149 protein-coding genes and 25 pseudogenes are annotated in these 223,423 nt (G+C 70.6%); 99 read left to right on the top strand and 75 right to left on the bottom strand.

Going from position 1 to position 223,423, the window contains the following annotated elements; genetic code table 11:
* Window positions 1-303: 303 nt before the first annotated feature.
* The 3 genes from IO24_RS0135400 to IO24_RS46850 all read right to left on the bottom strand — a co-directional run bounded on the left by IO24_RS0135400 (window position 304) and on the right by IO24_RS46850 (window position 2,939).
* Window positions 304-1,854 (bottom strand): glycoside hydrolase family 43 protein, encoded by a 1,551-nt coding sequence (locus IO24_RS0135400; RefSeq protein ID WP_045296996.1) that lies wholly within the window; start codon window positions 1,852-1,854, stop codon window positions 304-306.
* Between the two features lie 71 nt (window positions 1,855-1,925).
* Window positions 1,926-2,369, bottom strand: coding sequence for a beta-xylosidase family glycoside hydrolase (locus IO24_RS41280; protein WP_051905999.1), 444 nt, complete (start codon window positions 2,367-2,369; stop codon window positions 1,926-1,928).
* A gap of 177 nt (window positions 2,370-2,546) precedes the next feature.
* Complete coding sequence (locus tag IO24_RS46850; protein ID WP_031143168.1) at window positions 2,547-2,939, bottom strand: hypothetical protein; 393 nt, start codon at window positions 2,937-2,939, stop codon at window positions 2,547-2,549.
* Between IO24_RS46850 and IO24_RS43735 the strand changes: the two are divergent.
* The 7 genes and pseudogenes from IO24_RS43735 to IO24_RS42255 all read left to right on the top strand — a co-directional run.
* Window positions 2,859-3,498, top strand: a pseudogene (locus IO24_RS43735) (glycoside hydrolase family 3 N-terminal domain-containing protein); the annotation flags it as partial. The gene IO24_RS46850 and the pseudogene IO24_RS43735 sit on opposite strands and share 81 nt — an antisense overlap.
* A gap of 46 nt (window positions 3,499-3,544) precedes the next feature.
* Entirely contained in the window at window positions 3,545-4,012 is a 468-nt protein-coding gene (locus IO24_RS0135380) for a hypothetical protein (RefSeq protein ID WP_031143164.1), read from the top strand.
* A 235-nt stretch (window positions 4,013-4,247) separates the two neighbouring features.
* The gene (locus IO24_RS0135375) at window positions 4,248-5,774 is read left to right on the top strand and encodes an alpha-N-arabinofuranosidase (protein ID WP_031143162.1); all 1,527 of its coding nucleotides are present in this window, start codon (window positions 4,248-4,250) and stop codon (window positions 5,772-5,774) included.
* An 856-nt stretch (window positions 5,775-6,630) separates the two neighbouring features.
* Window positions 6,631-6,891 (top strand): annotated as a pseudogene (locus tag IO24_RS46845) (hypothetical protein); the annotation flags it as partial.
* 85 nt (window positions 6,892-6,976) lie between these two features.
* Window positions 6,977-7,654 (top strand): hypothetical protein, encoded by a 678-nt coding sequence (locus IO24_RS42265; protein WP_051905998.1) that lies wholly within the window; start codon window positions 6,977-6,979, stop codon window positions 7,652-7,654.
* An 87-nt stretch (window positions 7,655-7,741) separates the two neighbouring features.
* A pseudogene (locus IO24_RS43725) lies at window positions 7,742-8,277 on the top strand (TIM-barrel domain-containing protein).
* The gene (locus IO24_RS42255; protein ID WP_341866251.1) at window positions 8,234-9,310 is read left to right on the top strand and encodes a glycoside hydrolase family 31 protein; all 1,077 of its coding nucleotides are present in this window, start codon (window positions 8,234-8,236) and stop codon (window positions 9,308-9,310) included. The pseudogene IO24_RS43725 and the gene IO24_RS42255 overlap by 44 nt, the downstream one beginning before the upstream one ends.
* A gap of 93 nt (window positions 9,311-9,403) precedes the next feature.
* On the opposite strand, the gene IO24_RS0135355 is transcribed toward IO24_RS42255, so the two are convergent.
* The 7 genes and pseudogenes from IO24_RS0135355 to IO24_RS0135330 form a co-directional block, all read right to left on the bottom strand.
* Window positions 9,404-11,536: an alpha-galactosidase gene (locus IO24_RS0135355; protein WP_031143158.1), complete on the bottom strand. Its 2,133-nt coding sequence runs from the start codon at window positions 11,534-11,536 to the stop codon at window positions 9,404-9,406.
* A gap of 27 nt (window positions 11,537-11,563) precedes the next feature.
* A complete protein-coding gene (locus tag IO24_RS0135350; RefSeq protein WP_031143156.1) occupies window positions 11,564-12,706 on the bottom strand; it encodes a Gfo/Idh/MocA family protein in 1,143 nt (380 codons plus the stop codon).
* A complete protein-coding gene (locus tag IO24_RS47470) occupies window positions 12,691-12,993 on the bottom strand; it encodes a ThuA domain-containing protein (RefSeq protein ID WP_338055605.1) in 303 nt (100 codons plus the stop codon). The genes IO24_RS0135350 and IO24_RS47470 overlap by 16 nt, the downstream gene beginning before the upstream one ends.
* A gap of 74 nt (window positions 12,994-13,067) precedes the next feature.
* A pseudogene (locus IO24_RS47465) lies at window positions 13,068-13,424 on the bottom strand (ThuA domain-containing protein); the annotation flags it as partial.
* Window positions 13,425-14,326: 902 nt separating this feature from the next.
* The gene (locus IO24_RS0135340) at window positions 14,327-14,977 is read right to left on the bottom strand and encodes a CoA transferase subunit B (RefSeq protein WP_031143154.1); all 651 of its coding nucleotides are present in this window, start codon (window positions 14,975-14,977) and stop codon (window positions 14,327-14,329) included.
* Window positions 14,977-15,741 (bottom strand): CoA transferase subunit A, encoded by a 765-nt coding sequence (locus IO24_RS0135335; protein ID WP_031143152.1) that lies wholly within the window; start codon window positions 15,739-15,741, stop codon window positions 14,977-14,979. The genes IO24_RS0135340 and IO24_RS0135335 overlap by 1 nt, the downstream gene beginning before the upstream one ends.
* 73 nt (window positions 15,742-15,814) lie before the next feature.
* Window positions 15,815-16,306: pseudogene (locus IO24_RS0135330) on the bottom strand (fumarylacetoacetate hydrolase family protein); the annotation flags it as partial.
* Between the two features lie 815 nt (window positions 16,307-17,121).
* On the opposite strand from IO24_RS0135330, the gene IO24_RS0135325 reads away from it, so the two are divergent.
* Window positions 17,122-17,973 carry a GNAT family N-acetyltransferase gene (locus tag IO24_RS0135325; RefSeq protein WP_031143148.1) on the top strand — a complete coding sequence of 284 codons (852 nt, stop codon included), beginning with the start codon at window positions 17,122-17,124 and terminating at the stop codon, window positions 17,971-17,973.
* 86 nt (window positions 17,974-18,059) lie between these two features.
* On the top strand, window positions 18,060-19,010 hold the full coding sequence (locus IO24_RS0135320) for a transposase family protein (protein WP_234335343.1): 951 nt from the start codon (window positions 18,060-18,062) through the stop codon (window positions 19,008-19,010).
* 146 nt (window positions 19,011-19,156) lie between these two features.
* Here the strand turns inward: IO24_RS0135320 and IO24_RS0135315 are convergent, their stop codons facing one another.
* On the bottom strand, window positions 19,157-19,714 hold the full coding sequence (locus IO24_RS0135315) for a TetR/AcrR family transcriptional regulator (RefSeq protein ID WP_031143137.1): 558 nt from the start codon (window positions 19,712-19,714) through the stop codon (window positions 19,157-19,159).
* A gap of 72 nt (window positions 19,715-19,786) precedes the next feature.
* Between IO24_RS0135315 and IO24_RS41265 the strand changes: the two are divergent.
* A pseudogene (locus IO24_RS41265) lies at window positions 19,787-20,589 on the top strand (FAD-dependent monooxygenase); the annotation flags it as partial.
* Window positions 20,590-20,872: 283 nt separating this feature from the next.
* Window positions 20,873-21,010, top strand: coding sequence for a hypothetical protein (locus tag IO24_RS45340; RefSeq protein ID WP_157851309.1), 138 nt, complete (start codon window positions 20,873-20,875; stop codon window positions 21,008-21,010).
* Between the two features lie 212 nt (window positions 21,011-21,222).
* On the opposite strand, the gene IO24_RS0135300 is transcribed toward IO24_RS45340, so the two are convergent.
* Both IO24_RS0135300 and IO24_RS42250 read right to left on the bottom strand, forming a co-directional pair.
* Window positions 21,223-22,695, bottom strand: coding sequence for a flavin-containing monooxygenase (locus IO24_RS0135300; protein ID WP_078899487.1), 1,473 nt, complete (start codon window positions 22,693-22,695; stop codon window positions 21,223-21,225).
* 176 nt (window positions 22,696-22,871) lie between these two features.
* Window positions 22,872-23,297, bottom strand: coding sequence for a transposase (locus tag IO24_RS42250; RefSeq protein ID WP_234335344.1), 426 nt, complete (start codon window positions 23,295-23,297; stop codon window positions 22,872-22,874).
* Between the two features lie 704 nt (window positions 23,298-24,001).
* Between IO24_RS42250 and IO24_RS0135290 the strand changes: the two genes are divergently transcribed.
* Window positions 24,002-24,937, top strand: a complete 936-nt coding sequence (locus IO24_RS0135290) for a D-alanyl-D-alanine carboxypeptidase family protein (protein ID WP_199808881.1) — start codon at window positions 24,002-24,004, stop codon at window positions 24,935-24,937.
* 457 nt (window positions 24,938-25,394) lie between these two features.
* On the opposite strand, the gene IO24_RS0135285 is transcribed toward IO24_RS0135290, so the two are convergent.
* Window positions 25,395-26,555 carry a substrate-binding domain-containing protein gene (locus IO24_RS0135285; protein ID WP_031143132.1) on the bottom strand — a complete coding sequence of 387 codons (1,161 nt, stop codon included), beginning with the start codon at window positions 26,553-26,555 and terminating at the stop codon, window positions 25,395-25,397.
* Window positions 26,556-26,889: 334 nt separating this feature from the next.
* Window positions 26,890-27,075 (bottom strand): hypothetical protein, encoded by a 186-nt coding sequence (locus IO24_RS46840; protein ID WP_234335345.1) that lies wholly within the window; start codon window positions 27,073-27,075, stop codon window positions 26,890-26,892.
* 121 nt (window positions 27,076-27,196) lie between these two features.
* Here IO24_RS46840 and IO24_RS0135280 point away from each other — a divergent pair, with 121 nt between their 5' ends.
* From IO24_RS0135280 to IO24_RS0135255, 5 genes are all read left to right on the top strand, one after another.
* Window positions 27,197-29,575, top strand: coding sequence for an ATP-binding protein (locus IO24_RS0135280; RefSeq protein ID WP_037669259.1), 2,379 nt, complete (start codon window positions 27,197-27,199; stop codon window positions 29,573-29,575).
* A complete protein-coding gene (locus IO24_RS0135275; RefSeq protein ID WP_031143128.1) occupies window positions 29,556-30,032 on the top strand; it encodes a roadblock/LC7 domain-containing protein in 477 nt (158 codons plus the stop codon). The genes IO24_RS0135280 and IO24_RS0135275 overlap by 20 nt, the downstream gene beginning before the upstream one ends.
* A gap of 49 nt (window positions 30,033-30,081) precedes the next feature.
* Window positions 30,082-30,525 (top strand): DUF742 domain-containing protein, encoded by a 444-nt coding sequence (locus tag IO24_RS0135270; protein WP_031143126.1) that lies wholly within the window; start codon window positions 30,082-30,084, stop codon window positions 30,523-30,525.
* Entirely contained in the window at window positions 30,473-31,087 is a 615-nt protein-coding gene (locus IO24_RS0135265) for a GTP-binding protein (protein ID WP_037669257.1), read from the top strand. The genes IO24_RS0135270 and IO24_RS0135265 overlap by 53 nt, the downstream gene beginning before the upstream one ends.
* 1,206 nt (window positions 31,088-32,293) lie before the next feature.
* A complete protein-coding gene (locus tag IO24_RS0135255; RefSeq protein WP_420823243.1) occupies window positions 32,294-32,635 on the top strand; it encodes a transglycosylase family protein in 342 nt (113 codons plus the stop codon).
* 85 nt (window positions 32,636-32,720) lie between these two features.
* Here IO24_RS0135255 and IO24_RS46835 read toward each other — a convergent pair whose 3' ends face one another.
* The 6 genes from IO24_RS46835 to IO24_RS0135225 are packed head-to-tail and all read right to left on the bottom strand — an operon-like array spanning window position 32,721 to window position 39,241.
* Window positions 32,721-33,665, bottom strand: coding sequence for a carboxymuconolactone decarboxylase family protein (locus IO24_RS46835; RefSeq protein ID WP_234335346.1), 945 nt, complete (start codon window positions 33,663-33,665; stop codon window positions 32,721-32,723).
* Window positions 33,662-34,606: a Gfo/Idh/MocA family protein gene (locus IO24_RS0135245; protein ID WP_031143115.1), complete on the bottom strand. Its 945-nt coding sequence runs from the start codon at window positions 34,604-34,606 to the stop codon at window positions 33,662-33,664. The genes IO24_RS46835 and IO24_RS0135245 overlap by 4 nt, the downstream gene beginning before the upstream one ends.
* A complete protein-coding gene (locus tag IO24_RS0135240; protein WP_031143112.1) occupies window positions 34,603-35,832 on the bottom strand; it encodes an Ldh family oxidoreductase in 1,230 nt (409 codons plus the stop codon). The genes IO24_RS0135245 and IO24_RS0135240 overlap by 4 nt, the downstream gene beginning before the upstream one ends.
* Entirely contained in the window at window positions 35,829-37,262 is a 1,434-nt protein-coding gene (locus tag IO24_RS0135235; RefSeq protein WP_234335347.1) for a M20/M25/M40 family metallo-hydrolase, read from the bottom strand. The genes IO24_RS0135240 and IO24_RS0135235 overlap by 4 nt, the downstream gene beginning before the upstream one ends.
* Window positions 37,255-38,214 (bottom strand): sugar phosphate isomerase/epimerase family protein, encoded by a 960-nt coding sequence (locus IO24_RS0135230; protein WP_031143108.1) that lies wholly within the window; start codon window positions 38,212-38,214, stop codon window positions 37,255-37,257. The genes IO24_RS0135235 and IO24_RS0135230 overlap by 8 nt, the downstream gene beginning before the upstream one ends.
* Window positions 38,204-39,241 carry a Gfo/Idh/MocA family protein gene (locus IO24_RS0135225; protein WP_031143106.1) on the bottom strand — a complete coding sequence of 346 codons (1,038 nt, stop codon included), beginning with the start codon at window positions 39,239-39,241 and terminating at the stop codon, window positions 38,204-38,206. Before IO24_RS0135225 ends, IO24_RS0135230 begins: the two co-directional genes overlap by 11 nt.
* Before the next feature lie 654 nt (window positions 39,242-39,895).
* Here IO24_RS0135225 and IO24_RS0135220 point away from each other — a divergent pair.
* The 18 genes and pseudogenes from IO24_RS0135220 to IO24_RS43710 form a co-directional block, all read left to right on the top strand.
* Window positions 39,896-40,435 carry an EF-hand domain-containing protein gene (locus tag IO24_RS0135220; RefSeq protein WP_031143104.1) on the top strand — a complete coding sequence of 180 codons (540 nt, stop codon included), beginning with the start codon at window positions 39,896-39,898 and terminating at the stop codon, window positions 40,433-40,435.
* A gap of 286 nt (window positions 40,436-40,721) precedes the next feature.
* The gene (locus tag IO24_RS0135215) at window positions 40,722-41,015 is read left to right on the top strand and encodes a hypothetical protein (RefSeq protein WP_157851308.1); all 294 of its coding nucleotides are present in this window, start codon (window positions 40,722-40,724) and stop codon (window positions 41,013-41,015) included.
* A 247-nt stretch (window positions 41,016-41,262) separates the two neighbouring features.
* Entirely contained in the window at window positions 41,263-41,793 is a 531-nt protein-coding gene (locus IO24_RS0135210; protein WP_031143100.1) for an EF-hand domain-containing protein, read from the top strand.
* 160 nt (window positions 41,794-41,953) lie between these two features.
* Complete coding sequence (locus tag IO24_RS0135205; RefSeq protein WP_037669254.1) at window positions 41,954-43,138, top strand: DegT/DnrJ/EryC1/StrS family aminotransferase; 1,185 nt, start codon at window positions 41,954-41,956, stop codon at window positions 43,136-43,138.
* A complete protein-coding gene (locus IO24_RS0135200) occupies window positions 43,135-44,259 on the top strand; it encodes a DegT/DnrJ/EryC1/StrS family aminotransferase (RefSeq protein ID WP_031143096.1) in 1,125 nt (374 codons plus the stop codon). Before IO24_RS0135205 ends, IO24_RS0135200 begins: the two co-directional genes overlap by 4 nt.
* Window positions 44,260-44,286: 27 nt before the next feature.
* Window positions 44,287-45,264, top strand: coding sequence for a UbiA family prenyltransferase (locus tag IO24_RS0135195; protein WP_031143094.1), 978 nt, complete (start codon window positions 44,287-44,289; stop codon window positions 45,262-45,264).
* Window positions 45,261-46,640, top strand: coding sequence for a protoporphyrinogen/coproporphyrinogen oxidase (locus IO24_RS0135190; protein ID WP_031143092.1), 1,380 nt, complete (start codon window positions 45,261-45,263; stop codon window positions 46,638-46,640). The genes IO24_RS0135195 and IO24_RS0135190 overlap by 4 nt, the downstream gene beginning before the upstream one ends.
* 11 nt (window positions 46,641-46,651) lie before the next feature.
* Entirely contained in the window at window positions 46,652-48,229 is a 1,578-nt protein-coding gene (locus IO24_RS0135185) for an AMP-binding protein (protein WP_031143090.1), read from the top strand.
* Between the two features lie 22 nt (window positions 48,230-48,251).
* Window positions 48,252-49,103, top strand: coding sequence for a methyltransferase domain-containing protein (locus IO24_RS0135180; protein WP_031143088.1), 852 nt, complete (start codon window positions 48,252-48,254; stop codon window positions 49,101-49,103).
* On the top strand, window positions 49,100-50,845 hold the full coding sequence (locus IO24_RS0135175) for a CoA transferase (RefSeq protein ID WP_031143086.1): 1,746 nt from the start codon (window positions 49,100-49,102) through the stop codon (window positions 50,843-50,845). Before IO24_RS0135180 ends, IO24_RS0135175 begins: the two co-directional genes overlap by 4 nt.
* On the top strand, window positions 50,842-52,464 hold the full coding sequence (locus tag IO24_RS0135170) for a class I adenylate-forming enzyme family protein (protein WP_031143084.1): 1,623 nt from the start codon (window positions 50,842-50,844) through the stop codon (window positions 52,462-52,464). Before IO24_RS0135175 ends, IO24_RS0135170 begins: the two co-directional genes overlap by 4 nt.
* Window positions 52,465-52,630: 166 nt before the next feature.
* Entirely contained in the window at window positions 52,631-53,887 is a 1,257-nt protein-coding gene (locus IO24_RS0135165) for a nucleotide sugar dehydrogenase (RefSeq protein WP_031143082.1), read from the top strand.
* Between the two features lie 1,011 nt (window positions 53,888-54,898).
* Window positions 54,899-55,033: pseudogene (locus tag IO24_RS46830) on the top strand (pirin family protein); the annotation flags it as partial.
* Window positions 55,017-55,257, top strand: a pseudogene (locus IO24_RS47720) (hypothetical protein); the annotation flags it as partial. The pseudogenes IO24_RS46830 and IO24_RS47720, both read left to right, overlap by 17 nt.
* 159 nt (window positions 55,258-55,416) lie before the next feature.
* Window positions 55,417-55,890 carry an ATP-binding protein gene (locus IO24_RS0135155; protein WP_420823242.1) on the top strand — a complete coding sequence of 158 codons (474 nt, stop codon included), beginning with the start codon at window positions 55,417-55,419 and terminating at the stop codon, window positions 55,888-55,890.
* 190 nt (window positions 55,891-56,080) lie between these two features.
* Window positions 56,081-56,953 (top strand): helix-turn-helix domain-containing protein, encoded by an 873-nt coding sequence (locus tag IO24_RS0135150; protein WP_031143076.1) that lies wholly within the window; start codon window positions 56,081-56,083, stop codon window positions 56,951-56,953.
* Window positions 56,954-57,213: 260 nt separating this feature from the next.
* Window positions 57,214-58,413: a PP2C family protein-serine/threonine phosphatase gene (locus tag IO24_RS0135145; RefSeq protein ID WP_037669250.1), complete on the top strand. Its 1,200-nt coding sequence runs from the start codon at window positions 57,214-57,216 to the stop codon at window positions 58,411-58,413.
* Window positions 58,401-58,619 (top strand): annotated as a pseudogene (locus IO24_RS43710) (transposase); the annotation flags it as partial. The gene IO24_RS0135145 and the pseudogene IO24_RS43710, both read left to right, overlap by 13 nt.
* Before the next feature lie 228 nt (window positions 58,620-58,847).
* Here IO24_RS43710 and IO24_RS41250 read toward each other — a convergent pair.
* Together IO24_RS41250 and IO24_RS0135130 are read right to left on the bottom strand one after the other, a co-directional pair.
* Window positions 58,848-59,584: pseudogene (locus IO24_RS41250) on the bottom strand (response regulator transcription factor).
* Between the two features lie 574 nt (window positions 59,585-60,158).
* Window positions 60,159-61,337 carry a N(5)-(carboxyethyl)ornithine synthase gene (locus IO24_RS0135130; protein ID WP_037669248.1) on the bottom strand — a complete coding sequence of 393 codons (1,179 nt, stop codon included), beginning with the start codon at window positions 61,335-61,337 and terminating at the stop codon, window positions 60,159-60,161.
* A 497-nt stretch (window positions 61,338-61,834) separates the two neighbouring features.
* Here IO24_RS0135130 and IO24_RS0135125 point away from each other — a divergent pair, with 497 nt between their 5' ends.
* Window positions 61,835-62,038, top strand: coding sequence for a cold-shock protein (locus IO24_RS0135125; protein ID WP_007379522.1), 204 nt, complete (start codon window positions 61,835-61,837; stop codon window positions 62,036-62,038).
* A gap of 49 nt (window positions 62,039-62,087) precedes the next feature.
* On the opposite strand, the gene IO24_RS0135120 is transcribed toward IO24_RS0135125, so the two are convergent.
* Window positions 62,088-62,426 (bottom strand): hypothetical protein, encoded by a 339-nt coding sequence (locus tag IO24_RS0135120; protein ID WP_031143066.1) that lies wholly within the window; start codon window positions 62,424-62,426, stop codon window positions 62,088-62,090.
* A 178-nt stretch (window positions 62,427-62,604) separates the two neighbouring features.
* Between IO24_RS0135120 and IO24_RS44750 the strand changes: the two are divergent.
* From IO24_RS44750 to IO24_RS47460, 3 genes and pseudogenes are all read left to right on the top strand, one after another.
* Window positions 62,605-62,799 (top strand): annotated as a pseudogene (locus tag IO24_RS44750) (DUF4913 domain-containing protein); the annotation flags it as partial.
* Window positions 62,800-62,939: 140 nt separating this feature from the next.
* A pseudogene (locus IO24_RS46820) lies at window positions 62,940-63,192 on the top strand (pyridine nucleotide-disulfide oxidoreductase); the annotation flags it as partial.
* Window positions 63,193-63,269: 77 nt separating this feature from the next.
* Entirely contained in the window at window positions 63,270-64,190 is a 921-nt protein-coding gene (locus IO24_RS47460; RefSeq protein WP_157851307.1) for a response regulator, read from the top strand.
* Here the strand turns inward: IO24_RS47460 and IO24_RS0135105 are convergent.
* Window positions 64,181-65,152 (bottom strand): aldo/keto reductase, encoded by a 972-nt coding sequence (locus IO24_RS0135105; protein ID WP_031143062.1) that lies wholly within the window; start codon window positions 65,150-65,152, stop codon window positions 64,181-64,183. The two genes, IO24_RS47460 and IO24_RS0135105, sit on opposite strands and share 10 nt — an antisense overlap.
* Before the next feature lie 311 nt (window positions 65,153-65,463).
* Here IO24_RS0135105 and IO24_RS41240 point away from each other — a divergent pair.
* The 5 genes and pseudogenes from IO24_RS41240 to IO24_RS43695 form a co-directional block, all read left to right on the top strand.
* Window positions 65,464-65,772: pseudogene (locus tag IO24_RS41240) on the top strand (GNAT family N-acetyltransferase).
* Window positions 65,773-65,803: 31 nt separating this feature from the next.
* Window positions 65,804-66,214, top strand: a pseudogene (locus tag IO24_RS41235) ((4Fe-4S)-binding protein).
* 154 nt (window positions 66,215-66,368) lie between these two features.
* On the top strand, window positions 66,369-66,623 hold the full coding sequence (locus IO24_RS42500; protein ID WP_063768083.1) for a pirin family protein: 255 nt from the start codon (window positions 66,369-66,371) through the stop codon (window positions 66,621-66,623).
* A pseudogene (locus IO24_RS41230) lies at window positions 66,539-66,967 on the top strand (LysR substrate-binding domain-containing protein); the annotation flags it as partial. The gene IO24_RS42500 and the pseudogene IO24_RS41230, both read left to right, overlap by 85 nt.
* Before the next feature lie 238 nt (window positions 66,968-67,205).
* Window positions 67,206-67,451: pseudogene (locus IO24_RS43695) on the top strand (xanthine dehydrogenase family protein molybdopterin-binding subunit); the annotation flags it as partial.
* A 119-nt stretch (window positions 67,452-67,570) separates the two neighbouring features.
* Here the strand turns inward: IO24_RS43695 and IO24_RS42240 are convergent.
* The 3 genes and pseudogenes from IO24_RS42240 to IO24_RS0135060 all read right to left on the bottom strand — a co-directional run bounded on the left by IO24_RS42240 (window position 67,571) and on the right by IO24_RS0135060 (window position 70,598).
* A complete protein-coding gene (locus IO24_RS42240; protein ID WP_234335352.1) occupies window positions 67,571-69,178 on the bottom strand; it encodes a serine/threonine-protein kinase in 1,608 nt (535 codons plus the stop codon).
* 65 nt (window positions 69,179-69,243) lie between these two features.
* Window positions 69,244-69,488 (bottom strand): annotated as a pseudogene (locus IO24_RS47455) (hypothetical protein); the annotation flags it as partial.
* A 708-nt stretch (window positions 69,489-70,196) separates the two neighbouring features.
* On the bottom strand, window positions 70,197-70,598 hold the full coding sequence (locus IO24_RS0135060) for a PP2C family protein-serine/threonine phosphatase (protein ID WP_078899492.1): 402 nt from the start codon (window positions 70,596-70,598) through the stop codon (window positions 70,197-70,199).
* A 510-nt stretch (window positions 70,599-71,108) separates the two neighbouring features.
* Between IO24_RS0135060 and IO24_RS42235 the strand changes: the two genes are divergently transcribed.
* The 6 genes from IO24_RS42235 to IO24_RS45335 all read left to right on the top strand — a co-directional run bounded on the left by IO24_RS42235 (window position 71,109) and on the right by IO24_RS45335 (window position 76,513).
* Entirely contained in the window at window positions 71,109-71,501 is a 393-nt protein-coding gene (locus tag IO24_RS42235; RefSeq protein WP_045297009.1) for a Zn-ribbon domain-containing OB-fold protein, read from the top strand.
* A gap of 116 nt (window positions 71,502-71,617) precedes the next feature.
* Window positions 71,618-72,808 carry a CaiB/BaiF CoA transferase family protein gene (locus IO24_RS0135050; protein WP_037669298.1) on the top strand — a complete coding sequence of 397 codons (1,191 nt, stop codon included), beginning with the start codon at window positions 71,618-71,620 and terminating at the stop codon, window positions 72,806-72,808.
* Between the two features lie 64 nt (window positions 72,809-72,872).
* Window positions 72,873-74,048: an acyl-CoA dehydrogenase family protein gene (locus IO24_RS0135045; protein WP_031143044.1), complete on the top strand. Its 1,176-nt coding sequence runs from the start codon at window positions 72,873-72,875 to the stop codon at window positions 74,046-74,048.
* 25 nt (window positions 74,049-74,073) lie between these two features.
* Window positions 74,074-74,856 carry an electron transfer flavoprotein subunit beta/FixA family protein gene (locus IO24_RS0135040; RefSeq protein WP_031143041.1) on the top strand — a complete coding sequence of 261 codons (783 nt, stop codon included), beginning with the start codon at window positions 74,074-74,076 and terminating at the stop codon, window positions 74,854-74,856.
* 32 nt (window positions 74,857-74,888) lie between these two features.
* Window positions 74,889-75,854, top strand: a complete 966-nt coding sequence (locus IO24_RS0135035; protein WP_031143038.1) for an electron transfer flavoprotein subunit alpha/FixB family protein — start codon at window positions 74,889-74,891, stop codon at window positions 75,852-75,854.
* Window positions 75,855-76,213: 359 nt separating this feature from the next.
* Window positions 76,214-76,513 carry a hypothetical protein gene (locus IO24_RS45335; protein ID WP_157851305.1) on the top strand — a complete coding sequence of 100 codons (300 nt, stop codon included), beginning with the start codon at window positions 76,214-76,216 and terminating at the stop codon, window positions 76,511-76,513.
* A 102-nt stretch (window positions 76,514-76,615) separates the two neighbouring features.
* Here IO24_RS45335 and IO24_RS0135020 read toward each other — a convergent pair whose 3' ends face one another.
* Both IO24_RS0135020 and IO24_RS0135015 read right to left on the bottom strand, forming a co-directional pair.
* On the bottom strand, window positions 76,616-77,110 hold the full coding sequence (locus IO24_RS0135020) for a flavin reductase family protein (protein WP_031143032.1): 495 nt from the start codon (window positions 77,108-77,110) through the stop codon (window positions 76,616-76,618).
* Window positions 77,107-78,288 (bottom strand): acyl-CoA dehydrogenase family protein, encoded by a 1,182-nt coding sequence (locus tag IO24_RS0135015; protein ID WP_031143031.1) that lies wholly within the window; start codon window positions 78,286-78,288, stop codon window positions 77,107-77,109. The genes IO24_RS0135020 and IO24_RS0135015 overlap by 4 nt, the downstream gene beginning before the upstream one ends.
* 431 nt (window positions 78,289-78,719) lie before the next feature.
* Between IO24_RS0135015 and IO24_RS0135010 the strand changes: the two genes are divergently transcribed.
* Window positions 78,720-79,676 carry an AraC-like ligand-binding domain-containing protein gene (locus IO24_RS0135010; protein ID WP_052686597.1) on the top strand — a complete coding sequence of 319 codons (957 nt, stop codon included), beginning with the start codon at window positions 78,720-78,722 and terminating at the stop codon, window positions 79,674-79,676.
* 76 nt (window positions 79,677-79,752) lie between these two features.
* Here IO24_RS0135010 and IO24_RS0135005 read toward each other — a convergent pair whose 3' ends face one another.
* The 6 genes from IO24_RS0135005 to eno form a co-directional block, all read right to left on the bottom strand.
* Window positions 79,753-80,619, bottom strand: a complete 867-nt coding sequence (locus tag IO24_RS0135005) for a 3-hydroxybutyryl-CoA dehydrogenase (protein ID WP_031143029.1) — start codon at window positions 80,617-80,619, stop codon at window positions 79,753-79,755.
* Between the two features lie 290 nt (window positions 80,620-80,909).
* A complete protein-coding gene (locus IO24_RS0135000; RefSeq protein WP_031143028.1) occupies window positions 80,910-81,818 on the bottom strand; it encodes a LysR substrate-binding domain-containing protein in 909 nt (302 codons plus the stop codon).
* 154 nt (window positions 81,819-81,972) lie between these two features.
* Window positions 81,973-83,079 (bottom strand): alcohol dehydrogenase catalytic domain-containing protein, encoded by a 1,107-nt coding sequence (locus IO24_RS0134995; RefSeq protein WP_031143027.1) that lies wholly within the window; start codon window positions 83,077-83,079, stop codon window positions 81,973-81,975.
* 130 nt (window positions 83,080-83,209) lie between these two features.
* A complete protein-coding gene (locus IO24_RS0134990; protein WP_031143025.1) occupies window positions 83,210-83,761 on the bottom strand; it encodes a carboxymuconolactone decarboxylase family protein in 552 nt (183 codons plus the stop codon).
* Window positions 83,762-83,804: 43 nt separating this feature from the next.
* The gene (locus IO24_RS0134985; RefSeq protein WP_031143023.1) at window positions 83,805-84,809 is read right to left on the bottom strand and encodes a VOC family protein; all 1,005 of its coding nucleotides are present in this window, start codon (window positions 84,807-84,809) and stop codon (window positions 83,805-83,807) included.
* Between the two features lie 62 nt (window positions 84,810-84,871).
* The gene (eno, locus tag IO24_RS0134980; protein WP_031143021.1) at window positions 84,872-86,182 is read right to left on the bottom strand and encodes a phosphopyruvate hydratase; all 1,311 of its coding nucleotides are present in this window, start codon (window positions 86,180-86,182) and stop codon (window positions 84,872-84,874) included.
* A gap of 492 nt (window positions 86,183-86,674) precedes the next feature.
* Here eno and IO24_RS0134975 point away from each other — a divergent pair, with 492 nt between their 5' ends.
* On the top strand, window positions 86,675-87,268 hold the full coding sequence (locus IO24_RS0134975) for an NADPH-dependent FMN reductase (protein WP_078899494.1): 594 nt from the start codon (window positions 86,675-86,677) through the stop codon (window positions 87,266-87,268).
* Window positions 87,269-87,501: 233 nt separating this feature from the next.
* Here the strand turns inward: IO24_RS0134975 and IO24_RS0134970 are convergent, their stop codons facing one another.
* Window positions 87,502-88,536, bottom strand: coding sequence for a LacI family DNA-binding transcriptional regulator (locus tag IO24_RS0134970; protein ID WP_031143016.1), 1,035 nt, complete (start codon window positions 88,534-88,536; stop codon window positions 87,502-87,504).
* Window positions 88,537-88,720: 184 nt separating this feature from the next.
* Here IO24_RS0134970 and IO24_RS43690 point away from each other — a divergent pair.
* Window positions 88,721-89,407: pseudogene (locus tag IO24_RS43690) on the top strand (fumarylacetoacetate hydrolase family protein); the annotation flags it as partial.
* 135 nt (window positions 89,408-89,542) lie between these two features.
* Here the strand turns inward: IO24_RS43690 and IO24_RS0134960 are convergent.
* Window positions 89,543-90,811, bottom strand: a complete 1,269-nt coding sequence (locus IO24_RS0134960; RefSeq protein WP_031143012.1) for an MFS transporter — start codon at window positions 90,809-90,811, stop codon at window positions 89,543-89,545.
* A 751-nt stretch (window positions 90,812-91,562) separates the two neighbouring features.
* On the opposite strand from IO24_RS0134960, the gene IO24_RS0134955 reads away from it, so the two are divergent.
* Genes IO24_RS0134955 through IO24_RS0134945 form a run of 3 tightly spaced genes read left to right on the top strand, consistent with a single transcriptional unit; the run spans window position 91,563 to window position 94,201 of the window.
* Window positions 91,563-92,567 carry a C-terminal binding protein gene (locus tag IO24_RS0134955; RefSeq protein ID WP_031143010.1) on the top strand — a complete coding sequence of 335 codons (1,005 nt, stop codon included), beginning with the start codon at window positions 91,563-91,565 and terminating at the stop codon, window positions 92,565-92,567.
* Complete coding sequence (locus IO24_RS0134950; protein ID WP_031143008.1) at window positions 92,564-93,616, top strand: phosphotransferase family protein; 1,053 nt, start codon at window positions 92,564-92,566, stop codon at window positions 93,614-93,616. The genes IO24_RS0134955 and IO24_RS0134950 overlap by 4 nt, the downstream gene beginning before the upstream one ends.
* A gap of 45 nt (window positions 93,617-93,661) precedes the next feature.
* On the top strand, window positions 93,662-94,201 hold the full coding sequence (locus IO24_RS0134945) for a cupin domain-containing protein (RefSeq protein ID WP_031143006.1): 540 nt from the start codon (window positions 93,662-93,664) through the stop codon (window positions 94,199-94,201).
* Between the two features lie 79 nt (window positions 94,202-94,280).
* Here the strand turns inward: IO24_RS0134945 and IO24_RS43685 are convergent, their stop codons facing one another.
* Complete coding sequence (locus tag IO24_RS43685) at window positions 94,281-94,484, bottom strand: winged helix-turn-helix transcriptional regulator (RefSeq protein ID WP_078899553.1); 204 nt, start codon at window positions 94,482-94,484, stop codon at window positions 94,281-94,283.
* Window positions 94,485-94,738: 254 nt separating this feature from the next.
* Between IO24_RS43685 and IO24_RS0134940 the strand changes: the two genes are divergently transcribed.
* From IO24_RS0134940 to IO24_RS0134905, 7 genes are all read left to right on the top strand, one after another.
* Complete coding sequence (locus IO24_RS0134940) at window positions 94,739-95,029, top strand: hypothetical protein (protein WP_234335372.1); 291 nt, start codon at window positions 94,739-94,741, stop codon at window positions 95,027-95,029.
* Window positions 95,029-95,730: a hypothetical protein gene (locus IO24_RS0134935; RefSeq protein ID WP_234335373.1), complete on the top strand. Its 702-nt coding sequence runs from the start codon at window positions 95,029-95,031 to the stop codon at window positions 95,728-95,730. The genes IO24_RS0134940 and IO24_RS0134935 overlap by 1 nt, the downstream gene beginning before the upstream one ends.
* A 49-nt stretch (window positions 95,731-95,779) precedes the next feature.
* A complete protein-coding gene (locus IO24_RS0134930; protein ID WP_031142999.1) occupies window positions 95,780-96,232 on the top strand; it encodes a GntR family transcriptional regulator in 453 nt (150 codons plus the stop codon).
* 4 nt (window positions 96,233-96,236) lie between these two features.
* Window positions 96,237-97,175 (top strand): ABC transporter ATP-binding protein, encoded by a 939-nt coding sequence (locus tag IO24_RS0134925; RefSeq protein WP_031142998.1) that lies wholly within the window; start codon window positions 96,237-96,239, stop codon window positions 97,173-97,175.
* On the top strand, window positions 97,172-98,254 hold the full coding sequence (locus IO24_RS0134920; RefSeq protein WP_031142996.1) for an ABC transporter permease: 1,083 nt from the start codon (window positions 97,172-97,174) through the stop codon (window positions 98,252-98,254). Before IO24_RS0134925 ends, IO24_RS0134920 begins: the two co-directional genes overlap by 4 nt.
* A 113-nt stretch (window positions 98,255-98,367) precedes the next feature.
* Window positions 98,368-101,730 carry a S8 family peptidase gene (locus tag IO24_RS0134915; protein ID WP_031142994.1) on the top strand — a complete coding sequence of 1,121 codons (3,363 nt, stop codon included), beginning with the start codon at window positions 98,368-98,370 and terminating at the stop codon, window positions 101,728-101,730.
* Between the two features lie 515 nt (window positions 101,731-102,245).
* A complete protein-coding gene (locus IO24_RS0134905; RefSeq protein WP_031142990.1) occupies window positions 102,246-102,764 on the top strand; it encodes a hypothetical protein in 519 nt (172 codons plus the stop codon).
* An 84-nt stretch (window positions 102,765-102,848) separates the two neighbouring features.
* On the opposite strand, the gene IO24_RS43680 is transcribed toward IO24_RS0134905, so the two are convergent.
* The 12 genes from IO24_RS43680 to IO24_RS0134845 form a co-directional block, all read right to left on the bottom strand.
* Entirely contained in the window at window positions 102,849-103,091 is a 243-nt protein-coding gene (locus IO24_RS43680; protein ID WP_078899554.1) for a winged helix-turn-helix transcriptional regulator, read from the bottom strand.
* A 334-nt stretch (window positions 103,092-103,425) separates the two neighbouring features.
* Complete coding sequence (locus IO24_RS0134890; RefSeq protein ID WP_031142986.1) at window positions 103,426-104,739, bottom strand: RICIN domain-containing protein; 1,314 nt, start codon at window positions 104,737-104,739, stop codon at window positions 103,426-103,428.
* 136 nt (window positions 104,740-104,875) lie between these two features.
* Window positions 104,876-106,795: a glycosyl hydrolase 53 family protein gene (locus IO24_RS0134885; protein WP_031142984.1), complete on the bottom strand. Its 1,920-nt coding sequence runs from the start codon at window positions 106,793-106,795 to the stop codon at window positions 104,876-104,878.
* A gap of 130 nt (window positions 106,796-106,925) precedes the next feature.
* Entirely contained in the window at window positions 106,926-109,181 is a 2,256-nt protein-coding gene (locus tag IO24_RS47715; protein ID WP_420823249.1) for a family 43 glycosylhydrolase, read from the bottom strand.
* Window positions 109,141-110,490 carry a right-handed parallel beta-helix repeat-containing protein gene (locus tag IO24_RS0134875; protein WP_031142980.1) on the bottom strand — a complete coding sequence of 450 codons (1,350 nt, stop codon included), beginning with the start codon at window positions 110,488-110,490 and terminating at the stop codon, window positions 109,141-109,143. Before IO24_RS0134875 ends, IO24_RS47715 begins: the two co-directional genes overlap by 41 nt.
* 119 nt (window positions 110,491-110,609) lie before the next feature.
* Window positions 110,610-111,446 carry a carbohydrate ABC transporter permease gene (locus tag IO24_RS0134870; RefSeq protein WP_031142978.1) on the bottom strand — a complete coding sequence of 279 codons (837 nt, stop codon included), beginning with the start codon at window positions 111,444-111,446 and terminating at the stop codon, window positions 110,610-110,612.
* The gene (locus IO24_RS0134865) at window positions 111,436-112,452 is read right to left on the bottom strand and encodes a carbohydrate ABC transporter permease (protein ID WP_031142976.1); all 1,017 of its coding nucleotides are present in this window, start codon (window positions 112,450-112,452) and stop codon (window positions 111,436-111,438) included. Before IO24_RS0134865 ends, IO24_RS0134870 begins: the two co-directional genes overlap by 11 nt.
* Complete coding sequence (locus tag IO24_RS0134860; protein WP_031142974.1) at window positions 112,453-113,736, bottom strand: ABC transporter substrate-binding protein; 1,284 nt, start codon at window positions 113,734-113,736, stop codon at window positions 112,453-112,455.
* 235 nt (window positions 113,737-113,971) lie between these two features.
* The gene (locus IO24_RS0134855) at window positions 113,972-115,210 is read right to left on the bottom strand and encodes a glycoside hydrolase family 5 protein (RefSeq protein ID WP_078899556.1); all 1,239 of its coding nucleotides are present in this window, start codon (window positions 115,208-115,210) and stop codon (window positions 113,972-113,974) included.
* Window positions 115,211-115,444: 234 nt separating this feature from the next.
* Window positions 115,445-115,918, bottom strand: coding sequence for a hypothetical protein (locus tag IO24_RS43675; RefSeq protein WP_199808904.1), 474 nt, complete (start codon window positions 115,916-115,918; stop codon window positions 115,445-115,447).
* Between the two features lie 539 nt (window positions 115,919-116,457).
* Window positions 116,458-117,510: a PaaX family transcriptional regulator gene (locus tag IO24_RS0134850; RefSeq protein ID WP_234335374.1), complete on the bottom strand. Its 1,053-nt coding sequence runs from the start codon at window positions 117,508-117,510 to the stop codon at window positions 116,458-116,460.
* Between the two features lie 612 nt (window positions 117,511-118,122).
* A complete protein-coding gene (locus tag IO24_RS0134845; protein ID WP_031142968.1) occupies window positions 118,123-119,817 on the bottom strand; it encodes a M4 family metallopeptidase in 1,695 nt (564 codons plus the stop codon).
* 315 nt (window positions 119,818-120,132) lie between these two features.
* On the opposite strand from IO24_RS0134845, the gene IO24_RS0134840 reads away from it, so the two are divergent.
* From IO24_RS0134840 to IO24_RS43670, 4 genes and pseudogenes are all read left to right on the top strand, one after another.
* The gene (locus tag IO24_RS0134840) at window positions 120,133-122,088 is read left to right on the top strand and encodes a M20/M25/M40 family metallo-hydrolase (protein WP_031142966.1); all 1,956 of its coding nucleotides are present in this window, start codon (window positions 120,133-120,135) and stop codon (window positions 122,086-122,088) included.
* 264 nt (window positions 122,089-122,352) lie between these two features.
* Window positions 122,353-122,732, top strand: a pseudogene (locus IO24_RS46790) (hypothetical protein).
* A 285-nt stretch (window positions 122,733-123,017) separates the two neighbouring features.
* Complete coding sequence (locus IO24_RS0134830; RefSeq protein ID WP_031142964.1) at window positions 123,018-123,404, top strand: GNAT family N-acetyltransferase; 387 nt, start codon at window positions 123,018-123,020, stop codon at window positions 123,402-123,404.
* 52 nt (window positions 123,405-123,456) lie between these two features.
* Window positions 123,457-123,744: pseudogene (locus IO24_RS43670) on the top strand (transposase); the annotation flags it as partial.
* 123 nt (window positions 123,745-123,867) lie between these two features.
* Here IO24_RS43670 and IO24_RS0134825 read toward each other — a convergent pair.
* From IO24_RS0134825 to IO24_RS0134815, 3 genes are all read right to left on the bottom strand, one after another.
* Window positions 123,868-124,428, bottom strand: a complete 561-nt coding sequence (locus tag IO24_RS0134825; protein WP_031142962.1) for a TetR/AcrR family transcriptional regulator — start codon at window positions 124,426-124,428, stop codon at window positions 123,868-123,870.
* Window positions 124,429-124,600: 172 nt separating this feature from the next.
* A complete protein-coding gene (locus tag IO24_RS0134820) occupies window positions 124,601-125,992 on the bottom strand; it encodes an Asp-tRNA(Asn)/Glu-tRNA(Gln) amidotransferase GatCAB subunit A (protein ID WP_031142960.1) in 1,392 nt (463 codons plus the stop codon).
* Window positions 125,979-126,185, bottom strand: a complete 207-nt coding sequence (locus tag IO24_RS0134815) for a hypothetical protein (RefSeq protein ID WP_031142958.1) — start codon at window positions 126,183-126,185, stop codon at window positions 125,979-125,981. The genes IO24_RS0134820 and IO24_RS0134815 overlap by 14 nt, the downstream gene beginning before the upstream one ends.
* Before the next feature lie 149 nt (window positions 126,186-126,334).
* Here IO24_RS0134815 and IO24_RS0134810 point away from each other — a divergent pair, with 149 nt between their 5' ends.
* Entirely contained in the window at window positions 126,335-127,270 is a 936-nt protein-coding gene (locus tag IO24_RS0134810; protein ID WP_031142956.1) for an MBL fold metallo-hydrolase, read from the top strand.
* 423 nt (window positions 127,271-127,693) lie between these two features.
* The gene (locus IO24_RS0134805; RefSeq protein WP_031142954.1) at window positions 127,694-128,644 is read left to right on the top strand and encodes an SDR family NAD(P)-dependent oxidoreductase; all 951 of its coding nucleotides are present in this window, start codon (window positions 127,694-127,696) and stop codon (window positions 128,642-128,644) included.
* 323 nt (window positions 128,645-128,967) lie between these two features.
* Here the strand turns inward: IO24_RS0134805 and IO24_RS0134800 are convergent, their stop codons facing one another.
* The 10 genes and pseudogenes from IO24_RS0134800 to IO24_RS0134760 all read right to left on the bottom strand — a co-directional run bounded on the left by IO24_RS0134800 (window position 128,968) and on the right by IO24_RS0134760 (window position 139,291).
* Window positions 128,968-129,717 carry a hypothetical protein gene (locus tag IO24_RS0134800; protein ID WP_157851304.1) on the bottom strand — a complete coding sequence of 250 codons (750 nt, stop codon included), beginning with the start codon at window positions 129,715-129,717 and terminating at the stop codon, window positions 128,968-128,970.
* Window positions 129,704-131,269, bottom strand: a complete 1,566-nt coding sequence (locus IO24_RS0134795) for a vWA domain-containing protein (protein ID WP_031142950.1) — start codon at window positions 131,267-131,269, stop codon at window positions 129,704-129,706. Before IO24_RS0134795 ends, IO24_RS0134800 begins: the two co-directional genes overlap by 14 nt.
* Window positions 131,266-132,507, bottom strand: coding sequence for a hypothetical protein (locus IO24_RS0134790; protein WP_031142947.1), 1,242 nt, complete (start codon window positions 132,505-132,507; stop codon window positions 131,266-131,268). The genes IO24_RS0134795 and IO24_RS0134790 overlap by 4 nt, the downstream gene beginning before the upstream one ends.
* Window positions 132,508-132,743: 236 nt before the next feature.
* Window positions 132,744-133,385: pseudogene (locus IO24_RS0134785) on the bottom strand (ABC transporter ATP-binding protein); the annotation flags it as partial.
* Window positions 133,386-133,433: 48 nt separating this feature from the next.
* A pseudogene (locus IO24_RS41205) lies at window positions 133,434-134,539 on the bottom strand (aliphatic sulfonate ABC transporter substrate-binding protein).
* Window positions 134,540-134,688: 149 nt separating this feature from the next.
* Window positions 134,689-134,790 carry a putative leader peptide gene (locus IO24_RS47450; protein ID WP_338055604.1) on the bottom strand — a complete coding sequence of 34 codons (102 nt, stop codon included), beginning with the start codon at window positions 134,788-134,790 and terminating at the stop codon, window positions 134,689-134,691.
* A gap of 71 nt (window positions 134,791-134,861) precedes the next feature.
* Complete coding sequence (locus tag IO24_RS0134775; protein WP_031142941.1) at window positions 134,862-135,644, bottom strand: sulfite exporter TauE/SafE family protein; 783 nt, start codon at window positions 135,642-135,644, stop codon at window positions 134,862-134,864.
* Between the two features lie 42 nt (window positions 135,645-135,686).
* The gene (locus IO24_RS0134770; RefSeq protein ID WP_031142939.1) at window positions 135,687-136,916 is read right to left on the bottom strand and encodes an acyl-CoA dehydrogenase family protein; all 1,230 of its coding nucleotides are present in this window, start codon (window positions 136,914-136,916) and stop codon (window positions 135,687-135,689) included.
* Between the two features lie 13 nt (window positions 136,917-136,929).
* The gene (locus IO24_RS0134765) at window positions 136,930-137,499 is read right to left on the bottom strand and encodes a winged helix-turn-helix domain-containing protein (protein WP_031142937.1); all 570 of its coding nucleotides are present in this window, start codon (window positions 137,497-137,499) and stop codon (window positions 136,930-136,932) included.
* 271 nt (window positions 137,500-137,770) lie between these two features.
* Window positions 137,771-139,291 (bottom strand): FAD/NAD(P)-binding protein, encoded by a 1,521-nt coding sequence (locus tag IO24_RS0134760; RefSeq protein WP_234335340.1) that lies wholly within the window; start codon window positions 139,289-139,291, stop codon window positions 137,771-137,773.
* On the opposite strand from IO24_RS0134760, the pseudogene IO24_RS47445 reads away from it, so the two are divergent.
* From IO24_RS47445 to IO24_RS0134745, 3 genes and pseudogenes are all read left to right on the top strand, one after another.
* Window positions 139,187-139,772 (top strand): annotated as a pseudogene (locus IO24_RS47445) (amino acid ABC transporter permease); the annotation flags it as partial. The gene IO24_RS0134760 and the pseudogene IO24_RS47445 sit on opposite strands and share 105 nt — an antisense overlap.
* A 39-nt stretch (window positions 139,773-139,811) precedes the next feature.
* Complete coding sequence (locus tag IO24_RS0134750; RefSeq protein WP_107063083.1) at window positions 139,812-140,576, top strand: amino acid ABC transporter ATP-binding protein; 765 nt, start codon at window positions 139,812-139,814, stop codon at window positions 140,574-140,576.
* A 34-nt stretch (window positions 140,577-140,610) separates the two neighbouring features.
* A complete protein-coding gene (locus IO24_RS0134745) occupies window positions 140,611-140,835 on the top strand; it encodes a hypothetical protein (RefSeq protein WP_031142929.1) in 225 nt (74 codons plus the stop codon).
* A 1-nt stretch (window position 140,836) separates the two neighbouring features.
* Here IO24_RS0134745 and IO24_RS0134740 read toward each other — a convergent pair whose 3' ends face one another.
* On the bottom strand, window positions 140,837-143,269 hold the full coding sequence (locus IO24_RS0134740) for an ATP-binding SpoIIE family protein phosphatase (protein WP_031142926.1): 2,433 nt from the start codon (window positions 143,267-143,269) through the stop codon (window positions 140,837-140,839).
* Between the two features lie 678 nt (window positions 143,270-143,947).
* Between IO24_RS0134740 and IO24_RS0134735 the strand changes: the two genes are divergently transcribed.
* The 7 genes and pseudogenes from IO24_RS0134735 to IO24_RS0134700 all read left to right on the top strand — a co-directional run bounded on the left by IO24_RS0134735 (window position 143,948) and on the right by IO24_RS0134700 (window position 152,781).
* Window positions 143,948-145,612 carry an extracellular solute-binding protein gene (locus IO24_RS0134735; protein ID WP_031142924.1) on the top strand — a complete coding sequence of 555 codons (1,665 nt, stop codon included), beginning with the start codon at window positions 143,948-143,950 and terminating at the stop codon, window positions 145,610-145,612.
* 408 nt (window positions 145,613-146,020) lie between these two features.
* Window positions 146,021-146,380, top strand: a pseudogene (locus IO24_RS0134730) (aldo/keto reductase); the annotation flags it as partial.
* Window positions 146,371-147,084, top strand: coding sequence for a FadR/GntR family transcriptional regulator (locus tag IO24_RS0134725; RefSeq protein WP_031142919.1), 714 nt, complete (start codon window positions 146,371-146,373; stop codon window positions 147,082-147,084). The pseudogene IO24_RS0134730 and the gene IO24_RS0134725, both read left to right, overlap by 10 nt.
* A 361-nt stretch (window positions 147,085-147,445) precedes the next feature.
* Window positions 147,446-149,752: an ATP-binding cassette domain-containing protein gene (locus IO24_RS0134715; protein ID WP_031142915.1), complete on the top strand. Its 2,307-nt coding sequence runs from the start codon at window positions 147,446-147,448 to the stop codon at window positions 149,750-149,752.
* A gap of 356 nt (window positions 149,753-150,108) precedes the next feature.
* The gene (locus IO24_RS0134710; RefSeq protein ID WP_157851303.1) at window positions 150,109-150,837 is read left to right on the top strand and encodes a DUF6875 domain-containing protein; all 729 of its coding nucleotides are present in this window, start codon (window positions 150,109-150,111) and stop codon (window positions 150,835-150,837) included.
* The gene (locus IO24_RS0134705) at window positions 150,815-151,675 is read left to right on the top strand and encodes a tryptophan 2,3-dioxygenase (protein WP_078899479.1); all 861 of its coding nucleotides are present in this window, start codon (window positions 150,815-150,817) and stop codon (window positions 151,673-151,675) included. The genes IO24_RS0134710 and IO24_RS0134705 overlap by 23 nt, the downstream gene beginning before the upstream one ends.
* 65 nt (window positions 151,676-151,740) lie before the next feature.
* On the top strand, window positions 151,741-152,781 hold the full coding sequence (locus IO24_RS0134700; protein WP_031142908.1) for a methyltransferase: 1,041 nt from the start codon (window positions 151,741-151,743) through the stop codon (window positions 152,779-152,781).
* A 43-nt stretch (window positions 152,782-152,824) separates the two neighbouring features.
* Here IO24_RS0134700 and IO24_RS0134695 read toward each other — a convergent pair whose 3' ends face one another.
* The 4 genes from IO24_RS0134695 to IO24_RS0134680 form a co-directional block, all read right to left on the bottom strand.
* Window positions 152,825-153,466 carry an LmbU family transcriptional regulator gene (locus IO24_RS0134695; RefSeq protein ID WP_167551649.1) on the bottom strand — a complete coding sequence of 214 codons (642 nt, stop codon included), beginning with the start codon at window positions 153,464-153,466 and terminating at the stop codon, window positions 152,825-152,827.
* A 543-nt stretch (window positions 153,467-154,009) separates the two neighbouring features.
* A complete protein-coding gene (locus IO24_RS0134690) occupies window positions 154,010-154,891 on the bottom strand; it encodes a siderophore-interacting protein (protein WP_031142904.1) in 882 nt (293 codons plus the stop codon).
* A 149-nt stretch (window positions 154,892-155,040) separates the two neighbouring features.
* Window positions 155,041-167,775 (bottom strand): non-ribosomal peptide synthetase, encoded by a 12,735-nt coding sequence (locus IO24_RS0134685; protein WP_051905993.1) that lies wholly within the window; start codon window positions 167,773-167,775, stop codon window positions 155,041-155,043.
* Window positions 167,775-175,643: a non-ribosomal peptide synthetase gene (locus tag IO24_RS0134680; protein WP_051905992.1), complete on the bottom strand. Its 7,869-nt coding sequence runs from the start codon at window positions 175,641-175,643 to the stop codon at window positions 167,775-167,777. Before IO24_RS0134680 ends, IO24_RS0134685 begins: the two co-directional genes overlap by 1 nt.
* A 255-nt stretch (window positions 175,644-175,898) precedes the next feature.
* Here IO24_RS0134680 and IO24_RS0134675 point away from each other — a divergent pair, with 255 nt between their 5' ends.
* The 5 genes from IO24_RS0134675 to IO24_RS0134655 all read left to right on the top strand — a co-directional run bounded on the left by IO24_RS0134675 (window position 175,899) and on the right by IO24_RS0134655 (window position 180,393).
* On the top strand, window positions 175,899-177,266 hold the full coding sequence (locus tag IO24_RS0134675) for a class I adenylate-forming enzyme family protein (protein ID WP_045296977.1): 1,368 nt from the start codon (window positions 175,899-175,901) through the stop codon (window positions 177,264-177,266).
* A 22-nt stretch (window positions 177,267-177,288) separates the two neighbouring features.
* A complete protein-coding gene (locus IO24_RS0134670; protein WP_031142895.1) occupies window positions 177,289-177,534 on the top strand; it encodes an acyl carrier protein in 246 nt (81 codons plus the stop codon).
* 164 nt (window positions 177,535-177,698) lie between these two features.
* Complete coding sequence (locus tag IO24_RS0134665; RefSeq protein ID WP_078899483.1) at window positions 177,699-178,613, top strand: ABC transporter ATP-binding protein; 915 nt, start codon at window positions 177,699-177,701, stop codon at window positions 178,611-178,613.
* Window positions 178,610-179,458, top strand: coding sequence for an ABC transporter permease (locus IO24_RS0134660; protein ID WP_031142891.1), 849 nt, complete (start codon window positions 178,610-178,612; stop codon window positions 179,456-179,458). The genes IO24_RS0134665 and IO24_RS0134660 overlap by 4 nt, the downstream gene beginning before the upstream one ends.
* A gap of 113 nt (window positions 179,459-179,571) precedes the next feature.
* Window positions 179,572-180,393: a TetR/AcrR family transcriptional regulator gene (locus IO24_RS0134655; protein WP_031142889.1), complete on the top strand. Its 822-nt coding sequence runs from the start codon at window positions 179,572-179,574 to the stop codon at window positions 180,391-180,393.
* 67 nt (window positions 180,394-180,460) lie between these two features.
* On the opposite strand, the gene IO24_RS0134650 is transcribed toward IO24_RS0134655, so the two are convergent.
* From IO24_RS0134650 to IO24_RS0134635, 4 genes are all read right to left on the bottom strand, one after another.
* Window positions 180,461-181,576 (bottom strand): SIS domain-containing protein, encoded by a 1,116-nt coding sequence (locus tag IO24_RS0134650; protein ID WP_031142887.1) that lies wholly within the window; start codon window positions 181,574-181,576, stop codon window positions 180,461-180,463.
* Window positions 181,577-181,611: 35 nt separating this feature from the next.
* The gene (locus IO24_RS0134645; RefSeq protein ID WP_031142885.1) at window positions 181,612-182,355 is read right to left on the bottom strand and encodes an SDR family NAD(P)-dependent oxidoreductase; all 744 of its coding nucleotides are present in this window, start codon (window positions 182,353-182,355) and stop codon (window positions 181,612-181,614) included.
* A 63-nt stretch (window positions 182,356-182,418) separates the two neighbouring features.
* Window positions 182,419-183,654: a cytochrome P450 family protein gene (locus IO24_RS0134640; protein WP_063768082.1), complete on the bottom strand. Its 1,236-nt coding sequence runs from the start codon at window positions 183,652-183,654 to the stop codon at window positions 182,419-182,421.
* A gap of 101 nt (window positions 183,655-183,755) precedes the next feature.
* Window positions 183,756-184,709, bottom strand: coding sequence for a chlorinating enzyme (locus tag IO24_RS0134635; protein ID WP_031142882.1), 954 nt, complete (start codon window positions 184,707-184,709; stop codon window positions 183,756-183,758).
* A gap of 449 nt (window positions 184,710-185,158) precedes the next feature.
* Here IO24_RS0134635 and IO24_RS0134630 point away from each other — a divergent pair, with 449 nt between their 5' ends.
* From IO24_RS0134630 to IO24_RS0134600, 7 genes are all read left to right on the top strand, one after another.
* On the top strand, window positions 185,159-192,979 hold the full coding sequence (locus IO24_RS0134630) for a non-ribosomal peptide synthetase (RefSeq protein WP_244310228.1): 7,821 nt from the start codon (window positions 185,159-185,161) through the stop codon (window positions 192,977-192,979).
* 2 nt (window positions 192,980-192,981) lie between these two features.
* Entirely contained in the window at window positions 192,982-205,797 is a 12,816-nt protein-coding gene (locus tag IO24_RS0134625) for a non-ribosomal peptide synthetase (RefSeq protein ID WP_275935645.1), read from the top strand.
* A complete protein-coding gene (locus IO24_RS0134620) occupies window positions 205,794-206,696 on the top strand; it encodes an alpha/beta hydrolase (protein WP_045296973.1) in 903 nt (300 codons plus the stop codon). The genes IO24_RS0134625 and IO24_RS0134620 overlap by 4 nt, the downstream gene beginning before the upstream one ends.
* Window positions 206,693-207,985 (top strand): kynureninase, encoded by a 1,293-nt coding sequence (gene kynU / locus IO24_RS0134615; protein WP_045296971.1) that lies wholly within the window; start codon window positions 206,693-206,695, stop codon window positions 207,983-207,985. The genes IO24_RS0134620 and kynU overlap by 4 nt, the downstream gene beginning before the upstream one ends.
* 82 nt (window positions 207,986-208,067) lie before the next feature.
* A complete protein-coding gene (locus IO24_RS0134610) occupies window positions 208,068-209,408 on the top strand; it encodes a cation:proton antiporter (RefSeq protein ID WP_078899477.1) in 1,341 nt (446 codons plus the stop codon).
* Window positions 209,409-209,508: 100 nt separating this feature from the next.
* On the top strand, window positions 209,509-209,721 hold the full coding sequence (locus tag IO24_RS0134605) for an MbtH family protein (RefSeq protein ID WP_031142870.1): 213 nt from the start codon (window positions 209,509-209,511) through the stop codon (window positions 209,719-209,721).
* Window positions 209,721-210,284, top strand: coding sequence for a hypothetical protein (locus IO24_RS0134600; RefSeq protein ID WP_157851302.1), 564 nt, complete (start codon window positions 209,721-209,723; stop codon window positions 210,282-210,284). The genes IO24_RS0134605 and IO24_RS0134600 overlap by 1 nt, the downstream gene beginning before the upstream one ends.
* A 136-nt stretch (window positions 210,285-210,420) precedes the next feature.
* On the opposite strand, the gene IO24_RS0134595 is transcribed toward IO24_RS0134600, so the two are convergent.
* Window positions 210,421-211,056 (bottom strand): DUF6875 domain-containing protein, encoded by a 636-nt coding sequence (locus IO24_RS0134595; RefSeq protein ID WP_031142866.1) that lies wholly within the window; start codon window positions 211,054-211,056, stop codon window positions 210,421-210,423.
* A 207-nt stretch (window positions 211,057-211,263) separates the two neighbouring features.
* Here IO24_RS0134595 and IO24_RS0134590 point away from each other — a divergent pair, with 207 nt between their 5' ends.
* A complete protein-coding gene (locus IO24_RS0134590; RefSeq protein ID WP_031142863.1) occupies window positions 211,264-211,458 on the top strand; it encodes a ferredoxin in 195 nt (64 codons plus the stop codon).
* 24 nt (window positions 211,459-211,482) lie between these two features.
* Window positions 211,483-212,778, top strand: coding sequence for a cytochrome P450 family protein (locus IO24_RS0134585; RefSeq protein ID WP_045296969.1), 1,296 nt, complete (start codon window positions 211,483-211,485; stop codon window positions 212,776-212,778).
* Between the two features lie 118 nt (window positions 212,779-212,896).
* Here the strand turns inward: IO24_RS0134585 and IO24_RS0134580 are convergent, their stop codons facing one another.
* Window positions 212,897-213,226: a helix-turn-helix transcriptional regulator gene (locus tag IO24_RS0134580; RefSeq protein WP_031142859.1), complete on the bottom strand. Its 330-nt coding sequence runs from the start codon at window positions 213,224-213,226 to the stop codon at window positions 212,897-212,899.
* Window positions 213,227-213,334: 108 nt separating this feature from the next.
* Between IO24_RS0134580 and IO24_RS0134575 the strand changes: the two genes are divergently transcribed.
* From IO24_RS0134575 to IO24_RS0134555, 6 genes and pseudogenes are all read left to right on the top strand, one after another.
* Window positions 213,335-213,739: an STAS domain-containing protein gene (locus tag IO24_RS0134575; RefSeq protein WP_031142857.1), complete on the top strand. Its 405-nt coding sequence runs from the start codon at window positions 213,335-213,337 to the stop codon at window positions 213,737-213,739.
* A gap of 212 nt (window positions 213,740-213,951) precedes the next feature.
* Window positions 213,952-214,470: pseudogene (locus tag IO24_RS47865) on the top strand (HAMP domain-containing protein); the annotation flags it as partial.
* A 291-nt stretch (window positions 214,471-214,761) separates the two neighbouring features.
* On the top strand, window positions 214,762-218,046 hold the full coding sequence (locus IO24_RS41195) for a HAMP domain-containing protein (protein ID WP_078899599.1): 3,285 nt from the start codon (window positions 214,762-214,764) through the stop codon (window positions 218,044-218,046).
* 103 nt (window positions 218,047-218,149) lie between these two features.
* Window positions 218,150-220,711 (top strand): SpoIIE family protein phosphatase, encoded by a 2,562-nt coding sequence (locus IO24_RS0134565; protein ID WP_420823260.1) that lies wholly within the window; start codon window positions 218,150-218,152, stop codon window positions 220,709-220,711.
* Window positions 220,712-220,751: 40 nt separating this feature from the next.
* Complete coding sequence (locus IO24_RS0134560) at window positions 220,752-221,435, top strand: TetR/AcrR family transcriptional regulator (protein WP_031142853.1); 684 nt, start codon at window positions 220,752-220,754, stop codon at window positions 221,433-221,435.
* Between the two features lie 77 nt (window positions 221,436-221,512).
* Complete coding sequence (locus IO24_RS0134555) at window positions 221,513-223,096, top strand: MFS transporter (RefSeq protein ID WP_045297406.1); 1,584 nt, start codon at window positions 221,513-221,515, stop codon at window positions 223,094-223,096.
* The last annotated feature ends 327 nt before the right edge of the window (window positions 223,097-223,423 follow it).

Here is a 223,423-nt window from a genome sequence, read left to right as displayed (position 1 = left end):
CGTGGGCGACCGCCCCGGTGGGGTCTCTGCTCGTCCTCACAAACCGCGACGTTTCCCGGTGACCGACGATCTTCACCGAAGTCATCCACCCACGACCAGCACGAGCATCCCGAACCCCGCACACACCAGACCCGTGACCAGCAACTTCACGATGCACAGCGCTCAGTGCAGAAGAGCCCACTCGTGCCTGCCCGCCTGCAGTTGCGGACGGCCCGCGAGGCGCAGTTCCGGCACGACGCGATGGCCGTGCAACGCATCGTGCGCACCGCGCTGTTCGACTGAGGGCCGGACTGCATCGGATGGTCAGGGCGTGCTCAACTCGAAGCGTTCCACCAGCACTTCGCCGCCGAGGGCCTGGGTGGCGTGGTTGAAGACGGCGAAGCGGTAGCCCATGAAGAAATGAGGCCTCTCGTTCATGGTGAAGGCCGGGCCGAGCGGGGTGAAGGTGGTGCCGTCGGTGCTGTAGGAGAACGTCGCCTGGCGGCCCGGCCCCGGGCTGATGTCGGCGGCGGCGCGCAGCCAGACGCGGCTGCCGGACGCGGGGAGGTCGGCGCCGGCCTGCTCGGTGCCGGTGCCGGTGGTGTTCCAGTCGGCGTCCATGGTCAGGCCGTCGAACATCACCAGCCTGCTGACGCCGTCCTGCCGCGTGACACCGATCCAGGCGGAGGAGTCCCGCAGCATCGCCAGCCCGGCCCGGTCGCCGTCCGCCATCCCGGAGCAGTCGAGCACGACGGTCGCGGTGGAGGCGGGGCCCTGGATGCGGCGGGTGAGGGTGTTACGGGCGTTGTAGAGGTCGTCGGTGACGGTGGCGGTCCTGAGGGTGAGCCCGTTGTCGACGGTGAACGCGGCGGTGTCGGGGTTGTGGTTCCACTCCCAGTACGGCGCCGGCGCCGTCCCCTCGAAGGTGTCGGCGCCGGTCATCGGCGGGAGCGGGTGGGGGGTGACCGGGTAGGGGTGAGTCTCGCCCCACGCGCCGTCGGCGGTCTGGAGCTCGGGCCAGCCCTCGGCGTTCCAGGTGACCGGGGCCAGGGCGGGGACGCGGCCGCCGGGATAGGCGTCGATGAAGCCCATGTAGTACCAGTCGCCGTTCGGGGTGTCGACCAGCGAGCCCTGGTGCGGCACGCCGCCGCCGGGGATCGGGCCGGGCAAGTCCAACAGCACCTCCCGCATCTCGTACGGGCCGAAGGGGCCTGAGGCGGACTTCCAGATGTACTGGCCGTTGGCCGGGCGGGTGACGAAGATGTAGTAGTTCCCGTTGATCTTGTAGAAGCGGGAGCCCTCCATCAGGTGCATGTCGTCGGGCTTGGTGAGCACGTGCTCGGACCTGACCTCGGTGCGCATGTCCGGGGAGAGCTGCGCGACGTGGATGTCGTTGGCGCCGTACGCCACGTACGGGGTGCCGTCGTCGTCGAAGAGCAGCCCCGCGTCGTAGTAAATGCTGCCGATCTCGGCGTGCCGGGTCCAGGGGCCCGCCGCGTCGGTGGCGCTGTATACGTACGTCCGCTGGTTGCCGATCTGGCCCAGCCAGTAGAAGGTCTCGTCGCTGGGGCTGTGGCGCATCGAGGACGCGTAGATGCCCTGGACGTACGCCCGTCCACCGTTGAGGTCGTACGCGTCGCCGAAGTCGAGGACCGGCACCGACTGGCCGATGAACTCCCAGTTGACCAGGTCGTAGGAGCGCAGGACGGGCGCGCCCGGCGAGTAGTGCATGGTCGAGCCGGTGTAGTAGTACGTGTCGCCGACGCGGATGACCTCGAGGTCGGCGAAGTCCTGCCAGATCACCGGGTTGGTGAACTGCTCCTGCTGGGCCGTCGTGTCTTTCCAGCGGCTGTGGGGGTGTTGGAGCCGGGACATTCGAGATCAGCTTCCTCACGTGTGGGCGACCGAGAGCCGAAGGGGCGAGCGGGGTCAGGGGGCGAGCGGGGTCAGGGGGTGAGCGGCTCGTAGGTGAACCAGTCCACATCGACGCGACCGTCGGTGGCGTAGGGGCCGATGACGCGGCCGGTGAATCCGCCGGCGACCTCGGTGGTGAGGTAGCGGCCGTCCAGGGCGGCGAGTTCGGTGAAGGTGCCGTCCTCCTGGCAGGTCCCGAAGCGTACGACGTCGGGTCCGGTGCGGGCGTCGTCGAGGGCGGTGCGGGCGGTGATGTCGAGGCCGAGGACGACGGGGCCCGGCGCCTTGTCGGACCGGGTGACGACGCTGCGCAGCGGGCCGATACGGGCGATGACGCGTACTTCGTCGGCGTCCGCCTCGATGGCGTAGTGGTGGTGTTCGTCGAGGCGGACGGCGAGGCCGCCGCTTCCGCCGGAGACGTCGAGTTGGGCCCTGGCAGGAGAGGTGCGCCTGGCGGCGGCCGAGGAAGGTGACATCGGGGGCGTCGAGGCTCCGGCCGAGGGCGTGCAGGGTGAGGTGGCCGGCGCGTTCGCGGGTGGTGATGCGTGGCGGGACACTGCGGAATGAGCAGCGCGGGCAGGAGTACAAGTCTTCGAAGCGCTTCGATAAAGCAGTGACGTTAAGGGACCACCTGTGGGGCCACAAGGCTCGCGTCAACTTTCCCTGAGATCATTGGAGAGTGGGAGGTCGACGGGGTCTTCTGCGGGTCTGCGTGAGCTTGGGTGAACGCCTTGACGCCTGGGTCGGGGTGACGGAACATCGAAGCGCTTCGAACCTCGACTCATCTGCTCCCGCGCCACCTCCAGCTCGGCCTCCAGGTCTTCTTCCTGCTTCGCATCCTGCTTCTCCTCCTCAAGGGATCTGAGCACGTGACCGAAAGCTCGCCGCCCCTCTTCCGCGACCCCACCGCCGCCCTGGACCAGCGCGTCGACGACCTCCTCTCCCGCCTCACACTCGACGAACGCATCGCATTCCTGCACCAGTTCACCCCCGCGGTGGACCGTCTCGGTCTCGCCGCCTTCCGCACCGGGCAGGAGGCACTGCACGGTGTGGCCTGGATGGGGCCCGGTGACGGTCTTCCCGCAGGCGGTCGGCCTCGGCGCGACCTGGAACGACGGCCTCGTCCGCCGGGTCGGCGACGCCGTCGCCCAGGAGACGCGGGCGATGCGCGCACGCGACGACCGGGTGGGGCTCAACGTGTGGGCGCCGACGATCAGTCTGCTGCGGCACCCGCTGTGGGGCAGGAACGAGGAGGGCTACGCCGAGGACCCGCACCTGACGGCGGCGATCGCCACGGCGTACACCCGCGGCCTACGCGGCGACGACCCGGCGTACTGGATGACGGCCCCCGTCCTCAAGCACTGGCCGGCCCACAACAACGAGACGGACAGCTCGACTTCTTCCTCCTCGGTAGGGCCGAGGGTCCTCCACGAGTACGACATGCGCGCCTTCCGCCGCCCCGTCGAGGCCGGCGCCGTGGCCGGGGTGATGCCCGCGTACAACCTCGTCAACGGGCGGCCGAACCATGTCTCGCCGTACCTGCGGGAACACCTTCGGACCTGGACGGACCAGGAAACTGCAGCCTCTGGGCAGACGTGGCCCCCCGAGCAACATAGGCATCCACGGCAACCCCGATCCCGACAACTTCGAAGTGCTGGAGAACCTGCGCTTCGAGAACATCGACATCCTCGACCACCGTGAGCCGCAGGTGAGCGCCCAGGGCTGCATCGCCCTCAACCCCGGCGACGGCAACCTCATCCGCGACGTCAGGTGCGACAACATCCGCGTCGAGGACATCCGCTGGGGCCAGCTCGTCCAGATGCGGGTCACCTACATGCCGAAGTGGAACACCGCACCCGGCCGCGGCATCGAGAACGTCTACATCAAGGACCTCACCTACACCGGCACTCACGCCGGTACGTCGCTGCTCCTGGGCCTCGACGGGGACCACCTCATCAAGGACGTCACGTTCGAGAACCTCGTCGTCAACGGGCGGATCATCCGCGACAGCGGGGGCAAGCCGGCCTGGTACCTGGCCTCGGACGGCGTGCCCATGTTCGCCAACGAGCACGTTCACAACCTCCGCTTCCTCACCACCGAGGAGGCCGCGGCTCTGTAACCTTCGGCGCCCGGCCCCGGCGTCTTCCTCAGGCGACGCCGGGGCCGACCACACACCTTTGACACCGGCAACGAGCGGGTCGGTCGCGTCCACCAGTTCCTCGACAGCTGTCTCGAAGGCTCCGTACGGGGAGGTGCGCAGCCACCCTTCACCCCGGTCTCTTGACGGCCTCCCCTCCAGGTACCCCCCAACTCTCCTACCGATACAGAATTCTCCCGAGCCCCTTGGAGCCCCCATGTCCACCGTTACCGCCATCGTCGACCTCGACATCGAGGGCCCGACGATCAGCCGACATCTCTACGGTCACTTTGCCGAGCACCTCGGCCGCTGCATCTACGGCGGCTTCTGGGTCGGGGAGGACTCGACGATCCCGAACGAGGGCGGCATCCGCCTTGACGTCGTCCAGGCGCTGCGTGCCCTGAACATCCCCAACCTCCGCTGGCCGGGTGGTTGTTTCGCCGACGAGTACCACTGGAAGGACGGCATCGGCCCCCGTGACCAGCGCCCCCGGATGGTCAACACCCACTGGGGCGACGTCGAGGAGAACAACCACTTCGGCACCCACGAGTTCATGGCGTTGTGCGAACTCCTGGGCACCGAGCCCTACATCAGCGGCAACGTCGGCTCCGGCACCGTGCAGGAGATGAGCGAATGGGTCGAGTATCTGACCCGCGACGGCGACAGCCCCATGGCCAGGCTGCGCAGGGCCAACGGCCGCGACGAGCCCTGGCGGGTGAAGTTCTGGGGCATCGGCAACGAGACGTGGGGCTGTGGCGGCAACATGCGCGCCGAGTACTCCGCAGATCTGGCCCGGCAGTACGCCACGTACTGCCGCGACCACGGCGACAACAAGCTGTACCGCATCGCCTCGGGCGCGACCGGCGACGACTACAAGTGGACCCGCACCCTGATGGAGCAGATCAACTGCTTCGGCTGCGAGGCCACCCCGCGCACCTTCTTCCAGGGCATATCCGTCCACCACTACACGATGTCCGGCACTTGGGAGGCGAAGGGCAGCGCCACCGACTTCGACACCGACGACTACTACCGCACCATGGCCTCGGCCCAGCGGATCGACCGTATCCTCACCGGCCACTCCACCGTCATGGACATCTACGACCCGGGCCGCAGGGTCGGCCTGGTCCTGGACGAGTGGGGCACCTGGTGGGACGTGGAGCCGGGCACCAACCCGGGCTTCCTGTTCCAGCAGAACACGCTGCGCGACGCGCTCGTGGCCAGCACCCACTTCGACATCTTCCACAAGCACGCCGCACGTCTGTACATGGCGAACATCGCGCAGACCGTCAACGTCCTGCAGGCCATGCTCCTCACCGACGGCGACGCGCTGTGCCTCACCCCGACCTACCACGTCTTCGAGATGAACAAGGGCCACCAGGACGCCACCTCACTCGCCGTGCACCTGCGCACCCAGGATGCCCGGCGCCGGGTGGGGGACGCCGAGCTCGACACGCTGTCCGCCTCGGCCAGCATCAAGGACGGCGCGGTGCTGATCTCAGTGTCCAATCTGGACGCCGAGGAACCGGTCGAGGTGACACTCGACCTGCGCGGGGGAGCGGTCGGCGAGCCGACCGCTCGTCTGCTGACCGCGGACAGACTCCAGGTCCACAATTCTCCGGAATCGCCCGAGGCGGTGGTTCCGCGCCCGTTCGACGGCGTGAAGCCAACAGGTCAGGGGCTCGTTCTGACGCTGCCTCCCCACTCGTTCGTCACCGTCCAGGCCCCCGTGGCCCGCGCGCACTGAGGAGCCGACATGACGAGCCGGACGCCCGACATCGCCGTGGGGACGGTGATCCACGGCGGCACCGTGGCGTCCGGCACCGCCATCTCGCCCGATCTCTTCGGGGCGTTCTTCGAGGACCCCAGCCATGCGGCGGACGGCGGCCTGTACGCCGAGCTGATCCAGAACCGTTCCTTCGCGTACAGCCGCGCCGACCGGCTTGATTGGCATGCCCTGACCGCGTGGGAGGTGCTGGAGCGGGAGGGCGCCGCCGGGGCGGTCGCCGTGTCGGCTGAGGCTCCGTTGCACCCGGCCAACCCGCAGCACGCCGTCCTGCACACCACGGCCACCGGCACGGCCGCCTCGGCGCCGGGCTGCGCAACGAGGGCTTCGACGGCATCCCCGTCCAGGAAGGTGCACACTACGACGTCAGTGTCTACGCCAGGCCCGTCAGACGGCACGGCGGTCCGGCTGGTGGCGGTGACGAGAGCCGTGACGGCGAACGGGCATACGCAGAGGGGGGTTGGGTCCGGTCGACGGATCCTGGAAGCGGCATGCGAGCGTGCTGACCTGCGCCGTTACGGACCCGGACGCCCGGTTCACTCCCACGTCGACCAGTGTCGGCACCGGCCAAGCGAACCTGGTCTCCCTCTTCCCCCAGGCGACGTTCTGGGGCTGACCGGGCGGACTGCGCGCCGACCTGGCCGAGGCTATCGCTGATCTGAAGCCCAAATTCGCTCGCTTTCCCGGCGGTTGTGTGGCGCACGGGGCTGCCTGGCGAACATGTACCGATGGTGGACACCATCGGTCCGCTGCCCGGCCTCAGACAGCAGCACAACCTGTCGGGCTACCCGCCGCGCAGGCGGGCAGCGCCCCTGTGCTGCGGCAGGGGGTGCTGGTGCTGTACCTGTCCACCTCGGCCCTGGACTCCCCGATCGTCGGCTGGGCACGCTACGACGGGACCGGCCGCACCTCCCCGACCACGGGAGACAGCGACGAGCCGCCGTACGAGTCGGGCGTGGAGGCCCTTCGCGACGGCTGGCGGCTGATCCAGGCCGCCCAACTGATCCCGCCCTGTCCGGGGCGCGAGTACGACGTCTCCTTCCTCAAGCACGAGTTCTTCTTCGAGCAGATCGTCGACGCGAGCGGAACCGTGACCGGCAATCGCCGTGTGCGGTGGGAGCAGTCGGCGGACGGAGTGCGGCTGGACCTGCCGCGGACTGTCCATGCGGGCGGTCTGGGAGGGGCCCGGCATCCTGCGGGTCGCAGCCCGCCCCGCGTCCGACGGCGCCCCCGTCCTGACCGATGGCCCGATGCTCGATCCGCTGCGCGAGCGACGACGACCCGGAACCTTCACGCTCATCGAGAAGGACGATGAACTGGACATGTCCGAGAGCTCGTTGACCCTCGTCGTCGACCTCGCCACCGGACGGCTCAGCTACCGGGGCCCCTCCGGGGACCCACTCTTCAGCGAGTTGGAGGCGGACGCGGTCCAGCTGGAGCGCCGCACGCCGGCCGGCGCGACCGACTCCGCTCCCGGCTACCGTGCCCGCCTCGGACTGCGGCTCACCGACGGCGAAGCCCTGTACGGCCTCGGCCGGCACGAGGAGGGCCGCCTTGACCGACGGGGCACGACGCAGTGCCTGTACCAGCACAACCTCAAGGTCAGTGTCCCCTTCCTGGCATCCACCCGCGGCTGGGGCCTGTTGTGGCACGGATACAGCGCGACGACCTTCCAGGACGACGCGACGGGCTGCCGGCTCCGGGCCGCATGCGTACCGGAACTCGACTACTTCGTGCTGGCGGGACCCGGACTCCATGACGTGGTCCGCCGCTTCCGGCGGCTGACCGGAGCCGCACCGATGCCGCCCCTCTTGGCCTTCGTGCTACATCCAGTCCACTGAGCGCTACCACGACCAGGAGGAACTGCTTGCGGTCGCCCGGCGCTACGTCGAACTGGGGCTGCCCTCGAGGGGATCGTGCTGGACTGGATGTCCTGGCCGGACGGCCTCTGGGGACAGAAGTCCCTCGACCCCGCGCGCTGGCCCGACCCCGAGGACCTGTGCCGCCGCCTGCACGACATCGGCACCAAACTGATGGTCTCCATCTGGCCGCACGTCCACGGCGACGGCACCGACCAGCTCGAACTCGCCGCGGCCGACGCGATGCTGGCGAACGGAACCACGTACGACGCTTCGACCCGGAGGCCCGCGCCCTGTACTGGAAGCAGGCCGAGACGGCTCTGTTGGCCAAAGGCGTCGATGCCTGGTGGACCGACTGCTCGGAACCCTTCGAGGCCGACTGGAACGGTGCGAGGGAGCCGTCCCCCGAGGAGCGGATGCGCATCAACACCACCGAGGCGGAGCGCTACCTGGGTCCGGACCGCAGTAACGCCTACTCCCTCCTGCACAGCCGCGGAATCTGGGAGGGGCAGCGGGCCACCGGCAGCCCGAAGCGGGTGCTCAACCTGACCCGGTCCGCCTATCCCGGCCCGGCAGCGCTACGGCACGTACAGCTGGTCCGGTGACATCGTCGCGACCTGGGAGACACTGCGCCGGCAGGTCGCCGAGGGGCTGAGCTTCGCCGCCTCCGGCCTGCCGTACTGGACCACCGACGTCGGAGCCTTCTTCCCCGGCAAGATCTGCCCCGGCTTGGACGGGGCGTGGTTCCTGCGCGGCGACTTCGACGCGGGAGCACAAGACCTGGGCTACCGCGAACTGTTCCTGCGCTGGTTCCAGTACGCCACCTTCCTGCCCATGCTGCGCACGCACGGCACCGGCACGCCGCGCGAGATCTGGCACTACGGCGAGCCGGGTGACCCTGTGTACGAGAGGCTGGTCCGGTTCATCCGACTGCGCAAGGCGCTGGTCCCGTACCTCTACTCCCTCGCCTGGCAGGTGCACTCCGAGGACAGCACGATGTTCCGTCCGCTGGCCTTCGACTTCGGCCACGACCCTCAAGTGACCGGGGTGGAGGATCAGTTCATGTTGGGCCCGGCCCTGATGGCCTGCCCGGTGACGAGGCCGCAGTGGTTCGGCCTCGGTGCGGTCCCGGTGCGCGACGCCCCGCAGACCCTCGGTGTCCTGCTGCCCTCGGGAACGGACTGGGTGGACGTGTGGGACGGCACGCGCCACGAAGGCGGCCGCCGCATCGAAGCCCCGACGCCAGTGGAGAAGCTGCCCGTCTACGCCCGCGCCGGCTCTGTCGTCCCCTGCGCCCGCCCCGACGTCGGCCCGGAGGAGCTGGACGTGCTCGTCTTCCCGGGCGCGGACGGCTCGTTCGTGCTGTACGAGGACGAAGGCGACGGCTGGGACTACGAGCAGGGCGCCGGCATCCGCACCGAGCTGCGCTGGGACGAGGCGGACGGCACTTTGACCGTCGGCCGCCCGGTGGGCGACTACCCCGGGCGCCCGGTCCGTCGCGTTGTACGCGCCCGGCTGGTCGAGCCGGGCCGGGGCTGGGCCGAAGCATCGGCGTTGTGGCTCACTGCCGAGCAGCAGCAGCGCCAGGAGCTGCGGATTCCCTTGCGACCGTCGCGATCGTCGTCGCGGCGGTCCTGACCGGGGGCGCTGTCCCGCGTCCCCCTGTCCGTACCGAGAATGAATGGCTCCGCACTTCCCCGGTGCGGAGCCGTCGCTATGTGTTCTGTCGGTTCACTCCGGGCGGGTGGAGAGACGGAGCAGCACCGCCGAAGGGGCCGACGGGAGGGAGACGTCGAGCGTCGCGGCCTTCGGGTCCCACGTGGCTTGCGCCTTGGTGGTGGAGGGGTACAGCACGTCGACGCCGACCCGGGCACCGCGAAGGGTCGGGAACGGGAGAACGGCCGACTCGTCGGAGTCGTCACCGGGACGGCGCCACACGGTGACGTACGTGGTGTCGGGTGTGTGCAGAGCCAGGGCGACCCACGGGTCGTACCAGCCGGGGAGGCCCAGCGGCCAGGCGGGGACGGCGGTGGCCAGGTCACCGCGGATCGACTTGTGGACGGCGACCGCCTCGTGCGCCAACGCGAGGGCATCGGGGGCGAGTTCGGGGAGGAGGCCGGAGAGGTGGATGCGGCCGAGGAGGGCGCTGGCCATGGTGAAGGCGACCTCGTCGAGGGAGTCGTCGGGCAGCGGGTAGGCCCACACCGCCCCTTGTTCCGGCGTGACCGCGGTGGGTGCGGCCGCCGCGATCGGGGCGTACAACTCCAGGTTCTGCTGGTCGCTGGTGGAGTGCAGCTGGACGCGCGAGAGAAGGGCGTAATCGGAGCGCTTGCCGCCGGAGGCGCAGCTCTCCAGGACGAGGCCCGGGTGGCGGTCCAACACGCCGTCCAGCCAGTCGAGGAAGGCGCGGTTGTGGCCGAGCAGGCCGTCCGCCGGGGCCTCACCGGGGTGACTGCTGGTGCCGGAACCCGCATCCACGTTGTAGTCGAGCTTGAAGTAGCCGATGCCCAGGCCGTCGACGAGCCGGTCCACCACCTCGTCAAGGTGGGCGCGGGCGGCGGGGTGGCGCAGGTCGAGGTGGTAGCGGCCGTTGGCGTTGACGCGGGCGCCGTGGCGGCGGAAGAACGCCTCGTCGGGCAGGGCGGTGGCGACCGGGCTGCGCACGCCCACCACTTCGGGTTCCAGCCACAGTCCCGGCACCATGCCGCGCTCCCGTATCCGATCCATGACCTCCCCCAGGCCGCCCTCGCCGGGAAAGCGGGAGGGGGCGGGCTCCCACGCGCCGACGGTGGTCCACCAGCCGCCGTCCCCGTCGTCGTACCAGCCGGCGTCGATGACGAAATACTCGGCGCCCGCCTCGGCGGCGGCGTCGACGTGCGGCAGCAGGCGGGCCGTGGTCGGGTCGCCCATCAGGCAGTTCATGTAGTCGTTGAAGATGACGGGAAGGTGCTGGTGGTCGGGGTGCGGGCGGCGGATCGCCCGCCGGTATCGGGTGAGGGCGGCGAACGCCTCGTCGATGCCGCCGGTCTCGGTGAGGGCGAGGGCCACGGGGACGGTCGTGAAGCTCGCCCCCGGCTCAAGACGGTGCGACCAGCCGTGCCGGACGTTGGTGGGGCCGGACAGGGACAGGAATCCCGTGTCCATGTTCTCCCCGCACTCCCATTGCCAGCCGCCGCCGTTGATCTCCAGCTGCCACAGCCAGGTCCGCCCCGTCTCGCGGTCGCTCAGCGCGCCCATCGGCAGGTGACCGCCGCTGGAGCAGGAACCCTTCCCGGCGATGGTGAAGGCCCCCTTGCGGTAGGGCTGGTGGACGCGGCCGTTGATGTGCGGGACGGCCTGGCGCAACGGGCGCCGCTGCCAGCGGTGCTCGTCCATCCACTCGTTCTCCGCCCACAGCAGGTCCGCGGTCTCCTGCTGCGCGGGGTCCGTGGTGAGGACGCCGAGGACGAGGGAGGTGACCGACTCCAGGTCGAGCGGGTTGCTGCCCCCGTTGCGCAGCTCCACGTGTGCACGCAGGACCGGGATGCCGTCGGGCGAGCGGTAGACCACGTCAGCGGCGAGGTCCGTCTCGGGGTCGTGCAGGCGGACGGTCAGCTGGTGCCAGTCCCCGTCGCGCCGGGCGTCGTGGCTGAGGTAGCGCAGCCGTGCGCCGACACTGTCGACCAGGCGCCGGCTGGACGAGTCCGGGCCCTGGGCGCCTACGACGGCCTCGACCAGCGGCAGCGACTCCCTCGAACCGGCCGGCCTGGGCACGGTGTCGGGGGCGCCGAGGTGACGGAGTCGCGGACGGCCGTCCTGGTCGGCGTCGATGATCAGGCGCAGGGCGTCGTGGCCCCAGTCGAGGAGAACGCGGGTGTCGATCATGATGAGTGTTCCTTCGCTTCTTCGGTGTCAGCGGCTGGTGTGCGCGGCGAACGCCCGGCCCGCGTGAGCCGGTACGGCAGCGGGCCGCACGGGGGTGCTGGTGATGTGGACCGGCTGTCCGGCTTCGGCCGCGGCGAGCAGCGCCTCCATGGCCTCCTGGACGTGATAGGCGAGGCAGCCGTCCGCGCGGTGCGGGGTGTCGGAGGCGTGGGCGGCTGCCAGGTCAGCGATGCCGTAGCCGCGCTCGGCGCCCGGGTAGCCGCCCCGCACGGGGACGTCCTCCCAGTCCTTGGTCTCCGCGCCGGCCCGGAAGAGGCGCACCGGGCCGTCGAAATGGTTGGGGTCGGGGACGGACAGCGAGCCTTCCGTTCCGTAGATCTCGATGTGCGGCAGGCCCGCTGCCCAGACGTCGAACGACATCACCAGCGTCGACAGCGCCCCGCTCGCGTGCTCCAGAACGCCGGTGACGTGCGTGGCCACCTCCACCGGGAATGTGGTGACCGCGCGCGGACCGTGGCCGACGGTGCGCTCGGACCGCGAGGCGGAGGTCATGCCGACCACCTTGCGCACCGGACCGAGCAGGGTGACGAGCGCGGTGAGGTAGTACGGCCCCAGGTCGAACAGCGGGCCGCCGCCCGGCCGGTAGTAGAACTCCGGCGCCGGGTGCCAGAGTTCAGGGCCGGGGACCGTCATGAAGGCGGTCGCGGCGACGGGTGTGCCGAGTTCCCCGGCGTCCAGCACCGCGCGGGCGGTCCGCACGCCCGGGCCCAGGACGGTGTCCGGCGCGCAGCCCACCCGTACCCCCGCCGCTTCGGCCGCGTCGAGGACGGATCGGGCCTCAGCCGTGGTCGCGGCCAGGGGCTTCTCGCCGTAGACGTGCTTGCCCGCGGCGATCGCGGCATGGGCGACCTCGGCGTGGGCGGCGGGGACGGTCAGGTTGAGGACGAGGTCGACGTCGCCGGCCGCGCACAGCTCTTTGACGGTCGTGGCGCGGCCGCCGGGGACGGTGGCCGCGACGGCGCGGGCGCGGGCCGCGTCCAGGTCGGCGACAGCCGTGACGCTCAGATGCGTCAGCGCGGGGAGGGTGCGCAGATAGGCGCCGCTGATCTGTCCGGCATCGACCAGCCCGATCCGCAGGGCTGTGGGGCGTTCCGTCAACGGGTCGCCCATGCCATGCCCCTCCGGATCATCGTGTCGACCTCGGGAACCTCCAGGTCGGCGAGGCTGTGTCCGAGGGCGGTGACGAACACCCGGCCCGCGCCCCAGTGCCTGGTCCAGGTGACCGGCACCGGCGTGCCGAGGAGTTCGGGATGGTCGGGATCGGGGCCGTACCCGGTGACGGCGAGCACCTCGATCGCAGGATCCACGTGCAGGTAGTACTGCTCGGTGGTGACGGTGAACGGCTTGATGCCGCCTGCCGGCACCGGATGGTCGGCCTTTTCCGGGACGGGGCGCACGTCGAAGTCGTGAACTCCCGTGCGTGGTGCACGAACTGGCCGCCCGTCATCATCTGATAGCGGGTCTCGGCGCGGAACGCGTCGACGATGCCTCCGTGCCAGCCGGCCAGGCCGGTCCCCGCCCCGACAGCCTGGCTCAGGCCCTCCGCCTGCGGGCCGGTGATCTCGCCCATCGTCCAGCACTGCACCACCAGGTCCGTGGCGGCCAGCAGCTCCTCGTCGAGGTAGCTGTCGAGCGTGCCGGAGACGGTCACTGGGTAGCCGTCCGCCTTGAGTATCGTGACGCAGCGGTCGGTGGCGGCCACGGGGACGTGCCCGTCCCAGCCCCCGCGGACTACCAAGGCCTGCTTGACAGACGTCACAGGCCGTTCCCGGGGGCATCGGTCAGGTCCACGTCCACGGGAGCCTGGGTAACGGCAGGCGCGAGCCATGTAGCGAGCGCGTGGGCCAGATCGCGGCCGGGCACGGTGCTGAGGGGGCTGTCACGCTTCTTCGTCCTGACAGCTCAAATCGCCTTTGTTGCAGGGTACGTGGTGGATGCGAGCGTGACGTTCCGTGGGTGGCCATGGTGTCTCCTCGAGTGCGGATGCCGTGGGGGCGCCAGGAAGTCTGGGGGAGCTCCCAGGAGTTGGCGGTGTGGAAGTCGGTGCGTCAGGGGGTGGGGGAGCGCAAAGAGGAACGCTCCGCTGTGTTCGATAGTACGAACTACGATCGAAACATCGACCATCAAAATGATAGGAGCCCCGTGGATAACGTCAACACCTTGAGCGATGTCGTCGGGGGAGTTGGCTGGTGGGTGCTGAAACCACGGGTGGTGTCCGGAAGGCCCCTCCATCGGTGTCGGTGAGGGCTTCCAGTACGGCCATCCTGGAAGCCCTCATAGGGGTCCTTGCACTATGAGCGTCTGACCCCTGAGGGCGTTCCGGAACGGAGTGCTGGACGCGGACGTCGCGCTGTCGTCCGGGCCGCCGCGCACGCGCGCGTGGCATCCGGAGGCGTCCGATGTCGCGCCGAGCCGACCCTCTCACTGGCACCACCGAGGTCGGCACCGTTGTCATCCGCGAGGACATCACACAGTGGTGGCAGCGCCTCGAACGGGTCGTGGTGATCGGGGTGACCGATGGGCGCGAAGAGGTAGTGGCCGAGGCGGACTCGGTCGGCTACCGGCGCATCGTGCGTTTCCCTCGCGCATTGCCGACGAGGTCAGGGTCACGACCGCGGTCCCTCCCAGTATCTGGAGGAAGCGGCGCCGTCTGGCCCCGGAGTGAGCCGCTGCCTGCTGGAGGGGTTGGGTGAGGACAGGACACATGCGGAGGGTTCTTCCTGGTGGGGGTCAGCTGTGGCGGACGGAGAGCGCCATTCCCACCTCCGGTTCGGTGCGCTCGCGGACGTCCGAGAAGGACACTTCAGGGGCGAGTTCGACCAGGGACAGGCCGTCGGCCGTGATGTCGAGGACGGCGAGGTCGGTGATGATCCGGTGGACGCAGGCACGCCCGGTCAGCGGGAGCGTGCACTCGTCAACGATCTTCGGTGAGCCGTCCTTGGCGGTGTGCTCCATGAGGACGATGACCTTGCGGGCGCCGTGCACCAGGTCCATTGCGCCGCCCATGCCCTTGATCATCTTGCCGGGTACGGTCCAGTTGGCGAGGTCACCGGCCGCGGAGACCTGCATGCCGCCCAACACGGCGACGTCGATGCGGCCGCCGCGGATCATCCCGAAGGACCGTGCCGAGTCGAAGAAGGCGGCGCCGGGCAGCACGGTGACGGTCTCCTTGCCCGCGTTGATCAGGTCGGGATCGACCTCGTCGTCGTACGGGTACGGGCCGGTGCCCAGGATGCCGTTCTCCGAGTGCAGCACCACGTGGACGCCGGGCGGGAGGTGGTTGGGGATGAGGGTGGGCAGTCCGATGCCCAGGTTGACGTAGGAGCCGTCAGGCAGTTCGCGGGCGGCGCGGGCTGCCATCTGGTCGCGGGTCCAGGCCATCAGTGCCGCTTCTCACGCGTGCGGACGGTGCGCTTCTCGATGCCCTTGTCGTCGGCGGGGACGGGGCCCACGACCCGGTCGACGTAGATGCCGGGCAGGTGGACGGCGTCGGGGTCAATGGCGCCGGGTTCGACGAGTTCCTCGACCTCGGCGATGGTGGTCCGACCGGCCATGGCCGCGAGGGGATTGAAGTTGGCGGCGCTGCGGTGGAAGACGAGGTTGCCGTGCCGGTCGCCGCGGGCGGCCCGTACCAGGGCGAAGTCGGTGGTGATGGCCTCCTCCAGGACGTACGCCCGGCCGCGGAAGGTGCGTGTCTCCTTGGGCGGGGAGGCCACCGCGACGCTGCCGTCGGGGCCGTAGCGCCAGGGCAGGCCGCCGTCGGCTACCTGGGTGCCGATCCCGGCGGGGGTGTAAAGGGCGGGGATGCCGGTGCCGCCGGCGCGCAGCCGTTCGGCGAGGGTGCCCTGCGGGGTGAGTTCCACCTCCAGTTCACCGGCGAGGTACTGGCGGGCGAACTCCTTGTTCTCGCCGACGTAGGAGCCGGTCACTCGGGCGATTCGGCCGGCCGCCAGCAGGACGCCGAGGCCCTGGCCGTCCACGCCGCAGTTGTTGGAGACCACGCGCAGTCCGTCGGCGCCCTGGGCGTGCAGGGCGTCGATGAGCACGGTGGGTATGCCGCACAGCCCGAAGCCGCCCACCGCCAGCGACGCCCCTTCCGGTATGTCGGCGACCGCCTCGGCGGCCGAGGCCATGACCTTGTCCACGTTGTTCATGCCTTTCTCCGGTGCCGGACGCGGTATCCGGCACCGGGTGGTGCCAGAGCTCATCGCACGGTGGTCATTGCCTGCGGCGGGCAGGTGGCAGAGGCACCGGGGCGACGCCCTCGACGACGGTGTTGCTGATGGTGCCGATGCCCTCGACTGTCATGGTGACGCTGTCGCCGGGGACGAGGGGCAGTGGTTCGAGGATGCTGTGGCGGCCCCAGAGTTCGGCCAGGCAGCCGCCGTTGCCGCAGGTTCCGGAGCCCAGGACGTCGCCGGGGCGGATCCAGGTGCCGCGGGAGGCGTACGCCGCCATCTCCTCGAACGTCCAGGCCATATTGGCCAGTCGATCCTGACCGACGTTATGGCCGTTGACCTGAACGGTCAGGGCGAGGTCGAGGAGGCCTTCCGGGTTGCGGTGGGGTTCCAGTTCGTCGGCGGTGACGAGCCAGGGGCCGAGGGTGGTGGCGGTGTCTTTGCCCTTGGCCGGGCCGAGCTTCACCTTCATCTCGCGGCCCTGCAGGTCGCGGGCGGACCAGTCGTTGAGGATCGTGTAGCCGAGGATGTGTTGCAGTTCTGGCCAGCAACTCAAGGTAGGTCTAGGCGCCCTGCCTCGCAACGGCCTGGCTGGGACCATCCCCGCGGGCGCGGGCGGTGGACATCCACGCATCCATCCCCGCACGCGCGGGGATGGTCCCCAGTGGAACGAGATCCTCGGCGGTAGCAGTTATGTCCGTGTCGGCGGCCTCCTGTGCGGCGTGTTCGAGGGCGTACTGCTGGGATCGGCTGCAGGAGAGACCCGCGGTGAGCTGGGTACTGACGGAGCCGATCCGGTGGCCGTCTCAAGGTCGAGCACGTCGTAGCCGACCAATTTGCCAGAGCGTGTCATAACTGCGTTCACGTACCAGCATCGTGCTCATTGCCGCCGCCTTGCCGACGCCCGACGGAGCCACACCGAGGAGCGTGTAGGCCGATGTCTTTCGCAACGTTGTGTAACCACGCCCCAATGTCCCTGAGTTCATTGGAACGGGCCGTGCTTCCTGGCGGTTGGCGGGGACGTGTTCGTGTCGCCATACCGTAGGAACTTGCAGGTCAGAGGCGTATGTGGTGGGGCACCATAGTTCTGCGTACGGAGGTGCGTGTGACCACCATGACCGCGTCGCCGACGCCCCTACGAGAGCCCCAATCGAGCCCGCGAGAGCGCTGTCCGAGTTGCACTGTTCGGGCGTGATTTGGTGGTGGGGTGCTGACTCCCGTGCTGGTTTGGTGCTGACTAACGACTTGGTTCGCGATACCGCTGTCGGCAGTTGATCGCCGCTTCGCCCAGGAACTGGCCGTGACAGGACGTAATGCGGTGGCAGTTGTTCCCGAGTTCCTGCTTGGATGCTCGGCGTGACGTCTGTGGATCTTGCTGATCGCCGTGAGCTGCTGGACCAACTTGAGCAGTACTACGACGCGGTTCCCCGCTCCGGTGCCCGAGTCGAAGGCTTCGGGCCGCTGACCCTGTTCATACGAGAGGGGCAAGGCTGGCCCCTCTATGCACGTCCGGCCCTGGGATGGTCCGGAGCGGTGAGTGCCGCCGATGTGAACCGGGTCCGCGCCCGGCAGCGGGAACTGGGCATCCCGGAGAGTTTCGAGTGGGTCGCCGAGACCGCGCCCGCGCTGCGGGCCGCGGTCGAGCAGGCAGGGCTTACGGTGCACGAGCACCCCCTGATGGTGCTCGGCCCAGGCGTGCCGACTCCCGCCGTGCCCGAGGTGGCCGACGGCGTGTTGGTCCGGACCGTCGAGCCGGGCGATTCCGTGCTGCCGAGCGCGCTGGCCGTTCCTCACCTGGCTTTCGCCGAGCCTGGCACCGGTGTCGGTGCGGCCGGCCTGGCAGAACTGGGCGAGGCGGTGCGCGGCTGTGTCGATGACGGATCGGTGGAACGCGCGGCGGCACGCATCCTGGCCGGCCTGACGTGCGTTGCAGCCGCGGTGGAGGACAGCACGGCGCTGTGCGCCGGTCAGCACCAGCCGGTCGGCGCGGTCACCGAGATCGTCGGGGTGGGAACTTTGCCGACCGCGCGCCGTCGGGGTCTTGCGCATGCGGTCACCGCAGTGCTGGTGGCCGACGCCCGGTCGCGAGGTGCCAAGATTATCTTCTTGTCCGCGGGCGACGATGACGTCGCCCGGATCTACGCCCGGCTCGGCTTCCGCTCCGTGGCCACGGCACTGATCGCCGAGCCCGTCGAGTAGCCACTGGCAGGCAGGCCGCCACCCGTGACGCAACGACGGCCGCACGGGTTGGGCGGATTGTGACGTCAGCCTGGGCCCGTGCGGCCTTGTATCATCCTGCCTTCTGCGGCCTGTCCCGTGCACATCTCGGCGGACTGATCGAGGAGTTGGCCACTCCCTGGACCGCCCGGTGCGAGTCCGCGCTGCGCGAGCGGCGAGGAGGCGAGCGCAAGCGGGCAGCCGGAGCCGGGCCGCACCACCATCTGGTCCTCACCGACCGCGTGCTGGTCACCCTGGTCGTCCTGCGCCTGCAATTGCCGCACGCGGTACTGGCCGAACGGTGCGGAGTGAGCCGACCCACCATCACCCGGGCGGTGCACGAGATCCGGCCGCTGCTCGCGGCACGGGGCTTTGCCGTCCCGGACAGGCCCGGCCTACGACTGCGCACCCTGGCAGACGTCTTCGCCTACGCCGGCGCCGAGGGCGTGGAGCTGCGGATCGACGGCACCGAAGTACAGGTCCGCCGCCCCCGCGCGGGCAGGCCCGGCTGCAAGGCGTTCGTCTCCGGCAAGAAGAAGCAGAACACAGCCAAGACCACCACCATCAGTGACCACCAGGGTCGCCTGCTGTGGTCGGGGGCGGATCGGCCCGGGCGCCAGCACGACCAGACCGCCATGCGCACCGAGGGCATCGCCGAACTGCTCCGCCTCCACCCTCAGGTCAAGGCCGAGGTCGACGAGGGCTACCGGGGCCTGGCCAACGACTTCCCGGACCAGGTCAGCGCCCCGCCGAAGAAACCGAAGGGCGACGCCCCGCTTGGTGACCTGCACGCCTGGCGCGAGCGCCGCCGCCGCCAGTCCTCCCGCCGCATCCGGGTCGAGCATGCCATCGGCGAGCAGAAAAAGTGGCGTCCGCTCCAACGGTACATCGGACGGCGCGAGTCCTATGGCGAGACCCACGCGGCCATCGCCGGCCTGGTCGCCGACCGCGCTGCCCGCCGACTCAGCCGACGCCGCACCAGCAGCGAACTGGTGCTCGCCCGACCGGTCACCTGCTGACGTACCAGCAGGCGAACTGCCAGCCAGCACGCCTCAACCTCAATCGCGAACCAAGTCGTAACTGATCGTTTCAGAATGAGGTTCGTAGGCGCCGGAGACAGCTGAGGCTGCCAGCTGGTTCGAGCGGGACCATGGACGCCTGGGGGCTAACGCAGCGCGGCGGCGACCAGTCCTTCGAGGGCCTCACGCCGTACTTCGCCGCCGTTCACCAGTCGGTCGAAGACCAGCCCGTCGATGCAGGTCAGCAGAGTGTGAGTGCGGTTCTCGACGTCGGTCACACCGTGCTTGGCGAGGAACAGCCGGACGGCCTCGCGGCCGGCGTTCTCGCGGGGCACGAGGATCTCGCGCAGCTCTTTGTCGCGCACGCTCTCGACGGCGCAAGCATGGCGGGCGAGCGAGCGTCGGCGGCCCTCGCCGGTGAGTCGCTGTCGGGTGAGCGTCACCATGCCGTCCACCAGTTCCTCGACGGTACACAGGGGTGGAAGCTCGTCGGCCGTCGTTTGAAGTTCCGCCTGGTCGAGTTGGACGAGGTGGGCGACGAGTCCGGTCAGCAGCGCGGCGCGGGTGCGGAAGTAGGCCGAGGTGGTGCCGGGCGGCATGGCTGCTCTGCGGTCGACCGCGCGGTGGGTCAGGCCGCGCATCCCTTCGTCGGCGAGGACGTCGAGAGCTGCGTCTGCAAGGAGGGTGCGCCGATCCGAAGCCATAGCCCCTTTCTACACCCGTAGAGACTCAGGATGGAGTCGGCTTCTACAAATGCAGAAGAAGGGGGCTCCGGCATGGGGAACACGGCAGTGGTGGTCGGAGGAGGGATAGGCGGGCTAGCCGCCGCAATCGGCCTGCACCGCATCGGATGGGACGTGACGGTCCTCGAGCGTTCGTCCATGCTTGAGGACGCGGGGGCAGGCATTTCATTGGCTGCCAACGGCCTGCGGGCACTGGACGAACTCGGCGTCGGCGGGGCGGTTCGGGACGCGTCGCGAGGCCAGTACAGCGGCGGCACTCGGACGCCCCGGGGCGGCTGGCTGGCCCGGATGGACGGCTCGGCACTGGAGAAGGCGGTGGGCACGCCGATCATGGGCATCCCCCGTTCCCCTTGCACCGACTGCTACGCGAGGGCTTGCCCGCCGGGTCACTGGCGATCGACTCCGAGGCGGCAACGGTCGAGCAGGCCGGCCCGGGGACAGTTCACGTCGGCTACAGCACCACGGCCCTGGAGGCCGATCTGGTAGTGGCGGCCGACGGTATCGGCAGCAAGGTCCGCGGCCAACTCTTCCCAGACCACCCCGGCCCGGTCCACGGCGGCTCGACGGTGATGCGCGCGATCACCGAGCACGCGGTCGATCTGCGTACCGACTTCGAGCTGACCTGGGGCCGAGGCGCGGAGTTCGGACACATCGCTTTCCTGGACGGGAAGGCCGAGTGGCACGCCGTCCTCAGCCTCCCCGCCGGAACGCGGTTCGCCGACCCACTGACCGAACTGCGCCGACGATTCCACACCTGGCACGACCCGATCCCCGCTCTACTCGACGCGACCCGGCCCGAGGCCGTGTTGCATCACGACGTGAGCGAACTCCGCACTTCACGGTGCGGCCCAGATTCGGGCCAGTCAGAGCGGTTGATCCTCCTGCCTCGTCCCACGCTGCCTTCCTTCCCCACCCAGCGAGACAGAACGTGAAGGTGTTCTCTCCCGTCCTGCACGCGTTCTGTCCCTGCACGCCCACCCCGGAACCTGCCTGCGGCAGCATAGGCCGCCCATCAGAGAGAACGGGGCAGAACGCCGCTGATCTCCCGGCCCCTCCAGGCTGCATACACCAACGGGACCCGGCCGGCCCCTCCTCACTACTCCGCAGGGGAGAACATCCATGCAGCACCGGACACTCGTCCTCCAACTGGGCACAGCCGTCCTGACCCTGGCAGCCTCGGCCATCACCCTGGCGACCGCCCTCCGCGGCACCCGCCGCACACCGCACGACGACCGCGACGCCCCTGACGCGCCTTAAGGGTCAAGCGCCACCGCGCCCCTGTCGTTGAGATCAGCACGGTGAACCGATCGACGCGGGCCCGCATGTCCGGTGGTGTGAAAGGAGGGCCGGACGACCCGGCCCTCCTACGCGACCGCATCGGCTTGCGAGTGAGCTAGACAAATGCCTTGAAATCGGCCGCAAGCTTGCCCGGCTTCACCCCAACGCGTGAAGGCCGGAACCTGCGAGTCTCAACTCTGCGTCGGATCCGAACTCGATCGAGTCAGGCCCGCGTAGCGGTGTGCCACTCCGCCGGGAAGCAGGTATTCGGCCAGCAGGTTGCCGGCGCGGCGGGATGGCAACCCCATGTCGTGCAGGAGTTCGTCCGCGCAGTGGATGTCGTAGGGGCCGAAGTCGTAACCGCCGGAGCCTGGCAGTACCTGCTCCTGCCAGGCCAGGCAAGCGTCGATGGCCTCCCGCATCCCCTGCTCGTCCGGGGTGGTGCGCAGCGTCGCCCGGAAATGGCTGGTCAGCCAGTGCGCGGTGAGTTCCACGCCCATGATGTTGTTGAAGACCTGCCGGAAACCGACGAACCCGAGCCGGTCGGCGCCGGGTGGCACGATGCCTCGGTAGAGCCGCAGCCGCCCGTCGTCATCGTGCACGCGCACGCTCGAGTCCAGGAACGGGAAGACTTTGTGGTGCCCTGTGGCGAACACGATGACGTCTGCCGCCACTTCCTCGCCGGTCGCCAGTCGGAGCCCCTTGTCGGTATACGCCTCGACGGCACTGACCTTGGGGGCGATCAGGCCGCGGCGGACTGCCCGCACGTAGCCGCGCGGCATCACTCCCGCGTGGGCCAGATGGAAGGGGAGCGCGTGAGCGGGCCGCAGCTGCCTCGGCAGCCGGTACAGCCCGGTGGAAAGCAGCACGTCGCGGGTGATGAGCCACCACAGAGCCCGCTTGACCCGCTCGTCGATGCGGTCGATCGGACGGACGCAGGCCGGATCGTGATAGCGGGGCAGGAGCGCCTCACCGAGCCGGGTGAACAGGATCCACTTGTAGTTGACCAGACCGAGCAGGAACCGCTCGGGGATCATCCAGTTCACCTTGCGCTGCACGATCGTGGCCGAGGCCGCCTCGTGTGCGGCGCGGGTGATCAAGTCCAATGCGGACTTGCCGCCGCCCACGACGACCACGCGCCGGCCGGCGAATGTCCCGGTTCGCACCTCGTTGGAGTGCAGCACGGTCCCGCGGAACGACTCACGCCCGGGTAACTCGGGCAGTTGGGCATGATGATGAGCCCCACTGGCGACAACGACATAGTCGAAAGTCTCGCGATGAACGTCCGCAGCCTTGTCCCCGGTGGGCCGGGAGTCGACCGACCAGCCGGAGGCGCCCACCCGCCCGGGCCCCTCCACCGGCCGGATGGAGATCACCTCGGTACCGGGCCGGACGCGGTCCAGTACACCGAAGATCTCGGCGTAGTTCTCCAGGTAGCGTTGCGTGTCCACCGCGCTGGCGAAGTGCAAGCGGTTGGGCAGGTCCGCGAACTCGAAGATGCGGAGCGCGGACTGGTTGGCCAGCCCGTCGTAGCAGCCCCCTGAGGACCAGATCCCGCCGACCTGCTGGTACTTGTCGAAGACCGTGACGTCGAAGCCGTTCTCCAGCAGCACCTTGGCGGTGACGATTCCCCCGGGGCCGGCCCCGACCACACACGCTCTCATCAGCTGTCACTCCCCATGGGCGATCGCCGCGTCCAGCTCGCTCATCATCCCGGTTGCGGACCTCCCCGCCCAGGGCGCCCTCCGGTACCTGAGGCATCAGAAGCTGAACGAGCACGGCCACACCCCAGCACACGACGTACGCGGTCAACGCCCACAGACGGGGACGACCGCCCGCATCACGGTGCGTCAGAAACCGGGAACGCCGTATCCACCAGGTGGAGCTGTCGGGCCTGGGTGATGTCCGCGCACCTGCCCGGCCGGGCCGGGCTGCAGAACAACACGCGCCCCTCGGCGTCCGTGAGGACCATGGACTTCACGGCGTTCTGCTTGGTCTTGCCGGAGACGAACTTGTCCCGGTCCTTGCGGCCTGCGGCCGGGCGTCGCACGCGGATCTCCGTGCCGTCAATGATCCCGGTCTGAGCCTCGGCGCCCAGGTGCTCTACGACCTCGGCGAGAGAACCCAGGCGGATGCCCGGTGCGACGGTGCAGCCCCGCTGCGCGAGCAGGGGCCGCACCTCGCCGATGGCGCGGGTGATGGTGGAGCGGTCCACGCCGAACCAGCAGGCCAGCACGTCATGCGTGGTGCCATGGCGCAGACTCACCAGGATGGCCAGCCCGGTCGACGAAGACGAACTTGTGCTTCGCCCCGGCTCCTACAGCCCGCCGCCGCAGCCGAGCCGTCAACCGAGCCTCATGCTGCTCGTGCCACAACGGCCCCACATCAGCGACGAGTTCAGCGATCACATCCGGCGACAGCCCAGTGACCCGGTACTCCGCCACGATCAACTCACGCGCCCCAGCCCCCATCATGCGCAGTTCAACGAGCCACCTGAGCGCCGAGCCACGGCCAACCGTGCACGAGTCTGAACGCGCTGATCAAGCACCCGTTTCACCGTGAGAACGGCGAGCGGCTGGTCGGCTTCCCCGAGAACCTGCGCCAGTGTCGCCGTGCCGAGGGCCTTCTGACGTTCCAGCGGTCACTCCTGCGCTCCGGGCCGCGCGTACTGCATGGCGGTCGACTTCGGTCGACACCCGCGCGCGCCGCTCCGCCGTCGGCATGCGGTCCACGTTCAACCGTGCGGCGACGCCGACCGCCTCGTCGGGGGGGCCGCGCGCTCAGCACGCTGATCCGGGACGCGTCCACCTGTATCCGGGTGGCCTCTGCCGCAGCGGCGGCTCGCAGGTCCCCCTGAATTACTTCCGCTCGCAGTGCAACCCTCGGTGTTCCCCGTGAGTGTCCCTGAAGCCTCCCCCCGCTTCATTTCGCACATGTCATCTGGCATTTGGCATACTCGGAGCGTTCATAGTGATAACCGGCATCAAGGGCGTACGTATCCGCAGAGCCGCAGCTGTCGCCGGCGCCGGCGCGCTGCTCGCGGGCGGCGCTCTGACCGCGCCCGCGCAGGCGGCGACCGCGCCCTCGGTCAGCGCCAAGGGCGCGTTCATGCTCAACAGCGCGACGGGCTCCACGCTCTACAGCAAGTACGCCGACACCAAGCGGCCCATGGCGAGCACCACCAAGATCATGACGGCTCGTGTCGTGCTGAGCACCCCCGACCTGAACCTCGACCGGAAGGTCACCATCAAGCAGGCTTACCGGGACTACGTCACTGCCAAGGGCGCGAGCACCGCGGATCTCAAGACCGGCGACAAGGTCACCATCCGCCAGTTGCTCCATGCGATGCTGCTGCCGTCCGGCTGCGACGCCGCGATGGCCCTCGCGGACACCTTCGGCACCGGTACGACCGTCTCGGCGCGGACCAAGTCGTTCATCAGCAAGATGAACGCCAAGGCGGACACCCTCGGCCTGACCAACACGCACTTCGACTCGTTCGACGGCAACTCGACGCAGAACACGAACTACACGACGCCGCGCGACCTCGCCAAGCTCGCGCGCAGCGCGATGAAGTACTCGACGTTCGCGGGCATCGTGAAGAATCCGAAGACCGTGCAGTACGCGACGACCAGCACCGGCGGCACCCGCACGTACACCTGGTACAACACGAACCGGTTGCTGGGCTCATACAGCGGCGCGATCGGGGTGAAGACGGGCACCAACACGCCGTCCGGCCCCTGCCTCGTCTTCGCCGCGACCCGCAACGAGAAGACGGTCATCGGCGTGCTCCTCAACGACCAGTACCGCTATACAGACGCCGCCAAGTTGCTGGACTACGCCTTCGGCACCAGCTCGGCGAGCACCATGCAGCTGCGCACCTTGCCGAAGGGCGCGCAGAGGGACTGACCTGGGCTGACGCGCACTCGAATGAACGCTGGTGTGTACGGGCGCGGGCAGGAGCACCCTCGGTAGCTCGTTGGGCTCACACTCCAGGCCGCAGGTTCACACCTGTCCCCGCCGCCACCACACTGGCGCCCTCGAGATGGCCCGTACCACGACGTGCTGGTCACGTCCTCGTCCTGCGCGACTTTGGTGCTGGAGGGTGCGTCACCCCGGTTCTGGCACGGGAATGGCCCGGGTCCTGGTTTCGGAGACCGACCCGGACCATGCCCGGGCGCCCGGGAACCTTCATCCAGCGGGTGAGGTCGCCGGCAGGCCGCGCCGGCGTGCGACTGGAAGGCGTGCTCGTACGAAACGGCGCCGCGCGTAGCGTTCCTGCACGTCCTGGCCCAGTGCCCGGCAGTGCAAACCGCGGCCGGCCCCACGGTGAACGGGTCCACCCGGTCGCCGGTCTGCTACTTGTCTACTTCTCCCAGATCCTGCGGTAGGACTCGCGGTAGCCCTCCGAGTCCCAGGACAGAGCGCCGCCGCTGGTGGCGGCGGTGGTGACGTGGACGGGGGCGACGTATCCGCTGGCCGACTTGCCGGCGAAGGAACGGTTGAACTCGTCGATGATCTGCCAGCCCTGTTCGGACAGCGGTTCTGGCACGGTGGCCGCCTGGAACTCCTTGCTGTTGATGCGCTGGAAGGCCGAGGGGTCGCCGTCACCGGCCCCGATGTTGAACGGGGCGCCGTCGCCCTGCCTGCCTGCGGCACGCAGGGCGGGGCCCGCGTGGTCGTAGTACAGGTCGTTGATGGCGGCGGAATGGGTCCACCTGTCGCCGAAGCGGGAGGCCAGGGAGGAGATCCGCTTGGTGGTGAGGCTGCCCGCCTGCGGGATGGGGATGTTCTCGTAGCTCAGCAGTTTGACGCCGGAGCAGGTGGCGAGTTCCTTCTTGATCAGATCTGACTTGCGCTTGGCGAAGGGGATCGAGGCGTCGGTGAACAGGACTACGCCCGCGCGACCGTTGGACCGGGCGATGATCCAATCGGCGCTGATCTTCGCGACTTCCTCGACCCTGGTGGTGATGTTGCTGAACAGCTTCGGGTTCTCGCTGGGGCCGGGAGCCGCGACGGCGTGCCAGCCGATCAGCGGGATGCCGTCAGCGTTCGCCTGCTCGACCTGTGCGGCGATGGAGGTGGGATCGAAGCCGCCGATGACGATGCCGTCGGGTTTGAGGGCCAGGGCCTCGGCGAAGGCGGCCTTGATTCCGGCGGGCGTGCCCTGGCCGTTGAGGGTGCGGACGCGCCAGTCGATGATGCCTGCGGCTTCCTGGACGCCCTTGGCGACGCCCGCCACGCCGGGGTTGGTCAGGGTCTGGGCGATGTAGACGATGGTCTTGTCGGGGACGGCTCGGGGCCCGCTGGTCGGCCCGGACCAGGGGGCGTTGACGTCCTCGGCCGTCTTGACGGCCTGCTTGGCCTCGGCGAGGGCGGTGGGGCAGCCGGGGCTGGACGAGCCGCTGGGGGACGCGGCGACGGATCCTTCGGTGGTGGAACCGCTCTCGCATCCGGTGGTGAGGGTGATGGCGGTCGAGGCCAGGAGTGCGGTGGCCGTCACGGCCGCCTTGCGGATGGGGTGCACGGGGTCTCCAACACGGTGCGAGAGGGGGCGGGGCTGGGTGGGGAGGTGAGGCATGGGCCGGTGACGGTTCCCGCGCGTGGCCACAGTCGTGACGATCAGGCGGGCGACGGGAGGAGAGGCCGGCGGGCGGCGATGCCCGGCGGTGGCTCGGGCAGGCAGCGTGTGCCCGAGCCGAGAGGCGCGTTCGACTGGTCGGTCCGCGTCAACGTCCGCACTGAGCACCGTGGATCGATCAGTGGTGTGCAGTACGACGAGCGCCTCAGCGGGCGAAGCGTTGCACTCGGGAGATACTTCGCAAACATTCTGGCATTGATTTTTTATGACCCAAACTTTGTCATGTCATGGTAAAGACGATACTCTCGCCCAGCTGGTTCCAGACACCTGGCCCGATCTCTTCGTTCCTATCAGCGATGAAGGCCGCGAAAGTGTCACGTCCGGTGCCGGCCGGTCGGCGGTCCGTGAACACGACATCCCCGTCACCGCTCAGCAGCACGTCGAAGGAGGCCCGGGTGTCCGCCATCACAGGGAACCCGCCGCACGCACCGGACCCGCCCAGGCATGCCCGCCGGACTCCGCGGTTTCGTCGCAAGGCGGCGACCGTTCTCGACCGGTGGCCCTTCCGGCGTAAGCTCAACGTACTGGTGATCGCGCCCATCGCGGTCGTCGGCGTACTGCTCGGCGTCGGCGCATACGGCCAGGTACAGCAGGCCCGGGACGCCGACCGGATCGCGGATCTGGTGCGCGACAGTGAACAGGTCGCGCGGCTCATCAACGAGGTACAGGCCGAGCACCGGCAGGCGCTCCTGCTCTCCGTGCAGTACGACTCGGCCCGCCCCGGAGCCCCACTGCCGCCGACCACCGACTACCGTCGGGCGCAGCGGAGCACCGACGCGCAGGTCGCCGCCGTGCGTTCGGCGTTCGCCTCCGGCCTTCCGCCTGAGGAGGCGCAGGCGTTCGACTACATCCGCGGCCTCGGTGTCCTGCGCGAGAAGCTCGAACGGGGCTATGTCCCCGCCGCCAACATCGACCCCGCGTACGCCTCCGCGGTCGAGTACCTGATCGACGGCATCGGCCTGGGAGGCTACTCCGGCACCTCGTCGTCCTCGGTCGTGGCACTCCTGGACACGGTGCTGCGCGCCGACGCGTCCCACGCGGCCTTCGAGAGTGCCGTGTTCTCCGCCCAGACCAGGGACGCCAACGCCCTCACCGAGTACAGCCGGGCGGTCGGCGCTCGCAAGCTCTACGACCACCAGCTGGACCGGTTCGAGCTCATCGCCACACCGGCGCAGGTCCTGCGCATGGACGGCATGCGGCGCAGTGCCGAACAGTATGGTGTCGAAGCCCGGTTCGCGGAGCTCCAGATCGATCCCGGGGCACTGCAGGGCCAGACGTCGACGCAGCTGCGCAAGGTGATCGCCGATGGGGCCCGGCAGTCCGAAGCCCGACTCGCCATCACCAGGTCGCTGATCGAGCAGACCGCCGACCAGGCCGACGCCGTCTCCGCGGAGGCCCTGCGGAACGCCGTCTACCTGCTTGGTCTGACCCTGCTCGGCTTCGCCACCTGGCTGACCTTCTGTGTCCTGATCCGGCGTTCGGTCGTGCGCCCCTTGGAGGCCCTGACCCGCTCCGCCCAGGAGGTGGTCGACGTGGCGGGCGAGGAGCTCGCCCGCGTTTCCGACGACGAGTCCGCCGACAGCACCCCCCTGCGACCGAGGTCGATCCCGGTCCCGGTCCGTGACGAGATCGGCGAACTGGCCGAGGCGTTCAACCAGGTTCAGGTCACCGCCGCCCAACTGCTGGAGCGGCAGGTGCTCAGCCGGCGCAACGTCGCCGAGATGTTCGGCAACGTCGGTCGGCGGGTAAGCAACCTGACGACACGTCAGCTCATGCTGATCGACGCCGTCGAACGCGAGGAAACCGACCCCGAACTGCTCGAACGGCTGTACAGCATCGACCACATCGCCGTACGCCTCCAGCGCAACGCCGACAGCCTGATGCTGCTGGCCGGAATCCGGGACACCGGCGTCGAGGCCCGGCCGACCCCCCTGGCAAACGTCATCAGGGCGTCGCTCGGCCAGATCGAGGGCTACCAACGGGTGTTTCTGCGGCCCGAGACAGAGGTCACCGTCGCGCCCGACATCGTCGGTGACCTGACGCTGATGCTCGCCGAACTGCTGGAGAACGCGGTCGCGTTCTCGCCCTCCCACACGCCGGTCGAGGTGGCCGTCCGCCCCGGGACCGACGTCACCGAGGACGGCGGGGCGCTGATCGAGGTCATCGACCACGGCCTTGGCATGAGCGCGGAGCGCCTCGCCGAGGAGAACGCCCGGCTCGTGCGCCGGGAACGGCTCGACCTCGTGCCGACCAGGGTGCTCGGCCTCTTCGCGGTCGGCAGTCTTGCCCGGCGGTGGGGTGTGCGCGTGTCGCTGAGCCGTACGCCGGGCGGCGGGGTCACCGCAACCGTCTGGATCCCCGCCTCGCTCCTGCTGACCATGAGTCCCGAGGACCCCGAGCCGCCCGTGGACACGGGCCCGATCGGAGCCGTAACGGCGTTCCCGGTGAGGACCGGGCAGGAGACCGCCGCGCCCGCGCCGTCGCACGTACCGGTCTTTGCCACCGGTGTCACCGAGCGGTCGGCGGCCCCCTCGTCGCACGAGGCGCTTCCCCGGCGCCTCCCGGCGCGCACCGGCGCGGGACCGACCACCGCGGAACGGACCGTCGAGGACGCCGGCGGGGAGCGGACGGCCGCATCGGGCGAACAGCGTGCCGCGGAGGACTCACGGCCGCTGCGGCGGCGGGTCCGGGGCGCGACACTCGCCATGACCTCTTCGCGGGCGGACCGGGGGGCGCCGACGGTGCGGCAGCCCGCCGACGCCGAGGCCGTCCGCTCGGAGCTCGACGAGTTCGAGGCAGCCGTACGCAGGGCAGAGCAGGACAGTGCTCACGCCCGGACGAAACCAGCACCATCGCACCACCAGCAATCCCAGAAGGAGTCCGGCAGTGACCACGTCGACAGCTGACAGCAATTCCGAGCGGCCGGAACCCACCGATCTGCGAGCCGCCGCGGCCGATTTCACCTGGCTGCTCGACCGGTTCGCCACGGAGACCGCCGGTGTGGTCGACGCCATCGCCGTGTCGTCCGACGGCCTGCTGATCGCCGTCTCCCAGCTGCGCGAACACGCCGACTCCGAGCGGCTCGCCGCGATCGTGTCCGGCCTGACGAGTCTTGCCGCGGGAGCCTCCGGCAACTATGGGCTCGGCAGCCTCAACAAGGTCATCATCGATCTGGAGGGCGGCCATGTGCTGGTGTCGGCCATCGGCTGCGGCGCCGTCCTGGGAGTGGTGACCTCCAAGGAGGCGAAGCTGGGCAACATCGCCTACGAGATGACCCTCTTCGCCAACCGGGCCGGGGCCGCGCTCACCCCCCAGCTGGTGCTGGAGCTGAAGAACAGTGTCGGCGCGGCCCCGGCCGGCTGACCGTCCCCCGCCCGGGGCACGGGTACAGGCACTTCGGAAAGGGATCGTGATGGCCGTCGGCGGACCACCACACGACGCAGCGGGGCACGCCGGGAGCTCGCCGGACCCGGCCGCCGGCCGCGCCCCCGCGATCCGGCCGTTCCTGCTGACCGCAGGCCGGGTGTCGGGGGGCGGCGCGACGTTGCCGATCCCTGTCGAGACCCAAGTCGTGTCGACCTCGGCCGGGCTCTCCGTCCTGCACGCGCTCACCTTCGAACATCACGACATCATCGCGGCCTGCCGGCGGCCGCAGTCGGTGGCGGAGCTGGCCGCCGGGCTGCGACTGCACCTCAACGTGGTCCGCGTGCTGGCCGAAGATTTGCGTGCCGCAGGGCATCTGGCGATCCACCGGCCGTACGCCGGGACCGCCCAGGATCTCTCCGTACTGCGAAGGGTTATCGATGGTCTTCGTGCCGTCCCCGACTCACGGGGGACACTCCGTGACACCAGTTGAACAGCCGCCGACGCCGGTCAAACTGGTCATCGCCGGAGGCTTCGGTGTCGGCAAGACCACGACCGTGGGCTCGATCTCCGAGATACGGCCGCTCACCACGGAGGCCGCGATCACCGAGGTCGCGGCAGGAGTGGACGATCTCACGCACACTCCGGGCAAGACCACCACCACGGTCGCCATGGACTTCGGCTGCATCACCATCGACCCGACGCTCAAGCTGTACCTGTTCGGCACCCCGGGCCAGGACCGGTTCGGCTTCATGTGGGACGACCTGGTGGAGGGCGCCCTCGGCGGTCTGGTGATCGTGGACACCCGCCGACTGGACGACTGCTACGCGGCGGTGGACTACTTCGAGCACAAGGACGTCCCTTTCGCGGTCGCCGTCAACGCCTTCGACGGGGAGGTCGAGCACGACCTCGACGAGGTGCGGTGGGCACTGGACATCGCCGAGCACGTTCCGCTGATCATCTTCGACGCACGGAAGACGGGCTCGGTCCGCGATGCGCTGCTGGTCGTATTGGAAGTCGCCCTGGCCCGGGCCGAAGCCGCCGTGGCGCCCTGAACGTGAACGCGCCCGGTGGAGTTGTGGATGGCGACCACGTACGCCACGGCTATCACCATGACGGTGACCTACCGGTCCTGTGCTCCGCGCACCGCTGGACTCCCCACCGTACGGTGGGGAGTGACTCGGCCAGCACCGAATCAGCACGCCACGAACCCCGTGCTGGTCCGTGCTGACTGCGAGGGCCGGAATCATAGAAAACCGCAGGTCCTAGCCTCGATCGAATGAGTTGTCGTACCACTCGATGGTGGTGCCGATGAGGCTGGCGGTGACGATGCGTTTGAGGCTGGCGGGGGGTGGGGGAGCGGTCGCGGGGGAGGTCATCGGTACCACTTCCAAGCGGTTGGCGGGGACATGTGGCGGGGCGACAGGGTTGGCTATGCGTGTGGCCACCATGCCGACTCGTGGAAAGGCGGTTCAGGGGCTCGATGTCGGTCGAAACGAGCTCCGTCCGGGACGCGTAGTTCAGGGTGATTTGATGGTGCGGTGCTGACTCCCGTGCTGACTTGGTGCTGACTACCTATCGTCGAACTCGGGCATCTGGGGGGTGCTTGGCTCAGAGTCCTTGCGTGGTAGGTGACCGGACTGAGAGACCGAGCCCGGTCTTGCCGCTCAGCCGCCGTGGGCACGGGCAAGGCGCTGCGCCCGGGCGTCGTGCGCGTTCGTCCCAGCAGATTCTTCGTCTGCTGGCGGTACAGATGTGACACGTCGCTGACCTGTATAGATAGTGGCCAGGTGTGGCTCGTTGGAGTCGTTGGCCCGGGAATGGTCCGGGACCTGCTGGGCGCGCTGACCGGGGGCGCGCCCGAGCAACTGGCCCTTGTGACGGGGTGGCAGGCCATCTTGCTGGTCGTCGCCACCTTGTACCTGGCTGGGGCGTCGCCATGCGCTTCGCCGGGCGCGGGCCAGGTGGGCAGGCAACGCGAGTTCCGGACGAGACGGCTGATTCCAAAGCCTGAAGCTCTCCGTGTAGGACGCCTGCTCCGGCGCCGAGGCCTCGACAACCCGAGCCGTCACTCCGGCCGCAGGTACAGGGCGAGTCCGAGTCGGCAGAGGCCGAGCGCCCCGGCGATATCCGCCGCGGAGCACGGTTCGCTTCCCTCGACGCCGGGTGCAGCCTTTTGGCGTAGAGATCCTCGTTCTCGATTCGCCACTTACGTAACGCGGTGCAACGGTCTGCATATGATCTCATCGCAGAATACTGAAATGATCAATACTCGCGACTGCCGCCGTCGTAGGGGGAGTCCGGCACTCGTGCTACTGGCGACCGCCCTGATACTAGGCGTTGCCACGAGAGCGGAGGCCCTGCCGGCTGGTCAGTTCGGGCCTGACTGGGACGCCATCGCTGCGTGCGAGTCCAGCGGCAACTGGAAGGCGAACACCGGCAACGGCCACTACGGCGGTCTGCAGTTCACCCACTCGAGCTGGGTTGCCGCCGGCGGACTGAAATTCGCCCCGCGTGCCGACCTGGCCACCCGCGAAGAACAGATCACCGTGGCCAAGCGCCTGGCCGCCCTGCAGGGTATGTCCGCATGGTCCTGCGCGTGAGTGAAGAGAACCGACACCTGTCCATCCCCCTCGTACCGGTTGCCGCTGGATGTCGAGGTTCTGGGTGACGACCTCATCCGGTTGTTCAGCGGCCGTCTCCGTCAGGGCGCTGTGGGCCGGCCACCATGCGGGTGCTGACGCCGATCCGATTCCAGGCGTTGACGGTGGCGACCGTCATGACGAGCGCCGCCAGTTGCCGATCGTCGTAGTGGGCGGCGGCTTCGTTCCACACGTCGTCGGGTACTCCCTCCGCGTCGAGGCGGGTGGCGGCGTCGGTCAGGGCGAGCGCGGCACGTTCGGCCTTGCTGAAGAAGGGGGACTCGCGCCAGGCCACGAGGGCGAACAGTCGTTCGTCTGCTTCTCCGCCGTTCCTGGCACGGCCACTGTGCAGGTGTACACAGAACGCGCAACCGTTGAGCTGACTGGCCCGCAGCTTGACCAACTCGCGTAGCGGCGCCGGTAGCGAACTGGACGAGAGGTACTGCTCCAAGCCCAGCATGGCCTGATAGGCAGCGGGCTCCAGCTCTGCGAGGGCGATACGTGGGTTCACGGGTGCTCCTGGTGATCGGTCGGCCGGCGTCAGTCGCGCGGGATCGGGTTGCTTCCGAAGCAGGTGCGGCACCTGAACGCGCCGCCCGAACCTGACCTCGACTTCGGGGGCGAGACCGAGCTGCGGGCCGGTGAGCGGTTCGGGCACCGAGACGAGGATGTTGTAGTGGTTCGGGAAATGGCAGGCGTCGAATCCCAGGACCGTCCCCACCAGGTCCCCGTCGGCCCAGACCTCGTCGCCCCGGTCGATGACTCCGGCGCATCCGATCTCCACGAAGCCCAGGAATCCGACTCGGTCGATCCGGGCGCCGGCGGCGGTCTCCGTGTGGTCGGTGGTCACCAGCTCATGCACCTCCCCACGACGGACGCACCGGCTTGCGAACCCCTCCAGGGTCATCCCCCGGTCGTCACGCCGGTGGGTGAGGACCTTCACCAGCTGCCCGTACACGGCACGTTTGGCACCGTCCTCTCCGGGGGTCACGGGTGGCGTACCTCCTGTCGGGGTTGGGGGCGAGCGAGGCCTTCGCACGCGTACGTGGCGGCCACCAGCTCCAGGGCGGCCAGGCCGTCGGGGCGGTTCGGGCGGCGGCCGGACAGGACGTCGGTGAAGTCCCGCAGTACACCCACGTATTCGTGCCACAGGGAGCCCTTGAACTCCGGATGGCCGGCGAGCATGTCGGCCCGGTCCAAGGTCCCGTCGGCGAGTCGCACCTCCACCGTCTTGCGCTCGCCGGGACAGGACCAGTCGAGCACCACCCGGGCCGCCGCGCCGGACGGGGCTGCCAGCAGCACCTGCGCCTGCCGGTCGACCCCCCGCGCATCGCGGTGCACGGTGGCCTCGGTCACCCGGACATCGCCGAGGAACAGGCGGACGAGATCGAACGCGTTGGGCCCGTTGTCGGCGACGCAGCCGCCCCCACAGCGCTCCGGATCGAGATACCAGCGGTCCCGACCCGCGTGTTCCTCGATCGTCTCCTCGTAGTGCACCGTGAGCGATGTGATCGGCGCGCCGGAGGCGATGCGTTGGCGGAGCGCGTTCACCTCCTGGTTGTAGCGGCGATGGAAGGAGGTGAAGAGCACGGCGCCGCTCTGCCGGGAGAGCTGCGCGAGGTGGTGGCCGTCCCGCGGACGCGTGGCGAGCGGCTTCTCCACGCACACCGCGCGTCCGGCCGCCAACGCGTCCCTGCACACCGGGTAGTGCAGGTCGTTGGGCACGTTGACCACCACGGCGTCCAGGTCCGCGGCCCGCAGCAGCTCACGATGGTCGCGGTAGCGCGGCACCTGCGCCGGTGCGACGCCGAGCCGGTCCTCGTCGGGGTCGCACACCGCCACCAGCTGTGCGCACGCGGCACGCTCGAATGCCGCCAGGTAGAAGCGAGAGATGACGCCAAGGCCGACGAGGCCGATGCGGGGGAGCGTCATGCCGGGCTCCCCGCCCCCGTGGACCGCACAGGCGCCGGGAAGCCGAGACCGCTTTTCCGGGCCAGATCGAGCATCTCCCGGTGCAGGGCCGGCTCCAGAGGGACGCCGTGAGCGCGCCGGTCGCGAGAGCGGGCGTCCTCGGGCCAGCCCGGATAGCGCACGGGTTCGTCCGCTCGGACCGGCGGGCAGCCGAGGAGCGCACCGAACAGGGCGGCCGCGTCGGTGCGGAACTCCGCCTCGGGCCTGAGGCGCCCGGGGGCGATGGCCAGCATGAGGCAGCCGATGTCGTCGTCAGGGCCGGACGGCTTCGCTTTCTCCTCCTGTGGGCCCATTCCGGCTCCGGGGACGAGTGCGGACAGTACCTCCACCAGAAGGCCAAGACCGAAGCCCTTGTAGGCACCGCTGTCAGGGTCGCCGCCGAGCCAGCGCAGGTGGGCCTGGCCACGGTCGTAGGCGGCCGGGTCGGTCACCGGCTCGCCGTCGTCGTCGTGCAGCCAGCCCACCGGCACGCTCTGCCCGGCGCGTGCGGCCGCTCGGACCCTGCCGGTGGGCGCGACCGTCGTGGCCATGTCCAGGACGAACGGCGGTCGGTCGCCGGCCGGGGCGGCCAGCGCGAGCGGATTCGTGCCCAGCATGGGGGCCCGTCCGCCGACCGGCCGGACGATCCGCTGGCGGCCGCAGTTGGCGGTGACCAGGCCCACCATGTGGTGCCGGACCGCACGCAGGGCATGGTGGCCCGCACAGCCGAAGTGTGTGGCTCCCCGCACCGAGACCATGCCGACGCCGTATTGGCGGGCGCGCTCGACCGCCAGGTCCATCGCCTCCGTGGCGGCCCACAGCCCGAGTGCCCTGCGGGCGTCGAGGAGCACCGAGGCCCCGTGGTCGGTGACGATCCGCGGTTCCGCCCCCGGGTCGCATCGGCCCGAGTCGAGCAGCGGCAGGTAGAGCCGGGTGAGGTTCGTGATGCCGTGACTGGTGAAGCCCGTCAGGTCGCCGTGGCACAGTGCCTCGGCGGCGGTTCCTGCGCGGTGCTCGGGCAGTCCTCTGACGCGTAGGACATCGGCCACGAAGCTGACGAGGCCGCGGTACGGCACCCGCACGCCGGTGTCGCCGTCGCTGCCGGATGCCTCGGGCGGGACGACGCACGGTCCGGGCCGGGGTGTCACAGCGGTCGGGGCGGCTGCGCCCGCCGACGCCGTGGGGGTGGTGGTAGCCGTCGAGGTCATCGGAGAGGAGTCCTGTCCGCGGCCGCGCCGGGCGCGGCAGCTGAGTGAGGGTGAGATTGTTCGCCGGCACCATCGCCGGGCGGCCCGTGGCGGACTCGGGCGACGAGAATGCGGGCGATCTCGTCGGCGTACCGGTCCAGGTCGTCCAGGTCGGCGTACTCGCCGGCGGCGTGCGCGTGGTTGGTGTCCAGGTCGCCGGGGCCGAAGACCGCCGTGTAGCGGTCGGGCAGGTCGGCCATCCAGATCGCGTCGCAGGTGAAGGCGGGCTCCTCGTCGGGCCAGCGCACCAGGCCCGCACGTCGTTGAAGCAGATCTTCGGCCCACGGCGCCCGGCCTCGGCCGTCCAGCGCGGGCAGGCCGCGCTTGTGCCAGTGCAGGGACGTGATCCGTGGCGCGTCGGCGGCCGTCCTGGCCAGGTCGGGGATACCGGCGGCCCCTGATGCGAAGTCGGTGAGTGCCTCGCGCAGTGCCTGTTCCACCGCTGCCTCGGCGACTCGGCCGGCCTGCCGGGACCCGTAGGAGATGTTGAGCAGCAGCCGGCCGGTGCCGTAGACCCGGTTGTGCCGTTCGCCGGTGTGCAGGCCGGCCACGCACACCCTGCCGTCGCCGATCCGCGGCGGCAGGGCACGGGCCAGGTGGCTGCTGATATGACCCAGCAGCACGGTCGCGTTGTGACCGGCCGCGGGGCGATCGTCCACGGCGTCCTCGCCCTCGACTCGGACCAGGGCCGTCATCGACGCCGTCGAACGGGGCAGGAAGCGGTGCCCGGTGGGCTCGCAGAACAGATTCAGCCCGCCCGTGAATCCGTCCTCCACCAGCGGCCTGGTGCCGAACGTACCCATGGCACCGCCTTCTTCACCGGCGACTGCCTGGATGAGCACACCGACCCGGCTGCCCAGGGCCGGCTCGGCAGCGCGAGCGGCCCGGATGCCGGCGAGCAGGGCGACGGCGGGGCCCTTGGCGTCGATCGCTCCCCGGCCGGTGAAGCGCCGGCCGTCGAAGCGGGCGGGCCACCAGCCGGCCACCGTGTCCAGGTGGACGTTGAACATCACCGTGTCCCGCGAGGGGAGTTCGGGGCCGAGGCGCAGCACCAGGCTGGGCTGCGAGGCCAGGAACGTCTCGTCCTGTGCCGCCTTCCGGACCGTCGACGGCACGTCGTCCCGGAGCAGCGCCGCCGGTTCCGGCGGGGCGTGGCGCAACACCCTCAGACCGAGCGTCGCGGCGGCCTCCGCATAGGCCCGGCCGGCCTCCCAGAGGCGCACGCCGGGACCATCGGTGCCGGCCTCCAGGGGCCCGGCCGTAGGAGTACCGAGCAGGTCGAGCAGCAGGTCGTGATCGGCTGGTGTCAGGCGGGCGGGCACCGACAGGGCCGCGGGAGGTGAGGGGGCGGCGGGTCCGGCCGGGGAGGGAGGCGCCGGAACGTCAACCATGGCGTCCCCCACCGGCGGGAGACCGGTCGGACAGGAGCTCCTGCCGCACGAGACGTTCCAGGGACCGGCCGTAGCGGACGAACGCCGCCACTCCTTCGGTGCCGGTGGTGTCCTGGTCCTGGTGCGGCCGCAGGTGGGTGTGCGGTTCGATCGACCAGGCCCCGGTGTAGCCGTGGTCGAGGAGGGCCCGGAGACAGGAGCGCACGCCGGACTCACCGTCCCCCGGCAGTGTGTACGTGACCTGGCCGTCCGGCCCGGTCCGGGCGTCCTTGACGTGCACGTGAGCGACGTGGTCGATGATCTCGTCCAGCAGTGCGCGGGCGTCGTAGCCGTAGGGCACTCCGTTGCCGATGTCGAGCAGCAGCCGCAGCGCGGGACCACCGGCGCGGTCGAGGAGTTCCCGCATCCGGTCGGCGCGGCTGCCGGCCCAGCCGCTGCAGTTCTCGTGCAGCAACACCAGCCCCTGCTGCTCGGCCTGCCGGGCCAGCAGGGTCATCCGGTCCAGCGCTCGCCTGCCCCATTCCCGTTCGTCCAGACCGGCGTTGGGATAGGACATCACCCGGACATACCGAGTGCCGAGGGTGGCGCAGCGCCGGGCCAGCTGCCGCAGCTCGCTCGCATCGTCCTCGAAGCGACCGGTGATCGGGCGGCCCCAGTTGGCGATCCGGGAATCGACGCAGACGACGTCGAGACCGGCTGCCGCGATCCGGTCGGCCAGAGTGTCGAAGGCCCGGTCGTCCAGGTCGGCGATCGCAACGCCGTCGACGTTGCGCAACTCGATCGCCCCCCAGCCGAGTTGGCACAGGGCATCCAACTGCCCGGCCAAGTCCGCCGCGGCCTCGTCCCCGATACCCGCGTAACGGATGCCGGGAGCCGCCTGTCCCCTCGGGGTGTCTTCGGTCACCTCGTACCGGGGCCGCTGGGGGCCCGTTCCCGGAAGGTCAACACCCATACGAGACCGCCTCCTTGAGAGGGGACGGGCCGGCGGTGGGAGGCACGGCCGCCAGCCGCTTCGCCTCGTCGAGCAGCTCGACCGTCCGTACGTGCAGGGCGAGGTCGTCGGCACCGGCTCCGTCGTCGTCCTCGGCGAAGCCGCGGTAGGCATGGCTCAGACATGCCATGAGCGAGTCGTCATGGATGACCTCACGCGTGGTGTGGCCGCCGCGCGTGATCTCCAACTGCGCGAAGTCGTCGTCCTGGCCGACCGCGTAGTGCCCGACGGCACTTCCGTCCTCCATACCGAGGACGATCCGCCGCTGACGTACCGGTGCGGACAGGTCGGACAGCACCTGGCTGCGGACCCCACCCGGATGCAGCAGTTCGAGGTGCGCACCGCCCATGCGCGGCACTGTCGTCGTCCCCACGCGCAGGTCGGTGCTGCGCGCGCAGCGCAGCCGCGCGTCACCCAGGAGCCGCAGGAGGACGCCGATCGCGTGCGGCGCCTCCACGTCGAAGGCGGAGGTGTGGCTGCTGCTGCCCAGGGAGCGGCGGAACCGGGGCTTGTGCTGGGTGACGGACACGGAACGCACGGCGCCGAGCCTGCGGTCGCCCACCACTTGGACGAGGCGCCGGGTCAGTGCGCTGTGCAGCCAGGGCGCCACGACGGACAGGCGCAGCTCGTGTTCACGCGCGAGGTGCAGGACGCTCCGGAGCGTGTCCCGGTCATCGGCCAGCGGTTTCTCCATGAGGATCCGCGAGAATCCGAGCGCGGCGACCTCGCGGAGCACCTCGGCACGCACGGCGGGCGGAGTGCACAGATGGACGACGGTACGCGCCGGGTCGAGGAGATCGCGCGCTCGGCGCAGGGAGTCGACGGTCAGCAGATCCCGCTGCTCGATGCGGGGGGCGCACCCGGGGTCCGCCCCCACGATCGGGTGATCGGCAAACGTGCCGGGGACGTGGGAGCGCGCACGCAGCAGCACCGGCACATGCAGTCCCAGGCCCGCGCGGCCCAAGCCGACGATCAGCGTGCGCAGCACGGCTCGACCCCCCTTGTACGCTCTTTTCGAATGTCGCACACAGGTGTGAATTCGCACGCAAATATGGCATCGAATGGGTTGGGAACAGGTTGGCGGACCGGCTCGAAAATATTTTGCATACCCATCCCGTCTTCCCCTGAAACGCGCGCGAAGTTATTGCTCTGATAGTGCGGCGAAAGGGGCGCAGGTTGCGTTATCGCGGCCACGACGCATCGTATCCGATGGCAGGCGCCCATGTCCCTTCTTGCCTCTTCTGCACTGGGCGGGAAGATGGCCGAAATGCGTGTCGAGGGAGGTCGCGGTGTGCAGCCGGCGCGGCCGGTGCCGCCCAGGAGGCCGATTCTGGTTTCGTGGCCGAACCCGCGGGCGAAAACAATCGGCCGTGCGGAGGTGACGGACCTTGCTGAAAAAATGTTTCTGCGGTCTTCGGCCTGTTGTACTCGCCGTTGACAGGTCCCTATGGGTGCTAGTACTCATGTACCTTGCAGCGAGGCATTGGATGTTCGCCTGGCGTGGGCGGTCGATCGCCCGGACCTGTGCTCGGGTTTTTCCATTCTCCCTCGGGGATTCCGAAATGGCGAATCCATCGGTTTCCCATGGTTTCGGGTGCGAGGCAGCCGGTTTTCACCGCAGCTTTTCGACACGAGGAGTGAGATGTCCAACAAGACTGCCCAGACCGAGCGTCTCCGGCAGCGTTTCGCGCTGTACGACACCAACGGGGACGGACGGATCGGCCGCGGCGACCTGGAGGCGGAGGCCCGGCGCATCGTAGAGGCCTTCGGTGAGCCGGAAGCCTCCCCCAAGGCCCAGGCGCTGCTGCACGCGTACCCGCACATGTGGGACTACATGATGCAGCAGGCCGGCCTCGACGCCGGTCAGGACCTGTCGGTCGAGCAGTTCGTCGAGATCGCCGACGCCCAGATGCTGAGTCAGGGAGCGGTCGGCTTCAGCAACATGCTCCGGCCCAGCATCCGCGCGATGGTCGACCTGTGCGACGTCGACGGCGACGGGCAGGTCGATCCCCACGAGTTCCGGAAGTGGCTCGCCGCCATCGGCAACGACCGGATCGACGCGGACGAGGTGTTCAGGCAGGTGGACGCCGACGGAAACGGGCAACTGTCCGTAGAAGAACTCGTGGCCGCCGTGGGCAAGTACCACGCGGGCGAGCTCGACGCGCCGCTTCTGGGTGTCTGAGTCGCCGACCGACGGCAGGGGTCTCTCCGAGTGCGGGTCGCTTGGAGGGACCCCCCGCCCCCGCACATTGACGGCCCCCGCGGGTCCCGGGTCCGGGCTCCTGCCCGGCGAGTCCGGCGAAACCGGTCGACGCGCCGATGCGGCAGGTCCGGCGCCCGCGACCAGGCTCCTCCCGGTACGCGCCGCGCTGGTGCTGCTGTCCCTGGGGCAGGGGGTGCCCGGAGCGTGGGCTCTGTTCGCGCCACGATTCTTCTACGACGGGTTCCCGCTCCCGGCTCTCGCGTGGGTGACCAAGTTCCCGCCGTACAACGAACATCTGGTGCGCGATCTGGGCGCCCTGTCGCTCGGCCTGACGGCGGTCCTGCTGATGGCCGCCGTGTCCCCCGAGCGGCGCCTGGTGCGGGCGGCAGCCTTCGGCTGCCTCGCCTTCACGGTTCCCCACTTGATATTCCACGCGGCGCATCTCGGACGCTTCGACACCGCGGACGTGATCGGGCAGCTCATTTCCCAGGTAGCCCCGATCGCCGTATCTGGAATGGTTCTCGTGCTGAGTCGGCAAAGTAATCGGCCGAACACGTGAAAGCGCACGCACAACAAAGAGTAATAGCCTTCCGCTAGGGTCGTGCACAGGTACTCGCAGCCGCTCCGGATTCAGTCGTCCGGGGCGGCTTGAATGCGTTGTCCCATCCTCCCGAGGGAGGCGTTTCGGTCATGCGAAGAACCTTCTGGCGCGATTCTTTCTCACTCGTAAGAGTGGGTTAGTGCTGGCTGGGCCGGAAAGTATGTGAATTGCAGGTCCCGAGAAGGAAAGACGAAAAGGGGAAAGCGTGAGCACTTCCGTACAGGAGCAGCGACTGCGTCGCCGTTTCGACATGTGGGACAAGAACGGCGACGGCACCATCGATCGCAGTGACTGGGCAGGCGAGACAAAGCGCATCCTGCTCTCCTTCGGGGAAAACGAGAGTTCCCCGAAGGGCCGGGCCCTCGCCGACGCGTACCTCGGTATGTGGGAGTACGTGGCGGGCCAGGCCGGAGTCGGCGTCGACGGCGCGCTGGGCTTCGAGGAGTTCAAGGGCGTGGCGAGGGAGCAGGTGCTCGACCGCGGGCAGGCCGGCTTCGACCAGGTGCTGCGTCCGACGATCAGCGCGATCGCCGACCTGTGCGACACCGATGGTGACGGACAGGTCAGCCCCCAGGAGTTCCAGCGCTGGATCGGTGCCATCGGCAGTGACGAATCCACGGCGGACACGGCGTTCAAGTTGATCGACACGGACGGCGACGGTCAGCTGTCGGTCGAGGAGCTGATCGAGGCTGTACACCGCTACCACTCCGGTGAGCTGGAGTTCGCCCTGCTCTGACCGCCTGTGATCCAAGCGGTTCTGCGTCCGGCGCTCCCCGGCACACGGGGGGAGCGCCGTCGTGGGCCGCCCGCCGACGCCCCGGTCCGCGTTCGCCACCACCGTCGCGAGAGGACACATGTACAACGCATCCTTAGGTCAGAGGAACGACAGGCACGGCATGGCGGACGGCACCGAAGACGGCACCTCGGGCCCGGTGCCCTTCTTCACACAGGCCCGGACCTTCGAGGCGCTCTGGCCCGACATCAGGTCCCGGCTGGCCGAAGTCTTCGACGACGGCAAGTTCTCACACGGCCGGCAGGTCGCCCGGTTCGAGGAGGCGTTGGCCCGGTGGACCGGCGCACGCTACGCGGTGGGAGTGAACAGCGGCACCGACGCCCTCGTACTGTTGCTGCGCGCCTGCGGCCTGCAGCCCGGCGACGAGGTCATCGTCCCCGCGTTCACCTTCGTGGCCTCGGCCTCCTCCGTCGTACTGGCCGGCGGCCGTCCGGTCTTCGCCGACATCGACCCCGTCACCTACACGATCGACCCCAAGTCCGCTGCCGACGTGGTCACTTCACGCACGCGCATGATCATGCCCGTCCACCTGTTCTGCCAGATGGCCGACATGGTCCCGCTGCTCGATCTAGCCCGCCGGTACCAGCTGACCGTGGTGGAGGACAGCGCCGAGGCCATCGGGATGCGGTGGGACGGCGCACACGCCGGGCTGCTCGGAGCCGGTGGTGTGCTCTCGTTCTTCCCCACCAAAACACTGGGGGCCATCGGCGATGCCGGCGCGATTCTGACCGATGACCGTCAACTCGCCGAGACGGCAGCGGCGTTGCGCCACCACGGGCGCTACGGCCGGACGCTGGCCCACTTCCCGGGCATCAGCAACGAGACCACTGTCAACGGCGTCAACAGCAAGATGGACGACATCCAGGCGTCCGTCCTCCTCGCCAAGCTGACCCGGCTGCACGAGGACATCGCCCGCCGGGCCCGGCTCGCCGCCGCCTACACCGAACGGATGGCCGGCACGCCCGGCGTACTCCGGTTGCCCACCGTGGTGCCCCGCATCGCCCGGACCGACCCCGTCTTCTACGTCTACCTCGTCGAGGTGGAGCGGCGTGACGAACTGGCCGTTTATCTGGCCGGGCACGGCGTGGGCACCGAGGCGTACTACCCGGTCCCGCTGCACCTCCAGCAGTGCTTCGCCCATCTGGGATACCGGCGGGGCGACTTCCCGCACGCCGAGAGGGCCTGTGAGCGGACGATCGCCCTCCCGCTCTACCCCGACATGAGCGTCGACGACGTCGACAAGGTGTGCGCCCTCGTCCGCCGCTTCGCGACGAGGGGGCCGGCGTGACGGTTCCCTTCTTTCCTCCGGACCTCTTCGAGGACGACCGGCAGGTGCTCATGGACCTCGTCCATGACATCGGCACCGCACCGGAGCAGAGATTCCTGCTCGGCGAGCACACCGCCCGCTTCGAGGAGACCCTGCGCGACTCGCTCGGCGCCGCCGACGTCGTGGCCTGTTCCAGCGGCACCTCCGCGCTGACACTCGTCCTGCACGCCATGGGGATCGGACCCGGCGACGAGGTCGTCGTACCCGCGTACGGCTGTGCTCCGCTGGCCAATACCGTGGCAGGGCTGCGGGCGACGCCGGTGTTCGCGGACGTCGACCCGTGGACGATGGTGGCCGACCCGGACGAGGTGGAACGGGCGATCACCGACCGGACCAGGGCGATCATGCCGGCGCACATGTTCTCGGTGATGGCCGACATGCCCCGCATGAGCGAGATCGCCCGGCGTCACGGAGTGCGTCTGGTCGAGGACTCGGCGGTCGCCCAGGGCGGTGTGCTCGACGGTCGCCCCGCCGGGACCTGGGGGGAGGCCGGAGTCTTCTCCTTCGTCCAGGTCAAGACCTTCGGGACAGCCGGCGAGGGCGGCGCCGTCGTCACCATGGACCCCGAACTCGGATGTGCTGTCCGGTCGTTGCGCAACCACGGGCAGAGCGAGCGGTTCGTCTACCCGCGCACCGGCTACAACAGCCGGTTCGACGAAGTGCTCGCGGCCTTCCAGCTCCACCGGCTCCCCAGCTTTCCCGAGCTGCTGGAGCGCAGGGCCCGCATCGCCGACTACTACACCGAACGCTTCACGCCGCTCGGCGAGCGTGGTGTGCTGCCCCCTCCGCCGGGCCGCAACGGCCGCTGCTTCTACGTGTACTCGCTGCTCGTGGACGAGCGGGAAGAACTGAAGCGGTATCTGGCCGACCGAGGGGTCGAGAGCCACGTCTACTACCCCCTTCCGCTGCCGCGCCAGGCCGCCTTCACCCGATTCGCGCCCGCCGGCCGGAGCTGGCCGCACGCGGAGAGCGCCAGCCGGCGCCAACTGGCCATCCCGGTCCACCCGCGCCTCACCGATGCCCAGGTGGAGCACATCGCGGACACAGTCTGCGCCTACACCGGGGTGAGCAGCAGCCGCTGACCCAACCCACTCGAAGGAGCGGAGCAGATGACGACCCGCACCGAGGCCGGACCGCTCGCGTCCGGAACGGCACGTCCCGAGAGCAAGATGCGCAGCTATGCGCGGCTGGGCAAACTCGACGTCTACGACTACTACCCGAGCGTCGCCGTGGCACTGTCCGCGGTGCTGCTGCCCGTCTCCGGTCTGCAGCCCGCGACGATCGTGACGCTCACCCTGTTCCTCCTGGGCGCGGTCTGCGTGATCGTGGCGATGGTCACCCTCGACGACGTGACCGGCTATCGCGACGGCAGCGACGCCGCGAACTACGGCCCGGACGACCCGCTGCGCAACAAACTGCGCAAGCCGCTCGTGGCGGGGACCCTGACCCTGCGCGAAGCGCTCGGTTTCGGCTGGGCCACCGCTGCGGCCGGCGCCGCCCTGTGGGCCGCCGCCGTGTCGACCGCCCCCCACCGGCCTGCCTGGGCCGTGGTGCTTCTCGTCGTGCTGTTCGTGGTCTCGGTCCAGTACTCCTACGGGCTGAAGATCAGCTACCACGGCTTCCAGGAGATCTTCCTCGCCGGGCTGGGCGCGGCGCTGGTGATGGGGGCGTACGGGCTGGCGGCCGGCCACTTCTCCGGATTCGTGCTGGTACAAGGAGTGCTGTTCGGCTTCGGACCGCTGCTGTTCGGCGTGTACTCCAACACCAACGACATCCCCGGGGACCGGGCTGTCGGGCGTCGGACCGTGGCGTGCCTGGTCTCGCCGAAGGGCAACGCCGTCTTCATCGGGTCGCTCTCCGCGGCGGAATTCCTGACCGGCGCCGTCGCCTCCGCCGTCGGGATCGCCCCGTGGTGGTTCGTGTTCCTGATGCTGCCCGTCACGGCGCTGCGGGTGCGGCAGTACCTCACCGGCTTCCGCCAAGGGGACATCATGCGCGCCCGCAGGCTCGGCTTTCCCGCGCACCGGGTCAGCACAGTGCTGCTGATCACGGCGAACCTGATCGCCGGTGCGGGGGCAGCCGGATGAGCCCCGATCTCGATGTGGCCGTGGTGGGCGCGGGCATGGCCGGGCTGACCGCCGCGCACGAACTGCGGCGCGCGGGCCTCGACGTGCGGGTCTTCGAGCAGCAGGAGCACGTCGGCGGGAGGATGCGCAGCTTCCGGCACGACGGCTACACCATCGACGAGGGTGCCGAACAGATCTCAGAGCAGGGCTACCGCGCGACCTGGGAACTGCTGTCGCGGCTGGGCGTGCCGCGAGGTGACGTGCCGCGTATCGGAAAGTCGGTCGGTGTGTGGCGCGGCGGACGGGCCCACACCGGTGTGGCGGACCCCTCCGCGGTGCTCACCGGTGCCGGGCTCTCGCCCCGCGCCCGGTTCGATCTGGCCCGGATCCTGGCCTGGACGGGGTCGCACCGCCCGGAGTTCGACGCCGACCACCCCGAACGGACCCCAGCAGGGACCCTGACGGTCAGGGAGTTCGCGCGCCGGTACCACAGGGATGTCCACGACTACCTGCTCCAGCCGGTCGCCGGCAGCTTCTTCGGCTGGGACACGGCGCGCTCCGCCGTCGCGCCGATGCTCAGTCTGCTGCTGGAAGTAGGCCCGGCCGCCGGCTGGCGGACGTACCGCGAGGGCATGGACCTGCTCGCCCGACGGCTGGCCGACGGACTCGACGTGGCCACCGGCTGTCAAGTGCACGAGGTCGTCACCGAGAAGGGCTTGGTGCGGCTGCGAGTCGGGAGCGACAGCGTCACGGCGCGCTCGGTGGTCCTCTGCGTGCCCGCACCGGTCGCGGCGCGGCTGCACGTCAATGCCCCCGCCGACGAGCTTCCGTTCCTGTCGGCCTGCACCTTCACCCCCACGCTCAAGGTCAGCTGCCTGCTGGACCGGCCGCTCGCGCCCCCGTCCCGCAAGCCGCTGTACGTCCTGCTGACGCCGGACGCGGAGGACGACGTGCTCTCCGCGATCATCGTGGACCACGCCAAGCACCCGGACCGGGCGCCTGCGGGCAAGGGGCTGCTGACCCTGATGGCCGACGCCCGCAGCATCCCCGACCTGCTGACCGCTCCGGAGCGGCAGACGGCCGACCGGCTCGTACGGGCTGCCGCCCGGTACGTCCCCGGCCTGGAGAGCACCGCCGGGCGCCGCTTCGTGCACGCCTTCGCCCATGGTCTGCCCGAGGCGACTCCCGACGCCCTGCGCAGACGCGGGCCGTTCATGGCGCGTGCCGCACGGCCCGTCGAGTACGCCGGCGACTGGGTGATGCTGCGGCCGGCCAGCGAAGGCGCCGTGCGCTCGGGCGCGCTCGCGGCCTCACGGGTCCTCAGCCTGCTGCGGCCGACCCGCTCGGTCGTCCGGACCCGCCCGGCCGTCCGCCCCACCGAGGAGAACGTCTCGTGAAACCGCACGACATGGGTGTCCTGTTCGACGAGTGCGCCGAGCACCGGGCCGGCACGCGGGTCCACCTGGACCGGCCGTTCGACATCGACGCGAGCGCCCGGACCCACCACACACTCCCTCAGCTCGCCACCCTCGTAAGGGAGGCGGCCGGCTGGCTGGCCGCGGCCGGGGCCGGCCCCGGCGACCGGGTGGCGATCGTCAAGGACAACCACTGGGACTACGACCTGCTGGCCTGCGCCGCCGCACGCATCGGCGCCGTACCCGCGCAACTGTCCGCGCATCTGTCCGGCGACGTGCTGGGGACGCTGCTTGCCCGGCTCGGCCCCGCCCTGCTCGTCACGACGGCACGGGTGCTGGAACACGGCCGGAAGGAGGGCACCGACCTGGCCGCGGCGGCACGGGCCACCCTGGTACTGGACGACACCGTGCCAGGCACCCTGGGCATGGACGACGTACGCGGACACATCGCCCCCGGACCCCACCGCAGACACGACGACGAACCCCTGGTGATCCACCACACGTCGGGGACCACCGGTGTGCCCAAACTGGTGGTGCACTCGACCCGCACAATCATCGGCAAGCTGGCCCGGTTCGAGAGCGTGCGGCTGCCGCACATCGGTCTGCGACGCGGCGACGTCCTGGCCAACGCGAGCTCGTTCGCCCACGGCAGGACCTTCTGCTGGACCGCGAGCACCCTGTGCATGGGCCCCGCCGACATCTCGATCATCACCACGCAGGCCCCGAACCTCGCCGATCCCGTACTGCGCGCACATCCGCCGACCGTCCTGGAGGCGCTGCCCGCCTCGTTCGTGCGCTTCCAGCCGCTGACCGAAGGGCTGGACAACCCCTTCCGGCGCGTCCGCGTGGTCATCAGCACCTACGACGCCGTGCATCCCCCCACCGTCCGTGCCTACCTCAGGGCGAGCCGGCACCGCCGGCCCGTGTGGGTGGAGGGGTGGGGGCAGACCGAGACGGGGCCACTGACCTTCCGCTTCCACACCCGGCGGTCCGCCGACCGGGCGTCGGGCGGCGCCGGCACCCGGAACCTCGGACGCCCGGTGCCCGTGAAGACACGGCTGCGGGTGGTCGATCCCGACACCTTCCGGCCCCTGCCGTCCGGGCAGGCGGGTCTGGTACTGGCCAGGACCGCCGCCTGCGCCCTGGGCTACGTCGGAGAGGACGATCGCTGGTCGGCCAAGCGCCACGGCACCTGGTGGAACACCGGCGACATCGGCGCCCGCAACCGCGACGGCAGCATCGAGTTGCTCGACCGCGAGGTGGACCGCACGCCGCAGCTCAGCTGTCTGCGGACCGAGGACCTGATCGAGGCCCGGCTGCCGCAGGTCCTGGAGTGCGTCGTCCTCGCCGAGTCGGGCCGTGATCCGCTGCCCGTCGTGGTCACCGCCGACGGCGCTCTGGACCAGGACCGCTGGAAGGAAGCGGTGCGCGACCTGCCGCCCCTGCGCGAACCGGTCGCACTCACCTGGGACCAGGTGCCGCGCACCGGCACCGGCAAGGTACGCCGCCGCGAGCTGTTGCACCGCCTCACCGGACGCACCGACACCTACGGCTCCGGCCGGTGGACCTGAGACCCGACCAGGGGGAGACGACATGCGCGAGAGCCAGGGCCCGGCCCCGGGCTACGCCTTCGACAACGACAGCGCCCACAGCGACGAGCTGCACCGCTGCCTCACCGACGCCTACGACCCCATGACCTTCGCAAGGCTCGGTGAGACCGGCGTCACGACCGGGTGGCGGTGCCTGGACGTCGGCACGGGGAGCGGGAGTGTGGCCCGGTGGCTCGCCGAACGCGTCGCCCCCACCGGCGAGGTCGTGGCCACCGACGTCAAACCGCACCACATCCAGGACGGGCCGTGCCTGACCGTGGTCGAGCACGACGTGGTGACCGATCCGCTCCCCGAAGCCGCCTTCGACCTCGTCGTCGCCCGTCTCGTCCTCCAGCACCTGCCCGAGCGGGTCACCGTCCTCGGTAAACTGGTGCGCGCCCTCAAGCCCGGAGGATGGCTGCACATCGAGGAGTTCGACGCCTCCTACGAACCGCCCCTGCTCACCCCGGACGAGGAGTCCGCGCGGCTCTACACGGCCTTCCTCGACGCCAAGCGCGCCGTCATGCGGGCCGGTGGGGGAGACCCCCACTGGGCCCGGAACGCGCCTGCCGCCATGCGTGCCGCGGGGCTCGTCGACATCGACCCGCGGCCCCGCATCGAACTGCGCACCGCGGGATCGCCTGGCCTGCGCATGCAGCTCAACCACACGTACCACCTGCGGGACGGACTCCTGGCCGCGGGCCTGACCGACGCGCAACTGGCGGATGTACGGGCACTGATGCGGGACCCGTCGTTCTGCGCCGCGTCGAGTGTCGTCTACGCGGTACATGGCCGGCGCCCGCAGGCCGGCGAGGCGGAGGACGGCCCGCGGCCACTCCCGGAGGACGCCCGATGACGCTCTGTGTGCCGCGCGCCGGAGCCCCGGACACAGCGCCGGTTGCCGTCGGGGTCGCCGCCCACCTCCTCGACCTGGTGGGCGATCCCGCCACCGCCTCTGTCGGCTGGGAGATCGACTGGCAGGGGCCGCTCACCGTCCCCCTGGCCGATGAGCGTGCCGTCCAGGCGGCCTGCGGCATCATGCATGTCCACGGCCGGGCGGCAGGACACCCGGCCCCACTCGCCGTCGACTACGCCTCCACGGTGGCGGGCGTCCTGGCGGCCCAGGGAGTCTGTGCGGCACTCCTCGCGCGGGCCGCCGGCGCCGATGTGACGCGGGTGCGGACGTCGGTGGGCCAGGCCGCGCTGCTGGCCCTCGCCCAGTACCTCGCGGCAGCGACCGCCGACGGCGACGACCCGGGCGACGGCCTGCCCTCACGCGCCGGCGCGGGGGGCGGGCCCGCGCCCACCGGCTGCCCGTTCGTGTCCGCCGACGGCGTGCGCTTCGAACTGGAAGCCCTCGACGCCGAGCGATGGCTGGACTTCTGGCAGCTGCTCGGCGCGGACCGCGCCGCCACCGGTCGCGGGTGGCGCTCCTTCCAGCAGCGGTTCGCCACCGCCACTTGGTCCCTCCCCCTCGCGCTGTCCGCGACCGTGCGGCGTGCCCCGTTCACGGCCGTCAGGTCGGCGGCGGACCGGTCGGGAGCCGCCGTGCTGCCCGTACGGGACAACCCCGTGCCACCCACGGTGACGTCGCCGTGGACGCTCACGCCGTTCTCCGGCCCGGGCGGCACAACGATCGGCAGACCCCGTACAAGCACGGACGGGGCACCTCTGAGAGGCCTGCGGGTCGTCGAGTCGGCGCGACGCGTCCAGGGGCCCATGGCCGGCCACGTCCTGAGGCTCCTGGGCGCCGACGTCGTACGGGTCGAGCCGCCGGGTGGCGACCCGATGCGCGGCATCCCCCCGATGGCAGGCACCACGTCGGCCCGCTTCAGCGCCCTCAACGCCGGCAAAGCCGTCACGGAGGTCGACTTCACGACGGACGCGGGACGGCAGGCCGTCCGTGAACTCGTGTCCGAGGCCGACGTCTTCCTGCACAACTGGGCGCCGGGCAAGGCGGCCCGGCTCGGGCTGGACGCCGACGACCTGCGGCCGGTGCGGCCCGGGCTGGTGTACGCGTGGGCATCAGGCTGGGGTGACGCCCTGGGGCCGGAGCCACCCGTGGGGACCGACTACCTGGTCCAGGCGCACAGCGGCCTCGCCGCGGCCGTGCGGCCCATGGACGAGCCGCCCGCGCCCTCGTTGATGACGCTCACCGACGTCCTCGGCGGGCTGGTCTGCGCGCATGGCGTACTGGCGGCACTGCTGGCGCGCCTTCGCACCGGCAGAGGCGGCCGCGTGGACTCCTCTCTGTACTCCGCTGCCACCCTCGTTCCCCGAGGGCCGGGACGGCCCGTGGCGACGGTCCGCCCACTGCGCACGAGGGACGGCTACATCGCGCTGGGGCCGCAGGCCCGCGAGCGACCGGGGCTCCTCGCGCGGGCGCTCGGCCTCGGCGCCTCGGCGGGTGCGGAGACGATCGCCTCCCGGGCCCGGACCCGGCCCACCACGCACTGGCTGCCTGGGCTGGCGGCAGCGGGCGTGGCCGCCACGCCGGTGTGCACCAGCCTCGCGGACCTGGCCCGCGACCCGCGGTTCGCTCCGGCGTTGGTCGTGGGGGACCACGCCGCTCCCCGCGCGCCCTGGGAGTTCTCATGAGGGCCGGATGGACATCGAACGCCGGCGTCGAGATCCGTGACCTGGTGCCGGCCCGGGTGCGGCGCGCCTGGTCCGAACAGGGCCTCTGCCCCGACCGGGACCTGTACACGCTCTTCTGCGGGCACGTGCAGCGGCACCCCGACCGGACGGCCGTCATCGACTCGGCGGGTTCGGTGGACTACGCGGGGCTCGACGCCCGGGCACGGCACATCGCCGCGCGCCTCGTCGAAAGCGGCCTGGGCGAAAGGGACATCATCGCCGTACGCGTGCCGAACGGGCGCGACGCGGTGGCCGCGGAACTCGCGGTCGCCGCCATCGGAGCGGTGGCACTGCCGTATCCGCCGGGGCTCGGCAGCCGGGGGCCGGCGAGCCTGCTCGCCAGGGCCCGCGCCCGCGCGATCATCGTCAGCCATCTCTCCGACGCCGTTCCGGGCGCTCATCTCCCCTGCCTCGAAGCGGTCTTCACCCTCGGGGAGGGAAGCCAGGCCGCACAGTCACTCGCGGCGCCCGCGCGGCAGCCCTTCCTGGCCCGGCCCTTCGACCCCGAGGCGCCTGCCCGCATTCTGGTCTCCTCCGGCTCTGAGGCCGATCCCAAGATGGTCGCCTACTCCCACAACGCGATGGCCGGCGGCCGCGCCAGCTACGTACGCGCCCTGCACGCCGGGGACGGTCCGATGCGCAACCTCGTGCTCGTCCCGCTGGCTTCCTCCTTCGGCTCGTGCGGCACATCCGTCACGCTCGCCGCCCTCGGAGGCACGCTGCTCCTGCAGGAGTCCTTCGACCCGGACGCGGCGCTTCGCATGATCGTCGAGCACCGTCCCACGCACGTCTTCGGCGTGCCCACGATGCTGCACCGCCTCGCCGAACAACCACCCGCACCCGGGGAGGACTTCACCGGTCTCCAGGCCGTCGTCTCCAGCGGCGCGGCCCTCCCGGACGCCACCGCCGAGGTGTGCCGCGCCCGGTTCGGCCGCCGTGTCATCACCGTCTACGGATCATCCGACGGCGTGAACTGCCACACCGCCACCACCGGGCTCAGCCCCGAGGCGGGCACCGGTCTTCCCGACCCGGCCGTGGCGCGCATCCGCATCATCGACGAGACCGGTGTCGCCGTACCGACCGGACAGCCCGGCGAGATCTGTGCCAGGGGTCCGATGACACCGCTGAGCTACGTGGCCGACCCCGGTCTGGACGCCCGGTACCGGACGTCGACCGGCTGGGTCCGCACGGGCGACCGCGGGCTCCTGGACGAACACGGCAGGCTCCATGTACTGGGCCGCATCAAGCAGATCGTCGTACGAGGCGGCTACAACATCAGCCCAGCGGAGGTGGAACGCGAACTCGCCGCGCATTCCGCCGTGGCCGAGGTGGCCTGCGTCGGTGTGCCCGACCCGGAACTGGGGGAGCGCCTGTGCGCATGCGTCCGCCAGACGCCGGGCGCGCCCGCACCGGACCTGCGGGAACTCACCGTGTTCCTGGAGTCCCAGCGCGGCCTCGAACGCCGGAAACTCCCCGAACTCCTGCTGCGGGTCCAGGAGATGCCGCTCGGTCCCACCGGAAAGATCTGCCGCAGGACCCTCGCCCTGCTGGCTGCCCGCGAGACCTCAGGCATCCGCTGACCGCCCCCACACGAAGGAGAGGCTGTGCACGGGCCCCTAGACGTCGTTGCCGGAGGGCTGCCGGGAGAAGAGCCTCGACTGTCTGGTCATCGCCTGCGAACGCGTGCGGTAGGGGAGCGGCGCGCCCAGGCCCCTCCCCGTCCACGCCCTGCATCCAGGGAGCGATATGAACAGCGTTGCCGTCATCGGACTCGGCTACACCGGGCTCCCGCTGGCCCGGGAGGCGTGCCGCGCCGGCATGCGTGTCATAGGGATCGATGAGAACCCGTCCGTCACCGCATCCCTGAACTCGGGACACTCACACGTCCCCGACATCACCGATGCCGACCTCACCGCCATGCTGGATGCCGGCTTCCGGGCGTCCGCCGACGAGAGCCCGCTGGCGGAGGCCTCGGTCGCCGTGATCTGCGTCCCCACACCACTGGACGGCGCGGGCAGACCCGACCTCTGCCATGTGCGACGCGCCGCCTCCGCTCTCGGGGATCGCCTGAAGCCCGGCACCCTCGTCGTCCTGGAGTCCACGTCCTTCCCAGGCACCACGGACGACGTCGTCCGTGGCATTGTGGAGCAGGCCTCCGGACTCAGAGCCGGAACGGACTTCTCCCTCGCCTTCTCACCCGAGCGCATCGACCCGGGCAACCAGACCTTCGGTGTGCGGAACACCCCGCGCGTCGTGGGGGGCTGCACCCGACGGTGCACGGCGGCCGCGGCCGACTTCTTCCGGCACTTGTGCGACCGGGTCGTCGAGGCGGGCTCCGCACGCGAGGCCGAACTGGCGAAACTCCTGGAGAACACCTACCGCAACGTGAACATCGCCCTGGTCAACGAACTCGCCGTCGCCGCCCGGGCACTGGGAGTCGATGTGTGGGAGGCTCTCGACTGCGCGCGCACGAAACCATTCGGTTTCCAAGAGTTCCGGCCGGGACCAGGCGTGGGTGGGCACTGCATCCCGGTCGATCCCGTCTATCTCACGCACTGGGCGCGCACCGGCGGATCGCCGCTGCGGCTGGTCGAGCTCTCGCAGGAGGTCAACGCGGGGATGCCGGCGCATGTCGTGCGGCGTGCCGAGTACTTGCTCAACGAACGGGGGAGCGCCCTGCGGGACGCGCGAGTGCTGCTTGTCGGCGTGACCTACAAGCGCAACAGTACCGACCTGCGGGCCACGCCGGCCGCCGCGATCGTCCAGCTGATGCGGCAGAGCGGCGCAGGCGTCACGTACCATGACCCGTTCGTGGACACCTGGGCGCCGGGCGGCGAACCGGTGAAGCGGTCCGTCGACGCACTGGCTGCCGCCGCGGACGCCGACCTCACGATTCTGGTGCAGGACCACGACACCGTTCCGCTGGACCGGTTGCCCGAGTACGCCCGACTGCTGCTGGACACCCGGGGCCGGCTGCGCGGCACCCGCGCCCATCAACTCTGAGATGTGCGGGTGCGGGCACCACGACGGAGGCCGGGGAGGGGGACATCTACGTACCGGTACAGCGCTTCTGCGAAGAACAGCCTTGCACCGCTCTGGTGCTGCGCCGGAGGGGCGACGGTGGGTGAGCGCAGGCTGGGTCAGCGACACTGCGTAACGGCTTTCCGCTGCCGTCGGCCCTTTCGGTGCGTGCCGCGAAAAACAGGTGGGGCAGGACCGCGTCAGCACGCCTGCGACACGGTGCTGGCTCCGTGCTGGCCTGGGTGCCCGGAACCATGAAGAACCGCAGGTCCGAGCCCCGGTCGAATGAGTTGTCGTACCACTCGATGGTGGTGCCGATGAGGCTGGCGGCGACGATGCGTTTGAGGCTGGCGGGGGGTGGGGGAGCGGTGATTCCGGAGGCCATGTGCGCCACTTCCTCGTGTGCGGTGGGGACGGGTACGTGTTCGCAGACGGTAGGAACGTGCAGGTCAGGGGCACATGTGCCGGGACAACATAGTTCGGGGGTGGGGTGTGCGTGTTGCCCCTATGTCAGTGCTTCGGAGGTCGCACCGAGAGCCTGATCAGCAGTAGATTCGGCAGTGTCTGAGTTGCGTCATTCGATGTGTTTTGACGCAGCCGTGCCGACTCCCGTGCGGGTTCGGTGCTGACTGGAAGCGCATGTCATCACCCGTCTCCACCTCTCCCATGCTGACTTGGTGCTGACTACGCTGCGTTGAACTATGCCATCTGGGGCTGATCGGACAGAGGTTGCTTTTTGGTTCTGCGCGGAGTTGAGGCCGGGGATGGGGGCGAGGTGAATGATGGCCACGTTCTTCATGACGGTGCGAGGTCCCAGGGGCTATCGCCGCAGGAGGGGTGTGAAACGGCCTGCCGCGCTCTGGACTGGCTAATGCTCTGGTGCCGTGACCGTCGGCTGCTTTTGGTTCGGCAACGTCGTTTCGGCCATGCCGACCACACGCGAAAGCGCCGTACTGGACTGGGATGTTGCCAGCGCTCGTCGATCCAGGCCTGCTCTACTTGTTCTGGAACTGGATCGGGCGGTCCCAGGGCGAGATCGAGCAGGCGCGTCGGGACTGGATGGAGGGGACGCGGTTCGGGGAGGTGAAGGGGTACGACGGCGCTCCGCTGCGTGCCCCCGGTCGACCGGGCGAAGACCGACGGGATCAAACTGACCGGCCAGGGCGGGCTGTTGCAGCAACTGACGAAGAGGATTCTCGAGTCCGCCCTGGAAGGCGAGATCACCGACTACCTCGGGCAGCACGAGAAGGCCGCAGACGGCAACACCCGCAACGATCTCCGCCCACCTGGCGGAGGTCTATGGCGCTGAGATCTCCAAGGCCACTATCTCCACGATCACTGAGGGCCTGCTTCTAAGCGCCGGCTTAAATGTGCAGGTCGGAGGGCTCGCTTCAGGTGGTTCTGACCGGAGCGTGGGGCGGGTGAGGGGACGCGTCTGACTGTGGTGTGCGGTGTGGTTTCGGGGGTATTCGACGGGCCTTAACCGTGTTGCTCAGGACGAGGGTGGCGGTGTGTTCGCAGTGGTGCCCGAAAACGAGGATCTGCCACTCGACAGCCGTCCGATACTGTCGGCTCTGGCCTTCGCCGGGGACGAGCCGGTGACCGAGGCCCGGCATGCGGCCCGTGCCTTTTTGACCGAGGTGCAGGACGTGCACGAGATTCCGGTGTCGGGCCGGGCGAGGGGCATGGTGCAGCTGGTGGTCACCGAGTTGGTGACCAACGCGCACAAGTACGCGCCCGGCCCTTGTCTGCTGGATCTGGAGATCAGCGACGGCGCGGTGGAGATCAGCGTGTGGGACACCGATCCGACGCTGCCGGTGGCCCAGGCCGCTGATCCGGGCCGGGTCGGGCAGCACGGTCTGGAAATCGTGATCGGCGTGTGCCGCAGCTTCGAGATGCGCCGGGAACCGGTGGGCAAGCGCATCAAGGCCGCCGTCGTGCTGGCCGACGACCCCGGCGGGCACCCGGCGGGCCGATTGCTGTGACCGCCTTCTCAGTGTCTGCTTTCGGTCTCTCCTTGTAGGACGCCTGGCGGTCCCTGCCGTGAGGCAAATGACAAGGTCACAGTCCGTTTTGGCAGCCGGGAACACGACGGCATGGCGCCTGATCAACAGTCTTTGTCCATGGCAGTCTGCGGACCAGCATGATGGCTTGAGGCCCGGAGGTACACCGCTCGTGGCGGCGAACATCAACCCCACCGTCGCGAGGCGCCGTCTGGGAGCCGAGCTCCGCCGACTGCGCCTGGCCAGTGGGCTGAAGAGCACCGAAGTGGCCGAGCGGCTCATGGTCTCCCAGCCCAAGATCAGTCTCATGGAGAACGGCCGCAGCACCATCAGCCCCCGCGATGTGCGCGATTTGTGCGCGATCTACGAAGTGACGGACGCGCAGGTCATCGACTCTCTGATGCAGATGGCCAAGGGATCCGGGCAACAGGGCTGGTGGCACGCCTACGGCGACATCCCCCAGAGCGTCTACATCGCCCTGGAGACGGACGCCACCTCTCTCCACACCTACGAATCCATGGCGATCCCTGCTCTGCTGCAGACCCCCGCCTACGCCTACGCGGTCATCGGGGAAACGATCCCCCAGCTCGCCACCGAAGAGGCCGGCACACGCCTCAAGGTGCGGCTGCGCCGTCAGCACCGGATCTACGACCCGGCCCGTCCGCTGCGCCTGTGGGTCGTCCTGGACGAATCGGCACTGCGGCGTGCCGTCGGCAGCCCGGACGTCATGCGTGAACAGCTGGAGCACCTGAACGCATTCGGCGCCGAGCCGCACATCACGGTGCAGGTCCTCCCCTGCACCGCGGGCGCCCATCCGGGCCTGTCAGGACAGTTCTCCATCCTGAGGTTCGCCGACAGCTCCGCGGCGCCGGTGGTGTATCTGGAGCGGTTCACCAAAGACCTCTATCTGGAGAAGCCCTCCGACGTGCAGCATTACAGCGTGCTGCACGGCCACCTCCAGGCCCAGGCGCTCAGCCCCGACAGCAGCCGCGACTTCATCACCGACGTCACCAAGACGTACATCGACGCGGCAAGCAACCCCTGAGTGCGGCGACGGTCGGTGAGCGTTGAATCCGCTGACAGGCTTCTCCAGCGCTGGGAGCGCCGGGCATCGACATGCTGCTTCCGCCGCATCGCTTGGCTGCCGATGCAATGGCCGCCCGGTCGCCCGCGGACGTCGTCCGACGGATTCCAGTATGTACTCTCAGCGACCTGACCTCACCGCCCTGACCAGGCAAGACGGGCATATCAGGTGAGGTAGCGCAGACTCGGGGAAGAAGCTGCGGCAGCCGATTGGAGGTTGTCGTGGAGGGTGGAGATCTTGAACTGGGCGAGTTGCTGGCCGCTGCGGAAGCGGCGCCGCCCGGTGAGTCCGTCGATGTGGTGGCGCACGATCTGCAGAAGCGGTTTGGTGCGGAGGCTGTGTCGTTCTTGTTCGTCGACCTCATCGGCCAGCGGCTGGTACGGCTCGCCGCGGCTGGAGCCGGTGTCGGGGGCCGTGCCGGGCCGATCGACCTGCAGGGCAGCGTCTATGACGCCGTTCTGCAGAGCCAGCGTCAGCACGTGGAAGCGGACGGACAGGGCGGACGGCGCGTCATCACGCCGGTCACCAACCGCGGCGACTGCATCGGCGTTTTGGAGTTGACCCTGCAGTCCGCCGACGACACCGTGCTCCGGCAGGTCCGCGAGGCGGCACACGCGCTCGCCTACATCATCGTCACGGACCGCCGCTTCACCGACCTGTACCACCTGGGCCGGCGCACTACCGAGACCAGCCTGGCCGCGGAGATCCAGCACCAACTGCTTCCCTCGGCGCCCTGCTGCGAGGCGGAGGAGTTCACCCTTGCCGCCGGGCTGATCCCAGCCGACGACATCGGTGGCGACACCTACGACTACACCCTCGACCGCGAGACCCTGCACCTGTCCATCACCGACGCCATGGGCCACGACACGAACTCCGCGCTGCTGGCCACCTTGCTGGTCGGCGCTCTACGGCGGGCGCGACGCAGCGGCTGTGACGCCCTCAAGCAAGCCACCCATGCCCACCAGGCTCTGCTGAGCCACAGCCGCGGCCTGGCCACCGGGCAGCTACTGTGCGTCGACCTCGACACGGGCCTGTGTGAACTGGTCAACGCCGGCCACCCCCGGCCACTGCGGCTGCGAGAGGGCGCCGTCGAGGAGGTGAAACTCGCCGTCAATCTGCCCTTCGGCGTGGCGGCGCCCACTTCATACCGCCTGCAGCGGCTGCAACTGCTTCCCGGGGACCGCCTGGTCCTGCTCACCGACGGAATGCAGGAGCGTGGTGCCGCGGCCGCCGACCTGGCATCGGTCGTCCACGACACCCGTGCGCTGCATCCGCGAGAAGCCGTCCGGAGTCTGACCGCCGCGGTGCTCGACGCGTGCCACGGCAGCCTCAGGGACGACGCCACGGTCCTGATACTGGACTGGCACGGACATCGCAACCAACCGGACGAAAGCGGACCGCGCGCGGCACTGACAAGGTGATCGACGGCATGAACGAATGGCAGAACCGGCCGCTCCACTTGGTCTATCCGGTCTTGTTCATCGACTGTGTGCACGTGAAGTTGAGGGACGGTCAGGTCGAGAATCGGCCGATCTACGTCGTGCTCGCGGTCACCGACGAGGGTACCCGCGAGATCTTGGGCCTGGGGCCGGCGACGCCGGGGTCGCCGCTGGTCAGCTGGGCCCATTCCGTGTCGGCGGCGGCTTGGGCCGCCACGTGCTCGTTGGCTCGACGTGCCGTCTCTCCCTCGAGCGCCGCAGGGCCTTCGGATCGACTGGCGTTGGTGCAGGCAACACAGGGGCAGCAGCGGGGATGAAGTCCTCCAAATGTGCGGAGACCAGTCCCTGCTCCACTCGCCCGCCCGCCTCGTATTCGGCGGCCTTCTCCGCGGCCCGCGCCTGGCGCTCCAGCGCGGTCAGCGATGTGCGGGGTGCGCGGCTGCGTGCGCGCCCCCGAGACTGGTGCCGTAGGTGAAAGGTCCGGCGCCGGTGGAAAAGCCTGTCCTGCCTACGCCGACGTGCAGCCGGGCGGCCCGCGGGCCCATGATGGTACGGACGCGGTCGAGGATCTGCTCCTTCGACAGCACCCGACGCGGGTTGCGCATCACGAACCGCAGCAGTTCGAACTCGGTGCGGGACAACTCCACGACCCGGCCCGCCCGGGTGACCTCCCGGGCTTCCTCGTCCATCACCAGGTCCCTCACGACGAGCCGCGGCGCGCCCGCCTCGTGCGACATGCCCGCCCGGCGCATGAGCCCCCGCAGCCGGGCCAACACCTCCTCCAAGCTGAAGGGCTTGGTGACGTAGTCGTCGCCCGCGGTGATCCCCGCGATCCGGTCCTCGACAGCGTCACGCGCGGTCAGGGAGAGCACGCACACCTGCGGCAGCCGGCGGCGCAGTGCGTGGAGCACCTGAAAGCCGTCGATATCGGGCAGCATCCAGTCCAGGACGACGGCGTCGGGGCGGAAGCTGTCGGCCGCCTCCAGCGCCGTGGCGCCGTCGTCGGCGATGCGGACCTCCCAGCCCTCAGCGCGCAGCGCACGCCCAGGACCTCCGTGAGGTCGGGTTCGTCGTCCACCACCAGGACGCGGACGGCGCCGCCATCGGGCCTGCGCAGCGGAGGGAGAGAGGTGTGGTTCGGTATGGTGCCCATGATGCGTCCAGCATCACGCCTCATCGGCGGCCCTGGGCGGACGGGCACCTCTGAGTTTCTTCTGGACTTCGAAAGAAATCAGACGCGGACCCGCCGTCCCCAGGACGTACTCAGAGCATGCGGGGCCGCGATTGTTCGAGACCTGCCGGGCGACCTCGCCCTCCTATGCGGGCCTGCACCCCGCAGGCTGAACCTGCCGCACTGCCCTGTAGACCGCGGCTGCCATGTCATGTCTGCGCGGTGCCCGACGGCGCCATCGCCAACGGCGGAGCAGGACGGTTGCGGCTGCGCCCCCGGCTGCTCCTGGTGCGGCCCGGCCGAGAAGCGGCTGAGTCTGGACGGCGCTCGGTGAGCGCTCATAAGCCGAAACAGTGACGACCCAGACCCGCGGCGCCACAGGATGCCACGCCCCGGATCCGGCGCCGCTGTTCCCGTCGGACGAGCGGGACAAGGATCGCCGAGTGTCTCGGAGCTCTATGGACGAGCCGGATTCGAACTCCTCCGCGAGGCGCCCGCCGCGCGGAGGCTCGGGACGGTGGTCGGGGGACGACTGAACGCCCGGATGCCCCGGCCGCTACGGCCGCGACGCCGTCCGGGTCTCCTCGTGGGCGTGCGGGTACTTTGCGGTGCGGTGCTGGAAGGCGAGCACCTTGGGGTTTTGGACGACGCCACGGCGGATCTCGATGGCGCGCCGGATCGTGTCGTCGGTGTCCCAGCCGTCGGGGCCTTGAAGCACGACGTCCAGATATGGCAGGAGGGCCTCGCTGTTCTCCCAGGTCGCGGAGTTCCACAGGTAGGAGGGGCTGTGGTCCACCGCGTAGTACCCGACGTGGTCGCCGACGGTGAACATCGGATCGGTGAAGGTGGTGGGTCGGGCCCAGTCGAAGCCCATGCCCTCGTCGCAGGAGACGTCGATGACCAGGGTGCCGGGGGCCAGCTTGGGCAGGTCCTCGTCTATGAGGAACATCAGTGGCGCGTCGGTGTCCTGCAGCACGCAGTTGACGATGATGCTGTGCCCGGCGAGGAACTCGGCCAGCGGCAGCGGGCCGTTTTCGGTGAGGGCGACACTGCGTCGCGGGTCCAGGGTGTCGTCGGCTTTGTCGTGGTCGAAGTGGACGATCCGCGCGGAGTGGATGGGGGAACTGACGGCGGTGACGCCACGCGCGGTGAGCACGTCGACGTCGTGCACGCCCAGGGCGCTGAGCGCGGTCACTGCGCCGCGGGCGGTCGCGCCGAAGCCGATGACGACGGCGCGCTGCCGCCGCCCGTAGTCGCCTGTCACGCCGGTCAGTTGCATGGCGTGCAGGACCGAGGAGTACCCGGCCAGTTCGTTGTTCTTGTGGAAGACGTGCAAGTTGAAGGCGCCGCTGCGGGTCCAGTGGTTCATCGCTTCGAAGGCGATCAGAGTCAGCCGTCGGTCGATGGCGGTCTGGGTGAGCCTCTCGTCCTGGACACAGTGCGGCCAGCCCCACAAGACCTGACCCTCACGCAGTTCCGCCAGGTCTTCGTGGAGCGGTTTGGCCAGCAGGATGACATCGCAGTCGGCGATAAGTTCCTCGCGCGTGCGGAAGCCCGCGACGAGCGGGGCGAGCCGGCTGTCTGGGACGCCGAAATGCTCTCCGTAGTTTTCCTGGAGGTAGATGCGCTCGCGGAGACCGGCGTCGATGCGGTCGAAATGAGCGGGGTGAACGGGCAGACGATGCTCGTTTTCTTTGCGGGTCTGCGACATGATTCCGAGCGTGAGCTGCTGCAAAATGCCCCTTTGGTTACTCCCTGTTTAGCACACCGGGGCAATCCGGCAGCCGGTTGTGATGGGCGGGGCCAGGGGCGGTTTCTGGCGGCCTGGGCTGCCATGGCGCAGGCGGTGCCTGCCGAGGTCGATTCTGCAGGCTGACCCGGCTTCCCGTACGGCAGGTCCGGTGCCGGCATCGGGTGTGCCGGGCACGCTGTCACCTGTGCGGATGCCGTTGGGGGGCCTGCTGGTACCCCTCACAGCGCGGGCTCCCACGGCGTCGCGGATCCGGCCGCATCCTTCGCGAGGCGACATGCGGGACGCTGGCTCCGGCGCGTTTTCGCTAGCGGCTGCCGTCAGGCCGATATAGCCTTGTGATCAGCAGTCGTGGTTCCGAAGTCCCGTTCGCCCGTGATCGCCATCACGGGCGTTCTTGCGTTTCAGCGCCTCTCCGGACCAGGGCGATCACCTCCGGGCGCGCAGGGTGCGGGTCCGGTTTTCCCTCGAAGGAGACGGTCATGGCCAAGGGCACTGTCAAGTGGTTCAACAGCGAGAAGGGCTTCGGCTTCATCGAGCAGGAGGGCGGCGGCCCCGACGTCTTCGCCCACTACTCCAACATCGCTGCCCAGGGTTTCCGCGAGCTGCAGGAGGGCCAGAAGGTCGAGTTCGACGTCACCCAGGGCCAGAAGGGCCCGCAGGCGGAGAACATTCGCCCCGCCTGATCGCGCCGTCCTGATGATGCCCGGCGTCCCGACTGCGGAACGCCGGGCATCAGTCGAGGCTCACCCAAAGGCTGTGAATGATGCGCGGATTGCGCGCAAGTAGCGTGGCGGGCCCCGTCGCCGAGACCACGCGCCCCCTGGCCGCGGCCGACGAAGTCGCCCGCGGCACCCAGCGTTCCTGCGCGCCGCCGAACTGGCCGTCGGGCGCCCCCGCTCTCAGGCCGAGCGCGCCGAGCGGGCTCATGATGTCTATGAGCCAGAAAACCGCCTGGTCGCCCGCACCCTGGACAGCTGCTGGCAGACGCGCCTGGCCGAACTGGCCGAGGCCGAGCAGACCCTGCGACGGGACCGTGGTGGCACAGGTCCTTGAGAAGAACGGGTGTGGCATGTCCTGACGGCAGACAGTCGCGACGCTGTGTGGGTTGAAGGGCCGGGATGAGCTCAGCCAGCGAGAGTCCGACAAAATGAACACCGCTTCTCGGGCCCACGGCTATTTCAGGCCACCATGTCCTGAGTGTCATGCGGGTCTCGGAGTCGGCAGATTCATGCCGCCGGGCGTAAAGAGCAACACCACCGCGGCGCCCTGGTGCCTGTAGTGGCAGGAGCACGACAATGTTGTGGCCTGGCTCCACGCCCTGTGGCTCGCCTACCGGCAGCACAAGGACCCCGAAGCCGGATTGAGCGGCCTGTTCGTGTGGCACCGGGACTTCCGCACCCACGCCGTTGCGGCGATCCGCGCACCGAAGGGTCAGACCAGCGCCGGAGTCCTCACCGGATGGCGCACCATCCGCTCCCTGCCCGCGCTCGGCTCGTGACCGGCCTGACCCTGTCCAACCTGGCCACCGGGCTCCTCCAAGCGGCAGTTCACCACCGACGCCGGTCAGCCGGTGAAGGGAGCGAAGCCCTGTTCGACGCCGCGACCGCCCGCCGCCGCGCCCTCGACGCGGGCACGGCCGATACAGGCGGTGTGGCCTCGCTCAGCGACATCGCCGCTGGTCCGCGCCGCCCGGGACGCCGGGCTGCTGAAGGCCCAGCCGATGTTCGAGCACCTCACCCGTGACGGAGTGATGTGGGCCGACGGGACGTCGGCTCGCGCGGACGCAGTGATCTGGTGCACGGGCTTTCCTCCCGCCCTGTCCCACCTGGCCCCGCTGGTGCCTGCGCCGGCTGGGATGGTCTTCAGGGCCTGTTGGCCAGCGCGTGCGAGCACGCACACGCGGCACATGTGTGGGTGACGCTCGACCGCCGGGGCGGCAGGGCGGTCACGGTGGAGGTATGGGACAACGGCGTGGGCTTCGACACCGCGGCACCTGGTTTGGGCGATGTCGGTGACGGGCGAGGGTTCGGCCTGGTCGCGGGCCGGGAGCGACTCGCCGCGTATGGCGGCAGGTTGACCGTCGACAGTACGCCCGGCCGCGGCACCCGGGTTTTGGCCGCGACGGTCCGGATCCTGATCGTGGACGACCATGCCGTCGTCCGCGCGGGACTGATCGCGTTGCTCGATGGCGAGCCCGGCTTCGCCGTCGTCGGCGAGACCGGTGACGGCATGGAGGCCGCACGCCTCGCCCAGCAGCTGTGGTCCGACGTGGTGATGATGGACCTCCGCCTCACCGACGGAACGGGCAGCGGCGAAGGGGAGGGCGGCATCGAGACGACCCGGCGGATTACCGCCGCGGTCCCGGGCGTACGGGTGGTGGTGCTCACCAGCTATCTGACCCAGGGAGACGTAGTGGGGGCGATGGAGGTTGGTGCCCGCGGCTACGTTCTCAAGGCGGGTCCGCCGGAGGAGCTGTTTCGAGCCGTGCGCACCGCGGCCACCGGAGGCCCGGTACTTGCCCCCGACGGGGCCGAGCGCCTGGTCGCTCAGGTGTCCGACCCGGGGGCGGCACTGAGCGAGCGGGAGACGGAGGTCGTAGGACCGCTCGGCATGGCGCAACCTCACACACCCCGGCCACCGGGACTCACGGAGCGCGGTGGTGGCGTCCATGGCCTGGCGCTGGAGGCGGTTCAGTCGTGCCCGCAGGTCGGGACCGGCGCTCACCGTCCGGTCCACCAGCCGTGTCACCCCGCCCGTGGTGGGCAGCTGCTCCTGGATGATCGTCCGCACCGGCAGCCCTGGAAGAACGAAGGCGCCGGAAAGGATCAGCTGTAGAAGTTCTTCGGCCAGCGGTGCCTCGCCAGCACCGCGAGCTCCCGGTCGGTCAGTGGGGGTGCGTCGGAGATCGCCGCGTTGCGTTCCACGTTCCGTAGTGACCGCATCCCGACGATGACCGTGGAGACCGCCCGCCCGGCGAGCGCGAACCGAAGCGCAGTGGACGGCAGTTCCTCGATGCCGATCCCCAGGTCGGCGAGGAGCGCGTCCACACGCTTCTCGACCTGGGCCGGCCGGTCGTCCCTGAAGTACCAGTTGCGCCAGTCGCCCTCGGGGAAGGTGACACCCGCCCGGACCGAGCCCGTCAGGGCACCCTCGTCGAGTACGACCCGCCCGATCACACCGACGCCGTGCTCCTCGCAGGCCGGCAGCAGGGCGTCGGCCGGGGCTTGCTCGAAGACGTTGTAGATGACCTGGACCGTGTCCAGGACGCCGGAACGCAGAACCGTGAGCACGTTCTCGGGCTGATGGTCCTTGACGGACATCCCGAAGGACCTGATCTTGCCCTCCTGCTTGAGGGCGTCCACCGTCTCCAGCCAGTCGCCGCGGCCGGTCCACTCGTCCTCCCAGGTGTGCAACTGGAGGAGGTCGACGTGGTCGCGGCCCAGCTCGCGGAGGCTGGTCTCCAGGCTCTCGCGCAGGTGCGAGCCGGGGAACGCCTCGTCGGGGTGGAGCCCGCTGGACGCCAGGGAGAGGGGTACCTTCGGCCCGACCTTCGTCGCCACGTGCACGCCGTCACCCCCGCCGGGGAGCTCCCTGAGCGCACGGCCGACGACGCCCTCACTGCGGTCGTAAGCCCTGGCGGTGTCGATGAAGGTGACACCCAGATCGATGGCGCGGTGCAGGGCACGCACACCGGAGGCGTCGTCGGCGCCGACCCAGGCTCCCTGGCCCAGGCCCCAGGCGCCATAGCCGATCTCGGACACGGTGAGCCCGGTGCGGCCGAGTTCCCGATAGCGCATGTGATGTCCCGACCCCTTCGTGGGACCTGTGCGAGGTCCGCTTTCCATGGCCTTCCGGCACACGACTTGCCTGCTCGACGGTACAGACGGCGGGCGTCCGGGCACCACCTCACAAGGGCACTGAAACTTTCGAGCACCCGCAGGCCCCCGCACCGATATTCACCTCACAGTGTCAACGGGCTCGCGGCGGCGACACGAAAGCGTCTGGGTCGCGTCAGGTTGATACATCAACAACTACGCCGATAGTCTTACGTCCTGGCCGACCGGGTCTCCTGTCGATTCGAGCGCGGTCAGGTCCAAGAGGAGCACGTATGGCGGTCGAAGTCAGCGACCGGCCCGAGGCGAAGCGCTACGAGGCCCGGGTCGACGGACAGCTCCGGGTCGCGGGTGTCGCCGAATACATTCGTACGACGGAACTCGTCGCCTTCGTGCACACCGAGGTCGCACCGGAATAGGAGGGCAGGGGAGTCGGGTCCGCGCTGGCCCGCACCGCTCTTGACGAAGCGCGCGCCTCGGGACTGCGTGTTCTGGCCACCTGCCCCTTCTTCGCGGGCTGGATCGCTCGTCATCCCGAGTACCAGGACCTGCTGTACCAGTCCCGCAGCAAGGTCAGCGACTAGCACTGCCGCACAGGGCGGCGATGGAGCCGGCATGAGCGACAGGCCTGCGAAGAAGGCGTACAAGAGCGAGTCGATCACCGTGACCTTCGAGGCCAGGCGCTGCCTGCACGCCACCGAATGCGTCCGTGGTCTGCCGGAAGTCTTCGACACGGCTGCGCGGCCGTGAATCCGGCCCGACGGTGCCCCGGCCGAGCGCCTCGCCGAAGTGGTGCGGCTTTGCCCCTCGGGTGCGCTGCAGTACGAACTCGCGGACGGCGGGACGGAGATCCCGGAGCGACCCACGCGGATCACGCACAGCTCCACCACGCAGCTCACCGTGCGCGGCGAGCTGCGGGTGGACACACCGGAAGGTCCGCGCGCCGAGACCAGGGTCGTGCTGTGCGGCTGCGGGCAGACCCGTCTCCAGCCGTACTGCGATCACGCGGGACCCTGCGGTCAGTGATGCCGACGGGCCCGTGCCCGCACAACGGATCGCGTCCAGGGCTGGGGGCCGAGCAGATGTCCCTTGCAGTGCAGTTCGAGTAGGGCACCACTCACGTACTGCGTGTCGTGGATGGTCCGCCTACGGTCCGATCGACGCCACCGCGACCGGCGGTATGGACGTCGCCCCGCATCCGCACACCGGTTTGCAGACGGTGAGCTGGCTGTTCGACGGGAAGATCGAGCACGAGGACACGCTCGGCACCCGCGCCCTGATCCGGCCCGGCGAGATGAACCTCATGACCGGCGGCTACAGCATCGCCCACTCGGAGATCTCCGCCCCGGACACCACGGTCATCCACGGCGTCCAGCTGTGGGTGGCGCTGCCCGAGGAGCAACCCTCGACGACCTGGCCCGCCTGCCATGGGTGACGTACCAACGAGCTTACGACGCCCCCGCCGCCCGCCAGATCGCCACGCTCGGCATCGAGCCGCGCGTGGCGGTCTCCGTGGACAGTTTCCAGCTGATGCCACTCCTGGTCGCGCGCACCCGCCGGGTAGCTCTCCTGCAGAGGCGTCTCGCCGACGAGCTGGACGGACTCGCACACGTCCGCATCATGGAACCGCCCTATGACGCCGTGCCGATCCAGCAGGCCTTGTGGTGGCATCCGGTCCACATGCATGACGCGGCGCACATGTGGCTGCGGGAGACGACGGCCCGGGTCGCCGAGGCCGTGGAGGCAGGGCGACCCACGATCTCCAGTCCGCCGAGTTGAGGATGGGTTGGCCTTGCGAGGGCGAAGACGCTGCCGCGCTCCGGCCCTGCCCTCCCGCCGCGGTGAGGTACCCACGTCGGGAAGGCGGGCGAGCCGGACGGCCATCTACCCCGCGTAGCGGGTGGCGCCCAGGGACGAGCACGTCTTCGCCGGGGCTTGAGGAACGCGCGGTGGACGAGAGCGAGCCATGCGGACACGGCCGGGTTCATCGCAGCGGCCCCGGTGACGTCGTCGCCGCCGTCGTGCGTCCGCCCAGTACGGCGTCCTCGGCGTGATCAGCCGCCTCGACAAGCCCACGCCGACCTACCGCGACAACCCGGGACCCGTTCCGGGCCGGCGGCTGCGCGTCTTCCAGGACGACGCCGTCCGGTTCTTCGGCCAGCCGGTCGCCGTTGTGGTGGCGACCACGCTGGAGGCCGCGCAGCACGCCGCCGACCTGGTCGAGGTCTCCTACGACGTCGAGCAGCTGTCGACCGACCTTACCCGCATCAGAGGTCGCAGCTGGAAGTCCGTACGGAGGGCGGAGGCAACGGAGCGTCACAACCTCAGCGACCCCGGCGCCGGACGGGAAGGGCCCGGCACCGGGGTCGGCGGGCTCAGCCGTCAGCGCCGGGTGAGGGTGGACGGCGCCCCGGCGGACTGGTGACCTTCGTCGCGCAGGCCCAGGGTGTCTCGGTCGGTCATCGTGACGACGTAGATACTGCCGTTGGGGCAGGGGACCTCGGCCCCCTGTTCGGTGGAGTGGCTGCTGACCGCCTTGAGGACCATCGACGCCTTGCGTATCTCCTGCAGTCGCAGGGTATCGGTGCATCCCAGCTCACGTTTGGTGTCCACTTCGGTCACCCTGCTGACCTGCTTGCCCGCCAGCTCACCCCGTTGTGCCGGGTGGAGAGTCAAAGTGACGCTGAACCGGTCGGTGCGGGGCTCGGTGAAGCCGTCAGGGGTGGGATTGCCCGGCCCGGTGCCGACCCATGTACCTGCCCAGGCCTCGGGAAGCGATGTGGCAGTGGATGACGGCGAAGGCGTCCCGTCGGAGGCGTCGTCGGAGAAATGCCGCACGAGGAACGTGCCCGCCGTGGCCATCAAGGCCACGGCCATGGTTCCGGCAACCGCCCGGCCGGTACGGCCGGACACCCACCGTCGCACGGCGTCGACACGCGGCAGGACGGCGGTCTGTGCGTCGGCGGAAGCCGAGCCGTCTTCGGGCTCACGTGACACAGCCGCCACAGACGGCGGTTGCACTGTTGCGGAGATCAACGCGTGCGCCTCCTCCTCCCGCACGGCGAGATCTTTCTCCAGCCCTTCGGGCAGCAACTGCGGCCAGGTACCGCACCGGCCGCCCATGCGTTCCAACAGCACGCTGACGGTGTCGAGCGTGGCCCGCTGCTCGGGGTCCTTGGCCAGACAGGACCGCAGGAGCGGGACAAGGGCCGCCGGAACGCCGTCGAGGTTCGGCTCCTGATGCACGATGCGGTAGAGCAGCACAGCGGGCGAGAACTCGTCGTTCGGGTTGGAAAACGGGCCCCGCCCCGTCGCCGCGTACACCAGTACCGCAGCCAGCGAGAAGACGTCGCCCGGTGCACCCGATTCCCCGGCACTCACCTGCTCCGGCGCCAGATAGCCGGGAGAACCGATCACACCGCCCGTCCTCGTGTGACGCGTGTCCTCCCTCGCGCGCGCGATCCCGAAATCGATGAGCAGAGGACTACGGCGGCCCAACAGCACATTGGACGGCTTGACATCCCGGTGGGCCAGTCCCGCCCCGTGTACCGCTGCCAGCGCCCCGAAAAGCTCGGCCGCCAGTGCCAGGACGCACGGCTCGGACAGCCGGCCGTACTGCTGCACCCACTCCGCCAGGGACGGCGCTGCCACGTACTCGGTGGCGAGCCACTGGGGGCGCTGCCCCGGAGGGCTGTAGTCCACCACCGCAGGCGTCCAGGGCGAGCGCACCCGGTCGCTGTTACGGATTTCCCGCGCGAACCGCTCCTCGAACCCCGGTCCCCGTCCGATCTCGCCACGCACCGTCTTGAGCGCCAGCGGCCGCCCCGACACCGTCCGGGACAGATACACCCGCCCCATTCCGCCCTCACCGAGTCGCGCCAGCAGTGGATAGCCACCGAGAGCTTCCGGATCCGACCCGTCCAGCAACTCCACGCCCCGCCGCCCTCTCAGATTTGCACTGCCGATCAGGTTCAGCCGCCGGACCAGCACAACCAAGCGCCGTATCCGTGACATCGGCACCAAGCATCACCTGTCACACCCGCAATAGACCATTCTCAGCCACCACGTCCGGCAGCCCGAGAACCCGTCACCGGGCGAGAGCCAGGTGGGCGGTCGGGAGGGCACACCTTGGCATAGCTACCGATTCGTCCTGGTATGTGCACGTCGTGGCATCGGGTTGGGGCGGTGTTCCTGCGGCCTCGCGGTCGTCCAGGGGTCGGGGCCGTGCAGGTTTCGGTGCTCCGGCCGGGCGGGCGGCCTTCCAACAGATGTGCCGGAAGTCACGGCGGACGCGGGCAGGGCGAGTCACGATCCGCAAGGTCACCGCCCGCGGCGGCTCCCCATCCGGCGTTTGTCTCCTACTACGGCACCATCGGCGAACTGTTCTGGGCCATTTTCGGGCGTGGGTGCGGAGGCGGACCCGCGACGTCTGGAAGAGCTCCGGCCGGTGCGTGCCCTGTGGGAACCGGGCAGGGAACCGCACGGCTCTGTGCTCACGATTGAGTTCATCACTGTTCACCGACCACAGGCCTGCGGTGCCTGCGGGTCGCCCCTCGGCGAGACCTCCTCACCCGCCACGCTGACCGTCCTGTTCAGCGGCATGTCCCGGATCCTGGTCATGGACGAGGCTCTCGGCCCGGCCTACGGCGATCAAGAGGTACGCGATCGCATCAGCACGCCACATCCCCGTGCTGGTTCCGTGCTGACTTCGAGGGTCGGAACCATGGAAAACCGCAGGTCCTAGCCCCGACCGAATGAGTTGTCGTACCACTCGATGGTGGTGCCGATGAGGCTGGCGGCGACGATGCGTTTGAGGCTGGCGGGGGGTGGGGGAGCGGTCGCGGGGGAGGACATCGGCACCACTTCCATGCGGTTGGCGGGGACGGTTTCGTGCCGCCATACCGTAGGAATCCGCAGGTCAGTGGCGTATGTGGCCGGACACCATAGTTCTGGGGGCGGAAGTGCGTGCGGGCACCATGCCGACGCTGGCAAAGCGTTTATGAGGGCCTCAAGTGTGCCGGCGAGAGCACTGTGCGAGTTGCGTTGTTCGTGCCAGTACCTCCAGCCGCAGGTCGCCGGACGCCGCGAGGCGTGCGTGCAGCGCGGCGACTCCCTCGTCGAGGTCCATCGAGTGGGAGTGCACCAGTCCGTCCGTGTAAAGCACCAGGACGGTCCCCTCCGGGAGCGGGATCTGTACGGACCGGTAGGAGGTGTCAGGCCGCACGCCCAGCGGTGTCCCCTGGGGGAGATCGGGCGGCGCGAAGCGATCGCCGGGGCGGCCGAGCAGCGGAGCCGGATGCCCGGCGGAGGAGATCTCGGCGGTTTCGGCTTCCAGATCCAGCCACACGCAGCAGCACGTGGCGAGCGGGTCGATGCCGAGGTCCGTGAAGAGCCGGTTGGTGCGGGCCAGTACGTCTGCTGCTCATGCACCGCCCGTTGCAGCGTCGCAGCGAGCACCCGGTCCTCGGCGCTGAGAGCCGTGCCGGGGCTTGCTGGGCTCGCCGGATTCCCCTCGCCTCCTCTGGCCGCTCCACAAAGCCGATGCTCCTTTACCGGGGCTGTACCTCGGCGCCATGGCGGTCGTGTCGGTCGACTCGTCCAGGAACGCCCGCCGTCAGCATCCCGTCGCGTGAAGACCGCGGCTGTCTGCTCCGGCGCACAGTGCCGGCCTACGCCGACGGCCAGGGTCCTGAACGTGGGCAACCACCGCACCGCTGACGGGGCCACGCCGTGAGAGTAGCGCCAGGAAACCCGCTCCGACCTCCGTGAATGGAACGTTTTCCGCGCACAAAGATGCGTCAGCTCGTCGTTGACCGCCACTCCTCGGCGGGGTCAGGGTGAGGGAGCCGGACCGGATGCCTGACACCCCTTTCCCGGTCCCCCCTTTTTTCCGGTCGTCGACTGAGCGCAGGAGGTCGTGATGCTCCACACGGACACCCGTGAAACCACCGAGCGCGGGGAGCACGAAGCGGCTGCCGCCACCAACGAGCTGTTCTTCCAGCGGTGCCTCTGGTGCGGCACCCCCGCCTACCGCCGGTCGTTCTGCCGGGCCTGCGGATCCACCGCCTTCCGACGCGAGCGCAGCGCCGGCACCGGAGCCGTCGTCCGCCGAACCGGCCACGCTCCGCATCACACGTGGTTCGTCGCGATGGACGAAGGCTTCAACCTGCTCTGCCAGGTCACGGCGACGGAGCCGGTCGTGGTCGGGATCGGCGCCAGGGTGAGGGTCGTACGGACGGCCGCCCCTGTCGGTCAGGGCCTGCCCGTCGTCGAGCTCACCCACCCGGCGATGTCTTCGGAGCGCTGGTGGTGAGGGCTGACGGCTCGGACGGAGCGGTGTTCGCAGGCCGGTACGACAAGAGAGGAGGGTGCGTGGGCACCCAGTACGACGCGCCGGACGAACGGGCCGGCATCGGCCGCGAAGGTGCGGTGCGCGGTGCGCTGGAAGGGCTGCGCATCGCCGACTTCTCCCGGGTTCTCGCAGGGCCCTACGCCACGATGCTCCTCGCCGATCTCGGCGCCGAGGTGGTGAAGGTGGAGAGGCCGGGTGCCGGGGACGAGACCAGGGCCTGGCACCCGCCGGCGGACCACGACGGCACCTCCACGTACTTCCTGAGCGTGAACCGGAACAAGAAGTCCGTCGCCCTGGACCTCACGACCGAGGCCGGTCGGGAACAGGCCCGTGCCCTGGTGGCCGCGTCCGACGTGCTGGTGGAGAACTTCCGTCCCGGCACGATGGAGCGGCTGGGGCTCGGCCCTCGCGAACTGCGCGCCCTGCACCCGGGGTTGGTCTACTGCTCGATCAGTGGCTTCGGCAGCGGTGCGGGCGCGGCGATCCCCGGATACGACCTGCTCGTGCAGGCCGTCGGCGGTCTGATGAGCGTGACCGGAGACGCGGCCGGGGAGCCGGTGAAGACCGGCGTGGCACTCGTCGACGTGATCACCGGCCTGCACGCCTCGCTGGGCATCCTGGCAGCCCTCCGGCACCGGGACGCCACCGGGGAGGGCCAACTGGTCGAGGTGAACCTGCTCGGCTCGCTGCTGTCGGCCATGGTCAACCAGGCGTCGGCGTTCGCCGTCGCCGGCGTGGTGCCGGGCCGCCTCGGCAATGCACACCCCAGCATCGCCCCGTACGAGACCTTCCCCACCGCCGATCGTCCGCTCGCGATCGCGGTGGGCAACGACCGGCAGTTCGCGGCGCTCGCCGAGGCCGTCGAGGATCCCGGTCTCGCGCTGGACGACCGCTTCCGCACCAACGCCGAGCGCGTCGCCCACCGCGCCGAACTCAAGGATCTGCTGACCGAACGGCTGGGCGTCGCCGACGCCGACCACTGGTCGGCGGTCCTGCTGGCCGCGGGCGTGCCCGCCGGACCGGTCAACACCCTCGACGAGGCATTCGCTTTCGCGGCGAAGCTCGGCCTTCCCGGCATCGTCGACATCCCCGCCGCACCCGCCGACGGGGCGGAGGGCAGGCCCTTCCGTCAGGTCGCGAGCCCCATCGCGCTGAGCGGCACACCCGCGCAGTACCGCCTGCCGCCGCCAGGCCTCGGTCAGCACACCGCAGAAATCCTCGACCGTCTTTCCGACTCCGCCACCGAACCCGAGGGCCCGGTCACGTGACCGACCCCCGCCTCGACACCAGCCCCCCGACCTCACCCACCACCGTCACCGCCAGGAGCCCACGATGAGCCGCAAGCCGCTGAAGGACCCGCTCGACCTGCTCGACTTCTCCTCCACCCTCACCGACGAGGAACGGGAGATCCAGTCCACCGTCGCCAAGTTCCTCGCCGACCAGGTGCGCCCGCACCTCGGCGAGTGGTTCGAGAACGCGCACTTCGCCCGCGAACTCGCCCCTGAACTTGGCAAGTTGGGCGTACTCGGCATGCATCTGGAGGGCTACGGCTGTGCCGGCACCAACGCCGTCTCCTACGGCCTGGCCTGCCTGGAACTGGAGGCGGCGGACTCCGGTTTCCGCAGCTTCGTCTCGGTGCAGGGCTCGCTGTCGATGTTCTCCATCTGGAAGTGGGGTTCGGAGGAGCAGAAGCTTCAGTGGCTGCCCCGGCTCGCCGCCGGTGAGGCGATCGGCTGCTTCGGCCTGACCGAGCCCGACTTCGGCAGCAACCCCGCCGGGATGCGCACTCGGGCCGTCCGCGACGGCGACGACTGGATCCTCAACGGCTCCAAGATGTGGATCACCAACGGCGGCATCGCCGACGTGGCCACCGTCTGGGCGCAGACCGAGGAAGGCGTCCGTGGCTTCCTCGTGCCGAGTGGCACTCCCGGCTTCACCACGCAGGACATCAAGCAGAAGATGTCGCTGCGTGCCTCGATCACCTCCGAGCTGTACTTCGACAACGTACGGCTGCCGGAATCTGCGCGGCTGCCGCTGGCGGAGAGCCTGCGCGGACCGCTGTCCTGCCTGAACGAGGCCCGCTTCGGCATCCTGTTCGGCGCGGTCGGCGCCGCCCGTGACTCGCTCCAGGCGGCCATCGAGTACGCCGACTCCCGCGTTCAGTTCGACAAGCCGATCAGCGCCTTCCAGCTCACCCAGAAGAAGCTCACCGACATGAGCGTGTCCCTGGGCAACGCCGCGCTGCTCGCCGTCCATCTGGGCCGGCTCAAGGACCAGCACCGCATCCGGCCCGAGCAGATCAGCGTCGGCAAGCTCAACAACGTGCGCGAAGCGATCGCCATCGCGCGCGAATGCCGCACCGTGCTGGGGGCCAACGGCATCTCCCTGGAGTACTCGCCGCTGCGCCACGCCAACAACCTGGAGTCGGTGATGACCTACGAAGGCACCAACGAGATGCACACGCTGGTCGTCGGCCAGGCGATCACCGGATACCCGGCGTTCCGCTGACCGCCCCGGCTGAAGGAAGACGACCGTGAACATCGTCGTACTCGTCAAGCAGGTACCGGACACCGGAGCCGAACGCACCCTGTCCGCCGACGATCACACCCTTGACCGCCAGGGCGCCGACCTGGTGCTCGACGAAATCAATGAACGCGCCGCGGAAGAGGCCCTGCGGCTGAAGGAGTCGTCGGACGCCGAGGTCACCGTCGTGTCCATGGGGCCCGACTCCGCCCTCGACGCCATCCGCAAGGTTCTGGCGATGGGCGCCGACCGCGCGATCCACATCTGCGACGACCGGCTCCACGGCGCCGACGTGGTGACCACCGCCAAGGTGCTGGCGGCCGCCGTGCGGACGGTGGAGGAGGTCGACCTGGTCCTGGCGGGCGACGCGACCACCGACGGACAGGCGAGCGCGGTCCCCGCCATCGTCGCCGACCTGCTCGGTCTGCCGCAGCTGACACATGCGCGCGAACTGGACGTGGAGGGGGGACACGTGCGAGCCGAACGGGAGACCGACACCGGCGAGGCGACGCTGGAGGCATCGCTGCCCGCGCTGGTCAGCGTCACCGAGAAGATCAACGAGCCGCGCTACCCCTCGTTCAAGGGGATCATGGCCGCCAAGAAGAAGCCGGTGGAGACGGTCGACCTCGACGACCTGTTCCCCGACGCGGATGACGCCGGGTTCCGAGTGCCCCGCACCCGCGTGATGGAGGTCCTCCCGCGTCCGGCCCGGAGTGCGGGGATCCGCGTCACGGACGACGGCTCGGCCGGCCGACAGCTCATCGAACACCTGATTGCCCAGAAGCTCCTCTGAATCGAATCGCTCCGCAACAAGAAAGGCACCCCATGCCCCATGTCCTCGTCCTCGTCGACCACGACGGGGAACGTGTTCACAAGTCCACGCACGAACTCATGGCCGCCGCAAGGCGGTTGGGAGACCCGGCCGCAGTCGTCGTGGGAACCCCCGGCACAGCGGCCCGCCTCGCGGAGTCCCTGGCCCGGTACGGCGCCACAACCGTCCACGCGGCGGAATCCACCGACGCGGCCGAGTACCTGGCCACGCCCGCTGTCGACGCCCTTCAGCTCGCGGTCCGGGAAGTCTCTCCCGCCGCCGTTCTGGTCTCCGCGACGGCGGACGGCAACGAGGTGGCCGGGCGTCTCGCCGCGCGGCTGGACGCCGGGCTGCTGATCGACGCGGTCGACCTGGACTCCTCCGGGGTGGCCACCCAGATCGTCTTCGGCGGGTCGTACACCGTGCGCTCGCAGGTCACCCGGGGCGTACCGGTGATCACCGTACGCCCGGGGGCCTTCGAACCGGAGGAGCATCCGGGGCAGGCCGTGCGGCGGACACTCGCCCTTCCGGCGGCCGACCCCGCCGCGTCCGCCCGTGTCACTGCCAGGCGCTCCGCGCCCGCCGGCGACCGGCCGGGGCTCACCGAGGCGAGCGTCGTCGTCTCCGGCGGCCGTGGTGTCGGGGGAGCGGACGGCTTCAAGGTGGTGGAGGAGCTGGCCGACGCCCTGGGCGGTGCGGTGGGCGCCTCGCGCGCCGCGGTCGACGCCGGGTACTACCCGCACCAGTTCCAGGTCGGGCAGACCGGAAAGTCCGTCTCCCCGCAGCTGTACGTCGCCCTGGGGATCTCCGGGGCCATCCAGCACCTCGCCGGGATGCAGACCTCCAAGACGATCGTCGCCGTCAACAAGGACCCGGAGGCCCCGATTCTCGGCCTTGCCGACTACGCCGTGGTGGGAGACCTGTTCGCGGTGGCGCCCCAGCTCACGCAGGAAGTGACGGCCCGCCGCACAGCCGGCTGACGTGGTGCGCCGTCGGCTGGGGGAGCAGGGCGCTCCCCGGGCCGGCCATCTCGACGAAGCGGTGACGTACCCATGCCTGCCAGAGTGCGGCTGAATCGGCCGCACAGGCCCTCGACTCACTCCGTCCCTTCCTCCCACCCGGCTCTCCACGAGGGGCGGGTGGGTTCGACGACTGGGCGACGGGAGCGGCGGCACTGCTCGTCGTTCTCGCCGGCCTTCGAGCCGATCGGCCCGGTGAGCTGACACTGTGGCACGCCCGCATCGGCGATCAGCTCCACGGAGCGCTCGGCCTGCACGTCGCCGGGGCCGAGGGACTCCGGCCGGTACTCCCTTCACGGGGATGGGACGCTCTGGCCGCCGTGCAGCACAAGGCACGAGAGCTGCTGACCGACCTGGCGGGCGTCGGCCGCCCTGGCCGGCCGGTCGAGCTGTCGAGACAGCTGGACCTGGTGGAGGACGCGTGCGCCGGCGCCCTGCGACGGATAACTGTCCCGCCGGAGGCGGCAGTGCGATGCGCCGCGGCGCTGGCGGAGGCCGCCGGTTCGCTGTTCGGTCTGCACCCCGCCCCGCCGCCCCGCTGCACCCCGCCTCCACCCGCGGCCGCAGAGGCCACAGCGTCGCCCCTCCCGCCCGACTGGACGACGAGCATCCTGTTCTAGCTGCCGCAGCGCCGCCAGTGCGGATCGCCAGCGGGAGCCCCTCGACCTGCGTCGCGTGCACGGAGCAGGCCGGGGAGCCCCCGCGGGCCCGTCAACCGGTCGTCACGCGGCCAGGCGCCGGAAGCGGCTGCCGTGGAAGACCAGCGGCGCACGGTCGGGTTCGGCCTTCAGACCGTGGATCTCCAGCACGACGATGGTGTGGTCCCCTCCGGGGAACTCCGCGTGGAGCGAGCAGTCCAACCAGAGGTTGGCACGGCGGATGTACACGCTGCCGCCCTCGCCGGCCTCCCAGTCGACGTCCGCGAACCGGTCCCCGCCTTTTCCGGCCAGCGAGCGGCAGACCAGGTCCTGGTCCTCGGCCAGCACGCTCAGGCCCAGACGGCTCTGCCCGCGCAGCTTCGGCCAGGTCGACGAGGTGTCCTGGACACAGACCGACACCAGAGGGGGGTCGAGGGAGACCGGGGTGAACGTACTCGCGGCCATGCCCACCGGCGTACCGGAGTCGAGCGCGCACAGGGCTGTCACCCCGGACGGGAAACAGCCGAACGCCTGGCGCAGCACGGCGGGATCCATCGGTGTCGCGACGAGCGGGTTCATCCGGTGACCTCCTGACCCGACAGGACCGCGCCGAGGCGACGCATCGAGCCGTTGTTCCCGGCCACATGCTGGGAGACACAGCGGACATCGCGCCAGCGACGCTGCAGGGGGCTGGAGCTGTAGAGCCCGGAGCTGCCCGACAACGTCATGATCTCGTTGAGGATCCGGATTCCCTCGTGATGGATGTGCTGATGGCTGCCGGTGTAGCCGAACCACTCGGCCGGAGTGGGCTCCTCTCCCGCCAGGGCCCGGTCCATGACCGTACGGCCGGTCCGCTCCAGCAGGGCGTTGAGCGCCGTCGTACGCAGGTACAGCTCCGCGAACCTCTCCTGGAACACCGGATCCTCACCGATGACGACCCTCGGGTTGAACGCCGGCCGCTTGGTGGCGGCCAGTTCGGCCAAGTCGCCCAGCGCACCCTCCAGACAGCCGACGATGACGGCGTCGTGCGAGGCGCCCGTGGCCGTGTACGGGAGGTCGTAGAAGGGAGCGGGGATGTTGTTGCCGCCCGACAGAGGGCCCGTGAAGCGCTCCGGCACGAAGACGTCGTCCATGGTGAAGTCGGTGCTCTGCGTGGCGCGCAGGCCCACCGCGTCCCACGTGTCGAGGAAGGTCACGTGCTCGGGGCGGATCAGCGCGACGCGCATGTCGGGGCGCCCGTCGGGCAGCGGGGGCGCGCCCTCGACCACGAAGCCCGCGAGCATCCAGTCCGGGCTGAACGAGCCGCTGGCCAGCGGCCAGCGGCCGCTGATCCGGTAGCCGCCCGCCACCGGCGTCGCCGTCCCCTTCGGGGCGATCGCCCCGCGGAGCATCAGGTCGGCGCCGTCGCCGAAGACCTCTCTCTCGAGCGTCTCCCCAGGCAGCGACCGCACGAAGAACCAGGCCATCGAGGCGGCCTGAACGGTCCAGCCGGTCGAGCCGTCGGCCCGGGAGATCTCCCGGATCACTCGTGCGCTCTCCACCAGGTCGAGCTGCGAGCCGCCCCATGCCGTGGGCAGGCTCATGCGGAACACGCCGGCCTGACGCAGGGCCGTGATGATCTCCGCGGGAACCGACCGGGCCGCCTCGGCCTCGGCCGACCGCGCCGCGATCTCGGGCAGGTGCGCGCGGACACGGCCGAGCAGGCTGTCGTCGGTTGCCCGGGCGGAGGGTGCGGGGGGCTGGAGCAATGTCGTCATGATGTGTCCTTGTGCATGGCCGCGGTCGGAGACGACCGCCGATGGCTGAAGGGGGAATCCCGGGTGTCGCTGGCTGCGGAACGTCGTGGCGAGCACCTTCCGGGCCGCGCGGGGCGGTCCGGGATGTCGGCACTGCCGCTCCTGCGTGAGACGGAGGGCGGTCCAAGAGCCGCCGACGCGTCCCGTTCGCTGCCCGAATGATGTGGGGCGGAGCACAGGCGCTGCTTGTGTGCGGGGGCACAGGTTTTTGCTTGGGTGAGAACAGCTCCCGGCCGGCCACAGCGGCGGAACGTCCCGCAAAAGGTGGTCGGTCGCAGAGCGGGTCGGATATCCCCCGGAGTGTCCTACACTCCGGCCAGGAGGAGGGCCGGGCCGGTCCGCTTCCGCACCCCGGGGGCCGGATGGGCCGGGAGGAGAGCAGAATGCCCCGGATGACGACGCCGAGCGATGCCACGGCCGGCGAGAGACTGGAATCCTGGCGGGACGCCGTCAGCCGGAGTCTCGTGCCCATGGCGGTCCTGCCGCGCGAGTGCTCCGACTTCCGCGCGTCGCTGCACGCCGCGCAGGTGGGCCGGGTACAGATGTCGGTCATCACGGCCGAACCGCACAGCGTCGCGCGCACCCGACGGCACATCGCCTCCGACGCGCCCGATCTCCTCCAGCTCACGCTGCAGCTCAGCGGGCAGGGGGTGCTCACCCAGAAAGATCGTCAGGCCCAGGTGCGCCCGGGGGAAATGGTGGTCTACGACACCCGCTCGCCCTTCACCTACGACCTGCGGCAGTCCCACACCGGCCTCGTCCTGATGTTCCCCCGCGCCATGCTGCGCGTCACGGAGCGTGACCTGGCGCGGGTGACGGCGACACCGGTGCCGTGCCGCGACGGGCTCGGCAAAGTCGTACAGCCCCTCCTGTACGGGCTGGCGCGGCAGATGGGACATCTGGAGTCCTGTGGCACGCCCCGGCTCGCCGACCACGTGGTCGGTCTGATCGGAGCCCTGCTCGCCGAGCAGGCCGGGGCGGACCGGACAACCGAGGAGGACCGCCCGGACGTGCTCACCCAGCGCGTCCTCGACTACATGGAGGAGCGGCTCACCGACCCCGGGCTGAGCCCCGAAGGCATCGCGGCCGCCCACCGCATCTCCCGCCGCTACCTGTACAAGTTGCTGGCCGCACAGGGGCACACCGTCTCGGGCTGGATCCGGGAACAGCGTCTGGAACGGTGCCGCCGCGACCTCGCAGATCCGGCCATGGACCACCTTCCGGTCGGCGCCATCGGCGGACGCTGGGGCTTTTCCGACCCGGCCCACTTCAGCCACGCCTTCAAGGCGGCCTACGGCATGAGCCCCCGGGCTGCGCGGGCGGCTGGCCGACGGCGTCAACGGCCGTAGTGCGAGAACGCCGGCGTTCGGGGCGGCCGGTGCCCTCAGGCCACTGGCAGTTCCCTCCGGCCGCCTGGTAGTTCCCTCAGGCCGCCTGGTAGTTGAAGAACCCCTGTCCCGACTTGCGGCCCAGCAGGCCCGATTCGACCATGCGGCGCAGGAGCGGGGGCGGGGCGTACAGCGGTTCGCGGTACTCCTCGTACAGGGCCTCGCCAATCGCCGCCACCGTGTCCAGGCCGATGAGGTCGGCGAGGCGCAGCGGGCCCATGGGGTGGGCGCAGCCGGCGGTCATGGCCGTGTCGATGTCCTCGGCCGTCGCGGTGCCGGAACCGACCATGCGCACCGCTGCCAACAGGTACGGAACCAGCAAAGAGTTGACCACGAAGCCCGCGCGGTCCTGAGTGACGATCGTCTTCTTGCCCAGGGTCTCGGCGGCGAAGGCGCGTACGCGCTGTTCCGTGGCCTTGGAGGTGTGCATCGAGGGGATCACCTCGACCAGCGGCATGGCAGGGACCGGGTTGAAGAAGTGCAGGCCCACCACCGCCTGAGGACGTCCGGTCACGGCCGCGAGCCGGGCGATGGGGATCGAGGAGGTGTTGCTGGCCAGCACGGCGGACGGGTTGGTGATCACCTTGTCCAACTGCTGGAACAGCTCCGTCTTGGCCCGCTCGTCCTCGACGGCGGCTTCGATCACCAGGTCGGCGCCGGACAGCCGGGAGAGGTCGGCGGTGACCGAGACTCCGGCGAGGGCGTGGGCGCGGTCTTCCGGGCCGATGGCGCCGTGCTTCTCCGCCTTGAGCAGTGAGTCGGCGACGCCCGTCAGCCCGGCACGGGCCCTGTCCTCGGTGACGTCGCACAAGGTGACGTGCAGCCCGGCCCGGGCGCAGACCTCGGTGATGCCCCGGCCCATCTGCCCGGCGCCGACGACGCCCACGTGCTTGATCGATGTCATGTGCTCCTCCGCCTGTTCCCGCGTCCGGCGGCGGTTTGCCGACGCCGTGACGGTCTGTGCTGCGGTGTCGAGACTAGGCCGGGGATAACCCTTCTGACCTGCTCTGATGATGCGTTTTCCGCGCACAAACATGCGCCGGTACGGTGTCGGCCCGGCGCGTCGAGAGGAGCCGCCCGCTCACGATCGGGACGGGCACGGCGGCCGGGGCGCGAGGACGAGGAGGAGGGCGCGGGCATCGAGGCCGGCGCCCTCCCGGACAGACGTGATGGAACTGCCGGAAAGCAGCGGTTTCAGCCGGTGGTGACAGTGGCGGCAGCCGCCTCTCGCAGACGGCGGATCACACCGCGCACCGCGGGTGAGGTCTCGCCCCTGCGGAAGGCGCCGACCAGACTGGTCGTCAGCGCCACGTCGGCCAGCGGACGGTACGCCACGCCCGGGATCCGGACGCGGCGCAGCGAATCGGGGACCAGGGCGACCGCGAGACCTCCGCCGACCATGGTCAGAGCGGCTATGAAGTCCCGTACCGGGGGAGCACACCGCGGGCTAAAGCCCCCTCGCTCCGCCACTTCGAGGATCTGGTCGCGGCAGCCGTACTCCTCGTCGAAATGCGGGGCGACGAAGCACTCGTCGCGCAACTGTGCCGCCGGTACCGCCTCGTAGGCCGCCAGCGGGGCGCCGGCCGGCAGGGCCAGGACGACGTCCTCGGCGAGCAGGCGGGTGGCCGTGATCTCGGGCGGGTACTCCGGCCTGAAGCGCAGGAATCCGACGTCGATGTCCCCGCAGACCAGCGCCTCCAGCTGGGCGGGTGTCTCCAGCTCGCGGACCTGCACCGTCAGCTCGGTGCCGGGAGCGGCGCAGCGGGTGAGGACGTCGGTCAGCACACCGGAGAACGCGGCCGAGGCGACGTACGCGATCTGGGCGTGACCCAGTTCCCCGCGACCGGCGCGCCGGCCTATGGCCTCGGCCCTGGCGGCCTGGGCAAGGGTCAGCCGCGCCTCTTCGAGGAACAGCAGCCCGGCGCTGGTGAGCGCGGGGCGGGTACGCCGTCCGCGGTCGATGAGCCGCACACCGAGGTGTGACTCCAGTGCCCTGACCTGGGCGCTGAGAGCCGAGGGGGCCAGGTGCAGACGGTCGGCCGCCCGTGCGAAGTGCAGTTCCTCCGCGACGATGACGAACGATTCCAGCCAGCGCAGTTCCATCGGCTCCTCCATCCTGCTGGGCCTGTTCCGAGGAGGGAACGGGCTGTGTGTACGGCCTGTGGTCAGCACACCCCGCGGCGCTCGTCAGGGCAGAACAGGATCGCCGCGGGGTGGGTATGGGGTAGGGGCCGTCGGCAGCATGGCCGGTGGCGGTTCAGGGAATGACGACGTAGTTGCTGAATCCGCCGTCGCGGTCCTCGAGCCCCGAGATCGCCTCGTTGACCCTGGCCAGCGGGAAGGGCTTGGTCTGCAGGTACGACAGATCCAGCGCGCCGGTGGCCACCATGTCGGCGAGTTCCTGCCCCTGCGCGGTGGAGAACCAGTTGGAGCCGATCAGCTGCACCTGTTCGTCCATGAGCCACTTCACGTCCACGGGCAGCCGGTCGGCGACGCCGCCGACGTTGACGACCCTGCCGCCCCGGCGGACGCCCTGCAGGGAGTCGAGCATCGTCTCCACCGGGGCCTTGGCACCCAGCGCGCTGATCACGTAGTCCGCGCCCTCGCCGCCGGTGCGGGACTTGGCCCACTCACCCGTCGAGCCGTCGCCGAGCCGCATGACCTCGATCCGCTCCGGGTCCAGTTCCCGTACCCGCTTGAGGAGTTCCTCGTTGCGGCCGGTCCCGAGGACCCGGGAGGCGCCGGAGGCGAGCGCGAGCAGGGTCGACGCGACACCGAGGGTGCCCGTGACCCCGTCGATCAGCGCGACCTGGCCGGGGCCGGCCGCGGCGTTCCTGAGGGCGCCGTAGGACGTGCCGATGTAGCCGAGCTTGCCGGCCTGCTCGAACGTCATGTTGTCGGGGAGGTTGACGATCGAGGACTGGGGCGCGGTCATGTACTGCGAGAAACCGCCGTACGGATACAGGTCGAAGATCCGCTGGCCGTCGCGGGAGGTGCTGAAGTAGCCGTTCAGCGTGAAGTAGCGGCAGCGGCTCAGTTCACCGCCCCGGCACACCTGGCAACTGCCGCACCCGCGCAGCGGGTTGACGTACACCCGGTCGCCTGGCTTGGTGTGCAGCACCGCCTCGCCGACCGCCTCGACCACACCCGCGGCGTCCAGACCGAAGATCGCGGGGAACCTGGGCAGCGGCTGGTGCGGGAACCAGGTGGGCCAGTTGTTGATCACGTTGGCCATGTTCGGCACGATCCCGCACGCCTTGACCCGCACCAGCACGTCGGTCGCCCGCGGGGAGGGCACGTCGATGCTGTCGATCGACATCGGCTCACCGAGCGCGTGCAGTCGTGCAGCGAGCATTTTCGCCATCGAAATACTCCTTGGAAATACTCCGTCCCGACGGTCGGGGGGCGGAGGAAACTTTTCGGCGACCGAGGCGGCGGACCGGCGGCTCGGCAGTCACTTCTCACATATCGAGGGGCCTTTACGGCGCCGAGTTCTACGCTTTCGGGAAGGGGTTCGGGTAGTTTTCCTCGAGATCGATGTCCAGCAGCCCCATGAGGCGGACGCCGGAGTTGTACCAGGCGATGGACAAGGACAGTTCGACCATCTGCCGGTCCGTCAGCAGGTCGGCGGCGGCACGCCAGGTCTGCTCGGAGACGTCGACCTGGAGCGTGGACTCCTTGGCGAGGCGCATCACCGCCTTCTCCGTGTCGTCGAACAGGCCCGAAGACTCGAAGTCGGGCACCGCCGCGAGCTGTTCCTCGGTGAGCCCGGCCTTGAGCCCGTGCGACTGGTGGTGCGCGACCTCGTACGCGGACCGGGTCGCGTATCCGACGGTCAGAATCGCAAGTTCTCGCAGGCGGGGGCTGAGGTCGGCGGCTCGCAGCGAGTTGGCGTAGGACAGGAAGGCGTCCAGCTGGGCCGGCGCGTTGGCCAGGGCGAGGAAGATGTTCGCCGTCGGTACCTTGCGTTCGGCTTCCAGCCGGTCGTACAGGGGTTTCTGTGCCGGGTCCGCGTCCTCGCGGTTCAGGTAGGGCACTCGTGCCATGGTGTCTCCTCGGGTGACGTAGGGGTGAAAAGGCCGGGCCGGGTCAGGGGGCTGACTGCTCCAGCAGGAAACGTTCGAGTGACATCGGCTGCGGCAGCTCGGCCGGCGGGATCAGCGGCGCGCCGACGAAGGGCGACGCCTCGAAATACCACTTCTCCAGGGCCGGCAGACCCCAGCGGGCGTTCGTGCTCAGTGACGCGGCGTCCCAGCGGACGGGCTCGATCTCGGTGTCGATCGTCTGGTAGTGGCTGTTGAAGACCTCCACCCGGTGCCCGTCGGGGTCGCGGAGGTAGACGAAGAGCATTCCGCCGGGCCCGTGCCGGCCGGGGCCGCGCTCCACCCCGTCGCCGTAGCCGAGGATGCCCGCCCAGTCGCAGGCGGTGAAGATGTCGCGGCTCTCGGAGACGGTGTAGGCGAAGTGGTGCAGGGCGGGCCCGGTGTTCTCGACGATCGCCAGGTCCAGGCAGGTGCCCTTGCGGTACATGAAGGCGCCCAGCAGTTTGTCGCCGTGCTCCAGGTACTCCGAGTTGCGGAAGCCGAGCTCACTGTAGAACGCGCACAGCTCGTACGTGTCGGGCGCGAAGATCTGGTAGTGGTCCAGCCGCTGCGCGTGGGCGCCTCTGTAGGACGCGAAGTCGATGTGCAGCCGAGGCCGGGTCTCCATGTGCGCGCACAGTTCGAGCGGGGTCCCGATGGGGTCGCTGACGTGCAGGGTGCGGCCCTGGTAGGGGGCGTCGACCCACTCGGCGGGCAGCCCCCGCTCACGGAACCAGGCGTACGCGAGATCCAGATCCTCGTCGAAGAAGACCCGGTAGCCGACCCGCCTGCACGATCCGGCCCCCTCCTCGTCCAGCTCCAGCACCAGGCTGTGGTGGCACGCCTCGGCCAGGCCGCGGAGGTAGCAGGTGCGTTCGTCCTCGTCGCTGACGACGAGGCCCAGCGCGTTCACGTAGAAGTTCCGGCTCTCGGCCAGATCGGCGACCGTGAGACGCACGTGACTGGAGCGGGTGATGTTGAAACTCGGGCGCAGATTGACGGGTGGCAGCATACTGGTCTCCGTGCTCGGATCGGCTTTTGGAATGCGAATGACCTTAATGCTCCGAAGCCGATTCAGGGCCTGGACGCAAAGGACGTAGGGTCGGCGAACGGGAACGCGGACCAGCCGCTGAATTCTGCGGAATCACCGAGGGACTCCTCGATGCGCAGAACCTCGTTCCACTTCGCCATGCGCTCGGAGCGGGTGAAGGATCCGACCTTCAGCTGGCCGGCGTCCCAGCCGACGCTCAGATGGGCGATGGTGATGTCCTCGGTCTCCCCGGAACGGGCCGAGACGATCGTGCCGAAGCCGACCTCCTTTCCGGCCTGCAGGGCCTGGAACGCCTCCGTGATCGTGCCGGCCTGGTTCGGCTTGATGAGGACGGCGTTCACTGCTCCGCCGGTGGCCGCGGCCTCCACCCGTTCGGCGTTCGTGACGAGGTAGTCGTCGCCGATCACCTGGCAGTGGCGGCCGTGGCGCCGGGTGAACTCCAGCATTCCGTCGTGGTCGTCCTCGCCCACCGGGTCCTCGACGGACAGGATCGGATACTGCCTGATCCAGCCGCCCAGCATGTCGATCAGCGCCTCGGTGTCCAGTGTGCGGTCGTCCAGCGCCAGGGTGTACTTGCCGGCACTGCCGAACTGCGAGGCCGCGACGTCCAGGGAGATGCCGACCTGGGTGGCGGGGGCGAACCCCGCGCTCTCGATGGCGAGGCTCAGCGTCTCCAGCGCTTCCTCGTTGGAGTCGAAGGCGGGCCAGAAGCCGCCCTCGTCGGCGACGCCCTGGGCCTTGCCGGCGGCGCGCATCAGGCTCCCGGCCGCCCGGTAGATCTCCGCCGTCCAGTCCAGTGCCTCGGAGAAGCTCCGTGCCGCGGGGCAGACCACCATGAAGTCCTGGACGTCAACCCGACGGTCCGCATGGGCGCCGCCGCCGAAGATCTGGATCTCCGGCAGCGGGATGCGGACCGGCCGCCCGCCCGCCAGGTGCTGCCACAGTGGTACGTCCGCCGAAGCGGCGCCGGCGTGCAGGACCGCCATGGACGTGGCCACGATCGCGTTGCCGCCGAGACGGCCGCGGTCGGGGGTTCCGTCCAGGTCCACGAGAAGGCGGTCGACGGCCTCCTGGTCGGCCGCGTCGAGGTCCAGCAGAGCCGGCGCGATCTCGCGGTTGACCGACGCCACCGCGCGCCTGACGTCGAGTCCGCCGAAGCGGTCGCCGCCGTCGCGGAGGTCGAGCGCCTCGCCCTGCCCCGTCGAGGCCCCCGCGGGTGCGATGGCCCGTCCGATCGCGCCGTCCGAGAGGTGGACCTCGACCTCGACGGTCGGCCGGCCGCGTGAGTCCCACACCCTGCGACCGTGGAGCTTGGCGATCCGCGTGTCTGTCATGACAGTGCGACCTTTCGGAATGAGGAGCGATGAGCGTGGGCCGGTGCCGGCGTCCGTGCCTGCCGCGGCGGGACGGATCGGGGGAGAGAGCGGACCCGACGGTGCGACACCCGGACCGGTACCGCGACGCCGGACATGCGAGAAGGGCCGTACAGCTCTCTTCGTGGTCCCGGCGCGGCCGGCGATGGCATCCGGGGCACAGGGCGATCACGGGGGTGCCCGACCATCGCGACCGATGAATGCTAACGATAGCGCAATCTTGCGAAGGGCTGGCGGCCCTGTCAAGGGGCAGGCAGTCTCAGGTTCGGTGTGGCCGTTGATCGTTCTTGTGACGTTGGCTCGCCCCGGGGTGAGTGCTATCGTTCGCACAATCCGTCGTACCCGGCAACAGATGCTCCGGCGGACCCGCACTCCGCTTGGACGGACGGACAGCACAGGCGGACGCGGGTCCGCCGGGCCCCGATCGTTGCCGACATCGAAAGTGAGCCCCCTATGGCATCCGAGCCCTCGGCGACGCCGATGACCCTCACCACAGTTGTCGCCAGCACGCGTCCCGGACGCGTCGGCAGATCCGTCGCTGACTGGTTCACCGCCAGGGCCGCGGAACACGACCGGTTCGAGTCGCACCTCGTCGATCTGCGCGAACTGGCTCTGCCCTTCTACGACGAGCCGCACCCGCCGGCGCTGCGGCAGTACACCAAGAGCCATACCGTGGAGTGGAGCCGGATCGTGGCCGCGTCGGACGCGTTCGTCTTCGTCACCCCGGAGTACAACGGCGGCTTCCCGGCCCCGCTGAAAAACGCTTGGGACTACCTCGTCGTGGAGTGGCAGCACAAGCCGGCCGCGTTCGTCAGCTACGGAGGGGTGTCGGCGGGCACACGGGCGGTGCAGATGGCCAAGCAGGTGGTGGCGAACCTCAGAATGCTGCCGATCGGCCCGACCGTGAGCATTCCGTTCGTCAACGAAGTCGTCGCGGACGGCGTCTTCCGGCCCGGCAAGATACACGAGACCGCCGCCGAGCAGGTGCTCGACGAACTCGCCCGTACCGCGGGCGTCATGCGCGGGTTGCGTGGCGGAATGTACTGATGACGTATCGACGTGAACCGGCTTGACCGATGTGACCAGTGACGGCGAAGGGCGCCCGGAGCGACGCGCTCCGGGCGCCCTTCGCGTCGTGCGTGCCAGCTCGCCGGCGGACGGAGGAGCCGGGTGGGGTCCGCTTCATGGACCGGGCGAAGCCGGGTGGGACTCCGCCCCCGAACCGAGGGCCCGGCAGCGCAGCCACTCCATGGACTGGGGTCCCCGAGCCCGGCAGTGCCTCAGCCGCGCCCGGAGGTCGTCGTCGCAGCGCCAGGGGGTGCCGTGCTGCCGCGCAGGACAAGCGACCCGAGGGAGACCGACGTGTACGGTCCGTCGTTGTCCGGCTTGGTCTTGAGGCGGCGCATCAGCCACAGCGCGCAGCCGGTGGCCATCTCCTGGATCGGCAGACCGGTCGTGGTGAGCCCCGGCCCCCACCAGGAGAAACCCGGTTCGTCCCCGAACCCGACCACGGACAGCTCCCCGGGCACTTTCACGCCCTGTTCGGACAACTCCTCCAGCACACCCAGGGTGAGCTGAGTCGATCCCAGGACGAGTGCCGTGGGCGTGTCCGGGCCGTCCAGCAGCCGGCGCGTCGCCCGGCGGCCGTGGTCCACGGACGAGGGGGGCCACAGCTCTGTGCGCCCGGCGTCGTCCGGCAGGCCGCCTTCGCGCAGGGCGCTGTGGAATCCGCGCAACCGCTCGGCGCCGGTGGGCAGCTCCTCGGGGCCGCCCATATAGGCGATGCGGGTGTGGCCCAGCTCCACCAGGTGGGCGGTGGCCTGACGCAGGGCCTCGTGGTCGTCCACGCCGAACCACTGGGAGCCGAGGGCGGGATGACGGCGCAGCAGTTGCAGGTGCGGCAGGGTGCGCAGAAGCTTGACGGAGTCGCCGTGCGGGCGCGCGGTGGGCACGATGATGACGCCCGCGACGCGGTTGGCGGACAGTTCCCGCAGGTGGCGCAGCTCCACCATCCGGTCGTCGTCGGTCTCCGAGAGCATCAGCTGGAAGCCCTCGGCCTGCATGTTCTTCGACAGCTGATGGGCGATGGTCGAGTAGAAGCTGTTGCGGATGTCCGGGATCACCAACGCGACCACGTTGCTCGACGCTCCCCGCATCATCCGCGCCGCCCGGTTCCCCACGTAACCCATCTCGGACGCGGCCTGGCGGACCCGGAACTTGGTCTCCTCGCTGATGCGGGGGTCGTCGGAGAGCGCCCGGCCGACCGTCGAGACGGAGACCCCGAGGCGTTCGGCGATGTCCCTGGTCGTGATCACGTAAGCGGCTCCCTCAGGCGACTGGTCCGGTGCCATTGCTTTCCGCGTGCCAACGATAGCAATTCCCTCGCCCTCCGCGGTCGGAAGGCGGGGACATCGGAGTTGATCACTGCTTTGTGCTAACGTTAGCACTACTGGATGGGCCCTTGCAGCCGCCTGAGGCTGCCTAGTTGCGGAGGTTTCCGTGAGGATCGTCAGGTATGCCGTCGACGGGGCGCGCCACTACGGGGAATTCGAAGACGGTGACGCCAGGATCGTGAGATGCGAAGGCGATCCCTTTACCGGGATGTCCCCCACGGGGCAGGTCGACGAAGTCGGTGACGTGGTCGTTCTCCCGCCGCTCGAAAGGCCGCGGATCTTCGGGTTCGCCTACAACTACGCCGCACACATCGACGAAACCGACCGGGACGTCCCGGAAGTTCCCGTGTGTTTCATGAAGCCGAGTACCGCTGTCGTCGGACCCGGCGATGCCATCGTCTATCCGGCGGACGGTGAACTCATTCATTTCGAAGGCGAGTTGGTAGCCGTCATCGGAAAGGAAGCCCGCCACGTGAAGGCTTCCGAGGCCCATGAGTACATCCTCGGCTACACATGCGGCAATGACGTGAGCGACCGTATCGTCCAGCGCAGGGAAAGCGCGTTCGGAACGCTGCTGATCGGGAAGGGGCAGGACACGTTCGCTCCTCTCGGACCGGTCATCGCCACCGGACTCGACCCCTCGGATCTGGCGCTGACGACCCGGGTGAACGGCGCCGTCGCGCAGTCGGCGAGCACGGTCGACCTGCTGCTCGCCGTGCCCGACCTCGTCGCCTACCTGAGCCGCTACCTCACGCTGCTGCCCGGAGACGCGATCATGACTGGAACGCCGTCCGGTGTCGGGCCGATCCGTCCCGGGGACGAGGTCGAGGTGGAGATCGAGGGCATCGGCGTCCCCCGAAGGCCGCGTGCCGCCCCAGCCGATCGGCTGGTGCGACACGGGTCTTCCGGCGGCAGAGGGGCCGGCCCGTCAGCGGACCGCGTTGTTGAACAGCGAGGTGCGGACGAAGGCCAGGGCGGCGACGCCCACCAGCGGCAGGGTCGTGACCTGCAGCAACCCGGCCCGGCTCCAGCCGAAGGAGTCCACCAGGGCGGCGAAGAACAGGCCCGAGAAAGCTGCCGTTCCGTAGTAGCTGGTGACGAAGAGGCCGGAGGCGCGTCCGATCTGCGCGGGACGGACGGCCCGCTGCATCGCGCTGTTGGTGTTCGGGTAGATGAAGCCGAGGCCGAAAGCGCCCATGAGGAAGGCGAACACGCACTGCAGGCCGACTCCGGCTTGCGTCGTGTAGATGCACACGCTGACGGCGGAGACGGCCAGCAGGCTCACGATCAGCAGGGTGCGCTGGTTGACGCGGTCACCGAGCCAGCCGCCGAAGAGGGCCGTCATGCCCCCGAAGCCGAGGAGGCTCATGGCCAGTGCGGCCTGCTCGGGGGAGTAGTGCAGTGAGGTGATGAGGTACGTCGGGTAGAGGCCGAGGAACCCGTAGATGGCCACACCGCTGACGACCGAGTGGATCACCAGCGCGATGGTGTTGCGGTTGTAGGGGGAGGCCGGCATGTACTCGTAGGTCCTGGTCGAGACGGTCTTCTCCACGGAGTGCTCGGTCAGACCGGCCTTCACGAGGAACAGGGAGGCGGCGGCGATCAGCAGCCCGGCCGCGCCGAACAGATAGAAGGGCGAGTGCCAGGTGCCGTGCGCGTTCATCAGGCGGACGCCGATGAGCGGGGCGATGAACACGCCGAGGGAGTAGCCCACGCCGATGATGCCGAAGGCGAGGCCGCGGCGGTGAGCGAAGAAGGCGCCGATCGCCGCGAAGATGGCGGCGGACTGCATGCCCTCGCCGAACCCGGAGATGACCCTGTACAGGGTCATGTCGGCGAATCCGGTCGCCAGCGGGGTGGCCATCGTGCCCAGGGAGTAGATCACGATGCTGGCCAGCAGCACGGTCTTGCGGCGGAAGCGGTCCAGCAGGTAGCCGGCGGGCAGGCCCGCCAGGGCCATGCCGAGAGTGAAGTTCGTCGCCAGCAGCCCGCCTTGCTCGAGGGAGAACCCGTATTCCGCGCGGATGGCGGGCAGCAGCGGGGGAAAGACCTGGCGGTCCATCGCGTTGACCATGTAGGAGAGGACCACCAGAAGGAAGCCGACCCCGATCATGGCGCGGGAAATGGGGGGACGGCTGCTCTCCTGTGCGTCGCCGACGGGCCCTGCACTGGTGTCGACTTGCGCTGCGTGAGTCATAGCGGCTCCTGAGAGGGAATGGGCCGCGGCGTGCCGCGGCGGAGCTACCACCGGTACGGGGCGCGTACGGGCGGTGACGAGAAGCGGTGAGCTGAACACGGACTCGTGCCGGCGAGGGCGAAATGCTGCCGACAACCGGCGGATCAGGGGCGGTGGGCTGCCGCGCGGTCGGACACCGTCTGCGGAATTCAGCCCGACTTCGCCCGTCGGGGACGTCCGTGGCTATGGCGTCTTCGACAGCCGGACATCGTGCGGACACTTGGCGGTCACACGGTCGGCGCTGGCAGAAACCATGAAGGCAAGCGCCCGGCGCGTCAAGATGTGCGGAGAGGATTTCTTCGCCGGTATTCGCTTTCACCAGGAGTATCGGCATTCGGGCTGTGGCAGAGACCCGCCGGAGGGATGCCCTCCCAGGAGTGCATGCCCAAACCTTGACGTCCCGCAAGCCCGTGGTGCTATCGTTAGCATCGCGTGGCTATGACAGAGTGATGCGACGTGCCCCGGCTTCTCGTGACCCGCTCCAGGGACGTACCGCGGCGCCCGGACCGACCACAAGTCGGCGAGCGCCGGCATCGAATCGAACCGAGTTCAGCGACTCAATCCCCTCTCCCCTCCACCCGTGGTGGCAGGCAGTCCCGTCGGACAGGCTGCCGGCCACTCGCGGGTGGCGACCACACCGATCACCGGGCGCGACCGGGCCCGACGCTCGCCGCCCGCCGCGGCCGTACGATTTCTGCGAGGACGACCTGCCATGACTTCACCGAGCCGCCTGGGCACCGTGCTGCTCACCGACTACGCCTGGCCCGACGACTCCGTCGAGCGATCGGTCATCGAGGAGGCGGGACACACCCTGGTGACCGGCCCCGCCGAACCCGCCTCCGCCGAGGCGATCGAGGAACTGGTCGCCGAGCACCGGCCCGCCGGAATCCTCACCTGCTGGGCCCCCGTCTCCGCCACCGCGATCGGGGCCGCCCCCGATCTGCGCATCGTGGCCAGACTCGGCGTCGGCCTGGACAACATCGCAGTGGAAGCCGCCACCGAGCAGGGGGCGTGGGTCACCAACGTCCCGGACTACTGCGTCGAGGAGGTCTCCGACCACGCCGTCGGCATGGTGCTCGCCTGGACGCGGGGCCTGGCGGTGCTCGACCGCGAGGTCAGAGCCGGACGATGGAACCCCGCGAGCGCCCGGCTGCGCCGGTTGTCCACGCTGACCTGCGGCATCGTCGGCTACGGACGCATCGGACGGGCCACCGCGGCCAAGCTCGGCGCGTTCGGCTGCCGAATCCTGGCCCACGATCCCTTCCCGCCGAAGGACGCCCCCGGGGTGGAGCGGGCGAGCCTGGAAGAACTGCTGCGCCGCAGTGACGTGGTGATCCTCCACGTGCCGCTCACCCCCGGGACGCACCACATCATCGGCGCCGAGCAGCTGGCGCTCATGAAGCCGGGCGGCCTGCTGGTCAACGTCAGCAGGGGCCCTCTGGTGGACACCGACGCGGTCGTCAAGGCGCTCGACAGCGGGCACCTCGACTCAGCCGCGTTCGACGTACTGGAGTCCGAACCGCACGTGCCCGCCGCGCTGCTGGACCAGCCGGGCACGCTGATCACCCCCCACGTCGCCTTCTCCTCCGATGCCTCGGTGACGGAGCTGCGCCGCCGCGCAGCCGAAGAAGTCGTACGGATCCTGGCGGGCGAGCCGCCGGCCCACGCCTGCAACAGCCCCCGTGGCCTGACCACCGGCGTGGGTGAGCGGCGATGAGTCCCGCCTCCGTGCAGGCATGTCCGGACCCCGCGCTGTCCGGCTTTCTGACCGCCCATGAACTCGCCCGCCCTGGTGAGAGCGCACGCTGGACCCCGCTCGCCGGCGGTGTCTCGTCCGACCTGTGGCGGGTGGATCTGCCGGGACGCTCCCTCTGCGTCAAGCGCGCCCTGGCCCGGCTCAAGGTGGCCGCCGACTGGCAGGCACCGGTGTCGCGCAACGCCTACGAATGGGCGTGGATGCGGTTCGCGTCCCGGCACCGACCGGAGGCCGTGCCGGAACTCCTGGCCCACGACCCCGGAGCCGGCCTCTTCGCCATGGCGTATCTGCCTCCCGAGCGGTACCCGGTGTGGAAGGCGCTACTGCTCCACGGCGAGGTGGACGTGACAACCGCGGCTGCCGTCGGAGAGGCGCTCGGCATGCTGCACGCGGCGAGCGCGGGCGACGCGTCCCTGGCCGCGGAGTTCGCCACCGACGACAACTTCCACGCACTGCGCATCGAGCCGTACCTGCTCGCCACCGCGGCCGCCCACCCTGCCCTGAGTGACACCCTGCACAGCCTCGCCGAGCGCACGGCCGCCACCCACCTGGCCCTGGTCCACGGTGACGTCAGCCCCAAGAACATCCTCGTAGGCCCGTCGGGGCCCGTGCTGCTGGACGCCGAGTGCGCCTGGTACGGAGACCCGGCCTTCGACCTCTCCTTCTGCGTCAACCACCTGCTCCTCAAGAGCCTGGTACTGCCCGGGCACCGAACCGGCCTCCTGCGGTCCGCCCGCACGTTGGCCGATGCATACGTCCGGTGCGTCGACTGGGAGCCCCGGCCTGCCGTCGAGGCACGAGCCGCCGCGCTGTTGCCCGCGCTGCTGCTCGCGCGCGTGGACGGCAAGTCCCCGGTGGAGTACCTGACGGAGGACCGGCATCGGCGGTTCGTCCGCACGATGGCATCCGCCCTGCTCCGGGCGCCCGCCCCGACGGTGGAGGACGTACTGGACGCCTGGACCACCGCGCTGGCGACCGTGACCGAGTCCGGCACCGACCGGCCCGACTGACCGACGGGTTCGACGCATCCGGCGGACCCGACCGAGGAGAGACACATGCGCAGAGTCGTCACCGGCCACGACGAGGACGGAAGGTCGGTCGTCGTCAGCGACGGCCCCGTCCCGCGCAGCCGCGAGTTCAGCAGCCTGCCGGGCTGGGTGTCCCGCCTGCCGTGGGCCACCGACCCCGGCGAACCGGTCAGCCGGGCGGGGGAGGACCCCACGCCGAAGGTGACCAGCCTGCTCCCGGCCCCGGGCGGCACACGGTTCATCGTGCTGACTTTTCCGCCGCACACCGCGATGGCCGACCCGGCCTTCGACCCCGTCGCCTTCGACCGGGAGCAGCGGGCCGACTCGCCCGGCATCGCGGAACTCATCGAGCCCGATGGCATGCACACCACGCCGACCGTCGACTACGGCATCGTGCTGCAGGGCGAGATCGTCCTCGAACTCGACGACGGCCACCACACCCGGCTCTCGGCAGGGGACATCGTGATCCAGAACGGGACCCGCCACGCCTGGCGCAACCACGGCGACCGACCGGCCACGATGGCCTTCGTGCTCATCGGCGTCCCGCTCGACGGCGAACGAGCCTGAGCGGCAGACGGTGCTCGGCGAGCCGGGTCCCCCGAGGCCGAGCCCCCGTCATTTGTCGAGGCCCCTGTGGCTCATGCGTTCACACCGTGACGTCGGGCTCGGGGCCGGGGACCGCCTGAGCCCAGGTGGCCATGGCCTCGAGGACGTCGCGCAGCTGCTCACCGAGTGGGGTGAGGCGGTACTCGACGCGGGGGGGCCTCCGCGTAGGTGGTGCGTGTCCTGTCTCTGTGATGTCCGGGCAGTCTCGGAGAACTCCGGGCAAGTGAGCTGACGTCTCAGTCATCTCCGGGCATTTGGTGGGCTGTCTCGGTCTTCTCCGGGTACGCCGCTCTGGCTGTCCCTACGGTCGTTGTGGCTCGTCGGCGTCGTACCGGAGGCCCGGATGGATGCGCTTGAGGTGTCGGCGGAGGACATCGAGCTGGAGTACGTCAGCGCGTCGGGGGCCTGCCCGCAAGGTTCGTCTATGCAGGCATCAACGTCGAGAAGTCCGGCCTGTTCACCGGCATCCGGGGCAAACAGCTGGCCGGCCGCTGCATCATGGTCCGCACCGGCCCCTTTACCTTCACTGCCGAGTGGCGAGCGCTGGTCGCCTCGCTGGAGAACACCCTCCGCCTGCACCGGCACCCGGCCGGCACCCTGGTCAAGCAGTCGAAATACCTGCACCAGAGAACCGGCGGCATGATCGGAAACCTTTCGCACCTGATCCGGGCTGCAGCCATCTCCGCCGTCCTCGACGGTAGTGAACGCATCAAGACCAGCCTGCGGAGCATCCGCATCGACCACAACAGCGAATCGGACGGCCCGCCCGACCCTCCCAAGACAGCCTGATGACCGCACGGTTCGAGCCCGTCGTCGTCCGCCCGCTGCCGCGTCCGCTCAAGCCTTTCCCGCATGAGACCGAATCCTCATTCCTGAGCAGACTGGCCGCCGCGAACGCGACGCCCGTCCAACGCCTGCAGCGACCCTCCCTCTGGCTGACGTCCCGGCTGGATCCGATCGACCAGCTCAGCGTCCTCAGCGGACAGTCCCGCACCACGATCCAGTACGCGATTCCCCGCTGGGAGAACAAGTCGTGGAACGTCTCGAACGGGCCCCTCGCACTCACTCCCCGGTGGGCATGCCGGCGCTGTGTTGCCCGCAGGACCGGAAATCCGCAACAGGACGTCATGGTCTGGATGTCGAAGCATCACGACCAGGTCTGCATCCCCCATCGTCTCTGGATCGGCCGCGCCGTCGACAGCGCGGCACGACAATACGACCTGGCTGACCTGCCTGAAGTCGTCCAGGCCCAGCGGCGGCACTACCGAAACCACCGCCCGTCACCGGTCCGAACATCGCTCAATGCGGGGATGCAGAACTCCGTGATCACGGCGTCAGGCGCACTCTTAGCGGCGCTCATCGGTCTCTCCGGCGCGCTCTGGGCGACCATCAGCAACCAACGAAAGCAGCAACAGGCACAGCGCGACGCCTGGAAAAAAGACGGTCAGCGTACCTCCCACCCGCTTCTCCTCGTCCCCGGTCGGCATTGACAACCGCCCTCACACCCCTCCACCATCATTCCACTAATCAAGTAGTGGAATGATGGTGGTGATCGTGGAGTACCGCATCGACAGGCGGAGCGGGGTCCCCGCCTTCCAGCAGATCGTGCAGCAGACCAAGCAGGCCCTCCGGCTGGGCGTACTCGTGCCGGGTGACCGGCTGCCCACCGCCAAGGAGGTCGCCGCGACCAGCACGGTCAACCCGAACACCACCCTCAAGGCGTACCGCGAACTGGAGCGCGAGGGCCTGGTCGAACCGCGACCGGGCCAGGGCACCTTCGTACGCCGCACGCTGGGCCGCCCCGAGACGGGCACCGACTCGCCGCTGTACGTGGAGCTGGTGGCGTGGATGTCGAAGGCGGCCGGGGCCGGTCTGGAGCAGGAGGACGTGGCCGCGCTGGTCGCGTCGGCGATGGAGAAGCAGTACGCCGCCGGGAACGTGGCGGCAACGGGGTCCACGGGGGCCACGACAACTAGGAGCACAGGTGAGTGAAGGTATGTACGCGGGGGAACCGGCGATCGAGGCGTACGGGCTGGGGATGCGCTACCGGCGGGGCTGGGCGTTGCGGGAGTGCTCCTTCCGGCTCCCGGCGGGACGGATCTGCGGCCTGGTGGGACCCAACGGGGCGGGCAAGACCACGCTGCTGAGCATCGCGGCCCATGTCCTGCAGCCGACGAACGGCTCGATCAGCCTGTTCGGTGAGGCTCCGGGCTCGGTGGAGTCCGGTCGGCGCACAGCGTTCCTCGCCCAGGAGAAGCCCCTGTTCCGCCGCTTCACCGTGGCGGAGACCCTGCGTCTGGGCCGGGAGCTGAACCCCGGCTGGGACCAGCGCGCCGCCGAGGACATCATCCGCGCGGGCAACGTGCCCTTCGACGCGAAGATCAGCACCCTCTCCGGAGGCCAGCGCACCCGCGTCGCCATCGCCCTCGCCTTCGGAAAGCGCCCCGACCTGCTGATGCTCGACGAGCCGATGTCGGACCTCGACCCGGTCGTGCGCCACGAGATCATGGGCACCCTCCTCGCCGAGGCCGCCGAGCGCGGAACCACCGTGCTGATGTCCACCCACGTCCTCGCCGAACTGGAGAACGTGTGCGACTACCTCGTCGTCGTCTCCGGCGGCGGAGTGCGCCTCGCCGGTGACGTGGACGAGCTGATGTCCGTGCACACCCTGGTCACGGGCGCCAAGGAGGGTGACGGCATGCCTTCCGCCCTCGCCCTCGGGCGCCACACCCTCGTCGAGTCCCGGACCAGCGGACGGCAGTTCACCGCGCTCATCCGCCCCGAGGGCCGGGTCACCGGCCCCTGGGACATAAACGCCCCGAACATGGAGGAACTCCTGCTCGCCTATCTCCGCTCACCCGACGCACCACCGCTGATCACCCCCACCGCCCAGGTCCACGGCCAGGGGTTCGGCACCGGGGCGGTGGCGGCATGAGCACCTTCACCCGCAGCTCGACCAGCACCTCGACCGGCTCCACGAGCGACGGCAAGAACGGGACCATGAACGGGACCACCGACGGGACCTTGAACGCGACGACCACCACGGAGGCCAACCGGCGCCCCCGACTCAGCGGTATGACCTGGCTGGTCTGGCGCCAGCACCGGGCCGCGTTCTGGACGATCCTCGCCGCCACCGCGCTCTCCGTGGCCTGGATCGTCTACCAGCGCGGCCAGCTGGTCGACTTCCTCGACGGTTACGGCTATCCCGGCAAGAGCCTCGACGAGGCGGGCGGCAGGTTCCAGCAGTACAACGACGCGTTCTCCTTCGTCTCCATGAGTCTCCAGGCGATACCCATCCTGCTCGGTGTCTTCCTCGGCGCCCCGCTCATCGCGGGCGACCTGGAGAACGGCACCGCCAAGCTGGTCGCCGCCCAGTCCATGAGCCGGACCCGCTGGCTCGCCACGAAGCTGGCGCTGGCCGGACTGGTGGTCGTGGTGAGCACGGGCGTGTTGTCGGCGGTGTTCGGCTGGTGGTGGAACCCCGTCAAGTCCGAGGCCACGGTCATGGACTGGACTTCGGGCGCCGCGTTCAACACGACGGGCCCAGTGCCTGTCGCCCTCACCCTCTTCTCCGTCTTCGGCGGGGTGGCGATCGGTGTGGTGCTGCGACGCACGCTGACGGCCATGGTGGTCACCTTCGGTTTCACCATCGTCCTCCAGCTTGTCTGGGGCTACTTCCTGCTGTCGCTCGGCAACGTCGTCACGGTCACGACGAACAAGGGTGTCACAGGCGAGAACGTGTCCCCGTCGCTCCCCCACGGCGCCTACGAAATCGATCAGTCGTATGTCACCGGCAGCGGGGATCTGGTGGGCTGGGGCACCTGTTCGGGGTCGCAGACCGACGCGGCACGGCAGGTGTGCCTGGACAAGGCCGATGTCGTGGGCTGGTCGGTGGATTACCTCCCGATGTCGCAAATGAACGCCATGCAGTGGTTCGGGGCGTCGATTCTGTTCGCCCTGACCGCCGGTGTCGTGGCGTTCCTCTTCGTCGGGGGTCGTAAGCGGCTCGTCTGAGTCCGTACGCCCCGCGCCTCTTTACGAAGGGGCGCCTCTTTCCCCCTCTGTTTCTTTGTCCCGTCCGCCGGGCTGCTCTGCCATGCCCGAAGGTCCGGAGAGAAAGGCATGCCTTGAATCACCGTAAGAGGCGAGCGAGTGAGGCTTCCGCTCTCGCCGTGCTCGCCGCCGCCGCCCTTACCGCGGCCCTGCTCGGTGCCCCGGAATCCGGGGCCGCACAGTCCGCCGGCGGTACGGCAGGTACGGCCGGCGCCCTCGGCAAGGCCAGGACAGTCACCCTCGTCACCGGCGATCGGGTCACCCTGGACGCCACCGGACAGGTCACCGGTGTGCGGCCCGGCAAGGGGCGGGAAGGTACGGCCTTCCGAATAGCGCGGGACGCCGACCGCACCTACGTCGTGCCGCGTGATGCCGAGCGGCTCCTCGCGAACGGCACCGCCGACCGGCGGCTGTTCGACGTGACGCAGCTGGTCAAGTGGGGTTACGACGACGCGGCCCGCCCCGACCTCCCGCTGATCGTGACGTACGCCAAGGGCCGCACCCTCGCTCCGAGCGCGCTGTCCGCCGCCGGAGCCCGGGTCAGCCGGGACCTGTCCAGCGTCAACGGGGACGCGCTGAAGGCCCGTAAGTCCGAGGGCGCCGAGCTGTGGGAGGCGCTCACCGGGAGCGGGGGGACGGCGCGGGAGAGGTCGGCCGCCGCCGACCGGGTCGAGAAGATCTGGCTCGACGGGAAGGTCGAGGCGGCCCTCGACCGGAGCACCGCCCAGATCGGCGCCCCCGAGGCCTGGGCGGCCGGGTACGACGGCACGGGCGTCAAGGTCGCCGTGCTGGACACCGGGGTCGACGGCACGCACCCGGATCTGAAGGGCCGTATCGACGCGGCGAAGAACTTCTCCGAGGCGGCGGACACCGTCGACCGGGTGGGTCACGGCACGCATGTGGCGTCCACGGTCGCGGGGTCCGGCGCGCACTCCGGGGGGAAGTACAAGGGGGTCGCGCCGGGCGCCCGGCTGATCAGCGGCAAGGTGCTCGACGACGGCGGCTACGGCGAGGAGTCCGGCGTCATCGCCGGTGCGCAGTGGGCCGTCGCGCAGGGCGCCGAGGTGGTCAACCTGAGCCTGGGCGGCCCCGACAGCCCCGGTGACGACCCCCTCGAACAGGCGGTGGACGAGCTGTCCGCCTCCTCCGGCGCCCTCTTCGTGATCGCCGCCGGCAACGAGGGCCCCGCCGCCGGCACCGTCGGTTCGCCGGGCAGCGCCGCCGCCGCGCTCACCGTGGGCGCGGTGGACCGCACCGACGCGATGACCGATTTCTCCAGCCGCGGCCCGACGGCGGACGGTTCCCTCAAGCCCGACCTCACCGCCCCCGGCGTCGACATCGTCGCCGCGAAGGCCGCCGAGGGCACGGAGGGCGACCCGGCCGCCGACGGCTACGTCTCGATGAGCGGTACGTCGATGGCGACCCCGCATGTCGCGGGCGCCGCCGCGATCCTCGCCCAGCGCCACCCCGACTGGACCGGTGAGCGCATCAAGGCCGCGCTCACCGCATCCGCCAAGCCGACCGCCGGTGTCTCGGCGTTCGCGCAGGGCACAGGCCGTACGGACCTCACGCGAGCCCTCGAACAGCAGCTCACCACCAACCCGGCCACCCTCGGCTTCCCCGCCCAGCAGTGGCCGCACACCGACGACCAGCCGGCCACGAAGACGGTCACCTACCGCAACGACGGCGACCGCCCCCACACCCTCGACCTGAGCACCGAGGCGTACGGCGAGGACGGAAAGCCCGCCGCCGAGGGCATGTTCGAGGTCTCGCCGAAGCAGCTCACGGTTCCGGCGGGCGCCACCGCGACCGCCCAGGTCACCGCCGACAGCGGCGCGGGCACGGCCGACGGCTCCTTCGGCGGCGCGCTCACCGCGACGGACGGCGCGGGTACGACCGTACGGACCGGCATCGGCGTACACCGCGAGGTCGAGTCGTACGACCTGACGGTCAAGCACCTCGACCTGCAGGGCAAGACCGCCACCCGTTCGCAGACCGGGGTGCAGGGCCTGGACAACGAGATCTGGCAGGACTACTCCGACGACACGGACGGCGAGTTCACCGTACGGCTACCCAAGGGGCGTTACAGCCTCGAAGGCCGGATCGACACGGGCGCGACCCCCGACGCCGACTCCGGGGAGCTGGCCCTCCTCCTCAACCCGAAGTACTCGCTCACCCGTGACACCACCCTCGTCATGGACGCCCGCGAGGCCAAGCCGATCCGGATCACCGTGCCGGACAGCAGGGCCAAGCACACCGACGCCACCCTCAACTACGGGTTCGACATCGGCGGGAACCGGAGCATCTCCACGTACGACATGGGCGACTTCGGCAGGCTGCGCGTCGGTCAGTTCGGGGCCCGGCTTCCGGCGGGCGAGGCGTTCGCGCAGTACAACGGCACCTGGACGCACGGCAGTACGCACTACCGGCCGACCTGGAACCGTACCGGCGACCTGTCGGGCTTCACCGCGAACCTGAAGCGCGGGCAGTTCGCCAAGGTCACGCTCGCCGCCGGTGCGCCCGCCAGGGGCAAGACGGCGACGCTCGTCGCCGCGCCGATGACTCCGGGCGGCTCGTCGTTCGACTTCCACCTCGACACGCGCTCGCTGCCGGGCGCTTTCACCGAGTACGTCCTGCCGGGCGTGCGGTGGCGGTACTCCGTCTCGCAGGACGGAGGCAAGGACGCGGACGGCGAACCGGTGTGGGAGGCCGGCCAGTGGATCGCGAAGCCCCGCTCGTACAGCGCGGGCAGGCAGTACACCGAGCGCTTCAACACCGGCGTCTTCGGCCCGCACCTCACCGGCCCGCTGACGGACGGCGAGGACCGCCCCGGCGCGGTCCGCGTCGGCGACACCTTCCTCGCCTACCTCCCCCTCTTCTCCGACGGCGCCGGCCATATCGGCGACTCCCGGTACAGCAGGGCCAGGAGCACCCTGTACGCGGGCGGCACGCGGGTCTTCGCCGTGGACACGCCGCTGACCGGCGTCTCGTACGGACTCCCCGCTGCCAAGCGCTCGTTCCGTCTCACCACGGACGTCTCCCGCCCCACCACGCTGTCCTCGGTCAGCACCCGGGTCACCGCCGAGTGGACCTTCACCTCCGCGCACGTCACCGATGTCGGGCAGCGGCTGCCGCTGTCGGTGGTCCGCTTCACGCCCCGGCTGTCCACGGAGAGCACGGCCAAGGCGGGTACGCGTTTCTCTGTCCCGTTCACGGTCGAGGGCGCGGCCACCGCGCGCACCGCCCGCAAGTTGGCCTTCTCCGTCTCGTACGACGACGGCCGGACCTGGCACCCGGCGAAGGCGGTCGACGGCAAGCGCCTCGACCTGCGTCACCCGGCGAAGGCGGGCGCGGTCTCTCTGCGCGTGACGCTCACGGACGCGGCCGGCAACACCCTGAAGCAGACGATCCACCGGGCCTATCGGACCGTCAAGTAGGCCTCTGTACACGTGTGTTGGTTGGACGCCCGGGTCGGCTTCGGTCGGCTCGGGCGCTCTTGCCGTGAACGGGACCCGCTGACCGTCGGAAGGTGAGAGGGGCCGGAGGGGAGGAGGAGAGCAGCTCGATCAACAGGGAGACGAACGGCAACATCGAGGCGAGCTCGTCGCGCAGCGCCTTGGCCTCGGTCGGGATGTCCTCGGCCGACAGCGGCGGGATCACCAGCTTCCCCTGCTCGTCCAAGCGGACCGCGCCCACGTCACCCGGAGAGGCGCTCGCCAGAGTCTCCTCCAGATCGGTGAGGGCCCTGGTGGAGCTGCATCCGGGCCCCCGACGGAAGAGACACGCCGATCGTTCCACCGCAAGCCCCCAACTGCCTTCAAAACAAGCGACATCACCCTCAGAACACCAAGCCACCTCCTGTACCCACCAACAAACGTCTCCCCGACTCACGTACGTAGCTACATGACTAACGTGCCTTACACGGCATCAACGCATTGACCTGTAGAGACACTTGACAGCACTGGATAATCATCGACACGACCGCCGCAAGGACGCCTACCTGGCCTACGTCGACGCAGCGCGGGCGTTCATACCCGTAACTGGGGAACTGTTCCGCGCCGAGGAACGCGACTACGTCGCCCATCAGGCCAGTGGCACCGATCTGGAGACCGAGACGCTAGAGCAGACGATCACCTGGGCGGACACACTCTGGACGCCCTTCCCGGCCGAACCCAGTGCTGCCTGGCGCAAGAAGGCACCCGAGCGTCTGCACGCGTTGACCACCGCGTTCGATCGCATTGACCTGGAGGGTCCGCCGGAGGTCATCGCCCCCGGGCTCGCGATCATTGCGTCAGCGCACCGTCTGATCGCGGGCTCCGAACTCTTCGCCAAGGAAGCTGAGCAGGAAGCCGCCGAGGGCGGCAGCGCCACCGAAATGGATCTGCTGCGCGCCGAGGCCCACCACTACAGGATGCTCTGCGGCGAGTTCCGCAAGCAGGCCAAGAAGGCGCTGGATCTCTCAGGCAGCTGAGGCAAATGCCCCAAGCCAGCATGCCCGGAGTCAGCCGAGACGAACACAAGCTGAACCGTCTCACTGATCTCCGGGCACCGCAGGTCACCGACTCGCGCTACCCGGACTTACCTGAGACAGGACAGTGCGGGTGACGATGCCATGGGTCTCGAACTGGCGCAGTCGGCTGGTCAGGGTGTGTGGACTGATGCCGGGCAGGACATCGCGCAGTTCGGTGAAGCGGTGGGGGCCGTGCAGGAGTTCGCGCACGATGAGGGTGGCCCAGGGGCCGTTGAGGAGGGTGAGGAACCGGGCGACACCGCACTCAGGAAGGCAGGGATTGGTCACTGTCTCAAATACAGAAACGTGCTTACATTTTGAGGCGAGGCGAGGGCTAGGTGGCCGCATCCTTCGGCGTCGGTGCCCAGCTGATCCGGGTGTCGTTCGTCGACAGCTCCTTCGCCCGGGACTCATGGCAGACCGCCACCACGGTGTCCGCCGCGCTGGCCCTGCTCGTCTCGGCCGTGTGGGTGGAGGCCCGCACTGCGGAGGCCCGTCATACCCCTCGCCATCATCAGACAGCGCACGATCACTCTGGCCATCTCGGCAGCCTCGCCGTCGGGACCGCCATGTCGGGGCACCGCCCGCCCCGTTGCCCGAGCGGTGCCCCGACAGGTCCTGGTCAGACGCGGCGGCGCGTGAAGCGCTGGTTGAGGTTGCCGCTGTAGGTGTACTGGGAGATGCGGGCGCCGTCGGCGGTCGAGTACTCCCAGACATCCATCGCCAGGCCGGACTCCCGGTTGACGAGGCTGATCACGCCACCGCCGTGGTCGACCACGCGCCACTGCTGGCCGGTGGCGCCGGTGTCGGCCTGCTGGACGACGTCCGCGCCGGTCGCGGTGCCCGTGGGCTGGAGGAACAGGCCGCTGTGCAGTGCCTTGACGCGGACGTGGCCGTTACCGGCGTCGACGAACTCGAACTGCTGGTGGGGGCGACTGTTGGTGGTCCGCTGGACGAGCTGTGCGCCGGCGGCGGTGGAGGCCGCGTTGATCTCGGCGGCCTTGCCGCTGTGCTGGGCCAGCAGGGTGTAGAGGCCCGGGCCGCCGGGCGAGTCGCCCAACTGGGCTTCCCACCTGGTGTTGGACCCGGACGCGTCAGCCGGGAGGCGGTCCCGTGCGGCGGTGTCGCCGTACATGGTCCAGCGGGCCCAGTCGACGACGGTCCTCGGGAAGCGCTGGTCGCTCCAGAAGCTGGTGTGGCTGCCGCCGACGAAGGTGAGGAACGCCTTGGGCCAGGTCATCTCCGAGTACGCCTGCCGGGCCGAGGAGTACTGCGTGGTCGAGTCCCGGTCGCCGTGCACGAACAGGACCTTGGCCGAGACCGAGCTGGACGGGTTGCCCATGTCCACGCAGGACTGGGGATTGGCGGAGATGATCCGGCTGTCGGGCCAGGAGGTCAGCAGGCCGTGGGTGACCATGCCGCCCAGGGAGTGGCCCGAGACGCCGACGCCGATGCCGGTGTTGATGTGCCCGGCCAGCGGTCCGCTCGCGTTGAGCGCGAGGGTGTTGGTGAGGATCTGCGAGACGTCCTTGGAGGTGTTGCCGTTGTTGACGTCGCTGAAGTTGTGGTTGAAGTGCGGGGCGGGGACGATGAAGCCCGCCGAGGCCAGGGCCCGGATGATGAACAGGGAATTCTGCGGGCTGCTTCCGTAGCCGTGGGTCATGTTGTAGACGGGGAAGACCCCGGCCGCGACCGGGGCGTCCGTCACCGGGTTGCCGCCGGCGCTGCCGGTGGCCGGGTAGTAGACGTAGGTGGTGCACGGGCGGCTGCCGCGGGTCCAGTTGTACCGGCGCACGCCGACCGCGAACAACGTGGTCGGCGCTGTGCCCAGCGGGCCGGCGGCGGCCGGTGCCTGTCCCGCGCCGAGCAGGGACAGGCCCACGCCCGTCGCTCCGGCCGCGCTCATGCTGAGAAATGTGCGTCGTCGCATGGTCATGGGATGACTCCTTGGGTGGGGGGTGGGTGGAGCGTTTGGCGTTCCCAGTCGTTGCCGCGGACCGCCTGCCAGGTGGTGTGCGGAACACCACCCGCAGCGCCGGCGCGAACGGGAGGCGATGGTGGCTATGAGGTGGTCAAGTCGTGTTCGCGTGTCCGGTCACGACGTCGATGACCGCCGTGACCGGTCCTGTGCGGGTCGTCCCGGTGACTGTCACCTCACCCGGCCTGTCGGTCGCGCCGGGTGGCAACGCCTGCCAGCGGACGGGGACACGAGTGATTGTGTTGTTGGCGGTGGTGAGCATGCGGATGGAGGAGGGCAGCCTCGGGGCGGCACCCACCACGGTGGCGGTGTAGAAGGTGTCCTGGAGGATGTGCTTGGCGCGGCTGGCGTTGAAGACGTTGATGGACGCGTGCGGCTCCCACGTGTTCGCCAGTCCGGGCACGGCCCGGAACATCGGCTGGTAGCCGGCCGGCTCCCACACCAGCACCCCTGAACCCCGGTTGCCGACCACGTCGTTGACGGCCTGGAAGACCCTCCGGATAGCGTCCGCCTGCCCCTGAATGGTCCGCGGGTAGGGCGAGTTGGGGGCCGGCGAGCCCTCACCGCCCGAGGCGGGGTAGGCGGTTTCGGCGATGTCGATCTCGTAGCCGGGATGGGTGGTGGCCATGGTGTTCAGGTTGCGATCCAGCGCCTCGGGCGTACCGTGCCACTCCGGGTAGTACGAGATGGCCAGCACATCAGGGTTCTGACCCTTCGCCTTCACCCGGGTGAGGAACTGGTGCCAGAACTCCATGGTCTTGGCGAGCTTGTCCTTGTCGACGATCACGTGTATCTCGACCTTGGATTTCGGTGACGCGTCGCGGACGGCCTTCATCCCGGCTGCGGCCAGCGTGGTGAACCGGTCCCACGCCTGGTCGTAGAGCTGTCGCTCCACCGGGTCGGTTGACCGCCAGTACTTCCACAGCAGGCCACCGCCGGGCTTCGACTGGTAGACATCCGCCTGGTCGACGAAGTACGGCGGACTCGTCGTGCCGATCTGGGCCGCCTCGCTGCCGTACATGAAGCCATTGATGATCTCGTTGCCGACGGCTACCTTCTCCGGCGTGGTGCCCTGCCGGATCAACCGCTTCAGATAGTCGGCGGTGAAGTCGTACACGGCCTTGGACAGGTCCGCGAACTCCAGCCCGGCCCAGGCGCGTGGTTTTGGCTGCTTGCTCGGGTCCGCCCATGAGTCCGCGTAGTGGAAGTCGATCCCCAGACCCATGCCCCGCTGTTTGATCCACTTCGCTGAGACCAGCGAGCGCTCCGGACCCTGGCGCGGTATCGGCGTCGGTTGACCGGTGCTCTCGCTGCGCGGCTCGTTGAATATCCGCAGCCGGGTGTGCTGCATGCCGCGGTCCTTGGCCACGTCGAGCAGGTGTGGCCCGGCGCCGCGGTCTTGGGCCAGGGGGTCGACCCAGTACTGCTGGTCCTGGACGTCGTCCATCCAGGACAGGTCGGCGCCGAGGGTGAGGTCGTCGCGCAGGTAGTTGAAGACCTGGAGCTCGCTGACACCAGCCCGGGCACGGTCCTGCGCACCTGTGAACACCAGCCGGACGAAGCGCGTTCCCGGCCGGGTGAACAGGTGCACCTCCCCGCGCGACACGGCTCGGTTGTGGGACCTGTCGGCGATGGTCTTCCACCGGCGACCGTCGGATGAGGCCTCGACGACGTACCGGTGGGCCACGCCACGGTCCGGGAACATCACCTTGACCTTACGCAGGTTGTCGTAGGTACCACCGAGGTCGACGGTGAGCCACTGCCGCGCGCCGGCACGACCGGGCCGCCAGGACGTCGTCGGGTCTCCGTCGATGGCCAGTCCGGCGTTCGACGAGCTGTCGCCGGCTGTCGCCGAGGCCCAGTCCTTGGCAGCGATATTGCTTTCGATCGGCTTGATGTCCGCGGTCCCGAAGGCCGCATGGGCCGGCGCGGGCACCATGAGTAACGTCGCGGACACCATGGTGACCAACGTCGTCGTGCCCGCGATGACGCGGGGCAGACGCTTGCTGCTCATGTCCTTCTCCTGACGGTGTGACTTACTTGCGGCGGGTGCTGTTTCCCACGCGGTCGGCGGTCGTTCTCCATGGCCCTGGACGTGACCCTGTGCGCTCTGCCGGTCAAAGAGACCGGCAGAACATGGGACGTCAGCCAGTGGCGGCACCGACATCGAGGTAGTCGACGTTGGGTAGTCCGGATGCCGTGGTCGGATCCAATCGGATGGTGTTGCTGCCGGCGTTCAACGGGACGGTCACGGTCTTGGTCGTCCACGTCGTCCACGCACCGGTGGACTCGAACGAAACGGTCCCCACCGTGGATCCGTTGACGATCAGGTTCGCCGGCCTCGCACCGCCAGTGGAGCCATTGGCGAACCGGACCGCCACCGTCGCCGTACCAGCGGTCGCCGGGGTCACCGTGAACTGCGCGAAGGCCCCCGCAGCGGCAGTGCCATTGCAGAACCCGCTACCGGAAAAGCCCGCTTGGTTCGAGTCGATCGTGCCCTGGCACAACGCCGGCGCGGTCTCCGCCTCGTATCGCTGTCCCGACGGCGCGTCGGCAGAGGTCTTGACCAGTGAGAGTTGGTCGACGGTGACGCCGCCCGAACCCGACGCTCGCACGGTGACGGTGGCGGCCCCGCCGGGCAGCTCGATGCCGGTGAGCTCGCGCTTGGCCCAGCCGCTCGACGACGGGATGCCGAGGGTGCGTTGACTGCCGTTGGCGCCGGTGATCACGACCTGTCCGGCGCTACCCCGAGCGTGCAGGGACAGGGTGTAGGTGCCTGCGGGCACCGACTCGATCCGCTGCTCGACGCCGCCGCTGTTGCTCACCTGGAGGGCGAAGCGAGACCCGTTCACACCACCGTTGACGTTGGTCACCGAACCGCCGAGGTTCCGCCATCCCCGCACACTGGAGACGATGATGCGGTCAGCCTGGATGTCCGGGTTGAGGATGTAGTTGTTCGCCTGCCCGACACGCCACTCTCCGGTCGTGGCGTTGAACTGCCATTGGCTCACCGAGTGGAACTGCGGCCTCGCGCCGGTCTTGGTTATCGGCACCCACTGGTTGTACCCGATGCCGTTCCAGGCGAAGTCGGCCCAGCGGTCGCCGGCGTAGATCACCGTGTTCTGCTTGGTGCCCTTGACCGTCACGAAGAACCCGGTCTGGGTCACGTGGCTGTAGTCCTTCTCGGTGCCGGCAAGGACGTACTCGCTGCTGTACGAGCCCTGAACGTTGCTGCTGGTCGACTCATTGACGTAGTTGACCGAGGTGTTCCAGCCGTGCAGGTCCGACGCCGCGTGGTAGTACTTGCCGTCGAGCTTGAACATGGCGTTGCCCTCGCGACCGTCGCCGCGGCGGATCTCCACGCCTGGCTCGATCCGCAGCGAGTCGGACTCCCGGAACTTGGCTACGAAGCCTCGCGACCGTCCTTCGCGGTTGGAGAAGATCAGGTAGTCCTTGCCGTTGTCGTCGGTGAAGACGGTCTGATCCCCGGTTCCGGTCGTGGGCGAGTTGGTGATCTGGGTCTGGAAGTGGCCGTAGTCGAAGGTGTCGGTGGGTGAGTCGCCCTGCAGCAGCAGAACACCGTGCCCGCCCCTGCCCGTGTGCCACATCTGCACGGCGAGCACGTACTTGCCGGTGTTCTCGTTGTACGAGACGCCGAGCCGCCCGACCCAGCCCGCACCACCCAGGTTGGCGCCGCTGCCCACGCCGGTGGAGCGCGTCGCGACCCGGTTCTCGAACTTCCAGTTCACCAGGTCCTTGGACGAGTACACGGGGATCGAGACGAAGCTGACGTTGCCGTCGTACTTCTTCGTCGGATTGGCCCGGTAGAGCTCGGCGCCGGTGTAGTGCACGCCGTACCAGTAGTAGGTGTCGCCGAACTTGAAGACCCCACCGCCCTGCGAATAGATGGGGTTGCCGCTGGTGTCGTTCCAGAAGGTGTTGTTCGTGATGGTCTGGAACGTGCCTTCGTCGGCGGCCTCCAGGTCGGCGGCGGCGGTCATCAGTGCCGTCTTCGCGGCGGCGACCTCAGACGTGCCGGCCGACGTGTCGTCGGCGACATCGGCCGCGGCGGTCAACGCCTTGGCGAAGGGCTTCCAGGAGTCAGCCGTGTACTTCGACGGAGTGCGTGTCCGGTAGTCGGACACCAGGTACTTGAGGCCGCGATCCACCACCGGTGCGGCGGCGGCACCCTGGTCCTGGAGCGCCGTTGCCGATGTCTTCGTCGCTGGTGTCTTCGTTGCAGGTGTCTCCGCCGCAGCGGTGCCCGCCGAGAGCGGTGCCGCTAACGCCACGGACAACAATGCGGCGGCGGCCACCTTCCAGTACTTCGAAACGACACGCGATCTTTGCCTCACGATGTCACCTTCCATCGTTCTCAAAGGCGCCGAGATCCGGCGCATTTCCGCTGAAGGGCAGTCCCACGTCGGTGCCCCTGTCGATGAGGGAACTGTTCGCCGAGGGACGGAGGTGGGGCAATACGGGCAGGCTCCCGTCGGTCTGGCGGGGCGCGTCCCAGCCGGACGTCGACACACTCCGGAACTGGGAGTCCGACAGGGGGACACCGAGGTTCCAGGAGTTGTACGCGGCGTTCGTGCCGCTCATGTACGAGGTCGGCGTTCCGGTGTACGCGATGTTGTTGCGCAGGTTGCCCCGGCCGACGGCGGCGCCGGTCGAGTCGACGCCACGCATGTTGAAGTTGGGGTGGTTTCCGTAGCCGGTGTTGTTGAAGAAGTCGTTGGCCACCGGGTGGTGGTTGGCGTAGAAGCCGGCTGCCTTGTTGAGGAACGCCACCGAGGAGCGGACGGTGTGCTTCGGCGCGTTGGCTTCGTAGTCGCCCCCGTAGCCGCCCGACTTGAAGCCGGCTCCGTTGCCGGAGGGCGTCGTCGTCCCCGGCACGTACCCGTTGCGCCAGGCCCACGAGTTCTCGATGATCACAGGCGAGTAGGTGGAGATGAGGTCGAACCCGTCATCGGCGTTCCACCACGCGCGGCAACCCCGGAACACGTTCGCGGCGCGGCCGGCCGGCGTGTAATGCGAACCGAACCCGTCGGCGTTCTCGCCGGGCCCGTCGTTGCTGCGCAGGTCGTAGTTGTCGTGCGAGTCCGAGTTGAGGACGAGGTTGCCGCCCCCGCCGTTGATGAACAGGCCGGTGCCCATGTGGTGGTGGGTGTTGACCTGCTCGAAGACGCCGTTGCTGCCGGAGATCCAGATGCCCCAGGACTCGGCGTTCCGGCTGTTGTTCTGCGGAACGCCCTTGACTTCCAGTCCTTTGAGGTGGAGCCAGCTGCCGGTGACGTTGAAACCCTTGATGCGGCAGTTGTCCGTCATCCGCGAGAAGTCGAAGACCGGTTTCTCACCCGGATGGGCCCAGTACCGGATCGGGTTGCCCGAGCTGCCGCTCTTGTTCAGGGTGATCGCGTCGACTCTGGCGGTCTGGCTCGGACAGGCGCTGTTCGCGCGGGTGTAGGCGTAGGTGCCGCCCCGGAAGTAGACCGTGTCGCCCGCCTTGGCGACGGCCTGTGCACGGGCGATCGATGCCCACGGAGCGGCCTGCGTACCTGCTGCGCCGTCGTTCCCGTTCGGGGCGACGTAGTAGGTGTTTCCGGCCGCCACGGCGCTCGCGGACGCCGGGCCGGGGGCCATGGCGACGGAACTCGCCGTGACCACCGAGAGCAGGAGGGCAGGGGTGACGAACTTCGCGGTTCTCACAGCGTCAGCTCCCGAGTCAGGTGATCTCCGGTGCAGCGGCAGGGCTCGTGCCTGCCTGAGGTGCTCAGCGCAGGTGCGGCAACTGCCTTTTCGAAGGGCGGGACCACGCGCGTGCTTCTTCAGAACTTCATGGCGCCGGCGGCCAGGTTGGCGATGAAGTGGCGCGAGCCGATCAGGAAGACCCCGATCAGCGGGATCACTGACATGAGCGCTCCGGCGATGACCATCGACTGGTCGGTGGTGTAGACGCCGTTCAGCTGCTGCACGGCCACCTGCAGCGTCACCTTGCCCGGGTCGGTCATCACGATCAGTGGCCACAGGTAGTCGTTCCAGATGTGGAAGAAGGTGAAGATCCCCAGGAACGCCAGCCCCGGACGGAGCACCGGCAGCCCCACCGTCCACCACTGGCGGAAGAACCCGGCCCCGTCGACCCTCGACGCCTGGATCAGCTCGTCGGCGATCGCCCCCTGCGCGTACTGGCGCATCCAGAAGATCCCGAACGCGTTGGCCGCACCGGGGATGATCAGCGCCTTGAGCGAGCCGACCCAGCCGAGCCAGGCCAGGGTGACGAACTGCGGCACCAGCGCCAGCTGCATCGGAATCATGAAGGTGGCCAGCACGATCCAGAACAGCACCCTCCGCCCGGGAAAGTCGTACTTGGCGAAGGCGAAGGCGGCCAGCGAGTCGAGGAGCAACACCAGGAAAGTCACGGCTGTGGCGACCACGACGGTGATGCCCATCGATTTCCAGAAGTCGATCCCGTCGAACACCTTGTTCATGTTCTCCCACAGGTGGGGGCCGGGGAGCAGCTCGGGCGGGTAGGCGAAGATGTCCCCGGTGCTGTTCGAGGCCATCACGAACATCCAGTAGAACGGGAAGACCGTGATCAGCACGCCCAGCAGGAGCACGGCGTGGCCCACGATCGTCCGCGACCTGGCGGAGGTCTCAGCGCGCACGGGTCTTCTCCTTCCGCTTGCCGGTGCCGATCGCGTCCTCGTCGTGGCCGCCGATCAGCCGCCAGTTGATGACGGAGAACACCGCGATCAGGAGGAACAGCGCCCAGCCGACCGCTGCGCCATAGCCGAACCGGTTGAAGATGAACGCCTGCTGGTACAGGTGGAGCACGATGGTGGTGGCCTCCCCGCCGGGCCCGCCGACGTTCCCGTTGTCGTCCACCGGGAACAGCACCTGCGGCTCGGTGAACAGTTGCAGCCCGCCGATGGTGGAGGTGACGGCGACGAACAGGATCACCGGGCGGAGCATCGGGAGGGTGATCCGGAAGAATGTCTGGCGGTTGCCGGCGCCGTCGACCTTGGCCGCCTCGAACACGTCGCTGGAGATGGCCTGCAGGCCGGCCAGGCAGATGATGGCGTTGTAGCCGACCCACCGCCAGGTGGTGATCGCCGCCACGGAGGCCTTCATCGCCCACGGGTCGGACAGCCAGCCGACCTCGCCCGCGCTGATCGCCCGCAGCGCGCTGTTGAGCAGCCCGGAGCTGTCGCTGAAGACCGAGCCGAGCACCAGGGTCATCGCCACGATCGAGGTGATGTTCGGGACGAAGTAGGCCACCCGGTAGAACGCCTTGAACCGCACGGCAGTGTGCAGCGCGTAGGCGATGACCAGCGCCAGGAAGACCATCGGGACGGTGGACAGGAGCCAGATGACCAGGGTGTTGCCGATCGACTGCCAGAAGTCGGAGTCGGTCACCAGGTACGCGTAGTTGTCCCAGCCGATCGACCGCATCTCCCCGATACCGTCCCACGACATGAACGACAAGTAGACGGAGAAGCCGACCGGGAAGACGCCGAAGACGGCGAAGAGGATGAAGAACGGTGACACTGCCGCGTACATCGGCCAGTAGCGGCGCCAGCCGGGCAGCGGCCTGGACCCGTCCGGCGGCGGCGTGGCGCCGCTCCCGCGCGGCTTGACGGCCTTCCCACCCAGGGAATCGGCGAGGCCCATTCAGATCGCCCCCTCGCGGGTGAGTTCGCGCTCGACGGTGGCCTGGGCGTCCCTCCATGCCGTGTCGACGTTCTTGCCGGCCTCCACGTTGGCGAGCTCGGCGGCGAAGACGGGGTCGATCACCCGGTCGTACGGGCTCCTGTAAACGGTCTTGACCTGCCGTGCCGACGGGCCGAACACCTCGATGGTGCGTTGCCCACCGTAGAAGGGCCGGGGCTCACGCATCTCCGGCCTCGTGAAGGAGCGCGGCGAAGACGGGAACAACGACATCTCCGTGAACGCCTTGACCTGGTTCTCCGGAGACTGCAACCAGGTGATGAACCGGTAGGCCGCCTCGGGGTTCTTGGAGTACTTGGTGATCGCCAAGAACGAGCCGCCGACGTTGCCCGCGCCGCCCGGCGGGTCGGTCACCCGCCACTCGCCCTCCGTCTTCGGTGCGGCCGACTCCGGAAAGGCCGAGCCCCACCAGACCGCGCCGATCCCGACCGGCTGCCGGCCGCTGGTGACCACGCCGTACAAGTCGGTGGAACCCTCCGGGGCGCCGGCCGACAGGCCGTCCCGACCGATCCGGTAGGCCAGTTCGAATGCCTCGCGCAACTCGTCCCGGTCGCCGACGTACCGGCCGTCCTCGGTCATGAACTTACTGGCCAGCTGGCCCAGCCGGATGCTCCAGACGTGGCGGATGTTGGGGCAGATCACCGCGCGCTCCCGGGACTTCCGCAGCTCCTTGCCCAGGGCGATGAAGCCGTCCCAGTCCGGGGCCCGGGCGGCCAGCTCCTTCGGGTCCGTGGTGATCCCGGCTTGCTTGAGCAGGTCGGTGCGGTAGAACAGCCCGGTGGGGCCGGTGTCCATGGGGAACGCGATCATCCGGCCCTCGGGCGTGATGCACTCGTTCCACTTCCAGTCCAGGTACCGGCTCTTCAGCTCGGCCGCCCCGAAGTCGTTCAGGTCGACGAACACGTCCTGGTGGGGGAAGTAGGTGGCCACGTCCGAGTTGATGCCGATGATGTCCGGCACCAGCGACTTGCCGGCGAGCGCGGTACGCACCTTGGTGTTGAAGTGGCCGCCGATGTTGGTGCGGCTGAGTCTGAAGCCGTCGGCCCCGGGAATGCCCTTCGTCTCCGCCCGGGCGACCAACTCGTCGCTCACCGACCGGTCCCAGGTCCACAGCGTGATCTCATCCGCGTCGCCGAGCGAGCGCTGCGACCCACAGCCGGCCGTCCAGAACCCTCCGGCGGCCGCTCCGGCGCCCAGCGCCAGAAGCCGTCTTCGTGACACTGCCATGGGCGTGTGCACCACCTTCCGAGCGAGCGGCCCACCCCTTGAACGCTCCGGTGGTGGCCGAACTGACATCGCGAACGGCTGCTCTGGTTGACCGGGGGTCGGCGTTTCTTGAGGATGTTCGGCGTTGCCGCCGACGCACACATCGCTGCCCACGAGCGGCGGTGTGGACCTCATGGCTCACAGGGCGAAGCGGCTGCTGCGCAGCTCGGTTCCCGTCGCCGGGCCCCTGGTCCTGCTAAGCGCCAGACGGAAGGCTCTGGCCGGCAGCACGGCTGCCGACGCCGCTCATGATGGCGTTGATGATGCCCTGCTGGGTCACCGTGAGGGAGCGCCGGTTGAAGAGTCCGAACCCGTACCGTTCGGTTGTGCCATTGTCCCAGTAGACGGGGGCCGCCCCGTATTTCTTGGCGGTGGCCGCGACGGCCCGTGCGAAGTCCGCGCGATACCTGTTGTTCGATGAATCGAACGACGACTTGTCGATCGCGCCGTACTCGCCGAGCACTACCGGATACCCCTTCGTGACGAAGGTGTCATGCATCTTTTTGAGCTGGGAATCCAGATAGTCTTCCTGTCCCCAGGTCGAGGTTCGCGATGGATTGGTCGCCGCTCGCCCCCACTGCGTGATGGTGCCGCTTTCCTCTCCGGCGAAGTCCCACGGGCTGTAGTGGTGAACGGAGATCATGATGCGCCGCTCGTTGGCGGGAATGGAGGGGGATCGATACTGGTCGGACGGAAGCGTGAAGCCGTAATTCCCCGCGGTGTAATCGATGTTCGTGTTCCAGCCGGGAACGAGCAGCCACCTTGAACTGTTGTTTCCGCCGGTTTTTCGCACGGTGTCCACGAAGATCTGGTTGTAGCTGTTGATGTTTGAGTAGCACGGTTGGGTCGGGTTGCCGTACTGCCCGTCAAACTCCTCGTTCATGGACTCAAGGATCAGGCGCTGGTCGTAGTTCTTGAACCGGTTCGCGATTTGCTGCCAAGCTTTCTGATACTTGGCCTTGATCGTCGCCTGGGAGGGTGAATCGCAGATCAGCCATGAGCCGTTGATGGTCTTGTAGCCGTCGCCGTGCATGTTGATCATCACATGCAGGCCCCTGTTGTAGGCGTAGTTGACGACTTCTTGGACTCTGTTCAGCCAGGAGGGATTGATCGTGTAGTTCGGTCCGGGTCCTATGTATCCCAAGTAGGAGACGGGGATCCGGATCGTCTTGAACCCTGCCGCCCTCACTTTGTCGATGAGGGCTTGCGTTACGGCCGGCTGACCCCATGCCGTTTCGCTGGGGTATCCGTCGGTGGTGGCTTCGAGTTGGTTCCCCAGATTCCATCCCGCGCCCATGTCGGCCACGATCTGCGAAGCGCTCGACTGGGCCACAGTGTCGGCCGATGCCTGATGTGCCGCGCCGTACACGGATGCGGCAACCGTCATCAGGATGGCAAGGAAAACGGCTCTGAACTTCCCTGCTGGTGAAACCATGAGCTTTCCTCTCTTCAAGCCTTGAGGGTGTCGGCCCCCAAGTGGACCTGTCTGCCTGAGTGCGAGCGGCCGGAGCCGCACCGGGTGTTCGGGGGTGTCGTTCCCGCCCTCAGTCTGGGAACGTACACAGTCAAGAGCGCCACCCACGGCTTGCCTCGCAGTGATCCGAGAAGTGGTCGGAGCTGTGAAGCGCCCGCGCCGTGCACGGGGCCGGGCGCCGTGCGTGGTTGATCCTCAGCTCAGGGCGGATTCCCCAGGTGGTGGAGCTGGAGGTGGTGGGCTCGGGTTGCCCATGTCCACACAGGACATGGGGATCGCGGCGGTGATCCGTGCGTCGGGCCGGGCTGTGAGGCGCAGTGGGGGGCGGGGACGATGGAACCCCGCCTCGGCCAGGGGACGGATCACCGTCAGGGACTTCTGCGGGCTGCTGTTGAAGCCGTGCATGAACTCGCAGACCGGGAAAACACCCTGGGCGGCAGGCGCGTTGGTGACGGGTGAGCCGCCGGGGGCGCCGGTGGCGGGGTAGTGGACGTAGGTCGTCCACCGGCGGCTGCCGCGACTCCAGACGTACTGGCGCACTCCGACCGCGAACCGCCGGCTCGGAGCTCCGGCCCTCGCGGTGGCAACTGCTTGCCCCGTGCCGAGCAGGGATATGCCTACGCCCGCGGCTGCGCTCAGGGTCAGGAAGCTGCGCCGTTGAGTGGTCATGAAGACTCCTGGTGTGGGGGTGTGCGGAGCGCTGCTCGGTCGGGCGCCGGGAAGGGGCATCGGCGATGCTGCGGCGGTGACGCTGACCGAGGTGGTGGGGGAGTAGCCGTGGGGGTGGTCAGGTCGGCGTATCGCGCACGGTGAGGACATACCGGTCTTGCCTGTGGCAGCGACCGTGGTGGTGATGGATGTGGCGTGCTCTTGCGAGCTGAGACACGGCGAGCCGCTCAACACCGGCCGACCGGTGACTCGATCATGGCGAAAGCCCTTCGCGACCCACCCGCTCGCCCATCTGATGGGGAGACGGGAATTCCGCGGAAGCGTCGCAGAGGTGCCTCTCCTTCCACTCGTCGTGCGCCGGCGCTTCTGGGAGCGTTCCCATGGGGTCTTGCAACAGTCAGAGTCCCGATCGGGTGCCGATCTGTCAATCATCGGAGCCCAACTCGGTTGCCTTCGACGGGCATTCGACAGATCGCAGGGCGGGAGGCGCTGTGTGGTGTCTCCGCGGTCCGCCCGGTCACGCTCGCGGGGGTCCGTCGTCAGCCGTGGCCGATACCCGCACTCATGCCGGCGATCGTATGGGCCCGGATGTCGAGATGCGGCCCCTCCGCGCATCGGGTCGCCACAGCGCGGACATGGTCCTGGGCCGGCTGGAGGAGACCGTCGTACACCGCGACGCAGACTTCCCGCGCCCGTGACCGGGGCCAGCCGGGCGGCAGCAGCCCGATGGGGAGCAACGGGTCCAGGATGGGGAAGTGCCGGTAGGCGTGCATGACCTCGGTCCGGGCGCGCACCGCATCGGCACCGGTGACGCCGTCGGCGCTGATGTGCGGAAGCAAGCCGCTCCAACGGCTGATGAAAGCCCGGTAGTGCTCGGCGATGCCAGGCAGGTCCCACGCCTCGACCGGGTTGCGGTCAACCTCCGTATCCAGATCCTCCTGCCGAGCGCGGAACACGGTCACCGCTCCCCGCGCCAGGTGGGCCACCTCGATCCGCCCCTTGGGGGTCAGGGGGTGCGGCGACACCCAGAGCGCGTCGTACAGCGGCGCGAATCCGCGCCAACGCAGCGCGGTGCGCAACGCGCGCCGCCGCGTGCTCTCCTGTTCCGGGACGGAGAAGGCGATCAGTGTCCACTGGCCGTCCCATGAGTCGGGTTGAGTGGTGAAGGTGGCGATCGAGCTGGCGCCGCTCCACAGGTCGACGGCGGCCTCCGACGTCAGCCGGTAGGAGCTGTACCGCCCTTGCCGGCTGTTCTCCAGCACCCCTCGGCGCATCAGTCTGCTGATCGTCGTACGCGCGGCGGCCGCGGTCACCTGGAACTCGCCGAGCAATGCCACGATCGCCGCCGACGGCAACCAGGCCCGAACGGGGAACGTGTAGTCGGCGATCAAAGTCACCGCGAGTCCCTGCGGCGAGACGCTGCTCTGCCAGCCGGGTGACTGCACGGGTCCGGCGGCGCCGTCACCCTCGTCGGAGAAGATCTCCTCGAGGTTGGCCAGGTTCGGCAAGGTCGGCTCCGACGCGGTGGACACGGTCGACACCACTGTAACGGTTGTGAAATCGCCGGGTTGAGCCCTGCCTTGATGCTCCATCCTGCGGGACCTGCGGGCAGGTGGAACGTCCAGGCAGTGCCAGGTGCGCCACACCGGTGTACTTGGAGGGCGGCGGCAGCGCACCGTCAGCCTGGCCCGCTGATGACCTGGCGGCGCAGGAAAAGGTTCATGGCGCTCATGGCCAGCACTGTCTGGCCGTGCTGGTTGAGGACCTCGATAGTCCTCGAAGTACCGGTCCTCGATCGGGGTGGCGAAGTCGGTGTCGCTCAGGGTCGTGGTGGTGCCTGTCGTCGTGCGCGGTGCGGAAGCGGCCGTCGGGTGATGAGATTCGGTCCGTCGCGTTTGGTACGCCGCATTCGCCGTCTCACCCCCGTCGTTCACCCGGTCGCGAGGTCTTCCAGGGCGTCGCGTTCCAGGGCGGCGGAGGCGGCGACGCCGCCACCCAGGTGGCGCCGCTGACGCCCGCCGAGGCCACGTCCTGGCCGGTGAGGAGGAGACCGGGGTTGTGGGTGTGGGCGCCGAGGTCACGCAGGGCGAAACGTTGCGGGGTGCGGGCTCGGTACTCCGGCCCCCTCCTGTCCGCATCCCGATGACCACGTTCGTGTTCGTGCGCCCCGCCGTCCGCCCGCGACTCCGGTCCACCCGGGACACTCAGGCGATGCCCACCTTCTGATACGCCTCGCCGATCGCCGTCTGCGCGGCGGTCCGCAGCGGGGCGTTGCCGGAGAGGTACGTGCCGGCTACGTCCCGCAGCGCCCGGTGCATGTCCTCGAACTCCGACTCCCTCAGCAGTCGCACCAGGGCGAGATAGATCAGCAGCGCCCACTCCTCGACCTTGAGGACCGGCTTGCCCGCCGTGTCCACTGAGGCGAGCAGGTGGAACATCGCCTTGTTGTGGATGTTGCTGTTGGTGTGCACCCCGCCGCTGTCGCGCGTCGTGCGCAGATAGTCGCGCATGTGGTCGGGATCGCCGGTCCGGACGGGATCGCTCATGTCGCGCAGCGGCAGCCCGCCGCCGCCCAGCTTGGCCCCGATCTCCCAGTTCCACGTGCGTACGTCCTCGCGGTCCGGTGCCTGGTACCAGTTGGCGATGATGACGCCCATCGTGTCCGCCAGCGACTCGTTCAGGGCGCCGGACTGGTCCTGGTAGACCAGGTCGCTGGAGGTCTCGATCACCCCGTGGGTCATCTCGTGGGCGATGATGTCGAAATGCCGGGCCAGGCTGATCAGGCGGGTCCCGTCGGACACCTGGCCGTACCACATCCGCCTCTTGAACCAGACGGCGTTGAACCATTCGGGTCCCGGCCCGTCCTCGTGGTAGGTGCAGTTGACCATGGAGATCAGGTCCATGTCGGCGTCGTCGATGCCGTTCCGGTACAGCTGGTCGCGGTAGAACCTCTCCACCCGCTCGGCGTTGACATGCGCCGAGACCCCGGCCCGGTGGCCGTCGCCGAAGTCCGCCTGCGGCGAGCCGATCGCCGAGGCCGGCGGCCGGGCGGTGTCGATGTCGGCGAAGTCCAGGTCGTAGGTGGCGATCTGCCGCCACTTGTCGTGAAGCAGGTACGAGCCGTCCTGCCGGCTGCCCTGGATCCGGTGACGGACAGTGACCTCGTCCTCTCCCTCCAACCGGGTGGGCACGGTGATCGTGGGGGCCATCCCGTACGACTTGAGGAGCTCGCCGGAGTACGCGTCGACGAGGTAGCCGGTGAGCGGGAAGGCGTCGCGCGGCGACGACCCGAGGCCATGGCCGCGCTGACCTTCCTCACGGCGGTTTTCCGGCAGTTGGGCCGGCACTTCACGCACGTGCCAGACCAGGTGCCAGTGGTCGTCCCGGCTGACGTACGCCAGCGTCGGCGGCGGCAGCTCCTCGGCGCTGATCGTGCTGCCGGTCGCCGCCTTGACCCGCTCCAGGGCCTCCGTGCCCGACAGTTCCGGCACGGAGCCGACCCCGGTCACCTCGCCGAGCTTGCCGTCCATCGAGACCAGCCGCTGGTCCTCGTCTATCTCGACCAGCACCTCGGCGCCGAAGACGGGGATCTCCTGCTGGGTCTGCTCGAAGCGGACCAGAGTGGTGCCGGTGCCTGCCTGGTGGCGCTCCGTGCTCAGGGCGAGATCGGGCACCCGCTCCGGCCGGTCCTCCCGAACGGCCTCACGCAGCGCCGGCGCCTCCTCCTGCGCGAGCTTCTCGGCCAGGTAGAACCGTGCGGCGGACTCGGCCGAGTTGAAACCCCGGGGCTCAGCGCCCTCCGGGGCTCTCACCCCGCGAACCGACTCGGGCCCCGGAGGCGCGCCGCCCGCCTGCGGGTCGTCGGTGAAGTGATAGCGGAATCTTTCCAGATGCGACATGACTGTGACCCCTTGCTGCGCCCCTCGCCGATTCTGTCCCACCCCCGTGCCGTTCCCACCGTTCGCATATGCCCCCTTCAAACGTCACACCGCGGTGTGCAGGCGGCAACCGGACGGTTCGGCGCACCGGGCAACCCGTATCCCGTTCAACTGTGGGACGTTGAACGGGATCCCCTCTACGCCCCGGGATGCGGGAACGCAACCGCGGGCCGAGGATGGACTCATCGGGAGCCTGTTCTCGAAGCAGCCTGCACGGTCGCGGGCGTCGCCGCGGGGCCACAGGGCCCCGGGCTCCCGGGTCGCGGAGGAACTGAGATGCCCGTGCTCTTCTTCGACATCGGGGCGACCCTGGCGGATGGCCGGCTCGAGGCCGACGGCTCGCTGACGCTACTGCCCCGGCCGCGCGTCGTCGCTGTGCTCGACTCCTTGCGTGAGGTGCCCAAGGGCATCATCTCCAACCCCGGAACGAGCGAAGGCGCAGCCGCCTCGGCTGCGGCGGCGCTTCACGAGGCCTTCCCCGGCCGTTTTCCGGACGACGGTCTGGTGCACTGGGGTCCGAAGAACAGCCGGCGGCTCTTCGAGGAGGCGGTCGCGAGCGCGGCGGGTGCGAGGGCGGGAGCCGTCGAGGCCGACGAGTGCGTCTTTGTGGGGGAGGACTCTCAGGAGCGTGCGTTCGCTCGGGAAGCGGGGATGCGCACCGCAGCCCATCCCGTGTTCACCCTCGCGGCCATGGAGAACCGTCCCGCCTTCTGGACACGGATCGAGCTGCCGGAAGGCCAGGAACTGCCCGGGCTGGCGGCGGTCGCGAACGAGGCCGAGGTCGTTCCGGTGCATGTCGCCTCCGAGCGGCTCGTACTCGCCATGGCCACCACGCGCGGCGTCCACACACTCGAACGGGCCGGATTCACCGTGGACATGCGCGGACACGTGGAGGACACGGCAGCCTTCCTCGTCCGCGACAACCGTCCGCTCCAGGTCGCCGACACCTTCGCGGACACCCCGTCCGCCACCCGCTACGCGGCCGAAACGTCGCTGCGCGCACGGGCCGTCTTCGGCTTCGTCGCCGATGAACTAGCGGGAACGGCGACTCCGCCGGTCGCTTCGCTGGGGCCCGCACCGGGCGGTGTCTATCTCGCCGCGCCTGCCGGTACCCCGGTCGAGGATGTGCACCTGCCCGGCGCGAAGCCCGGACACACCGAACGGCTGCTGCCCGACCCAGCCCTCCTCGCCCCGCGCGACGAGGTGCGGCCCGCAGGCCTCACCGCGATGGCCGGTGATGGTCTCCCCTCCACCCGGACGATCGCCGTGGTCGGTGCGGCCGTGACCCCCGACGTGCTGCGCGGGCACGTGGCCCGCATCTCCGGGATCGAGCCGCTGGTGGCGGGCCGGCCACTGAAGGTCCGCAGCCGCGACGCATCGGCCGAGGACAACGGACGGGTCGTCGAGGCGCTGGCGCGCCGGTTCCAGGACCTCGGGCTGACAGTCCGACTGCACCCCTTCCGGTGGCGCGGACATCAGCTGTTCAATGTGGAGGCCGAGCACCGTGTCACCGGCGCCGACTCCACCGTGCTCATCACCGCGCATCTGGATTCCACCGCGGCCAATGGTGAGTTCTTCGACGCGGACGGCGAGCCGCGCCTGTACGACCCGGCCGTGGATCCGGCACCGGGCGCCGACGACGACGGGAGCGGCACCGCGGGCGTCATGGCTGCGGCCGAGTGTCTGAAGGTGCTGCTCGAAGACGGTGGCGCGCCGACCCGCAACGTACGCTTCGTACTCTTCAACGCCGAGGAACAGGCGCTGGTCGGCAGCAAGTTCTACGCACGGGCTGCCGCTGCGGCGGGCGACCGCATCGCCGGTGTATTCCAGATGGACATGATCGCGGGCCGGCAGCAGGGGACCACGCCCACCGTCGAGATCCACAGCGGCTCCTCGGTGCCGGGCCCGGTCGTGAGCGCGTCCGACGCACTGGGCGGCCGTGTCGCGCGTACCGTCCCGGTCATCGACCCCGAGGTGACGGTCCAGCAGGTCACCGGTGCCGACGACCCGGCGGTGGGGCGCAGCGACCATGCGAGCTTCCACGAGCGGGGGTGGGCGGCCGTCGCCGTCTCCGAAGATCTGTTCTCCACGCCCGACGGCGCACCCGGGAACGGCACCCGGCAGTACCACACCCCGGGCGACACCCTCCACGACCAGGACCACAGCACGGACTTCGCGGCCACCGTCGCGCGATCCGTCACCGCGACCGCCTTGACGCTCGCCGGTCTGTGATCCATGTTCGCGCCCTCCCACTCCTCCGCAGGCATCGCATGCGTCGGCGTGGATAGGACCATAACCACATGGTCGGCGTGACGGCCGTCGGCGCTGATCGCGGAGAACGCCGAGCGGTTCCGTTCCGTCCAGCGGCGCAGCAATCTTCCCTGCCGGATCTTCTTCGCCCACCAGGCAAACCGGTCCGGCGCCTCGCGGCGGCCGGCCCAGGCATCGGCATCGACGTCGCGATCACCGGTCGGGCCGGAGGAAGACACCCACGATGTGGAGCCCGGCCCGTTGGATAGTCGCGGTTTCTCCCAGCTCGTGGCACTCCTCAGCGCTCTGGTCGGCACGGACCGGCCCTCGCTCACCCTGGCCGGACTCTCCCTACTGGCCCGCCACAGGGTTTGTGCGCCCGTTTCACCGCGGCCCCCGGCACGGCCGTACTGTGCTGGCTCTTCCTCAACGGCTTCGCCATCCCGCCCACCGGCACCCTCACCTTTCCCGGGCAACGCGACACGTCCTGGCTCGCCTGCCTGCTCGCCGCAACCCTCATCGGTTCACCTGTAGTCGTCTACCTCGTGGTGCTGTCAGCGAGACGGCTGCGCGGGCAGTGGCTGCCCGCCCTGGGCTGTGACGGTCCCACCTGGAACAGGTCGTAAGGGGCGTCCGCCCATGCCAGCGAGGGCACGAAAGCGCAGGTCAGGTCCTACTGATCCGACAGGGTGGGCCCAGTTCGTGATAGCTGCGTGATCGCGGGTGATACAACAACGCCCGCCAGAAACCGTTCCGACGGGGACTTCCGCGCGGAGCCGTGAGGCGCCGGAGCGCTCCGGCGTGAGATCGGTTGCGCTCGCACGAGTGGTTCCCGGGAGCGGTGAAGGAACGCCGGCCCTGGCTGCCGACCCGCCGCAGGAAGGCACTCCCCGGTGCGAAATACTCTCCCGATGGGTGCACGCACTTTCTCGACCAGCCGGCCGGTCACGATACGGAGGGCAGTCGCGCGGGATGCCAAACGGCTCACGCGGCTCGTGCGTGGCTCAGGCGCCTACGAGGGCAAGTACGCGGCCGCAGTGGCGGGCTACCGGGTCGGTCCTGATTACATCGAGGCCCACCGTGCCTTCGTCGCCGTCGGCACCGATGAGCATGGAGGCCGGGTCCTCGGGTCCGAGGCCCGTGCCGCCGGGCTCGACCGTGTCAAGGTCGTGTCGCATGTTCCCGCCGAGGACTTCTACCACCGCGTCGGTGCAGTGCGGACCGGGACCGTGCTCGCGAACCCGCCCGCCGTGCCGTGGGACCGTCCCGAATTCGAGTTTCGCATTTCTTCGGAATGACGCGGTGTGCCGGTTCACAGGGCACCGTCTTCGCCTGCATGGTGACCGCTAGGCCCTGCGCGGCATCCCGTTTGTCCTGCACACCGGCATCCAGGGGGAGTACCTGCCCCAGGAGCTCGGCTTTGGCTCGGGCATGACCTGCTGGCGCCGCCTGGCGGCCTGGAACGAGGCCGGCGTCTGGGACCAGCCCCACCAGCTGCTGCTGAACAAGCTTCGGTCGAAGAATCAGCTGGACCGGTCGCGGACGGTGATCGGCTCCTCCCGCGTCCGGGCCGCGGGCAGGGGCCCAAGAGCGGGACCCAGCCCGGTCGACCGCGCACGCCCGGGCAGCAAGCACCACAACCCGACTCCTGCCCCTGCTGGACAAGAATCCAGCGGTCGCGACGGCTCGGGGAGGGAGCCGACGCCCTGGCCCGCCAGGCGTTGATGACCCGTACGGGTCGCTCCGGTGCGGGTTTCGCTGTCAGGGCCGGTCGAGGGCGTTCGTCACGAGTTCGCGCGCGTACGCGGCGTCCAGGCGGCCGGGGCGGAAGAGAATGCGGTACATCATCGGCGCCACGACCCGGTCGATCACCCGTTCCGTCTCGGGCACTGCCTCTCCGCGCCGCGTGGCACGGCTCAGGATGGCGTCAATCTGCTCCGCGGCGTAGGCGGAGCACTGGCCGGCATTGGTGCCGTCCGGATCACCGAGGAGCGCATCCCTGATGTACGCACGCCCGGGTGGAGAGGCCATCTCGTCGAGGAACTGCTCCGCCCATGCGTCGAGGTCGGCCCGCAGGCTGCCGAGATCGACGGGATCAGTCTCCGGGCGCAGCCGTTCGACTGCGACGTCGGACAGGAGTTCCTGCAGGTCACCCCAACGGCGGTAGATCGTGGAAGGTGTCACGCCGGCCCGGGCCGCCACCAGGGGCACGGTCAGTGCTTCGCGGCCCGTCTCGCCGACAAGTTCACGGACCGCGGCATGAACGGACTCCTGCACACGGGCGCTGCGCCCGCCGGGGCGCGTCATGGGCTTGGGGCTCATGCGTGCCACCTTAATGCGAATAAGTTGCTTCTAATAGCACCCGTCCCGTTCTCCGCGGCAGGTGCCCGGGGTGGCGCCGCCACCGCCCTGGGCACTGCACCATCTGAAGCCGGCGGACCGAGAAGCTCTGTCGGGCGTCCCGGGGCGAGCACGAGGGGACTTCCGCCGGTCCTCAGGCCGCCACCGGGGCGATCCGCCCCACGTCGGCAGCCGCCTCCTCGTATACCCGCCCAACGCGCAGCACCGTCGCGTCCCGGAAGGGGCGCGCCATCAGCTGCATACCGATCGGCAGTCCGGCGTGATCGTGCCCGACCGGCAATGTGAGGGCCGGAACGCCGGTGATGTTGGCCGGGGCGGAGAGGCGGACATAACTGTCGGACACCGCTTCCACGGTGCCGTCGGCCCATTCGACCGTGTCCTGGCCGGACTTCGCGGCTGTCATCGGCACTGTCGGGGCGGCGAGGACGTCGATCCCGCCGAACATGCGAGCCCAGTCGTCGCGCATCATGGTGCGGGCCCGCTGGGCGCGCAGGTAGTCGCCGGCCGATGTGAGTTCGCCGGCCTCGAGCAGGGCGCGTACGTCCGGGGTGTACAGGTCGGGGACGGCCCGCAATGACCGCTCGTGGTAGGCCGTGGCCTCGGGAACCATCAGCCCCCACTGGATGGCCTGGATGTAGCGCGCCATCGGGATCTCTACCTCTACGAGCTTCGCGCCGAGCTCCGTCAGCCGCTCGATCGCCCGGCGTACGGCCTCCTCGACTTCGGGCGAGACCCTGTCGAAGAAGTGGTTGCGGGGGATGCCGACCCTGAGCCCCTTCAGGTCTCCGCTGCCGGTGACGTCCAGCGGGGGGCCGGACACACTCGCCGGGTCGCGCGGGTCGTACCCGGCCGTCGCGGCCAGTACCAGAGCCGCGTCCGTCGCGCTGCGGGTGAGGGGTCCGACATGGTCCAGGGACCAGGACAGCGAGGTCACACCGGAACGGGACACGAGACCGTAGGTCGGCTTGAGGCCCACCACGCCGTTGAGTGCGGCGGGGACCCGGATGGAGCCTCCCGTATCGGTGCCCAGGGCGAACGTCGCCTCACCCGCGGCGACCGCCACCGCCGAGCCGCCACTCGACCCTCCGGCGACGCGGCTCTGGTCCCAGGCGTTGCTGGTCTGCGGGGTGGTCAGGCCGTAGGCGAACTCATGGGTGTGCGTCTTGCCCAGGAGAACGGCCCCGGCAGCCTTCAGGCGTGCGGCCACCTGGCTGTCGTGGTCCGCGATGTGCCCGGCCCGGACGTCCGAGCTCGCCGTGGTGGGCAGGCCGGCGGCGTCGATCAGGTCCTTGAGGCCCATGGGGATCCCGTGCAGCGGACTGCGCGGTCCGGTTTCGGAGATTTCCCGTTCGGCGCGAACCGCCGCGGCCGTAGCGGCGTCCGCTGCGACGGTGGCGTAGGCGCGGAGCCGTCCGTCGACCGCGCCGATGCGGGCCAGTACGGATTCGGTGAGCTCGACCGGGGACAATTCCCGTGCGCGGAGGGCGCGGGCCGCCTCGGCGAGGGACAGTTCAAAGGGTTGCATCGACGTTCTCCTGTCCGGCCCGATACGAGACCGCAGGGGGTGTGTCGGCGAAGTCGAGTTCCCGCAGCGTGGCAATGACGGAGTGGATGTGGTTGGCGGTCGCAGCCACCCCTTCGTGACGGTCGTCCCCGAGGGCGAGTCCCGCCCGCAGCGCGCCTTGAGCCGCCTGCCGGGGAGTGAGTTCGCTGGTCATGGTGTCCTTCCAGCTCTGTGCGGTGCATCGGTCCGGGAACTGTCCACGGCCCGCGCGCCTAAAAGCGAATCGTTTGCCTTAGGTGACGGTAGGACCTACGGTGGCTTAAAGCAAACCAGTTGCTTTAGTAGACGTAAGGGAAGATCACCGTGTCCGCGACCCCGCAGCTCAGTGCCCCCGCCACCGCACAGGCCCCCTCATGGTCCGTGGGCGACCACACCGTGCGACGTATCGACGAAACGGCTCTTCCCGCCGCGACCGGCCCGTGGCTGCTGCCCGGGGCGACTGCGGACGTCGTGACCCGGACCCCTTGGCTGCGCCCCCACTTCGCCGACGAAGCGGGAGTCCTCCGGCTGGCAAGCCACAGTTTCGCGGTCGAGGTGGACGGGCTGCGGATACTCGTCGACACCGGCATCGGAAACGGAAAGCGGCGCACCAATCCCGCCTGGCACAACCTGAACAGCGACTACGAGGCGCGACTGACGGCGGAAGGCTTCTCACCGGAGACCGTGGACTTCGTCATCCTGACCCACCTCCACACCGACCACGTGGGCTGGAACACACGGTCCGAAGGCGGCAGTTGGGTCCCAACCTTCCCCAACGCGCGCTATCTCACCTCGCATAGCGAATGGAGCTACTGGGCCGGTGTCGAGATGGAGGACGCGCGGCAACAGATGTTCCAGGACTCGGTGTACCCCGTCCGGGACGCAGGCCTTCTCGACCTCGTCGACATCGCGGACGTGGGCACGGAGATCGCGCCGGGCGTCCGTCTGCTGCCCAGCCCCGGCCACACTCCGGGCCAGGTGACGGTGGAGCTGAGCAGCCAGGGTGAGAGCGCACTCATCAGCGGCGACAGCATCCACCACCCGGTCCAGATAGGGCATCCCGAACTCTGCAGCTGCGTGGACATCGCACCCGAACTCGCCGCCAGGACCCGGCACCGGATGCTCGACTCGCTGGCCGGCACCTCAACCCTGCTGCTCGGCAGCCACTTCCCGCCGCCGACCGCCGGTCATGTGCGGCGCGAGGGCAATGCGTACCGGCTGGCGCCGATCGCACCCGGGGGTGCAACGGTCCGCGGCTGAGCCGAGGGCCGCCGCCGCATCTGCCGCCGCAAGGGCAACCATTCACCAGGCCGTGCTCGCCACGGCCCGCCTGCTCAACGACGCGGAGTCAGGGGAGCGGCCTCGGGGCCGACGGGCAGCAGTCGGCGGTGGCGGAGCTTCAGCGCGGTTCGTCGATCACGCCACGTCGATGCCCAGCCCGATGTCCGGCCGGCAGAACTGGCACGGCTCAACATGGCTATTCAGCGGTCCAGTTGGCCACGGTGATGGTCAGGGTCAACGGCGGGCTGCAACGGACCAGCACCGCGTCGGCAATACCTCGGCCGTCCGGCGGGGCTGTCGGTGATCTGCAGGCGATGTGTCGGGGGCCGCTGGAACCGTGGGCGTCGAGCTGCCCTGCAGGGCAGCCGCAGCAGCCTTCACCAGCAAGGGAGCCCCGCCGCGATGTCGTCCACATCCTCCATCCTGCCCTGGGATGTTCAACGGCTGCCGCGTGCCGATGGCAGCGTCTTCCTGGTCACCGGCGGCAACGCCGGCATCGGGTACTTCGTCGCGGAGCAGTTGTCCGCAACCGGAGCCACGGTCGTACTGGGCAGCCGGAATCCCGCGAAGGCCGAAGTCGCCACGGCCTCGATCCGCTCGCGTGTCCCTGGCGCACGGGTGCGGGCCGTACGGCTGGACCTTGCCGACCTCTCGTCGCTCAGAACAGCGGTGGAATCACTGGATGTGGAGTGCCTCGACGCGGTGGTCCACAACGCCGGCGTCGCGCTCGACGACCCGCCGCGCCGGGAGACCGGGGACGGTCACGAGCTCATGTTCGGCACGAACCACCTCGGGCACTTCGCGCTGACCCACTGGCTGATGCCGCTGTTGTCGGCCGCACCCGCGGCCCGCATCGTGACCATGGGCAGCTTCGCGGCGAAGTCCGAGCGGCTCGACCTCGACGACCTGCAGTCCCGGAAGGACTACCGGCCCAAGCGCGCCTACGGACGCTCCAAGCTGGCGCAGATGTACTTCGGCCTCGAACTCGACCGCCACCTGCGCGCCGTCGACAGCACGATGGCAAGCGTGGTGGTCCATCCCGGCGGCGCGCTGGACTCCCTGACCCCGTCACGGCCGCCAGTCCATGTGCGGACCGCTGCTGCGCGCCTCCGCGGGGCACCAGCCGCCCTCCTCGTCCAGGGCAAGCACGCCGGTGCATGGCCCGCGGTCCGAGCGGTGCTCGACCCGACCGTGCGCGGAGGACAGCAGTGGGGACCGAGCGTCTTCAGCCTGCGCGGCAAGCCCCGGCATGAACCGGTGTGGAACCACCTCGCCGACACCTCCGTAGCGGCGCGGTTGTGGGACGCCGGCCGTGACCTGACCGGCGTCGACCTCGGCGCCGTCCCCGGATAGGCCCAGGCGCGCGCCGGCCAACAACCGTGCTCAGGTGGGCCAACTGTGACGCTCGGTCACATGTGTTCGTACAGGTCGGCTGATGTCGGCGAGGGCGCGGCGGGCGCCGACGACGAGCTGAAACGGGGTGTTCGCCGGGTCGCAGGCGTACGCCTCAAACGCCGACCGGCTTGCTCGGCCGTGGCCAGGAAGGGAACGTTGCAGGGCCCTCTCGCCTCTGGCGCGTCGACCTCCACGGCCGGCGGCGAGGTGGGCTCGGCCATCCGGCCCAGCCCACCACCCTGCCGTGCTCGCCGAGTTCGGCTCCCGGTGGGCGGCGGCAGTCACCAGAAGATCGCGATCGCCTCCAGCGTCACCTCGCGGGTGTCCTCGCGCCAGCCGGTCATCTTGCCGAGGCAACGGGCCGTGAAGGTGCCGGCCGGGATCGAGCGGCGCGCGTTCCCGGGGGCTACGACGCGCATGTACACCGGGGGCTGCTCCTCGCCGTACTCGGCCCGCAGCACGAATCCCTCCGCTACGTCCGGCATGCCGGTGAACACACCTTTGACCGAGACGAATTCGCCGATGCGGCTCAAGGTCACCGCACGACCGTCGGCCAGGTTGTCGGCGAGGTTCCGGTTCGGGACGACGGTCAGGGTGGTCAGGTCGGCGTGGACGATGGCGTCGGCCCGGTCGAAGGCCTCCACGACCACGCCGATCACGTTGATCGGTTTGTCCTTGCGCACGAACTTGCGGAACGTCTCCTGGCTGACGTCCCGCTTCAGCCGGAACCGGAACAGCCACGTCAGCACCCGGCTCCAGAAGCCGACGCTCGTGTCGACCTTCGTTCGCAGCTCGACGGCTTCCTCCAGCGCGGACCGGTAGTTGCCGAGCTCGTACAGGTCCATCACCGCCTGCTCGTCCAGGTACAGGCAGATGCTGTACGCCGACTGCCAGCGCCGCATGTGCCTGCGCCGCTCCCGGGCATGGCGCACCAGGACCACCCCGAGCACCAGCGTGCCGGCGGCCGTCACCAGCCAGACCGTCATCCACGGCCACCAAAGGCTCCACCACAGTGCGTCAGTGACAGCCACGGATCTCCTTGAAAGCCTCGGAAAGGGACGAGCCGGCGGCATCGACCATCCGTCCGCCCGTCCGCGCCGCCACGCGCCGCAGTTCGCCTGCGTCGGCTTCGCCGAAGTGGACGGGGTAGGTGTGTACGGCGTCCCGCACGGCGGCGGGCAGTGCCCGGTGGCGGCGTAGGAACTCGGCATAGGACAAGCCGGCGTTGTTCTCGCCGTCCGTCATCAGGACGAGTGAGACGGAGCGGTCGGGGTCGGCGGCCAGTTCCCGGGCGGCGGTGCGGTAGCCGTGGTCGAGGGCGGACCACACGGCGGTGGCGTCGCCGTAGCCGCCCCTGGAGACGGTGTCGGCGAGGGCGGTCAGATCCCTCGGGCCGGTGACGGTGACGGTCTTCTCCTCCAGCACCCGGCCGCCGAACCGGACGGCGGTCAGCCGCTCGCCCCGGTAGAAGCGGGTGAACTTGCCGGAGGCGGAGAGGTCCGCGCCGCTGAGTCCGGCGAAGGCCTCGCGCAGGGCGGCCATCCGGGTGCCGCGCATCGAGCCGGAGAAGTCGAGCAGGAAGACCACCCGGCTCGTGGTGCGGCGGTCGGGGTCACCGTAGTCCGCCAACAGGGTTGCCACGACGGCGGGTTGATCGGGGTAGAAGAGCGCGTTGCCGACCGGTTCGCGCAGCCGCGGGTCCCGAGTCACTGCCGTGTTCACGGGGCGGCGCAGCGTGTGCCGCATGATCTGCCGCTGCACCGAGTCGCGCCGCAGCCACTGCGTGACCTTGTCGTACGCGGTCCGGTGGGCCGGGTTCAGCAGGAGCAGCGGGAAGTCCGCCAGGACCATGCCGTCTTGGGGGCGGACGATCTCCAAGCGGTCGTCGAGGCGGTCGGTGGCGTTGAGGGCGAGCAGATCGGACTCGTATGTGATGAGGGCGTTGGCCTCGCCCTGGTGATCGACGTAGGAGTCGACGAGGGCGGGGCCGGTGTCGCCGGTGAGGGTCTGGCCGGAGCGGAAGCCGCGCAGCCGGTCGCAGGAGACGTCCTCGGGGCGCAGAGCGGCTCCGGTGCCGGCCGCGGCGGTGGCGACGCCGACGAGGGCGGCGAGCCCACTGCCGGCATGCCGGGGGTCCGCCATGCCGAAGCGGACGGTGCCGGTGGCGGCGCCGTCCGCGATGTCCGCCCAGGTGAGCCGGCCGCCGGGCACCCGGGCGCGAAGCTTCCGTGCCACATCCGGCTTCAGGCCGATGACGACGGGGGACGTCATGGTGGGCATGCGCTGCAGCCCCCGGATTGCGCTCTTGTCGGTGAGACGCAGATAGCGGTCGGAGGACAGCCACGCGAGGTCGTAGTTGTCGCGGTCCGGGGTCTTCGTCTCGGCGTCGGCCCGGTGGTCCAGACGCAGGTCGACGCCGGTCTCGTCCCTCAACTCCTCCAGCAGCGGGGCCAGTACGGCGAGGTCGGGACCGGCGAGCACGCGCAGCCGGACCGTGTCGTCGCCGCCGTCGCCCGAGCAGGCGGTGAGCAAGGTGGTGACGAGCGCCAGGCAGAGCGCCCACAGGCCCGCGCCGCGCCTCACCGGTTGCCCGTCCGGTCCGGGCAGTCTCCGACGATCTCGATCATCTTCTCCAGCAGGGGCAGGCTCGGCAGGACCGCCCGGGTGTCGCCGGAGGAGGTGGTGGGAACGGGGATCTGCCGCTCGGTGAGGAACCGGGTGAGCTCGTCGCTGGTCGCGCCACTGGTCGCGTTGCGGGCCCGGAAGCCCAATTCCATGGCCCGGTGCTGGAGTTCGGGATTCTTGCTGACCAGTTCGCCGAGCCGGGCGCCGTCGCCGGTCAGCGCGACGAGCTGGGGTTCGGTGACAAAGCGTGTGGACGGGTAGAGAAGGACACGCTCGTCATCAGTCGCACCCTTGTCGGCCTCGTGCCCGATCTGGTGGGCGAGGAACTGGTGCTCGTAGATCACCGAGACAGGGGCGATGCTCGGCCCGTCGGGGGACAGATACGTTTCGGCCCGTTCGGAGGACGGCAGGCCCTGCTCGATGAGGAGCGGCTTGATCTTCCGGGCGAGTTGCTCCGCCTCGGCCTCGCTGTCCGGCGCGTCGTTCCCGTGCTCGACGAAGGCCACGAGTCCGAGGTAGGTGCCGGCGGAGTTGGCTTCGCAGATGTCCGAGGTCTGGGCAAGGATCTTGTTGCCGTTGCGGACGCGGTCCTTGCGGTCGATATCGTCCCAGCGGTAGCCGCCCTTGGAATCGCGCTGGACCCCATTCCTCTTGCCGTGCGCGAGATCAAGGAACTTCCGCATGTCGAGGGTGTAGTACATCGGCCGGCCACCCGGCCCCGGCAGGCGCTGCGCGACGCCTTCCGTCGTGAGCACCTCGGCGTAGTCCCGGTAGGTGGCCAGCACGATGGGGCTGACGAACGGGCGGTACAGCAGCACCGGACGGTTCGCCCGGGCGCGCTCCCGGCTGATCAGGTCGGCGGCCGGCTGGCCGGAAGGGAAGACGACGTCGTACCCCTCGTAGTCCTGCTTGGCGATCTCACGCGAGCCCATGTTGGTGATGTGCACGCGGAAGCCGTGCTTCATCAGCAGCCGCTCGACCACGGGGTCCTGGAAGAAGTCCCTCTTCGAGGCCATCTTGGCCTCTATGGTGACCACCTGCCGCAGCGGCAGAAGCAGGTTCCCGGAGGCCACGAGCAGGACCAGCCCGACTACCGGGACGGGCAGCGCCGACGCCAGTACTCTGCGCAGGCGTCGGCGCGGGGCTCTGGTGACGGTTAAGCGCGGCTCTTCGGTAGCGGGTCTGTTCGCGGGCACCTGCGTCTCCCCCCGTGACACCTGCGTTCTCCCCCGTGGGCCCGGGCCAGGATCGTCGATGAGGCCGGTGTACCCCGAACGACTCCTCCCGGAACGTCGGTTGAACGTAGGAGCAGCGCACGGCGAAGGCCGGGTGGGCGCTACGCACCGGGCACGTTCGTCAGCTGCCCGGCGCAGTTTCACGACCCTGTGTTCCGCGCGCCGACGAACGAGGAGTTCGTGCGGGTCACTCGTCAGAGCACCACCCGCTGCGCCAGCTTCACCGCCTCGCGCACGTTGTGCGTGACGAACAGCACCGACAGTCCCGTCTCGCGCCAGATGCGGGTCAGTTCGTCGTGCAGCACGTCGCGGGTGATGGCGTCCAGAGCGGCGAACGGCTCGTCCATCAGCAGCAGTCGGCTGTCCTGGGCCGGCGCCCGGGCCAGTGCGACGCGCTGCCGCATGCCGCCGGACAGTTCGTGCACCCGCTTGCGGTACGCGCCCTGCAGCCGTGCGAGTTCCAGCAGCCGTTCGGCCTCCCGGCGGCGTTCCGGCTTGGCGACCCCGCGCAGTTTCAGCGCGAGTTCGAGGTTCTTGCCCGCGGTCAGCCATGGGAACAGGGCGTGTTCCTGGAACATCAGGGCGGGCCGGCCTTCCGTGTCGATCGAGCCGGCGGAGGGCAGGTCCAGTCCCGCGACCAGGTTGAGCAGGGTGGACTTGCCGCAGCCGGAGGCTCCCAGGAGGGTGACGAACTCGCCGGGTGCGACGTCGAGCGTGATGTCGTCCAGTACGAGTTGTTGTCCGCCGGGCGTACCCGGCGCGGGGAAGGACTTCGAGACGTGCTCGATGCGGGCGGCGTGCGTCACCGCTCGTGCAGCCTTGGCGACCGCGGTGGCCATGGTCGTCACCTCCTGGTAACTCATCGGATCCGGTTGTCAGTCACTCGGCTATTCGGCGCCGAGACCCGCGTCGTCGACCTCGTCCTTGCCCTCGGACTTGAGGACCTTGTTCAGCGGTGCGAGGTCGTAGATGCCCTTCAGATCGGGCTTTTCCAGCAGACCGGACTTCACCGCGTGCTCCGCCTCGGTGCTGAGGGTGGAGGCCAGCGGGTCGTCGAGGAAGGTGATGGACTTCCAGGCCGGGTCGATGACCTCGGCGGGCAGGGCCTTTCCGGACTCCTCCTTCAGCGCCTCGTTGGCCGAGGCCTTGGCCTTGTCCGGGTTGGCGTTGATCCACGCGTTGGTCTTCACCGAGCCGCGCAGCACGGCCTGAACGACGTCCGGGTGCTTCTTCAGGAACGCCTGCGAGACGATGATGTTCGTGATCACGAACTTCTTGTCGGGCCACAGGTCGGCCTCGTCGAGCAGCACCTTGCCGCCCTCGGCGACGAGCTTGGACGCCGTCGGCTCCGGCACCCAGGCGCCGTCGATCGAGCCGGACTTGTAGGCGTCCGGTGTGATCTTGTTGTCGGTGCGGACGACGGAAACATCGCCCTTACCGCTCTGCGCGTCGACCTTCCAGCCCTGCTCCGAGATCCAGTTCAGCAGCGCGACGTCCTGGGTGTTGCCGAGCTGCGGGGTGGCGATCTTCTTGCCCTTGACGTCCTTCAGGGACTTGATCTTTTCGGGGTTGACGACCAGCTTCACACCGCCGGAGGCGGAGCCGCTGATGATGCGCAGGTTTTTGCCGTTCGACTTGGTGTAGCCGTTGATGGCAGGGGACGGGCCGATCCAGCCGATGTCGATGGAACCGGCGTTCAGGGCCTCGATCTCGGAGGGGCCGGCGTTGAAGGTGGACGCCTTGATCCTGGTGCCGCCGAGCTCCTTCTGCAGCAGGCCTTCCTGGACGCCGACCAGCGCGGTGGCGTGCGTGAGGTTGGGGAAGTAGCCGATCTTCACTTCGTCGGCGAGAGCTTCTTGGCGTCCGCCGCGACCTCGGTCTGCTTGCCGTCGTCGGTGGACTCGGCGCCGTAGCCGCAGGCGGTCAGCAGCAGGGGGAGCGCCGCGAGGACGGCGAAGGTGCGCAGGGTGGTGAGCGGTCTTGCGGCAGACACGGAGGTGTCCTCTCAAGGGAAGGGCGTTCGGGGAGCACGGCACGGGAGCGTGGAGCCTGCTGATACACACCGGCACACCGCTTCGCCCGCCATCCGGCGGGACGGCAGGGGCGCAGCGGTGTGGGGGCATGCGGATTGCGCGGAGAGTCTCAGACGAGCTGACAGATGGCGCTGGAGGTCCGGCCGAAGTCGATGTGGCGACGCGAGGTCAGGAGGGGCGGCAACAGGGCCGTGCGGTTGCGCGTTCGCATGACGACCCCACCCCACAGATTCCTAGAGATCGGTGGTTATTGGTCCAATGTCCTGGGCGTCTTGCGCGCCGTCAGCGCAGTGACTGTACGGCGTAGAGGGCACCGAGGGCGGAGGCCAGGACGCCGAGCAGGAGGCGAAGTGCGGTCTCGGGCAGACGAGGTCGCAGACAGGCTCCGAGGTAGCCCCCGACCAGTCCGCCGAGACCGCAGGCCAGACCGAGGTGCCAGTCAGGGGCGATATCGCCGGAGCCGGTCAGGGACAACAGCGCGAAGGCCGCGGCACCGGCCACGGAGGTGACGAAAGTGGAGGCGAGGGCGGCCGGCGCCACCCGCGCGACGGGCATGCCCCGGCCGACCAGGACGGGGCCGAGGAGGGATCCGCCGCCGATCCCGTAGATCCCGCCCACAACACCGACGACCAGGGCCAGTCCGGTGACGGCTCGGGGGGAGGGTTCCGCGTCCGGGGCCGGCGGGGTGGGCCGGATGGTTCGCCCGATGAGCCACAGGCCCAGCGGCATCAGCAGAGCCGCGACCAGGAGGCGGAATGCGGTGGCCCCCGGGACGGCGAAGACCCGTACCACGGCGCCGATGACCACACCGGGCAGAGTGCCGGCCACCAGGCGGCGCGTCAGCGCGCTGTACAGCAGTCCCTCGCGGTAGTGGCGCAACAGGGCGCCGGGCCCGGCCACCACGTTGTACAGCAGGTTGGTGGGCGTGACCGCCGGGCTGGGCACCCCGAGTACGCTCAACTGCACGGGAAGCAGGAACACCGCTCCCGAAACGCCCACGGGCGCGGTCACCGCCGCTATGAGCAGGCCGGCGGTCAGACCTGCCAGCACCGTTGACCACGTCATGGCAGCCCTCTGATGGAACGTCCGGCCATTATCGCCTCCTGGTCAGGCGGGCAGGACGAACGGAGGGTGGGCGCCGTTGAGGAAGTAGTGTCCGACATCGCGGAGCCGGTGAGTGACGGGCTCGTACAGGGTGTGGGTTCGGGTGTTGCGCCAGAACCGGTCGAAGCCCAGCCGCGCGGAGGTGGAGCGGGCACCGACGATTTCCAGGGCGCGGGTGGTGGACTCCTGCGCTGCCCTGGCCGCGGCGGTTTCGGCCATGGCCACGAGGACGGAGATGTCCGCGGACTCGTCGAAGGTGAGGTCGTCGCCGCGCTCGAGGCCGCCCCGCACGGCTTCCAGTGCCTGATCGGTGAGTGCCGACGCGGAGCGGGTGAGGACGGTGAGTTCTCCGTAGGCGGTCTGCATCTGCGGGTCGTGCGGGGTACCGGCCGGCCAGGCGGGGTGCCAGGGCGCGTGGCCCGTCCTGCTGTAGTCGCGTGCTTCGGCGAGCACTCCCTCGGCCATGCCGAGAAGGAGCTGGGCGGAGAAGAGACGCCCGACCGGAGATGCCAGGGCGGCCCGGGGCGACAGCAAGTCCTCGTCCGCGGACAGGGAGCCGAGCACGTCGTCGGCACCCAGCGGTACGTCGTCGAACTCCACGCTGCCGCCGGCCGCGAGCCGCTGGCCGAAGGGGTCGGCGTCGCCGTCGATCGTCACACCGCGACGGGCGGGATCCACCACGACGGCGAGTGGCTCACCCGTGTCCTTCCGCACGGCGCGCACGGCGAGACGGTCGGCGACCAGGACCCCGGTGGTATAGCCCTGCCGGCCGTCGAGCACCAGCCCGTTGGAAATCCTGGTCAGTATCAGGGGCGGCTCCTGACGTGCGAAACCGCCGCCCCAGCACCACTCCTCGGCCGCGGACCGCTCCTCGATCCGCGCGGCTGGAGCGGGCCCGGCGAAGAAGCGGGCACTCCACGACAAGAAGTAGTGAGAGCCGAGCAGTTGACCGATGGCGCCGTCGGCTGTGGCGATCTCCCGGACGACGGCGTAAGCCGTCAGCCAGTCCGCGCCGCCTGCCTGGGATCCAGTCGGCATCAGGAGCGACAGCAGTCCCGCCTCGCGCAGCCGGGACACCTCGTCGAACGGGGCCTTGCCCGCCTGCTCCCTTGCCACTGTGTCCGTGGCCAGGTCGTCCGCCGCTTCACGGGCCACGCGCAGCCAGTGAGCTCGGCCGCGTCCGGGCAGGTCGGATGGCGAGGCGGGACGGGACGGCGCGGAGGCAAGGCCCATGGAAGTGGTCTCCTCAAGGTCGGCCGCGGAGCGCGGCGTCGGGGCTCGCCTGCTGGTCGGGCACGTACTTGTACCCCACGCGCCGAACGGTGACGATCCGGTGCCGGTGAGCCCGGCCCAGCTTGCGACGCAGGCGGGCGATGTGAACATCCACGGTTCGGCCGTCGCCGATGTGGTCGTAACCCCAGACGGCGGCCACCAGCCCGTCGCGCGACTGTACGTGGTGGGGATGCCGAACGAGATGCGCAAGCAGCTCGAACTCCAGGTAGGTGAGGTCGAGTTCGCGCCCGTCCACCTCGGCGACATGGCGCGCGGGATCGATGCGGACGACGTCGCCTCCCGTCCGCCGGGCAGGGGCCGGGTCCGCGGCGACGACCGGTCGGATCTCGGGCCGTGGCCTGTCCTTGACGAAGAGCTCAGCGGGATCGGTGCCCTCCGGGACGAGCACGAGGTAGCCGACGAGCGGGGCAGAAGTGTTTCCCTGGGTGCCTCTCCGCGTGGTGTCGCCCACCAGGCGAAGACGGGGTGTGCCCGAGAGCGGCGGATCGTGTGGGGTGGCCTGGGCCGGAAGTGCCGTGGTCATGGCGGTTGTCCCTCGGAAAGAGTGTCGGGCCGTCGGACGCAGTGGGTGAATTCGCCTGACGCCTGGGAAGGGCGGGGCGGAGCGGCACGGTGAAGGTGTGAGCCGCGTGCCTCAGGCGCGACAGCAGGCGGCACTGACGACGTGACCAAAGTCGACATGCCGACGACGAACGAGTCGTTGCTGCGTACGGGACATGTTCATCATCCTGCGCATCCGCTGGTGACACCGTCAAGGCTTCCCTAGTAATTCCATAGGAAAAGTAGAGAACGTCTCACACACTGAGAGGCCGGCCGTCCACCTCAGACGTCGCCGTCTTGGCCTCGGTGGTGCTCAGGGCGCGCAGCGTCGCGCGGGCCACCGAGTCGTTCTGGCGGAAGGCCGGCGCGTTGGTGCGAGGGCGGGCGAAGGCGGCGACGGCCCGGCTGTTGGTGGGGGCGCCGAGGGCGATGCGGCGGGGATGGGGGCTGCCGAGGGACGGGTCGACGAGGTGGCCGTCCGCGGGGGAGACCGCGAGCAGGCCGGAGCGGTGGGTGTGGGTGGGGTCGGTGATGATCTCCTCGGTGAGGGCGCCGGTCCGGTGCAGGTCGCGCAGGAGGGGGTCCTCGGTGCGGTCGAGGGAGGGGCCGGGCAGGTACGCCTCGATCAGGGCCGTTGCGTGTGTGATGTGCCCGGGGACGGTGGAGCTGGTCGCGGTGAAGGTGCCGGTGCTCTCGTCGGTGCCGATGCGGACGTCGACGCCCAGGAAGTGGACGATGCCGGCCCGGGACAGCGCGAGGAGCTGGCGCAGGCGGAAGCCGGGCGGGCCGGAGGCGAGGAAGCTGAAGAAGCCGTGCCACCAGCCGTCGAGTCGCTCGGCGACGGACCGCGCGGTCAGCCGTCCCGCGGCGACCAGACGGGGCAGCTGGCCGTAGACGGAGAGCAGGGCGAGGAACGCTCCGAGGTCGGCGCTGAACTCCGGGTCCTCGCGACGGGCGACATCCTCGGCGATGTGCTCGCGCAGATGCTCCTGGAGCGCGTCCGCCGTCGGGAACGCGAGTCCGTCCAGTGGATGGTCCAGGGCCTCGAAGTCCAGGTGGTCTGCCGGATCGGGTACCGCCGTGGCGACGAGGGCCGCCATGTCGTCGTCGTACCAGCCCAGACGGTCGTACGCGGCGATGAAGTCCGCCCAGGGAAGAGCGGTGCGCTCGGGGTGGGCGTGGAAGAGCTCGTGGTAGTGGCCGAAGCCGATCTCCTTCGCCATCATCGGCCACACATCGCACCGCAGGTCCAGCGGGCGTCCCTCGGCGAGCAGCGCGTCGACCGCCTCGGGGCCGAAGTGGCGCGGCAGCGGGGGCCGAGGGCCCTGGAGCCGGTAGCGGGTCTTGGAGTGGTACGGCACCCCGCGCCGCGATCCGACGTGGAGGACGGGCTCGCGACCGGACGGGAGGTAGGTGAGGGTGCCATCGGCCTCGGTGCGGTAGGTGCCGCCGCGGCCTTCGGTGAGCAGTGCCATCAGGTCGATGAAGGCCAGGCCGAAGCCGCGCAGGAGGACGTGCTCGCCGGGTCGCAGCCCGGACAGGTCGGCGTCGGCGGAGAACTCCGGCGGGAGGTGGAAGCGGCCGTGGCGGAGGGCGAAGGCGGCGTGGTCGCGGTGCTCGGTGGTGGGCGTGGAGCCGAGGTGTCCCTGGGCCAGGACCACCAGGTCGGCGAGGAGTTGGGCGTCGGCATCCCCTTCGGGCCGGTGTTCTGGTCCGTCGACAGCAACAGCCTGATCGGCACCATCGGCGCCGCCGTCATCGGGCTGACCCTGCATCAGGCCGCCTACGCCGCCGAGATCGTCCGCGGTGGCGTCATAGCCGTCGACCACGGACAACTGGAGGCCGCCGCCGCGCTCGGCATCCCCCGGCTGCGGCAGATCTGCCGGATCGTGCTCCCGCAGGCCATGCGCGCCATCCTGCCCACCGCGGGCAACGAGATCATCGGCCTGCTCAAAGGCACCTCGGTGGTCTACGTGATGTCCATCGGCGAGCTTCTATCAGGTGCAGGTCATCTACGGCCGCAACGGCCGGGTGATCCCGCTCCTGCTGGTCGCCACCGCCTGGTACGTCGTCCTCACCTCCTTGCTGTCGATCGCCCAGTACTACGTGGAACGCCGCTACGCCCGGGGCGCCAACCGCACCCCACCGCCCACCCCGCTCCAGCGCGCCCGGCGCTTCGTAGGCAACCTGCGCGCGGCGGCGGCCCAGCGCAACCAGTCCGTCGTACCCCTGAAGCCCTTGGGAGACAGCCGATGAGTGACGTGACGGTGGCAGTCAAGGACGCCAAGCCGGCGGGTGGACGGCGTGATGGTGGACGTCCACGGTGTCCACAAGAGCTTCGGCCCGTTGGAGGTGCTGCGCGGCGTCGACCTGAGGGTCCGCGCCGGTGAGGTCACCGTGGTCCTCGGCCCGTCCGGCTCCGGGAAGTCCACGCTGCTGCGCACCATCAACCACCTGGAGAAGGTCGACCGCGGCTGGATCAGCATCGACGGCGAACTCATCGGATACCGCCGCTCCGGGAACAAGCTGCACGAGCTCAAGGAGAAGGACGTCCTCAAGCAGCGGACCCACATCGGTTTCGTCTTCCAGAACTTCAACCTCTTCCCGCACCTGACCGTCCTGGACAACCTCGTGGAGGCCCCCGTCTCCGCGCTGCGCCGCCCGCGCAAGGAAGCGGAGGAGACCGCCCGCCGGCTGCTGGAGCGGGTCGGGCTCGCCGACAAGACCGGCGCCTATCCCCGGCAGTTGTCCGGCGGCCAGCAACAGCGCGTCGCCATCGCACGCGCACTCGCCCTCGAACCCAAGGTGCTGCTCTTCGACGAACCCACCTCGGCGCTCGATCCGGAACTGGTCGGCGAGGTCCTCGACGTCATCAAGGACCTGGCCCGCACCGGAACCACGATGATCGTCGTGACCCACGAGATCGGCTTCGCCCGGGAGGTCGCCGACACGGTGGTGTTCATGGACGGCGGAAGAGTCGTGGAGCAGGGCCCGCCCACGGCCGTACTCGACTCCCCGCAGCACGAGCGCACCCGCGCCTTCCTCTCCAAGGTCCTCTGACCGCCACCCCATGACGACCGCAAGGAGCACCACCGTGACCACCCTCGCCGCCCGCCGCACCACCGCCGCAGCGCTCGGACTCGCCGGCGCCCTCCTCCTGGCCGCCTGCGCCAACCCCGACGACGGCGGCACGACCGAGGTCGCGGCCAAGTCGGGCGGCACGACGAAGGTCAACATCAGCCCTGACCAGAATCGCGTCACCACCGGCAAGGTCGACGATGGCACTGCCGACAACCGGTGGCGCATCCTGGGGAACTAGCCTAGGGGAGGGCCTGCGCGCACCAGATCGTCTTGCCGTTGGTGGTGTGCCGGGTGCCCCACCCCTGGGTGAGCTGGGCGACGAGCAACAGGCCCCGGCCGCCCTCGTCGAAGGCGCGGGCCCGGCGTAGGTGCGGAGCGGTGTTGCTGGCGTCGGAGACCTCGCAGATCAGGGAACCGTCGCGAATCAGCCGTAGCCTGATCGGCGGTTCGCCGTATCTGATGGCGTTGGTGACGAGCTCGCTGACGACCAGCTCGGTGACGAAGGACGCTTCCTCCAGGCCCCAGGCGTCCACCTGGTCGACGGCGAACTTCCTGGCGCGCGGCACCTGCGCGGGGTCGGGCTCGATGTCCCAGTCGGCGACGTGGCGGGGGTCCAGCGCGTGAGTGCGAGCGAGCAGCAGGGCGGCGTCGTCGGTGCGGCGTTCAGGGAGCATGGCGTCCATCACCGTGTCGCACAGGGCCTCCAGTGAGGTGGCCGAGCAGTCAAGGACCCGCTGCAGTTCGGCAATCCCCTCGTCGACGTCGCGTTCGCGGCTTTGCACCAGCCCGTCCGTGAACAGGGCGAGGAGGCTGCCCTCGGGCAACTCGAGCTCGGTGGCCTCGAAAGGCAGCCCACCGATGCCGAGCGGCGGTCCCGGCTGTGCGGCCACCGGGGTTCTGGTGCCGTCCGGGGAGATGATCAGCGGCAGGGGGTGGCCGGCGCTGGCCAGTGTGAGGCGTCGGGAGACCGGGTCGTAGACGGTGTACAGGCAGGTGGCGCCTGACTCGCTGGTCGGCTGGAATTGGTCGCCTGGCTTGAGGTCGCTCGCGAGGTGGAGGACCAGGTCGTCCAAGTGAGTCAGCAGCTCGTCGGGCGGCAGATCGACGTCGGCGAGGGTGCGGACCGCCGTACGCAGCCGGCCCATGCCGGCCGAGGCGTGCAGGCCGTGACCGACGACGTCGCCGACGACCAGGGCGACCCGGGCACCGGACAGCGGAACGACGTCGAACCAGTCACCGCCCACTTCCGTGCCGGTCCCGCCGGGCAGGTAGCGGGATGCCACGTCGACCGACTCCTGGTTCGACAGGCTCTGCGGCAGCAGGCTGCGTTGCAGGGCCAGCGCGGTCGTGCGCTCGCGTGAGTACCGGCGGGCGTTGTCGATGGCCACGGCGGCCTTGGCGGTCAGCTCTTCGGCGAGGATCAAGTCGTCGGCGGTGAAGGCCTCAGGCCGCTCAAGGCGGCAGAACGCGACGACGCCGAGCAGTGCGCCGCGCGCCCGGAGCGGCACGGTGATCCGGCCGGTCAGCCCCACCGCGGCGAGGGACTCGTCGACCACCGGGTTGCCCGGTGGCCAGTGGGCCGGGTCGGCGGCGAGCCCGGGCCCGAAGGCCCACTCGCCGCCCTGGCCGGGCGCAGCGACGAGCTCAACCGTCGACCTGCCGGTGGCCATGCAGCGGGCGGCGACCGAACCGGGAGCGTGGCTGACCGGCATCGTGCGTCCGGGAGCCCGGTCGGTGTCCTCCCTCGCGCTGTGCTCGGCGGCACGGCTGACCTCGATCGTCTCGCCGGGGGTGAAGGCAGACACCGAGGGCGGTTCCTCTCCGCGGAGAACCTCGTCGAAGAGATCCACGCTGACGAGGTCGACGAAGCCCGGCACGGGGGTCCGGGCCAGTTCCTGTGCGGTGCCGGTCACGTCGAGTGTCCGGCCTATGCCGCCGCTGGCCTCGTTGAGCATGAGCAGGCGTTGCCGAGCCCAGTACTCGGCGCTCATGTCGAATCCCCAGTTGGCCACCGCGCGGACCCTGCCCTCGCCGTCTCGGACGGGCCAGATGCTGGTGGCCCAGGCGTTGGCGTAGTCACTGCCGCTGGGGCGGAAGACGGTGATGAGACGCGCGGGTTCGCCCGTCCTCGCCACTTCGGAGAGCTTGTCGGTGTAGGGCTTGTCGTCCCTTTCGGGGAACAGCGTGCGGTCGAATTCGGGCAGTACCTCGCGGTACTTCTTACCGAGTACTTGCTCCTCGGTGTGTGCTATCACCCGGCCCGATGAGGCGTTGATCCACTGGAACCGCAGTTCAGGGTCGTAGACGCCCAGAGCGAAGGGGCACTGCTCGAAGGCCCGGTCGGCGATCACCGGGCGGCGTCCCCAACGCTGGAAGGTGACCACGTGACCCAGTGCCCGTCCAGCGGGGCCGGACAGCGGTTGAGCCGTTACCACGGCGTCCACTGCGGAACCGTCCCTGTGGCGCAGGGCGACGGATTGCGTGGGGCCGGCGCCACGGCCCTCGGGGAAGCCGGGTGGTGGCGGAGTGACCAGAAGGTCGGTCACCGGGCGGCCGACGGCGTCGTGCGCCGTCCAGCCCAGCAGCAGACGGCCCCCCTCGCTCCAGCCGCTCACCATGCCGTCCAGGTCCACCACGGCAACGGCAGTGGGAGCGTCCTGCTTGCCGACCATCTCCACGCGCCGCGCCTCCGTCCCGGACAGCCGTGCCCGTCAGGGCTGGTCCCCAAGGCTGCTTCCAGCCTAGAGCGGCCCCCGCTCCACGGCGCTCCGGCCGGTGCGGTGCCAGGTACCGGGTGCCGGGTGCCGGGTGCCGGAGCTACTGGGGGCCGGACATGCCCCGCTCGACCGGAGCCGCAGTGCGTCCGCCGGAATGGGGCCCGGGGCAACTGGTGCAGAGATCCCATCTCTGCATCGAGTGTGAGTCGCGACAGAAGGCCGTCGACGCGCTTCGCGAACGGCAGCTGCGGATCGCGGAAGGCGGCGGTGTGTGTGGCATGTGTGTTGACACATGGGATCCCCTTGAGATGAAGCGAAGAGCGCCTTCGAAGCGCTTCGATGCTCGTCAGACGCTTGGGTGAGTGTCAAGGGATCGGCGCCTCCCCATCAAGCAGGCCATATAAGAGTCCCCTCCGGCGCCTCAAAGGAATCTTGGAAGCCACCCTTGTGCGCCCATGGGTGTTCACTTAACCTCACTCAACATCGAAGCGCTTCGACTGCGAATTGCGTCGCAGTGATGGGATGTTTGTTCTCAGTTCAGCTCAGTTCAGCTCAGCTCAGCCGGTTCCAGTAACGACACGCAGCCGACGGCCCACCGCCGGGTGTCCTGGTGCGCCAAGAAGGGTTGACGCAATGACGCCGAATGCCGCCTCCTCCGGACCGAGCCGGAGAAGCTTCCTCGCCTCCTCAGCGATCGCCACCGCGGCGGTGGCCGGGGGAATGCCGCTGCTCACCGCCTGCGGCGGTTCGGACAGCGGGTCGCGAGAGGGCACCACGTCGGGCAAGGCCGCGGCAAAGCTGCTCCCGACCTACGTCGCCAGCAAGATGGCCGATCCGGACATTCCCTCGAAGAACGGTGCGGCGGCCGGCTACACCGGCAAGGTCGACCTCGCGGCCCTCACCACCTCGGTACCGGACAAGCTCGGCACCGGCGCCCCGGTCAAGATCATGGCCCCGTTCTGGGGCACCCCGCCGAAACCTGGCTGCGCGTACTACAAGGCGGTCGACACGGCGGCGGGTACCAAGGTCACCTGGCAGAACCAGAACGGCATGACCTACGGCCAGAAGCTCGGCGCCGTCCTCGCCTCCAGCTCCATACCCGACATGGTGGTCGTGCCCGGCTGGGAACTGAACAACAGCAAGATCGGGAGCGCGGTCGCCGCGAAGTGTCTTGACCTTGGCCCCTACCTGGCGGGCGACAAGGTCAAGAAGTACCCGAACCTGGCCGCGATACCGTCCGACGCCTGGCGCATGGGCATCTTCGGCGGCGCGTTGCGCGGCATTCCGATGCCCACCGCCCCGGCCAGCATGATCGTGCCCTACTACCGCAAGGACGTCTTCGAGAAGAAGGGGTACTCCGTACCCAAGTCGGCCGACGAGTTCCTCAGCTGGGCCAAGGACGCCACCAGCGCCAGGGCCAGGGTGTATGCCTGCGGTGACATCTCCTGGATCGCGGGCGCCATCTTCAGCGTCGCGCCCAACTGGGACATCGATGACGACGGCAAGCTGCGGTACAGCATCGAGCGTCCCGAGTACCTCGAATCCCTGGCGTGGGTCCGCAAGCTGTTCGACGCCGGCGTGGTCCACCCCGATGACAGGGCGCGTACCGGCGACGTGGGCCAGCGGTTCACCGCCGGACAGATCCTGGTCTGCACCGGCGACATGTCCTTCTGGTACGTCAAGGCCGCCGAACAGGCCCAGGCCAACCCGGAGTTCCAGATCGACGGCATGGACCTCTTCGGCGCCGACGGCGGCAACCCGACGACGTACGCGTCCGCGCCCGCCAACATCTGGTCGATGATCCACAAGGGGGCCTCCCAGGAAACGGTCGAGAACGCCCTGGCTGCCGCGAACTTCGCGGCAGCGCCCTACGGCACCAAGGAGCGGATGCTCGTCGACTACGGCGTAGAGGGCAGCCACTACACCGTCAAGGACGGTGCCCCGGTCAAGACGGACCAGGGCAACAGCGAGGTGGTCAACGCCTGGGGGATGCTGGCGGCACCGGCGCCCTACGTAGCGCACCCCGACCTCCCCGATGTCGCCCGTGCGCAGGTCGAGTGGCAGCAGCGGATGGGTGCCTTCATGAAGAAGACCTCCATCTACGGCATGACCATCATCGAGCCGTCCCGCTACGCCAACCTCTCCAGCCAGCTCGAGCAACTGCAGATCGACTACGTGCGCGGCAACAAGAAGATGTCCGACGTCCAGGCCTTCATCGCCAACTGGAAGTCCTCCGGCGGTGACAAGCTACGCGACTGGTACAAGGAGCTCATCGAGAAGAACGGCAGCGGCAACTGATGTCGGTCGCTCACCACCGGGAGCAGGCCGGACGGGCCCGTCTGCGGCAGCAGCTTCTCGGTCGTGGGGTCGCCCATCAGGCAGTTCATGTAGTCGCTGAAAATGACGGCCAGGCGGTGGTGGTCGGCGAGCGGGCGGCGCTGGGCGCGGCGGTAGCGGGTCAGCCCGGCGAACGCCGCGTCGGGGCCGCCGTCGGCGCTGAAGGACGAGGCGGCGGGTACGGTGCGGAAGGCGGCTCCGGGTTCAAGGGAGTGCCGCCAGCCGTGGTGGGGTCGGTGGGGCCGAACAGCGCCGCGTAGGCCGCCTTGTCGTGCTCTTCGCATTCCCAACTCCAGGCTCTCTCGCCATCCATGCCGATCGGCAACCTCCAAGAGGAGCAAGGCGGCCGGGACGGCGTGCTCCGCTCCCGTGCCGGCGGTGGGTGCCGTCAACTCCGGACTGCTCTCCCGCGACCGGCCCACCGAGGGCATGAAGGACGACTACCAGGACGCCCCGCCGGCTCTGGTGGCCCGGGCTCGGGCGACCACCGAGGTCTGTGCGGCGTACGGCACCACTCTGCCCGCCGCCGTGATCGCCGACCCGTACACACATCCCAGTATCATCAACGTCACCCTCGGCATGCGGACTCCGGAACAGGTCGGACGAAACGTGGAACACCTTGATCAGCGAGCCCCGGACGGTCTCCGGGACGATCTCCGCGCACAGGGGCTGATCAGGTGGGGCGTGCTCACCAGGCGTGATGGGGGGAGGGGTGAGCGGTGTCTCTGACGGACAAAGCCATCGAGCAGATCCGTGAGCTGATCCAGACCGGTGCCCTGCCTCCGGGGTCGAAGCTCCCACCGGAGCCGGACCTGGCCGCTCAGCTGGGCCTGTCCCGCAACCTCGCCCGCGAAGCGGTCAAGGCCCTGGCCGTCGCGCGGGTCCTGGAGGTCAGGCGAGGCGACGGCACGTATGTGACCAGCCTCCAGCCGAGCCTGCTGCTGGAGGGGCTCGGCGGCGCGGTGGAACTGCTGCAGGGCGACTCGGTCGCTCTGCAGGACCTCATGGAGGTACGGCGGCTCCTCGAACCGATGGCCACGGCGCTGGCCGCCACCCGGATCTCCGACGCCCAACTGGCTGAGGTGAAGCGGCACCTGGACGCCATGCGCGAGGCCCGCGACGACGTCGAACAGCTCAACGCCCACGACGCAGCCTTCCACCGCGCCGTCGTCTCGGCCACGGGCAACGAGAGCCTCCTCACTCTCCTGGAAGGGATCTCCGGCCGCACCCTGCGCGCCCGCATCTGGCGCGGCCTGGTCGACGACAAGGCCGCGGGCCGCACCCTCGCCGAGCACGAGGCGATCTTCAACGCCCTGTCCATCCGTGACGCCGCCCTCAGCCAGGCCGCCGCGCTGCTCCACGTGAGCAACACCGAGCAGTGGCTGAGGGAACACCTGCGCTCCGTCCCCTTCGCGACGACAGCACGGAAGTGACGGGCGGGCGCCGGCCGCCACGCTCCGGCCGGCGGCCCTCGCGCACCAGGTACTTCGCGCAGCCGGACGGTGGTTGCCGGGCCGACCGCTTCGAACCGGTGGTCGCTTCCGGGCTGTCGCCGGCCGGCGGCAACGGCGTCGACGGTTCGGTCGTGCAGCGCGAGTGCCTACGAGACATCGCAGCCCTCGCCGTGCGCCGCCGTTGAAGCGCTTGATCTTCGAGGGGGCCCTTCGCACATCTGGCGTCCGTCCCCAACTGCGCTCTTCGCACGTGCTCCGGAGAGCTGGTTAGATCGATTCGGCCGAGGAGGCGGAGGCCGTGACGGTGGCCCGGGCGTAACAGAGGGAGACAGCAGTGAGCATGACCGCGAGTACGGACACGACATCGCGCGCGCCGCGTATCGCCGACAGCCACGACATGATCCGCGTGCAGGGTGCGCGGGTGAACAACCTCAAGGACGTCAGCGTCGAGATTCCCAAGCGGCGGCTGACGGTGCTGACCGGCGTCTCCGGTTCCGGCAAGAGTTCGCTGGTGTTCGACACGATCGCCGCGGAGTCGCGGCGGCTGATCAACGAGACCTACAGCGCGTTCTTACAGACCTTCATGCCGACGCTTGCGCGGCCGGAGGCCGACGTGCTGGAGGGGCTGACCACGGCCATCATCGTCGACCAGGAGCGGATGGGCGCCAACGGCCGCTCCACGGTCGGCACCGCGACCGACGCCAACGCGATGCTGCGGATCGTCTTCAGCCGGCTCGGCGAGCCGAGCGCCGGGCCCCCGTTCCACTACAGCTTCAACCAGCCCGCCGGCGCGTGCCCCCGGTGCCAGGGCACGGGCCATGTGACCGACCTCGATCTGACGCAGTTCTACGACGAGAGCAAGTCGCTCGCGGACGGGGCGATCACCGTCCCCGGCTACAAGGCGGGCAGCTGGTTCGTGCGGATCTTCGCCGGGTCGGGTTTCGTCGACCCCGGCAAGCCGATCCGTGACTACAGCGAGACGGAACTCCACGACTTCCTGCACCGCGAGCCGACCAAGGTGAAGGTCGACGGCATCAACGTCACCTACGAGGGACTGATCCCCAAGGTGCGCAAGTCGATCCTGGCCAAGGACAGTGACGGGTTGCAGCCGCACGTCCGGGCGTTCGTGGAGCGGGCGGCCACCTTCGTCACCTGCCCCGAGTGCGACGGGAGCCGGCTGAACGAGGCGGCCCGGGCGTCGAGGATCAAGGGCGTCAACATCGCCGACGCGTGCGCGATGGAGGTCCGCGACCTGGCCGACTGGGTCCGCGGCCTCGACCAGCCCTCGGTCGCACCCCTGCTGGACACGCTGCGGCAGACCCTCGACTCGTTCGTGGAGATCGGCCTCGGCTATCTCTCGCTGGACCGGCCCGCGGGCACCTTGTCGGGCGGTGAGGCCCAGCGCGTGAAGATGGTGCGCCATCTCGGCTCGTCGCTCACCGACGTCACCTACGTGTTCGACGAGCCCAGCACGGGTCTGCACCCCCATGACATCCAGCGCATGAACGAACTGCTGCTGCGGCTGCGGGACAAGGGCAACACCGTGCTGGTGGTGGAGCACAAGCCCGAGGTCATCGCGTTCGCCGACCATGTGATCGATCTGGGGCCCGGCGCGGGGACGGCGGGCGGCACCGTCTGTTTCGAGGGCAGTGTCGAAGGGCTGCGCGGGAGTGGCACGCTGACCGGGCGGCACCTGGACGACCGGGCGTCGCTGAAGGAGTCGGTGCGCAAGCCCGAAGGTGTGCTGGAGATCCGCGGGGCGCGGGCGAACAATCTCCAGGGCGTCGACGTGGACATCCCGCTCGGGGTGCTGACCGCGGTGACCGGGGTCGCCGGGTCCGGCAAGAGTTCACTGCTGCACGGGTCGGTCCCGGCGAGCGCGGGAGTGGTGTCGGTCGACCAGACGCCCATCCGCGGCTCACGGCGCAGCAACCCCGCCACCTACACCGGGCTGCTCGACCCGATCCGCAAGGCCTTCGCCAAGGCCAACGGCGTCAAGCCTGCCCTGTTCAGCGCCAATTCCGAGGGCGCCTGCCCCACCTGCAACGGCGCCGGGGTCGTCTACACCGACCTGGCGATGATGGCCGGGGTCGCCACCCCCTGCGAAGAGTGCGGCGGCAAGAGGTTCCAGGCCGCGGTGCTGGAGTACCGGCTCGGCGGACGGGACATCAGCGAGGTGCTGGCGATGCCGGTGACGGAGGCGGAGGAGTTCTTCCGCGCCGGCGAGGCACGCATCCCAGCGGCCCATGCCATCCTCGGCCGGCTCGCGGACGTCGGGCTGGGATACCTGACTCTGGGCCAGCCGCTGACCACGCTCTCCGGTGGGGAGCGGCAGCGGCTGAAGCTGGCCACGCACATGGCCGAAAAGGGCGGGATCTACGTCCTCGACGAGCCGACCACAGGTCTGCATCTCGCCGACGTCGAGCAGTTGCTCGGACTGCTGGACCGGCTGGTCGACTCCGGCAAGTCGGTCATCGTCATCGAGCATCACCAGGCGGTGATGGCACACGCGGACTGGATCATCGACCTTGGCCCCGGTGCCGGTCACGATGGCGGTCGTGTCGTCTTCGAGGGGACCCCGGCCGACCTGGTCTCCGCCCGCTCCACCCTCACCGGCGAGCACCTGGCGGCCTACGTCGGCGCCTGACCGGCGGGACTCCGGCGCGGGCCGCCGTCACTCATCGGCGGCGGCCCGCCGCGGGGGAGAGGGCGAGGGGCCCGTGCGGGATCCCGCACGCGCTCTCGCGCGGGATTCAGGAAGAAGTGATCGCCGGGTAGTTCGTCGGCACGGACGGCGGGCAGTTCACGGTCGGCGACGTGTTCTCCGAGGAGATTCGGGGCACGGTGGGCACCGCATTTCCATGATTGCGGCCGATGTATTCCCTGTCCCGCCGGCGGGACACCCACCGCATTTCCGCCCGACAGGCCCGGGGCGTACCCGGACGCTGCTGCCTTGATTCGCCATTCCGGCCGCCGATATGGTTTTTGCGAGCCAATAAGTGGGTGCCGGACACGTCGGCGAACGCCTGCGTTCATTTCCTGATGGTGCCGTCGGAGGGGAAATCGACAACAATGTCAATCGATGTGTTGGCAGTCGACGTCGGGAAAGCCCTCGACAGCGTCGACGAATGGCTGAATTCCTATATCACCCAGCCCCACGAGCAGCTCGGCAGGTCCGGCGCGGTGTGTCCGTTCGTGGCGCCCGCCCGACGGGTCGACGCGGTCGAGACAACGGTGCGGCTGGTGGGCCCCGCCGCCAGCCTCCCGCTGCTCAAAGAGGTCATCCGCTGCGGGCTGGACGAGTTCGAGCAGTTCGGCCGGCGGGCGTCGAACCCGACGCTGCGGTCGCTGCTCATCGTCCTGCCGGACCTGCCGCCCGAGACGTTCGCGCTGCTCGACGAGGCGCACGCGCAGGTCAAGACCGAGAGCGTGGAACGCGGCCTGATGATCGGCCAGTTCCATCCAAACTGCGACGAACCCGCGGCCCGCAACCCGGCCTTCAAGGTCAGCCGGGCACCCGTTCCGCTGGTCGCGGTGCGGGCCATGGCGGTGCACGACATCCTCTTCCTGGGCGAACGGGCGGACTGGTTCGCCCAGTACCACCGCCGTTTCGGCGAGCGGTACCGGTCCAGGCCGGCCGGTATCGGCCCGCTGCTCACGACGCTGTACCGCAAGGCCCTGACGCTGCACGGACCCGGAGGGACGCCGGATGACCGCCGCGCGACCGGGTGACGAGCGGGACGGCGCGGTGGCGACGCGCTGCCCATACGGCGGCGCGGTGGACGCGCCCCCGACGGCGTACGCCGAGTACGCGGAGATGGACGCCCTTCTGGCGTTGCAGCATCCCCGTACGTCGGCGGCCACCGAGCCCGGTTTCATCATCATGAGCCAGGTCATGGAACTCCTCTTCAAACTGCTGCACACCGAATTCACGACGGCTCGTGACCGGCTGGCCGACGACGACGTGGACGCCGCGCTGTGGGTCTTGCGCCGGTCCGCTCGGGTGCAGCAGGTGGCGTTGTCGTCGTGGGACTTCTTCAGTGCGATGACGCCGGGGGAATTCGCCGAGTTCCGTGAGGTCCTGGGCACGGCCTCGGGTTTTCAGTCCGCCTCGTACCGGAGACTGGAATTCCTGCTGGGGAACAAGGACCCGCGGATGGTCGGGCCGCATCGCGACGCGTCGAGTCATGAAACGGTGGCCGGGCAGCTGCGTGAGCCGAGCCTGTACGACGCCGTACTGGCCCTGCTCCGCCGGCGCGGTCTCCCGGTCGCGGACGCCGTGCTGACGCGCCCGTGCGAGGCGCCGTACGAACCCCACGACAGTGTCGAGCGGGCGTGGCGCGAGGTGTACGACAACGGCGCCGGTCACGGCTCGCTGTTCCTCCTCGGCGAGGCGCTGACCGATGTCGCCGACTCCTTCGCCCGATGGCGTTACACGCACCTGACGGTGGTGCAGCGCGTGCTCGGGGGCAAACCCGGCACGGGCGGCACCGACGGCGTGTCGTGGCTGGAGCGCATCGCCGGCCACCGGTTCTTCCCGGAACTGTGGTCCGTGCGGTCACTCCTGTAGGGCCGCCCCGGCTGCCCGCCCCCGCTGTCACCTCATCGATCACCTACCCCACCAGGGAGCCCATCATGGCCATGGCCGGTCCCGTGGACCACGAAGACCTGACCCGGATCCTCTTCGGCGCCTCCGCCTTCCACCTGCTGCACGCCGGGTGCGAACTAGGCCTGTTCACGCGGTTGTCCGAGGAGGGGCCGCTGACCGCGGAGCAGGTGTGCGCCGGTCTGAAGCTGGAACCGCGGGCGGCGCAGATCCTGCTGCTGGGCACGACCTCGCTCGGTCTGACCGTCCGCCGCAGCCACCGCTACGGCAACGCCGAGCTGATCGACTCGATGATCTCGGACGGCACGTGGAGCATCATCGAGGACATCGTGCGGTTCGAGGAGCGGATCGCCATGCCGGCCGCCGCCGACCTGGTGGAGGCGTTGCGGCAGAACACCAACGTCGGCCTGCGCCGTATCCCGGGCGAGGGCGACGACCTGTACCACCGGCTGGCGTCACAGCCGGAACTGGAGGCGCTGTTCTACCGCTGCATGCGCTCGTGGTCGCGGCTGTCCAACCCGGTCCTGGTGGACCGGGCCGAACTGGGCGGGGTGTCCCGGGTGCTGGACGTCGGTGGCGGCGACGGGGTGAACGCGATCGCGCTGGCGGAGGCGAACCCGGGGACGTCCTTCACGGTGGTCGACATGCCCGGGGCCCTCGGCATCGCCGAGCGCAGGATCGCCGAGCGCGGACTGGGTGACCGGATCTCCGTGCGGGCGGGTGACATCTTCGCCGACGACTTCCCGACGGGCCACGACTGCGTGCTGTTCGCCAACCAGCTCGTCATCTGGTCGCCCGAGCAGAACGCGGCCCTGCTGCGCAAGGCGTTCGACTGCCTGCCACCGGGCGGGCAGGTGCTCATCTTCAACGCGTTCTCCGAGGACACCGGGGACGGGCCGCTGTACGCCGCGCTCGACAACGTCTACTTCGCCACGCTGCCGGCGCCGGACAGCATCCTGTACCACTGGGGGCAGTACGAGGACTGGCTGCGTGTCGCCGGGTTCCAGCGGGTCGAACGGCTGCCGGGCGAGACGTGGACGCCGCACGGAGTGCTGCGCGCGTGGAAGTAGGGAAGACACGGCGGGTGAGGCGCCTGCCTCACCCGCCCCCGTGTCACCCGGGAAGGCTGGCCAGAGCCGCCTCGTCGAGAGCCCGGAGCACCCACTGCTCGAACTTGTCACCGGAGAGTTCGGCGGCCTTGCGCCACCGCTGCACACGCTCGGCCGGGGCGCTGAGCTTCGGCAGACAGTCCTCAGGTGGTTCGCTCTTGCCGTCACGCTGGCGGTGGGAGCGTATGTTGCGGCGTAGTTCGTTGCGTGACCAGTTGAACTCGTCGGCCAGGTCCAGCCACTTGTCCTGCTCGCAGGGCGGCAGGGAACTCACCTCGGCGTGATGCTGGAAGCTCAGCGTCTCGCGGCGGCGGCTCAGTTCGAACTTGCGGGCCACCCACGCGTAGTTGCGCAGTGTCTGGTAGTCGAGACCACAGGCTTCGATCGCTCGCAGATACCGGTCCGAGAACTCCTCCTGTCCGTACACCAGCCAGTCGCCGAGGCACCACGACGAGGAGTCGACGATGCGTGAGATCTGCGAACCGACGTTCTGCCATCTCTCGAAGGTGAGGGCCTCGGGGATCCTCAGTCCGACGCGTGTCGTGAGGATGTCCTTGCCTTGCCGCTCTCCGTCGGTTCTGTTCCTCCGAAGGGGCGCGCTGGTACGCGGGCGGTTCCGCTGAGCGCGGTCCACGGAGTGCTGCATACGAACCTCTCTTCCGGCGTTGGCATGCCTCTGGGGGTACAGAAGCCGCGTGGTTGAGGTGATTCGGGCGACGGGCGCGACAAAGCGTCGGGTGGGTGCTGGATGCCGACCGCGGCCGTGCGCCGGAGCAGCCGAACGCGAAGAAGGGACGTTCGGCGTGAAGGGGTGGTCTTCGCGATGGCAGTCGATGATGGGGGCGGGGAGGTCCGAGCCCGCCGCTGCGCTGCGCTAAAGGCTGCGATATCTCGGCTGAATCTGATATCCCGCGATGATCAACACCAAAGGAAACACCCCCGTTGAAATCTTGACGAGGCAAACCGGTCGGGAAACCGCGTCGCCACCCGGGCGGCGACACCAACTGGCTATGCCACGTACATATTATCGGGTCAGTACCGACAACGGGGGTGAGCGTAGCAAGAAATTTCGCTCACCTGCGTGAGGAGAATCGTTTTGACTGAATAGGGATCCGCGGTCTTGACGGCACGGCAAACCAATGACCGGGACGCACCGGCGAGCGGCGCGTCCCGGTCGGGGAGCGGCGGGTCAGGAGGCCTGGGCCTGCGCCTCCGCCAGGCGCTCCTGTGCCTCGGCGAGGTCCTCCGCGGTGGGGGCGTCGTCCTGGGTGAGCTTCAGGCGCCAGCAGCCGGAGAACTCGATCCGGCTCTTGGCCATGCCGCGGTCGTCCACCAGATGCCGCCGCATCCGCCGCACCAGACCGGCCTCGCCGGCGATCCAGGCGAACCCTTCGCCGTCGGGCAGCGTGGCGGACCGCAGTGCGTCGGCCAGCGCCTCGCTGTGTCCCGGCTCGGTCACGCCTCGGTGCAGCCATGTCGTGGTCAGATCGGCCTCGGTGCGCAAGGGCTGCTCGTCGGCCGCCTCCTGGACCTCGACGAACGCCAGCGCCCGCTTGCCGGCCGGCAGGCTCTCGATGATCGTCGCCATCCCGGGGACGGCGGTGTCGTCACCGGCCAGCAGCACCCAGTCTGCCTCCGCGAGCGAGGCGGACAGTGGCTTGGGGCGCGCGAAGTAGTCGCTGGGCCCGAACACGCCCAGGCAGTCGCCCTCCTTGGCGTCCATCGCCCACCGCGTGGCCGGTCCGGCGTGCCGGTGCAGGACGAAGTCGAAGGTGAGGGAGTTCGTGGCCGGGTCGTGCGCGCGGATCGTGTAGCTGCGCATCCACGGCCGCTCGTCCTCGGGGATGGCGCTGAAGGCCTGGTACCACGACATGAGCTCGGTGGTCTCGGTGACTTCCGGCAGGGCCGGCCGGGACTGTCCGGGGCGCGGGAAGTAGAGCTTGACCTGTTGGTCGGGTTCCGTGAGGGAAAAGCCCCGGATGTCGTCGCCGGTGAGAGTGACGCGTGCCATGTGGGGGGTGATCTGCTCTGTCCGGCTGACATGCAGGAGCCAGATCGGCAAGCTGTTCATGGATTCCTTCGCGCGATCGGGGCGGATGGTGAGGGGGGCGCCGCCCGTCCGGTGCCGCCGCCCCGGCCATGACGTCTCCCCCGACCCTCTTGCCCGCAACACTTTACGGCATAAGGAGCTACCGGCGCAGGCCCGCGGGACGCCACCGGTCACTCCCGGCCGTCGGTGTGGGCGGCGAGTTTCTCCCCGACCAGCCGGCCGATCGCCTCCAGCGAGGCCTCCCGGTTCAGCAGGGTGCCGTGCTCGCCCGGCAGTCCGTGCCGCTCGATGCGCCCCGCCACCCAGGGCGTCCACGCGCCGTGTGTCTCCGCCGGGTCCTGCTGGTCGGAGGCGGTCAGCAGCAGCAGATCGCCGGTCAGGCGCTCGGGCCGGTAGTCGATGAGCAGCCGCGTGTTGTTGGCGGAGATCTCCATGATCGACCGCAGCTGCTCCTCCCCGAGGTTCGCCAGCGCGCTGCCCCGCTGCCGCAGGATCTCCTTGGTGCGCTCGAACGTCAGCCGTTCCTCAGCGCCGAGCGCGAACGACTCGTCGACGAGCCCCACGAGGTAGACGAGGTGCTCGTGCAGATCCTCCTCGTCCAGCTCGGGCACGTCGTCATGGGTCAGCCCCTTCCAGCCCGGGCAGGCGTCCACGACGGCGAGCACCCCCACCCGCTCCCCGCGCCGCTGCAACTCCACGGCCACCGCGTAGGCCGCCACTCCGCCGAACGACCAGCCGAGCAGGTGGTAGGGGCCGGTGGGCTGGACCCCCTGGATCTCGTCGGCGTAGTCGGCCGCCATCGCCTCCAGCGTGTCCGGGCGGGGTTCCGGCCGGCCCAGACCGCGCGCCTGGAGCGCGTAGACCGGCCGCTCGGGGCCGAGATGCCTCAGCAGACCGGCGTACGACCAGCTGATGCCGCCGCCGGGATGCACACAGAACAGCGCCTCTCGCTCACCCCGCGGGCGCAGCGGCAGCAGCACCTCGTAGCCGTCGCCCGGGGCGCCGGTCCGGAGGCGTTCCGCCATGCCGGACGGGGTCGGCGTCTCGAACAGCGCGCGCATCCCCACGTCCACGCCGAAGGCCGCGCGGATCCGGGCCTTGAGCCTGGCCGCCAGCAGCGAATGGCCGCCCAGCTGGAAGAAGTCGTCGTCGATCCGGACCCGGGGCAGACCGAGCACCTCGGCGAACAGCTCGCACATCAGCTCCTCCTGCGGCAGCCGCGGAGCACGGCCGTCCAGGGCGGAGTCGAGGTCCGGGGCGGGCAGCGCCGAGCGGTCCAGCTTGCCGTTGCGGGTCAGCGGCAGCCGGCTGAGCGGCACCACGGCGCCGGGCACCATGTACTCCGGCAGGTGCCGCCGGGCGTGGTCGAGCACGCTGTTCACCAGCGCGCCCGCCGCCCGCGCGGTCAGCGGTGCCCGCACCCAGCGGGTCAGCGGCGTACCGGTGCCCAGCGGGGACCGCGGCCGGTACAGATCCACCACCGGACGGGCGGGCTCCGGCTCGGTGAACACCACGTCCAGACGGCCGGGGTCGGCCGACCAGGTCACGTGCGCGGCGAGCCCGAGGCGGCCGGCCAGCTCGTCGAACGCCGCGAGCGGCGGGGCGTCGCCCGAGACCTCCGGGTCGTACTCGTGGATCGCGGCCTCGACGGCCGCGTCGTCGGCCAGGCGCCGGTTCGGCACCCCTGTGACCCGCAGCGGCGACCCCACCCGGCACAGCGCCTCCTCCAGGCCGGCCGGTCCCGTCGCGTCGTCCCACCCGACGACGGGCAACCCGCGCGCCGAAGTGAGCGGCGCGCCGCCCTCCTTGAAGAGCGTGACGTCATAGCGGTACCGCGTCAGCTCGTTGTGGAAGGTGCCCCGCTTGACCTCGACGCAGGCCCCCGCGAGGCCGCCGACGTGCTCGCCCAGCGCGGTGAACAGTTCGGGCGCGACGAGGAGTTCCTTCTCCATCACCAGAGCGCGCTCGACGGCCCGCCGCAGGCTCGCGCGGTCGTGCCGGTCGTGCACCTTACGGGCCAGCGCCGCGGAGGTGAGCATGCGGTGCAGACGCAGATCGCGTACGTCACCGAGGAACAGCGCCCCGCCCGGGGCGAGCAGCCGCAGGGCCGACTCGATCACCCGCAGCAGATACCCGGCGCTCGGGAAGTACTGCACGATCGAGTTGAGCACCACGGTGTCGAAGTGGCCCTCCGGCAGATCCCCCCTCTCGTGGGCGGCCAGGACCCGCAGCCGCACCCGCTCGCGCAGCTGCGGATCGCGCGCCACGTGACCGCGCAGCGTCTCGACGACCGCCGGGGAGAAGTCCGTGGCCCAGTACTCCCGCGCGTCCGGGGCGAGCCGTGACAGCAGCAGGCCCGTACCGGCACCGATCTCCAGCACCCGGCGCGGCCGCAGCCGCCGGACGCGCGCGACCGTCTCGCGACGCCACTCCCGCATCTCCTCCAGGGGGATGGGCGCGGCGTCGTAGCTGCTGTTCCAGCCGGAGAAGTCCTCGCCGAACGCGGCCGTCGGCGCGGCGTACAAGGACTCGTAGATCCCCTGCCACGCCTGCACCTGGTCCTGCTCGGCCGTCTCGTCACGGTCCGCGGACTCCGGGTCGGCGACCACGTACGCCACCAGGCGCGGGTCGGCCGGCCGGTCCTCGCGGACCAGCACCGCCGCCTGCCCCACGGCCGGGTGGCGCAGCAGCACGCTCTCCACCTCTCCCGGCTCGATGCGGAAGCCGCGCAGCTTGACCTGGTCGTCGCCGCGCCCCACGTAGTCCAGCGCGCCGTCCGCCGTCCACCGCACCAGGTCCCCGGTCCGGTACATGCGCTCGCCCGGCTTGCCGAACGGGTCCGCGACGAACCGCCGCGCGGTGGGCTCCGCCCGGCCCAGGTAGCCGCGGGCGAGCCCGGTGCCGGCGATGTACAGCTCGCCGACCACCCCGGGCGGGACCGGGCGCAGCTCCGGATCCAGCACGTACAGCCGGGTGTTGGCCATCGGGCGCCCGATCGGCACCGACGTGGCGTCGGCGGGCAGCGCCTCGACCGGCCAGCTCGCGGCGAAGGTGGTCGTCTCGGTCGGCCCGTACCCGTTGACGACGACCAGGCCGGGGCAGGCCGCCAGCACCGTGCGCACCGCGTGCGGCGACACAGCCTCGCCGCCCGTCCACACCTGCCGGACCCCGGCCAGGCACTCGGGCATGCTGTCGGCGACCAGGGTGAACAGGGAACTGGTCAGCCACAGACCGGTGACCCGCCGCCGCACGACCGTGTCGGCGAGCGCGTGCAGGTCGAGTTCGCCGTCCGGGCCGATCACGACGGTGCCGCCGGTGAGCAGCGGCACCCACAGCTCGTACGTCGCCGCGTCGAACGCCGGTGACGAGTGCAGCAGCACCCGCCGCTGGGCCCCGGTGCGCCAGCGCGGGTCGGCCGCCAGCTCGGCCACGTTGCGGTGGGTGACCCCGATGCCCTTGGGGCTGCCCGTGGAGCCGGAGGTGTACATGATGTACGCCAGATCGTCCGGGCCCGGCCGGCCGGCCGGGGCGGGGACGGGCGCCTCCTCCTCCGGTACGAACCCGTCACCGAGATCGGTGCCGACGATGACGACCGTCGTGCCCTCGGGCAGCGACTCCGGCGCCGGTGGGCGGTCGGTGACCAGGACCCGGGCCCCCGTCTCGGCCATGACCATGCGCGTCCGGGCCGCCGGGTAGCGCGGGTCCAGCGGCACGTAGGCGGCGCCCGCCTTGAGGATGCCGAGGACCGCGGCGACCAGGCCGGGGGAGCGGGGCATGAGCAGCGCCACCGTGCCGGCCCGGCGCACACCGCGGCGCGCCAGCACCGCCGCGACCTCCTCGGCGGCCTCGCGCAGCGCGCGGTAGCCGATCTCCCGGTCGCCGTGCACCACGGCCGGTGCGTCGGGGCGCTCGGCAGTCCGGGCGTCGAACAGCTCCGGCAGTCCGGCCTCGGCCGCGGGCCGGTCGGTGTCGTTGTGCCGCTCCAGCAGCAGGCTCTCGGCCGCGGTGAGCAGATCAGCGGAACCGATCGTCCGGTGCGGCGCCGCCACCAACGACGTCAGCAGCCGCACCCAGCGTTCGAACAGGCCGGTCACCGTGCCGGCGTCGTACAGGTCGCTCGCGTACTCGACGACACCGGTGATGCCCTGCGCACCGCCCGTGTCGTCGAGATGCTCCGACAGGCTGAAGAACAGGTCGAACTTGGCCGAGCCGGTGCGCCCCGGCTCGATGCCGACGCGCAGCCCGGGCAGCCGGAAGGAACCGGCCGGCGCGTTCTGGAGCGCCAGCATCGTCTGGAACAGCGGGTGCCGGCCGAGCGAGCGCGGCGGGTTGAGCCTCTCCACCAGGTACTCGAACGGCACGTCCTGATGGGCGTACGCGCCCAGCGCGGTGTCGCGTACCCGGGCTATCAGCTCCCGGAAGCTCGGCCGCCCCGAAGTGTCGGTGCGCAGCACCAGCGTGTTGACGAAGAAGCCCACCAGGTCGTCGAGTTCCTGGTCGGTGCGCCCGGCGATCGGGCTGCCGATCGGGATGTCCGCGCTGCCGCTCAGCCGGGACAGCAGCGCCGCGAGCCCGGCCTGGAGCACCATGAACACCGTCGCGCCGGACTCCCGGGCCAGTTCCGCGATCCGCCGGTGCAGCTCCGCGTCGATGCCGACCCTGACGTAGTCGCCCCGGTAGGAGGCCACGGCGGGCCGCGGACGGTCGGTGGGCAGCCGCAGCTCCTCCGGCAGGGCGCGCAGGCGCCGCACCCAGTAGTCGAGCTGGGTGGCGAAGAGGCTGTCCGCGTCGCCCTGGTCGCCGAGCAGCTCGTTCTGCCACAGCGTGTAGTCGGCGTACTGCACCGGCAGAGCCGCCCACGACGGGGCCTCGCCCCGGCACCGCGCGTCGTAGGCCCGGGCCAGGTCGCGGGCCAGCGGGTTCAGCGACCAGCCGTCACCGGCGATGTGGTGCACCACCAGCAGCAGCACGTGCTCCTCGGCGGACAGTGCGAACAGGCGTGCCCGCAGGGGCGGTTCGGCGGACAGGTCGAAGCCCTGGCGGGCAGCCGCGTCCAGCAGCGCGGACAGGCCGTCCCGGTCCGTGTCCACCACCTCCACCGCGCCAGTCGCCTCCGCCGGGTCCAGCACCCGCTGCCACGGCACCCCGCCGCTCTCCGGGAAGACGGTGCGCAGGCTCTCGTGGCGCCGCACCACGTCGGCGAGGGCCGCCCGCAGCGCGCTCCGGTCCAGGGACCCGGTCAGGCGCAGCGCCAGCGGGATGTTGTACGTCGGGCTGGGCCCCTCCAGCTTGTGGATGAACCACAGCCTGCGCTGGGCGAACGACAGCGGCAGCCGCTCGGGCCGGGCCCGGCGGGCGAGCCGCAGCCGGCTCGGGGACGCGGTGTCCACCCGGGCGGCCACCGCCGCCGGAGTGGGGTTCTCGAACAGCGCCCGCAGAGCCAGTTCCACGCCGAACGTGGCGCGGATCGCGGCGATCAGCCGGGTGGCGAGCAGCGAGTGCCCGCCCAGCTCGAAGAAGCTGTCGTCGGCACCCACCCGGGGCAGCCCCAGGACCTGCGCGAACAGGTCGCACACCATCTGCTCCTGCGGGGTGCGCGGATCGCGGCCGGTGCCCCCCGCGGTCAGCGTCGGCGCGGGCAGCGCGGCCCGGTTCAGCTTGCCGTTGGCGGTCAAAGGCAGTGCGCTGAGCGGCACGAACGCGCTCGGCACCATGGAGGCCGGCAGCGTCCGCTCCGCGTGTTCGCGCAGCCGCGCCATCAGCGTGCCGCTGGTGCGCGGCACCATCGGGTCGCTGGTCAGAGCCGACAGCCGGGTGCGCGGGCCGGGCGCGGACACCGGCGGACAGGTGCCGGTGAGCGGGGCGCTCCCGCGGGCCAGCACGAAGTCGATCAGCCGCGGATGCGACGACCAGGCCGCCGCCGTGCGGTAGCCCAGCTCCGCACCCAGCCGGTGCAGATCCGCGAGGTCCACGGTGGGTGCGGGCACCACCGGGCCGTCACCGGTGCGCATCGCCTCGGCCAGCGCCAGTTCGGCCGCGACCCGGTCGTTCGGGACGCCGGTCAGCCGCAGCCGCTCCGGGCGCCGATCGGCGAGATGCGCGCGGACGGCCGCCAGGTCCCCGAGCTCGTCCCAGGGCACCGCCGGGGCGTCTCCGACATCGGTCGTGGGGGCGTTCCGGTGGTGCAGCGTCACGTCGTACCGGTAGCGGCTCAGCTCATTGTCGTAGGACCCCTCCTTCAGCGACACGCCCACCGCGCCGATGTCCGGCAGGCGCTCGGCGACCGCGGTGAAGTAGTCCGGGTCGACGAGGAGTTCCTTCTCCGTCATCAGGTCGTGCTCGACCTCGCGGCGCAGCGCGGCCAGGTCCGGCGGTCCGGACATCCGGTGCGCGTGGACGCCGGCCTTCAGCGCCCGCAGCAGCCGCACGTTGCGCACGTCGCCGACGAACAGCGTGCCGCCGGGCGCCAGCAGGCGGGCCGCGGTGGTGAGCACCTCGGTCAGGTAGTCGGCGCCGGGGAAGTACTGGACGACGGAGTTCAGCACGATCGTGTCGAAGTGTCCGGTGGGCAGCCCGCTCGGATCGTGCGCCGCCTGGACCCGCAGGGTGACCCGATCGCGCAGCGCCGCGTCGGCCGCCACGTGCCGGCCCAGCTGCCCGACGACGTGCTCGGAGAAGTCGGTGCCCCAGTACTCCGCGCAGTGCGGCGCGATCCGGGACAGCAGCAGGCCCGTGCCCACACCGAGTTCCAGCACCCGGCGCGGCCTGAGGCCGAGGATCCGCCGCACCGTATGCTCCCGCCACTCCCGCATCTCGGGCAGCGGGATGGGCTCACCGGTGTAGCTGCTGTCCCAGCTGGCGAAGTCCTCGCCGAACGGCGCCTCGGCGGCCCCCGCGTACACCGAGTCGTACAGCAGCCGCCAGTCCTCCAGCTGGTGCCGCTCCGCGCCCTCCTCGCGCGCCTGCGGCGAGGCGCCCGGCACGACGTATGCCACCAGCCGCCGGTCGCCGGGCCGGTCCTCGCGCACGGTGACGGCGGCCTGCCGCACCCCGGGCTGCCCGTCGAGGACGCGTTCGATCTCGCCCAGTTCGATCCGGAAGCCGCGCAGCTTGACCTGGTCGTCGGCGCGGCCGGCGAACTCCAGCCGCCCGTCGCCGGTCCAGCGGGCCAGGTCGCCGGTGCGGTACATCCGCTCACCCGGCGCCCCGTGCCGGCAGGCCACGAAGCGGGAGGCCGTCAGGCCCGCCCGGCGCAGATAGCCGTGGGCCAGACCGGTTCCGGCGAGATACAGGTCCCCGACGACACCGGGCGGCACCGGCCGCAGACGCGCGTCGAGCACGTACGCCTCGGTGTTGTCGATCGGCGTGCCGATCAGCGGGGGCTGCGTCCCCGTCTCCCGGCTCGCGGTCGACCAGATGGTCGTCTCGGTCGGCCCGTAGAGGTTCAGCACCTCGCCCAACTCCGCCAGGTCCGCCGCCAGCCGCTCGGGCAGCGCCTCACCGCCGGTGAGGACGCGCAGGCCCCGCAGCGGCGCCGGATCGTGCGCCACGAGGGTCTGCCACAGCGACGGCGTGGCCTGCATGACGGTGATCCCCTGTGTCGACAACCGCTCCAGCAGCGCCGACGGCTGCCGCACCACGTCGCGGGGAGCGAGGACGACCCGGGCGCCCCGCAGCAGCGGCAGCCAGATCTCCAGGGCGGCGATGTCGAACGAGACCGTGGTGACGGCCAGCAGCCGGTCCTGCGGGGTGAGCGGCACCAGCCGCCCCATCGCCTGCAGGAAGTTCGCCAGCGCCTCGTGCGGGACGACCACGCCCTTGGGGGTGCCGGTCGACCCCGAGGTGTAGAGGACGTACGCCGGCTGCCGCGGCGTGACGTGCACCCGCGGCGGGTCGGCGGGGCGCGCCCTCAGGGCCTCGACGGTCCCCGGATCGTCCATCGTGATCCGCGCCGGGCCGTCGGTGCCGGGCACGAGCTTGCCGGCCGCCTGGGTGGTCAGCAGTACCGCGGGCCGGGCGTCGCGCAGCATGAACTCCAGCCGGGACACCGGGTACTCGGTGTCGAGCGGCAGATAGGCCGCGCCGGTCCGCAGCACCGCCAGCAGCGCGACGGGCAGCACCTCCGTGCGCGGCAGCGCCAGGGCGACCACTGTGCCCGGCCCGCCGCCGTGCGCCAGGATCTCCCCGGCCAGCCGGTTCGCCCGCTCGTCCAGCTCGCGGTACGTCAGCGTGGCACCCTCGGCCACCACGGCGACGGCGTCGGGCGCCGCCGCCACCCGCTCCTCCAGCAGCTTCGGCAGCGGCTGCGGCGCGACCGGCACCGAGGTGTCGTTCCACCCGCGCAGCACCTGATCCCGCTCGGCGGCCGTCAGCACGTCGACGTCCGCGATCGGCCGGTCCGGGGCGTCCGCGACGGCGGTCAGCAGCCGCCGCCAGCGCGTGAACAGGGCGCGCACCGTGGCCGGTTCGTACAGATCCCCTGCGTACTCGACGGCCCCCTCGATGCCGGCCGGCGCCCCGTCCTCCGTCCTGCGCTCCACCAGGCTGAAGAACAGGTCGAACTTGGCGGTGCCGGTGCGTGCCTGGGAGACGGCGACCTCCAGACCCGGCAGCTCGAACCGGCCCTCCGGCGCGTTCTGCAACGCCAGCATCACCTGGAACAACGGGTGATGGGCCAGAGAGCGGGCCGGATTGAGCACCTCCACCAGATACTCGAACGGCACGTCCTGGTGGGCGTACGCGTTCAGCGCCGTGTCCCGCACCCGCCTCAGCAACTGGGTGAAGGTCGGGTCGCCGGAGGTGTCGGTGCGCAGCACCAGGGTGTTGACGAAGAACCCGATCAGATCGTCCATGGCCTGGTCGGTGCGTCCGGCGATCGGGCTGCCGACCGGGATGTCCGTACCGCAGCCCATCCGCGTCATCAGCGCGGCCAGCCCCGCCTGGAGCACCATGAACACCGTGGTGCCGTTGCGCCGGGCCAGCCCGGCGAGGGCGCGGTGCAGGTCCGCGTCCAGCTCCACCTCGACATAGTCACCGGCGTACGACGCGGCCGCCGGACGGGGCCGGTCGCCCGGCAGCGTCACCTGCTCGGGCAGGCCCTCCAGCGTCGCCCGCCAATAGGCGACCTGCCGGGCGAGCAGGCTGTCGTCGTTGTCGTGCTCGCCGAGCAGGTCGTTCTGCCAGAGGGTGTAGTCGGCGTACTGGACCGGCAGGGGCTGCCAGTCGGGTTCCCGTCCCTCGGCGCGCGCCGCGTAGGCGCGGGTGAGGTCGGCCGCCAGCGGGCTCAGCGACCAGCCGTCCCCGGCGATGTGATGCAGCACCAGGAGCAGCACATGGTCATCGGGCGCGAGCGTGAACAGCTCGGCCCGCACCGGGCACTCGCCGTCCAGCCGGAACGCGTGCCGGGCCGCCGCGGTGAGCAGGCCCGGCAGGCTCTCCTCGGTGGCCGGCGTGACAGGCAGCGGCGGGACGGCCCGCTCGAGGCCGAGGACGCGCTGGGTGGGGACACCGCCGGCCTCCGGGAAGAGGGTGCGCAGGCTCTCGTGGCGGGCGACGACGTCGCCGAGGGCGGCCCGCAGGGCGGCGTGGTCGAGAGCCCCGGTGAAGCGCAGCGCGAGGGGGATGTTGTACGTCGCGCTCGGCCCCTCCAACTGGTGCAGGAACCACAGCCGCCGCTGGGCGAACGACAGCGGCAGCACCTCCGGACGGTCCCGCCGGGTCAGGGCCGGACGGGCCGGGCCGCTGTCGTCCAGCCGCTGCGCCAGCCCGGCCGGGGTGCGGGCCTCGAAGACAGCGCGCACCCCGGGCTCGGCGCCGAAGGTGGCGCGGATCCGGGCGGCGAGCCGGGTCGCGAGCAGCGAATGGCCGCCCAGGTCGAAGAAGTCGTCGTCGGCGCCGACCCGGGGCAGGCCCAGGACCTGCGCGAACAGATCACACAGGATCTGCTCCTGCGGGGTGTGCGGGTCACGGCCCGCGCCGGCCCGGGTGAGGTCCGGGGCCGGCAGGGCGGCGCGGTCGAGCTTGCCGTTGGAAGTGAGGGGGAGGGCGGGGAGGGGAACGACGGCCGCGGGCACCATGTAGTCGGGCAGCCGGTCGCGCAGGAAGCCCCGCAGGGCGTGCGGGTCCGGGACGCGGCCCGCGACCGGCACCGCGTAGGCGACCAGCCGCTGGTCGCCGGGCTGCTCCTGGCGTACGAGGACGGTGGCCTGCGCCACGTCGGCGTGCTCGGTCAGGGCCGCCTCGATCTCGCCGGGCTCGATGCGGAAGCCGCGGACCTTGAGCTGGTCGTCGGCGCGGCCCAGGAACTCCAGGTGGCCGTCGGGCGTCCAGCGGGCGAGGTCGCCGGTGCGGTACATGCGGTCGCCGGGCCGGCCGTACGGGTCGGCGACGAACCGCTGGGCGGTCAGGGCGGGCCGGTTGAGGTAGCCGCGGGCCAGGCCGGGGGTGTTGGTGTACAACTCGCCGGTGGCGCCGGGCGGCACCGGGCGCAGGGCGTGGTCCAGGAGGTAGACGCGCACGTTGTCGACGGGCCGGCCCAGCGGTGCCGTGGCGGGCCAGGCCGCGGGGTCGTCGGGCAGGGTGTGGGCGGTGAGGACCTGGGCCTCGGTGGGCCCGTAGTGGTTGTGCAGACGGCGCGGGGTGTGCCCGTGGAAGTCACGCATCCGGCGGCTCAGGGTGAGCGCCTCACCGGCCTGCGCGATCTGCCCCAGCGACGGCACGCGCAGGCCCGCCTCGCCGGCCGCCTCGGCGAGGGACTCCAGGACGGTGCTGGGGGCGAAGATCTCGTTCACCCGGTGCTCGGCGAGCCAGGCGGCGAAGCGCCGCGGGTCGCGGCGGGTGTCCTCGTCGGGCACCACCAGCGTCTTGCCGAACAGCAGCGCGGAGAGGACTTCCTGCACCGACACGTCGAAGCTGATCGCGGTGAACTGCGCGGTCCGGGTGCCGGGGCCGCCGCCGAGCTGGCCGTGGTGCCAGCGCAGCATGTTCGCCACGCCCAGCCCGGTCATCTGCACCGCCTTCGGCCGGCCCGTCGACCCCGAGGTGTAGATGACGTACGCCGGGCTCGCGAGCGTCAGCGGCCTCGGCCGCTCGGCGGGGGAGGGATCGGTGCCGGGGCCGTCCGTGATCAGGGCGGCGGTGCGGGGATCGTCCAGGACCAGCAGCGGGGTCGGGTCGTCGTCCGGTATCGCGGACCGGGTTTCGACGCCGGTGACCAGCACGGCCGGACGGGCGTCCGAGAGCATGTACCGGATGCGCGCGGCCGGGTGGTCCGGGTCGAGCGGCAGGTGGGCGGCGCCCGCCTTGACGACGGCCAGCAGCGCGACGATATGGGCGGGCGAGCGCGGCAGGGCGAGCGCGACGATGCTCTCCGGTCCGACGCCGCGCCGGATCAGGGCGTGCGCGAGCCGGTTGGCGCGCCGGTTCAGCTCCGCGTACGACAGGGTCTCGTCGCCGAAGCGGACGGCGGGCGCGTCCGGCGTGGCGGCGACCTGCGCCTCGAACCACTCCGGCAGCAGCGGCAGTTGTCCCTCGCGCCGGGTGTCGTTCCAGGTCTCCAGCAGCAGACGGCACTCCTCGGCGCTGGTGACGTCGACCCGGCCGGTGAGCGTGGCGGGGTCCTCGGCGACAGCGGTGAGAACCAGGCGCAGCCGGTCCAGGAGCGCCTGCGCCGTCGCCCGGTCGAACAGGTCCTCGCGGTAGTCCAGCCGCAGGTACAGCCGCCGGCCCGGCGCGGCGACGAGGGTGAGCGGATAGTGGGTGGCGTCCCGGCCGCGCTCCAGGGCCGGGGCGACCCGCACCTCGGTGGCCGGCCCGGGGGCCCCGTCCTGGGCGGGCTCGTCCCACGGGTAGTTCTCGAACACCATCATCGTGTCGAACAGCTCCGGCACACCCGCCGCCCGCTGGATGTCCGACAGTCCCAGATGGTGGTGCGCGGTCAGCGCGGACTGGGCGCGCTGCACCTCGCCGACCAGTTCCGACAACGACCTCTCCGGCGCGACCCGTACCCGCACCGGGACGATGTTGATGAACAGCCCCACCATCGACTCGACGCCGGGCAGCTGCGGGGTACGGCCGGAGACGATGGCGCCGAACACCACGTCCCGGTGCCCGGTCGTGCGGCTCAGCACCAGCCCCCACGCGGCCTGGAGCAGGGTGTTCACCGTCACCCCGAGCCCCTGCGCCCGCGCCCGCAGCGCCGCGGTGAGCTCCTCCGGCGCCTCGGTCACCACCCGCTCGGGCAGCCGGGGGACGCGCGCCGGATCGGCCGGGGCCAGCCTGGTCGCCTGGTCCACACCGGCCAGCTCCCGCCGCCACGCCTCCTCGGCCGCTGCCCGGTCCTGGCGGCCCAGCCAGGCCAGATAGTCCCGGAACGGCGTCACCCTCGGCAGTGCGCCGGCGTCCCCGCCCCGGGCGTACAGGGTGAACAGCTCCCGCACCACGATAGGCGTCGACCAGCCGTCCAGCAGGATGTGATGGCTGGTCAGCAGCAGGCAGTGCCGCTCGGCCGCGAGCCGGACCAGCGTGAACCGCAGCAGCGGGGGCCGTGCCAGGTCGAAGCGGCGGTGGTAGTCCTCCCGGCTCAGCCGGTCCAGTTCCGTGCGCGCCTGCGCCTCCGGCAGCCCGCTCAGGTCCACCTCGGTCCACGGCACGGTCACCTCGGCCGGGATCAGCTGCACCGGCTGACCGTCCGTCACCTGCGGGAAGGCCGCGCGCAGGTTGGGATGCCGGGCCACCAGTGCCTGCGCGGCGCTGCTCAGCCGCCGCGCGTCCAGCGGACCCGTGAGGTCGAAGACCTGCTGCACCATGTACACATCGGGACCGTCCACGTCGTACAGCGCGTGGAAGAGCATGCCCTCCTGCATCGGTGTCAGCGGGAGGATGTCGACCAGATCGCCGCGGTTCATTACCGAGTCCTCCACATGTCCTCGAGCTGTTCGACATCGTGCTGAGCGAGTCCGACGAGCGGGAAGTCGGACGGGGTGAAGCCGCCGCCGCCCTGCTCGGAGCCGTGCCGTGCCAGGCCGCGCAGGGCCTGGAACCAGTACTCCGCGACGGCCCGGGCGTCGGCCTCGGGCCACATCCCGGGCGCCCACCGCCAGGTGGCCGTCAGGCGCGGCCCGTCCGGGTGGTCGCGCACCGCAGCGTCGACCTCCAGGCCGTGCGCCAGGGGAAGGGCGGCGTCGCCGCCGCCGACCAGCCCGATCTCGTCGGCCACCCGCCACTCGGGGTGCTCCCGGACGATCGGGGTGCCGGGCGCCGGGAACCGGCCCACGTAGTTGAAGCCGACCTGGGGTACGGCCGAGCCGGCCAGCTCCGCCGCGGTCTCGGGGTTCAGGTAGCGCAGCAGGCCGAACCCCCGGCCGTGCGCGGGGACGGCGCGCATCTGCTCCTTGACCCGTTTGACCGCGGCTCCCGCGGCGGACGCACCGGAGGTCACGTCCTCCCAGGCATGCGCGCCGGGGTCGAGCCGGACCGGGTACAGGCTGGTGAACCAGCCCACCGTGCGGGACAGATCGGCGCCGCCGTCGTCCTCGTCGCGGCCGTGCCCCTCCACGTCGATGAGGACGGCGCCGCCCTCACCGCGGCCCCGCTCGCGGCGGAAATGGCCGAGCGCCAGGGACAGCGCGGCCAGCAGCACGTCCTGGACCCCGGCGTGGAACGCGGTGGGCACGCTGGTGAGCAGGGGTTCGGTGACGTCGGGCGGCAGGGTGGCGGTGAACCGGGCGGCGGAGCCCGTCACGTCCTGTGCCCGGTCGAGGGCCCGTGCGGTCAGCAAGGGGTCCGGCTCCCTCACCGTCCGCGTCCACCAGCCCAGTTCGCCCAGGGTCTCGGGTTGCCGGGCCCGCGTGTGCAGGGTGCGTGACCAGGTGCGCACGGACGTGCCGACGGGGGGCGGCGGGGTCCCGTCCAGCGCGGCCAGCAGGTCCGGCACCAGGATGCGCCAGGAGACCCCGTCGACCGCGAGGTGGTGAATCACCATCAGCAGCCTGCTCTCCCGGCCGGGTCCGGCGTCCAGCCAGACGAACTGGGCCATCCGCCCGTCCCGGGGCGAGAGCCGGTCCGTCGCTGCCTCGGCCTCACGTTCCACGGCCGCCCGCAGGGCGTCGGCGGAGCGCTCAGGGGCGTCGGCCGCGCCGTCCGGGCCGGTGGACGGCAGGTCCACCACGTGGACCAGGCCGGCCGGGTCGACGCCGCCCGCGGGGCGGATATCCAGAGCCCAGCGGTCCGTGTCCGGCCCTTCCGCCAGGCGGGCGCGCAGGGCGGCGTGCCGGTCGGTCAGCGCGCCGACGGCGGCGGTGAGCCGTTCCCGGTCCGGCCGGTGGGGTGTCCGCAGCAGCAGGGACTGGGAGAACCGGTCGATCGGGCCGCCGCGGTCCTGGAGCCAGCACATGATCGGGCTGGGCGGGACCGGTCCGTGGTCCGGCCCGGAGTCGTCCTCGGCCGCGGGCGGTGCCGTCAGATCCCCGACGGCCTCCGCCAGGCGCGCGGCCGTCCGGTGCTCGAAGACGTCCCGCACGCCGGCGTCCAGACCGACGGCGCGGGCCTGGGAAACCAGCCGGATCGAGAGGATGCTGTCGCCCCCGAGGGCGAAGAAGTCGTCGTCGGCGCCGACCGGATCCAGGCCGAGCACCTGGGAGAACAGCTCGCACAGCAGTTTCTCCCGGGGTGTGCCGGGGTCCCGGCGGTCGGTCACGTCCAGGACGGGTTCCGGCAGGGCGGCCCGGTCGACCTTGCCGTTGGGGGTCAGGGGAAGCGCGGGGAGCGGGACGAAGGCCGCGGGAACCATGTAGTCGGGCAGCCGCTCGGCGGCATAGGCGCGCAGCGCGGCCGGATCGGCCTCCGTCACCGGGTAGGCGACCAGCCGCGTACCGCCGGTGTGGTCCGGGCGGGCCAGCACGGCGGCGCGGACCACATCCGGATGCCCGGTGAGCACCGCCTCGATCTCGCCCGGCTCGATCCGGAACCCGCGGATCTTGACCTGGTCGTCCGAGCGCCCCGCGAACTCCAGCACGCCCGCGCCGTTCCAGCGCACCAGGTCGCCGGTGCGGTACATACGGGCGCCGGGCGGTCCGAACGGGTCGGCGACGAACCGCCCCGCGGTCAGCGCGGGCTGCCCGAGGTAGCCGCGGGCCAGACCCGACCCGGCGATGTACAGCTCCCCGACGACTCTCTCGGGCACCGGGCGCAGACCGGCGTCCAGGACGTAGGTCCGGGTACCGGCCAGCGGCCGGCCGATGGGCACGGCCGGGGTGTCCGGCGCCAGTTCGCGCACGGCGTGGCTGGTGGCGAAGGTGGTGGTCTCCGTGGGGCCGTAGCCGTTGACCACCACCGTCTCCGGGCACGCGGCCAGCACCCGGCCGACCGCGGCCGGGGACAGCGCCTCGCCGCCCGCCCACACCTGCCGGACCGCCGTGAAGCAGCCGGGGTCGTGCTCGGCCATCACGTCGAACAGCGCGGCGGTCAGCCACAGACCGGTGACGCCCGATCCGGTGATCAGCGCGGCCAGCGCCGGCACGTCCAGGTCGCCGGGCGGTGCCACCACCACCCGGCCGCCGCGCAGCAGCGGCACCCACAGTTCGTAGGTGGACGCGTCGAACGCCGACGGCGAGTGGAGCAGCACCCGGTCGTGCGCGGCATCCGACCAGCAGGGGTCGAAGGCGAGCGCGGCGACGTTCGTGTGGGTGACGACGATCCCCTTGGGCCGGCCCGTCGAGCCCGAGGTGTACATGACGTAGGCGGCGTCGGCGGGTGCCGCCGGGACGCGGGGATCGGCCGCCGGTCCGGCCGCCAGCTCGGCGACCGTGGCCGGGTCGTCGAGTTCGAGGCGCGGGACGTCGTCGAGCGCGGGTGCGCCCGTGCTGGTGAGCAGCAGCGCGGGCCGGGTGTCGCGCACGATCAGCCCGGTCCGCGCCACGGGGTGCCGGGGGTCGAGGGGGACGTACGCGGCGCCCGCCTTGAGCACCGCGAGAACCGCCACCACCGCGTCGACGGACCGCTCCAGGCGCAGCGCGACCGCGTCGCCCCGCCGGACGCCGCGTGCCCGCAGCAGGTGGGCGAGCCGGTTCGCCCGGATGTTCAGGTCCGAGCGGGTCAGCTCGGTGTCCCCGGCGACCAGCGCCACCGCGTCCGGTTCCGCCGCGGCGCGGGCCTCGAACAGCGCGGGCAGCGTGAGATCCGGCACCGGCAGGCCGGGTCCGGTGCCGTGGCGCAGGATCCGCTCCCGCTGCGGCGGGGTCAGCAGGTCGATACCGGTGACGGGAGCCTCGGGGGCGGTGACCGCGGCGTCGAGCAGCCGCACCCAGTGGTCCCACAGCGTCAGCACCGACTCCGGTTCGAACAGGTCGTCGGCGTACTCGACGAGCCCGTGGATTCCGGCCGGCCGCCCGTCGCCGTCGTGCTCCTCGGTGAGGCTGAGGAACAGGTCGAACTTGGCGGTGCCGGTGCGGCCCAGCTCCGAGCGCACCTGGAGGCCGGGCAGCTCGAAGGAGGCGTCGCCGGCGTTCTGGAGCCCCAGCACGACCTGGAAGAGCGGATGGTGGGACAGGGAGCGCGACGGGCTGAGGACGTCGACCAGATGCTCGAACGGCACGTCCTGGTGGGCGTGGGCGGCCAGCGCGGTCTCCCGCACCCTGGCCACCAGCTCGGCGAACGACGGGTCCCCGGCGGTGTCGGTGCGGATCACCTGGGTGTTGACGAAGAGACCGACCAGGTCGTCGAGCGCCTGGTCGGTGCGCCCGGCGATCGGCGTGCCGACGGGGATGTCCGTGCCGGCGCCCAGCCGGGACAGCAGGGCCGCGAGACCGGCCATGAGCACCATGAAGAGGCTGGCGTTCGCGGCCCGTGCCGTTTCCAGCAGCCGCCGGTGCAGGTCCGCGTCGATCTCGGCGGCGAGGTAGTCGCCCCGGTGCGAAGCGATGGCGGGCCGCGGGCGGTCGGTGGGCAGGGCGAGGCACTCCGGCAGTCCGGCCAGCTGCCGCCGCCAGTAGGCGACCTGGGAGGCGAACACGCTGTCGGCGTCCTCGGGGTCGCCGAGCAGGTCGCGCTGCCACAGGGTGTAGTCGGTGTACTGCACGGGCAGTTCGGGCAGGTCGGGCCGCTCGCCCCGGCTGCGGGCGCCGTAGGCGGCCGCCAGGTCCCGGGAGAGCGGGCCCATCGACCAGCCGTCCGCGGCGATGTGGTGCAGGACGAGCAGCAGGACGTGCTCGTCGGCCGAGAGGCTGATCAGTTCGGCCCGCAGGGGCGGCTCGGCGGCGAGGTCGAACCGGCGGCGCACCGCTTCGGTCACCTGGTCCGCCGGCTCCGCCAAATCGCCGCCGCGCTCGGTGAGCGGTGTCTCGACGTCCGGCAGTACGACCTGGTACGGGACGCCGTCCCGCTCGCGGACGACGGTGCGCAGGCTCTCGTGCCGGGCCACGACGTCACCGAGGGCGGCGCGCAGCGCGGCCCGGTCCAGCGGGCCGGACAGCCGCAGGACGAACGGGGTGTTGTAGGTGGCGTCCGGCCCGTCCAGGCGGTGCAGGAACCACAGCCGCTTCTGCGCGAACGACAGCGGCAGCGGCCGCGGGCGGGTGCGCCGGGTCAGTGGCGGGCGGGCCGGCGCCGCGTCGTCGAGCAGCCGGGCGAGCGCCGTGGGCGTCGCGGCCTCGAACAGGGCGCGCAGGCTCAGCTCGACGCCGTACGCCGTGCGCAGCCGGGCGGTCAGCCGGGTGGCCAGGACCGAATGGCCGCCGAGGTCGAAGAAGTTGTCGTCGGCGCCGACCCGGTCCACGCCGAGGACCTCGGCGAACAGGTCGCACACGACCTGCTCGCGCGGGGTGCGGGCCGGTCGGTGACGGTCGCGCGCCGACGCCCCGTCCGGGGCGGGCAGCGCGGCCCGGTCCAGCTTGCCGTTCGGGGTGAGGGGGAGACGGTCGAGGGGGACCACGGCGGCCGGGACCATGTGCTCCGGCAGCCGGTCACGGGCGAACGCCCGCAGCTCCTCCGGCCGCACTCCGGCACCCGGTGCGGGCACCACGTAGGCGACCAGCCGGTCGTCGTCGAGCCGGTCCCGGCGCACCAGCACGGTGACCTGGGCGATGCCCTCGTGCTCGGCCAGGGCCGCCTCGATCTCGCCGGGTTCGATGCGGAACCCGCGGACCTTCACCTGGTCGTCGGAGCGGCCGAGGTACTCCAGCAGCCCTTCGGCGGTCCAGCGCGCCACGTCCCCGGTGCGGTACATCCGGGTGCCGGCCGGCCCGTAGGGGTCGGCGACGAAACGCTGCCCGGTCAGTCCCGGGCGGCGCAGGTAGCCGCGGGCCAGTCCGGCGCCGGCCACGTAGAGTTCGCCGGGCACACCGGGCGGCACGGGGCGCAGACCCGCGTCCAGGACATAGGTGCGCAGGTCGTCCAGGCCGGTGCCGATGACGCTCGGCTGCGCGGCGGCCGCCCGGTCGCGGTCCAGGTCCAGCCGGGTGACGTGCACGGTGGTCTCGGTGATCCCGTACATGTTGACCAGCGCCGGCGCGGTGTCCGGGTGGCGCTCGTACCAGGGGCGCAGCCGGTCCGGATGCAGCGCCTCACCGCCGAAGACGACCGTGCGCAGGGCGAGGCGGTCGCCGAGCGCGGGCTCCTCGCGGTCGGCCTGCATCAGCTGGTAGAAGGCGGACGGCGTCTGGTTGAGCACCGTCACGCCCTCGTCGGCCAGCAGCCGCAGCAGCCGTGCCGGTGTACGGCTGACGTCGTACGGAACGACGACCAGCCGGCTCCCGTGCAGCAGCGCCCCCCAGATCTCCCAGGTGGAGAAGTCGAACGCGGCGGAGTGGAACAGGGTCCACACGTCCCGCTCGTCGAAGGCGAACCGCTCCCGGGTGGTGTCGAACAGGCGGACCACGTTCTGGTGGGTGACCAGGACGCCCTTGGGCCGGCCGGTGGAGCCCGAGGTGTAGATGACGTACGCGGGATGCTCGGGAGTCAGCGGGTGGGTCCGGTCACCGTCGGCGGGGTCGGCCGCCGGCTGCGCGGCGAGCAGACCGGCCGTGGCGGCCTCGTCCAGGACGAGCGCGGGCGCGCCGTCCGGGAGCGCGGGCGCGGTGTCCTGGTCGGTCACCACCAGCACCGGGGTGGCGTCGCCCACCATGTACGCCAGCCGGGCGGCCGGATAGGCCGGATCCAGCGGCAGGTAGGCCGCGCCCGTCTTGGTGACGGCGAGCAGGGTGACGATCAGTTCGACGGACCGGGGCAGGGCCACCGCGACGATCTTCTCCGGTCCGGCGCCCCGGGCGATCAGCAGGCGCGCGAGCCGGTTGGCCCGGGTGTTCAGCTCCGCGTAGGACAGCCGGGTGCCGCCCAGGGAGACGGCGGTCGCTTCCGGGCCCGCCGTCGCCCGTGCCTGGAACAGCTCCGGCAGGGTGGCCCGGCGCGCCGGGACCGCGGCGGCCGGGGGCGGCAGGAGCGCACGGCGCTCCGCGGCGGTCAGCAGATCGATCCGGCCTACCGGGGAGTCCGGGTCGGCCTCGGTCATCGCGTTCAGCAGTGACACGAACCGTTCCTGATGGGCCGTCAGCGTCTGGCGGTCGCAGACCTCGGGGTGGGCCGTCAGGTCGATCTGCAGGCCGGAGCCGTCCCGCCGGTCCCACACGGCGATCGCCAGGTCGCCCACCAGGCCCGAGGACAGGTTGTGCACGGTCGCGGGATGCGCGCCGAACCGCAGGTCGTAGTCGAACGACATGACGTTGACCAGCGGCGCGTACCGGGAGGCGGCCGCGTCCGGGAGCGCGATGTCCCGGTGCACGTCCTCGCCCCGGTAGCGCTGGTGTGCCACCACGTCACGGACGCGGTCGCTCACCTCGCGCAGCAGCCCGGCGACGCTCAGGCCCTGCCGCACCGGCACCCGCAGCGGCAGGACGTTGGAGGTCATGCCGGGGGTCTGGCGCACCACGACATCCGTGCGCGCGGCGACGGGCAGACCCACCACCACGTCATCGGCGCCCGTCATCCGGTGCACGTACGCCGTGGCCGCCGCGATCGCCAGCTGGGACCACGGCACCCTTGCCCGGCGGGTGATCTCCCGGATGCGCTCCAGACGGTCCTGGCCGAGCCGGGTGGTGCTGCGCAGCAGCTCGGCCGGCGTACTCCGGGACGGCACCACGAGCCGGGGCGTCCGCGGCCGGTCGGCGAACCGGCCGTTCCAGAACGCCCGGTCCCGGGTGAACTGTTCGGAGGAGCGGTAGACGCTGTCGCTGTGGACCAGCCGGCGCAGCGAGCCGAACGGCGACGGGTCGCACGGCCGCCCCTCGGCGAACGCGGTGTACACCGCCGCCACCCGCCGGGCGATGAGCTGGGCGCCGAACGCGTCCATGACGATGTGGTGGTAACTGTGGTACCAGATGTGGCAGTCGTCCCCGAGCCCGATCAGCGCGTGCCGGAACAGCGGCCCGCAGGCGAGGTCCATCGGCCTGCGGATGTCCTCGCGCATCCATGCCGTGGCCGCCGCCGACGGATCCGGCCGGCCGCCGACGTCGACGTACGGCAGCGGCCAGTCGGTCACCCGCCGTACGGTCTGCCGGGCGTCGTCGCCGGACTCGGCGAACCGGACGTGCAGCGCGTCGGCCTCGCCGACCGTCCGCCGCAGCGCCCGTTCGAACAGCGCGGTGTCGAGCGGGCCGTCGATCCGCACGTACTCCCCGACCCGGTAGACGCTGTTCGTCGAATCGAGGCGCTGTTCGGCGAACCAGATCTCACGCTGTGCGGCCGACAGGGGCAGAATCGCACCATCGGGCTCACGACCAGACAATCTTCAGCCTCCGGTTGCGTAGCGCCGCCTGATTTCGATATGTCGGCGGGAAGAATGCAAACGGTTGTTGTGCGAATCGGTGTTCCCGCTGTCCGGGCACCGCCCGAACCTAACACGGCGGTTCGCGGAGTCAATGGGCTGAGCAGGCCCGCGGCCAACCCCGGCTGTCCCGCCGGCGGGACAGTGAATTCCCGTCTGGTGCGCCCATAATCACCCTGCTAACTTCCCGATTCTTCCAGCCGGTGAGGGAGAGGCATGGCAATCGCGTCCTGGTGGGGTGAATCATTGCTGGGCGCCGGTGCGGACCGGCAGCCCTGGGTTATTTCCCGCACTGCGGAATCCCGATCCGAACTGCGGTCCGCGGTGGCCGGACTCGGCCGTACATTCCGCGATCATGGAATAGGCGAGAACAGTACCGTTCTGCTCCGCATGCGGCCGAGTCTCACCTATGTCCGTGTACTGCTCGCCCTGTGGAGCCGGGGCGCGCAGGTCCTCCTGGTCGACTTCCGCGCCACACCCGCCGAGTACGAACCACTGGCCGGGCTGCTCCGGCCCCAGCACGTGATCGACTCCGACGAGCACACCGGCCCGGCGACCGGCTTCGAGGAGGAGGTCCCCTTCCGCGTCCGCTCCCGGCCGTCCGGACGCCCCGCCGCGTCCGACGACCGCCTCGTCCAGTTCAGCTCCGGCTCCACCGGCCGGCCCAAGGTGATCGGCCGCACCCCCGCCTCGCTCCTCGCCGAGCTCGACCGCCACGCCGCCCTGCCGGAACTGCCCGGCGCCGGCGACCGGTTGGTGCTGCTCAACTCCCTGGTGCACACGATGGGCCTGGTCACCGGCGTCCTGCACGCCCTGCGGCAGGGCGCGACCGTGGTGCTGCCGCCCCTGCCCACGCCGGCCGAGGTGCTGCGGGCGGCCCGGGAGACGGACGCGATGGCGATCTACGGGGTGCCGGCCCACTTCGAACTGCTGACCAGGACTCCGCAGGTGCCCCCGCTGCCCGCGCTGCGGCTGGCCGTCACCGGCGGTGAACGGCTGCCCGCCGAGGTGTACGAGGAGTTCCACCGCAGGTACGGGGTCCGCATCAGCCAGGTGTACGGGGTGACCGAGACGGGTCTGCTCGCGGCCGGGCTGCACGGGCCGCGCCCGCCGGTGCTCGGCGCCGCGGTGCCCGGGGTCGAGACGAAGATCGTCGACCAGGAGCTGTACGTACGCCTGGACCGGTCGCCGTACGTGTTCGACGACCAGCCCGACCGGTACGTCGACGGATGGCTGCGCACCTTCGACCGCTTCGCCGTGGACGACGCCACCGGTGCGCTGAGCATCCTCGGCCGGCTGGACTCGCTCGTCACCATCGGCGGCCTCAAGGTCGACCTCGCCGAGGTCGAGACCGTGCTGCGGGCGCACCCCGCGGTCGAGGAGGCGGTGGTGCTCCACCACGAGGTGATCGAGGCGTACGTCGGGGGCGAGGCGGCGCCCGGGGCGGGTGAGCTGATCGCCTGGTGCAGGGAACGGCTGGGCGCCGTCAAGATCCCCAAGCGGTTCTTCGTGGCCCCCGCCCTGCCGCGGAACAGGACCGGCAAGCTCGTCCGCGACCGGAACGCGATCCGCTCCACCCTGTGACCCGACCCGGAGGAGAACGGCAGTGATCAGCAAGGATGAGATCAGGGAGATCCTCTCCCAGAGCCGCTCGTTGGCGCTGTCCGCCGACGTCGGCGACGACGCGGAGTTCGTCATGGACTCCTTCACCATGGTCACCCTCCAGGCGTCCCTGGAGGACCGGTACGGCATCCGCATCGACCCCCGGTTCGAAGAGCTCCAGTCGCTGAACTCCGTCGACGAGATCCACGCGTACCTGCTCGACCGCTTCCCCGGACAAGCGGCCCGCTGAGTCGGCCGTCCTCCCTCCGCCCCTCCCGGGCCCGGCGCGCGACCGGTGCCGGGGAGGGGCGGCGTGCTAACGTTTTACGCTGTAATGAGATAGCGGAAGGAGGGGGAGTGACGTTGACTGCCGACGAGGCTGCGCAGCCCGCCATCGAGGTCACCGACCTGCGCATGAACTACGGATCCACGACCGTCCTGCACGGAGTGACCTTCCGGGTCGCCCGGGGCGAGGTCGTCGCACTGCTCGGCCCCAACGGCGCCGGGAAGACCACGACGATCGAGATCCTCGAGGGCTTCCGGCTGCGCTCCGCCGGCGAGGTGCGGGTCCTGGGCGCCGATCCGGCGCACGGCGACGAAGGATGGCGGGCCCGCCTGGGCGTGGTCCTGCAGTCCTGGCGGGACCACGCGAAGTGGCCGGTCCGCGAGTTCCTGGCCCACTACGGCTCCCTGTACGCGCCCTACTCCACAGAACGGATCACCCGTCCGCGTGACGTGGACGAACTCCTCGACGCCGTCGGACTCGCCGAGCAGGCCGGCCGCCGCGTCGGGCAGCTCTCCGGCGGTCAGCGGCGCCGGCTCGACGTGGCGATCGGCATCGTCGGCCGCCCCGAGGTGCTGTTCCTCGACGAGCCGACCGTTGGCTTCGACCCGGAGGCACGCCAGGAGTTCCACGCGCTGGTGCGCAGGCTCGCCGAGGTCGAGGGCACCACGATCCTGCTGACCACCCACGACCTGGGCGAGGCCGAGAAGCTGGCCGACCGCATCGTGATCCTGGCCCGGGGCCGGATCGTGGCCGACGCCGCCCCCGAGGAGCTGGCCCGGCAGGTGGAGACCGGCGCGGAGGTGCGCTGGGTCCGCGACGGCGAACGCTTCACCACCACGACGAGGACCCCGACCCGGTTCGTCCGCGAGCTGTTCGCCGCGCACGGCGCCGGCGTCGACAAACTCGAGGTCCGCCGGGCCACCCTGGAGGACACCTACCTGGCCATGGTGCACGCCGCCGAGTCCGGCCGCGACGGCACGGCGCTTCCGACGCTGGGCGCCCCGCGGACCGCCGAGGAGCGGGTGGCGGAGGTGTCGTCATGAGCGTGACCGCGACCGCGACCGCCGTCCGCAGCGGACTGGCGGCGGGCCGGATCGAGACCCGTCAGTCCCTCGCCAACGTCCAGGACGTCCTCGGCATGCTGTTCATCCCGGTCGTCCTGCTCGTCGTCGCCCTGCTCAGGCGCGGCTCCGACATCGGCGGCACCGGCTTCTCGCTCGGCTCCACCACCCTGGCCGGCCTGCTCGGCCTGACCCTCGCCTTCAACGGTTTCCAGGCCGTGGCCTTCAACCTGCTGATGGAACGCGAGGACGGCACCCTGCTGCGCGCGAAGGCCGCCCCCAACGGCATGATCGCCTACCTGATCAGCAAAATCGTCCACTCGGCGGCCACGACGCTGATCACCACCGCTCTGTTGCTGGTGCCCGGCGTGCTGCTCTTCGACGGCGTGCGCCTGGACAGCGTCGGAGCCTGGCTCACGCTGGCCTGGGTGCTCGTGCTCGGGATGCTCGCCACGATGCCGATCGGCGCCGTCCTCGGTTCGGTGCTCACCAACCCGCGCAACATCGGCGTCGTCATGTTCCCGCTGCTGGCGCTCTTCGGCGTCTCGGGCATTTTCTTCCCGGTCACCGAGGCACCGGAATGGCTTCAATGGATCGCCCAGGTGTTCCCCGTCTACTGGCTCGGGCTCGGAATGCGTGCCGCATTGCTGCCGGACGAGTTCGCCGCTGTGGAGATCGGGAATTCCTGGCGGTACGTGGAGACATTCTTCGCACTCGGTGCATGGGCCGTCCTCGGCCTTCTGCTGGCCCCCGTCGTGCTGCGCCGAATGGCACGCAAGGAATCCGGATCGGTCATCGAAGAACGCCGGAAAGCGGCCATGCAGTGAAAATCGGTGCGGGGCCGTCACGAGTTTAGTCGGCCCTGCACCGAGCACGGCTGCCGAGGGGGCCGTGCGGTAAGGTAATGACCATCCGGTTCGGTACCAGTCAAGGGGATGTGGTGGTGGTTTTCGCCGGCCAGGGAGATTTCCGTCGTTCTCTGGCTCTGCTGTGGCGCACCCCCGGCGCGGCGGTCGCCCGGAGCGGTCCGGGACCCCGTCCGGGACTGACCGTGGACACTGTCGTGGACGCCGGGATCGCCATCGCCGACGCCTCCGGGATCTCCGCGGTCTCCATGCGCGAGGTGGGAAAGCGCGTCGGGCGGACCGGAATGGCGCTGTACACCTATGTGCCCAGCAAGGACGAACTCGTCGACCTCATGTACGACCGCGCCCTCGCTGAACTGCCCACCGCATACGACCTCACGGACGGCTGGCGCGCCGCGCTCTCGGTCTGGACGCACGACTACTGGGCGTTCTGTCTGCGCCACCCCTGGACCCTTCAGGTCTCCCAGGCGCGCCCCGTCCTCGGGCCGAACGAGAACGCCATGCTCGAGAGCGTCCTGCGCATCCTCTTCGCGACCGGGCTGGGCGCGCAGGTACTGCGGCGGGTCGTCGGCACGCTGATCAACCACGTCCGGGGCGCCGCGCAGACAGTGATCGACTCCCGGCAGGCCGCCGCCGCGACGGGGGTCTCCGACGAGGACTGGTGGACCGCTCGCTCCGCGGCCTTCGAGGAGGTCGTGCCCGACTTCGCCGAGCGTTTCCCGACGGTCGTCCGGCTCGCCAAGGAGGCCGCGACGGCCCCGCCCGATCCGGAAGGGCCGTATCTGGAACGGGAGGCGACCGAGACCTTCGACGCCGGACTGGCGGTCCTGCTGGACGGAATCGAGGCCCTCGTCCGCCGCGGTGCGCAGGACGCGCCGCAAGCCCGGGTGGTGTGAGGCCGCTCGGGGCCCGGCGCCCGGAGCGCGCCACGGCGGCGGGCCCCGCCCCGGTTCTCCCGGGGCGTCAGCCCGACGTCTTCGTCATCGCGGCCTCGGCCAGGATGGAGGTCGTGTGGTACCACGGGTTGCCGGCGGCCTCGGAGATCAGGTCGCGGGACTTGGTGTCGTAGAGGCGGCCCAGGTGCAGCGCCGTGTGCTGGACGAACTCCAGCGCGGTGAAGTACTTACGCATGAACGTCGGCTGGTCGAGCGTGAACTCGGTCACCGTGACGTTCCGGTTCTGCGGGATGTCCCGGGTGAGCAGCCGGACCAGGTTGTCCGTCTTCTGCCGCGTGTAGGCGTCGTCGTCGCCGTCCCGGAACAGCAGGACGCTGTGCCGGCGGTCCGGGTCGGACAGTGTGGCGACCTCGCTGTGGCAGAACTCGTGGACGAAGTTCCGGGTCGCCGGTGCCATCGCCATCTCGTTGAAGTGCATCTTGGCCAGCTTCAGCAGGCTCATGTACCACTTCGGCGACGCCAGCATGATGATGTTCGCGTCCTTGGAACGCAGCGCGGTCGCGCGGGCCAGCTCCTCCATCGCCGGTGTGAAGTCGGTGGCCAGATGGCCCGCCAGGGCCGCGACCTCCGCCCGGTGGTCGTCCTTGATCAGGCCCAGCCGCGGGAACATGTCGAGCAGGATCGCGAAGTACTGGCCGACATGGAAGAGCGGGTACTCCCGGTCCGGTTCGCTCAGTTCCCACCGGGCCACCGACACCCCGGCCTGCCGTCCCAGCTCGGCCAGCCGGCCGCCGGAGGTCAGCAGCAGGGTGCGGTGGTAGCGGCCCGCGAGCTGGTGGAAGACCCGCACCGGCTCTTCGGAGTGGCCGCTGTAGGAGCTGATGACGAACAGTGTCCCCTCGTCGTCGACCACCGACTGCGGGACCAGGTACGGGAAGTCGTAGTCGTTGAAGACCAGGACCTCCACTCCCGCACCCGAGGCGTTGAGGAACGTCCCGATCACATCGGAGACGATCGCGGAGCAGCCCATCCCGGAGAAGACGATGCGGTGGAACTGCCCGCTTCCGATGCGCTCGCGCAGTTCGGGAGTGACCTCGGCGAGGGAGTACTCGCCGGACTTGAGGAAGTCGGAGCGATACCTGATCTTGAGGAAATCGGCGTACCGGTCGAGGCGTGCGAACATGAAAGGCTCTTCTCTCTCGAACAGGGCGGTGGGCGCTACCACATGAACTGGCCACCGTCGACGATGAGTTTCTGGCCGGTGATGTAGCGGGCCCCGTCGCCGACCAGGAACTCCAGGGCGTCCGCCATCTCCTCGGGCGAGCCGATCCGCCCCTGCGGGATCTCGGCGAGCAGCTCGGCGCGCGCCGTCGGATCGGCGACCCGGTACCGGGTGCGCATCTCCTCGGTGTCGATCATCCCCGGAATCAGGCAGTTGACCCTGACGGCCGGGGCCAGTTCCAGCGCGAGGCACTTGGTGAGATGCAGCAGACCCGCCTTGCTCGCGCAGTAGTTGACGCCGTTCAGCCGGGGCCGGATCGCGGTCGTCGCCCCGATGTTGACCACACTGGCGTCGCCCTCCAGACCGAGCATGGCCGGGGCGAAGGCCTTGGTCAGGTAGAACGGCCCGGACAGGTTGGCATCGAGCACCTGACGCCAGTCGTCGTCCGGCATCCGCAGGAACGGCCCGTCGATGTTGCGGCCCGCGTTGTTGACCAGCACACGGGGGGCGCCGTGCGCGGTCAGCACCCGCTCGGCGAAGGCGGCCACCGCCTCCGGGTCGGCCACGTCCAGGCGGACCGTCTCGACCTGATCGCCGAGTTCCTCGCTCAGCAGGTCCGCGGCGGCCTTGTCGGCGCGGTACACCGCGACGACGTGGTGGCCGAGCCGGGCCAGGCGCCGGCTGAGCGTGGCCCCGATCCCCTTGGTTCCTCCGGTGACGACAGCGGTACGGTTGGGCATGGTCCTCTCACCGTCTCTTCGGCGCGTCGGCGGACAGCTGGGCGTACGGAGCCCCCGCCCCGGTCATCCGAGGACGACCGGCAGTTCGCGGAAGCGGGTCCACAGCGGCATGGGCTCCAGGGCGAGTTCGGTGCGGTCGACGGCGAGCGAGAGTCCGGGGTGCCGCTCGAACAGCACCTGGAGCGCCACCCGGGCCTCCATCCGGGCCAGGTTGGCGCCCAGACAGAAGTGCACGCCGTGACCGAAGCCCAGATGCGGGTTGGGGGAGCGGGTGATGTCGAAGCGCTCCGGCTCCTCGAAAACGTCCGGGTCGCGGTTGGCGGCCGCGAGCAGCGGCAGCACCGACGCCCCCGCGGGCACGGTCTGCCCGTGCCACTCGATGTCCTCGACCGCGGTGGCCGGCCGGGTGCCGGTGATCGGCGGAAGATAGCGCGCCACCTCGTCGACCGCCGACCGCCACAGCGCCTCGTCGTCCGGCGCCGCGCGCAGCAGGCCGAGCTGGTCCGGGTGGTCCAGCAGGGCGGCCGCCGCGTTCGTGATCAGGTTGTACGTCGTCTCGTAGCCCGCCGTCACCAGGCTGAACACCATGGCCACCAGCTCGGTGTCGTCCAGCCGGTCGCCCGCCTCCTCGGCCTCGATCAAGCCGGTGACGAGGTCGTCCCCGGGCTCGGTCCGCTTGCGGGCGACCAGGTCCCGGGTGACGGCGACGAGGTCACGCACATGCGCCTCCCAGTCCTCCCGGGAGCCGCTGAACCCGCTCATCAGAGCCGTGACGCCCTGCTGGAAGCGGACGCGGTCCTGCTCGCCGACCCCCACCAGGTCGGCGATGACGGTGTAGGTCACCGGAAGTGCGAAATCCTGGCGCAGGTCGATCGGGCCGCCGTCACCGTCGCCGCCGAGCGCGTCCAGGCGCCGCTCGGCGAGCACCCGGACCTGCTCGCCGAGATGCTCGATGCGTTTCGGCGTGAAGGGAGCGGCCACCAGGGAGCGCAGCCGGCGGTGCTCGTCGCCGTCCTTCATGTCCAGCGTGGAACTGACCAGCCGGATGTGCTCGGGGATCTCCACGCCCGGCGGAGCTCCGTACGGGGACCGCAGCAGGCGGGGATCGGTGAGCAGCGCCTTGCAGTCCGCGTAGCGGGAGACCACCCAGACGTCCTGGGCGAACGCCCCGAAGTCCAGCCGGACCTGCCCCAGCGGGGCGTGCTCCCGCAGCCAGGTGTAGTGGGCGGGCGGATCGGCGGCGAACTCCGCACCCCCCATGACGATGGGCAGGGTGACGGAGCTTGGGGTGACGGTCATGCGGGTGCCCTCCTCCAGGCAGGGGTGCGCGGCACAGGCCGGCTGGAGCGGCGCCCGTGCGGGGCACCCCTCCAGTCGGCCGGGCGTGCGGGGGGTCCGACTCAGCTCAGGAACTCGGAGACCGGAGTGCCGCGCAGCGACTCGCGCAGGATCTTGTTGTGGCCGGTGTCGTCCTCACCGCTGACGAGGACCGCGCCCCACTTGTCGAGCGGGATGCTGCCGCCGTACTCCTCGACCCGGTCGGTGCCCGGGTAGACCCGCACGCTGGTCGGGACGTAGCGGGTGGCGAAGCCCATCCGGTGGCTCTTCGCCGTGATGTTGGGCAGGGAGGCGTGCATCAGAGTGGACCAGAAGATCACGCACTGGCCACGCTGCATCACCAGGTCGAAGGCGTCCTCCTCGGACGGCTTCCAGTCCGGATCGATCTGGAGCTCCCGGTAGTCGTAGCCGAAGAAGCCGCGCGGAACGCCGTCCTTGACCTTGGAGTTGATCTGCGCGGTGTCGTAGTTCATCCGCTTGGTCTCGTCGTAGTTCATCCGGTGGTGCGAGCCGGGGATGACCTGGAGACAGCCGTTCTCCCGGGTGGCGTCGGTGAACGCCGTCCACACCGTGAGCGTGCCCTTGCCGAACTCGGTGTCGGTCTCGCCCGGCCACAGGATCTGCGGCTTGCCGCTGGCGTTGGCGAAGGTGTCCGCCTGATGCCAGTCGGTCCCCTCGTCGCCCGGGTACTTCGGGAAGAACTCCGTGCGCCAGCACAGGACGTTGGGCCCCAGGATGGACGCGGCCCGATCGGTGATCTTCCGGTTGCACACGTGCTGCATGAGCAGGTCGACGTCGAGATGGCGGTCGTAGTTCGCGATGTTGGTCGCGCCGGACATCGCCTCGTCGACCGGGTAGGCCGCGTGCGAGCGGTCCAGGGTCTCGCGACGGGCCCGGCGCCACAACGCGTCCATCTCTTCCGGGGTGTAAATCGTCAGCGGCCCGATATAGCCGTGCTCCCTGAAGAACTCGAGCTCGGTTTCCGAGAGCTGCCACTGCTGAGTGTCAAGTGTCATGCTGGATTCTCTCCGGATGCGTCCTCGAATTGCTGGCGGACGATTGCGGGACGCGTCGGTCAAAGCCGTGGCGAGGGGAAAGGAGTTTCGACGTCCCGGATGCGCTCGAAGTTCGGCGTGATCGGAACCTAGCCGAGCACCCGAAGCATTGTCGACGGGTGGGCCGCCGGGCGACAGCGTCGTCCTGTCCCGCCGGCGGGACACCGCAGCCCGCTCCGTACACCCCGGGTGACCTGCCCATCGAGGTCCGGCACGGTCGGCCGCGGCCCCATTTCCCCGCGTGATCCCCGGGCTTGTACGGGGCCCGACGCGCCGTTACGTTCGGCCGGAGCGAATTCGCTGTACCGATTTCTCATTCCCCGGTCCGCCCGCACCGGCATGACGTGCCGGCTGATTCGGATCCCGGGTGGTTCCGCGCTTCCAGTAGGAAATCTCGGAGGTCGTCGATCTTGTTGAACGCCGACACACAGCTGCCCCTGCTGGCAGCGCAGCGTGAGATCTGGTTCGCCGAACAGCGGCTGAGCGACGGCAATTCGGTGTATCAGGTCGGCGAGTACGTCGATGTGCAGGGCGCGTTCGACACGGAGATCTTCGAGCGCGCGTTGCGGTCGGTCGTCGCCGGCCTGGACACCGTGCACAGCCGGTTCCACCAGGACCGCGGCCGGGTCGGGCAGACCATCGCCCCGGACCGCCCGTGGGAGCTGCGCGCCGTCGACCTCTGCGGTGCCGCCGATCCGCAGGCCGAGGCCGACGCGTGGATGCGACAGGAGCTGGCCCGGCCGACCGATCTGACCGACGGTCCGCTGTTCCGCTTCGCGGTGCTGCGCCTCGGCCCGGAACGGCACCTGTGGTACCAGAACTACCACCACATCGCCATGGACGCCTACGGCTCCTCCCTGGTCTCGCGGCGGGTCGCCGAGGTGTACACGGCGCTCGTCGAGGGGCGCGATCCCGGCCCGAACCCGTTCGGCTCGCTGCGCGAACTCGCCGACGAGGACGCCTCCTACCGCTCCGCCCCGGACTTCCGGCAGGACCGTGACTTCTGGCTCGGACAGCTGGACGGCCGGCCGGCGCCCTCCCCCCTCTTCAGCCGGTCCCGGGGGGCGGCCGCCGAGTTCCGCGGTGTGACGCGCTGGCTGTCCGAGGAGCGGTTCGACGCCGTGCGCGGGACCGCCCGCGGCGCCCGGGTGCCCTGGCCGGTGGTCGTCACGGCCGCCGCGGCGCTGCACGTCCACCGGCGGACCGGGGACGAGAACGTCCACCTCGCGTTCCCCCTGTCCGCCCGGGCGAGCCAGCTCGCCCGGCAGACGCCCGCGAACCTCGCCAACGTCCTGCCGCTGCCGCTCACCGTCCGCCCGGACATGACCGTCACCGCCCTGCTGGAGCACGTGGCCGAGCAGATGGCCGCGGCCGTGGCACACCAGCGCTATCGGGGGGTCGACCTCCAGCGGGACCTCGGCACCGCCCACGCCACGTCCCTGCTGCCGGTCGTCAACGTCATCTCGCACCCCTACGACCTGCGGTTCGGCGCGGCGCGCGGCACGATGCGCAACCTCTCCTCCGGCCTGGTGGGCAACCTGCTCTTCATGATCTGGGACCGCCAGGACGGGCAGGGCCTCCAGATCGACGTCAACGGCCGGGACGACCTCGGACTGGCCGACCACCGCGACGCGTTCACCGCGACGCTGGAGGCGCTCACCACCACCGACCCGGCACAGCCGGTGAGCGGCGTCGGCGGCCCCGCTCCGGCGCCCGAGGCCACCGCGGCGCAGACCGCGGTTCCCGCGGCGGCGGCTCGTGAGAGTGCCGTGGCCGCCGGCCCCGGTGCGGGCACCCTCCCCGAACTGTTCGCCGCGCAGGCCGCCGTCACTCCGGACGCCCCGGCGCTCACCGCGGACGGCACCACCTGGTCGTACCGGGAACTCGACGAGCGGTCGAACCGGCTCGCGCGCGCCCTCATCGCGCGCGGCATCGGACCGGAGGACCGCGTCGCCATCGCCCTGCCCCGCTCCGCTGACCTCGTCCTCGCGCTGCTCGGCGTGCTCAAGGCCGGCGCGGCCTACGTCCCCGTCGACCCGGGCTACCCGCCCGCCCGCATCGCGTACATGCTCGAGGACGCGGCACCCGGGCTGCTGATCACCTCCACCGCGGCCGGGATCGCCACGGACCGGGACCGCCTGCTCATCGACGCGCCCGATGTCCTCGCCGACACCGCCGGCCGAGACCCGGGGCCCCTGACCGCCGGCGAACGGCTCCGGCCGCTGGAGCCGGGCTGCCCCGCCTACGTCATCTACACCTCGGGCTCCACGGGGCGCCCGAAGGGCGTGATCACCTCCCACGAGAACGCGGCCCGCCTCTTCACCGCCACCCGCGACGAGATCGGCCACGGCCGCGACGACGTCTGGACGCTGTTCCACTCGGCCGCCTTCGACTTCTCCGTCTGGGAGATCTGGGGTGCCCTGCTGCACGGCGGCCGGCTGGTCGTCGTCCCCTTCGAGGTGAGCCGCGCTCCGCAGCGGTTCCTGCGGCTGCTCGCCGACGAGCAGGTGACCGTGCTCAGCCAGACGCCGTCGGCGTTCTACCAGCTCATGGCAGCCGACCAGGAGCTCCCCGAGGTGAGCCGCCGGCTGCGACTGCGCACCGTGGTCTTCGGCGGCGAGGCGTTGCAGCCCGCCCGCCTCGCCGACTGGCGCCGCCGTCACGGCACCACCCGGCCGGCGCTGGTGAACATGTACGGCATCACCGAGACCACGGTCCACGTCACCCACGTGACACTGGGCCCCGAGCCCGGCCCGGACAGCGTCATCGGTGTCCCGCTCGCCGATCTGACGGTCCATCTGCTCGACGAGCGGCTGCGGCCGGTCCCGGCCGGCGCGATCGGCGAGATGTACGTCTCCGGACCCGGCCTGGCCCGCGGCTACCTGGGCCGCCCGGGCCTCACGGCGCAGCGGTTCGTCGCCGCACCGCACGGGCGGCCCGGTGAGCGCATGTACCGCACCGGCGACCTGGCCCGCCGCGACCCGGCCGGCCGGCTCACCTTCACCGGACGCTCGGACGACCAGCTCAAGGTCCGCGGCTTCCGCATCGAGCCCGGCGAGATCGAGGCCGCGCTCACCGAGTTCCCCGGCGTGGCGCTCGCGGCGGTCGCCGTCGTCGAGGAACGGGAGGACGACCAGCGCCTGGTCGCCTTCGTCGTCGCCGAGGACGGCGCCGACCCCGCGCCGGACGAGATCAGGGAGGCGGTCCGCGCCCGGCTGCCCGAGTACATGGTGCCCGGCCGGATCGTGCGGACCGACGCGCTGCCCCTCACCGCCAACGGCAAGCTCGACCGCGCCGCCCTGACCGCGGCCGCGGACCCCGCGCGCACCCCCGCCGGCGGCGGGCTCTCCTCCCGGCTCGACATCATGTGCGCGCTCTTCGCGCTCGTGCTCGACGAACCCGAGGTCGGCCCCGACGACGACTTCTTCGACCTCGGCGGCCACTCCGTGCTCGCCACCTCCCTGATCACCCGCATCCGGTCGACGTTCTCCGTCGAGGTGGACCTGCGTGTCCTGTTCGACGACCCGACCCCGCGCGCGATGACGGCCGCCCTCGACGACGCGGGACTGGCCCGCCCGCGCCTGGTCCGGCGCGAGCGGCCCGCCGAGCTGGAGGCTTCCTTCGCCCAGCGCCGGATGTGGTTCCTCCAGCAGATGGACGGCCCCGGCGGCGCCTACAACATCCCCTCCGTGCTGCGCATCGACGGCCCCCTGGACGTCACCGCCCTCAGCGCCGCCCTCGGAGACGTCCTCGCCCGCCACGAGAGCCTGCGCACCGTCCTTCCCTACGTCGACGGCCACCTCCTCCAGCAGGTGCTGACGCCCGCCGCGCCCGCCCTGCGCGCGACGCCCGTCACGGAGGCCGAACTCGGCGAACGCCTCGCCGAGGGGGCCCGCCGCTCCTTCGACCTCGCCGTCGAACCGCCGCTGCGCGCCGGGCTGTTCACCACCGGCACCGACGCGCACGTGCTGCTGCTCGTCCTGCACCACTCCGCCTGCGATGCGCTGTCGATGCGGCTGATCGCCCGTGACCTCGACCGCGCCTACGCCGCCCGCGCCGCCGGCCGCGCGCCGCGGCTCGACCCGGTACCGGTGCGCTACAGCGACTACACGCTCTGGCAGAACGAACTGCTCGCCGCGGACGGCACCGGCGGCGGCCTGCTCCAGACGCAGGTGGCGTACTGGCGCGAACAGCTGGCCGGACTGTCCGAGCAGATCGAACTGCCCACGGACCGGCCCCGGCCCGCCGTCGCCTCCCACACCGGCGACCACATCACCGTCTCCCTCGACGCCGAACTGCACCGTCGCCTCGTCGACCTCGGCCGGGCATCGGGCGCCAGCCTGTTCATGGTGCTGCACGCCGGCCTCGCGGCCCTGCTGTCCCGCCTCGGCGCCGGTGACGACATCGCCGTCGGCAGCCCCGTCGCGGGCCGTCTCGACCAGGCGCTGGACGAGGTCGTCGGTGCCTTCGTGAACACCCTCGTCCTGCGCACCGACGTGTCCGGCCGCCCGGCCTTCACCGACCTGCTCCAGCGGGTCCGCGAGACGGCCCTGGCCGCCTACGCCCACCAGGACGTGCCGTTCGAGTACCTCACGGACGTCCTCGCTCCCGAGCGGTCGCTGGCCCGCCACCCCCTGTTCCAGGTGATGCTCGGTCTCCAGGACACCGCTTCCGCCGGCGAGTTCACCCTGCCCGGACTCACCGTCTCCACCGAGCTGGGCCGCACCGGGACCGCCAAGTTCGACCTGTTCCTCAGCCTGGTCGAACGGCACTCTGCCGACGGCACCCCGGCCGGCCTCGACGGCCACGTCGAGTACGCCGCCGACCTGTTCGAACCGGAGACCGTACGCACCCTGTTCGACCGGTTCGCGCGGCTGCTCGCCGCGGCCGCCGCCGACCCGGGCCGCCCCCTCGACCGGATCGACCTGCTCACGTCCGAGGAGCGCGCCCGACTGCTGGCCGCGGCCGCCCCCGGCACGGACCTGCCCGAGGCGACCGTCAACGGCCTCTTCGCGCGGCAGGCCGTCGCCACGCCGGCCGCGATCGCCGTCTCGGCCGGCGGCCGCGACCTCACCTATGCCGACCTCGACGCGCGTGCCGACCGGTGGACCCGTGCCCTGGCCGGGCACGGCGTCCGCGCCGGGGACACCGTCGCCGTCGCCCTGCCGCGCTCACCGGAGTTCGTGGTCGCGCTGCTCGCCGTCCTGAAGGCCGGGGCCGCCTACGTCCCGATCGATCCCCGCTACCCGGCCGCGCAGGTCGCGTCGATGCTCGACGAGACCCGGCCGAGGGCGGTGCTCACCTCCCGCGACACCGACACGCCCCACCTGCCGGACACCACGGCGCCCCGCCTGGCGCCGGAAGACCTGGACGCCGAGGCGGCCCCGGCCCCGCAGGCCCCCGCCCCGCACCCGCTCTCCGCCGCCTACGTCATGTACACCTCCGGCTCGACGGGGCAGCCCAAGGGCATCGTGGTGACCCACCGCGACATCGCCGCTCTGGCGGCCGACCCCCGCTTCGGGGACGGAGCCTGCGCCGACGTCCTCGTGCACTCGCCCGCCGCCTTCGACGCGTCGACGTTCGAGATCTGGGCGCCGCTGCTGCGGGGCGGCCGGCTGATCCTCGCGCCCCCGCACGAGCTGGACGCCGAGGAGTACGCCGGTCTGATCGTCCGTCACCGGCCGAGCGCGCTGTGGCTCACCGCCGCGCTGTTCGCCGTCCTCGCCGAGTACCGGCCCGACTGCTTCACCGGCGTCCGCCAGGTGTGGGCGGGCGGCGAGGAGGTCGCGCCGTCGATGGTCCGGCGGGTGCTCGCCGCCTGCCCGGACACCGTCGTCGTCAACGGCTACGGCCCGACGGAGACCACCACCTTCGCCACCAGCCACGCCGTGCGCGACCTCGCCCCGGACGCCCGCCGCGTGCCGATCGGCCGCCCGCTCGCCGGTATGCGCGCCTACGTCCTGGACGCCGCTCTGCAACCGCTGCCCCCGGGCACCACGGGCGAGCTGTACCTGGCCGGCGCCGGAGTCGCACGCGGCTACCTCGGCCGGCCCGCGCAGACCGCGGAGCGGTTCGTCGCCGACCCGTACGGCCCGGCGGGGGAGCGCATGTACCGCACCGGCGACCTCGCCCGCTGGACCCCGGACGGCGTCCTGGAGTACCGGGGGCGCACCGACCGGCAGGTCAAGCTCCGCGGCTTCCGCGTCGAACCCGGTCAGGTCGAGGCGGTGCTGCGGGAGCACCCCGCCGTCGCCCAGGCCGTGGCCGAGGTCCGCCGCGAGGGGGACGGGGAGCCGCGGCTGGTCGCCTACGTCGTACCGGCGGAGGGCGGACGGCCCACCCGTGACGCGCTGCGCGCCTTCGCCGGGCGCCGCCTGCCGCAGTACCTGGTCCCGCACGAGGTCGTCGTCCTCGATGCCCTGCCGGTGACCGCGCACGGCAAGCTGGACCGCGCGGCCCTGCCCGCGGCCACCGCCCGGCCGAGCGGACGCGCCCCCGCCGGGCAGGCCGAACACCTGCTGTGTTCGCTCATGGCCCGGGTGCTGGGGCGGGACACCGTCGGCGCGGACGACGACTTCTTCGGCCTGGGCGGCGACAGCATCTGCGCGATCCGGCTGGTGAGCGCCGCCCGCGCCGAGGGGCTCACCTTCACCGTGCGGGATGTCTTCGCGCACCGGACCGCGGCGGAGCTGAGCCGGAGCGCCGCCGCTCCCGGCGCCACCGCGGACTCCGAGGCCGAGGACACCGGCACCGGCCCGGTCCCGGCCACCCCCATCGTCCACTGGATGCGCGAACGCGGCGCTCCGGTGCACCGCTTCGCCCAGTCCCTGCTGCTGTCCTGCCCGCCCGGCCTCTCGGAGGAAGCGCTCCGGGCCGCCGTCCACGCGGTCACCGACACCCACGACGCGCTCCGCCTGCGACTGGTCGACCAGGACGACTCCTGGACCCTGGAGATCCAGCCGCCCGGACGGACACCCGACGCCGACCTGGTGCGCCGCGTCGACGCCACCGGCCTGGCCGAGGACGCCCTCGCCGGCCGGGCCCGCGCCGAGGTGTCGGCCGCGGCCGACCGGCTCGACCCGTACGCCGGGCGGATCACGCGGCTCGTCTGGTTCGACCGGGGGCCCGAGACGTCCGGCCGGCTCCTCCTCGTCGTCCACCACCTGGCCGTCGACGGAGTCTCCTGGCGCATCCTCACCGACGACCTGGTCCGGGCGTACACCCGGGCCGCCGCCGGCCGCACGCCGGACGTGCCGCCGGCCGGCACCTCACTGCGCCACTGGGCGCGGCGCCTCACCGCGCAGGCCACCCAGCCCCACCGGCTGGCCGAACTGCCCCGCTGGATGGACATCCTCGCCGCCCCCCACCCCCTGCTGACGCCGAAGCCGGCCGACCCCCGGCTCGACCTGGCCACCGACACCGCCGACACCGTCACCACGCTCCCGGAGGACGTCGTCGGCCCCCTGCTGACGACCGTCCCGGCCGCCTTCCACTGCGGTGTCGAGGACGTGCTGCTGACGGCGCTCGCACTGGCCGTGGCCGCCTGGCGCCGCGACCAGGGGGGCGACACGGCCGACGGCGTGCTCGTCGACGTCGAGGGCCACGGCCGCGAGGACGTCGTCCCGGGCGCCGATGTGTCGCGCACGCTCGGCTGGTTCACCACCCTGCACCCGGTCAGGATCGACCCGGGCCGGATCGCCTGGGCCGAGGTCACCGCGGGCGCGCCGCGCCTGGGCGACGCCGTCAAACGGGTCAAGGAGCAGGTGTGCGCGGCACCGGACGGCGGCATCGGCTTCGGGCTGCTGCGCCACCTCGCGCCCGGCTGCGGCGAGGTGCTGGCCCGCCTCGGCACACCTCAGATCGGGTTCAACTACCTCGGGCGGTTCGCCGCCCCGGGCGCCCCGCTGGGCGGTGAACCCGGCTGGGCCATGGCCCCCGAGGCGGTCATGGTGACCACCACCGACCCCGGCCTGCCCGTCGCGCACGGCCTGGAGGTGCACGCCGTCGTGCACGACGCCCCCGCCGGGCCCCGGATGACGGTCACCTGGACCGGAGCGAGGCGGCTGTGGTCGGACGCCGACCTCACCGACCTCGGCGGTCGCTGGCGGGCGGCCCTCGAAGGCATCGTCCGGCACGCCCTGTCGCCGGACGCGGGCGGGCACAGCCCCTCCGACTTCCCGCTGGCCGACCTGACCCAGAACGACATCGACGACGTCGAAGCCGCGTGGTGACCATGGTGAAGCCGTCCCGTCTGGAAGACATCCTCCCGCTCAGCCCGATGCAGGAAGGGCTGCTGTTCCAGACCGAGTACGACCCGTCCGGACCCGACGTGTACGCCGTGCAGCACACGATCGAGGTCGAGGGCCCGCTCGACGCCTCGCTGCTGCGCCGCTGCGCCCAGGCCCTGATCGACCGGCACGCCGTCCTGCGCACCGGCTTCCGCCGGGCCCGCTCGGGCCGCTCGCTGCAGATCGTGGCGCCTTCCGTGCCGCTGCCGTGGACCGAGTCCGACCTCGGCGACCTGCCGCCCGCGCGGGCGGACGCGGAGGGCGAACGCCTGGCGGCGGCGGAGTACGCCGAGCGGTTCGACCTGGCGAAGCCGCCTTTGATCCGCTTCCGCCTGCTGCGCCTCGCCCCCGCACACCACCGCCTCATCGTGACCAGCCACCACATCGTCCTCGACGGCTGGTCCACTCCCGTCCTGCTGCGCGAGCTGTTCACCCTGTACGGCGACGGCGGCGACCCGCGCGCCCTGCCGCCCGTCACGCCGTACAAGGAGTACCTCGACTGGCTCGGACGCCAGGACCGCCGTGCCGCCGCGAAGGCGTGGCGGGCGGCGCTCGCCGGGGTCGACACGCCGCCCCGGATCTCCCACGCCGACCCCCGCGCCCCGCAGCTCCCGGACCGTCTGATGCGGCCCGCCGACGCCCGGCTCACCGCGGCCCTGGAGGACACCGCGCGCGGGCTCGGCGTCACCCTCAACACCGTGGTGCAGGCCGCCTGGGGCCTCGTGCTGGCCCGGGCGACCGGCCGCCAGGACGTCGTCTTCGGCGCCGTCGCCTCCGGCCGGCCGCCCCAACTGCCCGGAGTCGAGTCGATGGTCGGCCTGTTCATCGCGATGCTCCCCGTACGGGTGCGGTGGGCGCCGGCCGAGTCGCTGCGCGATCTTCTGACCCGGTTGCAGGCCGAGCAGTCCGCGCTCGCCGACCACCATCACCTCGGGCTGACCGGAATCCAGCAGGAGGCGCCGGTCGCCGACCTCTTCGACACCGCCGTGGTGTTCGAGAACTACCCCTTCACCGACCGTGCCGTCGACGCGGGCGACGTCCGGTTCCGGCTGGCCCTCGGCGAGAGCCGGGACGCCACCCACTACCCGCTCACCTTGCTCGCCGCTCCGGGCGAGCGGCTCTACCTGCGGCTCGACCACCGCGCAGACGCGGTCGACCGGGCGGCCGCGCACACCCTGATGGACCGGCTGCACCAGGTGCTGCGTGCCCTCGCCGACGACCCCGACCGGCCGGTCCGCGCGGTCGACGGGCTGCTCGCCTCCGAGCGGCGGCTCGTCCTCGACCGGTGGAACACGCCGGACGGCACGGACGAGGGCGCACCGGACGCCACCGGTGAGCCGGACACCACCCCTGAGCCGGAAGGCGCCGCGGGCCACCTTCCCGAGCTGTTCGAACGGCAGGCCGCCGCCCACCCGGACGCGATCGCGGTGATCGGTGCCGGGCGGCAGCTCACCTACGCCGAGCTGAACACCGCCGCCAACCGCCTGGCCCGCGAACTCGTCGCCCACAACGCCGGCCCGGAGACCGTCGTCGCGCTCGTCCTGCCCCGTTCGCCGGAGCTGGTGACGGCGGTGCTGGCGGTGCTGAAGGCGGGGGCCGCCTACCTCCCGGTCGACCCCGAACACCCGGCCGCGCGCGTGGAGTCCCTGCTGCGCGACGCCGCTCCGCACCTGGTGCTCACTCATGCCCGCCTTGCCGGCCTCCTGCCCGAGGGGCCGCCACACCTCCTCCTCGACGCGCCGGAGACCCGCGCCCGCGTCGAGGGCCGGGCGCCCGGCGACCTGTCCGCCGCCGACCGCACCGCTCCGCTCACCGGCGACCACCCGGTCTACGTCATGTACACCTCGGGCTCCACGGGCACGCCGAAGGCCGTCGTCATGCCCGCAGCGCCCCTGATCAACCTCATGTGCTGGCATCACCGCCGTATCGGCGGAGGGGTCGGCACCCGGGTCGCGCAGTTCACCGCGGTCGGCTTCGACGTGTCCGCCCAGGAGATCCTGTCGGCGCTGCTGGCCGGGAAGACGCTGGTGATGCCGGACGACGGGACGCGGCGGGACGCCGCGCGCCTGGCCGCCTGGCTCGACGCCATGGAGATCACCGAGCTGTACGCGCCGAACCTCGTCCTCGACGCGCTCGCCCAGGCCGCCCTGGAACAGGGCCTGGACCTGCCGTGGCTGCGCCACGTGGCCCAGGCCGGGGAGGCGCTGACCCCGTCGGCGGCGCTGCGGGAGTTCTTCGGCCGGGTCCCCGGCCGCCGCCTGCACAACCACTACGGACCCACCGAGACCCACGTCGTCACCGGTACGACGCTGCCCGCCGGACCCGCCGACTGGCCGGTCGCGCCCCCGCTCGGCCGCCCGGTCACGCACACCCGGTGCTACGTCCTCACCGCCGACCTGCGGCCGGCCCCGCCCGGCGTACCGGGCGAGCTGTACCTGGGCGGCGCGGCCCCGGCCCGCGGATATCTGCGCCGGCCGGGCCTGACGGCCGGACGGTTCGTCGCCGACCCGTTCGGCGGGCCCGGCGCGCGGATGTACCGCACGGGCGACCTCGCCCGCTGGACCGAGCACGGCGAGCTGGAGTACCTGGGCCGCGCCGACCACCAGGTCAAGATCCGGGGCTTCCGGGTGGAGCCGGGCGAGATAGAGGCGGTCCTCGCCCGCCATCCCGGCGTCGCCGGCGTGGCCGTCGTCCCCCGTGCGGACGGCGGCCACCAGCGCCTCGTCGGCTACGCCGTACCGGCCCCCGGGGCCACCGTGCCGGTGGAGGAGCTGCGCCGCCTCGCGCAGGACCAGCTTCCCGAGTTCATGGTGCCGTCGGCGTTCGTGCTGCTGGACGCGCTGCCGCTGACCCAGAACGGCAAGCTCGACCGCGCCGCCCTCCCCGAACCCGAGCGGACCGCCGCCCTGGCGCGGGCGGGGCGCACCCCGCAGGAGCAGATCGTCTGCGAGCTGTTCGCCCAGGTCCTCGGGCTGCCCCGGGTCGGCGTGAGCGAGAGCTTCTTCGACCTCGGCGGGCATTCACTGACCGCCACCCGGCTGGCCGCCCGGCTGCGCCACACCTTCGGTGTCGAGCTGGGGCTGCGGGATCTGTTCGAGTCGTCCACCCCCGAGGCGGTGGCCGCCCTGCTCGGCACGGCCGGACCGGCCCGGCCCGCGCTGGTGCGCCGTCCCCGCCCCGAGGTGCTGCCGCTGTCCTACGCTCAGCGCCGGCTGTGGTTCCTGCACAAGATGGAGGGGCCGAGCCCCACCTACAACATCCCGATGCAGCTGCGCTTGACCGGGGAACTCGACCACGCGGCCCTGGAACAGGCGCTCGCCGACCTGGTGACCCGGCACGAGAGCCTGCGGACCGTGTTCCCGGAGTCGGCCGGAGTGCCCTGCCAGCGGGTCCTGCCACCGCACGAGGCGGCACCTCGGCTGGTCACGACGGCCGTCGGCGAGCACGAACTGCCCGAGGCGCTGCGCCACGGCGCCCGCTGCGCCGTCGACCTGATGACCGAACCGCCGCTGCGGGCCCACCTGTTCCGCACCGGACCGCGCGACCACGTGCTCCAGCTGGTGGTCCACCACATCGCCGGGGACGGCTGGTCGCTCGCCCCGGTCGCCTCCGACCTGGCCCGCGCCTACGCCGCCCGCACCACCGGGGCGGCGCCCGACTGGGACGAACTGCCGGTCCAGTACGCCGACTACACCCTGTGGCAGAACGAGATCCTCGGCGAACAGCGCGACCCCGGCAGCCTCCTCGCCCGGCAGGTCTCCCACTGGACCGCCCGGCTGGCCGGGCTGCCCGACGAACTGGCACTGCCCGCCGACCGGCCACGCCCCGACGTCGCCTCCTACCGGGGCGACTACCTGACGGTGGAGTGGGACGCCGACCTGCACCGCGCGCTGGACGCCCTGGCCCGGCGCTGCGGCGCCACCCTCTTCATCGTGCTCCAGGCAGGCCTGGCGGCCCTGCTGTCCCGGCTCGGCGCGGGCCACGACATCCCGATCGGCAGCCCCATCGCCGGCCGTGCCGACCAGGCGCTCGACGACCTCGCGGGCTTCTTCGTCAACACCCTGGTGCTGCGCACCGACACCTCCGGCGAGCCGACCTTCGAGGAACTGGTCCGCCGGGTGCGGGACACCGCGCTGGACGCCTACGCCCACCAGGACGTGCCGTTCGAGTACCTGGTGGAGGTGCTGAACCCGCCCCGCTCCCTGGGCCGCCACCCGCTGTTCCAGGTGATGTTCGCCCTGCAGAACGCGCCCGAGGCGAACTTCCGGCTGCCCGGGCTGGAGGTCGAGGTGTCGTCCGGCCGGACCGGCACCGCCAAGTTCGACCTGTTCTTCAGCATGGCCGAGCACCGGGACGCCACCGGCGCGCCGGCCGGCATCGAGGGCGCCGTCGAGTACGCCACCGACCTGTACGACCCGGACACCGTGCGCGTGCTGTTCCGCCGGTGGACGCGGCTGCTCGCCCAGGCCGCCGCCGACCCCTCCGAGCCGGTCGGCCGGATCGACGTCCTCGACGCGGCCGAGCGGCGCACTCTGCTGCACGACCGCAACGCGACCCACGCGGACGGGGAACGGCCCCCGTTCACCGAGCTGTTCGCCCGGCAGGCCCACCGCACACCGCACGCGGTGGCGGTCGTCGCCGACGACGCCGAACTGACCTACGGCACGCTGCACGAACGGTCGAACCGGCTCGCCCGGGTGCTCGCCCGGCACGGCGCCGGGCCGGGCCGGCTGGTCGCCGTCGCCCTGCCGCGCACGGCCGACCTGGCCGTCGCCCTGCTGGCGATCGCCAAGACCGGCGCCGCCCACGTCCCCCTCGACCCGGCCCACCCGGCCGCACGCACCGGGCTGATCCTGCGGGAGGCGCGGCCCGCCCTGGTCGTCGGCACCAAGGCCTCGCTGGCGGATCTGCCCGACGCGGGCGGCATCCCGCTGGCCCTGGACGACCCGCGGGTGCGGGCCACCGCCGCCGAGGCGCCCGACGAGGCCCCGGACGTACGGCCCGGACCGTCGGACGCGGCGTACGTCATCTTCACGTCCGGGTCCACCGGTCGCCCCAAGGGCGTCGTCGTGGAGCACGGCGCGCTGACCAACCTCCTGCTCGGCATGGCGGACCTCGTGCCGATGGGCTGCGAGGACGCGCTGCTCGCGGTGACGACGATCGCCTTCGACATCGCCGCGCTGGAGCTGTGCCTGCCGCTGATCCGCGGCGCACGCGTGGTGCTCGCGGCCGAGGAGACCGTCGCCCGGCCCGCCGCCGTGGCCGAGCTGATCCGGCGGACCGGGGTCACCGTGGTCCAGGCGACGCCGTCCTGGTGGCAGATGGTCGCCGCGCACGACCCCGAAGCGCTGCGCGGCCTGCGCATGCTGGTCGGCGGCGAGGCGCTGCCGGAGCCACTGGCCGCCCGCCTGCGCGAGACCGGCCGCGAGGTGCTCAACGTCTACGGCCCGACCGAGACGACGATCTGGTCCACCGCCGCCGCCCTGGCCGGCCGTACCGACACCGTCATCGGCCGGCCGATCCGCAACACCCGGGTCTACGTACTGGACGCCGCCCTGCGCCCGGTGCCCCCCGGCACGCTCGGCGAGCTGTACCTCGCCGGCGACGGACTGGCCCGCGGCTACCTCGGCAGGCCGTCCCTGACCGCCGGACGCTTCACCGCGGACCCGTACGGTCCCGCCGGAACCCGCATGTACCGCACCGGCGACCTGGTCCGCTGGACCGCCGACGGCCAGCTGGAGTTCGCCGGCCGGGTCGACCACCAGGTCAAGCTCCGCGGCTTCCGCATCGAACTGGGCGAGGTCGAGTCGGTGCTCGCCGCCCACCCGGAGGTCGCCCGGGCGGCGGCCGTCGTCCGCGAGGACCGGCCGGGCGACCGGCGCCTGGTGGCCTACGTCGTACCGGACGCCGGCGGCACCTCACCGGACGCCGGCCGCGACCGGGAGCACGACCAGCTCGACGCTTGGCGGGAGCTCTACGACACGGTCTACGCCGCCTCCGACCCGGTGCCCTTCGGCGAGGACTTCGCCAGCTGGAACAGCAGCTACGACGGCCGGCCCGTGCCGCTCGACGAGATGCGTGAGTGGCGTGACCGCACGGTGGACCGCATCCGCGAACTGCGGCCCCGGCGCGTGCTGGAGATCGGCGTCGGCACCGGCCTGCTGCTGTCCCGGCTCGCCGCCGGCTGCGAGACCTACTGGGGCACGGACATCTCCCCGTCGGTGATCGACACCCTGCGCGGCCAGGTGGCCGCAGACCCGGAACTCGCCGAGCGGGTCCGCCTGCTGGTGCGCCCGGCGCACGACATCGAGCACCTTCCCGAGGAGCACTTCGACGTCGTCGTCCTGAACTCGGTGATCCAGTACTTCCCGCACGCCGACTACCTCGAACGGGTGATCAGCGGCGCCCTGCGGCTGCTCGCCCCGGGCGGCGCCGTCTTCCTCGGCGACGTACGCGACCTGCGTCTGCAACGCACCTTCGCCACCGGCGTGCAGGCCGCCCGCGGGCGCACCGGCGACAACCCCGACGAACTGCGCCGGGCCGTCGAGCACGGGGTGCTCCTGGAGAAGGAACTCCTGGTCGATCCCGACTTCTTCACCGCGCTCCAGCAGCGGCTGCCCGCACTGACCGCGCACACCGTCCAGGTCAAGCGGGGCCGGGCGCACAACGAGATGACCCGCTACCGGTACGACGTCGTGCTGCGCAAGCAGGGCGCCCCGGTCCACGAGATCACCGGGACGGCACAGCGGCCGTGGCCCGCCGACGGGACAGCCGGGCTGGCCGCGCTGCTCGGCGGTGAACGGCCCGCGGCCGTACGCGTCACCGGCATCCCGAACGGCCGGATCGCCGCCGAGGCGGCCCTCGCGCAGGCGGTGCGGGACGGCACCCGGACGCCCTCCGCACCGGCCGCCGACGGGGTCGAACCGGAGGACCTGTACGACCTGGCGGCCGCCCACGGCTACCGGGTGTGGGTGACCTGGTCGGCATCCGACCCCACCGCCCTGGAAGCCGTCTTCGCCGACCCTGCGGCCGTCCCCGCCGCACACCAGGCGTCCGGGCCGCCGGCGGGCCTCTACCGGCCGGCCGTCTCCCCGTCCTCCGGGGCCGGTTTGTCGTCGTTCACCAACAACCCGCTGACCGCGCGCGACACCGGCGCCCTCATCGCCCGGCTGCGCGAGCACTTGCGCGCACGACTCCCCGACTACATGGTGCCGTCGGCGTTCGTCCCGCTGAACGCCCTTCCGCTGACCCCCAACCGCAAGCTGGACCGCACGGCGCTGCCCGCACCGGACATCGTCGTCAGCGGCTCCTTCCGCGAGGCGCGCACCCCGCAGGAGCACATCGTGTGCGACCTGTTCGCCCAGGTCCTCGGCCTCGTGCGGGTCGGCGTGCACGACGGCTTCTTCGACCTCGGCGGCCACTCGCTGCTCGCCACCCAGCTCATCGCCCGGCTGCGCGCCATGTTCGGCGTCGAACTGCCGCTGCGGACGCTGTTCGAGGCCTCCACCCCGGCCGGGGTGGCCACCCGGCTCGACGAGGGCGGCACGGCCCGCCCGGCCCTCCGGCGCCGGCCGCGCCCGGAGGTGCTGCCGCTGTCGTACGCCCAGCGCCGCCTGTGGTTCCTCCACCAGATGGAAGGCCTGGGCGGGATGTACAACATCCCGCTCGGCCTCAGGCTGACCGGCACACTGGACCGCCCGGTCCTCCAGGCCGCGCTGAGCGACGTCGTCGCCCGGCACGAGAGCCTGCGCACGGTCTTCCCGGACGACGGGGGAGTGCCCCGTCAGGTGATCCTCGCCCCCGAGTCGGCGAAGCTGGTCCTGCACGACCGGGCGGTCACCGAGCAGGATCTGCCCACCGCGCTGGAGCGGGCCGCGCGCTACCCGTTCGACCTCGCGACGGAGCCGCCGGTCCGCGCCGACCTGTTCCGGCTCGCCCCCGACGAGCACGTCCTGCTGCTGGTGGTGCACCACATCGCCGGGGACGGCTGGTCGCTCGGCCCGCTCGCCGGCGACCTGGCCCGCGCCTACGCCGCCCGCACCGCGGGGGCGGGGCCCGACTGGGCGGAACTGCCGGTCCAGTACGCCGACTACACGCTGTGGCAGAACGAACTGCTCGGCGATCACGACGACGCCGACAGCCTGCTCGCCCGCCAGCTCGCCTACTGGACAGGCCAGCTGGCCGGGGCCCCGGCGGCACTGGAGCTCCCCACCGACCGGCCCCGGCCGCCGGTGGCCTCCTACCGGGGCGACTACGTCACCGTACGGATCCCGGCCGCCCTCCACGAGCGGCTGGCCGACTTCGCCCGGCAGACCGGCGCGACCCTGTTCATGGTGCTCCAGGCGGGCCTGTCCGCCCTGCTGCACCGGCTCGGCGCCGGCACCGACATCGTCACCGGCAGCCCGATCGCCGGACGCACCGACCAGACCCTGGACGAACTGATCGGTTTCTTCGTCAACACCGTGGTGCTGCGCACCGATCTGTCCGACGACCCCACCTTCGAGGAGCTGGTGGCCCGGGTCCGGGAGACCGCGCTGGCCGCCTACGCCCACCAGGACGTGCCGTTCGAGTACCTGGTGGAGAAGCTGAACCCGCCGCGCTCACTGGGCCGGCACCCGTTCTTCGGCGTGATGTTCGCCCTCCAGAACGCCTCCGAGGGCACCTTCCGGCTCCCCGGCCTGAACGTGGAGATCGCCCACGGACGCACCGGCACCGCCAAGTTCGACCTGTTCTTCAGCCTCGCCGAACAGCGCGGCGCGCAGGGCGCGGCCGACGGGATCGCCGGTGTCGTCGAGTTCGCCAGTGACCTCTACGACGCCGCGACCGTGCGCGACCTCTTCGCCCGCTGGGTGCGGCTGCTGGAGTCGGCGGTGGCCGGGCCGGGCAGGCCGGTCGGCGGGCTGGACCTGCTGGCCGCGCACGAACGGCACGAGATGCTCGCCGCCGCGTGCGGGCCCGCCCTGCCCCCCCGCTCGGCCGGACTGCCCGAACTGTTCGCAGCCCAGGCGGCGGCCACCCCCGACGCCGTCGCGGTGGCCGACGACGACACCGCCGTCACCTACGCGGAACTCGACGCCTGGTCCGCGCGGCTGGCGACCGTACTGGCCGGCCGGGGCGTCACCCGGGGCAGCACGGTCGCCCTGCTCATGCAGCGCTCGCCCGCCCTGGTCGCCGCCCTCCTCGCGGTGCTGCGCGCGGGGGCGGCCTACGTACCGCTCGACTCCCGCTACCCCGCCTCCCGCCAGCGTCTCGTCCTGGCGGAGACCGGCAGCGTGCTGCTCCTGACGGACCCCGCCTCCCAGGCGGGCCAGGACGACTTCGGGACCCCGCTGCTGGTGCTCGACCCGCGGCCGGACCACCGCACGCCACCCGCACCCGCCCTGGTGGAGTCCGACGGCGACGACGCGGCGTACATCATGTACACCTCCGGATCGACGGGCCGCCCGAAGGGCGTGGTCGTCACCCACCGCAACATCGCCGACTTCGTCGCCGACCCCTGCTGGCACGGCGGCGCCCAGCGGCGGGTGCTGCTGCACTCACCGCTCGCCTTCGACCTGTCGACGTACGAACTGTGGGTGCCGCTGCTCACCGGCGGCCGCATCGAGCTGGCGCCGCCCGGCGAACTCGACGCCCACACCCTCGCCGACGTCATCACCCGGCGGCGGATCACCTCGCTGTGGCTGACCAGCTCCCTGTTCAACCTGATGGCCGACCTGGAGCCGGACTGCTTCGCCGGCGTCGAGCAGGTGTGGGCCGGTGGCGAACCGGTGTCCGTCGCCTCCGTGCGGCGGCTGCTGGAGACGCACCCCCGGCTGCTCGTGGTCGACGGCTACGGCCCCACCGAGGCCACCACCTTCGCCAGTTACCACCCCGTGCCCGCCGCCGACGCCGCCGCCCTCGGCACGTCGGTGCCGATCGGACGGCCGATGGCGAACATGGGCACCTATGTGCTCGACGCGGCGCTGCGGCCCGTACCGCCGGGCGTGGTCGGCGAGCTGTACCTGGCCGGGACCGGCGTCGCCCGCGGCTACCTGGAGCGCCCCGGACTGACCGCCGAACGGTTCGTCGCCTGCCCCTTCGGGCCGCCCGGCCTGCGCATGTACCGCACCGGCGACCTCGCCCGCTGGACCCCCGGCCAGGTCCTGGAGTACGCCGGCCGCGTCGACCAGCAGGTCAAGCTCCGCGGCTTCCGCATCGAGCCCGGGGAGGTCGAAGCCGTCCTGCTCGACCACCCCGGCGTGGCGCAGGCCGCTGCCGTGCTGCGCCGCGACCTCGCCGAGGAGGCGCAGCTCGTCGCCTACGTCGTACCCGGCGCCCCCGAACGGGACCGGCAGGCGGAGGCCGAACAGGTCGGCGAGTGGCTTCAGGTCCACGACTCCCTGTACGGATCCGGGCGGGACGAGACGGACACGGCCCTCGGCGAGGACTTCACCGGCTGGATCAGCAGCTACGACGGACAGCCCATCGCCGGCCACGCCATGCGTGAGTGGCGCGAACGCACCGTCGAACGCATCCGCGAGCTGAACCCCGGCCGGGTCCTGGAGATCGGTGTCGGCACCGGTCTGCTGCTCGCCCGCCTGGCCCCCGGCACCCAGGAGTACGTGGCCACCGACTTCTCGCCGACGGTCGTCGAGGCGCTGCGGCGCCGGGTGGCGGCCGACCCCGCCCTGGCCGGCCGGGTGCGTCTGCGGACCCGGGCCGCGCACGAACTCAACGGCCTGCCCGAGGGGCACTTCGACACGGTCGTCGTCAACTCGGTGGTGCAGTACTTCCCGAACGCCGACTATCTGACCGACGTCCTCGCCACGGCCCTGCGGCTGCTCGCCCCCGGCGGCTCCGTCTTCGTCGGCGACGTACGCAACGTGCGGCTGCTGGAGGCCTTCGCCGCCGGGGCCCAGGCCGCCCGGACGGGCACCCACGACCTGTCCGCGCTGCGCGACGCCGTCGCACAGACCACCCGGCTGGAGAACGAACTCCTCGTCGACCCCGACTACTTCACGGCCCTGCGGGACCGGCTGCCGGACCTGGGCGCGGTGTCCGTACGCCTCAAGCGCGGCCGGCACGACACCGAACTCACCCGCTTCCGCTACGACGTGGTGCTGCGCAAGCGGGACGGCCGCACCGGCCCGGACCTCGCCCCGGAGACCGTGGAGTGGACGGCTGTGCGAGGGCGGTCCGCGGTGGCCGAGCGGCTCGCGTCCACCCGGCCCGAGGCCCTGGTCGTCAAGGACGTGCCCAACCCCCGCGTCGCCGCGGACGTGGCCCTCGCGGGCGCGCTGCGCACGGGCGAGCCGGCACCCGTCCCCGACGCCGACGCCACCGTCGACGACTGGTACGAGCTGGGGGAGCGGCTGTCGTACCGGGTCGCCGTCACCTGGTCGGACACCGCACGCGACCGTGTCCACGTGGTCTTCGCCGACGCCGCGGCCCTGCCCGACGCCCCCGACCCGCTGCCCGCCGTCGAGGGCTGGGCACCGCCCGCGGCCGGCGCGCCGGAGCAGGCGGCGCGCTTCACCAACGACCCGACCGCGGCCCGCGGCGACGCCGCCCTGGTGGCGTCGCTGCGCGAGTTCGCCCAGGAGCGGCTGCCCGCCTTCATGGTGCCGTCGATGTTCGTCCCCCTGGAGACGCTGCCGCTGACCCCGAACGGCAAGCTCGACCGGGCCGCCCTGCCCCGGCACGACCCGCGCACCGGCGCCGCCGCCCGCGCCCCGCGCACCCCGCACGAGCAGGTGGTGTGCGAACTCTTCGCCGAACTCCTCGGCGTCCCCGCCGTCGGGCTCGACGACAACTTCTTCGACCTCGGCGGACACTCCCTGCTCGCCACCCGGCTCATCGCCAGGATCAAGTCCGCCTTCGGCGTGGACGTCGGACTGCGCACCCTGTTCGAGTCACCGACGCCGGCCGGGGTCGCGGCCCGCCTGGACATGGACGACGCCGGCAGCGGTTACGACGTCCTTTTGCCGCTGCGCGCCACCGGCAACGAGCCGCCGCTGTTCTGCGTGCACCCCGGCGGCGGCATCGGCTGGTCCTACACGGGCCTGATCCGCCACCTCGACCCGGACGTCCCCGTCTACGCCGTGCAGGCCCGGGGCCTGGCCCGGCCGGAGGACGAACTCCCGGCCGACATGGCAGAGATGGCCGCCGACTACGCCGACCACCTGGAGGCCGCCTTCCCCGACGGGCCGTACCGCGTCCTGGGCTGGTCGTTCGGCGGACTCGCGGCGCACGCCGTCGCCACCGAGCTGCAACGCCGGGGCCGGACGGTGCAGTCGCTGACCGTCGTCGACGTCCACCCCGGCTGGCTCGGCCTGACCCATGACGACGTGCCACCCCTGGACGACCGGAACATGCGCCCCCACCTGGAGTACCTGATGCGGCTCGTCGGTCTCGACCCCGACCTGTTCGACGCGGAGGTGTTCGTCTTCGACGAGGTCATGAAACTGCTGCGCGAGCGAGGCAGCGCCCTGGGAGCCCTGGAGGAGGACCGGCTGCGCTCGATCATGGCGATCTCCGCCAACAACAACCACCTGATGATCGACTACCGGCCCGCGGTGTACGACGGGGACATCCTGCTCCTCGCCGCCACCGACCAGCAGAAGCCCGAGGCCACAGCCGCCGCCTGGCGCCCGTACCTCACCGGAGAGGTCCGCACCCACGTCGTCGCCGGCGACCACGGCACCCTGCTGTCCCGCCCGGGTTCGCTCACCCGGGTCGGCGCCCTCCTGTCCGCGGCCCTGCGCGGAGCGGACGCCTCATGACCGCGCCCGTTCACCTGACCGGGGCCCGGCTGGACCGCGCGTACTCGCCCAGCCACCTGGTGCCGAGCCTGCGGCACTACCTGGACGAGTACGCCGTCCTCAGCGCCCGGGCCCGCCGCGCCCCCGGCGTCCGCACCGGGCTGCGCTACGGCCCGGGGTCCGCCGAGAAGCTCGACTTCTGGCCCGCGCGACCGGCACCCGCCCCGGTCCAGATCTTCGTGCACGGCGGCAACTGGCAGGAACTCACCGAGCGCAGCTCGGCGTTCGCGGCGCTCGCCTTCCGCCGTGCCGGCTGCGCGTTCGCCGCCGTCGGCTACGGGCTCGCCCCGGCCACCCCGCTGGAGGAGATCGTGGCCGGCGTGCGCCGGTGCGTCCGCTGGATCCACGACAACGCCGGCGGCCTCGGCGTCGACCCGCGCCGGATACACCTCAGCGGCACCTCGGCCGGCGCCCACCTCGCCGCGATGACCCTGGTCCCGGCCGGACCGGGCCGGCCCGCGGCGGCCGGGCTGCTCGCCGGCGTCACCCTGCTCAGCGGGATCTACGACCTCGAACCGGTCAGCCGCTCCTACGTCAACGAGGCGCTGCGGCTCGACGCCGACGCGGTCCGCCGCAACAGCCCGCCCGAGCTGCTGCCGGACGAGCTGCCCCCGGTCGTCCTGGCCCGCGGCGGCGTCGAGACCGAGGAGTACGTGCGCCAGCACGACCTGATGGCCGAGGCGCTGCGCCGCCGCGGCGCGCTAGCGGCAGACGTCGTGGAAGCACACCGCAACCACTTCGACCTGCCGTACGACCTCGCCGACCCGGTGACGCCGCTCGGCCGCGCGGTCCTGGCACAGATGCGGCTCCCCGACGACCGGGACGCCCGCGACGACTCCTCCGCGGAGGTGACCGCATGACGACCGACATCCTCACCTCGCTGGTGAGCCGCTTCGACGGCACCCGCGAGGAAGCCGAACGCCACGACCGGGCAGACCCGCTCGGATTCCTGCGCGACCGGTTCGTGCACGCCGAGCCCGACCTGCTCTACCTGGACGGCAACTCGCTCGGACGGCTGCCCGCCGACACCCCGGAGTTCGTCGCCGACGTGATCCGGGGCGGCTGGGGCCGCGGCCTGATCCGCTCCTGGAACGACTGGATCGACTGGAACCGGCAGATCGGTGACCGGCTCGCGGAGCATGTCCTCGGCGCCCGCCCGGGCGAGGTGGTGCTCTCCGACTCGACCACCGTCAACCTGTACAAGCTGGCCTGGGCGGCGCTCGACCACGCCCCCGGCCGGCGCGCCCTGGTGGTGGACGCCGACGACTTCCCCACCAATCGGTACGTCGCCCAGGGTCTGGCCCGCCAGCGCGGCCTCGACCTGCGCGTCGTGCACTCCGACATGGACCGGGGCCTCGATGTGGAGAGCCTGCGGGCCGTGCTCGACGACCAGGTGGCGCTGGTCGTCCTGTCGCACGTGGCCTACCGCAGCGGGGCGCTGGCCGACATGGCCGCGGTCAACGCCCTGGCCCGGGAAGCCGGGGCACTGGTGCTGTGGGACCTGTCGCACGCGGCCGGGACGGTCCCGGTCCGGCTCACCGAGGACGGCGCGGACCTCGCCGTCGGCTGCACCTACAAGTACCTCAACGGCGGCCCCGGTTCGCCCGCCTTCCTCTACGTCCGCCGCTCGCTCCAGCGGCGGCTGCGGCAGCCGATCCAGGGCTGGTTCGGACAGCGCGACCAGTTCGCCATGGCCCCCGGCTTCGACCCCGTCGACACGGTCGACCGGTTCCTGACGGGCACGCCGCCGATGCTCTCCACGGCCGCGCTCGTGCCCGCTCTCGCCCTGGTCGAGGAGGCTGGCGTGGACCGGCTGCGGGCCAAGGGGCGGCTTCTCGGCGAACTGGCCGTGGACCTCGCGGCCCGCCGGCTCGCACCGCTCGGCTTCCGTCTGGCATCGCCCGAGGACCCGGACCGGCGCGGCTCGCACGTCACCCTGTGGCACCCGGACGCCTGGCGGATCTGCCGGGCACTGGCCGACGAGGCGGGTGTCGTCTGCGACTACCGGGAACCGGACCGGCTGCGCATCGGACCGTCCCCGGCCTACACCCGTTTCACCGATGTGTGGGACGCCCTGGAGCGCACCGGACGCCTGGTGGAGAGCGGCAGGCACACGCGGCTGCCGCGTGCGAAGGCACGCATCACCTGACGCCGCCTCGGTCCGCCCGCGGGCGGACGCGACGACTGAACGACCGCAGATCACCGAACCGCCTCATCGGGAGCGTACGGCTGTGAGTACCCATCAGGTGACCATGCTCTTCCTCGCCCTGGCCGCGATCTCACTGCTGGCCTTCGCCGCCGGTGCGCTCGCCCGGCGGCTGCGGCAGCCTCCCGTCATCGGCGAGGTGCTCCTGGGCGTGCTGCTGGGACCGACACTGCTGAACGGCGCCGTCTCCGACGCCTTGTTCCCCGACGAGATCAGGCCCTTCCTCGCGGCCCTCGCCAACATCGGCGTGGCCCTGTTCATGTTCGCCGTCGGCGCGGAGCTGGACGGCGGACTGATGCGCGGGCGCCGGTTCGTGGCCGGCACCGTCGCCGTCGGATCCATCGTCCTGCCGTTCCTGCTCGGCGCGTTGCTCGCCCTGTACCTGTTCGACAGCCACCCGACCGACGACCGGACGGGATTCGTGCTGTTCATGGGAGCGGCGATGTCCGTCACTGCGTTCCCGGTACTGGCCCGCATCCTCACCGACCGCGGCATGCAGCGCACATGGCTGGGGGCGGTCGCTCTGGCCTGTGCGGCGGTCGACGACGTCCTGGCCTGGACCCTGCTGGCCGTGGTGGTGGCGATGAGCGGGGCGGGCACCGGCTCGCAGTGGCTCCTGCTGCTGTTCGTGCCGTACGTCGCGCTGATGTTCGGCGTCGTCCGGCCCGCGCTGCGCCGCCTCCTGGAGCACCGGCGGCTCACCGGCCCCGGCAACCCGGCCGCGATGGTCCTCACTCTCAGCGGCCTGCTGCTGTCGGCCGCCTTCACCGAGTGGATCGGCCTGCACTTCATCTTCGGCGCCTTCGTCTTCGGTGCGGTCATGCCGCGGCGCACCACGCGGGGCGAACCGTCGGACGTCACCGGGCAGGTGCGTGAGCGCGTCTCCTCCCTCAACGACTTCCTGCTGCTGCCGATGTTCTTCATCGTCGCGGGCCTGAAGGTGGACCTGTCCGGCATGAACGGCACGGACCTGCTGGAACTCGGCCTCATCCTGGCCGTCGCGGTGGGCGGCAAGTTCGTCGGAGCCTTCGTCGCGGCCCGCGCCACCGGTATGCAGAACCGTCCGGCGGCCGCGCTCGCCGTGCTGATCAACACGCGGGGCCTGACGGAACTCATCATCCTCACCGTCGGCCTGCAGATGGGCGTGCTGGACGGTGAGCTGTACTCCATCATGGTCGTGATGGCCCTGGTCACCACGGCGATGACCGGCCCCCTGCTGCAACTGCTCTACCCCGTACGCCCGGTGCCCTCGGGCACCACCCCGGCTGTCCCGCCGGCGGGACGGAACGGTGCGGGACAGGAGACTTTCCTCACCGGCCCGGCGCCGGATAATGTGAATTCCGAGAACGCGCCCGTGAGGGAATGACCGGCGTCCTGCGAGAAGTCACCTCCGGCGCCGCGGTGTTCCGCGTGAGGAATGCGCGAGAGAAATGCGTGTGTCCGCCGCCCTACTGAGGGAGCAGAGAATGTCCAATCCTTTCGACGACCCCGATGGCACGTTCCTCGTGCTCGTCAACGAGGAAGGCCAGCATTCCCTTTGGCCGTCCTTCGCCGAGGTGCCGGCGGGCTGGACCGTGGCTCTTGCGGAGACCGACCGGCAGTCGTGCCTCGACTACGTCGAGGAGAACTGGACCGATATGCGCCCGCTGAGCCTCGTACGCCAGATGGGAGAAGCGTGATGAGCGATTCCATGGAGCGGTTCCTGCTGACCGAGGACGATCTCGAGGAGTCGTTCTTCGGTGAGGAGCCCAGCGTCGCGTACGACCCCGTCTTCGTCTCCGGCGACGAGTCCGGCCGGATCCTCATCGACCTGATCAACACACTCACGCACGGCTCCCACCCGCAGACGGTGGAGCACGCGGCCGGGCTCTACACCAACGTCGTCGGCTCGGTGGTCTTCCACCACGTCGCGCGGTTCCGGGACGACGCCGCCCGGCGGATCCTCCAGGAGTTCGTCGAGGCCCTGCACAAGTGCGACAGCTACCGGATGCAACTCAACGACGGTATGCAGTTCGACGTCACCAAGGCCGCCGTCGAGCCGCTCGAGGACATCGCCGGCGACGGCGTCGTCACCCGGTGGGTGACGACCTCCGACGGATACCGGATCGAAGGCTCCTGGGCGGTCGCCGTCAGCGGAGACATCCTCTCGTTCATCAACGTGCGCCTTCCCGACCCGGCCGGCATCCAGCGGCTGGCCCGCACCGCCCTGGAGCGCGCCGCGGCCGGGGCGGCCTCCTCCTGACCGTCGCCGCCCCCGGCTCCACCGGCGGCGACCGGCCCCGACGCGGCGGTTGCGGACACACGAGGCGGCGGGCCCCGAACCGGGGCCCGCCGCCTCGTGTGTCCGCGCGCCGACCGCCTGCGGCGCCGCCCCCCCGCTACGCGGGGTAGCCGTACGCCCGGGCCGCCCGCCGGTAGTGCTCCACCCGGAACCGGTCCTCGTTCTCCATCGCCTGCGGCGTGTAGAACTGGCCGAACTTCTCCCGGTACTTCTCGAACCAGTGCCGGTGCTCGGCCAGGAAGAAGATGTCGTGCAGCGCGATCGCGCGGATCGCCAGGACCGGCACCGGTGCCCTGCTCACCGCGAAGTCCGGGTTCCGGGCGGCCGGGACGTCACAGTTCTCGTGGAACTGGCCCACCATCAGGCCCTGTTCGACGAACTCGTCCTTCACGCGTATCTGCGCCTCGTCGAGCAGCTTCGTGTCCTCGGAGCGCAGGTCCGGCAGGGCCACCACCATCGCCCGCAGCATGGGGTTGCGCCCCTGCCAGGAGATCAGCCCGTACTCGCGCAGACTGCTGCGCGCGATCTCCTCGACGAGTTCGAGGGTGGGTGAGTGACCGACGAACCGCACCCGTGTCTCCATCGTCCGGTTCTTGCGCGAGGGCGCCACGAACGGGCAGACGGGGCCGATGCGGCCGATCTCCGGATGGCGGGCCGAAATGTATTCGGTCAGCCACGAGTCGACAGCGGCGAGCGTGGAGTCGATGCTGACGGCACTTTCACCGGAACTCATGAAATGCAGCCTCTCAATCAGCGCCGGCGGGCATGAATGGTCGTCGGCCTGTCCCGCTGGCGGGACAAAACCGAATGGGCCCGGGTGAGTTGCGACCAGCTTGCCCGATGGAAACTCCCTGCACTAGCGTCGACCGCACGGTGCCGATATCGATGACACGGCAGAATTCGTGCCCCCGTCCTCCAGAGAATCAGAGGAGCCGCACACGTGCGCATCAGCATCGATCGAGACGGCTGTATCGGCAGCGGCCAGTGCACGCTGACCGCCCCCGCCCTGTTCGCCCAGGACGACGTGGGCATCGTCTACGTGCTGCCCGAGGGCTCGGACGGCACGGACGACCCCTCGGTCCGCGAGGCCGAACTGGCCTGCCCGGTACAGGCCATCACCGTCGCCGAGGACTGACGTCACGAGGAGAAGCCGAAGCGCATGTCCACGTCTCCCCCTGTTCCGCAGAACGAGATCGACGCCGAACCGCACGCCATGGACCCGGATCTGATGGCCGATCCGTTCGGCGGCTACGGACGCCTCAGGGAACAGGCGCCCGTCGTGCACGGACGGTACCTCGACGGCACACCGGCCTGGTTCGTCACCCGGCACGACGACGTCCGCGCGCTGCTGCACGACCGCCGCCTGGTCAACACCCCGGCCTCGGTGCCCGGTGCGACGGACGACGACCCGCGGCTGAAGATGATGGACATGCTCGCCATTCCCGAGGAGCTGCGTCCCTACCTGATGGGGTCGATGCTCGACACCGATCCGCCCGAGCACACCCGGCTGCGCAAGCGGGTGCTGCGCGAGTTCACGGCCCGCCGGGTGATGGGCATGCGGCCCCGGATCGAGGAGATCGCCGGCCGGCTGCTGGACGCCCTGCCGCGGCACACCGCCGACGGGGCCGCCGACCTGCTCGCGCACTACGCCTATCCGCTGTCGATCCAGGTCATCTGCAACCTGGTGGGCGTCCCGGAGGCGGACAGCGACAAGTGGCAGCAGTGGGGCGAGGACCTGATCGCCATGCGGCCGGAACGGCTCGCGACCTCGTTCCCCGCGATGATCGAGCACACCCACCGGCTCATCGGGGAACGGCGTGCCGACCTCGGAGACGACCTGCTCAGCGGGCTCATCCGGGGCCAGGACTCCTCGGAGGGCGGCATCAGCGACGTCGAACTGGTCACGTTCGTGGTGACCCTCGTCCTCGCCGGTCACGAGACGACGGCCCACCTCATCAGCAACGGCACCGCCGCCCTGCTCTCCCATCCCGGTCAGCTCGCCCAGCTCCGCTCCGACCCCGAAATCATGCCCGGCGCGGTGCACGAGCTGATGCGGTGGTGCGGGCCGGTCCAGACGGGCAGGCTGCGCTACGCCGCCGAGGACATGGAGGTCGCCGGCACCCGGATCCCGCGCGGCGACGCCGTCCTCCTCGTGTTCGTCTCGGCCAACTTCGATCCGCGCCGCTACACCGATCCGGACCGCCTGGACCTGCGCCGGCACCCCGTCGGGCAGGCCGAGAACCACCTCGGCTTCGGCCACGGCATCCACTACTGCCTGGGGGCCTCTCTCGCCCGGCTCGAAGCCGAGATCGCCTTCGGCTCGCTGTTCGACCGCTACCCGGACCTGCGCCTGGCCCTGGAACCGGCCGAACTGGAACGGCGCGAACGTATGCGTCTGCCCGGGCAGTGGCGCCTGACCCGGCTGCCGGTGGTCCTCGGACCCGGCCGACCCTGAGCCCGCGCCCCTATGAGGGGCGGAAGTCCCGCCGTGGGTTCACGCCGCAGGGGGTCACTCCCGGGGCGCCCACGGCGAGAACGGCGGTGCTGCCCGCGAGCCGTACGGAAGCCGGTCGCTACCGAGCGACCGGCTTCTTCATGCGGTCCGTCTCGTCCTGTACGAGCAGGGAGAGCAGCGAAGCCACGGAGAGGCCGGCTTCGGCCGGGTGGCGCAGCACCTTGTCCGGCTCGATGCGGTACGTGTTCGTACGCCCGTCCCGCGTGTGGGAGAGGTAACCGTCCTGCTCGAGATCGGAAATGATCCGCGAGACGGCACGCTCCGTGAGCCGGCAGCGGGCGGCGATGTCACGGATGCGGGTGTTCGGGTTGTCTGCGATGGCTGCCAGTACGCGCGCGTGGCTGGTGATGAACGTCCATCCGGTGTGGGACTCGGGCACTCCGACCATGCCCTGCATTTTAAGGGGTACCGTTGTCGGAACGTAGATACGTGACATACTTTTCATGCAACAGATGACGTGCTCCCCGTCGGGGAGAGGCACAGAAGGAGCCCGAAGGTGCCCTGGGACGAGGCCGGCGCGCCGGCGCTCACGCGCGACGCCGGCGTCAAGCCGCTGCCGGAGCAGGCCCCCGCAATTCCCCCCGCCGGGGCTGCGGTGTCGCAGTACGCATGGCACGGAGCCTGGGTCGTCGTCGCCCGCGGCGCCTACGACATGGACTCGATCACGCCGCTGGCGGACGCGCTGGACGCGGCGGTCAGGAACCATCCGAAGGTGATCCTGGACGCCTCCGGCATCACCTTCGCGGACTCGTCGCTGCTGAATCTGCTGATTTTCACCCACCAGGCGGGCACCCTGCGCGTGGTCGCGCCGGCCCCGCAGCTCCAGCGGCTCTGCGAGATCACCGGAGTCGACAGCGTCCTGGAGACACGGGACTCGGTCGATGACGCCGCCGCCTCCTGAGCTGCCCCGAACAGGATCCCGGGGTCGGCCGAAGATGGCGGATCCTGCTTTGTTCAGGGCCTGAAACGTGGGTTAGCCTGCGGCGTATTTCCACATCACGCACACATCCGTGAATGCGGAAATGCATGCACGACAACCGGACCGCCCATCGGTCCGGGGGGTTCCGAGCCCTCGGTTCTCGAGGGCTCTTGGGGAGCGGAACGAGGGTGCGCATGACCAGCGACAGCACTGGGGTCGTCGATGCGGTGCCGGGCGACCAGGAGTTGCGGCGGCTGCTGGCCGGCCTGACAGCCGTACGCGACGGGGACTTCGGAACCCGGCTGCCGGACGACGCGGACGGCCTCATGGGCGACATCGCCACGGTCTTCAACGGCATGGTCGACCAGCTGTCGGTGTTCACCTCCGAGGTCACCCGGGTGGCCCGTGAGGTGGGTACGGAGGGGACGCTCGGCGGGCAGGCGGAGGTGCCGGGGGTCTCGGGCACCTGGGCCGACCTGACCGATTCGGTCAACGCCATGGCGGGCAACCTGACCACCCAGGTCCGCGACATCGCCCAGGTGGCCACGGCGGTGGCCAAGGGTGACCTCTCGCAGAAGATCGACGTGCCCGCCCGCGGCGAGATCCTCCAGCTGAAGGAGACCGTCAACACGATGGTCGATCAGCTGTCCGCGTTCGCCGACGAGGTCACCCGGGTGGCCCGTGAGGTCGGCAGCGAGGGACGGCTCGGCGGACAGGCACAGGTGCCGGGCGTGGCCGGCGTCTGGCGCGATCTGACCGACTCCGTGAACCACATGGCGGGCAATCTCACCAGCCACCATCAACACGATGGTCGATCAGCTGTCCGCGTTCGCCGACGAGGTCACCCGGGTGGCCCGTGAGGTCGGCACCGAAGGACGCCTCGGCGGCCAGGCGGACGTCAAGGGCGTCAAGGGCACCTGGCGCGATCTGACCGACTCGGTGAACTTCATGGCGGGCAATCTCACCGGCCAGGTCCGCAATATCGCCCTGGCACCATCAACACGATGGTCGATCAGCTGTCCGCGTTCGCCGACGAGGTCACCCGGGTGGCCCGTGAGGTCGGCACCGAAGGACGCCTCGGCGGCCAGGCACAGGTGCGCGGTGTGTCGGGGACCTGGAAGGACCTCACCGACAACGTCAACGTGATGGCGTCGAACCTGACCGGTCAGGTCCGCTCCATCGCCCAGGTCGCCACCGCCGTGGCGCGCGGCGACCTGTCGCAGCGGATCACCGTGGAGGCCGCGGGCGAGGTCGCGGCGCTGGCCGAGGTCATCAACACGATGGTCGACACGCTGTCGGCCTTCGCCGACGAGGTCACGCGGGTGGCCCGCGAGGTCGGCACCGAGGGACGCCTCGGCGGCCAGGCGCACGTGCCGAACGTCGCCGGTACCTGGAAGGACCTCACCGACAACGTCAACTCGATGGCCAACAACCTCACCGGCCAGGTGCGCAACATCGCGCTGGTGACGACCGCCGTGGCCAAGGGCGATCTCTCGAAGAAGATCGACGTCGACGCTCGGGGCGAGATCCTCGAACTCAAGACGACGATCAACACGATGGTCGACCAGCTGTCCGCGTTCGCCGACGAGGTCACCCGCGTCGCCCGCGAGGTCGGCACCGAAGGGCGCCTCGGCGGCCAGGCCGAGGTCGAGGGCGTCTCCGGCACCTGGAAGCGCCTGACGGAGAACGTCAACGAGCTTGCGGGCAACCTGACCCGGCAGGTCCGCGCCATCGCCGAGGTCGCGAGCGCCGTCGCCGAGGGCGACCTGACCCGCTCCATCACCGTGGAGGCGTCCGGCGAGGTCGCGGAGCTCAAGGACAACATCAACTCGATGGTGGAGTCCCTGCGCGAGACCACCCGGGCCAACCAGGAGCAGGACTGGCTCAAGACGAACCTCGCCCGGATCTCGGGCCTGATGCAGGGCCACCGCGACCTGCCCGTGGTCGCCGAGCTGATCATGGACGAGCTGGTTCCGCTGGTGTCGGCCCAGTACGGCGCCTTCTACCTCGCCGAGGACGGCGACGACGGCCCCGAACTGCGGCTCGTCGGCTCCTACGGTTACCCGGAGGAGAGCAGCCGGCCCTCCCGCATCGCCTTCGGCCGTACCCTGGTCGGCCAGGCCGCGCGCAGCCGGCGCACCATCATGGTGGAGGAGCTGCCGGACGGCTACGTGACCATCTCCTCGGGCCTCGGCCAGGTGGTGCCGACCGCGCTGGTGCTGCTGCCCATCGTCGTCGAGGGCCAGGTCCTCGGCGTCATCGAGCTGGCGTCGGTCACGCCCTTCACCCAGATCCACCGGGACTTCCTCGCGCAGCTGATGGAGACCATCGGCGTCAACGTCAACACCATCGTGGCCAACGCCCGCACCGACGAGCTGCTCGTCGAGTCGCAGCGCCTCACGGTCGAACTCCAGGCCCGTTCCACGGAGTTGCAGGTGCAGCAGGAGGAACTGCAGCGCTCCAACGCGGAACTGGAGGAGAAGGCCTCCCTGCTGGTGGCGCAGAACCGGGACATCGAGGCGAAGAACCTGCAGATCGAGCAGGCGCGCCAGGAACTGGAGACGCGCGCCCAGCAGCTGTCGCTGGCCTCGAAGTACAAGTCGGAGTTCCTGGCCAACATGAGCCACGAACTGCGCACCCCGCTCAACAGCCTGCTCATCCTCGCCCAGTTGCTGGCGCAGAACCCGTCCCGCAACCTCACGCCCAAGCAGGTCGAGTACGCGCAGATCATCCACTCCGCCGGTTCGGATCTGCTCCAGCTGATCAACGACATCCTCGACCTGTCGAAGGTCGAGGCCGGGAAGATGGACGTCACGCCCGAGCGGGTGACGCTCCGGCAGCTCATCGAGTACGTCGAGGCCACGTTCCGCCCGATGACGACGCAGAAGAGCCTGGACTTCACGGTGACGACCGCTCCCGGCGCGCCCGCGGACGTGCTCACGGACGAGTCCCGGCTGCGCCAGGTGCTGCGCAACCTCCTGTCGAACGCCGTGAAGTTCACCGAGCAGGGCGGCGTCGAGCTGAGCATCGAGCCCGCCACGGACGACGAGGTGCCCGAGGGCGTGGTCCGCGGCGCCGCCGTGGTGGCCTTCCGCGTCAAGGACACCGGCATCGGCATTCCCGAGCAGCATCTGGAGACGATCTTCGGCGCCTTCCAGCAGGCGGACGGCACGACGAGCCGGAAGTACGGCGGCACCGGCCTGGGCCTGTCCATCACGCGGGAGATCGCCCAACTGCTCGGCGGCGCCGTGTCGGTGCACAGCACGCCCGGGCAGGGCAGTACTTTCACGCTCTTCCTGCCCGTGGCCCGCCCCGACTTCGAGGAACTGCTCGGTCACGGCAGGTCCCCGGAGCGGGCCTTGGCCGAATTTGTGCCGCACGGACTGTCCGGCTCGGTGCCGGTGCCCCAGATCGGGCCGGGTCCCCGGCCCCGCCGCCTGCTCGTCGTGGAGGAGCGCTCACGCGGTCTGCTGACCCTCGTCGCGGAGAGCGTGGTCGCCGACCTGACGCACGGCCGTGCCGACGGCGCACAGCGGCCCGCGGTCGACATCATCACCGCCGTCGGTGCGCAGGAGGCGGCCGGGGCTCTCGCGTCGGAGCCGTGCCACTGTGTCGTCCTGGAGCTGGGCATGCGCGACGACGAGGCGTCCCGCTTCCTCCAGGCCCTGGAGGGCGACTCGGCCCTGACGAGTGTTCCGGTGCTGGTGCACAGCAGTCACCCCGCGGACGACCTGTCCCTGGACGAGACGCTGCGCTCCCGCTCGGCGGGCGGCGCACTGGAGCTGCTGTCCAGCCTCGACGAACTGCGTGAGCGCATCGCGTTGCACCTGTCCGCCGAGGAGCCCGGGGACGTGCTCTCCCTCGTCCGGACCGAAGGGGCGCAGCATCTGACGCCGCCCTCCGTCGACGACGCGGCGGCGGGCCGCACCGTCCTCGTCGTCGACGACGACGCGCGGAACCTGTTCGCGCTGAGCGGGATCCTGGAGCTGCACGGCTTCCGCGTCCTGCATGCGGAGAACGGGCGCAGAGGCATCGAGACACTGGTGAACAACCCGGATGTCGCCCTCGTGCTGATGGACGTGATGATGCCGGAGATGGACGGCTACACCGCGACGGCCGAGATCCGCCGGATGCCGCAGTACGCCGAGCTGCCCATCATCGCCGTCACGGCGAAGGCGATGCCGGGCGACCGGGACAAGAGTCTCGCCTCGGGCGCCAGCGACTACGTCACCAAGCCCGTCGACACGCGCGACCTCATGGCCTGCGTCCGCCGCTGGCTGCCCGCATGAGCACACCGGCGCCCGACCCGCTCACCGGCGGGCCGGGCGCCCCGCAGCGCCCGTCGTTCCGCGCCCCAGGGCGCTCCAGCCGAGGAGCATCCACACCGTGAGCATGTCCGAGCAGCCGCGCGAACCGGGCCGGGGCGGCGAGCCGAAGCGCGACCCGGCCCCCGGTCCGCGGTCTTCCCTGCCGTCGACGACGTCCGGCGCGTTGCCCCCGGCCCCCGACGACGAGTCGAAGACCCCCGACAGGGAGGCGGTGACTCCCGACGGGCAGCCGAAGCCCCCCGAGGGGCGGCAGGCGTTCCCCGACGACCCGCCTGCCGACCTCGAGGACCTCTCGCCCGCCTCCCCGGTGGGCCGGCTCGCCGCCACCGTGGAACGGCTCAGCCGGGAGGTGCGGGCCGCCCAGGCCGAGGCCGAGGGGCGGGCCCTGATCGAGCTCGCCAAGGGTGTCCTGGTCGAGCGGCTGAAGTGCGGGCCGGCCCAGGCCGCCCGGCAGCTCGCCCAGTTGGCCGAGCAGGCCCAGGTCACCGTCCTGGAACTCGCCGTCGACGTCATCAACCAGGCCGCCCGGGACCGGATGTCCGAGGTGACGGACGCCTTCCTCGCCGCCACCCGGGCCGCCGACGAGACCGAGACCGACTCGGCCGCCGTACGCCTGCGCGCCGCCGAGAGCGGAGTGCTGGCGGCGGACGACACTCAGGCCGTGGCCGACGCCCTGATGGAGCAGGCGCTGCGCCCGCTCGGCGCGGTGGCGGTGGCCATTTGGGCCGCCGGGGCCGACGGGTCGCTCACCCTGGCGGGCAGCGCCGGCTTCTCACCGGCCGAGGCCGCGCGCTGGCGTTACGTCCCGCCGGACGTGGTGACCGTGGCGCGCCGGGGCCTCATCGAGCGCGAGGGGCAGTGGATCACCACCCTCGGCGCGACCGGACTGCCCAGCATCGGCCTGCACCACCACCCGGACGGCGGCCGGGTCGCCCTGCCCGCCGGCACCGGAGGGCGTGTCCACGGTGTCCTGGAGATCGCCTGGCCGGCTCCGCTCGCGCAGCAGCCCCCGCAGATCGTCCGCCAGGTGGAGGCGCTGGCCGAACTGTGCGCCCACACCCTGGAGATGTACACGCCGCCACAAGGGGCGGCGCAGGAACCGCGCGTCCTGCCGGACGCCGCCGAGCTGATGGATCTGGCCGACGGGCTGCACGACCCCGCCCTCGTGCTGGTGCCGCACCTGGACGGCGACGGCCACCTGGTGGACTTCCGCATCCAGCACGTGAACAGCCGGTTCCTGGACCCCGCGGGCAGGCCGCGGGCGGTCGTGAGCGGCGCGCTGCTTCTGGAGGCCTACCCGATGGCCGCCGGGGACAGCGAGCTGTTCCAGCGCGTCGAGCGGGTCTACGCCACCGGTGAGCCCTTCCGGGCCCGCCGGATGAATCTCACCGCCCTCGTCGACCAGGTCCCCCTCTCGGCGGTCGCGGACATCAGCATCAGCCGCCACGGCATGTCCGTACTCCTCATCTGGCGTATCGAGGACGAGACGGCCCGCCTGGCGAGCCTGCTCCAGCACGCCCAGCGGCTCGGCCGCATCGGCGGGTTCGAGGAGAACGTGCTCACGGGTGAGATCACGTGGAACGGGCAGCTCTTCGACCTCTACGGCCGCCCGGAGACGAGCACGCCGGTGGCCCTGGAAGAGCTGCCGGCCCATGCCCACCCGGACGACGGCGTCTCCATCCGCCGCTTCCTGCGCACGCTGCTGCACCACCAGCGGCCGGCGGCCGCGGCCTTCCGGCTGCAGCGGCCGGACGGGGTGACCCGCCACATCCGGATCGTCGCCGAACCCGTGCTCGACACCGACGACCGGCTGCTCCTGATCCGCGGCGCCTACCAGGACATCTCGTCCCAGCACTGGACCGAGGTGGCGCTCGCCGCCACCCGCGACCAACTGGCGCACACCGAGCAGCAGGCCACCGAACGCAACCGGCTGACCCTGCAGTTGCAGCACGCCATCATGCCCCCCACCCAGGCACCGTTGCAGGTGTCCGGCCTCCAGGTGGCCGTCCGCTACCGGCCCGCGGAGACCGAGCAGTTGGTGGGCGGTGACTGGTACGACACGGTCGTCCTGCCGTCCCGGCTGGTGCTGCTGTGCGTGGGGGACGTGGCCGGCCACGGCATCGAGGCCGCCACCAGCATGGTCGTCCTGCGCAACGCGCTGCGCGGCCTGGCGGTGACCGGCGCCGGGCCGGCCCAGCTGCTGTCGTGGCTCAACATCGTGGCGCACCATCTGACGGGTGCCGTCACCGCGACCGCGGTGTGCGGTCTGTACGACCCGGTCCGGCGGACCCTGCGCTGGGCCCGGGCGGGTCACCTGCCGCCCGTGCTCGTCCGGGACACCGAAGCGGCTCCCCTGCCCCTGGTCAAGGGGCTGCTGCTCGGAGCGGTGCCCGAGGCCGTGTACGAGGAGACAGAGATCCAACTGGCCCCCGAAGACACCCTGTTGATGTACACGGACGGCCTGGTCGAACGCCGCGACCGGCCCGTGGAGGAGTCCCTGACCCACCTTCTGACCACCGCCCGCACGGCGCCCAGCACACTCGACCAGCAGCTGGACCGCCTCCTGACCTACAGCAGGTCGGACACCGACGACGACACGTGCATCGTGGGCATCCGGGTCGGGTAGGAATTTTTGCAGAGCATGCATCTTTGCGTACTATGAAAATATGACGGAGGGGAAGCCGGCTCCACTCGGGCTGCGCGAACGCAAGAAGCAGGCGACGCGTGCCGCCCTGGTGGCGGCCGCGGTGCGGCTGGCCGCGGAGCACGGGGCGGAGCACGTCACCGTCGACGCCATCAGTGAGGCGGCCGGGGTGTCCGCGCGGACGTTCTTCAACTACTTCGACTCGCGTGACGACGTCTTCGTCATGATCGGCGCGGAGTCGAGCGCGAGGGTGCGGCAGGCCGTACTGGCCGCCCCCTGTGAGGCCTCTCCGCTGACCGCCCTGCGTGACGCCATGGCGGCCGAACTGGCCGAGATCGAGCAGCAGCAGGAACTGTGGCGGCTGCACTCCGAGGTGCTGCGCCGCTCTCCCCATCTGCTCGCGCGCAGCATCGGCGCACACATGGCGGACGAACTCGCCCTCGCCGAAACGCTCGCCGAGCGCATCGGCGCCGGCTCGCCGCTCTTCTCCGGTGACGCGGAATCCGCGTCACCGGACGACGAGCGCAGGAGGCGGGCGCTGGACCTCTACCCGCGCCTGCTGGCCGCCGTCGGCGTCGCGGCGGTCCGGGTCGCCGTCGAGCACTGGTGCGTCCGGCAGGACGACGTGGCCTTCACGGACGTCTTCCGGGAGACGTTCGAGCACCTCGCCGCGGGACTCCCGGCCCCGCCACCGGCGGACCGGTAACCACCGTCCGCGCTCCCATCCGTGAAAGAGACCAAGTGAACACTTCAGCGGCGCCTGCCGAGGCGTCACCGTCCGCCATGTCCGACCGGCAGATACTCCAGGCCATGTCAGGGCTGATGGCGGGCATGTTCGTCGCCATCCTGGCCGGCACCGTGGTCTCCAACGCGCTGCCCCGGATCATCGCCGACCTCGGGGCAAGCCAGTCCTCCTACACCTGGGTCGTCACCGCCGAACTGCTCGCCATGACGGCGACGGTCCCGCTGTGGGGCAAGCTGTCCGACCTCTGCAACCAGAAGCTGCTGCTCCAGCTCTCCCTCGGCCTGTTCGTCGTCGGCTCGCTGCTGGCGGGCTTCTCCCACGACGTCGGGCTGCTCATCTTCAGCCGCGTCGCCCAGGGCATCGGCGCCGGCGGCCTCACCGCGCTCGCGCAGGTGGTGATGGCGGCGATCATCCCGCCGCGCAGGCTGGGCAAGTACGCGGGCGTCTTCGGTGCCGTGTTCGCCGTCGGGACCGTCGCCGGCCCGCTGATCGGCGGCGTCCTGGTGGACACCTCGTGGCTCGGCTGGCGCTGGTGCTTCTTCATCGGTGTGCCCTTCGCGCTGCTCGCCATCGCCCTGCTCCAGCGCACCCTGCACCTGCCCACCGTCCGCCGCGAGGCGAGAATCGACTACCTGGGCGCCTTCCTGATCGTCGCCGGTGTCTGCGCGCTGCTGATCTGGGTCACCCTCGCCGGAAACCGGTTCGACTGGGCGTCGTGGCAGACCGCCGCACTGACCGGCGGGGGAGTGGCGCTGCTGGTCGCCGCGGTGTTCGTCGAGGCGAAGGTCGCCGAGCCGGTCATTCCGCTGGGCATCTTCCGCAACCGCACGGTGACGCTGACCACCGTCGCCAGCCTGTTCGTCGGCGTCGCCATGTTCGGCGGTACGGTCTTCCTGTCGCAGTACTTCCAGGTCTCCCTGGGCAAGTCCCCGACCGTCGCGGGCCTGATGAGCCTGCCCATGATCCTGGGCCTGCTGCTCTCCTCCACCGTCGCCGGGCAGATCATCAGCGCGACCGGCCGGTGGAAGGCGTACCTCGTCGCGGGCGGCGTCACGATGACGGTGGGTCTCGGACTGCTGTCCACGATCTCCGCCGGCACCCCTTTCGCTCTGCTCAGCCTCTACATGGCGGTCATGGGCATCGGCGTCGGCATGCTGATGCAGAACCTCGTGCTGGCCGCGCAGAACGACGTCCCCGCGGCCGAACTGGGCGCCGCCACCTCGGTGCTGTCCTTCTTCCGCAGCATGGGCGGCACCATCGGCACCAGCGTGCTCGGCGCGATCCTGGCCAACCGTGTCGCCTCCGAGATGACCAAGAGCCTGGCGGGAGCGGGAGCCTCCGCGGGCGGAGACCAGGCCGGGCACGGCGGCGTTCCCGACATGACCACCCTGCCGGCACCGATGCGGGACATCGTCGAGCATGCCTACGGTGTCGCCACGGCCGAACTCTTCCTCGTCGCCACGCCGTTCGCCGCGCTCGCGCTGATCGCCGTGCTGTTCATCAAGGAGAAGCCGCTGAAGACCACGAGCGGCATGGAACGGCTCTCGGAGGAGTCCGCGGGCTCCGGCGAGACCATGGTCGCGGGCGGCGGCCCCCTTCCGCGCGTCGACGTGGACGCCTGACGGGCCCACAGGGGCGTCCGCGCATCGACGCGGACGCCGCCCGCTCCACCGGATTCAGCCGCGCTCCAGGACCACCGGCCCGGCCGGCTCCAGCGCCTCGCCGCGAACAGCCGCGGACGCAGCCGCTCGCACGCGTCCGCCGCCGCGTTCAGCGCGTCGGGGAGGGGCGCCTCCGGGGCCGACCGTTGTGTCGTCTCGACAGTACGGCCCGCGGAGTCCCGGCTCACGCTCCTAGAGGTTGTCCCGTATGGGGCGTGGGTTATCGGGCGAGGGCCAGGTTGTGTAGCCGGGCGATGCCGAGCATGGCCTGGTGAACGCCGTTGCCCT

This window comes from Streptomyces flavovariabilis (assembly GCF_000725785.1).
Lineage (GTDB): Bacteria > Actinomycetota > Actinomycetes > Streptomycetales > Streptomycetaceae > Streptomyces > Streptomyces hawaiiensis.
Note: the sequence above shows the minus strand (reverse complement) of the source record. Positions and strands in the feature narration are given on the sequence as shown.

Excerpts from the sequence above, each read along its gene's own strand:
- IO24_RS0135400 (WP_045296996.1), bottom strand. The coding sequence starts at position 1,854 with ATGTCCCGGCTCCAACACCCCCACAGCCGCTGGAAAGACACGACGGCC.
- IO24_RS0135190 (WP_031143092.1), top strand. The coding sequence starts at position 45,261 with ATGAGCCCCGATCTCGATGTGGCCGTGGTGGGCGCGGGCATGGCCGGG.
- IO24_RS0134600 (WP_157851302.1), top strand. The coding sequence starts at position 209,721 with ATGAGCGATTCCATGGAGCGGTTCCTGCTGACCGAGGACGATCTCGAG.
- IO24_RS0134660 (WP_031142891.1), top strand. The coding sequence starts at position 178,610 with ATGAGCGTGACCGCGACCGCGACCGCCGTCCGCAGCGGACTGGCGGCG.
- IO24_RS0135355 (WP_031143158.1), bottom strand. The coding sequence starts at position 11,536 with ATGATCGACACCCGCGTTCTCCTCGACTGGGGCCACGACGCCCTGCGC.
- IO24_RS0134845 (WP_031142968.1), bottom strand. The coding sequence starts at position 119,817 with ATGTCGCATCTGGAAAGATTCCGCTATCACTTCACCGACGACCCGCAG.
- IO24_RS0135265 (WP_037669257.1), top strand. The coding sequence starts at position 30,473 with ATGGTCTTCGTGCCGTCCCCGACTCACGGGGGACACTCCGTGACACCA.
- IO24_RS0134920 (WP_031142996.1), top strand. The coding sequence starts at position 97,172 with ATGAGCACCTTCACCCGCAGCTCGACCAGCACCTCGACCGGCTCCACG.
- IO24_RS0134770 (WP_031142939.1), bottom strand. The coding sequence starts at position 136,916 with ATGGGCCTTGCCTCCGCGCCGTCCCGTCCCGCCTCGCCATCCGACCTG.
- IO24_RS0135375 (WP_031143162.1), top strand. The coding sequence starts at position 4,248 with ATGTCCACCGTTACCGCCATCGTCGACCTCGACATCGAGGGCCCGACG.
- IO24_RS0134860 (WP_031142974.1), bottom strand. The coding sequence starts at position 113,736 with ATGGCAGTGTCACGAAGACGGCTTCTGGCGCTGGGCGCCGGAGCGGCC.
- IO24_RS46840 (WP_234335345.1), bottom strand. The coding sequence starts at position 27,075 with ATGGCGGACACCCGGGCCTCCTTCGACGTGCTGCTGAGCGGTGACGGG.
- IO24_RS0135120 (WP_031143066.1), bottom strand. The coding sequence starts at position 62,426 with ATGCCACACCCGTTCTTCTCAAGGACCTGTGCCACCACGGTCCCGTCG.
- IO24_RS41280 (WP_051905999.1), bottom strand. The coding sequence starts at position 2,369 with ATGTCACCTTCCTCGGCCGCCGCCAGGCGCACCTCTCCTGCCAGGGCC.
- IO24_RS0135000 (WP_031143028.1), bottom strand. The coding sequence starts at position 81,818 with ATGGAACTGCGCTGGCTGGAATCGTTCGTCATCGTCGCGGAGGAACTG.
- IO24_RS0134975 (WP_078899494.1), top strand. The coding sequence starts at position 86,675 with ATGGCATCCGAGCCCTCGGCGACGCCGATGACCCTCACCACAGTTGTC.
- IO24_RS0134605 (WP_031142870.1), top strand. The coding sequence starts at position 209,509 with ATGTCCAATCCTTTCGACGACCCCGATGGCACGTTCCTCGTGCTCGTC.
- IO24_RS0134820 (WP_031142960.1), bottom strand. The coding sequence starts at position 125,992 with ATGCAACCCTTTGAACTGTCCCTCGCCGAGGCGGCCCGCGCCCTCCGC.
- IO24_RS43675 (WP_199808904.1), bottom strand. The coding sequence starts at position 115,918 with ATGACCACTCAACGGCGCAGCTTCCTGACCCTGAGCGCAGCCGCGGGC.
- IO24_RS42500 (WP_063768083.1), top strand. The coding sequence starts at position 66,369 with ATGGACGTCGCCCCGCATCCGCACACCGGTTTGCAGACGGTGAGCTGG.
- IO24_RS0134740 (WP_031142926.1), bottom strand. The coding sequence starts at position 143,269 with ATGGTCGGCAAGCAGGACGCTCCCACTGCCGTTGCCGTGGTGGACCTG.
- IO24_RS0135205 (WP_037669254.1), top strand. The coding sequence starts at position 41,954 with ATGGCGGACGGCACCGAAGACGGCACCTCGGGCCCGGTGCCCTTCTTC.
- IO24_RS42235 (WP_045297009.1), top strand. The coding sequence starts at position 71,109 with ATGCTCCACACGGACACCCGTGAAACCACCGAGCGCGGGGAGCACGAA.
- IO24_RS0135255 (WP_420823243.1), top strand. The coding sequence starts at position 32,294 with ATGATCAATACTCGCGACTGCCGCCGTCGTAGGGGGAGTCCGGCACTC.
- IO24_RS0135170 (WP_031143084.1), top strand. The coding sequence starts at position 50,842 with ATGAGGGCCGGATGGACATCGAACGCCGGCGTCGAGATCCGTGACCTG.
- IO24_RS0134955 (WP_031143010.1), top strand. The coding sequence starts at position 91,563 with ATGACTTCACCGAGCCGCCTGGGCACCGTGCTGCTCACCGACTACGCC.
- kynU (WP_045296971.1), top strand. The coding sequence starts at position 206,693 with ATGACGACCGACATCCTCACCTCGCTGGTGAGCCGCTTCGACGGCACC.
- IO24_RS0135105 (WP_031143062.1), bottom strand. The coding sequence starts at position 65,152 with ATGCGCTATCGGGAACTCGGCCGCACCGGGCTCACCGTGTCCGAGATC.
- IO24_RS0135300 (WP_078899487.1), bottom strand. The coding sequence starts at position 22,695 with ATGAGAGCGTGTGTGGTCGGGGCCGGCCCCGGGGGAATCGTCACCGCC.
- IO24_RS0134930 (WP_031142999.1), top strand. The coding sequence starts at position 95,780 with ATGATGGTGGTGATCGTGGAGTACCGCATCGACAGGCGGAGCGGGGTC.
- IO24_RS0135035 (WP_031143038.1), top strand. The coding sequence starts at position 74,889 with ATGCCCCATGTCCTCGTCCTCGTCGACCACGACGGGGAACGTGTTCAC.
- IO24_RS0135020 (WP_031143032.1), bottom strand. The coding sequence starts at position 77,110 with ATGAACCCGCTCGTCGCGACACCGATGGATCCCGCCGTGCTGCGCCAG.
- eno (WP_031143021.1), bottom strand. The coding sequence starts at position 86,182 with ATGACAGACACGCGGATCGCCAAGCTCCACGGTCGCAGGGTGTGGGAC.
- IO24_RS0135175 (WP_031143086.1), top strand. The coding sequence starts at position 49,100 with ATGACGCTCTGTGTGCCGCGCGCCGGAGCCCCGGACACAGCGCCGGTT.
- IO24_RS47715 (WP_420823249.1), bottom strand. The coding sequence starts at position 109,181 with ATGCGCCGGATCTCGGCGCCTTTGAGAACGATGGAAGGTGACATCGTG.
- IO24_RS0134990 (WP_031143025.1), bottom strand. The coding sequence starts at position 83,761 with ATGGCACGAGTGCCCTACCTGAACCGCGAGGACGCGGACCCGGCACAG.
- IO24_RS0134815 (WP_031142958.1), bottom strand. The coding sequence starts at position 126,185 with ATGACCAGCGAACTCACTCCCCGGCAGGCGGCTCAAGGCGCGCTGCGG.
- IO24_RS0134960 (WP_031143012.1), bottom strand. The coding sequence starts at position 90,811 with ATGACTCACGCAGCGCAAGTCGACACCAGTGCAGGGCCCGTCGGCGAC.
- IO24_RS0135315 (WP_031143137.1), bottom strand. The coding sequence starts at position 19,714 with ATGGCTTCGGATCGGCGCACCCTCCTTGCAGACGCAGCTCTCGACGTC.
- IO24_RS0134825 (WP_031142962.1), bottom strand. The coding sequence starts at position 124,428 with ATGAGCCCCAAGCCCATGACGCGCCCCGGCGGGCGCAGCGCCCGTGTG.
- IO24_RS0135220 (WP_031143104.1), top strand. The coding sequence starts at position 39,896 with ATGTCCAACAAGACTGCCCAGACCGAGCGTCTCCGGCAGCGTTTCGCG.
- IO24_RS0134950 (WP_031143008.1), top strand. The coding sequence starts at position 92,564 with ATGAGTCCCGCCTCCGTGCAGGCATGTCCGGACCCCGCGCTGTCCGGC.
- IO24_RS0134850 (WP_234335374.1), bottom strand. The coding sequence starts at position 117,510 with ATGGAGCATCAAGGCAGGGCTCAACCCGGCGATTTCACAACCGTTACA.
- IO24_RS0134945 (WP_031143006.1), top strand. The coding sequence starts at position 93,662 with ATGCGCAGAGTCGTCACCGGCCACGACGAGGACGGAAGGTCGGTCGTC.
- IO24_RS43685 (WP_078899553.1), bottom strand. The coding sequence starts at position 94,484 with ATGACTGAGACGTCAGCTCACTTGCCCGGAGTTCTCCGAGACTGCCCG.
- IO24_RS0134705 (WP_078899479.1), top strand. The coding sequence starts at position 150,815 with ATGACCGCCGCGCGACCGGGTGACGAGCGGGACGGCGCGGTGGCGACG.
- IO24_RS41195 (WP_078899599.1), top strand. The coding sequence starts at position 214,762 with ATGGTCGATCAGCTGTCCGCGTTCGCCGACGAGGTCACCCGGGTGGCC.
- IO24_RS0134715 (WP_031142915.1), top strand. The coding sequence starts at position 147,446 with ATGACCGCGAGTACGGACACGACATCGCGCGCGCCGCGTATCGCCGAC.
- IO24_RS0134760 (WP_234335340.1), bottom strand. The coding sequence starts at position 139,291 with ATGCAGGGTCAGCCCGATGACGGCGGCGCCGATGGTGCCGATCAGGCT.
- IO24_RS0134620 (WP_045296973.1), top strand. The coding sequence starts at position 205,794 with ATGACCGCGCCCGTTCACCTGACCGGGGCCCGGCTGGACCGCGCGTAC.
- IO24_RS0134640 (WP_063768082.1), bottom strand. The coding sequence starts at position 183,654 with ATGACCGTCACCCCAAGCTCCGTCACCCTGCCCATCGTCATGGGGGGT.
- IO24_RS0134775 (WP_031142941.1), bottom strand. The coding sequence starts at position 135,644 with ATGACGTGGTCAACGGTGCTGGCAGGTCTGACCGCCGGCCTGCTCATA.
- IO24_RS0134650 (WP_031142887.1), bottom strand. The coding sequence starts at position 181,576 with ATGTTCGCACGCCTCGACCGGTACGCCGATTTCCTCAAGATCAGGTAT.
- IO24_RS0134885 (WP_031142984.1), bottom strand. The coding sequence starts at position 106,795 with ATGAGCAGCAAGCGTCTGCCCCGCGTCATCGCGGGCACGACGACGTTG.
- IO24_RS0134565 (WP_420823260.1), top strand. The coding sequence starts at position 218,150 with ATGTCCGAGCAGCCGCGCGAACCGGGCCGGGGCGGCGAGCCGAAGCGC.
- IO24_RS0135340 (WP_031143154.1), bottom strand. The coding sequence starts at position 14,977 with ATGGCCTGGACCCGCGACCAGATGGCAGCCCGCGCCGCCCGCGAACTG.
- IO24_RS0135195 (WP_031143094.1), top strand. The coding sequence starts at position 44,287 with ATGACGACCCGCACCGAGGCCGGACCGCTCGCGTCCGGAACGGCACGT.
- IO24_RS0135235 (WP_234335347.1), bottom strand. The coding sequence starts at position 37,262 with ATGGTTGACGTTCCGGCGCCTCCCTCCCCGGCCGGACCCGCCGCCCCC.
- IO24_RS0135230 (WP_031143108.1), bottom strand. The coding sequence starts at position 38,214 with ATGGGTGTTGACCTTCCGGGAACGGGCCCCCAGCGGCCCCGGTACGAG.
- IO24_RS0134685 (WP_051905993.1), bottom strand. The coding sequence starts at position 167,775 with ATGAACCGCGGCGATCTGGTCGACATCCTCCCGCTGACACCGATGCAG.
- IO24_RS45340 (WP_157851309.1), top strand. The coding sequence starts at position 20,873 with ATGCAGCACCGGACACTCGTCCTCCAACTGGGCACAGCCGTCCTGACC.
- IO24_RS0134675 (WP_045296977.1), top strand. The coding sequence starts at position 175,899 with ATGGCAATCGCGTCCTGGTGGGGTGAATCATTGCTGGGCGCCGGTGCG.
- IO24_RS0135185 (WP_031143090.1), top strand. The coding sequence starts at position 46,652 with ATGGGTGTCCTGTTCGACGAGTGCGCCGAGCACCGGGCCGGCACGCGG.
- IO24_RS0134700 (WP_031142908.1), top strand. The coding sequence starts at position 151,741 with ATGGCCATGGCCGGTCCCGTGGACCACGAAGACCTGACCCGGATCCTC.
- IO24_RS0134585 (WP_045296969.1), top strand. The coding sequence starts at position 211,483 with ATGTCCACGTCTCCCCCTGTTCCGCAGAACGAGATCGACGCCGAACCG.
- IO24_RS0134595 (WP_031142866.1), bottom strand. The coding sequence starts at position 211,056 with ATGAGTTCCGGTGAAAGTGCCGTCAGCATCGACTCCACGCTCGCCGCT.
- IO24_RS47450 (WP_338055604.1), bottom strand. The coding sequence starts at position 134,790 with ATGCGAACGCGCAACCGCACGGCCCTGTTGCCGCCCCTCCTGACCTCG.
- IO24_RS0135180 (WP_031143088.1), top strand. The coding sequence starts at position 48,252 with ATGCGCGAGAGCCAGGGCCCGGCCCCGGGCTACGCCTTCGACAACGAC.
- IO24_RS0135005 (WP_031143029.1), bottom strand. The coding sequence starts at position 80,619 with ATGACATCGATCAAGCACGTGGGCGTCGTCGGCGCCGGGCAGATGGGC.
- IO24_RS0134735 (WP_031142924.1), top strand. The coding sequence starts at position 143,948 with ATGACGCCGAATGCCGCCTCCTCCGGACCGAGCCGGAGAAGCTTCCTC.
- IO24_RS0134580 (WP_031142859.1), bottom strand. The coding sequence starts at position 213,226 with ATGGTCGGAGTGCCCGAGTCCCACACCGGATGGACGTTCATCACCAGC.
- IO24_RS0135125 (WP_007379522.1), top strand. The coding sequence starts at position 61,835 with ATGGCCAAGGGCACTGTCAAGTGGTTCAACAGCGAGAAGGGCTTCGGC.
- IO24_RS0134635 (WP_031142882.1), bottom strand. The coding sequence starts at position 184,709 with ATGACACTTGACACTCAGCAGTGGCAGCTCTCGGAAACCGAGCTCGAG.
- IO24_RS0134985 (WP_031143023.1), bottom strand. The coding sequence starts at position 84,809 with ATGCTGCCACCCGTCAATCTGCGCCCGAGTTTCAACATCACCCGCTCC.
- IO24_RS0134995 (WP_031143027.1), bottom strand. The coding sequence starts at position 83,079 with ATGGCGAAAATGCTCGCTGCACGACTGCACGCGCTCGGTGAGCCGATG.
- IO24_RS0134765 (WP_031142937.1), bottom strand. The coding sequence starts at position 137,499 with ATGACCACGGCACTTCCGGCCCAGGCCACCCCACACGATCCGCCGCTC.
- IO24_RS0134555 (WP_045297406.1), top strand. The coding sequence starts at position 221,513 with ATGTCCGACCGGCAGATACTCCAGGCCATGTCAGGGCTGATGGCGGGC.
- IO24_RS0134665 (WP_078899483.1), top strand. The coding sequence starts at position 177,699 with ATGAACTACGGATCCACGACCGTCCTGCACGGAGTGACCTTCCGGGTC.
- IO24_RS0135270 (WP_031143126.1), top strand. The coding sequence starts at position 30,082 with ATGGCCGTCGGCGGACCACCACACGACGCAGCGGGGCACGCCGGGAGC.
- IO24_RS0134645 (WP_031142885.1), bottom strand. The coding sequence starts at position 182,355 with ATGCCCAACCGTACCGCTGTCGTCACCGGAGGAACCAAGGGGATCGGG.
- IO24_RS0134560 (WP_031142853.1), top strand. The coding sequence starts at position 220,752 with ATGACGGAGGGGAAGCCGGCTCCACTCGGGCTGCGCGAACGCAAGAAG.
- IO24_RS0135325 (WP_031143148.1), top strand. The coding sequence starts at position 17,122 with ATGCTCGGCGTGACGTCTGTGGATCTTGCTGATCGCCGTGAGCTGCTG.
- IO24_RS0134805 (WP_031142954.1), top strand. The coding sequence starts at position 127,694 with ATGTCGTCCACATCCTCCATCCTGCCCTGGGATGTTCAACGGCTGCCG.
- IO24_RS0135350 (WP_031143156.1), bottom strand. The coding sequence starts at position 12,706 with ATGGGCGACCCGTTGACGGAACGCCCCACAGCCCTGCGGATCGGGCTG.
- IO24_RS0134690 (WP_031142904.1), bottom strand. The coding sequence starts at position 154,891 with ATGAACAGCTTGCCGATCTGGCTCCTGCATGTCAGCCGGACAGAGCAG.
- IO24_RS0134855 (WP_078899556.1), bottom strand. The coding sequence starts at position 115,210 with ATGGTTTCACCAGCAGGGAAGTTCAGAGCCGTTTTCCTTGCCATCCTG.
- IO24_RS0134840 (WP_031142966.1), top strand. The coding sequence starts at position 120,133 with ATGCCCGTGCTCTTCTTCGACATCGGGGCGACCCTGGCGGATGGCCGG.
- IO24_RS0134625 (WP_275935645.1), top strand. The coding sequence starts at position 192,982 with ATGGTGAAGCCGTCCCGTCTGGAAGACATCCTCCCGCTCAGCCCGATG.
- IO24_RS0135165 (WP_031143082.1), top strand. The coding sequence starts at position 52,631 with ATGAACAGCGTTGCCGTCATCGGACTCGGCTACACCGGGCTCCCGCTG.
- IO24_RS0134865 (WP_031142976.1), bottom strand. The coding sequence starts at position 112,452 with ATGGGCCTCGCCGATTCCCTGGGTGGGAAGGCCGTCAAGCCGCGCGGG.
- IO24_RS0134940 (WP_234335372.1), top strand. The coding sequence starts at position 94,739 with ATGGTCCGCACCGGCCCCTTTACCTTCACTGCCGAGTGGCGAGCGCTG.
- IO24_RS0134925 (WP_031142998.1), top strand. The coding sequence starts at position 96,237 with ATGTACGCGGGGGAACCGGCGATCGAGGCGTACGGGCTGGGGATGCGC.
- IO24_RS0135245 (WP_031143115.1), bottom strand. The coding sequence starts at position 34,606 with ATGACGCTCCCCCGCATCGGCCTCGTCGGCCTTGGCGTCATCTCTCGC.
- IO24_RS42265 (WP_051905998.1), top strand. The coding sequence starts at position 6,977 with ATGCGGGCGGTCTGGGAGGGGCCCGGCATCCTGCGGGTCGCAGCCCGC.
- IO24_RS0134830 (WP_031142964.1), top strand. The coding sequence starts at position 123,018 with ATGGGTGCACGCACTTTCTCGACCAGCCGGCCGGTCACGATACGGAGG.
- IO24_RS0135010 (WP_052686597.1), top strand. The coding sequence starts at position 78,720 with ATGACGACGCCGAGCGATGCCACGGCCGGCGAGAGACTGGAATCCTGG.
- IO24_RS0134890 (WP_031142986.1), bottom strand. The coding sequence starts at position 104,739 with ATGACCATGCGACGACGCACATTTCTCAGCATGAGCGCGGCCGGAGCG.
- IO24_RS0135240 (WP_031143112.1), bottom strand. The coding sequence starts at position 35,832 with ATGACCTCGACGGCTACCACCACCCCCACGGCGTCGGCGGGCGCAGCC.
- IO24_RS0135045 (WP_031143044.1), top strand. The coding sequence starts at position 72,873 with ATGAGCCGCAAGCCGCTGAAGGACCCGCTCGACCTGCTCGACTTCTCC.
- IO24_RS0134695 (WP_167551649.1), bottom strand. The coding sequence starts at position 153,466 with ATGCAGCACTCCGTGGACCGCGCTCAGCGGAACCGCCCGCGTACCAGC.
- IO24_RS0135015 (WP_031143031.1), bottom strand. The coding sequence starts at position 78,288 with ATGACGACATTGCTCCAGCCCCCCGCACCCTCCGCCCGGGCAACCGAC.
- IO24_RS0134935 (WP_234335373.1), top strand. The coding sequence starts at position 95,029 with ATGACCGCACGGTTCGAGCCCGTCGTCGTCCGCCCGCTGCCGCGTCCG.